Consider the following 228,241-nt stretch of genomic DNA (forward strand, 5'->3'; position numbering starts at 1 on the left):
TCCTGGTCGGGCAGGACGGGACGATCTCCTTCCTGGAGGTCAACACCCGCCTCCAGGTCGAACACCCCGTGACCGAGGAAGTCACCGGCATCGACCTCGTCCGCGAGATGTTCCGCATCGCCGACGGCGAGGAACTCGGCTACGACGACCCGCCGCTGCGCGGGCACTCCTTCGAGTTCCGCATCAATGGTGAGGACCCGGGCCGTAACTTCCTGCCCGCCCCCGGCACCGTCACCCGCTTCGAAGCCCCGACCGGTCCGGGCGTGCGCCTGGACGCGGGTGTGGAGTCCGGCAGCGTGATCGGCCCGGCGTGGGACTCGCTCCTGGCGAAGCTGATCGTGACGGGTGCGACGCGTGAGCAGGCGTTGCAGCGTGCGGCGCGTGCGCTGGGCGAGTTCACCGTCGAGGGCATGGCCACCGCGATCCCCTTCCACCGTGCCGTGGTCACCGACCCCGCCTTCACTGCCGACCCCTTCCACGTCCACACGCGCTGGATCGAGACGGAGTTCGTCAACACCATCGAGCCGTTCACAGGCGCCGGTACGGGGGGTGAGGAGGACGAGGAGGCTGCGGGCCGCGAGACCGTCGTGGTCGAGGTCGGCGGCAAGCGCCTGGAGGTCTCCCTGCCCTCGTCGCTGGGGATGACGCTGGCGCGGACGGCGGCTGCGGGGGGTGCGAAGCCCAAGCGGCGGGCGGCGAAGAAGGCCGGCTCGGCCGCCTCGGGTGACGCGCTGACCTCGCCGATGCAGGGCACGATCGTGAAGGTCGCGGTCGAGGAGGGCCAGGAAGTCGCCGCGGGCGAACTGATCGTGGTCCTTGAGGCGATGAAGATGGAACAGCCCCTCAACGCCCACCGCGCGGGCACCATCAAGGGCATCACCGCCGAAGTCGGCGCCTCGGTCTCCTCCGGCGCCGTCATCTGCGAAATCAAGGACTGACGCAACAGCCGTCGAAATGCCTGTGGGCCTCGCCGAACGTTCGGCGGGGCCCACAGGCATTTCGACGGTTTCAGATGGCGCGACCGACGTTCATGACGTACACCGTGTCGTCCTCCACCTGGTACAGCACTCGCCAGCATCCGGCGGAGAGCCGGTAGTAGCCGGATCCGCCGAGGGCAGAGGCCGCTTCGGGCTTCGGCTCATCGCCCAAGGCCCTGGTCGCCACGACACATGCCCGCGCGCCCGTGGGATCGACCAGACGTAAACGACGGAGCTCGGCCAGCGCTCGCTCCTCCCACACCACGGTCCAGGACACTCAGCAAGCCTTCCGATCCGCAGCCTCGTCCGTCTCCAGGGCGGCCAGAACCTCGTCCTGCGGGATCCACCGGGATTCGGGGTCTTCCCGGATCGACTGCGCCAGCGCCAGATCCGCCTCGTCGCGAAGCCTCTGGAGCTCCTCCAACTCCTCTATGGGCATCAGCACTGCTGCCGGCTTGCCGTACTCGCTGATCAGGATGTGCTCGCGGCCGTGCCGCACACGGCCCACGAGCTGCCCGAGCTGGTTCCTGGCCTCGACAAGGGAGTAGGTGTCCATACCCAAACGGTACGCACCCGCCACTGTGTACAACAGTCGCCCGATCGGATGACCTCCTCCGGCCGGCAAGGCCAGTGGCATCCTTGGCAAGCGGGGAGTGAGAGGGAGGACTCGGCAGCCATGGCCACGGAGATCACACAGGCGTCACCACGCCCCATGCGTGCAGACGCGCGGCGCAACTACGAGCGGCTGCTCGTGGAGGCGCGGACCGCGTTCACCGAGCACGGCACGGACGCCTCCCTGGAGGACATCGCCCGCCGGGCCGGCGTCGGCATCGGGACGCTCTACCGCCACTTCCCCAACCGCACGGCGCTCATGAGCGCCGTCTTCCAGGTCGAGGTCGACGGCCTCCTCGCCCGCTCCCGCGAGCTCCTCGCCTCCCCCGAGCCGTGCCGGGCCCTCGTCGAGTGGCTCCGGGCGTGCGTGACGCACGCCAGCACGTACCGCGGCCTCTCGCGGGCCCTGCTGGCCGCTCAGTCGGACGAGGCCTCGGCGATGTCCCGGTGCAGCCTGCCGCTGCGGGAGGCGGGCAGCGTGCTCCTCGCCCGGGCACAGGGGGTGGGCGCGGTCCGCCCCGACGTCGGCATCACCGACGTCATGCAGCTGACGAACGCGATCTCCCTGGCCGCGGAGCAGTCCCCCGACGACCCGGAACTCCCGGACCGCCTCCTGAAACTCACCCTCCGCGGCCTCCAGGCGGTCCCCTGCCCGGACCCTTCGTAGCTCCCCGGAAGCTCCCGGAAGCCCCCTCAGCGGCGCCTCGGGGCCAAGTCGGCCACCCTCGCCGTCGGGGGCTCGGCGCCCAGCGACCCCGCGCTGCGGAGCTGGGGGCCGGAAGGGGCGCCACCGCCCCCCTGGGGCTGGGCGCCCGGCGGGTGCGGGTGGTGCGTCCGCCGCTGCCCCGGCAGCGGCGGCACATCCCGCCGCCGCTGCTGCTGCGGCACCTGCTCGGGCCCCGGCACCGCCCCCGCATGGGCCCCCGCGCCGGGCCCGGCGACCGAGATGTGCACGCCCTGGTCCGCGAGCGCTTGCAGCTCCGTCGCCGCGCGGTCGTCGTGCGACGGCGGCTCGTCCGTCACCAGCCGCGTGATCACATCGGTCGGCACCGTCTGGAACATCGTGTCCGTGCCCAGCTTCGTGTGGTCCGCGAGCACGACCACCTCCGCCGCCGCCTGCACCAGCGCCCGGTCCACGCTCGCCGAGAGCATGTTGGACGTGGAGAGGCCCCGCTCCGCGGTCAGCCCGCTCCCGGACAGGAACGCCCGGGTGACCCGCAGGCCGTGCAGGGACTGCTCCGCCCCGCTGCCCACCAGCGCGTAGTTGGACCCTCTCAGCGTGCCGCCGGTCATGACGACCTCGACCCTGTTGGCATGGGCGAGCGCCTGGGCGACGAGCAGGGAGTTGGTGACGACGGTCAGACCGGGCACCCGCGCGAGCCGGCGGGCCAGCTCCTGCGTGGTCGTGCCGGCGCCGACGACGACGGCCTCGCCCTCTTCGACGAAGCTCGCCGCGAGATCGGCGATGGCCGTCTTCTCGGCGGTCGCTAGATGGGATTTCTGCGGGAAGCCGGACTCCCGGGTGAAGCCGCCCGGCAGCACCGCACCGCCGTGCCGGCGGTCGAGGAGTCCTTCGGCCTCCAGCGCCCGCACGTCCCGCCGTACGGTCACTTCGGAGGTCTGGACGACGCGGGCGAGCTCACGGAGCGAAACCGCTCCGTTGGCCCGCACCATTTCGAGGATCAGTTGGCGACGTTCTGCAGCGAACACGAAACCGACAGTAACGCCAACGACCATCCGTTTTCAGCAGGTTGCAGCAATTAACGGAAGTTGTCCGCTCCGGAACGCTCAAAGTGGTATAGGAGGCCTGGTATCAAGGCCAAAGCCTCCACGACCACTCAGCGCAACAATCAATACCCAAAGCCCCGCGGAGCGTTTACGCCTCTCGCTGCGTCTTCCGCGTGTGCAGCTGCCGCGCGACCTCCGCCAGCGACCCGGAAAGCGACGGGTAGACGGTGAACGCGTTCGCGATCTGCTCGACCGTGAGGTTGTTGTCCACGGCGATGGCGATCGGGTGGATGAGCTCACTGGCCCGCGGGGCGACCACGACGCCGCCCACCACGATGCCCGTGCCCGGGCGGCAGAACATCTTCACGAAGCCGTCCCGGATGCCCTGCATCTTCGCGCGCGGGTTCCGCAGCAGCGGAAGCTTGACGACCCGCGCGTCGATCTTGCCGCTGTCGACGTCGGCCTGCGTGTACCCGACCGTCGCGATTTCGGGATCCGTGAAGACGTTCGCCGAAACCGACTTCAGGTTGAGCGGCGCCACCGCGTCACCCAGGAAGTGGTACATGGCGATGCGTCCCTGCATCGCCGCGACCGACGCGAGCGCGAGGACGCCCGTGCAGTCACCGGCGGCGTAGACGCCCGGGGCGCTGGTCCGCGACACCCGGTCGGTCCAGACGTGCCCGGAGTCCTTGAGCCGGACCCCGGCCTCCTCCAGCCCGATCCCCTCGGTGTTCGGAATGGAGCCGACCGCCATCAGACAGTGCGTGCCCGTGATGACCCGGCCGTCGGCCAGCGTGACCTCGACCCGGTCATCCACACGCTTCGCGGACTGGGCCCGCGACCGCGCCATGACGTTCATGCCGCGCCGCCGGAAGACGTCCTCCAGGACAGCAGCCGCATCCGGGTCCTCACCCGGCAGCACGCGGTCCCGCGACGACACCAGCGTCACCTTGGACCCCAGCGCCTGATAGGCGCCGGCGAACTCGGCACCGGTCACACCGGAGCCCACCACGATGAGCTCCTCGGGGAGCTCGTCCAGGTCGTACACCTGGGTCCAGTTCAGGATGCGCTCGCCGTCCGGCAGCGCGTCGGGGATCTCCCGCGGGTGCGCGCCCGTGGCGATCAGCACCGCGTCGGCGACCAGCGTCTCCTCGGTGCCGTCGGCGGCCGTCACGATCACGCGGCGCGACCCGTCCGGCGCCTGGTTCGGCTCCAGCCGGCCCCGGCCGCGCAGCACGCGCCCGCCCGCACGGGTCACGGACGCCGTGATGTCGTGCGACTGCGCGAGCGCCAGCCGCTTCACACGGCGGTTGACCTTCCCCAGGTCCACGCCGACGACCCGCGCCGCCTGCTCGATGTGCGGCGTGTCGTCGGCGACGATGATCCCGAGCTCCTCGTACGAGGAGTCGAAGGTCGTCATCACCTCGGCCGTCGCAATGAGCGTCTTAGAGGGCACGCAGTCGGTGAGCACCGACGCCCCGCCCAGACCGTCGCAATCGACGACGGTCACCTCCGCGCCGAGCTGCGCGGCGACGAGCGCCGCCTCATAGCCGCCGGGTCCGCCACCGATGATCACGATCCGAGTCACGTACTCCATTGTCCCGTACCCGTCGAAGCGACTTCTCCCGGGGCCTCCCCCGCGGATCCACGCCCGTAGGCCGTACGGCAATCCGTGCGAGAACCGGCAGGAGGTTCCGGACGAACCTCCCTTCGAGACTGCCATCCCAAATGCCGTCGCGCCTCACTCCCGTACCCTCGAAACCATGTCGCTCTACGCCGCGTACGCCGGCAACCTCGACGCGCGGCTGATGTCCCGCCGCGCACCCCACTCGCCCCTGCGCGGCACGGGCTGGCTCGCCGACTGGCGGCTGACCTTCGGCGGCGAGCAGCTGGGCTGGGAGGGCGCGCTCGCGACCGTGGTCGAGGCACCCCGCTCCCAGGTCTTCGTCGCGCTCTACGACATCGCTCCGATGGACGAGGACTCGATGGACCGTTGGGAGGGTGTCGGCCTCGACATCTACCGCCGGATGCGGGTCCGCGTGCACACTCTGGACGGCGAGGAGCCCGCGTGGATCTACGTCCTGAACGGCTACGAGGGCGGCCTGCCCTCCGCCCGCTACCTCGGCGAGATCGCCGACGCGGCGGAATCCGCCGGCGCGCCCCACGACTACGTCATGGAGCTCCGCAAGCGCCCCTGCTGACCAGGCGCGCCCGGGTTGTGACGATTGCATCTCGTCACAACCCACAAAGCAACAATCGGAACACCGTGACCAGTGACATCTACGCGCGTAGGCGATAAGCGGCTACCCTCGTCCGCGTGAACGCATCAGTTACTCCCGACATCCAGGCCGACCCGTACGCCGCGGCGGACGCCGCCGCCGCCCGTCTGCGCGAGCTCACCGGCGCCGAGACCCACGACGTCGCCCTGGTCATGGGCAGCGGCTGGCTCCCCGCGACCGAAGCGCTCGGCGCCCCCGAGGCCGAGTTCCCGGTCACCGAGCTCCCCGGCTTCACCGCGGCAGCCGTGGCGGGCCACGCCGGCACGGTCCGCTCGTACAAGATCAACGAGAAGCGCGCCCTGGTCTTCCTCGGCCGCACGCACTACTACGAGGGCCGCGGCGTCGCCGCCGTCGTCCACGGCGTCCGCACGTCCGTCGCCGCCGGCTGCAAGACCGTCGTCCTCACCAACGGCTGCGGCGGCCTCCGCGACGGCATGCGCCCCGGCCAGCCCGTGCTGATCAGCGACCACATCAACATGACGGCGACCTCGCCGATCGTCGGCGCCAACTTCGTCGACCTCACCGACCTGTACTCCCGCCGTCTGCGCGCCCTGTGCAAGGAGGTGGACGAGACCCTGGAGGAGGGCGTCTACGTCCAGCTCCCCGGCCCGCACTACGAGACGCCGGCCGAGATCCGCATGGTCCGCACCCTCGGCGGCGACCTCGTCGGCATGTCCACCACGCTGGAGGCCATCGCGGCCCGCGAGGCGGGCGCCGAGGTCCTCGGCATCTCCCTCGTGACGAACCTCGCCGCGGGCATGACGGGCGAGCCCCTCAACCACGAAGAGGTTCTCCAGGCCGGGCGCGACTCCGCGTCCCGCATGGGCCAGCTCCTGGCCCAGGTCCTCCCGAAGCTCTGACCTTGCCGGTCCTACGGCGCCGTGTCCCCTCGCGGGGTGCGGCGCCGTTGCCCTTCCAGGGGGGAGCCGACGTACGAGCCCGGCCCGCGCCACGCGACCCCCGCGCGCCTGCGGCACGCGACACGCCCACCCACCCGCCCGGTGAGGTAGTACGTGCCCGCACCCGACGGGCAAAGGGCTATCCCGACCCGCTGAGGTAGGCGGCCGGCCGGAGGGGGTGGGGCGGGGTGGGCCGGGCCTGGCAAGGGGCGTAAAGCGTGATTTGTGGGCCCGGGTTCCGGGCACCCAAAGCTTGGGCCAGAGGGCCCGTAAATCATGCAGCCCCGGAAGGCCCGGCCCACCCCGCCCCGCCCCCGACCCACCGACCACAGCCCCCAGACAACAGACCACAGACCCCATAACCCACCCACCCCTCCGGAGGAGACACCGTGGAGCGAGAGCGAGACGCCCTCATCGCGCAGGCCAGGACCTGGCTCGCCGAGGACCCCGACCCCGACACCCGCGAGGAGCTCGCCCGGCTCATCGACGACGGGGACACCGCCGAACTCGCCGCCCGCTTCGCCGGCACCCTCCAGTTCGGCACCGCCGGCCTCCGCGGCGAACTCGGCGCCGGCCCCATGCGCATGAACCGCTCGGTCGTCATCCGCGCCGCCGCCGGCCTCGCCGCGTACCTGAAGAACCAGGGCCACGCCGGCGGCACGGTCGTCATCGGCTACGACGCCCGTTACAAGAGCGCCGACTTCGCCCAGGACACCGCCGCCGTCATGGTCGGCGCCGGCCTGAAGGCCGCCGTCCTGCCCAAGCCGCTCCCCACCCCCGTCCTCGCCTTCGCGATCCGCCACCTCGGCGCCGTCGCCGGCATCGAGGTCACGGCGAGCCACAACCCGCCCCGTGACAACGGCTACAAGGTCTACCTGGGCGACGGTTCCCAGATCGTGCCGCCGGCCGACGCCGAGATCGCCGCCGAGATCGCCGCGATCAAGAGCCTGGACGACGTCCCGCGCCCCTCCGCCGGCTGGGAGACCCTCCGCTACGAGGACGTCGTCGGCGCCTACCTGGAGCGCACGGACGCCGTCCTGACCGGCGGCTCCGCCCGCGACGTCCGCGTCGTCTACACGCCCATGCACGGCGTCGGCCGCGACGTCCTGGCGGCCGCCTTCGAGCGCGCCGGCTTCCCCGCCCCGACGGTGGTCGCCGCCCAGGCCGAGCCGGACCCGGACTTCCCGACCGTGGTGTTCCCCAACCCGGAGGAGCCGGGCGCCATGGACCTGGCGTTCGCCACGGCCCGCGAGGCGCAGCCGGACATCATCATCGCGAACGACCCGGACGCGGACCGCTGCGCCGTCGCCGTCCCCGACCCGGACAGCGCCGAGGGCTGGCGCATGCTCCGCGGCGACGAGGTCGGCGCGCTGCTCGCCACGCACCTGGTGCACAAGAACGCCCGCGGCACGTTCACGACGACGATCGTCTCGTCCTCGCTGCTCTCCCGCATCGCCGCCGCGAGCACCGGCACGCCGTACACGGAGACCCTGACCGGCTTCAAGTGGCTGGCCCGCGTCGACGGCCTGCGCTACGCCTACGAGGAGGCGCTCGGCTACTGCGTCGACCCCGAGGGCGTCCGCGACAAGGACGGCATCACCGCGGCCCTGCTGGTCGCCGAGCTGGCGGCGGAGCTCAAGGAGTCCGGCCGCACGCTCAGCGACCTCCTGGACGACCTGGCGGTCGAGCACGGCCTGCACGCCACGGACCAGCTGTCGGTGCGCGTCCAGGACCTGTCGCTGATCGCGGACGCGATGCGGAGGCTGCGCGAGCAGCCGCCGGCGGTCCTGGCGGGCCTGCACGTGACGTCGGCGGAGGACCTGGCCAAGGGCACGGAGTCCCTGCCGCCGACGGACGGGCTGCGCTACCACCTCGCCGGTGACGCCTCCGGGACGGTCTCCGCGGCGCGGGTGATCGTCCGCCCGAGCGGCACGGAGCCGAAGATCAAGTGCTACCTGGAGGTAGTGATCCCCGTGGCGGACGCGGCGGCGCTCTCGGGCGCGCGCGCCAAGGCGACGGAGGTCCTGACCGCGATCAAGGCGGACCTGTCGCGGGCAGCGGGCATCTGATCCGGGGCTATGCCCCACACACGTCGGACGGGCTGAAGAAATTCAGCCCGTCCGGCAAAGGATGCAAGTCGACCGTCAGCCGACAACCAACAACACAACGAACAACACCAACCCCACCCCGGCGGGCGCCAGCACCTCGTACGCCCACCGCACCCCCACATCCCCCTTCGCGTCCTCCCGCGAAGCGCCCCGCTCGGCGAGCTCCTGGAGCTCCGCGACGGTCTGGTCGGCGGGAGCCGCCTCCCCGCCGCCCCGCGCGGCCTTCTTCCGCTTCCGCAGGGACACCGGGACGGCCCACAGCTGGTACGTGGAGCCCCCGGCCAGCACCTCGCTCGAATACCCGGCCCGTACGGCGTCCACCGACGCCCACGGCAGCGTGATCGTCCGGAACGGGTTCCGCACCAGCAGCCGCGAGGCCCCGGCGAAGACGGCCGGCCGCAGGGTGAAGGCGATGATCAGCGGTGCGACGCACAGCAGGCCGGCCAGGGCCAGCCAGGGCGTACTGCCCTCGCCGCGGGCCACGGCGTCGCCGCCCAGCCAGCCGGCGAGGGCGAGGAGCAGCACGCCGCCGGCGATGCCGGCGGGCGAGCGGTAGCGCCTGTCGGCGTATTCCTGTTCGGGGCTAGGGCTCGTCATGGGGCAGATTGTGCCGTACGCCTCCCGCGGGGGTGCCGGAGTAGGTCCCCGGCCGAGACGGGCCCGAGGGCCGTCGCGGCAGAAGGAGCACACGCAGCACCCCGCAGCACCCCGCAGCACCCCGCAGCACCCCGCAGCACCCCGCAGCACCCCGCAGCACCCCGCAGCACCCCGCAGCATCCCGCAGGAGAACCGGTTCACACAGGGAGGGGTGTACACACGCTACGCGCGTAGATATGCTCATCTGGTGACCATGCCCACCACAGTTCCCGCACACGGCAACGACGCCGCGGGGCGGCTGAAGGAGCTGGCGGACGCCACCGCCTCCGACAGTGCGCTGCGCCGCTTCCTGCACGGACTCCCGGGGGTCGACGCGGTCGGGCTGGAGGCCCGCGCCGCCTCGCTCGGCACCCGCTCGATCAAGACCACGGCGAAGGCGTACGCCATCGACCTGGCGATCTCGATGATCGACCTCACGACGCTCGAGGGTGCCGACACCCCGGGCAAGGTCCGGGCCCTGGCCGCCAAGGCCGCCAACCCCGACCCGACCGACCGGACGACGCCGCGCACCGCCGCCGTCTGCGTCTACCCCGACATGGTGGCGACGGCCAAGGCCGTCCTCGCCGGCACGGACGTGAAGGTCGCCTCCGTCGCCACCGCGTTCCCGGCCGGCCGCGCCGCGCTGCCGGTCAAGCTCGCGGACACGCGCGATGCGATCGAGGCCGGTGCCGACGAGATCGACATGGTCATCGACCGCGGCGCCTTCCTCGCGGGCCGCTACATGGACGTCCTGGAAGAGATCCGCGCCGTCAAGGCCGAGTGCGGCGACAAGGCCCGCCTCAAGGTGATCTTCGAGACGGGCGAGCTGTCGACGTACGACAACATCCGCCGCGCGTCCTGGATCGGCATGCTCGCGGGCGCCGACTTCATCAAGACCTCGACCGGCAAGGTCGCGGTCAACGCCACTCCGGCGAACACCCTGCTGATGCTGGAGGCCGTGCGGGACTTCCGCGCGCTGACCGGCGTCCAGGTCGGCGTGAAGCCGGCCGGCGGCATCCGCACCACCAAGGACGCGATCAAGTTCCTGGTCCTGGTCAACGAGACCGTGGGCGAGGACTGGCTGGACAACACCTGGTTCCGCTTCGGCGCCTCCAGCCTCCTCAACGACCTGCTGATGCAGCGGCAGAAGCTGAGCACCGGGCGTTACTCCGGTCCCGACTACGTGACGGTGGACTGACCGACATGGCAGACATGGCATCCCCCAAGGCATTCGCCTACGCACCCGCACCCGAGTCGCGCGCGGTCGTCGACATCGCCCCGTCCTACGGCCTGTTCATCGACGGCGAGTTCGCCGAGGCGACCGGCGGCAAGGTCTTCAAGACGATCAGCCCCTCCACCGAGGAGGTGCTCTCCGAGGTCGCCCAGGGCTCCGCCGAGGACGTGGACCGCGCGGTGAAGGCCGCCCGCAAGGCCTTCGAGAAGTGGTCGGCGCTGCCGGGCGCCGAGCGCGCCAAGTACCTGTTCCGGATCGCCCGGATCATCCAGGAGCGCAGCCGCGAGCTCGCCGTCCTGGAGACCCTGGACAACGGCAAGCCGATCAAGGAGACCCGCGACGCGGACCTCCCGCTGGTCGCCGCGCACTTCTTCTACTACGCGGGCTGGGCCGACAAGCTCGACCACGCGGGCTACGGCGCGAACCCCCGCCCGCTGGGCGTCGCGGGCCAGGTCATCCCGTGGAACTTCCCGCTGCTGATGCTGGCATGGAAGATCGCCCCGGCGCTCGCCACGGGCAACACGGTCGTCCTGAAGCCGGCCGAGACGACCCCGCTGTCGGCGCTGTTCTTCGCGGACATCTGCCGCCAGGCGGGCCTGCCCAAGGGCGTCGTCAACATCGTCACCGGCGACGGCACCACGGGCGCCGCGCTCGTCGCGCACGAGGGCGTCAACAAGGTCGCGTTCACCGGCTCCACGGCGGTCGGCAAGGCCATCGCCCGTACGGTCGCGGGCACGGACAAGAAGCTCACGCTGGAGCTGGGCGGCAAGGGCGCCAACATCGTCTTCGACGACGCGCCGATCGACCAGGCCGTCGAGGGCATCGTCAACGGCATCTTCTTCAACCAGGGCCAGGTCTGCTGCGCGGGCTCGCGCCTGCTGGTCCAGGAGTCGATCCAGGACGAGCTGCTGGACGCCCTCAAGCGCCGCCTGTCCACGCTGCGCCTCGGCGACCCGCTGGACAAGAACACCGACATCGGTGCGATCAACTCCGCCGAGCAGCTGGCCCGGATCACCGAGCTGGCCGACAGCGGCGAGGCCGAGGGCGCCGAGCGCTGGGCCCCGGCGTGCGACCTGCCGGAGAACGGCTTCTGGTTCCGCCCGACGCTGTTCACGGGCGTCACCCAGGCCCACCGGATCGCCCGCGAGGAGATCTTCGGCCCGGTCCTGTCGGTGCTGTCGTTCCGCACCCCGGGCGAGGCGGTCGCCAAGGCGAACAACTCGCAGTACGGCCTCTCCGCCGGCATCTGGACGGAGAAGGGCTCGCGCATGCTGGCCGTCGCGAGCAAGCTGCGCGCGGGTGTCATCTGGGCCAACACGTTCAACAAGTTCGACCCGACGTCGCCGTTCGGCGGCTTCAAGGAGTCGGGATTCGGCCGCGAGGGCGGCCGCCACGGCCTGGAGGCGTACCTCGATGTCTGATCGGCTCAGTGTCTTCAAGACCTACAAGCTGTTCGTCGGGGGCAAGTTCCCCCGGTCCGAGAGCGGGCGGGTGTACGAGGTGACCGACTCCAAGGGCAACTGGCTGGCCAACGCCCCGCTGTCCTCGCGCAAGGACGCCCGTGACGCGGTCGTCGCGGCCCGCAAGGCCGTCGGCGGCTGGTCCGGCGCCACCGCGTACAACCGCGGCCAGGTCCTCTACCGCGTCGCCGAGATGCTGGAGGGCCGCCGCGACCAGTTCGTGGCGGAGGTCGCCGAGGCCGAGGGCCTGACGAAGGCGAAGGCCGTGGCCCAGGTGGACGCCGCGATCGACCGCTGGGTCTGGTACGCGGGCTGGACCGACAAGATCGGCCAGATCACCGGTGGGACGAACCCGGTGGCGGGCCCGTTCTTCAACGTCTCCTCCACCGAGCCGACCGGCGTCGTCGCCGTGCTCGCCCCGCAGGAGTCGTCGTTCCTCGGCCTGGTGTCGGTGATCGCCCCGGCGATCGCCACCGGCAACACCGTGGTCGTGGTGGCCTCGGAGAAGGCCCCGCTGCCCGCCCTGTCGCTGGGCGAGGTGCTGGCCACCTCCGACGTCCCGGGCGGCGTCGTGAACGTCCTGTCGGGCCGTACGGCGGAGATCGCTCCGTCGCTGGCCGCGCACCAGGACGTCAACGCGATCGACCTCGCGGGCGCGGACGCCGGGCTGGCGAAGGAGCTGGAGATCGCCGCGGCGGACAACCTGAAGCGCGTGCTGCGTCCACAGGCTGTGGACTGGGCCGCGGCGCCCGGCACGGACCGCATGACGGCGTTCCTGGAGACGCGCACGGTCTGGCACCCCACGGGGTCGCTGGGCGCGGGCGGTTCGTCGTACTGACCTCGTACTGAGGCCGACCCTGCTGTAGACATGCCGGAGGCCGGAGCGGATGGTGATCCGCTCCGGCCTCCGGCACGTCCGGGCTCAGTGCCCCTTGGGCGGCACCGCGGGCCGCCCGGTCGGCAGCAGCGACGTCAGGTTCCCCGCCACCGGCAGGTCCGTCAGGCTGCCGCCCTTGGAGATCGGCTGCGTGGCGGGCTTGGTGGTGAGCGGCTGCATGGAACCCACCTTCGTCCCCACCGTGTTGTCGAACGGGTCGACAGGCGTGCCGGCCAGCGGGTTGGTCCGCAGGGTCTTGACCGTGTCGAAGATCCCCTCCGCTCCCGCCTCCAGGCCCTTGTCGGCCCCCTCGATGGCGGCGGGGATGTTGGTGTCGCCGAACTGGGCACGGGCCACGCCGGTGCCCATGCCGGTGTCGGCGCTCGCGGAGGCCGCGCCGCCCGCCGCGAAGGCCGCACCCGCCGATACCGTCAGCCCCACGCGCAGCAGCATCCGGCGCCGGAGCGCTCTCGACGCCTTGCTGGCGGAGTGTGCGTGTCGTGCGTGCGAGGCCATGGCCACCTGCCGGGGTCGTGAGGAGCGAAACGGAAGACGCGAACGAAAGACGCGAACGGAAGAGAAGAAGCGAGCGGACGACAACGCAGAGTATGCGAGCGGTGACACTGAGCGCACCATGCGACCCGGGGGGATCCCCCATGCGGAGCAATGCCTCACACTGGTGTCCCGTGACTCCCCACTTGAGCCCCGCGCGCGTCATCCTGCTGACCGGTCCGTCCGGTTCCGGAAAGTCGTCCCTCGCCGCCCGTACCGGGCTGCCCGTCCTCAACCTGGACGACTTCTACAAGGAGGCCGTGGACCCGACGCTGCCGCTCCTCGCGGACGGCTCGGGCCCGGACTGGGACTCCCCGCTCTCGTGGAACGCCGACGCCGCCGTCGCGGCCATCGAGGCGCTGTGCCGTGCCTCGCGCACGGAGGTGCCGCTGTACTCGATAGCCTCCAGCTCGATCACGGGCACGAGCGTCCTGGACATCGGGCGGACGCCGCTGTTCATAGCGGAGGGCATCTTCGCCGCCGACATCATCGACCGCTGCCGCGACCTGGGCGTGCTGGCCGACGCCCTGTGCCTGCGCGGCCGCCCCGCGACCACCTTCCGCCGCCGCCTGGCGCGCGACCTGCGCGAGGCCCGCAAGCCCATGCCGTACCTGGTCCGGCGCGGCCTGCGGCTGATGCGCGCCGAGCGCGGCATCGTGGCCCGGCAGACGGCGCTGGGCGCGTACGCGTGCGGCAAGGAGACGGCCATGGGCCGGATAGCCGCGGCCGCGGCGGGCCGCCGCGAGAGCGTACGGATCTGACCGTACGAGTACGAAGCCACCGCCTCGTCATCACCGTGCGCGCCGCCTGACCGGGACTCCGGAAGCGGGCGGTGGCGCACGGAAGCGCGCCGGGGCGCTCGGCCCCGTCGCGGAAGACGCGCGGAAGAAGCACGCGGACGCGCAGAAGCGGGTCAGGACAGGCCCCCCGGCTGTCCGACCCGCTTCCGCCCCCCATGGCCCTGTCCGCGCTCCCCCGAGCGCCCCCCGTTCAGGGCCCATCGTCGTCCGTTCGTCCGGCGGCCTCAGGCGACCAGTTCGCCGAAGGACTCCAGCTGGTCCCGGCCGGAGCCGATGACCTCGTCGTCGCGCAGGCGGCGCAGCGAGCGCCAGATGCTGCTCTTGACCGTGCCGACGCTGATGTCCAGGATCTCGGCGATCTCCGGGTCCGTGCGGCCCTCGTAGTAGCGCAGGACGAGCATCGTGCGCTGGAGCTCGGGCAGCCGGGCCAGCGCCTGCCAGAGGACGGCGCGCAGCTCGGTGCCGCGCATCGCGTCGCTCTCGCCGGGCATCTCCGGCAGTTCCTCGGTCGGGTACTCGTTCAGCTTGCGCCGGCGCCAGGCGCTGATGTGCAGGTTGGTCATCGTGCGGCGCAGGTAGCCGCCGACGGCCGCCTTGTCCGTGATCCGGTCCCAGGCGCGGTAGGTGGAGAACAGCGCGCTCTGGAGCAGGTCCTCCGCCTCGTGCCGGTCGCCGGTCAGGTGGTAGGCGGTCGCGTACAGGGAGGCGCGGCGCTCCTGGACGTAGGCGGTGAACGCCGCTTCGGCGGACTCGGCCTGCGTCCGGGACGCCGCCGTGACGTCCCCCGTCTTCTCCCCCAGGGCCTCCGGAGCCGCCCCCGCAGCTCCCTTGGCCTGCCCGTACGTGACCGCGTCGATCGCCACCATGTACGGCGGCCGGACGCGTCCGGTGCCGCGGGCGCACCCCCGCCCGCCCACGGCACCGGACTTCTCCGGGCCCCGCCCGGCGTCGTGCAGGCGCGTGCGAATGACTGCGCTGGTCGTGGTGCTGTGCAGTGTGTTCATCTCGCGCCCCCCGTCGGTGGAGCCAGCCTCGGTCCGATTTCCGTACCGGGCCTTGCTGCCCGATGAACAGAAGCCTGCCGGGCCAGTTTCATCGCGTTGTCCGCCGACTGTCACAGCCCTGCAACAGCCCGGCGGGGCACGGAAGACCCCGGCGGGACCCCGCGCGGAGGGCGCCGGTCGAACTACCGGGCTGTCGTAGGCCAGAATGACCACCGTGCCTTCCCTGTTGCTGATCGAGGACGACGACGCCATCCGGACCGCTCTCGAGTTCTCCCTGTCCCGTCAGGGCCACCGTGTGGTGACCGCGGCGACGGGCGAGGACGGCCTGAAGCTGCTCCGCGAGCAGCGGCCGGATCTGATCGTGCTGGACGTGATGCTGCCCGGTATCGACGGCTTCGAGGTGTGCCGGCGCATCCGCCGCACCGACCAGCTGCCGATCATCCTGCTCACCGCGCGCAGCGACGACATCGACGTCGTGGTGGGCCTGGAGTCCGGCGCGGACGACTACGTGGTCAAGCCCGTGCAGGGCCGGGTGCTGGACGCCCGGATCCGCGCGGTGCTGCGCCGCGGCGAGCGCGAGACCAACGACTCGGCCGCCTTCGGCTCGCTGGTCATCGACCGGTCCGCGATGACCGTGACCAAGAACGGCGAGGAGCTCCAGCTCACGCCGACCGAGCTGCGGCTGCTGCTGGAGCTCAGCCGCCGGCCGGGGCAGGCGCTCTCGCGCCAGCAGCTGCTGCGCCTGGTCTGGGAGCACGACTACCTGGGCGATTCCCGGCTGGTCGACGCCTGTGTGCAGCGGCTGCGCGCCAAGGTCGAGGACGTGCCGTCGTCCCCGACCCTGATCCGCACCGTGCGCGGCGTCGGCTACCGCCTGGACGCTCCGCAGTGACCGCACGCGTGCGCCGCTGGGCAGCCGCCCGCAATGTGATGAAGCTGAGCCTGCGCTGGATAAGCCTGCGGCTGCGGCTGATGCTCGTCTTCGCCCTGGTCGCCCTGGCCGCAGCCGTCTCCGCATCGGCGATCGCGTACTGGCTCAACCGCGACGCGGTGCTCACCCGCACCCAGGACGCGGCCCTCGACGACTTCCGCAAGTCCCTCCAGGACAACACCGGCACGCTGCCCCTCGGGCCGACCTGCCAGGAGCTCCAGGCGGCGGCCGACCGGATGGCGGCCACGTCGCAGAAGTACGAGGTGCTGCTGATCGGCAGCGGCGAGGGCGGCAAGGCGTGCGCCGCGCCCTCGGACCGCGACCTGTTCTCGCTGAAGGTCGTGCCGAAGTCGCTCCAGGCGGCCGTGAACCGCGAGCGGCGCGTGGACGACTCCAACCGCTACGCGTACCACCTGTACTGGCAGCGGATCACGCTGGAGGGCAAGCCGTACCTGGTGGGCGGCGCGAAGGTGATCGGCGGCGGCCCCACCGGCTATCTGCTGAAGTCCCTGGAGAACGAGCGAGCCGACCTCAATTCGCTGGCCTGGTCGCTGGGCATCGCCACCGGCCTGGCGCTCATCGGCTCCGCGCTGCTCGCGCAGGCCGCCGCGTCCACCGTGCTGCGGCCCGTGCAGCGGCTCGGAGACGCGGCCCGGCGGCTCGGCGAGGGCAAGCTGGACACCCGGCTGCGCGTCTCCGGCACGGACGAGCTGGCCGACCTGTCGCGCACCTTCAACAAGACCGCGGAGTCGCTCCAGAAGCGCGTCGAGGAGCTCAGCGCCCGGGAGGCCGCCAGCCGCCGCTTCGTCGCCGACATGTCGCACGAGCTGCGGACCCCGCTCACGGCCATCACGGCCGTGACCGAGGTGCTGGAGGACGAGGCGGACAACCTCGATCCGATGATCGCCCCGGCGGTGCAGCTCGTCGTGAGCGAGACCCGCCGGCTGAACGACCTGGTGGAGAATCTGATGGAGGTCACCCGCTTCGACGCGGGCACGGCCCGGCTGGTGCTGGACGACGTGGACGTCGCCGACCAGGTCACCGCCTGCATCGACGCCCGCGCCTGGCTGGACGCCGTCGAGCTGGACGCCGAGCGCGGCATCGTGGTCCGGCTCGACCCGCGGCGCCTCGACGTCATCCTCGCCAACCTCATCGGCAACGCCCTCAAGCACGGCGGCTCGCCCGTGCGCGTCTCGGTCCGCACGGAGGACGACGCGCTGCGCATCGACGTGCGCGACCACGGCCCGGGCATCCCCGAGGACGTCCTGCCGCACGTCTTCGACCGCTTCTACAAGGCGAGCGCGTCCCGGCCGCGCTCCGAGGGCAGCGGCCTCGGCCTGTCCATCGCCCTGGAGAACGCCCACATCCACGGCGGCGAGATCACCGCCGCCAACTCCCCCGAGGGCGGCGCCGTCTTCACGCTGACCCTGCCGCGGGACGCCTCGGACCTGGCGGAGCAGCCGGCCGGGGACGGGGAGGGCGGCAAGTGAGAAGCGCTCCCCCCGCACTGGCAAAGACCTCGCGGCTGAGAACGGCCCTGCGCGGCACCGCTCTGGCCCTCGCCCTGCTCGGCACGGCCACGGCCTGCGGCATCCGCGGCACGGCCGTGCCGGTGGACGCGGGCGGGGCGCCGTCGCGCTCGTCGTGCGTCGTCAAGCCCGGGCGCACGCTCCCTTCGGGCGCCGCCACCGTGACCGTGCAGCTGGAGTGCACCTCGCAGCTGGTGCCCGTCACCCGCGCGGTGCCCGGGCCCGACACCTCCGAGGACGGCGTGGCCGTCGCCCGCCTGCTGCTCGACGAGCTCCGCAAGGCGCCCTCGAACGAGGAGGCCGAGGCGGGCATGTCCACGGCCGTGCCGCAGCGGCTGACCGTGTCCGGGCCGCGGCCCGGCGACCCGGCCGGGACGCTGCGGCTGGGCCGGGACCCCGGTGAGCTGCCGCAGGTCGGGCTGGCGCAGCTCGTGTGCACGTACGCGGGGACCGCCGCGGCCGACGGCAAGCGGGCGGTGATCCTGGGCGGGCCGGCCGAGGAGCGGCCCAGGAGCTACGTCTGCACCGACGAGCTCCGGGTGCATCCCGACAGCGCGGACATCACGGGAACGCCCGTCTCGTAAGGGCCGTCGCGCTGCGACGGTGGTCACAGCGCCGCGGCGGGCGTCCGGCGGCATACGGCACAAGTCCGGTGGCATATGCGGCAACCGGAACCCGGCGCGCGCCACGGGAACCGCCGGAGGCTCCCGCAGGCCGGAACCGTGCGACCGGCGCACCGCGTCATGTGGGGCGTGCAGGGTCATGGTTACGGCGGTACGCCCGCCCTCCGATACCGCTACCGCCTCGCGGGCTGCGTGCTCCTCGTCGTCCATCTGCTGGCGGTCGGCTGGCTCGCCCTGCGCCCGCTGACCGTGCCCTGGGTGTCCGCCGCGCACCTGGAGCCGCTGGCCACGATCCGGGCCGACCTCGCCCTGAGCCCCTGGGAGGCGGCGCGGGCCATAGGGGCCGGGGTGCTGCCGCTGGCCCCGCTGGGCGTGCTGCTGCCCTGGGCGCGGGGCCGGCTCACGGCGTCGCCGCTGGGTTCGCTGACGCGCACGGTCTTCACCAGCGCGATGGTGTCGCTGGCGCTCCAGGTGGTGCAGAGCGGCGTCGTGGGCCAGGTGCTGGACGTGGACGCGCTCCTGCTGAACGTGACGGGGGTGGCGGCCGTGCACCTCGCCGTAGTCCCTGCGGCGAGGGCCCGTCTCCGTCGCAGGGGTGAGGGGCGGCGGCCGGAGCCCATACGCCGGGAGGAGGCCCCTCAGGGTGTCACCCCGACGATCCCCAGGGTCGGGATCGCCCCGTAGACCGACGCTCCGGCAGGGTCCGCGGACGTAGCTTTGAGTCATCGGGAAGCCGACGGGAGAGACGGGAAAAACGTTCCCGCGCCGTATCGGGTCCCCGTAAGACGAGGAGTCGCCGTCATGTCCGCCAAGCTGGTCCGTCCCCGCAACCACAGGATGATCGCCGGGGTGTGCGCCGGTCTGGCCGAGCGCTTCGGGACGTCCCGCACGACGATGCGGGTGATCTTCCTGCTCTCGTGCCTGCTGCCCGGCCCGCAGTTCCTGCTCTACATCGCGCTGTGGATCCTGCTGCCCTCGGAGGGCACGCACCAGGGCCGCGGCACGGCCGCGCAGTCCTGGTAGAGCGCCCACACACGGACGGCGGGCCGTTCCCCGGGTCAGGGGAACGGCCCGCCGCCGTACGAGCGGTCCGCGGGGTCAGCCGCCGATGCCCGAGATCGGCAGGCTGCCGAGCGGCAGGCCGGACAGGGGCGCCAGCAGGCCCGTGTTCCCCTTGTTGTCGGCAGGCAGGGTCTTGGCCGGGACGCCCTCGGCCGGGACGCTCTCGGCCGGGGCCGGGACGGCCCTGGTCGCGCCCTTCGGGGCGAGCTCGTGGGTGGGGAGCTGCGGCGCGACGGCCTTGTCCACGGCCTGGGCCGGGGCCGTCAGCATGCCGCTCTGGATGGCGCGGTCCGCCGCGGAGATCACCGGGCCGCCCGCGGGGGCGACCTGGGCGACCTGCTGGATGGGCAGCCCCGCCGTCGTGGTCCGGGCGGTGGTCGTGAGCGATTCGACGGCACCCGCGGCGCCCGCCGCCTGAGCGCTCCCCGCCGCCGCGGCGGCGAAGGCAACACCGAGGGCGACGGCACCGAGAGTCCTGAAGTTTCCGAGCTTCATCTGAATTCTGTCCTCGCGACGGGGGATTCTTCGAGCGGCACTGCAACCTAGCCACGACTTCCCGGCCGCCGCAATGATTGACACGGCCGGGACGATTAACGTCCCGGCCGTCGTACGCTATTCCCCGCGGATTCACCGTCCGTTGCGGCCGGTGAAATCGCCGCTGGTCAGAAAGGCCCGCCCGCTCCTACTGGAAGAGCCACTCGGCCTTGATCTCGGCGTAACCCGGCTTGATCACGTCATTGATCATCGCCAGACGTTCGTCGAATGGGATGAACGCGGACTTCATCGCGTTGACGGTGAACCACTGGATGTCGTCCAGCGTGTAGCCGAAGGCCTTCACCAGGTGCTCGAATTCACCGCTCATGCTGGTGCCGCCCATAAGGCGATTATCGGTATTGACCGTCGCCCGGAAATGCAGTTTCCGGAGCAGACCGATCGGGTGCTCCTCGTACGAGCTGGCCGCGCCGGTCTGGAGATTCGAGGTGGGGCACATCTCCAGCGGAATGCGCTTGTCCCGGACGTAGGACGCGAGCCGTCCGAGCTTCGCCTTCCCGTCCTCGCCGACCTCGATGTCGTCGATGATGCGCACGCCGTGGCCGAGCCGGTCCGCGCCGCACCACTGGAGCGCCTGCCAGATCGACGGCAGGCCGAAGGCCTCGCCCGCGTGGATGGTGAAGTGGTTGTTCTCGCGCTTGAGGTACTCGAACGCGTCCAGGTGGCGGGTGGGAGGGAAGCCCGCCTCGGCGCCCGCGATGTCGAAGCCGACGACGCCGGAGTCGCGGTAGCGGTTGGCGAGTTCGGCGATCTCCAGGGCGCGGGCGGCGTGCCGCATGGCGGTGAGCAGCGCGCCCACCCGGATGCGGTGGCCGGCCGCCTTGGCGCGGCGCTCGCCCTCGCGGAAGCCCTCGTTGACGGCCTCCACGACCTCTTCGAGGGTGAGACCGGCCTCCAGGTGCTGCTCCGGTGCGTAGCGCACTTCGGCGTAGACGACGCCGTCCTCCGCGAGGTCCTCGGCGCACTCCGCGGCCACCCGGACGAGCGCTTCGCGGGTCTGCATCACGGCGCAGGTGTGCGCGAAGGTCTCCAGGTAGCGCTCCAGGGAGCCGGAGTCGGCCGCCTCGCGGAACCAGACGCCCAGCTTGTCCGCGTCGGTCTCGGGCAGACCGGTGTAGCCCGCCTCGCGGGCCAGGTCGACGATCGTGCCGGGGCGCAGCCCGCCGTCCAGGTGGTCGTGCAGGAGGACCTTGGGGGCGCGACGGATCTGTTCGGGGTTCGGTTGGATGGTCTCGGTCGTCATTTCGGCACTCTAGCCCCTACGCGCGTAGATGTCGGCGAACGATACGGAACGGTGACCCGTCGGCGGGGTGGACACCACCGGTCCTTCTGCCATCGTTCTGCCATGGCTCAGCAAGCGTTGCCTCAGCGGGAACCGGAAGGAACGCACGGACGGCCGAACACCCCGCGGGACAAGAGGGATACGGCGCGGCCCACGGCGCGGCTGGGGAAGCCGCTCGGCGCCGGGCGCACGGTGCACGGCGTGGCGCTGCTGCTGCCGGGCGGACGGGCCGCGGGCACCGGGCGGCCCTCGCCGCTCGTCCTCGCGGCGCAGCGGCCGCTGGCCCGCCGGCTGGCCGCGGCGGCCGCGGCGGACGGGCTGGTCACGCACGTCGTCCACTACCGGCGGCGCGGGTGGAACGGTTCCGCGGCGGACCCGGTGCGGGATGCGGAGTGGGCGGCGGACGAGGTGGGGCGGCGCTACGGCGACGTGCCGGTGTGCCTCGTCGGCACGGACATGGGCGGGCGCGCCGCGCTCCTCGCCGCGGGGCACCAGGCGGTGACCTCTGTGCTGGCCATAGCGCCCTGGCTGCCGGACCCGGCGGTCCTCCCCGAGCCGGAACCGGTGCGGCAGTTGACCGGGCGGCGGGTGCTTCTCGTGCACGGCACCAACGACGAGCACACGGACCCGGACCTGTCGTTGCGCCTCGCCCAGCGGGCGAAGAAGGTCAACCGCGACGTGTGCCGCTTCGAGGTCCACTCCGACGGGCACGGCCTGCGGCAGCACCGCGCGGAAGTACAGGCCCTGGCGGCCGACTTCGTCCGCGGCGCGCTCTTCGGCCACCACTTCGCGAGGCCGGTGGCGGACGCGCTGGCGGCGCCGCCGCCGCTGGGGCTCCGCATGCCGCTCGCCTCCGGCTTCGGGGCGGGGCTGGGGTACTGAGCCGTGGCTGCGGCGTACCCCGTACCCCTCAGCGCGGCAGCAACTGGCCCCTCCTCGACAGGAGGAAGCGTTTGAACGCCGCCACCGGGGGCGTGTCGGGGTGGCCGTCCAGCCAGGCCACGCCGATCTCACGGAAGGCGCGCGGCGCGGTGACCGTCAGTTCGGCGACGCCGGGCCGCGGGACGGCCGGCGGGGGCAGGAGGGCCACTCCGAGGCCCGCGGCCACCAGGCCGCGCAGCGTCTCCGCCTCCTCCCCCTCGAAGGCGATCTTCGGCGTGAACCCCGCCTCCGCGCAGACCGCGTCGGTGATGCGCCGCAGCCCGTAACCGGGTTCGAGGGTGACGAAGAGCTCGGACGCGGCCTCGGCGAGGCGGATCCGCTTGCGGGAGGCGAGGGGGTGGTCGTCGGGGACGACGAGCCGCAGCCTCTGCTCGTCGAGGCGGCGGGAGACGAGGTCCGGGGCGTCCGGGACGGGCGAGGTGAGGCACAGGTCGAGCTCGCCGTCGCGCAGCCGTTGCAGCATGGACTCGCCGTAGTTCTGCACGAGCTGGAACCGTACGCGCGGATGGTCGGCGCGGAAGGCGCGGATGAGCCCGGGTACGGTCTCGGTGCCGAGGGTGTGGAGGAAGCCGAAGGCGACCTTGCCGGCGGCGGGGTCGGCGTCGGCCCGTACGGACTCGGCGGCGCGGTCGACCTCGGACAGGGCGCGGTCGACGGTGGCGAGGAAGGTGCGGCCGGCCGCGGTCAGGGAGACCGTGCGGCCGTGGCGGGCGAACAGGGCGACGCCCAGGTCGGCTTCGAGGCGGGCCATCGAGCGGCTGAGCGTGGACTGCGGCACGCCGATCTGCTGCGCGGCGCGCGTGACGTGCTCGTGGCGGGCGACGGCGACGAACTGCGCGAGCCGCGGAGTGAGGGTGGCGGCCCAGGAGTCGGCCTCGACATCCGCTGTTACGGGGATGTCTTTTTCATTGCCGGGCGGTGACAAGGGCGGCCGTGACCTGCGTTCATGCAACACAGGATCGATTATCGCCATTCTGTGCATTGGACGCATCAGCTGTGGGCTGCCTACGGTTTTGGCATGCCTCCTGCCGATACCGGGGCATCCAGCGTCATCGTGCGTTCGGGTGCCTCTGCTCTGTCGTCCCTTCACTTCTCCCACTCCTCCGACGAGGACACCCGGCTGGAGCCGGGCGGCCCCGGCTACCGCCGGATGAGCTTCGCCCTGTTCGCCGCGGGCGTCGCCACGTTCGCCCTCCTCTACTCCACGCAGGCGCTGCTGCCCGCCATCTCGGGCGGCCTCGGAGTGACGGCCGATCAGGCCAGCTGGACGGTGTCCGCCGCGACGGGCGGGCTCGCCCTCGCGGTCGTGCCGCTCAGCGCCCTCTCCGAGCGCTTCGGGCGCCGCACGATGATGACCGCCTCCCTGTGTGTGGCCGCGCTGGTGGCCCTGCTCGTGCCGCTCGCGCCGAGCCTGGGCTGGCTGGTGGCGCTGCGCGCGGTGCAGGGCGCGGCGCTGGCCGGGGTGCCGGCGTCGGCGATGGCCTACCTCGCGGAGGAGGTCCGGCCGAGGGCGCTGGTCGGCGCGATCGGCCTGTTCGTGGCGGGCAACAGCATCGGCGGCATGACGGGCCGCATCCTCGCGGGCTGGGTGGCCCAGGCGTGGGGCTGGCGGGCCGGCCTGGCCGCGGTGGGCGCGCTGGCGGTGGTGTGCGCGCTGGTGTTCCGGCTGCTGATCCCGCGGGCGCGGCACTTCAAGGCGGCGGCGGTGTCGCCGAGGCAGCTGGCCCGTACGGTGGGCGGTCACCTCTCGGACCCGCTGCTGCGGCGCCTGTACGCGATCGGCGCGCTGTTCATGACGGTCTTCGGCGCGGTGTACACCGTGATCGGCTACCGGCTGGCGGAGGCGCCGTTCTCCCTGCCGCAGGGCGTCGTGGGCTCGATCTTCCTGATCTACCTGGTCGGCACGGCGTCGTCGGCCGCGGCCGGCAAGCTCGTCGGCCGGATGGGGCGGCGCGGGGCGCTGTACCTGGCGGTCGGCACGACGACGCTGGGCCTGCTGCTGACGGTGACGTCGTCGCTGCTCGCGGTCCTGGCGGGGCTGGTGCTCATCACGGCGGGCTTCTTCGCCGGCCACGCGGTGGCGTCGTCCTCGGTCAGCCGCGCCGCGAAGACGGGCCGGGCCCAGGCCTCGGCCCTCTACCAGACGGCGTACTACCTGGGTTCGTCGGTCGGCGGCACGCTCGGCGCGCTCGCCTTCGGCGCGGCGGGCTGGGACGGCACGGTGGTGCTGGGCCTGCTGGCGATGGTGGGCGCGGCGTCGATCACGCTGTACGCGACGCGGCGGGCGCTCGTGGAGCGCCGCCGCGCGGCGGCCGTCCGGGCGTAGCCCGGGCCCGCACAGCCCGAAGGGGCCGTTTCCCCGCCACCTGTCCTGGCGGGGGAACGGCCCCTTCGGCGTTATCAGAAGCTCTCAGCTGACAGGGAACGCCTCCGTCACGAGCGTCATGCCGAACGGCTCCGGCAAGTGAATGTCCTCGCCGAACTTGCCCGCGTGCAGCACACGGTAGACGTCGTCCTTCGGCTCGCCGTACAGCGTGATCGTCGGGCCTCCAGGGGCCCATCGGTCAACCAGCAGATAGAGCGGCACCATCGCGCGGGCATAACCGGCGGCCTTCTTGATCCGGTCGTGGTTCGCATTGGTCTTCGACGTGATCTCGACGATCAGCTCGGCGCCGGCCGCCGGAACGAAATTGTCGGACTCCACGCGCAGGACCGCCTTGGGCACGACCGCGATATCCGGGATGAAGAGACCGCTGCGTGACGGTACGGACGTCCCCAGTGTCTGGTAGATGCCCCAGTCTTCCGGGATCACTTGATACAGACGACGCTGGATGATGTCCGCGATGTCGTTGTGATCGATGGCGGGCGCTGGCGACACGGTGATGATCCCCTCAATGATCTCCACCTTGCAGCCCTCGGGCGCGTCCGTCTCCTGCCAGATACGGACGAGCTCCTCCCACTCGGGGCTGGAACCCGGCGAGCAGTCGAGAGGGAGTGCACTCATGGCGGTCTCCTTTTGTCGGAACATCACCGAGCCCAGCATGCCGAACGGGACCGGCGGAGGTCCACCGGTCCCGTTCACCCGTACGAGTAGTGACGGCTAGCGCTTACGCGATGCGGTCCAGGACGATCGGGTTCGCCGTGAAGTCCGTGCCCTCGGGGGCGATCTCCACGCCGCCGTCCAGCGCGGCGAGCGCGTAGTCGAACTTCTCCGGGGTGTCCGTGTGGAGGGTCATCAGGGGCTGGCCCTCGGTGACCTTCTCGCCCGGCTTGGCGTGCATCTCGATGCCCGCGCCGAACTGCACCGGGTCCTCCTTGCGCGCGCGGCCCGCGCCCAGGCGCCAGGCGGAGACGCCGACGGCGTACGCGTCCAGCTTGGTGAGGACGCCGGAGGCCGTGGCCTTGACGACGTGCTGCTCGCGGGCGACCGGAAGCACCGCGTCCGGGTCGCCGCCCTGGGCCTGGATCATGCGGCGCCAGTGGTCCATGGCGCTGCCGTCGCGCAGCGCCTTGGCCGGGTCGGCGTCCTTGATGCCGGCCGCGTCGAGCATCTCGCGGGCCAGGGCGATGGTCAGCTCGACGACGTCGGCCGGGCCGCCGCCGGCGAGGACCTCGACGGACTCGCGGACCTCGAGGGCGTTGCCCGCGGTGAGGCCGAGCGGGGTGGACATGTCCGTCAGCAGGGCCACGGTCTTGACGCCGTGGTCGGTGCCGAGGCCGACCATCGTGGACGCCAGCTCGCGCGCGTCCTCGATGTTCTTCATGAAGGCGCCGGAGCCGACCTTCACGTCCAGGACGAGCGAGCCCGTACCCTCGGCGATCTTCTTGGACATGATGGAGGAGGCGATCAGCGGGATCGCCTCGACCGTGCCGGTGACGTCACGCAGCGCGTAGAGCTTCTTGTCGGCCGGGGCGAGGCCGTCGCCCGCGGCGCAGATGACGGAGCCGACGTTGCGCAGGACGTCCATCATCTCGTCGTTGGAGAGCAGCGCGCGCCAGCCGGGGATGGACTCCAGCTTGTCCAGCGTGCCGCCGGTGTGGCCGAGGCCGCGGCCGGACAGCTGCGGGACGGCCGCGCCGCACGCCGCGACGAGGGGCGCCAGCGGCAGCGTGATCTTGTCGCCGACGCCGCCCGTGGAGTGCTTGTCGGAGGTCGGCACCGGCAGCGAGGAGAAGTCCATGCGCTCGCCGGACTTGATCATCGCGGCGGTCCAGCGGGCGATCTCCGCGCGGTCCATGCCGTTGAGCAGGATGGCCATCGCGAGCGCGGACATCTGCTCGTCGGCGACCTCACCGCGCGTGTACGCGTCGATGACCCAGTCGATCTGCTCGTCGGTCAGTCGACCGCGGTCGCGCTTGGCGCGGATCACGGAAATGGCGTCCATCAGCACATTTTCCTTAAGTTCGTAGTCCTCAGGTCTTTCCGGGGCCGGAAAGTGACCCGGACGGGCTGCATCAGCAGCCCGTCCGGCGCTTAGGGACATCTTTATCGATTCAGGTCAGCGGGCCCAAACGCATCCGGCAGGAGCTCCGCCAGCGGGCGGATGCCGGACGCCGTGTCGACGGCCAGCCCGGGGCCGCCGTGCTCCCACAGGAGCTGGCGGCAGCGCCCGCAGGGCATGAGCACGTTGCCGTGCCGGTCGCAGCAGGTGAAGGCCACGAGCCGGCCGCCGCCCGTGGCGACCAGCTCCGAGACGAGGCCGCACTCGGCGCACAGGGCGACGCCGTAGGCCGCGTTCTCCACGTTGCAGCCGGACACGGTGCGGCCGTCGTCCACGAGGGCCGCCGAGCCGACGGGGAAGCCGGAGTACGGGGCGTAGGCCCGGGACATCGCGTCCCGGGCCAGCCCGCGCAGCTCCTCCCAGTTGGGAGAGGTCACTTTCCTTGGCCCTTCCGGTACGGCTTGCCGTTCGCCTTGGGCATTCTCAGGCGTTGCGAGGACACCGACAGGACGAGCAGCGTCGCCACGTACGGAGTCGCGACGACGAGCTCCAGCGGCACGGTGTCGGTCGTGACGTACCAGACGACCAGCAGGGCGCCGATGACACCGGCGATGATCGCGGCCCGCATCTTGCCGGCCTTCAGCCGCCACGCGGCGAAGCCGATCAGCAGCACGGCCAGGAGCAGCAGCAGCGCGTGGACGGTCGGGCCGCCGGAGCGCAGTTGGAGGCTGTCCATGAAGCCGAACAGGCCGGCGCTCATGGCCACGCCGCCCGGCCGCCAGTTGCCGGAGATCATGGTCGCGAGACCGATGTAGCCGCGGCCGGCGGTCTGGCCGTCGGAGTACATGTGCGTGCCGATGGCGAGGAACGCGCCGCCGAGGCCCGCGAGGGCGCCGGAGACGACCACGGCCGCGTACTTGTACGTGTAGACGTTGACGCCGAGGGACTCGGCGGCCACCGGGCTCTCACCGCACGAGCGCAGGCGCAGGCCGAAGGCGGAGCGCCACAGCACGTAGAAGGTGCCGACGAAGAGCAGCGCGGCGACGATCGTCAGCCAGGAGACGTCGGTGACCAGGCCGCGGACGATGCCGGCGAGGTCGGAGACGAGGAACCAGTGGTGCTTCTCGATGTCGCCGAGCCAGCCGGACAGGCCCGGGATGGAGAAGTCGGGCATGTTCTCCATGACGGGCGACTGTTTGTCGTTGCCGCCGGCCTGCTGGGCCGCGCTGCCCTCCGCCCCGAAGAGCAGCTTGGCGAAGTACTGCGTGACGCCGAGGGCCAGGATGTTCATGGCCACACCGGAGATGATCTGGTCGACGCCGAAGGTGACCGTGGCGATGGCGTGCACGAGGCCGCCGACCGCGCCGCCGATGACGCCGGCGAGCGCCGCGATCCACGGGCCGTGCTGCCAGCCCATCCAGCCGGCGCAGAAGGTGCCGAGCATCATCATGCCTTCGAGGCCGATGTTGACGACGCCCGCGCGCTCGGCCCACAGCCCGCCGAGGCCGGCGAGGCCGATCGGCACGGCGGCGGCGAGGGCGGAGCTGTACTGGCCCGAGGAGGTCAGGTCATTGGCGTCCGTGATCATCCGCAGGGCGGAGAGTAGGAGCAGGGCTCCCGCGATGATCAGCAGGACGACGGGGTAGGAGAGCTTCCGCCCCTTGCCGTCCTTGTTCTTGCCGCTCAGCCGCCCGGCGAGGGCGGCGGTGAAGGTCGTACTCACGCGGAAACCTCCGCCTTGTCGCTCTTACGGGCCTGGGCGGCGAGCTCCTCGCCGACCTTGCGCTGCTGCATCTTGAGGCCGTACCGGCGCACGAGCTCATAGGCGATGACGACGCACAGGACGATGACGCCCTGGATGACTCCGACGATCTCCTGGGCGTAGCCCTCGAACTCCAGCTGGGTGCCGGTGCGGTCCAGGAAGCCCCAGAGCAGGGCGCCGGCCACCATGCCGATGGGGTGGTTGCGGCCCAGGAGGGCGATGGCGATGCCGGTGAAGCCGATGCCGGCGGGGAAGTCGGTGCCGTAGTTGTACGAGACGCCGAGCAGGGTCGGCATGCCGACGAGGCCGGCCATGGCGCCGGAGAGCAGCATGGCGGTGATCACCATGCGCTTGACGCTCACGCCGGAGGCCTGGGCGGCGGACTCGGACTGGCCCACGGTGCGCAGGTCGAAGCCGAAGCGGGTGCGGCCGAGCACGAACCAGTAGGCGATGCCGGCCAGCACCGCGATGATCACGAAGCCGTAGATCGGCTTGGGCGTGGTCGGGATCTCGAAGAAGTGCGCCGAGTCGGGCAGGTAGGGCGTGTGAACGAGGTTGCCCTCCTTCACCGCGAGCCGGCCGTCCTTCAGGAAGTAGGCGATGACCGAGGCGCCGATGGCGTTCAGCATGATCGTGCTGATCACCTCGCTGACGCCGCGGGTGGTCTTCAGCAGACCGGCGATGCCCGCCCAGAGGGCGCCCACCAGCATCGCGACGATGATGATGACCGGGATCTGGATGATGCCGGGCAGCGTGAGCGCGCCGCCGACGGCGGCGGCGAAGAAGGCCGCGATGCGGTACTGGCCGTCGACGCCGATGTTGAACAGGTTCATCCGGAAGCCGATGGCGACGGCCAGCGCGGACAGGTAGTACGGGGTGGCCTTGTTGATGATCCAGACCTGGCTGTCGGCCTTGGAGCCGAAGTCGACCATCACCTCGTAGGCGTGGAACGGGTCCTTACCGGTGGCGGCGATGATGATCGAGGTGATCACCAGGGCGGCCACGATGGCCAGGAGCGGGGCGGCGATGCCCAGAATTACCTTGTTCTTGTCGAACTTCTTCACTTCTCGTCACCCTCCCCCGCGGCCTCGTCGGTAGCGTTCTCTGCACCGGCGGCGGTCGTGCCGCCGGCCTCGCCGGCAGCGGTGGCGTCCACGCCGTCCGCCGTGGTCTCTTCGCCGTCCTCGGTGTGCTCGAGGTGGCCGGTTGCGGCGCCGGTCATGGCCGAGCCCAACTCCTCCGGGGTGATCGTGGCGGGGTCGGCGTCGGCGACCAGGCGGCCGCGGAACATCACCCGCAGGGTGTCGGAGAGCCCGATCAGCTCGTCCAGGTCGGCGGAGATCAGCAGCACCGCCAGGCCCTCGTGGCGCGCCTCGCGGATCTGGTCCCAGATCTGCGCCTGCGCGCCGACGTCCACGCCCCGGGTGGGGTGCGCGGCGATGAGGAGCTTGGGCGCGTGGCTCATCTCGCGGCCGACGATCAGCTTCTGCTGGTTGCCGCCGGACAGGGAGGCCGCGGTGACCTCGATGCCGGGCGTGCGCACGTCGTACTCGCGCACGATGCGCTCGGTGTCGGTGCGGGCGGCCTTGTTGTCGAGGATGCCGCGCTTGCTGTTGGGCTTCTCGGTGACGTGGCCGAGGATGCGGTTCTCCCACAGCGGGGCTTCCAGCAGCAGGCCGTGCCGGTGGCGGTCCTCGGGGACGTAGCCGATGCCGCCCTCACGCCGCTTGCGGGTCGGCGCGTGGCTGATGTCGGTGCCGTCGAGGACGATGGTGCCGCCGTCGGGGTCGCGCATGCCCATGATGGCCTCGACGAGCTCCGCCTGGCCGTTGCCCTCCACGCCGGCGATGCCGAGGACCTCGCCCTTGTGGATGGTCAGGGAGATGCCGTCGAGGACCGCGCGGACGACGCCGTCGGGGTCGGTCGCCGACAGGTGCAGGCCGTCCACCTTCAGCATCTCGACGTCGGTGACGGTCGACTCGCGGGTCTCCGGCGAGGGCAGCTCGCTGCCGACCATCAGCTCGGCGAGCTGCTTGGGGGTGGTCTCGCTGGGGACCGCGGTGCCGACGGTGGTGCCGCGCCGGATGACGGTGATGTCGTCGGCGACGGACAGCACCTCGCCGAGCTTGTGCGAGATGAAGATGACCGTGAGGCCCTCGGACTTGAGCTCGCGCAGGTTGTCGAAGAGCGCGTCGACCTCCTGCGGGACCAGCACGGCGGTCGGCTCGTCGAGGATCAGGGTGCGGGCGCCGCGGTAGAGGACCTTGAGGATCTCCACGCGCTGGCGGTCGGCGACGCCGAGGTCCTCCACGAGGGCGTCGGGCCGGACGGCCAGGCCGTACGCGTCGGAGATCTCCTTGATCTTCGCGCGGGCCTTGCCGCCGATGCCGTGCAGCTTCTCGGCGCCCAGGACGACGTTCTCCAGGACGGTGAGGTTGTCGGCGAGCATGAAGTGCTGGTGCACCATGCCGATGCCGCGCGCGATGGCGTCGCCCGGGCTGTTCAGGGTGACCTGCTCGCCGTCGAGCGTGATGGTGCCCTCGTCCGGCTTCTGCATGCCGTAGAGGATCTTCATCAGGGTCGACTTGCCGGCGCCGTTCTCGCCGCAGAGGGCGTGGACGGTGCCGCGGCGGACCGTGAGGTGGATGTCGTGGTTGGCCACGACACCGGGGAACCGCTTGGTGATGCCCTCGAGTTCTACTGCGGGGGCCTGCGTACCTTCGGCTTCGGTACTGGTGGACGCTTTGATGGCGCACTCTCCTCGGGGAAGGGAGCGGGAGGAAGAAGCGGAGCCGTCCGGGCGGGGACCGGCTGAAGCTCCGTGGGGCGGGGGCGACGCTACACGCGTCAACGGGACGCTACGCGCGTAGCGTTGGCCGCAGTGCCCCCGGCCGGGGGCCGGGGGCGTGTCTACGGGCCCGGCGGAGAGGTCCTCTCTCTCGCCGGGCCCGGGGCCTTGCGGGTCCGGCCGGTCAGGCGGACCGGCCGGGAGGCGCCGGTCGGAACCGGCAGGTGGTCAGGACTTGACCGTGGACTTCACCACGACCTTGCCGTCCACGATGTTCTTCTTCGCTTCCTCGATCTTGGCCTTGATGTCGTCGATGAAGCCGCCCGAGGTGGCCAGCGAGACGCCGCCGTCCTTGAGCAGGTACTGGTGCGGGCCGGTGAGCGGCTTGCCGTCCTTGACGCTCTTGATCATGTCGAAGACCGCCACGTCCACGTTCTTCACGACCGAGGTGAGGATGTGGTCCTTGTACTTCTCCAGGCCCGGCTGCTGGTACTGGTCGGAGTCGACACCGATGGCCCAGGCGTCCTTCTTGCCCGCGACGGCCTCGATGGAGCCGTTGCCGGAGAGGCCGGCCGCCGTGTAGATCACGTCGATGTCACGGTCGAGCATGCCCTTGGCCTTGTCCTTGGCGGCCGCCGGGTCGTTGAAGCCCTTGTCGGTGCTGCCGAGGTACTCGGAGGTGACCTCGACCTTCGGGTTGGTCTCCTTCGCGCCCTGCTCGAAGCCCGCCTGGAACTTCTTGATCAGCTCGTTGTCCACGCCACCGATGAAGCCGACCTTGCCGGTCTTGGACTTCAGCGCGGCGGCGGCACCGGCGAGGTAGGAGCCCTCGTGCTCACCGAAGGTGATGCTGTTGATGTTGGGGCCCTGGACGACGGAGTCGACGATCGCGAAGTTGGTCTTCGGGAAGTCCTTGGCGACCTTCTCGATCGACTTCGCGTAGTTGAAGCCCACGCCGATGACCGGGTTGTAGCCCTTGTCCGCCAGGGAGCTGAGGCGCTGCTCGCGCTCGGCCTCGGTCTCGCCGTTCTTGGCGGTCATCATCTTGCTCTTGATGCCCAGTTCCTTCTCGGCCTTGTCCAGGCCACGAGCCGCGGACTCGTTGAAGGAGTGGTCGTCACGGCCGCCGACGTCGAACGCAAGACCGACGCCCTTGCCTCCGCCGCTGCCACCGGAGTCGGTGGAGGACTCACCACAGGCGGTGAGGGTGAATGCGAGAGCCGCGGTGCTGATGCCCGCGACAGCGATGGTGGATACCCGGCGCACGAGAGGCCCCTTCACTCGAAGCGCCTCCATTGGCGCTGGTCGCCGGAATCGTAACGCGCGTAGATGGAGTGAAAAGGGGTACTTCAAAGCCGTTATCGGATCGACGCGAACCACTATTGACCCGTTTGCGTCCTTGTTAGACACATCCGGCCCAGTCCCGCCTGGGATCCACCATCCGGCCCAGGGATAGGTTTTACGTACAACGTGATCTGGCCCCAATCGGCCAGGTTTTACGTACAACGTGACCTGCGACGCTTGATCTGCGCCCGGCCCGGCAGCAAACGGCTTCAACGGCAGCGGCAATATGCACGTCAATGTGCAGACAATGCGCACCGAAATCCGGTGCTTGCTACAGCTAAACCAGCTGGCCGTCCAGCAATGCGGCGGCGGTGAAGAGTTCGACCCCGGCGGTGATGGAACCCTCATCCACGTCGAAATCACCACAATGCAGGTCGCGGCGGGTCGTATCCCCCACGGGCCGGACTCCCAGCCGGGCCATGGCCCCCGGCACGTGCTCCAGATACCAGGAGAAGTCCTCGCCGCCCAGGCTCTGCTCGGTGTCCTCCACGGAGTCGGGTCCGCGGCGGGCGGCCATCGCGCGCCGCAGCAGGTCCGTGACCTCGGCGTCGTTGACCACCGGGGGCACCCCGCGGACGTAATTGATCTCGGACTTGGCCCGGTGGAGGGCCGCCACCTCGTCGATCGCGGCGTGCACCAGGTCGGGGGCGTCCCGCCAGGCGTGCAGGTCGAGGCAGCGGACGGTGCCGGAGAGCTCGGCGTGCTGCGGGATGACGTTGGGCGCGTGGCCCGTCTCCATCCGGCCCCAGGTGAGGGAGAGGCCCGAACGGGCGTCGACCCGGCGGGCCAGCACCGCGGGCACGTCGATGGCGATGCGGGCGGCGGCGGTCACCAGATCGGTGGTGAAGTGCGGGCGGGCCGTGTGGCCGCCGGGGCCGCCCAGGGTGACCTCCAGCCGGTCGCACGCGGAGGTGATGGGGCCGACGCGCAGGCCGATGCGGCCGACCTCGACCTTCGGGTCGCAGTGCACCGCGATGATCTTGCCGACGCCCTTGAGGGCCCCGCACTCGATGGCGTCGAGCGCGCCGCCCGGCAGCACCTCCTCGGCGGGCTGGAAGATCAGCCGGACGGGGCCCGGCAGCCGGCCCTGCTCGGCGAGGTCGGCCAGGACCAGGCCCGCGCCGAGGACCGTGGTGGTGTGGACGTCGTGCCCGCAGGCGTGCGCCATCCTGGGGACCGTCGAGCGGTACGGGACCGTCTTGGTGTCCGGGATGGGCAGCGCGTCGAGATCGGCGCGGATCGCCAGCATGGGCCGGGCGGGCACGCCCGGCTCCCGGCCGATGTCGCAGAACAGCCCCGTGCCCGTGGACAGCGTCCGCGGGGAGAGCCCGGCCCGCTGGAGTCTCGCCTTGACCGCCGCCGTGGTGCGGAACTCCCGGTTGCCCAGCTCGGGGTGCATGTGCAAATCCCGCCGGAACGCGATGAGTTCGTCGCGCAGCCCCGGGGGGAGCACACCGGCGAGCACCCCCTCGCCCGTCCCCTGAGAAGTGGCAGTCCCGGCGTCGCAAGGCATCAGATGGTTCACGCAGGGAAGAGTAGAGCCCCCGCCCGGGCAACTGCCCCCCGATCAAGAAAAGTTCAGCCGCATGGATGGCGCATCTGAGGGGTATGACCAGTCTTTACGGCTCAGGGAGCGGTCAGCGGGCTGGCCGGAAGTCGCCGCACATCCCGGGCCGTGTCCGTCACCTCGGACAGGAAGCCCTTCGCCCGCGGCGAGGCGTTCTCCGTAAGCCATACGGGGTCGATGTCGCAGACCGCGACCGTGATCCCGGTGCCCGCCAGGGCCAGCGGCAGCGTGTGCACCACGGTCGACGGGAAGCTGAGGACGGTGCGGCCGACGGGCCCCCGGCGGGCGACGATCTCCAGCGGCAGTTCGGGCCGCACGACTTCCAGCCCGGTGCGGTCCGCTATGCGGCGCAGCTTCTCCGCGCTCTCGCGGCGGTGGGCGAAGTAGCGCGTGGCGCCGTGGGCGCGGGCCAGCTCCTCGACGGCCCCGAGATAGTGCTCGGGGTCCACCACCCCGGTCTCGACCAGGGACGTTCCCACCAGGTCCGTGCCGCGGGAGAGCCGGGGCGGGCCGAAGGCGGAGCGCGTCCAGGCGAAGTCGTTGGCCCTGACCTGTACGCCGGGTGGCGGTTCGACCGGGAGGGAAGTGAAGGAAGTGAACACCTCCACGCTCCGGCGATCGTTGGGCGTCAGCATCCGGCGCGCTGAAGCAGAGACCGGCGCGAAGAGCAGATCGCGCGCCCCTCGACTGCCGCGCCGGTGCCACCGTACGAGGCTTTCGCCCCGCGCGAGTTGGGCGATGAACTCCATGGTGGCCGTGCCGTCGTCGACGACCACCAGCTCCCGGGCCCGGGTGATCGTCAGCAGCAGCTGGACGTAGCGCGAGAACGGGTCCCCGATCACGATCCGCCGCGCCCGGCGGAGCGGGCCCGCGAGACCGCCGACGGTGGCCACGGGCGCCGTGGGGCCGCCCCGCGCCTCCTCCCAGCGCACCTCGTGCCCCTGGTCGCGGGCCAGCTCGGCCATCCGGCGGAGCTGGCCGCGCGACATCGGGTCGTGCGGCGCGAGCACGACGACGACAAGGCCGGTGGGGCGGGGCCGTACGGGTGACGGCCCCGGCCCGGCACCGGCGCCCTCGTCGCGCGGCCCGGGCTGCCGGGGAACACCGCGCGCCAGGGGCGAACCGGGCAGCCCGGAGCCCGGCCGGTCGGCGGCGCGCGGCGCCCGGGCCTGCTGCCCGTCCGCCGCCGTCGCGTACGCCCATTCGAGGACGTTGAGGAGCTGGACGGGACTCTCGACGAACGCGAGGGTGCCGCCGGGGCCGGGGTCCGGGTCGCGGACGGGCTCCGGCGAGGCCGGGGAAGCCGGCGATTCCGGCGGGGCGGGCTGCCGCTCCTCACTCCCGCCGCGACGGCGCTCGGCCCCCGCGGCGGTGTCCGGCGGTGCCGGAACGGCCTCTGGTGGTTTCGGCACCGCCGGTGGCGTGGCGCGTGGTTGTTCGCCGTCGCGGCGGGAGCGAAATGCCCGTCGGGCCCGCAGGCCCGGCGCAAGGGCGCCCTCGGCGGCGTCCGGGGCCGGCCGCGGCGGGCGGGCCCGTGGGCCCGGTGGGGAGCCGCCCTCGTCGGCGGCGCTCGGGGTCACGTGGCAGCCCGTCAGGCCGTGACCGGTTCGCGGTCGCCGGCGTCGGCGACGACGCCCGCGACCCGGCGGAGCTTGCGCATCGGGCCGAGCTCGCTGTCGTAGACGCGCTTCACGCCGTCGCCGAGGGACTCCTCGACGACGCGGATGTCGCGCACGAGCCGCTGGAGGCCGCCGGGCTCGACGGAGGCAGCCTGGTCGGAGCCCCACATGGCGCGGTCGAGGGTGATGTGGCGCTCGACGAAGGCGGCGCCGAGGGCGACGGCGGCGAGGGTGGTCTGGAGGCCGGTCTCGTGGCCGGAGTAGCCGATGGGCACGTTGGGGTACTCGGCGCGCAGGGTGTGGATCACGCGGAGGTTGAGCTCGGCGGCCTTGGCCGGGTACGTGGAGGTGGCGTGGCAGAGCAGGATGTTCTCGCTGCCGAGCACCTCGACGGCGTGCCGGATCTGCTTCGGGGTGGACATGCCGGTGGAGAGGATGACCGTGCGGCCGGTGGCGCGCAGGGCGCGCAGGAGCTCGTCGTCGGTCAGGGAGGCGGAGGCCACCTTGTGGGCGGGGACGTCGAACTTCTCCAGGAAGGCGACGGCCTCGGTGTCCCACGGCGAGGCGAACCAGTCGATGCCGCGCTCGCGGCAGTGGGCGTCGATGGCGCGGTACTCGTCCTCGCCGAATTCCACCCGGTGGCGGTAGTCGATGTAGCGCATCCGGCCCCAGGGCGTGTCGCGCTCGATGTCCCACTGGTCGCGGGGCGTGCAGATCTCGGGGGTGCGCTTCTGGAACTTGACGGCGTCGCAGCCGGCGTCGGCGGCGGCGTCGATGAGGGCGAAGGCGTTGCCGAGGTCGCCGTTGTGGTTGATCCCGATCTCGCCGGTGACGTAGACGGGGTGGCCCGGGCCGGCGAGCTTGCGGCCGAGGGCGCGGACCGGGGCGTACGGGGCGGCGTGGACGGAGTTCATAGGGGGCGGTTCCTTCGCGGTACGGGGACGGAGGGTTGTGGTGTGCGGGGAGGGGCCCGGGGTGGCCGTAGGGGCTCAGGTGGTCAGGGCGGGACCCAGGAGCCAGGAGGCGATCTCGCGGAGGGCACCGCTGCCGCCGGGCGCGGTGGTCACGGCCCGGGCGGCGCCGCGGACGGCGTCGTGGGCGTCCGCGACGGCCACGGGCCAGCCGACGAGCCCGAGGCAGGCCAGGTCGTTGACGTCGTTGCCGACGTAGAGCACGCGGTCGGGGGCGATGCCCTGCTCCTCGCACCACTGCTTGAGCGCGCGGTCCTTGCGGTCGATGCCGTGCAGGACGGGCACGCGCAGCTTGCGGCCGCGCGCGGCGACGACGGCGTTCTCCTCGGTGGAGAGGATCAGCAGGGCGAGCCCGGCGCGGCGCAGGGCGGCGACGCCGAGGCCGTCGCCGCGGTGGACGGCGACGAGTTCGCGGCCGTCGGCGTCGATGAGGACCCGGTCGTCGGTCTGGGTGCCGTCGAAGTCCATGACGACGGCGTCGACGTCGGCGCGGGCGGGGAGGGCGGCGCTGCCGGGGCCGTCGAGGAGGGGCGCGAGGGCGCGGGCGCGGGCGAGGTCGTGGGGGTCGTCGACCTCCAGGACGCGGGCGGCCTCGGTGCGGACGAGTTCGGTGCGGCCGAAGAAGCGGTGCCGGGCGGCGCGGAAGCCGTCGGCGCGCATGGCGTAGGCGGCGCCGGTCTCCAGGAGGTCCTGGGGGCGGTCCTGGCGGCGGGGGCGGTGGGATTTCTCGTGGTTGACGCCGTGGGCGCCGCCGGCCTCTTGGGCGCCGTGGTCTTCCTCCCCTTCCGCGCGCCATACGAAGCCGTGGAAGGGGGCGACCGTCAGGGCGCTGTCGGCGCCGCCCGCGACCACGGCCTCGGCGACGCCGTCGACGTCACCGCTGGTCAGGAAGGGGCTCGTGCACTGCACCAGCAGGACCGTGCCCACTTCGGTGCCGTGCATCGCCTCGTACGCGTCCATCGCGTGCAGCACGGCGGCCTCGCTGGTGGCGGTGTCCCCCGAGAGGGCGGCGGGGCGCTGGACGACGACGGCTCCGGCGCCGCGCGCGGTGGCGGCGATGCCGGGGTCGTCGGTGGAGACGACGACGTCGGTGACGAGGCGGGCGGCGCGGCACTCGCGGACGGCGCGGGCCACGAGGGGCACGCCGCCGATGGGTGCGAGGTTCTTCGCGGGCACGCCCTTCGACCCGCCGCGAGCGGGAATGACGGCCAGGACGGCCGGTTCGGCCGGGGAGGCGGCCGGTTCGGCCAGGACGGCCGTTTCGGCCCGGGCGGCGGCCGGTTCAGCCGGGGCGGCTTGCATGGGGGCTCCTTGCGGTTCGGACGGCTCGGTCACAGCTCCCCCACGCGCCGGATGAGCGGCGCGACCCGCTGCACGCCGTGCCGGTAGGCCCCGCGCGCCGCGTCGCGGAGCGCGGCGCGCCCCGCGCGGCGCAGGGCGCTCTCCTCGCGGGCCGTCCCCGCCCGGCCGGGAAGGGGACGGCCCCGGTGGTCGAGGCCGTGGCGGGCGAGGACGGCGGGGAGGTAGCCGGGTGCGGTGGCAGGGGTGTAGTAGGGGGCCAGAGGTGGAAGGGAGGGCAGGGCGGCGAGCTCGGCGACGCGCTGCCGCGCCGCGGCGAAGACGGCCTCGCCGGAGCCGTCCGCGGGCACGCCGTGGCGGGCGGCCCACTCCGGGTCGGCTTCGGGCACGTGCCCGGCGTCGAGCTGGTCCCAGGAGGCGAGGCAGCCGGAGCCGAGGAAGTGGTGGTTGCCGAGGGCCTCGCGGATGCCGAGGTCGGTGAGCACGGCCGTGGGGATGCCGCGGTGGAGGGACTCCAGGGCCGCGGTGGAACTGACGGTGACGAGGAGGTCCGTGCGGTCGAGGACCTCGCCCATGTGCCCGTAGACGAGGCGGCAGTTGGCCGGCAGCCCGCCGGGCAGCCGTGCGGCCAGCTTCTGGTACGGGAGTTCCTCGATGTGCGTGGTGTGCTCGCCGGGCTTGCTGCGCAGTTTGATGAGCACCTCGCGCTCCGGATGCTTCCGGGCGTGCGCGACGGCGCGGCGGAGCAGGTGGCCGCGGTCGGCGCGGCTCTCGGGCACGGAGGGCTGCGCGGCGAACACGACCGTGTAGGGCCGGACTTGATCGTCCGGCGGACCGGTGCGGCGCTCGCCGAGGAACGGCAGCGCCCACTCGGTGACGCAGCCCGTTTCGGCGCCGGCTCCCTCGTAGACGGCGCGGAAACGGCCCGCGTCGTCCGGGGAGTTGGCGAGGACGACGTCCGCGCCGTGCCGCAGCAGCAGCCCGTCGGCGAGCTTCTCGTAGACGACGCCCACGTAGCCGGTCACCACGACGGGCCGGGAGGGCGCGCCCTCCCACGCGGCGGCGAGCCCGTGCAGCATGGCCTGGACGGCGCCGCCGACGCAGGCGAGGACCACGACGTCGTACCGGTCGCGCCCGGCGGTGCGCACGAACTCGGTTCCGGTGACCTCGCCGATCTCCGCCGCGCGCACGCCGACCTCGCCGAGCTGGCGGGCGGTGGGCGTCGCGCGGCCCCGCAGGAGGCGGCCGTCGAGCCGGGCGCCGGGGGCGAGCCGGTGCGCGGTGAGCGCGCCCCATTTCCACCGGGTGTCGGAGTCGGCGAGGACCGCGATCCGCAGCGGCGGTCCGGTACGGGATGGCGTACGTGATGGCACGTCGCCGACGATAGAAATCCATTCCGTTTCGTTGCCCAACGTGAGGGCAACAGCCGGTAAACAGCACACCGACGATCGGCGAATCGGCCCGGCGGAGGGGCGGGTTCATCATTCCGCCGCGCTTCGTTCACCTCCGCGCCCGCCCGTGGACAAGACGAATGCCGGGGGGCCGCCTAATGTCGCCGGCGTGGTCAAGCTCTCCGTGATCGTCCCGTTCTTCAATGTGCAGACCTTTGCGCCCGACGTGCTGAGAAGTCTGCGGGCGAACGCCCGTGAGGATTTCGAATTCATTCTCGTGGACGACCGTTCGACCGACGGCACGCCGGCGCTGCTGGAGCGCGCCGGGCGCGAGCTGCCGGGGGCCGTGGTCCTCCGCCACGAGCACAACGGCGGCCTCGCCACCGCCCGCAACACCGGGCTCGACGCGGCGCGCGGCGAGTACCTGACCTTCCTGGACGGGGACGACTGGCTGGCCCCCGGCTACTACGACCGGCTCGTCTCGTATATCGAGGAGCTGGCCGTGGACTTCGTGCGCACGGACCACGTGCAGTGCACGGGCCGCACCCGCACCGTGCAGCGCGCGCCGCACGGCCGCCGCGGGGTGGTCCTGGACCCGCGCAGCGCGATCCTGCCGGCGGACCGCTCGACGTCCGTCGACTACCCGTACGCGTGGGCGGGGATCTACCACCGGCGGCTGCTGGACGAGGGTCTGCTGCATTTCACGGACGGCCTGCGGACGGCGGAGGACCGGCCCTGGATCTGGCGGCTGCACCGCGAGGCGCGCACTTTCGCGGTGTCCGGGCTGCTGGGCGTCTTCTACCGGCGCGGGGTGGCGACGTCGCTCACCCAGATCGGGGACGTACGGCAGCTCGATTTCCTGCGGGCATTCGATCAGGTCATCGAGGAGACGGCCCGCGACAAGGACGCGAAGGAATTCCTCCCTAAATCCGTTCGAACGTATTGCGCAATCATTGCCCACCACCTTTCGAATATCGAACGTTTTGAACCACAGGTGGCCCGCGCATTGCGCGCGAAGAGCGCGGGCGCACTGCGCCGGCTGCCACCGGAACTCGTCAAGGACGCCGTGAATTCCATGGACTACGACCGCGCGGTTCTCCTGCGCAGGCTGCGGCGGCGGCCGGCCGGGCCTTCAGGTGCCGGGCCTTCGGGCGCTTCCGGCGTCTCCGGGGCGGCCGCCTGATGTCCGCCGCCCAGCCCCCCGCTCCCCGCCGCACGCAGATCTTCCTCGCGTCCACGCTGTACGGCGCCGCGACGCTCGCCGCCGCCCTGGACGCCGGCTGCTTCGCCCCGGCCGACCGCCGGCTGCTGCTCGTCGCCAACACCGCCGCCGTACCGGAGACCACCCCGGCCCTCGACGAGGCGCCCGGCTTCGGGCGGCTGCGCGCCCGCTTCGACGGCGTCCTGTCGTGGAACGAGGCGATCCGCCCCTTCCACCCGTCCGGCTGGTCGCCCCGGCCCGACGACGCACCCCTGTGGGAGCGGCACCTGAGGCTCCTCTGGGGCCTGGGCGACGACGACGTGTCGCTCGTCGTCGAGTCCATCCAGGTCAGCCCGGCGGGCGCGATCGCCCAGTGCTTCGCCGACGCCCCGCTCGACGTCTACGCCGACGGGCTCATGAGCTACGGCCCCACCCGCAACAAGCTCGACCCGCTGATCGGCACGCGCGCCGGCCGGCTGCTCCACCTGGACCTCGTACCCGGGCTGCGGCCGCTGCTGCTCACGGAGTTCGGCGTCGCGCAGGAGATCGTCCCCACGGAGGTCTTCACCACGGTCCTGGCCGAACTCGCCGAGGCCGCGCCGGCCCTGGACGCGCCCGAGGGCGCGGCGCTCCTGCTCGGCCAGTACTTGTCGGCGCTCGACATCCTCTCCCCCGAGGAGGAGGAGCGGCTGCACGTGCGGATGCTGCGCGGGGCGGCCGGGCGCGGCCACCGCGAGATCGTCTTCAAGCCGCACCCGGCCGCGCCGGCCCGCTGGTCGCGGATGCTGGAGGAGGAGGCGGACCGGCTCGGCGTCGGTCTGACGGTCCTGGACACGCCCGTCCTGGCGGAGGTGGTCTACCAGCGGCTGCGGCCGGCTCTGGTGGCCGGCTGCTTCTCGACGGCGCTGGTGACGGCGGGGACGTTCTACGGCCTGGAGACGGCGTGCACGGGCACGGACCTCCTCTTGGAGCGGCTGAGCCCGTACCAGAACAGCAATAGGGTGCCGGTGACGTTGGTGGACGCGCTGCTGCCTCCGTTGGAGGCAGGCGCGCAGGGCGGGCCGGATGGGCACAACACCCCCCACGGAGCTGCACCTGTCAACGGTGAACAGCTGGATCTGAACGGCCTCCTGGCCGCAGTCGGCTTCGCGATGCAGCCCCAGATCTACCCGCACCTGCGCGAAGCCGCAGAAGACTACCTCCGCACCCACCTGACCTCCCGCACCCGCCGCTACTTCAAGCGCCGCCGCCTCACCGCCCTCGCCCTCCCCGGGGCGCTCCCGTCCCAGCTGTCGTTCCTCCCGAGGAGCCGGACCGTACGGCGGGTCGCCCGGCGCGCACGGTCCTTCCAGCGGCGCCTGAGCAAGGCCAGGACGGCCAAGTCGGCCAAGGCCGCAAAGACGACGGTGACGACATGACCGCCCCCGCCCTGCCCCGTCCGCGCGGCAAGACCTCCGCGGCCGAGGAGCAACCGGCCCCCTTACAGCGCCCCCACGGCGGCAGCCGCCTCCGCGCGCTGGACGCCCTGCGCCTCATAGCCGCCCTGATGGTGGCGCTCTACCACTACGGCGGGCGCGACGGCGACGTGAGCCGCGCGTGGGGCACGTCGCCGCGGCACGAATTCCCCACCCTCTCGAACGCGTTCGCCTACGGCTGCCTGGGCGTCGAGATCTTCTTCGTCATCAGCGGCTTCGTGATCTGCATGAGCGGCTGGGGCCGCCCCCTGCGCTCGTTCTTCGCCTCCCGCGCGGCGCGCCTCTACCCGGCCTACTGGGCGGCGATCCTGCTGGTCACCGTGGCGTTCGCGCTGCCGTGGGTGACGTACAAGACGGTGTCGTTCAGCGACACCCTCGTGAACCTGACGATGCTGCAACAGCCGGTGGGCGCCCAGCGCGTGCTCGGGGTGTGCTGGACGCTCTGGGCGGAGCTGCGGTTCTACGCGCTCTTCGCTCTGTTCGTGGTGCTGCCGGGCGCGACCCGGCGCCGCGTGGTGCTGTTCTGCGCGGTGTGGACGCTGGCGACCGTGGTGACGACGGCCTCGCACGTGGAGTTCCTGCGGGTCGTCGTGATGCCGGAGTACTCGTCGTACTTCATCGGCGGCATCGGCCTGTACCTGGTCCACCGCTTCGGCAACGACCTCCTGCACTGGGGCATCGTGGCCATGAGCTTCCTCGTCGGGCAGCACTACGCGGTGGCGGGCCTGTGGCACGCGCCGAACCCGCACTACTTCTCGTACCGCTCCCCGTACGTGATCGTGGCCGTCGTGGCGCTCGGGTACGCGGCGGTCGCGGCCGTCGCCCTGGGCAAGCTCAACTGGATGAACTGGCGCTGGCTGACGGTCGCGGGCGCCCTCACGTACCCCTTCTACCTCGTGCACGAGCACCTGGGGTGGGTCGTGATCGGCGCCCTGCACCGCGGCCTCGGCATCCCCTCGTACGCGACGCTCGGCCTGACCCTCGCCCTGATGCTGGGCCTGGCCTGGCTTCTGCACCGCTGCGTGGAGCGGCGGCTGACGCCCGCGCTGCGCAGGTCACTCGACCCCGGCGCGGCCCGGCGGTAGCAGCGTGGCCTCGATGCCGGCGACGACGGCGTGCAGGCCGGCCTCGAAGCCGGCGTCGAGGTCACCGAAGAACTCCGTCCCGGCGGTTATGGCGAGGGGGTAGCCCACCAGCCTCCGGGCACGCTCCTCCAGCTCGTACGCGGGGTCGCGCTCGCCGCCCGGCACCGGGCGCACGGACTGCTCCTCGATCACGTACCCCATCGTGTAGGTGTTGACGGTGAACCAGGCGCGGGCGGCCGCGCTCGGCGTGAAGCCCCCCGCCACGACCTTCTTCATCAGCTCCTCGACCGGGCCGGCGTAGTCGGTGCCGGTCATCCGCGTACCGCTGAAGACCTTCGCGCCGTCGCGGTAGCCGAGCAGGAAGCTGCGCACCACGCGGGCCGAGCCGGTCAGGTAGGCCTGCCAGGTGCTGCTGTCCACGTCCGAGAACGATTCGGCCATACGCCGGAACATCTCCGTGGCCACTTCGTCGAGCAGTTCCTGCTTGTTCTTGAAATGCCAGTAGAGCGCCGGGGCCTGGACGTCCAGCTCCTTGGCGATCCTGCGCAGGGTCAGGCCTTCGAGGCCCACCTCGTTGAGCAGGCGGAGTGCGGTTTCGGCCACTTGGGCGCGGTCGATGCGAGTTGCCACCTTGACAGCTTAACGGCGTTCAGTTCACTCTGGGGTCACCGCGAACTTAACAGCGTTAAGGGGGATCTCGTGAACACTGCGCACACGGCAGCACCGACCGCTGCCGCAGCACTGGACGTCTCAGCACCGGCCGCCGTAGAGGCGGACGTGGAAGTACTGATCGCCGGAGCCGGCCCCACCGGCCTCGTCCTCGCCATCGACCTGACCCGGCGCGGCATCCGCCACCGGCTCGTCGAGCAGGAGGGGCGCGGCTTCCCCGGCTCGCGCGGCACGGGCATCCAGCCGCGCAGCCTGGAGGTCATGGACGACCTGGGGGCCCTGCCGGCCCTCTTCGCCTCGGGCCGCCCCGTCCCGCCCATGCAGACCTGGGAGGGCACCGAGCGCGGGCGCGTGTGGGATCTCGTCGAGTCCGGCGATCCCTCCCCCGGCGTGCCCTACCCCGACCCGCTGATGTGCCCCCAGTGGCGCACGGTGGAGGTGCTGTACGAGCGCCTTGAGGAGCTGGGCGGCCGGGTGGACTTCAGCACCGGGCTGGCGGGGTTCACGCAGGACGAGCACGGCGTCACGGCCGAGCTGCGGCACGCCGACGGCACAGTGGAGACGGTGCGGGCGGGCTATCTCGTCGCCGCGGACGGCGGGCGCAGCGCCGTGCGGAAGGCGCTCGGCGTGCCCTTCGAGGTCGAGATCGTCGACGCGCGCGCGGCGCTGATCGCGGACGTGCGGATGTCCGGCTTCGAGCGCGCGGGGGTCGACCGCGACCACTGGCACGTGTGGCCCACGACGCCGGACGGGCTCTTCGGCCTGCGCCCGCTGGAGTGCGCGAAGGACACCATCCAGATCATGGCCTTCTGGACGGACACCTCCTACGAGCCGCACCCGGAGCGCGACGCGACGCCCGAAGCGCTGACCCGGCTCATCACCGAGCGCACGGGGCTCACGGGCCTCGTGCCGGAGGAGATCATCTGGGCCTCGTCCTTCCGGCCCAAGGCCGGCATGGCCGAGCGCTTCCGCACCCGCCGGGTCTTCCTCGCCGGGGACGCCGCGCACATCCACTCCCCCGCCGGCGGGCAGGGCCTCAACACCAGCCTTCAGGACGCCTACAACCTCGGCTGGAAGCTGGGCGCCGTCCTGCGGCACGGCGCGCCGGACGCCCTGCTCGACACGTACGACGCCGAGCGGACGCGGGTGGCCGCCGACGTGCTGAGCCTGAGCACGCGCGTCCACGGGCAGGACCGCTCCGTCGGCTTCGACCGGGGCATGTCGCGGCGCGGCAAGGAGACCCACCAGCTCGCCCTCACCTACCGCAACGGCCCGCTGGCCCGCGAGCTGCGCAGGGATCTCCCGGAGGACGGGCTGCGGGCGGGCGACCGGGCGCCCGACGCGCCCTGCACCGACGCCTCGGGCGCGGCCTTCAGCCTCTTCGACGCCTTCCGGGGCCCGCACTTCACCCTGCTGGACCTCACCGGTTCGGACGCCGTGGGCGGGGCGGCCGCGGCTGCGGTGGCGGACGTGGACTGGGTGCGTACGTACCGGGTGGGCGGGCCCGCGCCCGACCTGGCCGACGCCGGCGGGCACGCCAAGGCGGCGTACGGCACGGGGCTGTTCCTGATCCGCCCGGACGGCTATGTCGGACTGGCCACGGACGATGCGGCGGACGTACGGGCGTATCTGGCGCAGGTGTCGGCGATACGGGGCTGAGGTGCGGCGGCCTGAGCCCGCGAGGTCGGCTCGGGCGGCCTGGGCAGCCTGGGCGGCTCGGCCGGGGGCTCAGACCGCGTCGTGGTTGGTGGCCGCCCCGGCCGCCGGGACCTTGAGGGTGTAGTCGACGGAGACGGTGAACCGGCCGGAGGAGCCGCGGATCTCCAGGGTGTGGTTGCCGGGTTTCAGCGGCTCCATCTGGACCCACAGCCCGCAGGCGTGGGTGCGGAAGGTGCCACCGCCGTCGGTGAGCGGGTTGCCCTCCTCGGCCGTGACCCGTACGGGGGTGGCGTCGTAGCGCGCGACGCGCAGGGGCTTGCCGTCGAGGGTGGCGGTGCCCTTGGCGGGGGCCATGAACTCGGAGCAGCCGGCCTGATCGCTCATCAGGTTCACGAGCGGGAAGGCCACGCGCCGGTTCGCGGGGACGGCGCAGGTGCGCTTGGCACGCTCCCCGAAGGTGCCGGCCAGGAACCAGACGCCGGCGTCCTTCTGGCCCTGGGCGCACATGCTGCCGTCCCGGTCCTCGACGGGGTTGGAGCCGCTGGGGCTGGAGGACGCCCAGGTCCACCAGCGTCCCTGCAAGTCGGAGGCGTTGAGCGGGCCCGTCGCCGCGTCGGGGGCCGCGGTGGCGGTGGCGCCGCCGTTCGGGGTGCTCTTCGCGTCCGCGTGTTTCGGGGAGGGCGTGCCCGCGCAGCCGGCTGCCAGCAGGGCGGTGCCCAGCAGCAGAGCCGCGGGGGCGATAGGTCTACCAATACGCATACGCGAACCCTAATGTCTGATATGCCCATTGGAGTGGGAGCAACGCAGAGCGGCCAGGGCCGAGAGGAGCAACGGAGGGGACGTAGGGAGGAGGGCCGGCGGGCCGGAGACCGACGGGCCGGCCTCCGACCGGCCAGGGGCCGACCGGGCGGAGGCCGAAGGGAGGAGAGGGGAGGGGAGGGGAGGGGAGGAGGCGGTCAGAGGACCAGTGACAGCAGCAGGACGAGGGCGAGGGAGACGACGGAGATCACGGTCTCCATCAGCGACCAGGTCTTGATCGTCTGGCCGACGTCCATGCCGAAGTACTCCTTCACCATCCAGAAGCCGGCGTCGTTGACGTGGCTGAAGAACAGCGAGCCGGCGCCGACGGCGAGGACGAGCAGCGCGGTGTGGGTCGTGCTCATGCCCTCGGCGAGCGGGGCGACCAGGCCGGCGGCCGAGATCGTGGCGACCGTGGCCGAGCCCGTGGCGAGCCGGATGCCGACGGCGATGAGCCAGGCCAGCAGCAGGGCCGAGACCGACCAGTCCTTGGAGAAGTCGAGGATCATCCGGCCGACGCCCACGTCGATCAGGGTCTGCTTGAAGCCGCCGCCCGCGCCGACGATCAGCAGGATGCCGGCGATGGGGGCGAGGGACTTCTCGACGGTCCCGGCGAGCCGGTCGCGGCCGAAGCCGGCGGCCCGGCCGAGGGTGAACAGCCCGACGAGGACGGCGGCGAGGAGGGCGATCAGCGGCGAGCCGACGACGTCCGTGACGCGCTGGAGGTGGTTCTTGGGGTCGTCCACGACGATGTCGACGAGCGCCTTGGCCAGCATGAGGACGACCGGCAGCATGACCGTAGTGACGGTGACGCCGAAGCTCGGGCGGCGCTCCAGCTCGGCGGAGGGCCGCTGGGGTATCAGCTTCTCGGGCGGGGCGATGTCCACCCAGCGGGCGGCCACCCGCGAGAACAGCGGCCCGGCGACCACGGCGGTGGGCACGGCGATCAGCACGCCGAGGGCGAGGGTCACGCCGAGGTTCGCGCCGATGGCGTCGATGGCGGCCAGCGGGCCGGGGTGCGGGGGCACGAGGCCGTGCATGACGGACAGCCCGGCGAGCGCCGGGATGCCGATCCGCATCAGGGAGTGGTTGCCCCGCTTGGCGACCAGCAGCACCACCGGGATCAGCAGCACGATCCCGACCTCGAAGAACAGCGGCAGGCCGATGACGCCCGCGATCAGCACCATCGCCCACGGCATCGAGCGCGGCCCTGCCTTCGCCAGGATCGTGTCGACGATCTGGTCGGCGCCGCCCGAGTCGGCGAGGAGCTTGCCCAGGATCGCGCCGAGCGCGATGAGGACGCCGACGCCCGAGACCGTCGACCCGAGCCCGGCGGTGAAGCTCGCGATGGCCTTGTCCATCGGCGCGCCCGCCGCGGCCCCGAGCACCAGCGAACCGATGGTCAGGGAGAGGAAGGCGTGCAGCTTGAGGCGGGTGATGAGAAGAACGATGACGGCGATGCCGACGAGGACGGCGATCCCCAGCTGTGCGTGACCCGCCGACGTGATCGGTCCGGCGGGGGCCGCGGCCAGCATCTCGACGCTGAGAGTGCTCACGGGGCTTCCTTGGAGGAGGAGGTGTGGAGGAGCTACGGAAGAAGGTGTGGAGGAGGGAGAGGGGCTGAACAGAGCTGCCTCAGGGCTGGAGCTGCCGCAGGGCCAGGACGGCCCGCTCGGCGATGGCCTCCGGCCCGGGCGCGACGTCGACGTCGACGCCCGCTTCGTCCGCGCCCAGGGGTTCGAGGGTCGCGAACTGGGAGTCCAGCAGCCTGGAGGTCATGAAGTGGCCCTTGCGGGCCGCCATGCGGCCGGCGATCAGGTCGTGGTCGCCGGTGAGGTGGAGGAACACGAGATCCGGGCCGCCGGGGCCGCCGGGCGCGGCGGCGCGCAGCCGGTCCCGGTAGGCCCGCTTGAGCGCGGAGCAGCTGACGACTCCGCCGCGGCCGGCCCGGCCCGCGGCCCAGGCACCGATGGCATCGAGCCAGGGGGCCCGGTCGGCGTCGTCGAGGGGGGTCCCGGCGGACATCTTGGCGATGTTGGCGGCCGGGTGGAAGTCGTCGCCCTCGGCGTAGGGGACCCCGAGGGCCTCGGCGACGAGCGGGCCGACGGTGGTCTTGCCGGTGCCGGCGACGCCCATCACGACGACGACGCGGGGGTATGCCGGACGGCTGCTCATCAGGGCCTCGCTGTCTCCGTTGACGGTGGGGTGCGGCCACTGAAACGCATTACGTACGACATATTCAAGCCCTTGTGACTCAAACGTCATACTTAATTTGCCGCGGCGGAGGATCGTAGGCTTGCCCCATGGAAAACCAGGGGCAGGGGCTGCACGCGCGCGTGCTGGAGTCCCTCGGGCCCGCGATCACCTCGGGCACGTACCCGCCGGGCAGCGTGCTGCGCACCGACGAGCTGGAAGAGCGCTTCGACGTCTCCCGCACGGTCATCCGGGAGGCGATACGCGTCCTGGAATCCATGCACCTGGTCACTTCCCGGCGCCGGGTCGGCGTCACCGTCCGCCCCACCGAGGAGTGGAACGTCTACGACCCGCAGGTCATCCGCTGGCGCCTGGCCGGCACCGACCGGCCGCGCCAGCTGCGCTCGCTCACCGTCCTCCGCTCGGCCGTCGAGCCGGTCGCGGCCGGGCTCGCCGCCCGCCACGCCACGCCCGAGCAGTGCGAGGAGCTCACGCGGCACGCCCTCGGCATGGTCGCCACCTCACGCGGCCAGCAGCTCGGCGCCTACCTGGTCCACGACGTGGCCTTCCACCGGGTGATCCTGCGCGCCTCCGGCAACGAGATGTTCGCCCGCCTGGGCGACGTCGTCGCCGAGGTCCTCACCGGCCGCACGGAACACCAGGTCATGTTCACCGACCCGGACCCGGCCGCCGTCACCCTCCACGTACGCGTCGCCGAAGCCGTACGGGAACGCGACGCCGAACGGGCGGAGGCCCTCACCCGCGAGATCACGGCGGGCGCGATGGCGGAACTGGACATCCTCGCGCCGTAACGGGGATGCGGTGGGGTCGTGACGGGAGTGTCGCGGGCGCGCCACAAAACGACAGAGGTGCGACAAAATGATCGCCATCTCGAACGACCGTCCGTAGCCTGATTCCATGCGCCACGAGAACGACCACGCCGGTGACCGTGACCGCGCCCCCGCGGGTGACGACCACCCCCTCTTCATCCGCCAGCGCTACGGCACCCGCTGGGTCTACAACCACCGCAACCCGGTGGGCCTAGCCCTGATCATGATCGTGCCGATCGTGGCAATCGGGGCGCTGCTGCTGATGACGCGGGGGGCGGGGAGGTAGGGCGGGGCTGGGGCCAGTGAGGCGCGGACGGCCGGGAGGGGCTGGCGAGGTGGGCGGCTGACGCTCTCAGCCCACTTGTACGCCGCGTACGGCCGCAAGGCCGGGTGACTTCCGGCCCGGGAAGACCACCGAGGCCCCTGAGGCGCGGCCTCCCGGGTGGGGTCCGTGAGGCGCACAGACTGCATTCCCCGCGCGCTTCTACGCCGCGCAGCTCGGCCCCGCTGGTGGATTTCCGCGCCGAGAGGGCATCAACCCCCACCACCCGCACCCGGCCGCTCAGCCACGACGGCGAACAAGTGAGTGGAACGCCCACAACGGGAGAAACCGCATCGCGGCAGCAGCCCGCTCCCCATCAGCCCAGACCTATGCGCAAGGTCTCCTCACGCACGTGCCATCCGCGACGGCACGAGTACGGCGGCCAACCGCCCACCGGGCGACGGACACCCGACATGGGCAAGCCCCCCACCCCTCCCCCCGCTGCCAGCCTGTTCTAACCCGCACCCGGCCCACGGATCCCAGCCACGGCCGGCTCCGGCTCCCCCTTCGAGGGTGCGTTCTTCGTCAGGCTCAGCACGAGGAAGGCGAGGACGGCGGAAACGGTCATGCCGGCGAACATGGGAACCGCGGTGTGCGTGCCCCCGAGGCCCACGAGCGGGGCGGCGATGGCGCTCAGGATGCTTTGTACGGTGCCCAGGAGGGCGGAGCCGGTTCCGGCGGCATGCGGGACGCGCTCAAAGGCGAGGGCGGCCGCGTTGATGGTGACCAGGCTGATGCCGACGAAGGCGAGGTACAGAAGGGTCAGCACCAGCGGCAGGGCCAGCTGGTCGGCCAGGGCAACGGCGCACAGGGCGACCGAGCCGGCGAGCATCACCCAAAGGCCGGTGCGCAGCAGCCCCTTGGGGGTGAAGCGGCCCACAAGCCGGGTGATGACGAGGCCGGAAACGACACTGACGGCGCCGACGGAGGCGAACACGGCGGACGTCTGGCCGACGCTCAGCCCGAGCAGGTTCTGGAAGAGGAAGGACGCTCCGCCCAGGTAGCAGAAGAGCACGGCCAAGGCCATGCCGAAGCAGAGCGTGTACCCCATGTAGGGGCGATTGGTCAGGACATCGCGTACTGACCGGACCGTCGCCCGGACACCGCCGGTCTGCCGCCGCTCGCGCGGCAGCGTCTCGGGTACGGCAAAGGCCGCGGCGACCAGGGCGAGCAGGGTGATGGCGGCCAAGACCCAGAACACCGCACGCCAGCCGGCGGCCTCGATCACGACGCCGCCCAGGACCGGGGCGATCGCCGGGGCGACGCCGAGCAGCGACATCATCACGCCCAGCAACTTGGCCGCCTTCTCGCCGACGGCGTAGTCGGAGATCACGGCGCGGCCGATCACGACGCCGGCGGCGCCGGTGAAGCCTTGCAGGAAGCGCAGGGCGACCAGCAGGCCGAGCGAGGGTGTGAGCGCGCACAGAGCGGTGGTGACGACGCAGGCGGCCGAGCCCACCAGGATCGGCATGCGCCGCCCGAACCGGTCCGAAAGCGGCCCGAGGATCAGCTGGCCGATGCCCATGCCGATCAGGAACGTGGTGAGCGTGAGCTGGACACCGGAGGCATCAGCGCCCAGGTCCCCCGTCATCTGTGGGAAGGCTGGCAAATACATGTCCGTGGCCAGGGGCGTCACGAACGAGAGCAGCACAAGGGCCGCCGTCATCACAGGCATGGGGAAAAACTCCGACGAAGAACGTGCACGCAGCGGGCGACGCACGTCAACAGCCGGGGCTGCGCTGTCCTTGGGCGGTTGATCCTCGTTTGTCACCTGGCCACGACCGTATGAGGCGGAGACGGGACTCCGCGTCGGTCCAGAGCCCTGACCGCCATCTCCGATGGCCCTACGACAAGGGGACAGAGGGATAGGCCAAGGGTCCTCCGTCCTTGGTCCCCCGCTACGTCACGCCTTGAGCGTGCGTATCAGTGCGCCGAGGGCGGGCGGGGTAGTCCGCACCACGGTGCGGGGCGCGTCACTCTCGCGAAGCACGACCGCGTCACCGATCACGGCGACCTCCACGCAGTCGTTGCCGTCCCCGTTCCCCGAGTACGTGGACTTCTGCCAGACCTCACCCACGACTCTCTCCCGTCTTGAGCCTACGTATAAGCACGGCGAACGCTTCCGGTGAAGCCGCTATCGATCTACTGGGTTCATCGCTTTCGCGAATCATCACGACGTTCAACAGCCCTGCTACCTCGACGCAGTCATTACCTGGACCGTTGCCAGAGAAAGAGGACTTCTGCCACTTCGCTTGGCCCATGCCTGACCCCTCAGAGTTCGCGCGCAAGGCGATGAATCAGGTCCCGCGCTTCGCTGACCGTCAGGGCCGCACGCTCGACCGTTCGCCAGCGGTCCCTGTACTGGGCAAGTTGCTCCTTGGTGTCCAGGAGGACGCTGCCATGTACGTGATCGACTTGAACAGTGTCCAACTGCGGCACGGGGCCGGTTGCATAGAGCATCGAGTAGCCCATTCCCGCGAAACCCTCAGCGGAAAACGGAACAACGCGGATGGTTACACCAGAGCACTCGGACCACTCCAAGAGGGCACCCAGCTGTTCCCTGATGACCTCCCGGCCACCGACCAGCACGCGCAGTGCTGCCTCATGGATGATTGCCGAGTACGGCTTCGGATCGCTGCGCTCCAGAACCACACGACGGTGACGGCGGAATTCCACTTCGGCATCGAGGTCTGACGGCATGGCGTAAGGGCTCAGGTAACTGAACAGGGCACGTGTGTACGCACTTGTCTGCAACAGCCCGGGAACATGCACGGTTTGCAGTCCCTGGATGCTTGTCGCATACCACTCCAGCGCGGCAAGGTCCAGGGCCTCGGGCACCATCACGTCCCGGTACCCTTCCCACCACTCGGGGCCACGACGTCCCGTCATTGCCGCCAACGCGTCTACGTATGCCGTGTCATCACAGCCGTACTGCGATGCGAGTACGCGCAAGCGTTCTTTACCGACGCCGAGGCGCGCCGTCTCCATGTGACTCATCTGCATGGGACTCACCCCCAGCAGGCGCGCAGCCTCGCTGGCTTTCATGCCTGCGCGCTCCCGCATCCGGCGCAGCTCCGCACCCAAGCGGACTTGCCGGGCCGTCGGGTTGTTCCTGGGCATGCGCCAACTCTCCCTGCTCTGCGGCATCAACGATCGTCACGATGCCATGGCACACCCCTATGGGCGAACTCCACCGAGTCGCTTGCACGGTGCTACCTAGCACCCTACGTTGAATGTCGCGCAGCTCACACCGTGAGCTCACCGCCCACCCGGAAGCGCACCGCACCGCCCTGCCCCCACGCAACGGCGGTCCACGGCAATGACACCGGGCGCAAGGCCACTTCACCCCACCCCGCCGGAGGCGACATGCTCCTGCCTGCACCGAAGCTTGACTACCTGCCCGCTCCCGAGATCGAGCCGTTCGAATATCGGTTGCGCGTGCCGAACGACGCCCGCGCCGTGCCGATCGCGCGCGGCACCGTCCGGGCTGTTCTCACCGCCCACGGCCTGGGCGAACTGCTCCCCCGTGCCGAACTGTTGGCGTCGGAGCTGCTGACCAACGCGATCGTGCATACCGTAGACGACGCCGAGCTCTGCATCTCCTGGTCGCAGTGGGACGTGCTCAGGCTGACCGCATGTGACACCGACGATCTCCCACTGTCGCCGCACCCGGATCCTCACCCCCACCCCTACGCCGTCAACGGCCGTGGCCTGACCCTTCTCCGTTCACTCGCCGACAACTGGGGGCACTACTCAGAGCCCCACGGCTTCACCTGTGGCGCCACCAAGGCCGTCTGGTGTTCCCTCACCCGAAGCGGACGGGCCGACACCCCCCGGCCACCGCTCGAACCACCGCTCGGCCGCCTCCAGTTGGGCCGCGAGTGAGATGAGCCGCGGCTCGCTGCCCGCCGGGCCGAGGAACTGTGCGCCCAAGGGAAGGCCGGTGGTCGTGAAGCCGGCCGGGACGCTCATGCCCGGCCAGCCGAGGACGTTCCAGGGCCAGGAGTACGGGCAGGCGGAGATCATCGTCGCGTCCGTGCGGCTGCTGGAGAGGCCGGTCAGGTCTCCGATCCGGAGGGGCGGGACGGCTGTGGTCGGGGTCAGGACGACGTCGAAGCGGTCGAAGATCTCCCCCACGCGCCGCCGCAGCGGCTCCTCCGCGGCGCGGGCCACGCGCAGGATGCCCCCGCCGAGGAGCAGCCCGCCGCGGGCGTTGACCTTTGTGCGGGCGTCCAGCAGGGCGGGGTCGGGTACGCGCCCGGCCCACTCCCGTACGCCGGACATGGAGCGCGGTACGAAGGTGAGCCCGATCAGCCCGTAGCGCGGCTCTTCCTCGACGACTTCGTGCCCGAGGGCCGCCAGCCGTTCGGCGATGCGGACGGTGGCGGCCCGGGCCTCGGGGTCGAGCCGCTGGCGGGCGGCGGCGAAGGCGGGGCGCAGGGAGAGCGCGATGCGCAGCCGTCCGGGGTCGCGGTGGGCGGCGCTGAGGACGTCCACGGGGCGCGGCCGGTGGAGGTCACCGGCGTGGCTGCCGCTCGCGGCGTGGAGCAGGAGCGCGGCGTCGGCGACGGTACGGGCGAGGGGGCCGTGGCAGGTGATGCCGCGGAAGGATTCCGGTTCGGGCCAGGTGGAGATGCGTCCGCGTTGCGGTTTGATGCCGACCAGGTGCGTCCAGGCGGCGGGGATCCGTAACGAACCGGCGCCGTCCGAGCCGAGGGCGGCCGGTACGAGGCCCGCGGCGACGGCTGCGGCGGCGCCGCCCGAGGAGCCGCCGGGCGTGTGCTCCGTGCTCCAGGGGTTGCGGGTCGCGCCGAAGGCGGGGCCTTCCGTGACGGGCCACTGGCCGAGCTCCGGCGTGTTCGTCTTGCCGACGATGACGGCGCCGGCGGCGCGGAGGCGCCGTACGGCCTCGCTGTCGGCGGATTTCGGCGGGAAATCGCCTGCGCAGCCGAAGGCGGTGGGCTCGCCGGCGACGTCGATGTCGTCCTTGACCGCCACCGGGACCCCGAGGAGGGGCAGCCGCGGTCCGGCCTCGCCCGCCGCGAGCCGCCGGTCCGCCGCGTCGGCCTCGGCGAGGGCGGCCTCGGCCCGTACGCGGCGGAAGGCGTTGAGCGTGGGCCGGGTCTCGGCGATACGGGCCAGCGAGCGTTCGACGAGCGCGCGGGACGAGACGTCGCCCGCGGCCAGGGCCCGCACCTGCGCGGTCAGCCCACTGCCCGTCAGGTGAATTAAGTCCGTGGTGTCTTCCATCGGGTCCCTCCCCCGTGGTTCGAAGCCCTTCGCTCCGAATACCGTGAGTGCACCTCTGGCCTCATTTTGTACCCTCCCTCTGGCTTGGGGAGGCGAGAGTTGACGTCATCGACCGCATTGACGGACGAAATCCGCGCACTGTACGCGGAGGAGGGGCGGCCGGCCGCGCTGGTCGGCCGGTTCCGGCGGACGGCGGTGCTGGTGCCGTCGGACCGTCAGGACAGGCTGTGGTCCGCCGAGTACGGCGGAATCCGGTGGATCCACGCGTTCACGGACGAGGCGTCGCTCGGGCGGTTCGCGCTGGCGCAGGGGGCGGACGGGACGTCCGACTGGACGTACCGCACCGTGCTGGGCGCGCGGCTGCTGGACGTGGTCGTGCCGGCGGTCGGCGTACCGGCGGGCGTCGCGCTCGATGTCGGCAGCCCGGAGCCCGTGCTGTTCCCGCCGGTCGTCGGGATCGTGCCGGACGCGTACGCGATCGACGCTGACGTCCTCGCCGCTGACGTCCTCAACGTCGAAGGCGGGACCGCGTGACCGACCCCAACCTCGCGGCGGACGCCGCCGCCCTCGGCAACATCGCCAAGGGCATCAACGAGGCCATAGGCGAGCTGAAGTCCCTCGGCACGCCCGGCGAGGCGGCCGTGGGCCGCGGCTTCGACGAGCTCGCGCTCAGTGGCGTGGAACTGGGCCACGAGGGGCTGGCCGGGGCCTTCAAGACGTTCTGCAACCGGTGGGACTGGGGTGTCCGTGCCCTGGTCCAGGACGGCAGCCAGTTCGCCGAACGGGTCGGCCTCGCCGCGGGCTACTACCACGAGCAGGACGTGTACATCCGGGACTCGTTCAAGGTGGGCGTGAACGCCGCCATGGGCAACCCGCACCTCCTCGAAGAGGACGTCGAGAAGAAGTCCATGCGCGAGATCCTCGCCGACAACCCCATCAACGACTTCCGCAACCCGGACTACAGCGCCGAGTCCTTCCGCAAGGCCGGCGAGAACAGCAGCCAGGTCTGGGCGAACACCCTCCGCGACGCCTCCACCGGCGCGGCCAACGGCTTCGGCAAGGGGCCGCTCGGCCGGCAGGGCACGGACGCGGCGAACAAGCTGGCCGACAAGCTGGACGGCGGCCGGACCCCGCAGTCCGGTGGCGAGCCCGGGGCGGGTGGCTGATGGGGCTCTGGGACCCGGTCGACGCCATCGGCGAGCTCGCCGAGAAGGGCGTCCACAAGGTCGAGAAGAAGGCCGGCGAAGCCGTCGAGTGGGGCGCCGGCAAGGCCGCCAAGGCCCTCGACAAGATCGGCGCGCACGACGAGGCGCTCGCCGTCAAGTACCTGGGTGACCGGACGGCCTCGGATCTCGGCGCCGAGATCAAGGAGGAGCAGCTCGGCCGGACCGAGAACCCGCTCGCCCTGATCCACGGCGAACCCTGGGGCATCGAGGCCGCCGCCAAGCACCTCCACGCCTTCCACAAGGCCTTCAACACCGCTCACTCCGGCCTCCAGAGGGTCCGCTCCGGGGAGTGGAAGGGCGAGGGCGCGAAGGGCTTCGACACTCACTTCGCGCCGGAGCCGAAGAAGTGGGCGCAGGCCGCCGACGCCTGCGACAACGCCGCGAAGGCGCTCTCGTCGTACGCGCACACCGTCCGCTGGGCGCAGAAGCAGGCGCTGGAGGCGATCCGCCTCTACAAGCAGGGCACGAAGGCCACGAAGAAGGCCGCCGACGCCTACAACGACAAGGTCGACGCGTACAACGCGAAGGTGAAGGAGGGCAAGGACCCGGGCGAGCGGCCGGGAGAGTTCCACGACCCCGGTGCCGCCGACGTCAAGGAGGCCCACCGCATCCTGAACGAGGCCCGCAAGCAGCGCAACACGGCTGCGGGCGAGGCCAAGGCGAAGATCGACAAGGCGGTGGAGGCGGCGCCGAAGGAGCCGGCCTTCCACACCCGCATGAAGGGCGACGCCCAGGACTTCGCCCAGGGCGCGCAGGTCGAGCTGCTCCACTTCGGCGGCGGTGTCTTCCGGGCCGGTACGGACCTGGTGAAGTTCGGCCGCAGCATGAACCCGCTGGACCCGTACAACGTCACCCACCCCGCGGAGTACCTCAACGGCGTCAGCAACACCGCGGCCGGTCTCGTCTCCCTCGCGTCCCACCCGGAGCGCATTCCGGGCGCGCTGCTCGGCCCCGGCTGGGGCTCTGATCCGTCCGAGGCCGGAGGACGCCTCCTCGGCAACTTCCTCCTCTCCCTGCCCAGCGGCGGGGCGGCGGGAGCGGGGGCGCGGTTCGGGGCGGGGGCGGCGCGCGAGGGGGCGGAGATCGGCGCGCAGTCGGCTGCGCGGGCCGGGGCGAAGGCCGGGTCAAAGGCCGGATCGAAGGCCGGGGAGGAGGGCGCCGAGGGTGCGGCCCGCCAAGGGACCAAGCAGCATCCGCACGAGCCGAACACCGACCCCGGCAAGGTGGAGGTCTGCGAGACGGACCCCGTGGACATCGCGACGGGCCGCATGTTCCTGCCGCAGACGGACGTCACCCTCCCCGGCGCACTCCCTCTCGTCTTCTCCCGTCACCTGAAGTCCGGCTACAGCTGTGGCCGATGGTTCGGCCCGTCGTGGGCGAGCACCGTGGACCAGCGCCTGGAGATCGACGACGAAGGCGTGATCTTCGTCGACGAGCACGGGCGGCTGCTGGAGTACCCGCACCCGGTGCCGGGCGTGCCCACGCTGCCGGCGAAGGGGCCGCGGTGGCCGCTGGCGATCGAGCGGGACGGCACGTACGCCGTCACCGAACCGGGCACGGGCCTGACACGGCACTTCGCTCCTCAGGAAGACGGCCGTGAGGCCCTCCTGCACCAGCTGACCGACCGCAACGGCCACTGGATCACGTACGAGTACGACGCCGACGGCACGCCGACCGCGCTCGCCCACTCCGGCGGCTATCGCCTCCGCGTCACCACGGACACGGAGGCGGGACGCATCACCGCCCTGCACCTGGCGGACGAGACGGAACTGATCCGCTACGGCTACGACGAGGCCGGGCGTCTTACGGAGGTCTTCAACTCCTCGGGGCAGCCGCTGCGTTTCGGCTACGACGAGCGCGGCCGGATGACCTCGTGGACGGACCGGAACGGCACGCGCTACGCGTACACGTACGACGACGAGGACCGCTGCGTCTTCCAGTCGGGGACCGAGGGGCACATGCGCTCCTCACTCGCCTACGGGGAGCCGGACCCGGACACCGGCCTGCGCGTCACCAAGGTGACCAATTCGCTGGGGCACACCACCGCCTTCACCATCAACAGGCGCTCACAGATCACCGCCCGGACAGATCCGGACGGGGCCACGACGCTGTCGACGTGGGACCGCCACGACCGGCTCCTCTCGCGCACGGATCCGCTGGGCGCGAGGACGGAGTTCCGGTACGACGCCGCGGGGCGCCTGACGGAGGTGTTCCGCCCCGACGGGCGCCGGCTGTCGGCCACGTACAACGACCTGGGTCTGCCGGAGACGACGGTGGGCCCGGACGGGGCGTCCTGGCGTTACGGATACGACGAGTCGGGCAACCGGACGTCGGCGGTCGACCCTTCCGGCGCGGAAACCCTCTACGGCCACGACGCCCTGGGGCACCCGGCGACGGTGACGGACGCCCTGGGCGGCATCACGCGCATCACCTGCAACGGGGCGGGTCTCCCGGTCGAGATCACCGACCCGCTCGGCGCCGTCACCAGCTACCGCCGGGACTCCTTCGGCCGTGTGACGACCGTCATCGATCCGCTCGGTTCCACGACCCGTCTGACGTGGACGGTGGAGGGCCGGCTCGCACGGCGCATCGCCGCGGACGGCGCCGAGGAACAGTGGTCGTACGACGGCGAGGGCAACTGCACGACGTACACGGACGCCCTCGGCGGCGTCACGCGCTACGAGTACGGGCCCTTCGACCTCCTGACGGCGCGGACGGGCCCGGACGGCGTACGGCACGAGTTCACGCACAACACCCGCCTCCAGCTCACCCGCGTCACCAACCCGCAGGGCCTGACCTGGGACTACACGTACGATCCGGTCGGCCGCCCGGCCGCCGAGACCGACTTCGACGGCCGGACGCTGACGTACGCGCACGACGCCGCGGGCCGGCTCGTGTCCCGTACGAACGGGCTCGGCGAGACGATCGCGTACGAGCACGACGTGCTGGGGCGCGTGGTCCGCAAGGACGCGGCGGGCGCGGAGACGACGTACGTGCACGACGCGGCGGGCCGCCTGGTGGAGGCGTCCGGCCCCGGCGCTTCGGTGGTCTACAGCCGGGACCGCCTCGGCCGCGTCAAGTCCGAGACGACGAACGGCCGGACGCTGACCTTCGCGTACGACGCCCTGGGGCGGCGCACGCGGCGGGTGACGCCGGGCGGGGCGGTGAGCACGTGGGCGTACGACGCGGCGGGGCGGCGTACGACGCTGACGGCGTCCGGGCAGGTCTTCGACGTCGAACACGACGCGGTGGGCAGGGAGGTGGCACGCCGCTTCGGGCAGGGCCTGACCCTGTCGTCGGCGTGGGATGCCGTGGGGCGCCTGGTATCCCAGGGGCTGGAGGGCGCCGGGGAGGAACTCCTCCAGCACCGCGCCTACACCTACCGCCGCGACGGCCACCTCACCGGCATCACGGACGTGACGCACGGCTCCCGCGCGTTCGACCTGGACGCGGCGGGCCGGGTGACGGCGGTCAGCGCGTCGGGCTGGCAGGAACGATACGTCTACGACGAGGCGGGCAACCAGACCGAGGCGACGTGGCCCGCGAATCACCCGGGCGCGGAGGCGCGGGGCGCGCGCACGTACACGGGCACGCGAATAACCCGCGCGGGCGGAATCCGCTACGAGCACGACGCGCAGGGCCGGGTCGTCGTACGGCAGAAGACCCGCCTTTCTCGAAAGCCGGACACGTGGCGCTACGAGTGGGACGCGGAGGACCGCCTGACAGCGGTGGTCACCCCGGACGGCACGCGGTGGCGCTACACGTACGACCCAATGGGCCGCCGCATAGCCAAGGAACGCCTGACGGAGTCGGGCGGGGTGGCGGAACGCGTGGACTTCACGTGGGACGGCACAACACTGACGGAACAGACGTCGTGGTCGACGTCGCTACCGAACCCGATAACCCTGACCTGGGACCACAACGGCCTCCACCCGATAGCCCAAACAGAACGCATATCGGCGGCGGAGGCGCCCCAGCGGGAGATGGACCGCCGGTTCTTCGCCATAGTGACGGACCTGGTCGGCACGCCGACGGAACTGGTAGACGAAACGGGCCGCACGGCGTGGCGCACGCGCTCCACGCTCTGGGGCACGACGGCATGGTCACGCGACAGCACGACCTACACCCCACTCCGCTTCCCGGGCCAATACTTCGACCCCGAAACGGGCTTGCACTACAACTACCACCGCCACTACGACCCGGAATCGGCCCGCTACACCTCCCCGGACCCCCTGGGCCTGACCCCGGCCCCCAACCCGGCGACGTACGTCCACAATCCCCACACGTGGACCGACCCCTACGGACTTTCCCCTTGCCCTCCAGGGGAGAAGGTGATCAACAGTCCGGAGGTGGCAGCGCCCAAGCCACTGAAGCCGCACCAGGTTACAGATGCCTGGCGCGACTTCCTCGGCGAAGGCCCGTATTCGAATATTCACCCCCGCACCGGTCAAGTGGACCCGAACCGCCTCGTCTCCGCCGATGGACGACGAAGCATTCGGCTGGGTGACCATGAAATGAATAGCAAGCCCACGAAATTTCACTTCCACATGGAGACATGGGACTATAGAGCCCCAACTAATGAGTGGGTGGTGGGAAACACCATGGTTCGAGTACCCCTAGGATTGAAATAATGAGGATCGAGATCTCGCAGATCGTGAATGCCGATATCGGAGAGGTGGAGTTCATCTCTCCGGTCGGAACCGCCCGGGGAATCTGGAAGGGGACACAAGCGCCTCACCTCGGCAGCCACGACGTCGAACTCGACCTGCCGGAAGCGATTCACGCTTGGGAGGCAGCAGGGGCACCTTTCGAAAGCATCGGCACAGACAGGCTCATCGAAGGCCATCGAGTGATGGTCTCGGGAAAGGTTGAGATTGTCGGCGAGGATTCTGTCCTTTCACTCAGGATCGGCTCAGATATCGTCCTCGTGGAGCTCGGCACCGCAGAGAGTCCGGAAGAAGGCTCCGCCATTCGGTTCACAACACCGAGCATCGAGCTCTACCCGTATCAAGTGTGAGCACACCCGTCAGCCCCCACCCCCCAGTCGATAGAGTTTTCGACCATGGGCATGATGAACACAGGAGAGGGGTCCGTCGGCACGCCGCCGTCGGCCGTGGCTCCGTCATGGACCGCGCCGAGTGACATCGAGCGCCGGCTCTACGAAGCGAAGATGCGGGGCGACTGGCCCGCCTTCTTCGACGTGCTGGCCGGCACCGATCTGTTCCTGGCCGTCTCGCGGCGGCAAGCCGACTCGGCTCCCGACTCCGTGTTCTTCACTCCGTACTGGAATCCGCAGACGAACACGCAGTGCCTGGCGGTGTTCACCGAGGGGATGCTGCCGGCGCCGGTCCCCGACCCGGTGTTCGTCGCCCGTTCTTTGGATTGGTACGGACGTGCCTGGGAGGACGCTGATCCGCCGTTCCTGGCGGTCAACCCCGGCAGCCCCTGCGAGGCGTTCCTGCCGACGACGCCCGCACACCGCGCCGTCTGGCGGCAGCACCACGAGCGCGCCCGCAACGCTCGCGCCGCCGACAGCGCCTGCGGGCAGTCCCACACGCACGGCAAGCTGCGCGCTCTCCACGTGGGCGGGCCTCTGCACGGGCCGGTCGCTCACGGGCTGGCCTGCGCCGCGCTGCTGTTCGTGAAGAACGGGGAGTTGTGGAACTCCATGGGCTACCACGGCTCGGGCTACCACCACGAGAAGTACCGGCTCGAAAAGTGGTGGGGCGTCACGAGTCGGGAGACCTGGTACCGCACCCAGGAGCGGCTGCTGAACGCGGACATGGTCAGTGACGTGTGGCAGTTCGTGCTGAGCGTCCGGCACGCGCTCGCACGGGACTTCGCCGGTTCCGTCGCCATCGAGCACTGGCGCGAGAGCGCCGAGCGCGTGCTGCGGCGCGGGATAGAGGAGGCCGGGGCGGCTCGGATCACGCCCGAGGGGGTCACCCGGGGGCAGCCGGTGTCGGCGGCCGAGGCGGAGTCCCAGGTCGCGGGCGTGCGGCGGATGATCGGGCGCATCGCCCGCTACGAGGCCCGCTTCCGCGCGGACGGACTGCTGCCCGAGGGCTCCTACATCCGTACGACGGAGGCCTGGGACTACGGGCGGGCCTCCGGCATGGCCCGCTGGGGGCTCGGGGCGCGTTTCTGCACCCTGGAGGATGCCGAGCAGGCGGTTCTCCGCGCCGGCCGCGCCGCGCAGTCCGCGTACCGCTCATGGGAGGACTTCTCCGCCGGCTACATCCTTGGGCGGTGCCTCCACTTCGACGAGGAGGAATTCGGCAGCTGGTACCAGGAAATGGTCGACGCTCACCGCCTCCTCACGACCGATCCCGCCAGCCCCTGGCTGAACATCCCCTGGAAATAAGGGTGGAGGCCCCGCCAACCCCTACGGGTATGGCTACCCCCACCTCCCCGTGGGGAGTTGGCCTCATGGGCAGGTGGTTCGGGTTCGGACAGCCTGGTGTTCATGAGATCACGTAGCCGTGCAGCCATGATCGTGGCCCTGTCCGTTGCCGCCTGTGCCGGTGTGGTGAGCGCTCCCGCGTACGCCGCCGCGCCCGCCGACTCCCCCGTTTCCTCGCTCAAGTGGCATCCCTGTACCGCCGAGGGCAGTGCCCCCGGGGCCGAGTGCGCCACGCTTCCCGTTCCGCTCGACTACCGGAAGCCCTCCGGGCCCACCGTCGACATTGCGGTTTCCCGGCTTCGGTCCGAGCGGCCGCAGGCGCGGCGGGGGACGTTGTTGCTGATTCCCGGGGGGCCGGGGGGATCGGGGGTCGAGGGGCTTGCGCGGAAGGGGGAGAAGGTGCGGAAGGCCACCAAGGGGGCCTACGACGTCGTCAGTTTCGATCCGCGGGGGGTGGGGGGCAGTACCGCCGCCGACTGCGGGGTATCCGAGGACGACCGGCGGATGGTGGAGTTCCGGGCCTGGCCCGACCCCCATGGGGACATATCCGACGGCGTCGCCCGGGCCCGGCGTGTTGCCGAAGCCTGTGCCCGCAACGGCGGCGACGTCCTCCGCAGCCTGACCACCCGCAACGAAGCCCGTGACATCGACAGTTTGCGCAAGGCCCTGGGCGAGAAGAAGCTGTCCGCCGTCGGCACGTCCTACGGGACCTACGCCGGCGCCGTCTACGCGCAGATGTTCCCCGAGCGCACCGACCGCTGGGTCCTCGACAGCAGCGGCGACCCCGACCCCTCCCGCGCACTGCGCGGCTGGCTGGCCAACATGGCGCAGGGTGCCGACGACGCCTTCCCCGACTTCGCCCGCTGGGCCGCCGACCCGGCCCGCGGCAAGGACCGGCTCGCCGAGCGCGCCGAGGACGTCCGCCCGATGTTCCTCGCCATGGCCGCGGAGCTCGACCGCAAGCCCCGCACGTTCAAGGACACCGGTCGCCCCCTCACCGGCAACCTGCTGCGGCAGGTGATGCAGCTGAGCCTCTACGGCAGCGAGAGGTACCCGGACCTCGCCACGCTGATGCAGGCCGTCCGGAACAGCAGCGGAACCGACCCGCTCACCGTCGCCGAACCCCTCACCGAGCTGCTCTCCCAGCGCGACGTCGCCGTCTTCGCCGGCATCGCCTGCAACGACGTGGCATGGCCGCGCGACGTCGCCTCGTACGAGCGGGCCGTCGCCGCGGACCGCGCCCGCCATCCCCTCACCGCGGGCATGCCGGCCACCATCACTCCGTGCGCGTTCTGGAAGGACGAGCCCGCGGAGAAGCCCACCCGCATCACGTCCCGGGGCCCGTCCAACATCCTGATGGTGCAGAACCTGCGCGACCCGGCCACGCCCTACGTCGGAGCCCTGAAGATGCGCGAGGCCCTCGGCGACCGCGCCCGCCTCGTCACCGTGGACGCCGGCGGCCACGGCGTGTGGCTCAACAGCGGCAACGCTTGCAGCGACCGCGCCGTCAGCGAGTTCCTCGTCAGCGGGAAGCGGCCGGCCGACGACATGGCCTGCTAGAAGGCCCGACGGCTCCCCCTCAGAACAGCTGCTGCTGGCCGTCCATCGGCGGCTCCTCCGGGTCGAACAGCCTCGGTTCCGTCGCCAGCAGCGGCGCCGAGCGGCGCGAGCCCGGGCAGGAGACCAGCTCGTACGAGAAGGCGGGGCGGCGGCCCGGCGGGTCGTGGCGGGCATAGCGGCCACCGACGACGGCGATCTCGCGAGTGCATACGGGGCAGGCGCGGCGTGGAGCGGACATACCCTCCAGTGTCGCTCACGGAGAGCACAGGAAGAGCACGCGAAGAACACGGACGGAACCGCGCTCAGAAGGCGTCCGCCGGGACGTACGTCCCCCACACCTCCCGCAGCGCGTTGCACGCCTCCCCCACCGTGGCCCGCGCCCGCAGGGCGTCCTTCAGGGGGTACAGGACGTTGTCCGTGCCGGCGGCGGCCGTCCGCAGGGCGGCCAGCGCCGTCTCCACCGCCCGCCCGTCCCGCTCCTCCCGCAGCCGCGCGAGCCGCTCCCGCTGCCGGGCCTCGATGGCCGGGTCGACGCGCAGCGGTTCGTACGGCTCCTCCTCGTCGAGCCGGAAGCGGTTGACGCCGACGACGACGCGCTCGCCGCTGTCGGTCTCCTGGGCGATGCGGTACGCGTTGCGCTCGATCTCGGCCTTCTGGAAGCCCTGTTCGATCGCGGCGACGGCGCCGCCGCGGTCCGCCACCCGGCCCATGAGGTCCACGGCCGCCTCCTCGACCGCGTCGGTGAGGGACTCGACCGCGTACGAGCCGGCGAAGGGGTCGACCGTGGCCGTCACGTCCGTCTCGTACGCGAGGACCTGCTGCGTGCGCAGCGCCAGCCGGGCCGCCTTGTCCGTCGGCAGGGCGATGGCCTCGTCGAAGGAGTTGGTGTGCAGGGACTGGGTGCCGCCGAGGACGGCGGCGAGGCCCTGGACGGCGACGCGCACCAGGTTGACCTCCGGCTGCTGCGCGGTGAGCTGGACGCCGGCCGTCTGGGTGTGGAAGCGCAGCATCTGCGACTTGGGGTCGCGGGCGCCGAACTCCTCCTTCATCACGCGCGCCCAGATCCGCCGGGCGGCCCGGAACTTGGCGACCTCTTCCAGCAGCGTCGTGCGCGAGACGAAGAAGAAGGACAGGCGCGGGGCGAACGCGTCGACGTCCATCCCGGCGGCGACCGCCGTGCGGACGTACTCGATGCCGTTGGCGAGGGTGAAGGCGATCTCCTGCGCGGGCGAGGCGCCGGCCTCGGCCATGTGATAGCCCGAGATCGAGATCATGTTCCATTTGGGGAGCTCGGCGCCGCAGTACGCGAAGGTGTCGGCGACCAGCCGCAGCGACGGCTTCGGCGGGAAGATGTACGTGCCGCGGGCGATGTACTCCTTGAGGACGTCGTTCTGGATCGTGCCGGTGAGGCGGTCCGCGGGGGCGCCCTGCTCCTCGCCGACGAGCTGGTACATCAGCAGCAGGAGCGCAGCGGGGGCGTTGATGGTCATCGACGTGGAGACCTCGCCGAGCGGGATGCCGCCGAAGAGCACCCGCATGTCCTCGACGGAGTCGACCGCGACGCCCACCTTGCCGACCTCGCCGCTCGCGATCTCCGCGTCGGAGTCGTGGCCCATCTGCGTGGGCAGGTCGAAGGCGACGGACAGGCCGGTGGTGCCGTGGGCGATGAGCTGCCGGTAGCGGGCGTTGGACTCGGCGGCGGTGCCGAAGCCGGCGTACTGGCGCATCGTCCAGGGCCGGCCCGTGTACATCGTGGGGTACACGCCCCGCGTGAAGGGGTACGCGCCGGGCTCGCCGAGCCGCTCGGCCGGGTCCCAGCCGGCGAGGGCGCCGGGGCCGTAGACGGGCTGGACGGGCAGGCCTGATTCGGTCGACCGGGTCATGGGATGCGACGCCTCCCGCTCTCCGCGATGCAGAACAACCTCGGCTTACGAGGCTCCTCGGATTCTGAGGTTCCTCAACCGGACTCTAGCGGCGGGGCGGGCGGAAAAGAGGGGGGCGCGGGCAGAGCCGGGGGAAGAGCCCCGCCCGCGCCGATGCGCAGGAGCCGACGGTATGGGGGGAACTCCGGCTCATGCGCAGCCGATGACCAGTCGGCTTCATTTACTACAGCGCCGCGGCGTCGGAAAACGTCACACCCGGGGCCGGAGCACCGAAACCCGTACTGCTCCGGACGGGCGGCACAAGGCGGAACACACCGTCCGGGCCGTCGCCGGCGCCGCCCTTGCCGGTGCCGGTCCGGCCGCCGGTGAGCCCACCGGATCCCGATCCCTTGCCGGCGTCGTCCGCCTTGACCAGGCGCTCGCAGAAGGCACGCAGGTCGACGGCGTCGGCGATGCCGGCGGACCGCTCCAGGGTGCGGACGTCGTCCTCGTCGACGGCCTTGCCGTGGTGCTGCTGGGCGTCCAGGTAGTCGCGGCACATGCGGACGGCCCAGGCCGTGCCGGGCTTGGCGCCGTCGTTGCGGCCGTTGTCGTCCTTGTCGCCGCCCTTGCTCTTGCCGGGGCGCGGCGAGGCGGACGGGGAGTCGCCGGGCTCGTTCTTGTCGCCGGGGCCCCGGCTCCTGCCCGCGCCGGGCGCGGAGCTGCCGGAGCCGTCCGGGGTGCCCGAGCCGCTCGGGCTGCCGTCCCGGCCGCGGGACGGGGACGCGCCGGGCGAGCGGCGGCCGTCCGGGGAGACGCCGGCGGCGGGGTCGTCGCCGAAGGCCGACACGCTGGGCGCGGCCGCGGGCGGCCCGCTCGCCCGGCCGAAGGGCGCGGGCAGCACGCCCGCGCCGGCGGCCACCGCGACCCCGCCGATCGCACAGCCCGCGAGGGCCATGGCCAGCGCGGCCTTGACGGGCTGCCAGCGGGGGAAGAAGCGGCGGGCGAGGGACGGGGCGGAAGCGGGGGCGGCGGGAGCGCCGAGTTGGACGGAAGGTTCGGCCGCGGCGGAGGGACCGGCCACGACGGCCCTCGCCTCCCGGAACGCGGCCAGCGCGGCCTCCTCCCCGGGCAGCGGCACGCCTTCCGCGGCGGGCGGCGGCACGAGCTCCCGGAGCGCGGCGACGAGCCGATCGGCCTCGGCCGGTACGGGGGCGCCGTCCGGCGAGGCGCCGGGGCCGGCGACGGAGCCGTCGCCTACGGACGGGCCGTCGCCGTCCGACGAGTCACGCGCGGCCGAGCCGTCACGTACAGCCGAGCCGTCACGTACAGCCCCGTCCGCGTCCTTGCCCGCGCCCTCGTCCGCCTTCTCGTTCGTACGGGCGCGGCCGTCGGCCGGGTTGCCCGTCATCTCATCCTGGTCGGCAGCTGCGCTGCCTCGCGCCGGGCCGGCGGCGGGCGAGCCGTTCAGCAAGCGCTCCACGGCGTCGTCGTCCAGCCAGTCTTCCAGCCAGTCGTACCGGTGGTCGTCCGCCATCACATGTCCTTCTGCGTCCGAGCACGCATTTGCGTCACACCGGCAGAAGCGTTCGCTCCGGGGTGGTCCCCGGGGAGTGACCGCCGCTGCTGGGGGACGGTGTCGGTGACCCGCTTCCCCGCCGGCACCGATCCGTTCGCCCCCACGGTCCCGGTCGCCGCGTCGGCCCCGCCGGTTCCCGCCGTGACCATTTCGGCCAGCCGGCGCAGCCCGCGGTGCGCGGCGGTGCGCACCGCGCCCGGGCGTTTGCCGAGCACCCCGGCCGCGCTCTTCGCGTCGAGGCCGACGACGACGCGCAGCACGACGGCCTCGGCCTGGTCCTGCGGGAGCTGCGCTATCAGCGCGAGGGTGTTGCCGGTGCCGAGGGCCTCCAGGGCCTCCCCCGCGGTGTCCGCGTCGGCGGCGCGGCCGGCGAGCTCGCTCTCGTCGCCGCCGATGGCCGGGCGCCGGCCGCGCATGCGTATGTGGTCCAGGGCGCGGTTGCGCGCGATGCGCGCGGCCCAGCCCCGGAAGCGGTCCGCGTCGCCGCTGAACCGGCCGAGGTCGCGGGCTATCTGCAACCACGCCTCCGAGGCCACGTCCTCCGCGTCGGCCTCGCCGACGAGCGTCCGCACGTACCCGAGCAGGCGGGGCTGCACGGAGCGGTAGACCGTACGGAATGCCGTCTCGTCCCCACCCTGGGCCGCGTTCACCGCGGCCGTCAGCTCGGCGTCGTCCCCCTGCACGCCCTCATCCTGCACCACTCGGAGATTCCGTGGCTCAGTAGCCCGCCGGCCCGCTGCCGTAAGGATTCTGCGGCGGGTGGGGCCAGCCGGCCGCGGGGCCGCCGGGCTGCTGCTGCCCGGGGGCGTACCCGGGTGCGCCGTACGGCGCACCGGCGTGCACCGGGGCGCCCGGCATGCCCGGCATGCCGGGGGCGACGGCCGGGCCCGCCGTCGCGCGCCGCTCCTGGAGGCCGCCGAGCTGGCGGACGACGAGGAGGGCCAGGACGCCGGCGGCGATCATCAGCAGCGTGCCGAAGGCGGAGACGTTCGCGGAGTTCTTCAGCGCTTCGACGTCCTCGCGCCAGGAGGAGCCGTCGTAGCCCTTGGCCGCGATCCGCGCGCCGGCGCTTGCGCCGAGCACGGAGGAGACCATGGCGCAGACGCCGGAGGCGATCCACAGCGTCCACCAGGCGTTGAGCAGGCCCTTGGGGGCGCGGGCGCCCGGCGGGACGCTCGCCTTGTAGATGTCGTTGACGATCTGCTTGGGGAACCAGAAGTTGACGACCGGGGTGAACCACGCGCCCGCCGCCCAGCCGATGCCGAAGCGGTGGCTGCCGGGGGCGAAGAACTCGGCGTTGATGCGGGCCCGGCGGAACCAGACGGCCCACAGCGCGGCCGAGGCGGCCAGGGTGAGGAAGTTCAGCACCGCGGCGATCGTGGCCGCGGCGTCCGTGTCCTGGATGTCCTGCTCCGTGGTGGAGGTCACGCCGTTGTCGAGCATGTCCTGGATGGCCGCGCGCGTCTGGGTGTCGGTCCAGAAGACGAACAGCAGCACCGCCGTGCTCACGCCGAGCGCGGTCATCAGCGCGATCCGCAGACCGCGGCGCAGGTCGACGCCGCCGACGGGCATCGGGGCGGCGGGCATCGCGGGGGCGTACGGGTAGGCGGGCGCGGGGCCGGGTGCCATGCCGGGCGCCATGCCGGGCGCCATGCCGGCGGCCTGCTGCTGGTAGGCACCGCAGGCGGCGCAGCGGCCGTCCGGGCCGACGGCGGCGGCGCGGCAGTTACCGCACGGATACATAGGTGAGAACCCCCTGGGAGCGGCCGGCTTCCGGTTCGTCCGGTTTGGCCCGGCCGCTGGGACCAACAAGCGAGAGATGCGCACCGGCAGCGGCGCGGACCCGCACGTTACGGGCAGTGACCCGGCTTCGTCCAGAAAGGGTCACCGGGGCCGCGGCGCGGGGACCGCGCACCGGCCGGTGTGACAGTGTGACGAATTGAGGGCTTGCGGCGCTGTAGGAGGTGTGGGCCCCACCAGGGTCCGCACCGGACGGCGGTCGGGGCCTCTCCTGTGGGGGGTGGCGGCCCCGGCCGTCCTCCGTTCCGGCGGGGTCGCTGACCTGGGCTTCTACCGAGCTCCGCCCGCTGCCGTGACCAACCGCGTGACCAACGCGCCGCGGTCCGGCGCATATCCGCCGGACCGCCTCCGCGCGTCCTCTACGCGTCCTCCCCCGTCACATCCTTCGCCACGTCCTTCACCGTGATCGTCAGGTCGTTCGTGACCGTGAAGTACGGGCGCAGCCGCACCTCGCCGCGGACGGCGCCCGGGAAGGTGTCGACGCCCTTGCGGTCGGCGAAGTCGCCCGCGAGCCGGCCGACGCGCACGAGCGCCGCGCCCGCCTTCGGACGCACCCACAGGTCCCACAGGTCCTGCTCCTCGTCCGGCTTCTGCCGCTGCTGCATCGGCTCGTAGGGCAGGGTCCCGGAGCCGCCCTCCAGCGGTGCGCGGACGTCACCGGCCGAGCCGTCGCCGTGGCGCAGCCGCGCGATCAGCTCGCCGCCCTCGCCGAGCTCGGTGCCGTACGCCCGGACGGCGACGCGGATGCCGTCGTCGCCGACGGCCACCTCGCCGGCCTCGGCGTGCTGGGGGCGCAGCCAGGTGCGGACGGCGAGGAAGCCGTCGCTCGTCTCGTACGGGACGGCGGCGGCGACACCGGCGGCGGTCTGCGCGAGGTCCAGGCCGAGCAGACCCTTCTGCTCGATGAGCGCGGCGGTCAGGCGGCGGCGCGACTTGTCGCCGGAGCGCTCGGCGTAGGTGTCCCAGCGGCCTTCGGGGAGGGTGTGCGCGGCGCGGTCGAGGCGGGCCTCGACCCAGGTGCCGGGCTCGCGGCGGGCGGGCAGCGGCACGCGCACGGCCTCCTTGCCCTTGGTGCCGCGGTGGCGCAGCAGCAGGTGCGTGTCGGCAGCGGTGAGCTCGTCGGCGCGCAGGCGGACGACGAGGGAGCCGTCGGCGGCGACGGCGCAGCGCGCGCCCGGGTGGGCGACGGCGCCGGGCGCGGGGGCGGCCGCGGCCGGCTGCTTCTTGCGGCCGCCGCCGAAGAGGCCGCCGAACAGGCCCTTCTTCTTCTCGGCGACGGTGGTGGAGCCCGGGCGCAGTTCCTCGAACAGCTCCTCGTAGCGGGCGGCGATGCGGGCGGGCTCGTAGCGGCCGGCGGTCTCGCGGGCGGCGGCGCCGAGGCGGGTGCGCAGGCCGGCGTCCCCGGTGACCTTCAGGAGGGCGTCGGCGTAGGCGTCGACGGCATCGGAGTCGTCGAGAGGCACGAGCACGCCGTCGGTGCCGTCGGTGAGAATCTCGCGCGGGCCGTACGGGCAGTCCGTCGCGACGACCGGCAGGCCCGCGTGCATGGCCTCGACGATCGTCATGCCGAAGGACTCGGCGTCGGAGGCGACGGCGGCGACGGCGCCCTTGGACCACTCGGTCTCGATGGGCGAGCGGGCGCCCATGAGCGTGATCCGCTCGTACAGGCCGAGCTCCTCGATCTGCTTGCGCAGCTTGGCCTTGGCGGGGCCGCGGCCGTAGATGCGCAGGTGCCACTCGGGGCGCTCGGCGGCGACCTTGGCGAAGGCGGCGATCAGCCGGTCGTAGCGCTTGACGGCGACGAGGCGGCCCGCGGAGACGATCAGGCGGGAGGTGCCGTCGGAGGGCTCCGCGGCGGGGGCGGGGACGGCGTTGGGGATGGAGAGGATGCGCGCGCGGGCGCCGGGGAGGGCCTCCCGGTAGTGCCCGGCGTCGGCCTCGGAGACGGTGGCGAAGGCGTCGAGGGCGGAGATCGCCGGGTCCATCACCGCGTGCAGCTCGGGGACGTGGGCCTCGTGCGTGAGGTGCTCCTGGCCCAGGCGCAGGTAGCGGTCGGAGCCGTACGTGGCGAGGTAGCCGATGAGCTTGGGGCGGGTGGCGATGACGACGTCGGCGTCGGTGGCGGCGAGGTGGTCGCGGACGCGCTCGTCGGTGAGGGCCGTCGAGGCCATGCGGCCGTTGTCGATGCGCTCGTCCCGGAAGATCGCGCTGGGCTGCTGGTTGAGCGGCGCCTCGTACTCGTCGCCGTCGGTGCCCTCGCGCAGGTCGACCAGGGGCGTCAGGCGCACGCGCGGGTCGATGGCCAGCTCGGGTTCGTCCACGGGCCGGTTGACGCTGATGATCCGGACCTCGTGCCGGTCCGCGAGGGCGGCGGCGAGGTTGACGGTCGAGCGGATGGTGCCGCCGATGCCGTACGCGTTGTGCAGCAGGAATTCGATCTTCATCGGGCCCTCGTTCGGATGCGCGTGCCTTCCCCCCGGAGGTTAGGCCCTCCGGAGGGACGGCCGCACGCGGCGGGCGTTGCCGCCCTACCCTTGGCCGGGGTTGTACGGGTTCAGGTGGCTTCGGCACCGCCGGATACCGCCGCTGTGGTTGCTCGCCGCGGCGGCGGTTTGAAGGGTGGCGGGTGCCACCCTTCACCGGCCCCGGCAGCCCGGCAGCCCGGCAGGTCAAGGATGCTGCCGCATCCTTGAATCCGCCGCCGCGGCGAGCAACCACCACGGCGAGGGTCCGGCGGAATCGGACGCTACCCGGACCCGTACGTACGGCTAACGGACGCGCGCGTCCAGGGACGCGAAGTCCCGCCACGGCAGCGTCGGGCGCCGCGCGTCCCACAGGCGCTGGGCGGTGGCCGCCAGGGGCAGGCGGATGCCTGCCGCGACCTGTTGCGGCGTCTGCGCGGCCGCGTGATCGCACCAGACGGCGAGCCGGCCGCCCGCCACCCGGTCCGGCCCGGCGGGCGCGGGCACCGGCGCCGTGCCGCGCAGCACGGCCGGCGACCACTGTTCGTAGATCCGCTGGCCGGTCGGGTAGGTGAACTGGTTGGGCTCGCCGAGGACGTAGTAGAGGTATTCGTCGTTGAGGTTGACGAGCGTGCGCCCCTCGTTCAGGTAGTCCTGCGGGGCGCGGGCGCCGATCTCCTTGCCCGTCCAGTACTCGACCTCGATGTCCTTCTTCGCGGTGACGACGCCGCCGGGGAAGAAGCCGTCGTTCCAGGCCTTGGCCTTCTTGCCGAGGGTGCGCACGAACGCGGCGCGGTCGTTGAGCCAGCCGGTGGCCAGGTCCTGGACGCGGGCGCGGGCCCCGTACTTCTCCTTGGCGCGGGCGGCCAGGCGCGGGTAGGAGGCCTCGGGGTTCTTGGCCATCAGGGCGCGGTACTCGTCGGCACCGAGGTGGAAGTACGGGCCGGGGAAGAGGGGGGCGTACTCGCGCAGCAGGTCGTCGACGATGCGGGCGGAGTCGGCGTTGGCGATGTCGATGGCGCCGCGGGCGGCGGTGCCCGAGGCGTCGCGCAGTTGCAGCGTGGGGTGGGCGGCGATGACCGCGCCGAGGTGGCCGGGCGAGTCGAGCTCGGGGATGACGGTGACGTGCAGGGACTCGGCGAGGGCCACGATGCGGCGGACCTCGGCCTTGGTCAGGTGCTGCTTGGAGACGATCTCGGGGTGGGAGTCGCTCTCGATGCGGAAGCCCTGGTCGTCGGAGAAGTGCAGGGCGAGCTGGTTGAGCTTGAGGGCGGACAGCTCGCGCAGCCGGGCCTCGATCCAGCCGGCGGTGAAGTGCTTGCGGGCGATGTCGAGGTGGAGGCCGCGCTGGGCGCGGTCGGGGGCGTCGCGGACGACGCCTTCGGGGAGCCCGCCGCCGGAGCGCACGGCTTGCAGGAGGGTGCGCGTGCCGTAGAACACGCCGGGCTCGCCGGCCGAGGCGACCAGCACCTTGCCGTCGCGGGCGGTCAGCTCGTACCCCTCGGCGGCGAGCGGGCCGCTGCCGGAGCTGCCGGGGCGCTGGGCGAGCTCGACGTCGCCGGAGCGGGCGGGGCCCGCCGCCGCGTACTGCAAGTGCAGCTCGCCGGCCAGCCGGCGGCCCTCGTCGGCGAGCGGGCCGGGGGCGATCACGCGGGCGCCGTCGACGGGCCGCCAGCCGGGGCCGGGGGCGGCCTCGGCGGAGCGGACGGCGGGGATCGCGCGGGGGACGCCGGCGGGGACGGGGGCCTGCGCGGCGGACTGCCGGCCGGGCGAGCTGGGCGCCGAGGGCGAGGCGGAGGAGGCTCCCGGGGAGCGCGAGTCGTCCTGGCCCGGCCGCTCGCCGCCGCCCTCGCGGGGGCAGCCCATCAGCGTCATGGTGACGAGGAGGACGCCGGCGCAGACGGTCCCGCGGACGGCCGAAGCCCGTTTCGTCCTGAGGCGCAGTCCCATGGAGCAAGCCTCTCGTTATGTGACCTTGCCCCAAAAATAGATGCTTTTGTCCGCAAAGAGGCCGCCGACGTCCACAGCGCGCCGCAAACCGCCCCCGTCCGAATGAAATTCCTGCACCGGTCGGCCGGTGTCCGATAGGCGTCGCTACGGTGGCGGCCCGGTTCGACTCCTCGCCGGCAGACGGGGGGGTCGCTCGCCGGAGATGGGGGGATCGCGCTGTCCTACCTCGACCGCCACGGCCCGGATCGTCACGGTTCGGATCACCACGGCCCGGATCACCACGGCCTGGACCGCCACGGCCTCGACCGGCTCAACTCCGCCGCCCCGGGCGCCGCCGAAGCCGCGCTCCTCGCCTGCTGCGGGAGCCGCCGCTGGGCCCGCCGCCTCGCCGACCTGCGGCCCTACCCCGACCTGCGCACCCTGCTGAGCACGGCGGAGCACGCCGCCCGCGACCTCTCCCCCGCCGATCTGGCGGAGGCGCTCGCCGACGAGACGGTCCCCCAGCACCTGTTCACGAGCCCCCACCGCGCCACCGTCCCGGCCCCGCCCTCCCCCGCGACGGAGGCGGCCCGCCGCGCGCTGCGCCGGGCCCACGCCGCCTACGAGCACCGGTTCGGCCACGTTTTCGTGCTGTGCCTGGACGGCTGCCGCCCCGGCGAGGCCCTGGACCGGTCCCTGGCCGCGCTGCGCACCCGCCTGGCCGCCGCCCCGGCCGACGAGGCCGCCGTCACCGCCGCCGAGCTCGCCCGGCTCGCCCGCGGCCGGCTCGCCCGGCTGGCGCCGGACACCCCGCCGATCCGGCCGCGAACCGTCCGACCCTGCGGGACATAACACCCATTCAGTCGAACATCGCAGGTCAAACGAGTGTCGCCCGACCCCCCGGAATCACCCCTTCCGGCCCTTGACCCGCCCGCACATGCCTGTTTGATCACACCTGCGGACCCCGGGACGCCGAACCGACAAGGCGTCGCTACGATGGCCAGGGCCGGTGGACCGTACCCGGCCGGGCCCGACCGACAGAGAAGCCGGCAGGCCCTGATCCCCGCTCCCGGAGGGTTTTCCGTGCCGGCTGGAACGCTGTACCGCGGCCGGGAAGGCATGTGGTCCTGGGTGGCTCATCGAGTCACCGGCGTCCTCATTTTCTTCTTCCTGTTCGTGCACGTCCTGGACACCGCTCTCGTCCGCGTCTCCCCCGAGGCGTACGACGACGTCGTCGCGACGTACAAGACACCCGTCGTGAATGTGATGGAGTACGGCCTCGTCGCCGCCATCCTCTTCCACGCGCTCAACGGCCTCCGCATCATCGCGGTGGACTTCTGGTCCAAGGGACCGCGGCGCCAGAAGCAGATGCTGTGGTGGGTCGTCGCAATCTGGGTCGTGCTGATGGGCGGCGCCTTCTACCCCGTGCTCCAGCACACACTGCGCACGCTGTTCGGGAGCTGAGTCGCGAAATGTCTGCTGAAACCACCCCCGCCACCGCCGCCGCGCACGACGTCTCCCTCTACGACGTCGACAACCCGGCCCCGGTCATCGAGGCGCCGCGCAAGCGCACCAAGAAGACCCCGAAGACGACCCGCACCAACTTCGAGCTGTACGGCTGGCTGTTCATGCGGCTGTCCGGCATCGTCCTGGTCGTCCTGGTCCTCGGCCACCTGCTGATCCAGCTCGTCCTCGACGGCGGCGTCAGCAAGATCGGCTTCGCCTTCGTGGCCGGCCGCTGGGCCTCGCCGTTCTGGCAGGCCTGGGACCTGGTCATGCTCTGGCTCGCGATGCTCCACGGCGCCAACGGCCTCCGCACGGTCATCAACGACTACGCGGAGCGCGCGACGACCCGTTTCTGGCTGAAGAACCTGCTGTACGCGGCCACGGTGTTCACCGTCCTGCTGGGCACGCTGGTGATCTTCACCTTCGACCCGAACATCCGCTAGAGCCCGGGGCTGACGACACCATGAAGATCCACAAGTACGACACCGTCATCGTCGGCGCCGGCGGCGCCGGCATGCGCGCGGCCATCGAGTCGACCAAGCGCAGCCGCACCGCGGTGCTCACCAAGCTCTACCCGACCCGCTCCCACACCGGCGCCGCCCAGGGCGGCATGGCCGCCGCCCTCGCGAACGTCGAGGAGGACAACTGGGAGTGGCACACCTTCGACACGATCAAGGGCGGTGACTACCTGGTCGACCAGGACGCCGCCGAGATCCTGGCGAAGGAGGCCATCGACGCGGTCCTCGACCTCGAGAAGATGGGCCTGCCGTTCAACCGCACCCCGGACGGCACCATCGACCAGCGCCGCTTCGGCGGTCACAGCCGCAACCACGGCGAGGCCCCGGTCCGCCGCGCGTGCTACGCCGCGGACCGCACCGGCCACATGATCCTCCAGACGCTGTACCAGAACTGCGTCAAGGAGGGCGTGGAGTTCTTCAACGAGTTCTACGTCCTGGACCAGCTGATCACCGAGGTCGACGGCGTCAAGAAGTCCGCCGGCGTCGTCGCGTACGAGCTGGCCACCGGCGAGATCCACATCTTCCAGGCGAAGGCGGTCATCTACGCCTCCGGCGGCACCGGCAAGTTCTTCAAGGTGACGTCGAACGCCCACACGCTCACGGGCGACGGCCAGGCGGCCTGCTTCCGCCGCGGCCTGCCTCTGGAGGACATGGAGTTCTTCCAGTTCCACCCGACGGGCATCTGGCGCATGGGCATCCTGCTGACGGAGGGCGCCCGCGGTGAGGGCGGCATCCTCCGCAACAAGGACGGCGAGCGCTTCATGGAGAAGTACGCGCCGGTCATGAAGGACCTCGCCTCGCGCGACGTCGTCTCGCGCTCCATCTACACGGAGATCCGCGAGGGCCGCGGCTGCGGTCCCGAGGGCGACCACGTCTACCTCGACCTCACCCACCTGCCGCCGGAGCAGCTGGACGCCAAGCTGCCGGACATCACCGAGTTCGCGCGCACCTACCTCGGCATCGAGCCCTACACGGACCCGATCCCGATCCAGCCCACCGCGCACTACGCCATGGGCGGCATCCCGACCAACGTCGAGGGCGAGGTGCTGGCCGACAACGACACCGTCGTCCCCGGTCTCTACGCCGCCGGCGAGGTCGCCTGCGTGTCCGTGCACGGCGCCAACCGCCTGGGCACCAACTCGCTGCTCGACATCAACGTCTTCGGCCGCCGCGCGGGCATCGCCGCCGCGGAGTACTCCGTGAAGGCCGACTTCGTCGAGCTGCCGGAGAACCCGGCGGAGTTCGTCGCCGAGCGGGTCGAGCAGCTGCGCAACTCCACCGGCAAGGAGCGGGTCGCCGAGCTGCGCAAGGAGCTCCAGGAGACCATGGACGCCAACGTCATGGTCTTCCGCACCGAGCAGACCATCAAGACGGCCGTCGAGAAGATCGCCGAGCTGCGCGAGCGCTACAAGAACGTGTCCGTCCAGGACAAGGGCAAGCGCTTCAACACCGACCTGCTGGAGGCCATCGAGCTGGGCAACCTGCTCGACCTGGCCGAGGTGATGGCCGTGTCCGCGCTGGCGCGCAAGGAGTCCCGCGGCGGTCACTACCGCGAGGACTTCCCCAACCGCGACGACGTCAACTTCATGCGCCACACCATGGCGTACCGCGAGGTCGACGCGGACGGCAAGGACTCGGTCCGCCTCGACTACAAGCCGGTCGTCCAGACCCGCTACCAGCCGATGGAGCGTAAGTACTGATGAGCACCGCGACTCTCGACAAGGTCGAGGCCGAATCCGCGGCCTCGCCCTACATCACGGTCACCTTCCGTATCCGCCGGTTCAACCCGGAGATCTCGGACGAGGCCCACTGGCAGGACTTCGAGGTCGAGATCGACCCGAAGGAGCGCGTCCTCGACGCCCTGCACAAGATCAAGTGGGATGTCGACGGCACGCTGACGTTCCGCCGCTCCTGCGCGCACGGCATCTGCGGCTCCGACGCCATGCGGATCAACGGCAAGAACCGCCTCGCGTGCAAGACCCTGATCAAGGACATCAACCCCGCCAAGCCGATCACGGTCGAGCCCATCAAGGGCCTCACGGTCCTGAAGGACCTCGTGGTCGACATGGAGCCGTTCTTCCAGGCCTACCGCGACGTGATGCCCTTCCTGATCACCAAGGGCAACGAGCCGACGCGCGAGCGCCGGCAGTCCGCCGAGGACCGCGAGCGCTTCGACGACACCACCAAGTGCATCCTGTGCGCCGCGTGCACGTCCTCGTGCCCGGTGTTCTGGAACGACGGCCAGTACTTCGGCCCGGCGGCGATCGTCAACGCCCACCGCTTCATCTTCGACTCGCGCGACGAGGCCGGCGAGCAGCGGCTGGAGATCCTCAACGACAAGGACGGCGTGTGGCGCTGCCGCACGACGTTCAACTGCACGGACGCCTGCCCGCGTGGCATCGAGGTCACGAAGGCGATCCAGGAGGTCAAGCGAGCGCTGATCACGCGCCGCTTCTGACCCCCGGTCCGGTTCGCATGACGTGGGCCCTGTCTTCCCCTTGGGGGAAGACAGGGCCTTCGCCGTGCCCGGCGTGCGGAGCGCGCTCGCGCCTTGGCGGGTCCCGGCCTCATGCCTCGGCCGTAACGCCCTCGCCGCCCTCCCCGAAGCGGGCCAGGGCCAGCGCGCCGGCGACCGCGAGGGCGAAGCCCGCGGCGGCGAGGGGGAGCAGGCCCGGGCGGGTGCGGTCGCCCAGCCAGACGATGCCGACGACGGCCGGGCCGAGGGTCTCGCCGATGACCATGCCGGCCGTGGCGGCCGTCACCGAGCCGCGCTGCAAGGCCGACGTCAGCAGCAGGAAGGCCGCGCCGCCGCCGAGCAGCAGGGCGTACGCGGCCGGGTTGCGGAGCAGAGCGCCGAGGGAGAGGTCGTCGATCAGCCGGACGGCGACCTCCACCACGCCGAAGCCGAGGCCCGCGCCCAGCCCGAGCGCGGCCGCCCGGGCCCGGCCCGGCAGCCGCCCGGCCGCCCCGCCCAGGGCCAGGACGCCGGCCGCCACGGCCAGCGTGCCGGTGCGCAGGGCCGCGGAGCCCGTGCCGCCGCCCTCCGCGCCCGAGGCCAGCCCCAGCATCGCCAGGCCCCCGCACACCACGGCCACCGCGCCCCACTCGATGCCGCTGAGCCTCACCCGCAGCACCCGCGAGGCCACGACCGCCGTCACCGCGAGGCTCGCGGCGAGGGCCGCGCCCACGGCGTAGATGGGCAGGGAGCGCAGCGCGACGAGCTCCAGCAGGAAGCCCGCGGCGTCCAGGGCGAGCCCCGCCAGATAGCGCCACTGCCGCAGCACCCGCAGCAGCAGGACGGGGTCCACGCCCGAGCCGCTGCCGGGCGCGGACGCCCGGGCGGCGACGGCCTGAAGGACGGACGCGGTGCCGAAACACACCGCCGAACCCAGCGCGCACAGCATCCCGAGAAGCACCATCCGACTGTAGGCCGCCCGGGGCCGCGCGGGGGCCTCCCCGCCGTCGGGCGGCCGGATGCGCCCTTTAGGGTGAGGGGCCTGCACGACATGAGCAGTACATGACGGGGGTCATCTGCATGGCAGAAACAACGGCAGAAGTAACGCCAGAAATAGAAGACATATCGGGAACGCCCCGGAAGGCCCGCAAGACGCGGCGCCGGCTGCGCTCCTCCACGGTCGTCCTCGGCAGCATGGGCGCGCTCGCCGCCGCCCTCACCTCCTGCGGCTCCGAGCCGGACAAGCGCTGCGTCGACCCGTACAGCTACGACGCGGGCCGCGGCGGCTACCGCCTCCTCGACCCCAAGGCCTGCTCGAACAAGAGCGGCGGCGGCTCGTCCACCAGTACCTCCTCCGGCCGCTGGTACTACGGCTCCAACCGCTCCGACGGCTTCGCCAAGAGCGGCACGTTCAGCAAGAGCCAGGCCGTCGACCGCGGCGGCTTCGGCTGCTCGAACTCCGGCTCCGGCGGCGGCTGACCGCATGCGCCGCCACCGCACCGAGCCCCGCCCCGGCTGGCAGGCCACCGTCGAGGAGCAGGGGGTCATCTACCCCCTGACCCGCCTCCCCGACGGCTCCCTGCGCCCGTACTGGGACGAGAGCGCGTACTACTCCTTCACGCTCCCCGAGGTCGAGGCCCTGGAGGAGACCGTCGCCGAGCTGCACGAGATGTGCCTGGAGGCCGCCGCGCACATCGTGGCGCGCGACCGCTTCGCCGAGCTCGGCCTCACCGACCCGCGGCTGACCGCCCTGATCTCCGAGTCCTGGCACCGCCGCGGCGAACTGCCCTCCCTCTACGGCCGCTTCGACCTGTGCTACGACGGCGGCGGCCCGGCCAAGCTGCTGGAGTACAACGCCGACACGCCCACCTCCCTGGTGGAGGCGGCGAGCGCCCAGTGGTTCTGGATGGAGGACCGCTTCCCCGGCCTCGACCAGTGGAACTCGCTCCACGAGCGCCTCGTCGACGCCTGGCGGCGCCAGGCCCCGCTGCTGCCGCCCGGCGCGCCGCTGCACTTCGCGCACTCCTCCGCCGACGAGCTCGGCGAGGACCTGATGACGGTCGCCTACCTGCGCGAGACCGCCGAGCAGGCCGGCCTCGCGACCCGCGCCATCTCCATGGAGAACATCGGCTGGGACGCCCTCTCGGGCCGCTTCGTCGACGAGCGGTACTCCTTCGTCCGCTCCTGCTTCAAGCTCTACCCGTGGGAATGGCTGACGGACGACCGCTTCGGCCCGCACGCGCTGGACACGCTCGACAACGGCGGCGGTACGGGGTCCACGCTGTGGATCGAGCCGGCGTGGAAGATGCTGCTGTCCAACAAGGCGCTCCTGGCGATCCTGTGGGAGCTCCACCCCGGCCACCCCAACCTGCTCCCCGCCCACACCGACGGCCCCCGCGAGCTGGCGCGCACCGGCGGCTACGCGGCGAAGCCGCTGCTGGGCCGGGAGGGCGCGGGCATCACCCTGCACGAGCCGGGGGCGGCCCCCGTCCTGCGCGACGAGCCGTGCTGCTACCAGCAGTTGTGCCCCCTCCCGGACTTCGACGGCAATCGCACGGTCCTCGGCGCGTGGGTGGTCGACGGCGAGCCGGCGGGGCTGGGCATCCGGGAGTCGTCGGGCCTGATCACGGACGAGTACGCGCGCTTCGTCCCCCACGTGATCAACGGCTGAGCCGTGCGCGCCCGGGCTGTCGGCGACCGGGCCGTCAGCGGAGCCCGGGCGCGGAGAGGTGCAGCACCTCGTACCGCTCGGTGACGTCCTCACCGGGCGGTACGGCCTCCGCCCACAGCACGAAGCGCAGCAGCTGCCAGTGGTGCGGGTCGACGGCGAGGGCGGCCGTGTGCACGCCGTCGCGCGCGGCGAGTTCGCGCAGCGCCGCGGTCTCCGCCGCGACCGCCTCGGCCAGGCCCTCGGCGGGCAGCGGCGTCAGGCGCCGGGACGCCGCCCGCGGCGCCGCGCCCGTCCCGCGCGCGGGCCCGTCCTCGCGGGCGATCCCGGTCCAGTGCCGCACGACGGGCCGCCCGAAGTCCCGGACGATCCCCTCGAACCCGCCCCCGCCGACGAGGAAGTGACTCATCGCGGCGGTGTCGTCCCACACGTAGAACGGCGCGTACTGGTTGACGGGCGAGCCGTCCACGCCCTTCTCGCGGATCACATACGCCTTGAAGGCCATACCGGCACGGTCGTCGAGGACGTGGCCGCGGGTGGCGACCCGCTCGCGGATGACCCCCATGTCGTAGTCGGCGGGTAGGGTGATCTCGTACTGCTTGGCGTACACGGGGCGTTGCGCCTTTCGCTGGTCGGAAAAACGGCTGTCAGAGGACGACGGGCTCGCCGCGCTCGGCTTCGGCGCCGTCCTCAGCGGCCGTCAGGACGGCCAGGTGGGTCATCGAAGTGGTGGGCCCGGCGCCGTGCCAGTGCCACTCGCCGGGTGCGATGACGACCCGGTCGCCGGCCCGCACGACCTCGACCGGTCCGCCCCGGCGCTGCATCAGCCCGGTGCCTTCGGTGATGTGGAGGACCTGGCCCTCGGGGTGGCGGTGCCAGTGGGTGCGGCTGCCGGGCTCGAAACGGACGTCGTCGATGCGCAGTCGCGAGGTGTCCCCCGCGGCGGCGATCGGCGTGACGTGGACGGTCCCGGTGACCCACTCGGGAGCGGCGGTGTAGGCGGCGGGCGGGTCGCGGTGGATCAGCATGGGTGCGCTCCAGGAGGGTGACGGATCAGGCGGACTGCGCGGTGAGGAGTCCGAGCACCCCGTCGACGGCCTGTTCGAACGGTGCCGTCGAGTCGGCCGCGCGGGCCAGGACGTAGCCGCCCTGGAGGACGGCGACGACGGTCGCGGCCGTGGCCGCCGGGTCGAGGGCGGCGGCCAGTTCGCCGCGGGCGACGCCCTCCGCGAGCACCTCGGTCAGCCGCCCCCGCAGCCATACGAACGTCTCGTCCACGGGCGCCCGCAGCGCGGGATCGGCCATGACGTCGGGGTCCTGGGTCAGCCGCCCGACGGGGCACCCCTTGAGGACGTCCCGCTCGCGCCGCAGGTAGGCCGTGATCCGCTCCACGGCCGTGCCCGGCCCGCCGAACTGCTGCTCCGCCTTGGCCCGCATCTCCTCGGCGGTCCGCCGGATGGCCGTCAGCGCGAGGTCCGGCTTCCCGCTGAAGTGGTGGTACATGCTGCCCTGGCCGGCCCCGGCCCGCTGCTGGATGGCCTTGGGGCTGGTGCCGACGTAGCCGCGCTCCCACAGGAGTTCACGCGTGCTCTCGATGAGGCGTTCCGGGGTACTCATAAGATGAGTGTACATACTAGTAGGTACAGAAGATCAACTCCGGATGTGAAGGGAGGGCTCGGCGTGCACTGCACGCCGAGCCCTCCCTTCCTCCGCACCACTCCGTCAGGAGCCCAGCACCGCCCGCAGCTGGTCCAGCCCCCAGTCCAGGTCCTCCTTGCTGATGACCAGCGGCGGAGCGATCCGGATCGTCGAGCCGTGCGTGTCCTTGACCAGGACGCGGCGTTCCATCAGGCGCTCCGAGATCTGCCGGCCCGTGCCGTGGGACGGGGTGATGTCGACGCCCGCCCACAGGCCGCGCCCGCGCACCGCCTCGACCGCGCCGGTGCCCACCAGCAGGTTCAGCTCCTGGTGGAGGTGCTCGCCCAGCTCCGTGGCGCGCTGCTGGAACTCGCCGGACTTCAGCATCGCCACGACCTCCAGCGCCACCGCGCAGGCCAGCGGGTTCCCGCCGAACGTCGAGCCGTGCTCGCCCGGCCGGTACACGCCGAGGACGTCGCGGTCCGCCACCACGGCCGACACCGGCACCACGCCGCCGCCCAGCGCCTTGCCCAGCACGTACATGTCGGGGACGACGTCCTCGTGGTCGCACGCGAACGTTCTGCCCGTGCGGCCGAGCCCGGACTGGATCTCGTCCGCGATGAAGAGCACCCCGCGCTCGGCGGTCAGCCGCCGCACGCCCGGCAGATAGCCGGCCGGCGGCACGAGCACCCCCGCCTCGCCCTGGATCGGCTCCAGCAGCACGGCGACCGTGTCGTCGTCCAGGGCCGCCTCCAGCGCGGCCAGATCGCCGTACGGGACGATCTCGAAGCCCGGCGTGTACGGCCCGAAGTCCGCCCGCGCCTCCTCGTCCGTCGAGAAGCTGACGATCGTGGTGGTGCGGCCGTGGAAGTTGCCGGCGGCCACCACGATCTTCGCCCGCCCGTCCGGCACGCCCTTGACCCGGTAACCCCACTTGCGGGCGGTCTTCACGGCCGTCTCGACCGCCTCCGCACCCGTGTTCATGGGCAGCACCATCTCCTTGCCGCACAGCGCGGCCAGCTCGGTGCAGAACTCGGCGAAGCGGTCGTGGTGGAAGGCGCGCGAGGTCAGCGTCACCCGATCGAGCTGCGCCTTCGCGGCGTTGATCAGCCGCCGGTTGCCGTGCCCGAAGTTGAGCGCCGAGTACCCGGCGAGCATGTCGAGATAGCGCCGCCCCTCGACGTCCGTCATCCAGGCGCCCTCCGCGTACGCCACGACGACCGGCAACGGGTGGTAGTTGTGCGCGCTATGGGCCTCGGCGGCGGCGATGCTGCGTTCCGTGGATGTCACCGTGTGCTCCGTTCGTGTACGAGCATGCGTGTGCGGGCATTGCTGTGCCCCCTGTTCCACCTTTCTACTACTGACGGCCCCACCGTCGGACGGAGTCGGGCACCGCACCTGAGAGAATGTGCGCATGGCCCTCGATCGACCGCGCGCACTCTCCGGCATCCAGCCCACCGCAGGCTCGTTCCACCTGGGGAACTACCTCGGTGCCGTCCGCCAGTACGTGGCTCTTCAGGAGACCCACGACGCCTTCTACATGGTGGTCGACCTGCACGCGATCACCGTGCCGCAGGACCCGAAGGAGCTGCGGGCCAACACCCGCCTCGCCGCGGCCCAGCTGCTCGCCGCCGGCCTCGACCCCGAGCGCTGCACCCTCTTCATCCAGAGCCACGTCCCCGAGCACGCCCAGCTCGCGTGGGTGATGAACTGCCTCACCGGCTTCGGCGAGGCCTCCCGGATGACGCAGTTCAAGGACAAGTCCGCCAAGCAGGGCTCCGGGGCCACCACGGTCGGCCTGTTCACCTACCCGATCCTCCAGGTCGCCGACATCCTCCTCTACCAGGCGAACGCCGTCCCGGTGGGCGAGGACCAGCGCCAGCACGTCGAGCTCACGCGCGACCTGGCCGAGCGCTTCAACGGCCGCTTCGGCGACACCTTCACCCTTCCGGCCGCGCACATCGTCCGCGAGACCGCGAAGATCTACGACCTCCAGGACCCGTCGGCCAAGATGAGCAAGTCGGCGGCGAACCCCAAGGGCCTGATCAACCTCCTCGACGAGCCCAAGGTCTCCGCCAAGAAGATCAAGAGCGCCGTCACCGACACCGACACGGTGATCCGCTTCGACCCCGAGAACAAGCCCGGCGTCAGCAATCTGCTCACCATCTACGCCACGCTCACCGGCACGGGAATGGCCGAACTGGAGCAGAAGTACGAGGGCAAGGGCTACGGTGCGCTGAAGACGGACCTCGCCGAGGTCATGGTGGAGTGGGTGACTCCGTTCCGCGCCCGCACGCAGGAGTACCTCGACGACCCGGAGACGCTGGACTCCGTCCTCGCCAAGGGCGCCGAGAAGGCCCGCGCGGTCGCGGCGGAGACGCTCGCCCAGGCGTACGACAAGGTGGGCTTCCTGCCCGCCAAGCACTGAGGGCACTGAGGGCTCGGCCGGGGCACGGAGAGACCAGGAGCTCTGGCACGGGGTGCGGCACAGCCGTCACACTGGCCACGGGGACATACAGGCGCACAGGAGGGAGAACGCAATGGGGACCGTGACGCTCGGCGTGTCGATCGCGGTCCCGGAGCCCTACGGCAGCTTCCTCCAGAAGCGCCGCGAGGGCTTCGGGGACCCGCACGCGCACGGCATCCCCACGCACGTCACCCTCCTGCCGCCCACCGAGGCGGACGCGTCCTCGCTGCCCGCGATCGAGGATCACCTCGCCCGCGTCGCCGCCGAGTGCCGCCCCTTCCCCATGCGCCTCTCCGGCACCGGCACCTTCCGGCCGCTCTCCCCCGTCGTCTATGTGAACGTGGTCGAGGGCTCCGCCTCCTGCGCCTGGTTGCAGAAGCGCATCCGCGACGAGGCCGGGCCCGTCGCCCGCGAGCTCCAGTTCCCCTACCACCCGCACGTCACCGTCGCCCACGGCATCGCCGAGGAGGCCATGGACCGGGCCTACGAGGAGCTGGCCGGGTTCGAGGCCGCCTGGACGATCGACGCCTTCGCCCTCTACGAGCAGGGCCCGGACGGCGTGTGGCGGCTGGAGCGCGAGTATCCGTTCGGGGAGGGGGAGGGGACGGCGCCGGCCGTCCCCCACCAGACGGGCGTCCGACCGCCCGCCCCTTCCCGCTAGCGCCGCCCTGACGTGGGCGTATCCCCACGTCAGGGTGGTAGACGTACGCCATGGAATGGCTGACGCGGCTGCCCGGCATCGGGCCCCTGATCTCCCGCCTGATGCGCACCCACGCATGGCGCTCGTACGAGACCCTGGACCGGGTGAAGTGGACCCGGCTCGCCGCCGCGATCACGTTCACCAGCTTCGTGGCCCTGTTCCCCCTGCTCACCGTGGGCGCCGCCGTCGGCGCGGCCGTCCTCAGCGAGGAGCGCATGCGGGAGCTGGAGCGGCGCCTCGCCGAGCAGGTCCCCGGCATCTCCGGTCAGCTCGACCTCAGCAGCCTCGTCGACAACGCGGGCACGGTCGGCGTCGTCGCCGGAGCGCTGCTCCTCTTCACGGGCATCGGCTGGATCGGCTCGCTGCGGGAGTGCCTGCGCGCGGTCTGGGAGAAGGAGGAGAGCCCCGGCAACCCCGTCCTCCTGCGGCTCAAGGACGGGGCGCTGCTGCTCGGCCTCGGCGGCGTCGCCCTGCTCTCGCTGGCCTGCTCGGTGTTCGCGTCGGCGGCCGTGGACTGGGTGGTCGGCCATGCCGGGCTGGACGGCGTCGGCGGGCTGCTGAGCGCGGCCGGCTTCTGCATCGCCGTCCTCGCCGACTTCCTGCTGATGCTCTACGTCCTCTCGCGGCTGCCCGACGTGCAGCCGCCGGTGCGGCGACTCGTCGTCGGGGCGCTGATCGGGGCGATCGGCCTGGAGGTGCTGAAGCTGCTGCTCGGCGGCTATCTGCGGGGCGTGGCGGCGAAGAGCATGTACGGCGCGTTCGGCACGCCGATCGCGCTCCTGCTGTGGATCAACTTCATGGCCAAGCTGATCCTGTTCTGCGCGGCGTGGACGGCCACGCCGTCGGCGAAGGCCGGGCGTACGGGCTGAGGCCGGCTCGGCACCGCCGACGGCCGCCGCCGTGGTTTCTCGCCGCAGCGGCGGAAGAAGGGCGGCTGCCGCCGCGGCGGAGCGAACGCGCCCGCCGGCGCGACGGCCCACCGCTACGGGCCGAGCCCACAGGACATTGCTCCGCCGCCGCGGCGAGTAACCCCCGCGGCGCGGGCCCGGCGGAATACGGGACCGCCGGAACCCGTACGTACCGCTACGCCTTCGGCCGCGGCCAGCGGCGGTGGACGACGAACGCGCCCGCGCCCAGCGCCACCAGAGCGCCGCCCGCGATGCCCACCGCCGTCCACATGCCGCCGGAGCCCGAGCCGGCCACCGAGGCCTGGGCGTGGTCGCCGCCGGCCTGGCCGTCGCCGCCCTTGCCGTTGCCGGCGGCCCCCTTCGGGGGAACCAGCATGCCGACCGGCTTGACGCGCCCGGCGGCCTCGAAGCCCCAGTCCAGCAGCCGCTCGGTCTCCTTGTAGACCTCGTGCGGCTCCTGGATGTCCGGGTTCATCACCGTCACCAGCAGCTTGCGGCCGTCGTGCTGGGCGACGCCCGTGAAGGTGTTGCCCGCGTTCGTGGTGGAGCCGTTCTTGACGCCCGCCATCCCCTTGTACGGGCCGCGCTCCATGCCCTCGCCCGTCAGCAGCCGGTTGGTGTTCACGATCGCGAAGCTCTCGCGCTTCTTGCCGGGCTGCTCCTCGCCGGGGAACTGCGCCGACACCGTCGAGCAGTACTCCCGGAAGTCCGCCTTCTGCAAGCCCGAGCGGGCGAACAGGGTCAGGTCGTACGCGCTGGAGACCTGCTGGTCGGCGTCGTAGCCGTCGGGGGTGACGACGTGGGTGTCGAGCGCCTGGAGCTCCTCGGCGTGCGCCTGCATGTCCTTGACGGTCTTCGGGATGCCGCCGTTCATGGTCGCCAGCACCCGCACCGCGTCGTTGCCCGAGCGCAGGAACACGCCGAGCCACAGGTCGCGGACGCTGTACGACGACCCTTCCTTGACGCCCACGGCGCTGCTGCCCGCGCCCATGCCCTCCAGGTCGGAGGGGACGACCGTGTGCGTCTTAGTCCGGGGCAGCTTCGGCAGGACCGTGTCCGCGAAGAGCATCTTCAGCGTCGAGGCGGGCGGCAGCTCCCAGTGCGCGTTGTTCGCGGCGAGGATCTCGCCCGACTCGGCGTCCGCCACGAGCCACGAGCGGCCGCTGAGCCCAGTGGGCAGCTCCGGCGCGCCCGGGCCGCGCTGGACCTGCGGGCCGGGGCGGCCCAGCAGCTCCCCGCCCACGGTGGACATCCGGGAGGGCGGCGTCCGGGGCGCGCGCCGGCCGATGCCCTTGCCGTCGTCCTCCTGGGCGGCCCCGCCGTTCGCCGAGGGGCCCGGGTTCGCCCGCGCACCGGACGGGCTCGGGCTCACGCTGGGGCGGCTCGCGCTCGGGGACGGCGTGGGATCGGCCAGGGCGGGGGCGGCGGTCGCCAGCGGGACGAGCAGCGAGGCGGTGGCCGCGAGCGCGGCGGCCCCGCGGCGGCGGCGCGTCGCGGCGGCCCGCGTGGGGTGTGATGTCGTCGTCGGCACGTCCGTGAAACTACCCCGCCACCTGGGGGTTCCAGTCGCCGCCTCACTGGCTCGGATGACGGCCGGGGACCCGATAGGACTATTGCGCTGACCCGAACGCATACTGAAACCCATGCCGAGCACTACGCCTGACGCGCCCGCCGCGGCCGCCGCTCCCGCCGCGTCGCCCGCCCCCGCCGTCCTCTCCCGTCCCGTCTCCTGGTTCCTGCTCGCCTTCGGCGTGTGGAGCTGGGTCATCTGGATCACCTTCGCGAAGAATCTGTGGAAGGACGGCAGCGGTCTCGCCTTTGACGACGCGGGTGACCCGACCGCGTACTTCTGGGTGCATCTGCTGCTCGCGGTCACCTCGTTTCTCTTGGGGACGGCTGTGGGGCTGATCGGGTTGCGCGGCGTGCGGGCGCTGCGGCGCACGTCATAGGCGGCCCCGGGGGCGCGTCCGGCCCGCGTCAGATGCGGCCGAGCTCCCAGAGGCGCCACTGGCCGGTGCCGTCCGAGAGGTACTGGGTCCCGGAGATGGACGACGCGCTCAGCACGTAGTCCTTCTTCTGCCACAGGGGCACCACGGGCACGTCCCGGGCGATGATCTCCTGGATGGCCCGGAAGTCCTTCGTGACGCGGCTGCGCTGGTAGCTGCTCTGCGTGGCCTGGATGAGCTTCTCGACCCCGGGGTTGTCGTAGCCGGAGCGGAAGCTGGAGGTCCGGCCGACGAGCGGGCCGGTGAAGTTGTCCGGGTCGGGGAAGTCGGCGAGCCAGCCGACGCAGTACGCGTCGTAGGCCCCGGCGGCGTAGCCCTTCTGGAACTCCGTCCACTCCACGTACTGCGTGCGCACCTCGAACAGCCCGGTGCCCTCCAGCTGCTTCTTCAGCAGGGCCGCCTCCTCCACGGTGGCGGCGCCCTGCGAGAAGGCGATGGTGAAGCGGACCGGGGTGGAGATGCCGGCCCGGAGCAGGAGGGCGCGGGCGGCCTCGGGGTCGGGCCGGGGGTTGAGGTCGAAGAAGGCCGTGGAGTGGCCCGTGAGGCCCTGGGGGATCAGGGAGTACAGGGGCTCGACGGTGCGGCGGTGGACGTCGCGCGCGAGGGCCTCGCGGTCGATGACGGCGGCGACGGCCCGGCGGACCGGCTGCTGTTCGAACGGGGAGCCGCCGCGCAGGTTGAAGAAGAGGGAGCGGGTCTCGGAGCCGGTGCTCTCCATGAGCTTCACGCCGCTGTCCGACAGGGAGTGCCCGGCGATGTCGTCCGGCGGCATCAGGCGCCCGGCGACGTCGATGGACCGCTGCTTCCAGGCCCGGCTCATCGCCGCCGAATCGCGGTAGTAGCGGACGGTGACGGCGCCGCCCTTGTGCTTGACGGCCCCCTCGTAGGTCTTGCTGGGTCGCAGCTCGGCGACGGCCCGCGGCCGGTAGCTCTCCAGGCGGTACGGGCCGGAGCCGTCGGCCTCGGTGCCGGAGCGGAGCCGGTCGGCGGGGTAGCGCGTGCTGTCGACGATGGCGCCCGCGCCGGTGGCTATCTTGAACGGGAACGTGGCGTCGGGGACCCGTAATTGGAAGGTGATCGTCCGATCGGCGGTGGTGACCGATTGCAGGGTGTCGAGCAACGACTGCGGCCCCTGGGGGGACTTGATCCGTCTGATGCGCTCGAAGGAGAACTGCACGTCCTTGACGGTCACTTCGCGGCCGTTGCCGAACTTCAGCCCCTCACGGAGCTCGCACTGATACGTCCGCAGGTCCCCGCCGTGGAAGCCGCAGCGGCTCGCCGCGTCCGGCACGGGGACGCCCGTGCCGGGGGTGTAGGTCAATAACGACTGGTACACGTTGCTGAACAGGGCCCAGGAGCCGGCGTCGTAGGCCCCGGCGGGGTCGAGCGTGGTGACGGTGTCCGTGGTGCCGATGCTGATCGGCCCCTGGTCGTCGTCGCCGGGGGACATCAGCTCGCACCCCGCCGTCCCGCTGCCCAGCACCACGGCGGCCACCAAGGCCGCCACCGCCCGCACCCCGCGCATCCCCGTGCCCCCTCCGCCCAGTGATGCGCCACACTCAAACACAGGAACGCGCGTACGTCCGGCGATTCGGTCAAGTGATCGTCAGAGTTCCTTTCGGGCGAGGAAGTCCGTGATCAGCTTCTCCCACTCGTGCGGCTTCTCGGCCATGGGGACGTGGCCGGTGTCCAGCTCGGCGTACTCCGCGCCGGGGATGTGCCGGGCCAGGTAACGGGAGTTGGCGGGCGAGACGAGGGTGTCCTGAAGGGTGGCTATCACCAGGGTGGGGACGGAGATGCCGGCGAGGTGGGGCGTGGTGTCGGCGGCGGCCACCACCGCGGCCTGCTGGGCGGTCCCGGCCGGGATGCCCCCGGCGAGCATGCTCAGGAAGGCCGGCACCTCCCGCGCGGGCACGGCGTTGAAGAACTCCTCGCCGAAGCCGCTCAGCGCGACGAAGTGGGCGAACCCCTCGGTGTCGCCCGCCGCGAGCAGCCGCTGCCAGATCGCCAGGGAGGACCGCGTCCGGTTGTCCGCCGCGGCCAGGCCCGCCGTGAGCACCAGGCCGCGCACCCGGTCCGGGTAGCGGGCCGCCGTGCGCACGGAGACCAGGGTGCCCAGCGAGTAGCCGAGGAGGGTGAAGGTGTCGAGGCCCGCCTCGTCCGCCGCGGCCACGACCCCGTCCACGAGGCCGTCCAGGGTCAGCGGGCCGGCCGGGAGCGGGGTCGCGCCGGAGCCGGGGTAGTCGGGGGCCACGACGGTGTGGCGCTCGGCGAGGGCCGGAATGACCGGGGCGTAGTTGCCCTGGATGCTGCCGCCCGCGCCGTGCGCGAGGAGCAGGCCGGGGCCGGAGCCGTGGACGGTGGTGGTGAATGCGGGAATCTGTGTCATGGCCACGAGGTTGCCGTATGACATCAGTGTCAAGGTCAAGTCCTGACGGGGGAGAACCGCCCATGCGCATCGGAGAGCTGTCGCGCCGTACCGGAGTGAGCCCGAGGCTCCTGCGCTACTACGAGGAGCAGGGCCTCCTCCGCTCCGAGCGCGACGCCAACGGCTACCGCCGGTATCACCCCGGCGCGGCCGAGCGCGTGGGCCGCATCCGCGAGTTCCTCGCCGCCGGCATGACCACGGAGACCATCCGCACCCTGCTGCCCTGCGCCCAGGGCGGCCCGGGCCTCCTGACCTGCGAGCACAGCGTTCAGGTCATGGGCGACGAGCTCGCCCGGCTGGACGAGCAGATGGCCGAGCTCCGCCGCCGCAAGGAAGCGCTGCTCGGGGTGACTAAGGCGATGGACGCCCGCCGGCGCGAGGACGAGGCCCTCGCCGGGGCCGCGCTCCGGTCCGCCTGACCGCCGCCCCGCTCATTCCGCCGGGGGCAGCACCCTCAGCAGTGCCTCCAGCGCGCCCGGGAACGCGTGGTCCGGCGGGGTGCCGTAGCCCACGATGAGGCCGTCGGGGGTGGGGTCGCCGGTCGCGGGCGGGGTGGAGCGCAGGCGCGAGAGGCCCTCCAGGGCCAGGCCCTCCCAGGCCGCGGCCTGCAAGGTCGGGTGCTCGGTGCCCGGCGGGAGTTCGAGGACGGCGTGGAGGCCCGCCGCGATGCCGGTGACCTTAATGTGCGGGGCGCGCTCGGCGAGGACCTCGACGAGCCGGTCGCGCCGCCGCCGGTACCGCAGCCGCATCGCGCGCACGTGCCGGTCGTAGGCCCCGGACTTGAGGAACTCCGCGAGCGTCAGCTGTTCCAGGGCCCCCGAGCTCCACTCCCCCGCCTGCTTGTGGGCCAGCACCTCGCCGGCGAGGTGCTCCGGCAGCACCATCCACGCGAGCCGCAGCCCCGGCGCGAGGGACTTGCTGGCCGTGCCGAAGTAGACGATGCGCTCGGGGGCGAGGCCCTGCAACGCGCCCACGGGCTGCCGGTCGTAACGGAACTCGCCGTCGTAGTCGTCCTCCAGGATCGTCCCGCCGGTGCGGGCCGCCCAGTCGACGACCGCGGCGCGCCGGTCGGGGTGCAGGGGCACGCCGGTCGGGAACTGGTGCGCCGGGGTGATGAGCACCGACCGCGCACCGGCCTTGCCGCCCTCCAGCACGCCGATGCCGGCGCCCTCCCCGTCCAGCGGCATCGGCAGGCACCGCAGCCCCGCCCGCTCCAGCGCCTCCCGGTGGAACCACAGCCCGTACTCCTCCACCCCCATCTCCCGCGTCCCGCGCTGCCGCAGCACCCGGCTCACCAGCCCCAGGCCCTGCGTGAACCCCGCGCACACCACGATCCGTTCCGGGTCCGCGTGCACGCCGCGCGCCCGCGCCAGGTAGCCCGCGAGGGCGGTCCGCAGCTCGATCCGGCCCCGCTCGTCGACGTGCCCGAACGCGTCGTGCGGGGCGGCCGCCATCGCCCGGCGGGCCGCGGCGAGCCACGCGGCGCGCGGGAAGGCGGAGACGTCGGCGGACCCGGGGCGCAGGTTGTAGGTGGGCCGCCGCGGCGTCCGCACGGGCGGCGTCCGGCGCTCGGGCGGGCGCGCCGCCGCCCGCCGGGCCACCCTGGTGCCCGAACCCTGCCGGGCGGTCAGCCAGCCCTCGGCGACGAGCTCGCCGTACGCGTCGGCGACGGTGTTCCGGGCCAGGCCGAGGTCGGCCGCGAGCGTACGGGAGGAGGGCAGCCGGCTGCCGGGGGCCAGCCGCCCGCTGCGGACGGCCTCGCGCAGGGCGCTGATCAGGGACGCCCGTACGCCGCCGGGCCCGCTCAGGTCCAGGTGGAAGTCCGCGCCCGCACCGACGCCGGCCTGCGGTGCGACCCCCGGCGCAACCCCCGGAGCGGCCTCAGCAGCACCCTTCGAAGTGGCCCATGATTTCTCCATGGGAATGGACCATACCTGTGGGCTGCCCGCGTCCTAGTGTCGTCCCCATGACGAACACGAACGCACAGGTCACCGGCCACCACCACGCCCCCCGCATGCTGCTCCACGAGATCGCCCCCGAGGTCGGGAAGGCGATGCTGAGCCTGGAGCGGGCGGCCCGGAAGGGCCTGGAGACCTCCCTCATCGAGCTGGTCAAGATCCGCGCCTCGCAGCTCAACCGCTGCGCCTTCTGCCTCGACATGCACACCAAGGACGCCCGCAAGCTCGGCGAGTCCGAGGAGCGCATCTACCTCCTCAACGCCTGGCACGAGGCCCCCGGCCTCTACACCGAGAAGGAGCAGGCGGCGCTCGCCCTGACCGAGGCGGTCACCCTGCTGCCCGGCGGCGTGTCCGACGAGGTGTACGAGCGTGCCGCGAAGCACTTCCCGCAGCAGGAGCTCGCCCAGCTCATCGCCATGATCACCACCATCAACGCGTGGAACCGGATCGGCGTGACGACGGGCCTGGGCCCGGGCGCGTACGCGGTCTGACGCGTAGGCGGTCCGACCCGTACGCGGTCCGGTGCGTGCACGGTCCGGCCCGTACGCGGTCCGCAACGGAACGCACGAGCGGCACCGGTCACGGGAGAACCGGTGCCGCTCGTTCGGCCGGTGAGCCACGCTCAGTGGCCTCAGTGGCCTCAGTGTCCGTGTCTCACTGCAACCACTTCTTCCACACCTCCGGGTTCTCCTTCACCCACCGCTTCGCCGCTTCGTCCGCGCTCAGCTTGTCCTCGGCGATCATCTGCGCGACGGCGTTCTGGTCCGCCTTCGACCAGTGGAAGTTCTTCAGGAACCGGGCCGCCTTGCCGCCCTTCCGCGTGAAGTCCGCGTTGAGGTACTTCTTCAGCGGCGTGGTGGGGTAGGCGCAGTTGACCGTCGACGGGTCCTTCGCGCCCTTGTCCGCGCACTCCTGCGTGTACGGGGGCAGCTTCACCTCCACCATCGGCACCTCGTTGAACAGCCACTGCGGCTCGTACCAGTACGTCAGGAACGGCTTCTTGTCCTTGGCGGACTGCTGGATCTGAGTGATCTGCGCCGCCTCGGAGCCCGCGAAGACGACCTTGTAGTCCAGGCCGAGGTTCGAGACGAGCGCCTTGTCGTTCGTGACGTACGACGGCGAGCCGTCCAGGAGCTGGCCCTTGCCGCCGCTCTCCGGGCCGCGCAGCTGCGACGCGTACTTGTTGAGGTTCCGCCAGTCGAGGACGTCGGGGTGGGCGTCCGCGAAGTACTTGGGCACCCACCAGCCGATGTGGCCGGTGACGCCGAGGTCGCCGCCGGGGGCGATGGTCTTCTTGTCCTCGACGTACCGCTTCTCCTGCTCGGGGTGGCCCCAGTCCTCCATGATCGCGTCGACGCGGCCCTGGCTGAGCGCGTCCCACGCGGGGACCTCGTCCACCTGCACGGTGTCGACGCGGTAGCCGAGCTCGTGCTCCAGCAAGTACTTGGCGACGGCCGTGTTGGCCCGTGCGCCCACCCAGGACTGCACGGACAGCGTGACGGTCTTCGTGCCCGCCGCGGCGGCGTACGGGGAGGCCTGCTTGGTCATGTCGGCCGCGCCGCAGGCGGTGGTCGCGGCGGCGGCCAGGGTGCAGAGCGCGGCCGCGGCCGCCATGGTCCTCGTCCTACGCGCCATCACGCGCTCCCTTCGTCGGCTGGGTGACCCGGTCGAGCATCAGCCCCAGGCAGGCGATGGCCACGCCCGCGGTGAGACCGGTCGCCAGGTCGCCCTGCGCGAGGCCGAACACGACCTCGTAGCCCAGCGCGCCGCCGCCCACGAGGCCGCCGATGATGACGACGGACAGCACCAGCACCACGGCCTGGTTGACCGCGAGCAGCAGCTGCGGGCGGGCCAGCGGGAACTGCACCTGGCGCAGTTGCTGGCCGCTGGTCGCGCCCAGCGAGCGGGCCGACTCCATCGCGCCCGGGTTCACCCGGCGCAGGCCCTCGCTCGCGATGCGGACGACGGCGGGCAGCGCGTACACGACGGCGGCCGCGGCGGCCGGGGCCCGGCCGATGCCGAACAGGGCCACGACGGGGATCAGGTACACGAACTGCGGCATGGTCTGGAAGACGTCCAGGACCGGGCGCAGCAGCCGCTCCACGCGCGGGCTGCGCGCGGCGGGCACGGCGATCGCGAAGCCGAGGGCGAGGGTGACGGCGACGGCGGCGATGACCTGCGAGAGCGTGTCCATGGACAGCTCCCAGCGGCCCAGCACGCCGATCGCGGCGAGCGAGAGGACCGCCGTCAGGGCGGTGCGCCACGTGCCGATCAGCCAGGCGAGGGCGGCCACGATGAGGAGGGCGCCCCACCAGGGGAGGGCCTGGAGGCCGTCGCGGAGGGGGTTCAGGATCCAGGTGGTGTAGTGCGCGGCGAGGTCGGCGGTGCCGCCTATGCCGGGGAGTCCTGTGTAGAGGTGGTCGACGATCCAGTCCTTGGCGGTGTTCACCGGGCCGGCGATGGCGACGGTCCAGGTGTCGGGCCAGGACTGGCTGGACAGCCGGGCCAGGCCCAGGACGGCCAGAACGGCCACGGCCCACGTGGCTGCCGTTCGGGTGCGGGCCGTTCCGCCCTGCGGAACGGTTGCCCACAACTTGCGTGCGGGCCTGGGGGTGGACGAGCCGGCCGTGATCCTGTCGAACACGATCGCGAGCAGGACGATCGGGATGCCCGCTGCCAGGGCGCTGCCCACGTCCACCGTGGACAGGGCCTGGTAGACGCGGTCTCCCAGGCCGTCCGCGCCGATGACGGAGGCGATGACGGCCATGGAGAGGGCCATCATGATGGTCTGGTTGACGCCCAGGAGCAGCTCGCGGCGGGCGAGCGGCAGCCGGGCGGTCAGCAGGCGCTGCCGCCCGGTCGCGCCGAGCGAGTCCACCGCCTCCATGACGCCCTTGTCGGTGGCGCGCAGGCCGAGCGCCGTGAGGCGGGCCATGGGCGGGGCGGCGTAGACGACGGTCGCGAGGACCGCGGGGGCCACGCCGATGCCGAAGACGAGGACGACGGGCAGCAGGTACGCGAACGCGGGCAGCGCCTGCATGGTGTCCAGTACGGGCCGCAGCGCGCGGAACGTGCGGTCCGACAGGCCCGCGGCGAGGCCGAGGAGCGCGCCGACGGCGACGGACACCGCCACCGCGACGATCATCAGCGCGAGGGTGCGCATCGTGGGCACCCACATGCCGAGCAGGCCGCAGGCGGCGAACGAGGCGAGGGCGGTGACGGCGACCCGTACGCCCGCGACCCGCCAGGCGATCAGCGCCGCCGCTGCCGTCACGCCGGCCCAGCCGAGGGCCAGGAGGACGGTGTAGACGGCATGCACGGCGCCGATGATCGCGCCGCTGATGTGCCCGAAGAAGTAGAGGAAGGCCCAGTGGCTGTCGCGGTTGTCGATGATCCAGTCGCTGGCCCCGGTGAGGGGCTTGGTCAGGTCGACGGTGAACGCGGAGGGCCAGGTGCCGCTGCCGTGGGTGGCTGCCGCCACGGGTCCCAGGACGGCCGCGGCGACGGCGAGGACGAGCAGCTTGCGGGCGGCGGGCCGCGCCCACAGGGTGCGCAGGAGGAGGACCGCGGGGTGCGGCGCCGAGGCGTCGCGGCCCTGCGGTGCCCTCTTCACCTGCGGCGATGCTGTGTGTACGGTCATGCCGCCGTCCTCTCGCCGGCGTCCGGTGCCGTGCCGGCGTCCAGTCCCGCCACCACGTCGAGCAGGCTGCGGTGGTCGACGACGCCGACGCAGCGGCCGCCCTCGACGATTCGGGCCGGGGTGCCCGTACGGGCCACGGTTTCGATCGCTTCGGCGACGGTCGTCGTGGGGGCGAGGGTCTCGCCCGTCTCGGACTCGTCCGCGGCGGCGGGGCGCATGGCGCGCCGCACGGTGAGGACCTGTTCGCGCGGGACGTCGCGGACGAAGTCGCGCACGTAGTCGTCGGCCGGGGAGCCGACGATCTCCTCGGGGGTGCCGCACTGCACGACGCGGCCGCCGCGCATGAGGGCGATCCGGTCGCCGAGGCGCAGGGCCTCGGACAGGTCGTGGGTGATGAAGACCATGGTGCGGCCCTCGTCGCGGTGCAGGCGGACGACCTCTTCCTGCATGTCGCGGCGGATGAGCGGGTCGAGGGCGCTGAACGGCTCGTCGAACAGGAGGACTTCGGGGTCGGCGGCGAGGGCGCGGGCGAGGCCCACGCGCTGCTGCTGGCCGCCGGAGAGCTGGCCGGGGCGGCGGTCCTCAAGTCCTGCGAGGCCGACCTTCTCCACCATTTCGGCGGCCTTGGCGCGGCGCTCGGCCTTGCCGACGCCCTGGATCTCCAGGCCGTAGGCGACGTTGTCGAGGACGGAGCGGTGCGGGAGCAGCCCGAAGTGCTGGAAGACCATGGCCGCGCGGTGGCGGCGCAGGTCGCGCAGGGCGCCCTTGTCCATGCCGCACACGTCCTCGCCGTCGATGGCGATGGTGCCGGAGGTCGGCTCGATGAGCCTGGTCAGGCAGCGGACGAGCGTGGACTTGCCGGAGCCGGACAGGCCCATGACGACGAAGACCTCGCCCTGGCGGACGTCGAAGGAGACGTCGCGGACGGCGACGGTGCAGCCGGCCTGCTCGCGCAGCTCCTCGGGGGAGAGCGCGGCGAGTTCGCTGCCGGGGACGCGGTCGGCCTTCGGCCCGAAGACCTTCCACAGGTTGCGGACGCTGAAGACGGCGGGTGCGGTAGCTGCGTCCGCCTCGGCCGGCTGCGCCTGCTCGGTCATGGGCTCGGTGGTATCGCCGGTGCCGGCGCTATTGCCGTTCATCGGGAGTCACCCCCGGTGCCGGGGCCTGCCACAAGCATCTCCGCGCACTTCTCCCCCACCATCAGGACTCCGATCATCGGGTTCACCGCGGGCATCGTCGGGAAGACGGAAGCGTCCGCGATGCGGATGTTCTCCAGGCCGCGGATGCGCAGCTCGGGGTCGACGACGGCGAGTGCGTCGTCGGCGGCACCCATGCGGCAGGTGCCCGCGGGGTGGTAGACGGTGTGCGCGGCCTTGCGGACGAGCTCGCTGATCTCGGCGTCCTCGGTGACGTCCGGCCCGGGGAAGACCTCGCGCTTGAGCCACTTCTTGAACGGCTCCGCCTTCGCGACCTCGCGGGCGAGCTTGATGCCGTCGACGAGGGTGCGGCCGTCGTAGTCGCTCTCGTCCTCGAAGTAGCGGAAGTCGAGGGCGGGCTTGGCCTCGGGGTCGGCCGAGGTGAGGTAGAGGCGGCCGCGGGCGCGGGACTTGGGGATGTTGGGGGTCATGGACACGCCGTGCTCGGGGCGCTCGTAGCCCAGCCGCTCGGGGTTGTCCGTGAACGGGATCTGGTAGAAGTGGAACATCAGGTCGGGGCCCTGGTGCTCCGGGTCGCGCTTGATGAACAGGCCCGCGTCGGAGTCCATCGCGGAGTTGCCCGGGAGGGGTCCGTTCGTCTCCCAGACGATGACCGACTCGGGGTGGTCGATGAGGTTCTCGCCGACGCCCGGCAGGTCGAGCACGCAGGGTATGCCGAGCGCTTCGAGGTCCTTCTCCGGGCCGATGCCGGAGTGCATCAGCAGCCGGGGCGTGTCGACGGCGCCCGCGCACACCAGCACCTCGCGGCCGGCCTCGACGTAGATCTCCTCGCCGTCCTTGGTGCGGACGTGGACGCCCTTGGCGCGGGTGCCCTCCAGCTCCAGCTTGTGCGCCCAGGTCTCCAGCATGAGGCGGAGGTTGGGGCGGTCGCCGGCCTCCATGTGGGGGTGGAGGTAGGCGACGGAGGCGGAGGAGCGCTTGTTGTTCTCCGGGTGGTAGGAGAGGTCGAAGAAGCCGACGCCCTCGTCGAAGGGCCGGTCGTTGAAGCCCACGACCTCGGGGACGCCGAGCGCGCTCTTGACGGCCTCGATCCAGTCGGCGGCGATGGCGTTCTGGTCCTTCTTCGCGACCCGCACGATGTTGTTGCGGAGCTTGCCGAAGTAGGGGTCCATGGCCTTCGCGCCCCAGCCGGCGGCGCCCGCGGCCTCCCACTCGTCCCAGTCGGAGGGCAGCGGCTTGAAGGAGATCAGGGTGTTGTGGGAGGAGCAGCCGCCCAGCACCTTGGCCCGGCTGTGCAGGATGTGCGAGTTGCCGCGGGGCTGCTCGGTGGTCGTGTACTCGTAGTCGAGCTCGCCGCCCAGCAGGCCGAGCCACTTGCGCAGCGTCAGCACGTCCTCGCGGTCGATGTCGGACGGGCCGCCCTCGATGACGACGACGGAGGTCGCGGGGTCCTCGGCGAGGCGGGAGGCGATGACCGAGCCGGCGGTGCCGCCGCCGACGACGACGTAGTCAGCGGTGATCTTCTGGGCTTCGACAGGGGGCATGGGGGTGCTCCTCGGGGCAGGAAGGTTCTTCGCTTACGGAATGGGTGCGGTTCGCTTGCGGAAGGGTCCGGCTCAGCCGGCGAACCAGCGCACCGGCTCGGGCGCGAGGTTCTGGTAGATGTGCTTCGCCTCGCGGTATTCGGCCAGGCCGGCGGGGCCGAGCTCGCGGCCGGTGCCGGACTTGCCGAAGCCGCCCCACTCCGCCTGCGGCAGGTAGGGGTGGAAGTCGTTGATCCACACCGTGCCGTGGCGCAGCCGGCCGGCGACGCGGCGGGCGCGGCCCGCGTCCTTGGTCCACACGGCGCCGGCGAGGCCGTACTCGGTGTCGTTGGCCAGGGCGACGGCCTCGTCCTCGGTGCGGAAGGTCTCGACGGTGAGGATCGGCCCGAAGGTCTCCTCGCGGACGACCTTCATGGCACGGTGGCAGCGGTCGAGGACGGTCGGCGCGTAGAAGTAACCGCCCTCCGGGCGGACCTCGTTCGGCTCGGGCTGGGCGCCGCCGCAGCGCAGCTCCGCGCCCTCGGCGAGGGCGGAGGCGACGTACGCCTCGGTCTTGTCGAGCTGCTGCGCGGAGACCAGCGGGCCGCACTCGACGCCTTCCTCGGTGCCCCGGCCGAGGCGGATCTTCCCGGCGCGGCGGGCGAGTTCGGTGACGAAGCGCTCGCGGACGGACTCCTCGATGATGAGGCGGGAGCCGGCCGAGCAGACCTGGCCGCTGTGGATGAACGCGGCGTTGAGGGCCTGGTCGACGGCGGTGTCGAAGTCCTCGTCGGTCGCGCAGGCGTCGGCGAAGACCACGTTGGGGTTCTTGCCGCCGAGTTCGAGGGCCACCTTCTTCACGGTGGGTGCGGCGGCCTGGGCCACCTTGACGCCCGAGGTGAGGCCGCCGGTGAAGGAGACCAGGTCGACGTCGGGGTGCTCGGACAGGCGGGCGCCCACGGGGTCGCCCGCGCCGGTGACGAGGTTGCCCACGCCGTCCGGGAGGCCGGCCTCCGCCAGGAGCTTCATCATCAGCACGGTGGACAGCGGGGTGACCTCGCTGGGCTTGATGACGAAGGTGTTGCCCGCGGCCAGCGCGGGGGCGACCTTCCAGCTGGCCTGGAGCAGCGGGTAGTTCCAGGGGGTGATCAGCGCGCAGACGCCGACCGGCTCGTGGACGACGATGCTGTGCAGGGTGTCCGAGCCCGCGTCGACGACGCGGCCGGCGCCCTCGCCGATGACGAGGTCGGCGAAGTAGCGGAAGGCGTCGGTGACGCAGTCGACGTCGATGCGGCCCTCTTCGAGGGTCTTGCCGGTGTCCCGGCTCTCGGTCAGCGCGATCTCCTCGCGGTCGCGCTGGAGGAGGTCCGCGACGCGGCGCAGCAGCGCCGCCCGCTCGGCCACGGGCGTGCGCGGCCAGGCGCCCTGACCGCCGTCGAAGGCGCGGCGGGCCGCGGCGACGGCGGCGTCCGTGTCGTCGGCGCCGCCCTCGGAGACCACGGCGAGGGTCTTGGCGTCCGCGGGGTCGAGCACCTCCCGCTGGGCGCCGGACGCGGCGGCACGCCACACCCCGTCGATGTGGATGGTCTCGGCTGACGACATGTTCTTCTCTGCCTTCCGGTTCCTGGACGGTCCCGCTGCCGCCGGGCAGGGCGCTCGGGCGGCAACGGGACGCGCCTAACCAAAAGGCGAAAAGCTATGCCTCATTCTTTACAAAGAGTGACACGGGTCACTGAGCGTCGCTGCTCGCGCAGTAGCCGGAAGGGCAGAACGAGCCCAGCAGCACCCGGAAGATCTCCTGGTGACGCGTCCACTCGTCGTCCGGCCCGGCGACCAGCAGGGCGTACTGCCGGCGGTCGGGGCCGGTGAACGCACGGTCGACAACGCGCCGCACGCTCCCGTCCGGCCGGACGTAGGTGTACGCCAGCTCGGCGGCACCCGCCGAGGGGGCGTTCTCCTGCGTCAGCCACAGCTTGCGGTAGCCCTTGTTGCGGGCCACCGCCCGCTCAGTCTCCTCCAGGGACGCGTACGGCGTCGGTTCCGGTCCGGTGAGCGTGAACACCTGGATCAGGCTGCTGCCGTCCGCCTGCTTGTAGAAGACGCTGGCGCCCTCCTCGCTGCGCTCCCAGCCCGACGGCACGTCGGCGCGGAAGCCGGCCGCGTCCCGCGTGCGCTCGAAGCCGGCGGGGGCGGACGCTGCGCTGCCCAGGAAGGGGGTGACCGGGGGGCTCGTGCTGTAACCGCCCGGGAAACCACCGCTGAAGCCGCCGGTGGTCGTCCCTGTGGAACCCGTAGTGCCCGTGCTGCCCGTGCTGCCCGTGCTGCCCGTCACGCCCGTCGTCGTGCCGGACGTCGACGATCCGTCATAGCTGTACGACGGCCCGGGCGTCGGCAGTCCGCTCACGCTCGGCCCCGGTGAAGGGCCCCCGCGCCCGCCCGTGTCCGTACCGTCGTCCCGCAGCATGGCCCAGGCGCCGACGCCCAGGCCGCCCGCGAGGACCACGCCCGCCAGCGCGCCGGCCAGGATCGCCGCGTGCGACGGCCCTTCGGGCAGGCCGTCCGGCGGGCCCGGCAGCAGACGGACCTCGGTCTCCTCGCCGTCGTACGGTTCGTCGTCCGCGCGCGGCCCGCGCCCCGGCGGGTCGTCCGCCACCCATTGCTGGAGATCCGCGTCCCAGCGGCTCATGCGCCCCGCCCCCTCACGCCAGCAGCCGGCCGGCCGCATCGGCGACCGCGGCCGCCGAGGCCAGACCGCCGACGGCCGTGGCTCCGCTGGTCAGCAGGGCCCGCAGCCGCACCAGGCGGCCGCGCTGCGTACGGCCCGTGCGGCGCGCCTCCGCCTCCAGGCCCGCGAGCTCGTCGCCGACCGCGTCGACGCCGTCGCCCTCGGACCGTACGAGCAGGGGCAGTTGCGCGCGCAGGGCCGTGACGGCCTCCAGCAGCTCGGGCGGCACGGCCAGCGCGTCGCGGGAGTCGACGGCCCGCGCCTCCCGGCCCGCGGCGACCGCGCCCCCGGAGAGCTCGCCCACGGCGATGCCGCCGGCGCGGGGCACGTCCGCGGGCACGCTCACGGGCGCGTTGTCGCTTAAGCGTTCGTTCGCGCTGCCGCTCCCTCCGGCGTCCTGACCAGCGTTCTGGCCGGCGTTCTGGCCGGGGTTCTGCCGCCCCGTGCCGCGGTGTTCGGCCTGGGCCCGCTCCCCCGCGGCGACGGCGCCGCCGGTCATCCGCCCGATGGCGATGCCGCCGCCGGTGCCGTTCCCGCCGCCCTTGTGGTCCCCGTGATCCTTGCGATCCGTCATGATCCCCCGTCCTTCGTGGTGTTCCTGGCCTGCGCGCCGCTGCCCGCGGCCACGGCGCCGCCGCTCATCGAGCCGATGAAGACGCCACCCTCACTGACCTGCACGATCTGCTGCTCGAACTGATCGGTCTCGTAGCCCTGGGAGCGCAGGGCGTCCCGTACGCCGCTCGCGATCCGGTCCTGGACCGTCTTCACGTAGCGGCTGATGTCCATCTCCTGGAACAGCGAGATGGAGTGCACCCCGGCGATCTCCCGCACCGAACCGGCGGGCCCGTCCGGGACCGCGCGGCGCGGGTCGGCCAGCCACGTGCGGAAGCCGGCGACGGCCGTGCGGACCGCCGAGACGGCGGACGCGAACCCGGCGGCCGGCGCGGTCAGCAGGGCGCGGGCGCCGTCGCGCAGGATGTCGTCCTCGCCCCGGGAGGCGATCACGTCGACCGCGCGGAACTCCGGCTTGACCGGCATGAGCACGTGCGGCACGACCTCCAGCACCAGCATGCCGCCCTGGGTGTGCACCCTGACCAGCACGGACACGACGACCTGCTCGTCCCACGCGCCCACGCGGACCCGCAGGAAGTAGCGGCGCGCCTCGCCGCCCTCGTCCACGGCCTCGCTCAGGTGCTGCCGGACGACGAGCTCGTCGTAGCGGACCTCGGGCCGGTGCGGGCCCACCGGGAGGTAGACGAACTCCTCGATCTCCAGGTCCTTGAGCCGGTCGCGGCTGGTCGCGGCGGCGGAGTCGCGCAGCGCCTCCAGGCGGGGCCGGATCAGGTCCACGACGGCGCGGGCGGTGAACGCGGGGCGCCCGTCGCCGCTGCCGCCGCCCTTGCTGAGGTCCTTGCCGCCGTTCCCGCCGCTGCGGGGCTTGAGCTCCAGGACGAACGACCACGGCTCGTACGGGCGGCCCATGCCGATGAACGGGCGGGAGGGGTCGTAGATGGTCAGTCCCGCGTACTGCTCGCGGTCGATCGTCGCCGCGATGCGGCGGTGGTGGCGCGAGCGCGGCACCGCGCGGGGGTGGCGGGCGAACGCCTCCCGCCCGAGCTCCAGCCGCATGACGGTGGCGACCCGCGAGCGGTGCATCCACACGGGCAGCACCAGCAGCAGCGGGAAGAGGACGGCCGTCCAGCTGCCCACGCCGTTCAGCAGGGCGACGATGACGGCGATCCAGTAGCCGATCTGGAGCAGGGGCGGGCCGACCGCCCGCAGGGCGCGCAGCGAGACCCGTCCCTTGAGGGCCCGGCGCAGGGTCGACTTGTCGACGGCGTAGACGGCGCTCCCGTGCCCGGCGGCGGCCTGCCCGATCCAGTGCGCCACGCACACCATGGCGTAGATGCCGGCCCACGGAAGCGGCACGTCCGGGAGGCTGTCCGAGTCGCTCACGAACCCGGAGGCGAAGAACGCGGCCCATAAGCAGGCCAGCAGCACCGCCGTGAGCACGTCCTGCGTACGCGCCCGCAGCGCGTGGGTGAGCACCGGCACGACGTCGATCCCCAGCGACGGCGCGATCGGCCGCTCCTCGTGCTCCACCAGCTCCTCGATGACGCGCCGGCGGAAGCCGAGGTCGAGGTAGGCCCCCGCGCACAGCAGCCGGGTGGCTTCGCTCCGCGCGTCCGGCCTGGTGGCACCGGTACCGGCCGTTGTCACCGGCGCGGACGACTTGGCCTGATCAGTTCTTGCGGATCCTGTGGATAACGTCACGAACTCTCCGATCGTCGAACTCACCTGCGAAGAGGCAGGAGTTGACGGCTTGTCGGAGAACTCACAATAAGCCAATCCGCTTCTCGCGAACCCCTCCTTGCACCCGAATGGCGGGCCGAAAAACGACCCCGTACGGGCGTACCGCGGAACGTCTGTGCGCGAAAAACGGGAGTGCCCCGGCAGCTGTTGCTGCCGGGGCACTCCCGTGGAAGGCCTTGCGGGCCGGACCGGTCAGATGAGGCCGAGGGCGCGGACGGCGTCGCGCTCCTCCACCAGCTCCTGGACCGAGGCGTCGATGCGGGCGCGGGAGAACTCGTTGATCTCCAGGCCCTGGACGATCTCGTACTTGCCGTCCTTCGTGGTGACGGGGAAGGACGAGATGATGCCCTCGGGGACGCCGTAGGAGCCGTCCGACGGGATGCCCATGGAGGTCCAGTCGCCGTCGGCGGTGCCGTTGACCCAGGTGTGGACGTGGTCGATCGCGGCGTTGGCAGCGGAGGCGGCCGAGGACGCGCCACGGGCCTCGATGATGGCCGCGCCGCGCTTGGCGACGGTCGGGATGAAGGTGTCGGCGAGCCAGGCCTCGTCGTTCACGACCTCGGCGGCGTTCTTGCCGGCGACGTCGGCGTGGAAGACGTCCGGGTACTGGGTGGCCGAGTGGTTGCCCCAGATCGTCAGGCGCTTGATGTCGGAGACGGCGACGCCGGTCTTCTTCGCCAGCTGCGAGATCGCGCGGTTGTGGTCCAGGCGGGTCATCGCGGTGAAGCGCTCGGCCGGGACGTCCGGCGCGGCGGCCTGGGCGATGAGGGCGTTGGTGTTGGCCGGGTTGCCGACGACGAGGACCTTGATGTCGTCCGCGGCGTGGTCGTTGATGGCCTTGCCCTGCGGCTTGAAGATGCCGCCGTTGGCCTCCAGCAGGTCACCGCGCTCCATGCCCTTGGTGCGCGGGCGGGCGCCGACCAGCAGCGCGACGTTCGCGCCCGCGAAGGCGACGTTCGGGTCGTCGGTGATGTCGATGCCGCGCAGCAGCGGGAAGGCGCAGTCGTCGAGCTCCATGGCGGTGCCCTCGGCGGCCTTCAGGCCCTGCGGGATCTCCAGCAGGCGCAGCTTGACCGGCACGTCCGCGCCGAGGAGCTGACCGGAGGCGATGCGGAAGAGCAGCGCGTAGCCGATCTGGCCGGCTGCACCGGTGACGGTGACATTGACGGGAGTGCGGGTCATGGCGATCTCCTGCTGCGAACTGGGGTGGGTGTCCCTGCCCATGATGTTCGGATCTCTCTCGGTATCAAGAGATCCGGCGTCAGGCTATCCGACCCGGCACGCTCCGAACCCCCGGCCCGGTGTGGGACGCCTCACCGTGCCGTGGCCGGACCCGCTCCGGGGCCGCGGGCGGGACCCCGCCCTACCCCGCCGCGGGCGTCCCCCGGGGCGTCGTGCAGCCCTTGGCGCCCGTGGTCAGCGTCGCGCAAGCCTTCGCCTTGCCCGGTTCGGAGACCGCGACCATCGGCGTGTAGCCGTCGGCGTCGCGCACGACCTTGCCGGACTCCGTACGGGCGGGCGCGCCGCCGTCCGCGGCCGCGTCTATCCGGACGGCGTCGCCCGGGACGGCTTGCGTTATCCGCGCCCAGGCCGCGCCGCACACCTGGCTGTAGCGGACCTCGACGTACGACGTGCCGACGGTCGCGGAGCCGGCGGTCGTCGCCCTGCCGCCGCCGCACCCCATGGCCTCGGGGTCCTTGCCGCCGCACTCCGCGCCCGTGCACTTCACCCCGGCGGGCAGGACGGCGGAGGGAGAGGCGGGCGGCGCCACCGGGCCGGACCCGGAGTCCGTGCCGTCCCCCACGCCCAGCAGCAGGACCGCCGCCGCGACGACGAGCAGGGCGCCCACGACGCCGGTGACGAAGAGGGCCGCCCGGCGGCGCGCCGGGGGGCCGTCGGCCGGGATGGCGTTCGCCCGGTAGTCGGGCGGCTGAGCCGACCGCGGGACGGCCTGCGGCCCCTGGGCCGGGCCGGAAGAGCCGGACGAGTCGGAGGGGCGGCCGGAAGAGCCGGAAGGGCCAGGGGGGCCGGAGGCGCCGGAAGGGGCCGGGGAGCCGCCGGGCCCCGCAGCACCCGAAGCGCCCGCAGCGCCCGCCGCCCCCGAAGCGCTCTCCTCCTCCGTCGCCCGCCGCGCCGCCTCGTGGCACAGCGGCTCCGAGATGACCGCCCCCGGCTGCCCGTCGGCCCGGGAGGCCTGCACCGCGCCCTGCACCGGCCCCGGGCCCGCGGCCTGCGTCATACTCTCCGGCGGCCCGAACTCGCCCAGCGCGGCCCGCGCCCGGGCGATCCGCGCCGACTCCAGCGTCGAGTCGTGCCGCAGCTCGCTCCGGCTCCACGCCCGATCGGCCAGCTCCCACATCGTGCTCAGGTGGACCACGTCGGTCCCGGTCGCCTCGGCGAGCGCCTCCGCGGCCCCCAGCGGCGGCAGCAGCCGCCCGCCGAGATAGCGCTCCCACGACGTCTTGCTGTATCCGGTGCGGTCCGCGACGGCGCCGACGCTCAGCCCGCTGCGCTCCACGAGTCTGCGCAGTTGTTCGGTGAATTCGCGCACTTCCGGGTCCAGTTCCTCCGGTAGCGCCCTCCAACGAGGCATTGCACTCCCCTGTCCCCCGATACGTACGGGTTCGTCGTCCCGTTCCGTGACCCCTGCCGTGACGTGCTGTGGCGCGGCGCCCCATCCGCAGCCACCGGTGCTGGCTACCCAGGGGGATGCCGCAATCCAGCATGGCAGTTCCCATGGGCGGGGCGCATCGTGGCATTTGGGTTAATCAGGGGCCACGCCCCGCGCCCTTGTCACATCTGCTGCACAACTGATACGGGACGGCGAAATCGTCGCGGATCCGTCACCTCCCCGCCACAGCGGGCTTGAAGATCTTGAAACCGGAACATCGGTTCAAGATCCTCTTAACCGGGCGGTGGCCGGTCCTCCCACGGGGGTGGAGGACCGGTCACCGCGGCCGCTCACACGGCCGCCGGCGCCGGCTTCCGCCGCAGGTTCGCGTCGAGGGCCGCGAGGAACTCCTCGGTGGTCAGCCAGGGACTCTCCGCCCCGACGAGCAACGCCAGGTCCTTAGTCATCTGCCCGCCCTCCACCGTCTCGATGCACACCCGCTCCAGAGACTGCGCAAACGTGGTGACATCGGGCGTACCGTCCAGCCTGCCGCGGTGGGCCAGGGCCCGGGTCCAGGCGAAGACGGAGGCGATCGGATTGGTGGAGGTCGCCTTGCCCTGCTGGTGGCGGCGATAGTGGCGGGTGACGGTGCCGTGCGCGGCCTCGGCCTCCAGCGTGCGGCCGTCGGGCGTCATCAGGACCGAGGTCATCAGGCCGAGCGAGCCGAAGCCCTGCGCGACGGCGTCGGACTGGACGTCGCCGTCGTAGTTCTTGCAGGCCCACACGTAGCCGCCGGGCCACTTCAGCGCGGACGCGACCATGTCGTCGATGAGCCGGTGCTCGTACGTCAGCCCGGCCCGCTCGAACTCCGCCCGGAACTCGGCGTCGAAGACCTCCTGGAAGAGGTCCTTGAACCGGCCGTCGTACTTCTTCAGGATCGTGTTCTTGGTGGACATGTAGACCGGGTAGCCGCGGTCCAGGCCGTAGCGGAACGAGGCGCGCGCGAAGTCGCGGATCGACGCGTCCAGGTTGTACATCGACAGGGCGACCCCGGGGCCCGGGAAGTCGAAGACCTTCAGCTCGACGGGGTCCGAGCCGTCCGCCGGGGTGAAGGTCATGGTGAGCGTGCCCGCGCCGGGGACCTTCAGGTCGGTCGCGCGGTACTGGTCGCCGAAGGCGTGGCGGCCGACGACGATGGGCTTCGTCCAGCCGGGGACGAGCCGCGGCACGTTCGCCATGATGATCGGCTCGCGGAAGATCACACCGCCGAGGATGTTGCGGATGGTGCCGTTGGGCGAGGGGTACATCGCCTTGAGGCCGAACTCCTCGACCCGCGCCTCGTCCGGCGTGATCGTCGCGCACTTCACGCCGACGCCGTGCTCCAGGATGGCGTGCGCGGCGTCGGCGGTCACCTGGTCGCCCGTGGCGTCGCGGTTCTCGATGCCCAGGTCGAAGTACTTCAGGTCGATGTCGAGGTGAGGCAGGATCAGCCGGTCCTTGATGGACCGCCAGATGATCCGGGTCATCTCGTCGCCGTCGAGCTCGACGACCGGGCCGACTACCTTGATCTTGGCCATGACGGGGACCGTCCCTCTCGCGGGCAGCGCCGGCCCTTCCCCGCCCGTGGGGCAGGAAAGGGATCACCTCGTCATCAAGCTACTCGAAATCGGGCAAACGCGGTCACGTCTGGACCGTGCGACCGCGTGACCGTGTCTTCGGGGTCCGGGGCTAGACCGTGAAGTGGAGGACGTCCTCCAGGAACGGCACCTTCAGCCACGGGTGCGGCTGCGCCATCAGGGACAGCAGCAGGATCGCCGCACCCAGCCCGCCGTACGTGATCATGTCCGTGAACCGTGACCGCACGGCCAGCATGCCCACGGACGGCAGCGCCCAGCGCAGCACCGCGCCGCCGATCATCGCCAGCCCGATGAGCAGCGTCCCGACCCGGAACGCGTCGAAGGCGACGATCAGCAGCCCGAGCCCGGTCACGCCCATGACCGCGAGCAGCGGCCACTGGCGCGCCGGCGCCGGCGCGTCCCCGGGGGCGGCGCGCCCGCCGCCCTCGGGGCGGGCGGTGTCCCGCGTGAGCTGGAACCGCCGGCCACGGCCGGCGCCCGGCTCCTGCCGGGGCTCACCGGCCCCGGCGGTCCCGTTCACCCCGGCCGGCCCACCGGTCCCGGCCGGTGCGGCCGCGCCGTTGGACCCCGCCGCACCGCCGGACCCGGCTGCTCCGTCAGATCCCGCCGCGCCGTTGGACCCGGCGGGTCCGCCCGGCCCGGCCGACCCGGCAGACTCAGCCCGCATGCCCGCCGCCGGCGGCACGCTCCGCGGCCTCCACCACGTTGACCAGCAGCAGGGCCCGGGTCATCGGGCCGACGCCGCCCGGGTTCGGGGAGACCCAGCCGGCGACCTTGGCGACCGCCGGGTCCACATCGCCCATGATCTTGCCGTCGCCGTCGCGGCTGACGCCGACGTCCAGCACGGCCGCGCCGGGCTTGATGTCCTCCGGCTTGATCAGGTGGCCCACGCCCGCCGCGGCGACGACGATGTCGGCCTGGCGCAGCTGCGCGGAGAGGTCACGGGTGCCGGTGTGGCAGAGGGTGACCGTGGCGTTCTCGGTCCGGCGGGTCAGCAGCAGGCCGATCGAGCGGCCGACGGTGATGCCGCGGCCGACGACGACGACGTGCGCGCCGTTGAGCTCCACGTCATGGCGGCGCAGCAGCTCGATGATGCCGTTGGGGGTGCAGGGCAGCGGGCCGGGCTCGTTCAGCACGAGGCGGCCGAGGCTCATGGGGTGCAGGCCGTCGGCGTCCTTGGCCGGGTCCATGAGCTCCAGGACGCGGTTGGTGTCAATACCCTTGGGAAGGGGGAGTTGGACGATGTAACCGGTGCACTCGGGGTTGTCGTTGAGCTCGCGGACGACCGCCTCGATCTCCTCCTGCGTGGCCGTGTCCGGCAGTTCGCGCTGGATGGACGCGATGCCGACCTCGGCACAGTCGCGGTGCTTGCCGGCCACGTACCACTTGCTGCCGGGGTCGTCGCCGACGAGGAGGGTGCCGAGACCGGGCTGGACGCCGCGGGCCTTCAGCGCCTCCACGCGCGCCGTGAGTTCGGACTTGATCGCTGCTGCCGTGGCCTTGCCATCGAGAATCTGGGCGGTCATGACACCATCCTCCCGGATGGGGCGGCCATGGTTCCAATCAGGGCGGCCCGCAGTTGGTGACGAATTCGCACCGGTTATTACCGGGAGCCCCTGCGGTCCCGCCGATACGGGTATCGGCTGGACAAATGTCACAGCCCCGATAACGATGATCCGCGTGCCGTGGGCGAAAAACGGGGGCGAGCCGCCGACACAACTCTCCTCCGAATGCCCGCGCCGTCCCCGCACGACAGCAACGGAGGAAATAGCCAGCCATGAGCTTCGGCGATCAGAACAACCCGTACGGCGCGCCCCAGCAGGCGCCCGGTTACGGCTATCCGCAGCAGCCCCAGGGCGCCCAGCCCGGCCAGCCCTACGCCGCCTACCCGCAGGGCCAGGGCGGCTACGCCGGCGCGCCGCAGGGCCCGCAGGTGATGCCGGGCGTCACCAAGGCGGCCCGCATCATGCTGTACGCGATCGCCGCGGTGCACGTGATCGTGGCGGGCCTGTGCGTCGCCGCGGTCGCGGCGATCAGTGACGCGAAGAAGACCCACGGCGGCGGTTCGGTGACCACCGCTCAGGGCGACACCGTGGATGCCGACACGGTCTTCGACGCCGGAAAGGGCGTTTTCGCGTTCCTGGCCGCGCTGGCCGTGATCTTTGCGATCCTCGGCATCATTCTCGCGGTGCGCTACGCCAAGGGCGGCAATGGCGTCCGCGTCGGCTCGATCGTCTACGCGGCGTTCGGCATCATCAGCGGCCTGGTCTGCATCATCTTCTACGGGATCGGCATCCTCGGTCTGATCCTGTCGATCCTGGTGATCGTCTTCGCGGCCAAGCAGGCCTCGAACGAGTGGTTCCGCCGTCCGCGCTTCTGAGCCGGCGGCCCCGGAGGCCCGTACCCGCGCACTGCGGGTACGGGCCTCCTGCCGTTCCTGGGGAAGAGTCCTAGTGGACGATTCCTAGTGGAAGAAGTGCCGCGTGCCCGTGAAGTACATGGTCACGCCCGCCGCCTTCGCGGCCTCCACGACCTGCTCGTCACGGACCGAACCGCCCGGCTGCACCACGGCCTTGACGCCGGCGGCCGTGAGCACCTCCAGCCCGTCCGGGAAGGGGAAGAACGCGTCGGAGGCGGCGTACGAGCCGCGCGCCCGCTCCTCGCCCGCGCGCTGCACCGCGAGCTTCGCGGAGTCGACGCGGTTGACCTGGCCCATGCCGACGCCGACGGTCGCGCCGTCCTTGGCGAGCAGGATGGCGTTGGACTTCACGGCGCGGCAGGCGCGCCAGGCGAAGGCCAGCTCGGCGAGCTCGGCGGCGGGGAGCGCCTCGCCCGTGGCGAGCGTCCAGCTCGCCGGGTCGTCGCCCTCGGCCTGGAGGCGGTCCTTGGTCTGGAGCAGCAGGCCGCCCTCGACGGGCCGCCCCTCGGTGACCGCGCACGGCGCGTCGGCGCAGCGCAGCACGCGGATGTTCTTCTTGCGGGCCAGCACCTCGACGGCGCCGTCCTCGTAGGCCGGGGCGACGATGACCTCGGTGAAGATCTCGGCGACCTGCTCGGCCATGGCGACCGTCACCGGGCGGTTGACGGCGATCACGCCGCCGAACGCGGACAGCGGGTCGCACTCGTGCGCCTTGCGGTGGGCCTCGGCGACGTCCGAACCGGTGGCGATGCCGCACGGGTTGGCGTGCTTGATGATGGCGACGCAGGGGTCGGCGTGGTCGTACGCCGCCCGGCGCGCGGCCTCGGTGTCGACGTAGTTGTTGTAGGACATCTCCTTGCCGTGCAGCTGCTCGGCGTGCGCGAGGCCCTTGCCGGAGGCGTCGGTGTAGAGGGCGGCGGGCTGGTGCGGGTTCTCGCCGTAGCGCAGCACGTTCGCGCGGGTGAAGGTGGCGCCGAAGAAGGCGGGGAAGCCGCTCTCGTCCTCCGCCGCGTAGTCATCGGCGAACCAGCCGGCGACGGCCACGTCGTACGCGGCCGTGTGCCGGAAGGCCTCCGCGGCCAGGCGCTTGCGGGCGGTGAGGTCGAAGCCGCCGTCGGCGACGGCCTTGAGGACGTCCTGGTAGCGGCCGGGGCTGACGACGACGGCCACGGAGGGGTGGTTCTTGGCGGCGGCGCGGACCATCGAGGGGCCGCCGATGTCGATCTGCTCGACGCACTCGTCGGGCGAGGCGCCGGAGGCGACGGTCTCCCGGAACGGGTAGAGGTTGACGACGACCAGCTCGAAGGGCTCGACGCCCAGCTCGGCGAGCTGCTCGCGGTGCGCGTCGAGGCGCTGGTCGGCCAGGATGCCGGCGTGGACGCGCGGGTGCAGCGTCTTCACGCGGCCGTCCAGGCACTCGGGGAAGCCGGTGAGCTCCTCGACCTTGGTGACGGGGACGCCGGCCGCGGTGATCCGGGCGGCCGTGGAGCCGGTGGAGACGAGCTCGACACCGGCCTCGTGCAGACCACGGGCCAGCTCCTCCAGCCCGGTCTTGTCGTAGACGCTGACCAGCGCCCGGCGGATGGGCCGCTTCATACCTTCGGCGGTCACGGAATCCTTACCTTTCGTCCCTCTATGCGGTAGCCGTTACGGGCCAGACGCCCCACGACATCGACGAGCAGCTCGCGCTCGACTTCCTTGATGCGCTCGTGCAGCGCGGATTCGCCTTCCTCTGTGTCCTCTTCCACAACCTCGACCACGCCCTGGGCGATGATCGGGCCGGTGTCGACGCCGTCGTCGACGAAGTGGACGGTGCAGCCGGTCACCTTCACGCCGTACGCGAGCGCGTCGCGCACGCCGTGGGCGCCGGGAAAGCTGGGCAGCAGGGCGGGGTGGGTGTTGACGATGCGCCCGCCGTAGCGCGCGAGGAATTCCTTCCCCACGATCTTCATGAAACCGGCCGAGACGACGAGGTCCGGCTCGTACGCCGCCGTGGCCTCGGCCAGCGCGCGGTCCCAGGCCTCGCGCACCGGGTGGTCCTGAACGCGGCAGACGAAGGTGGGGATCCCGGCGCGCTCGGCCCGCTCCAGGCCGGCGATGCCGTCCCGGTCGGCGCCCACGGCCACGACCCGCGCGCCGTAGCCCTCGGGGTCGGCGGCGATCGCGTCGAGGAGGGCCTGGAGGTTGGTGCCGGAGCCGGAGACGAGGACGACGAGGCGGGCGGGGGGCGCGGGAGGCGGGGAGGCCACGGTGGGGCCCTTTCTCGCGGGCGGAGCGGTCTGTTGGCCGTACTGGATAGCCGTACTGATGGCCGTACGGTGGACAGGGCCGTACGGTTTGTATGGTCGTACGAGACGAGGGTGCCGCGGAATACGGGGGACTCTACGAACCCGCCGACCGCCAGCAACGATACCGGCACACCGAACGGCCCCCGCGGGACGGGGGCGGCCGTGGAAGGTAGCGTCTGGAAGCAGTGCCCGGAAAGCGCGGGTGCCACATGCACGGAATCCGGGCGCGACGCCGTACGTTCGGAGTGCGGTAGACGACACAAGGGGAAGACACACTCCACATGCCGGACCGACGCCGTGACGCGGCTCACCGCCCCTCCCCGTCCCCGGACGAGCAGCGGGACAACCCCTTCGCGCCGCCGCCCGAGGGACAGCCCGACCGGCCGTGGCAGCCGCGCGAGCCGCAGCGGCCGCAGGGCCGGGAGAACGGCGAGGGCGAGGGCGGCAGCGACGGCAACGGCGGCCCGGAAGGCTCCGGGGGCCCCGAAGGACAGCAGCCCCCGGCGTGGGGCAGCCAGTGGAGCAGCCGGCAGCCCGGCCGCCACGACGGCGGCGGCTTCGGCGGCGGCCCGGGCGGCCCCGCGGGCGGGCCCGGCGGCCCGGGCGGAGGCGGCGGCCTGCGCTGGGACCCCACGGACCCCGCCCAGCGGCGCGCCCGCTACGCCCTCCTCGCGGGCATGTGGGGCTTCTTCTTCGCCCTGTTCAGCATCCCGTACGTGGCGCTGCTGCTCGGCGCCCTCTCGGTCTACTGGGGCGTCAGCGCCCTGCGCGCCAAGCCGCGGCCCCAGCGCACCGACGTCGACATCCCGGCGGGCCCGCCGACGCCGGCGCCCGGCGCGTTCAAGCCGCAGACGACGGCGGCGGTGAGCGGCCTGGTGACGGGCGGGCTGGCGCTGGCCATCGTGGCGGCGTCCTTCGCCTTCCGGGTCGTCTACAGCGACTACTACACGTGCGTCGACGACGCCCTGACGCAGAGCTCGCAGCAGGCGTGCGAGCGGCACCTCCCGAAGCAGCTCAGGCCGCTGCTGGGGAACCGGGACTGACCTCAGCGGCGGTCGCGGTTCGCGGCGTCGCGCGGTTCGAAGTCCGGGACGAGACCGCCCCCGGACTCCCGTAGCGCCGCCCAGCGCACCTGCCGCGCCCGCGAGTCGTGCCAGGCCGGCACGACCGTTCCCGCCCGGGCCGCCTTGGGCCGCGCCCCCTTCGGCCGGGCGCGGCGGCCGAACCAGCCCCGCCGCTCCCCCCGGGCCTCCGGCCCGCACGCCGCGGCCGGCGCCGCCGGGAAGGGCGCGGGCGCGGGCCGTACGGGAAGCGCCTCCACCGGGGTGCGGGTGGCGAACGACAGCGTCGGCGTGTCGGCGCAGGCTCCCCGGACGGCGCGGGGCGGCCCGAAGCCCAGCCACGCCCCGACCGCCCGCGCGGCCCGCGCCCCGGTCCACCAGCGCCCGCGGCCGCGCCGCTCGTGCCGTTCCGGACGCACCCGCCGGTGGGCGCCCGCGGGAATCCGTACGGACGACGCCGCGGGGCGTGCGGGCCCCGAAGACCCCGAGGACATCGCGGCCGCGCCCGCCAGGGCGACGGCCCCCACCGGGCGGGCGGGGACGGCGGCGGCGGCCTCCACGGGCCGCTCGACGGGCATGCCGCCCAGCGCGACCCGCCGCCGCAGCCACCGCAGCACCAGCGCCCCCGGCACGCTCACGGCCGCCGTCCAGGCGAGCGCGGCCGCGCCGACGAGCCGGCACGAGGGCCCGAACGTGGCGAGGACGGACGCGCCCAGCGAGCCGCCCGCCGCGTAGGCCAGCAGGGTGACGGCCAGGGCGCAGAAGACGGAGCCGAGGGCGGCGATGCCCGCGGTCTCGCCGGCCCCGCTCCGCGCGAGGTCCGCGGAGCGCCGCGGCACGGCGGCGTAGGCGATGGTCGTCCCGGCCGCGAGGCTCACCGCGGCCGAGGCCGCCAGGGGCAGCGGCTCGGCGGGGCCCGGCGTGGGGAGGATCGCGAAGAGCGGGAAGGACGGCAGCAGCGGGTAGGCCGTGATCCCGAGGGGCGCGACCGCGCCGGCCGTGCCGACGGCGAAGCCCGGCCCGAGCCCGTAGGCCGCCGCCCAGACCACGGCGTTGGGCAGCAGCGCGAGGCACAGCAGCAGCACCGCGGCGCGGCCCGACCAGGCCGCCGTGATCTGGAGGAGGGACTCGCGGGCGGCGCCGGCGTGGACGGCGAGGGAGCCCGCGAGGAGGACGGCGGCGCCGCTGAGCAGGACGACGGTGCCGGCCGCCGCGGCACCGGCGGCCGCCGCGACCCGGTCCCGGGTGAACCAGCCCCGCAGCCGTGCGGGGACGGTGGCGAGCGCGCGGCGCACGAACGGCGGCGGGGTCCCGTAGGGGAAGCCCAGGGCGGCCCACGTCCCGGCGGCCACGGACACGCCCGCGACGACCGGCACGTGCAGCAGGGCGCTCAGCGGCTCGACGTGCACGGGGCCGGAGGAGGCGTAGACGGCGGCGCACACGGCGACGAGCAGGTAGCCGCCGAGGAGGGTCAGGGCGGCCCTGCGCGGGGCGGGCCCGGGGAGGGCGGGCCGGGGGGCGGCGGCCGGCTCCTCGATGTCCAGCAGCATGACGTCCGGGTACGGAGTCCCGTCCTCTTCGTCCGCGGCCTCGTCCGGCCCTTCCAGGGCGTGCCGCGCGGCGCGGTAGAGCAGCCAGCAGGGCAGGACGGTCAGCAGCATCGGCGTGAGGCCGATCGGGGCGGGCGCCCCGGTGAGGGTGTCCGTGCGGACGAGGTCGGCGCCGTGCGCGAGCAGCCACAGGCCGGCGGCGGAGCGCAGGGCCTCGCCCGCGCCGCCGTCCGGGTACGGCGAGGTGATCCACAGCAGCAGGACGACCACGGCCAGCGCCCCGAGCCCCAGGCCCGCGGCGATCGCCCCGCCGACGAACACCGTTCCCGCAGGTGGCGGCGCGCTTACGGCGGGCCGGCCGGGCGCGGGCAACGGCGGGCTGTGCTCGGCATCTCGGGTCACATGGTCATGCTGCCAAGAACACGGCTTTCGTTCGGGTAGCGGGTAAATGACCGTCGTGTCGCTTTTGATACCCGGATAAACCTATTTGACGGAGATTGACCTCAATGGCCGGGCGGCGCGGCGCCGGGCAGGCCCCGGGCCGGGCCGGACGCCCGCCCCGGAACGCGCACGGGCCCGCGCCCCTCGCGGGGTGCGGGCCCGTGCTGCGAAGCCGTCAGGAACCGTCAGGCTCAGGCGCCCAGCGCGGCGCGCGCGAGGCGGGCCGTCTCGGACGGGGTCTTGCCGACCTTCACACCGGCGGCCTCCAGGGCCTCCTTCTTCGCCTGGGCGGTGCCGGACGAACCGGAGACGATGGCGCCGGCGTGGCCCATGGTCTTGCCCTCGGGCGCGGTGAAGCCCGCCACGTAGCCGACGACCGGCTTGGTGACGTTGGCCTTGATGAAGTCCGCGGCACGCTCCTCGGCGTCGCCGCCGATCTCGCCGATCATCACGATCAGCTCGGTCTCCGGGTCGGCCTCGAACGCGGCGAGCGCGTCGATGTGCGTGGTGCCGATGACCGGGTCGCCACCGATGCCGACGGCGGAGGAGAAGCCGATGTCACGGAGCTCGTACATCATCTGGTAGGTCAGCGTGCCGGACTTGGACACGAGACCGATGCGGCCGGGCTTGGTGATGTCGCCCGGGATGATGCCGGCGTTGGACTGGCCCGGGGTGATGAGACCGGGGCAGTTCGGGCCGATGATGCGGGTCTTGTTGCCCTTCGAGCCCGCGTACGCCCAGAAGGCGGCGGAGTCGTGGACGGCGATGCCCTCGGTGATCACGACGGCCAGCGGGATCTCGGCGTCGATCGCCTCGACGACGGCGGCCTTGGCGAACGCCGGCGGGACGAAGACGACGGTGACGTCGGCACCGGTCTTCTCCATCGCCTCGGCGACCGAGCCGAAGACGGGCACGGAGGTGCCGTCGAAGTCGACCTCGGTGCCGGCCTTGCGCGGGTTCACGCCACCGACGATGTTGGTGCCGTCGGCCAGCATGAGCTTGGTGTGCTTCATGCCCGTGGCGCCGGTCATCCCCTGGACGATGACCTTGCTGTCCTTGGTGAGGAAGATAGCCATGGTTGTGGAGTCCTCGTCCCTTACTTAGCCGCAGCCAGCTCGGCGGCCTTGTCGGCCGCGCCGTCCATGGTGTCCACGCGCTGGACCAGCGGGTGGTTGGCGTCGGACAGGATCTTGCGACCCAGCTCCGCGTTGTTGCCGTCGAGGCGCACGACCAGCGGCTTGGAGACGTCCTCGCCCTTGCTCTTGAGGAGCTCCAGGGCCTGGACGATGCCCTTGGCGACCTCGTCGCACGCGGTGATGCCACCGAAGACGTTGACGAAGACGGACTTGACGTCCGGGTCGCCGAGAATGATCTCGAGACCGTTCGCCATGACCTCGGCGGAGGCGCCGCCACCGATGTCGAGGAAGTTGGCGGGCTTGACGCCGCCGTGGTTCTCACCGGCGTACGCGACGACGTCGAGGGTCGACATGACCAGACCCGCGCCGTTGCCGATGATGCCGACCTGGCCGTCGAGCTTGACGTAGTTCAGGCCCTTGGCCTTGGCGGCGGCCTCCAGCGGGTTGGCCGCGTCCTTGTCCTCCAGCGCCTCGTGCTCCGGCTGGCGGAACTCGGCGTTGGCGTCCAGGGACACCTTGCCGTCGAGGGCGATGACGTCGCCGCTCGCGACCTTGGCCAGCGGGTTGACCTCGACGAGGAGGGCGTCCTCGGCGACGAAGGTCTTCCACAGGGTCACCATGACCTCGGCGACCTTCTCGGCGACCTCGGCCGGGAACTTCGCCAGGGCGACGATCTCGCGGGCCTTCTCGATGCTGACGCCCTCGATGGCGTTGACCGGGACCTTCGCGAGCTTCTCGGGGGTCGTCGCGGCGACCTCCTCGATGTCCATGCCACCGGCGACGGACGCCATGGCGAGGAAGGTGCGGTTGGTCCGGTCGAGGAGGTACGAGACGTAGTACTCCTCGAGGATCTCCGGAGCGGTCTCGGCGATCATGACCTTGTGGACCGTGTGGCCCTTGATGTCCATGCCGAGAATGTCCGTCGCGCGGGCGACGGCCTCGTCCGGGGTGGCGGCCAGCTTCACGCCGCCGGCCTTGCCGCGGCCACCGACCTTGACCTGGGCCTTGACGACAGACTTGCCGCCCAGCCGCTCGGTCGCCGCGCGGGCGTCCTCAGGCGTGTCAATGACTTCACCGGCCAGCACCGGTACACCGTGCTTGGCGAAGAGGTCCCTCGCCTGGTACTCGAACAGGTCCACGCGCGTCCGTCCCTTTTCCATGGATATCGCGGTTCGTTGTCTTCTGCGCGGGCGTGCCGCAGGGCAGCGTGACGACGCGATCTTTTACGAGGGCGGCACACGTTCACCGTTGACGCGGCATGTCCGTCTCGCAGGTTATCCCCGCCGGAGGGGCGGCCCTAAATCACAGGTCACACTACGACCGTGATTACGCTCACAGATCGCGACGGAATCCGTACGCATCCGGCCTACGGAGCGTGCGCGGCGGGTATCCCGGCGGCCGTGTCGGGCACGGGCAGCGGGCGCTTCTCCAGGGCCGCGGCCATCACCTCCGGGAAGAGGTCCGGGGTGCAGGCGAAGGCGGGAGCGCCGAGGGCCGCCAAGGCCGCCGCGTGCTCGCGGTCGTAGGCCGGGGCACCCTCGTCGGAGAGCGCGAGCAGCGTCACGAACTGCACACCGGCCGCCTTCATGGCCGCCACCCGTTTGAGCATCCCGTCCCGGATCCCGCCCTCGTAGAGATCACTGATGAGGACCACGACGGTTTCCGCCGGGCGGGTGATGCGGGACTGGCAGTAGGCGAGCGCCCGGTTGATGTCGGTGCCGCCGCCGAGCCGGGTGCCGAAGAGCACGTCGACCGGGTCGGACAGCTGGTCCGTGAGGTCCACGACGGAGGTGTCGAAGACGACGAGGCGGGTGTCGAGGGTGCGCATCGAGGCGAGGACGGCGCCGAAGACGGAGGCGTAGACGACGGAGGCGGCCATGGAGCCGGACTGGTCGATGCAGAGGATCACGTCCTTCTTCACCGACCGCGCGGCCCGGCCGTAGCCGACGAGGCGCTCGGGGACGACCGTGCGGTACTCGGGCAGGTAGTTCTTGAGGTTCGCCCGGATAGTGCGGTCCCAGTCGATGTCGCGGTGGCGGGGGCGGCTGATGCGGGCCGAGCGGTCGAGGGCGCCGGTGAGGGTGGCGCGGGTGCGCGCGGCCAAGCGCTTCTCCAGGTCCTCGACGACCTTGCGGACCACGGCCCGGGCGGTCTCCTTCGTCGTCTCGGGCATCGCCTTGTGGAGGGAGAGCAGCGTGCCGACGAGGTGGACGTCGGCCTCGACGGCCTCCAGCATCTCGGGCTCCAGGAGCAGGGCCGACAGCCCGAGCCGGTCGATGGCGTCGCGCTGCATCACCTGAACGACGGACGCCGGGAAGTACGTACGGATGTCCCCCAGCCAGCGGGCGACGCGGGGCGCGGAGCCGCCGAGGCCGGCCTCGCGCGGGCCGGAGCCCTGGGCGGCGGGGTCTCCCTGGCCGCCGTAGAGCGCTTCGAGGGCGCGGTCCATGGCGCTGTCGGCGCCGCTGAGGGCGGCGAGCCCGCCGCCGGCGCGCTCGGCGGGATCCGCGCCGAGGACGAGCCGCCAGCGGCGGAGACGCTCGGCGGCGGGGTCGGTCGCGGCGGGGTCGGTCGCGGTGGGGTCGGTGTGGGTACGGGCGGTCGTATCCGTACCCATATCCGTATCCGTATCCGTAGTCATCGTTGTGCTCCCCTCTGTCTGTGGCATGCCGATTGCTGTGTCATGCCGAGCAGCAGGCGCATCGTCGGCAGCACCGCCGCCGCGCGTTCCTCGTCGAGGCGTGCCCCTGCCCCGCTCCCGCGGGGCGGCGTTCCTCCCGTCCCCGGCCCGCCCCGGCGGATCTGCTGCCCCACGGCGCGGCGCGTTCCCTGGTCGAACGACGAGAAAGTGCGGCGCAGCAGGGGCAGGACACCGGCGAAGGCCCCGGCCGGCACGCCGGTAAGCCAGTCGTCGACAAGGGCGAGCAGGCGTTCGTCGTGGACGAGGAGCATGCCGCCGGGCCCGCCGCTGCCGAGGAACCCCTCGATCCAGGCGGCGGCCTCGGCCGGCTCCGTACCGGCGGAGAGGGCGAGCCCCATGAGCCGGGCGGCGTGCCCGCCGGGAAGCAGCCCGTCGTCGAGCAGCAGCCGCACGGCCCGCCCGCGGATCCCGCCGGGCAGCCCGTCCCGCCCGGCGAGCACCCCGAGCACGGCGGCCCACCGGTGCCGGAGGCCGGTGCCGGCCGCCTCGTCCTCGTCGGGGGCGGGCTCCGGGGCCAGCAGCGCCACCGCCTGATGGACTTCATCCACCAGGCCCCGCATGGTCGCCGCGGCGTCGGCGTCCAGGCCCGCGCACGCGGCGGGGAGGCCTACGAACACGCGCTCGGCGAGGCCCTCGGCCACTTCGCTGAGCGCAGCGACGCCCGTGCGGCGGACGTCGCCGTAGCGCACGGAGCGGACGAGGGCGGGGAGGGCCTTGGCGAGGTGGGCGACGTCCGTGTCGAGCGCGGCGCGGTCGGCCAGGGCGCGCATCACGGTGGGCAGCGCGCCGGGCAGGCCGGCGAGCAGGCAGTGCTCGGCGAGGGCCGTGACGTCGGCCAGAGTGGCGGCGCCCGCGGCGAGGGACTCGGCCCTGGCGGTGGCGGCGGCGCGCACGGTCGTGCCCCAGGCGGAGGCCTCGGCGACCCGGACCGCCAGCTCGGGCTCCCAGCTCAGCCGCCAGGTCTCGCGGAAGGTGCCGGTCCCCCCGCGGGGGCGGACGGGCTCGCCCCAGTCGACGCCGAGGAGCCGCAGCCGGTGGAGCAGGCGGCTTCGCGCGGCGTCGGTGTCCTTGCGCAGGTCGAGCTCCCGGTCGCGGGCGTCCGCTTCGGGCTTGAGGCGCAGGCTGCGCTGGAGGCCGGCGAGGTCGCGCTGGAGGGGGGTGGCGGGGGCCGAGTCGGGAACTTCGCCGAGGACGTTGCCGACGACGAGCCGGTCCCGTACGAGCGCGAGCGGCACGTCGGAGCCGTCGCACATCACGGCCCTGACGGCGTCGGTGGTCTCGGTGAGCCCGGCGAGCGGGCGGCCGCGCAGGGCGGCGAGGGTGCCGGCGAGCCGGACGGCCTCGATGACGTGGGCGGAGGAGACGGGGAAGTCCTCGTCCCGGAGCAGCCGGGCGACCTTGGTCAGCCAGCGTTCGAGCGGGCGGTCGGGGGCGTGGAAGAGGTGGCCGTACCAGCCGGGCGAGTCGATGCCGGCGCCGTAGCCGCTGCGGCGGGAGAGCCGCCGGTGGGTCCAGGGGACCCAGCTGAGCTCCGCTTTGACCTTGGGCAGGCCTTTGAGGGCCTGCCGGTCGGCGGTGACGGTCCGCTTCACGGCGAGGGCGGGGACGTGCCAGGCGCCGCAGACGACGGCGATGCCGTCGCCGAACCGCCGCCGGGCGTCGCGGATCCTGAGCCGCATGTGGGCTTCGCGGACGAGGTCCCGCGCGCCGTCGGAGCCGTCGCCCTCGCCGAAGGCGGTCCGCAGTTCGCTCATGGCGTCGGCGAGCGCGGCGAAGGGTGCGAGCGCGTCACCGCCGTCCGCGCCGCGGCGGTGCTCGACGGCGTCCTCCCACCACAGCTCGGGGTCGTCGTAACCGGCTGCCGCGGCGAGCACGGCGAGGGGGTCGGTGCGGGAGGCGCCGTCGGCGGGGTCCGGGGTGGGGCGTTCCCCGTCGTCCCCGTTCAGCGCGAGCGTGTGCGCCGCGGGCAGGTCGATGAACCGTACGGGCACTCCCCGCGCGAGGGCCCAGCGGATCGCCACCCACTCCGGGGAGAACTCGGCGAGCGGCCAGAACGCGGCGCGGCCCGGGTCGTCCGCCGCGTGGGCGAGCAGGGCGACGGGCGGCCGCATGCCCTCCTCGTCCGCGAGGTGGACGATCGCGTCGGCCTCGGGCGGGCCTTCGACGAGCACGGCCGCGGGCCGGCACTGCTCCAGTGCGGCCCGTACGGCCCGCGCGGAGCCGGGGCCGTGGTGGCGGATGCCCAGCAGGAAGGGACCGGTGCCGGGGCCGGCGCCGGGGCGGCTCACGCGGAGGCCTCGCGGCAGGCGCGGTAGAAGTCCTTCCAGCCGTCGCGCTCGCGGACGACGGTCTCCAGGTACTCCTGCCAGACGAGCCGGTCCGCGGCCGGGTCGCGGACGACCGCGCCGAGGATCCCCGCGGCCACGTCGCCCGCGCGCAGCACGCCGTCGCCGAAGTGGGCGGCGAGGGCGAGGCCGCCGGTGACGACGGAGATCGCCTCGGCCGTGGAGAGCGTGCCCGAGGGCGACTTGAGCTTCGTGCGGCCGTCGGTGGTGACGCCGTTGCGCAGCTCGCGGAAGACGGTGACGACGCGCCGGATCTCGTCGGTGCCGTCGGGCACGGACGGCAGGTCGAGGGAGCGGCCGATCTGGTCGACGCGCCGGGAGACGATGCCGACCTCGTCCTCGGGCGTGGCGGGCAGGGGCAGGACGACGGTGTTGAAGCGGCGGCGCAGGGCGCTGGAGAGGTCGTTGACGCCGCGGTCCCGGTCGTTGGCGGTGGCAATCAGGTTGAAGCCGCGGACGGCCTGCACTTCCTCGCCGAGCTCGGGGATGGGCAAGGTCTTCTCGGAGAGGATGGTGATCAGGGTGTCCTGGACGTCCGCGGGGATGCGGGTGAGCTCCTCGACGCGGGCGGTCAGGCCCTGGGCCATGGCCCGCATGACGGGGCCGGGCACGAGCGCCTCGCGGCCGGGGCCGTGGGCGAGGAGCCGGGCGTAGTCCCAGCCGTAGCGGATGGCCTCCTCCGGGGTGCCGGCCGTGCCCTGGACGAGGAGCGTGGAGTCGCCGCTGACGGCGGCGGCCAGGTGCTCGGAGACCCAGGTCTTGGCGGTGCCGGGGACGCCGAGCAGGAGCAGGGCGCGATCGGTGGCGAGGGTGGTGACGGCGACTTCGACGACGCGGCGCGGGCCCACGTACTTGGGCGTGATCACGGTGCCGTCGGGGAGGGTGCCGCCGAGCAGGTAGGTGGCGACGGCCCAAGGCGAGAGGCGCCAGCGCTCGGGGCGGGGCCGGTCGTCGGCGGCGGCGAGGGCCTTCAGCTCGCCGGCGAAGGCGTGCTCCGCGTGCGGCCGCAGGGCTTCGGGCGCGGCTACGGATTCGGATACGGGCGCGGATGCGGGTGCTGATTCGGTTCCGGGCACGGTCACAAGTCCCCCTCGGTGTGCGGTTCCGGGATGCGTGAACCACCCTGCACCACCCCACTGACAACGGGCCTTGACGTATCGAATCCGCAGGTCAGGGCGATTGTCAGTGGGTGGTCCTAGCGTGTGGGGCATGAATCCGCAGGGGGGACGATGGGCGGCGGAGACGGTGCTGGCACTGGCGCCTGACGCTGCATCACGCAAGGCAGGAAGCAAGCTCGCGGCGCCCGGTCCGTGGTCGGGCGCGGGGACCCGCCCGGAGGAGGGCGGGGGCGCGGTCTGGGGGGAGTGTTCCGGCAGCGGCAGCACGCCGTACCGCACGGTGGTGGATCTGTCCGGGGAGGGCGGGCCGGGCTTCAACTGCTCGTGCCCGAGCCGCAAGTTCCCGTGCAAGCACGCGCTGGGGCTGCTGCTGTTGTGGGCTTCCTGCGAGGCCGCGGTGCCGGTCGCGCGGGACGCTCCGCCCGGCTGGGCGGAGCAGTGGCTGGACCGGCGGCAGCAGCGGGCCGAGAGGGCCGCGGCGGGGCCGGGCGCCGCCGCGCCGACGGCGCCCGCGGCGCCCGCGGACGAGGAGGCGGCCCGGCGGCGAGGGGAGCGCCGGGCCGCGCGGATCGCTGCGGGCGTCACGGAGTTGGAGCAGCGGCTCACGGATCTTCTGCGCGGCGGGCTCGCGGCCGCGGAAGGCGCGGGGTACGGGCAGTGGGACGAGACGGCGGCCCGCATGGTCGACGCCCAGGCGCCCGGGCTGGCCTCGCGCGTACGGGAGTTGGCGTCGCTGCGGGGGGCCGGGGCGGACCGTGCGGGGCGGCTGCTGGAAGAGTGCGCTCTGCTGCACACCCTCAACCAGGGCTGGCTGCGCCTGGGCGAGCTGCCCGGTCCGCTGGCCGCGACGGTGCGTTCGCGGGTGGGCCTGACCACGGACGCCGCGGCGCTGCTCGCGTCCGGGCCGCTGGTCCGCGACCACTGGCTGGTCCTGGCGCAGCGGGACAGCGACGACGGCCGGCTGACCACGCGCCGCATCTGGCTCCACGGGCGCGGCTCGGGCCGGATGGCCGTGCTCCTCTCTTACGGGGCGGCCGGGCGAGCGCCCGAACTGTCGCTGCCCGTGGGCCTGTCCATCGACGCCGACCTCGTCTACTACCCCGCGGCCCGCCCGCTGCGCGCGGCCCTCGGCACGCGCCATGCGCCGCCCGTGGAGAGCCCCGGCCCGCCGCCGGGGGGCGGAGTGGAGGCGGCCCTCTCCGCGTACGGGGAGGCCCTGCGCGACGACCCCTGGCTGGAGACGTGGCCGGTCGTCCTGGAAGGCGTGATCCCGGTCCCGCCGCCCCCGCCCTCGGAGGCCGGAGGCTGGCAACTTGCGGACGCGGAGGGCGAGTCCGCCCTTGAGGTCGACCCGAGGCACCGGGACGGCCACGCCCTGTGGCAGCTGACCGCCATATCGGCCGGCACCCCGATAACCGTCTTCGCGGAATACGGCCACGACGGCGTGCGGCCACTATCCACGTGGGCCCCGGAACCGGTGCCTCTCTAACGACCCGCCATCCGGCACCGCCGCCGTGGCTGATCACCGCTGCGGCGGACGCAAGGGGGCCCGGCCCCGAGCCGCAAAGGGCACCCGGCCAGGCCATTCACCCCCGCCGCAACGGCGAGCAACCACCCCCGGCCAACCCGGCGGTGCCGGACCCGGCTCAGGCCGTACGGCACCGCCGGACACCAGCGCCGTGGCTGATCACCGCCGCGGCGGAGGGATTTCCCCCTGACCCACCCCTTCCCGAAACCCCTGCGGGGGGCTGCGGGGCTGAGCCCGGGTCTCTTCCCGATCCGCACACGAAAGGCAAGCGCATGGACCACACCTGGGACTCGCTCGTCGGGTCCGCTCTGCTCGGGACCGGGCGGCGCGTGCCGCCCGTGCGGGCCCGGGACGGGCAGGACGTGGCGGCGGCGTTGCTGGACGCCGCCGCGGTGGAGACCGTGCGGCGGCGCGCCGGGGCCGTCGCGGCCGTGGCGCGGGCCCGGCCGGAGCCTGCGCCCGAGGACGTACGGCCGCCCCTGCCCCCCGCGGCCCGCCGGCGCCTCGCCCTGCTGCTGGCCGGAGGCGGGCGCCGCGGCGCCGCCCCGGATCTCACGGAGCTGCTGCCGCAGTGGCTGGCCGCCGCCAACCGGCACGGCTACCAGGCGCCGAAGGCCCTGCTGCCCGCCCTCCTGGAGGCGGCCAGGGCCCGTACGGACCTACGGCAGGAGGCGCTCGCGCTCGGCGGCCCGGGAGCCCGCTGGCTGGCCGGGCTCAACCCGCAGTGGAAGTACGCGCTGCGAGGCCCGTCGGTCGCGGGCACCACGGACCCGGCCGTGTGGGAGGAGGGGCTGTTCGCCGAGCGAGCCGCGTTCCTCACGGCCACGCGGCGGCGCGACCCGGCGGCGGCCCGCGAGCTGCTCGCCGGCTCGTGGGCGACGGAGCGGGCCGAGGACCGCCTGATGTTCCTGGACGTGCTGCGCGAGCAGCTGTCCGCGGCGGACGAGCCGTTCCTGGAGGACACCCTGTCCGACCGCAGCCGCAACGTCCGGGCGACCGCGGCGGAGCTGCTGTCCGCGCTGCCGGGCTCGGCGCTCGCGGCCCGGATGGCGGACCGGGCCCGCAGCTGCGTGTCCTTGGACCGCACGGGCGCCGGCGAGGGCCCGAGGATCGCGGTGGAGGCGCCGCACGAGTGCGACAAGGGGATGCAGCGCGACGGCGTCGTCGTGAAGCCGCCGTCGAGGCGCGGCGAGCGCTCGTGGTGGCTGAGCCAGATCGTGGAGGCGGCCCCGCTGGCGGCGTGGCGCGAGCGGTTCGGCGGGCGCGGCCCGGCAGGGATCGTGGCGCTGCCGGTCACCGACGGCTGGCAGCCGGAGCTGCACGCCGCCTGGTGCCGGGCCGCGATCCGGCAGCGGGACGCGGAGTGGGCGCGGGCGCTGCTCGGCCCGGCGTCGGAGCCGCCCGCGGCGGAGGGCACGTCGTGGCGGGACCCGGCGAAGCTGCTGTCGGCGCTGCCGGCGGACGAGCGGGCGGAGTGGGTCGCGGAGTTCGTGTCGGCGCACGGCCTGTCGGACGCGTTCCGGCTGCTGGGCGTGTGCGCGGTGCCGTGGGCGGAGCCTCTGGGCCGGGCGATCGTGGACGCCCTGGACACGGCCCGCGACGCCGGCAGCTATCCGTGGAGCTTCAGCGGGGTGATGGGCCTGGCCGAACGCTGCCTGGATCCGGCGCAGGCCGACCGGCTGGAGATTCTCACCGCGCAGCCACAGGAGCAGCAGGTACAGGAGCCGGGCGGCGGCCCGGCCACGTCCGGCGCGAGCGCGTACTGGGGCGAGGCGTTCCAGCGCCTCGTGGGCACGCTGCGCCTGCGCGCCACCATGCTGGCCGAGCTGGCCGGCCCGGCCGGGCGCCCCGCCTGACACGGGACGCCCGGACGCGAGGCCGGAGCCGTAAGGGAAGGAGTGGCCGCGGTGCCGTCAGGCCCCCGCCGACTGGCGGACGTTCGCGTTGACCCACTCCACGATCGAGGCCGTCGTGGCCCCGGGAGTGAAGATCGCGGCGACGCCCTGCTCCTTCAGCGGCGCGATGTCCGCCTCGGGGATGATCCCGCCGCCGAAGACCTTGATGTCCTCCGCGTCGCGCTCGCGCAGCAGCTCCAGGACCTTGGCGAAGAGGGTGTTGTGGGCGCCGGAGAGGATGGACAGGCCGATCGCGTCGGCGTCCTCCTGGATCGCGGTGTCCACGATCTGCTCGGGCGTCTGGTGGAGGCCCGTGTAGATGACCTCCATGCCCGCGTCGCGCAGCGCCCGCGCGATGACCTTGGCGCCGCGGTCATGGCCGTCCAGCCCCGGCTTGGCCACCACTACGCGGATCGGACCGGTCACTCCCATCACTGCCTCCATGTACGACCGCCGGTAACCGGCGCCCAGGGATGTGAACGAACGTTATCTCCAGCATCCCGCACCCGGCCGTTTCGCGGTGCGGAGCGAGGGGGAAATCACACGTGGGACAACACGTCGCTACGCACCGTCCGCGCGCCTCCGCGTCTTACGGGTCGCCCAGCCACCCGCGTCGCCGGGGCGGCGAGTCTTCGGGCGGTCGCGAGGGGAGCCGCGGGTGAGGCCGCCGCACCACTGTGCCGACAGCCGCACGGCACAGCGGTGCGGCCGGCCGCGCGCAGCTGCCCGTGGGCGCACACGGGGGGACGACAGCCGCGCTTCCCGGGTGCCGTTCGGGAGGCCGGCCATGAGGACCAGAACCCTGCCGTTCATCACCATCCTCGCCGCACTGCTGCGCCCGTCGACCGCGCTCGTCCGGTCCTCGGTGCTGGAGCTGGCGATACTCACCGGTCATCTGCTGCTGTACCCGACCGGGGTGGTGCAGGAGCGGCCGCCGCCGCGCCGGGCGCTCCCCGCGCTTCCGGCCGCCGGCGACACGCCCGACACGCCCGCACTGCACGAATCCGTCGAAACAGAACAAGAAGGTCATCTGCCTGTTCTGTTGCTGCACGGCTTCATCGACAACCGTTCGGTGTTCGTGCTGTTGCGCAGATCCCTGCGCCGGCACGGCTGGAAGCAGGTCGAATCCCTCAACTACTCGCCCCTGACCTGCGACATCCGCACCGCGGCCCGCCTGCTGGGCCGGCACGTGGAGGACATCTGCGCCCGCACCGGGCAGCAGCGGGTCGACGTGGTCGGGCACAGCCTCGGCGGCCTGATCGCGCGGTACTACGTCCAGCGGATGGGCGGGGATGTGCGCGTCCGGGTCCTGGTCACGCTCGGCACCCCGCACGCGGGCACGCGCGCGGCGTCGCTGCTGCCCGCGCATCCGCTGGTGCGCCAGATGCGCCCGGGATCGGACGTCGTCGCCGAACTCGCAGGCCCCGCACCGGATTGCGCAACGCATTTCATCAGTTTCTGGAGCGACCTGGACCAATTGATGGTGCCCGTGGAATGCGCGCGCGTCGACCACCCGGATCTGAGCGCGCGCAATGTGCGCGTGACAGGCGTGGGACACCTGGCACTGCCCGTGCACTGGGAGGTCGCGGCCGGCATACGACAGGCCCTGACCACGGAAGAAACGGCTGAGGATGCTTCGGGAGCGGCGTCAGTCGCCTGAAAACCGAACGCAAGTCGAACGTCAAATCGGTTTTCGGGGGTTCAGTCCGCCAAAAGGCGGCCAAATGCCCGGACCCTTGCCGCCCGAAACGTGACGAAGATTGTCGCCGTACCGTACCGCCGGGTACAGTCGCCGCTAATTCTCCTCCCTCGGCGAAAGAGACGTGGTGGTGAACGACCGTCACCCGGCGGCGGGCCCCGGCCCGTCCGTCCCCGCTCAGGACGGCTCCTACGGGCACTACGCGTCGTACGGTCAGCAGAGCGCACCGCACAACTACACCGGGTACGACGGCTATGACAGCGGCCAGTGGGAGACCACGGGCTGGGACGGGCAGTCCCCGGACGGGGCCTGGGGGAGCAGCACCACCAGTCAGTGGGGCGCCACCGGCCAGACCCAGATCTGGGACTTCAGCGCGTACACCGCCGTGGACACCGGGCAGGCCGACGCCACCGGCCAGTGGGACACCTCCGGCGCCATCGCGACTCCCCCCACAGGCCAGTGGGACACAAGCGCCATGACGCCGAGCGCCTGGGGCGCGAACGGTGCCTACGACACCTCCGGGCACTGGGAGGTGACCGGGCAGACCGACTTCCCCGCGCAGGCACAAGCGCAGGCACAAGCCCAGGCGCACCCGCAGGGCCAGAGCTGGGACACCAGTGGCACCGGGCAGTTCTCCTCCTGGGACACCGGCGCCGGGCAGGCCGCCGCGTCAGGCCAGTGGGACACCTCCGGGCAGTGGGACACCTCGGGCGGTCAGAACCAGTGGGACACCGGCGCCGGGCAGACCCAGATCTGGGACACCAGCGCGTACGCCGCCATGGACACCGGCCGGGCGGGCCAGGGCCCCGAGGCCGGCGGAGAGCCGCAGCACGCCCCGACCCTCATGACCGACCTCTCCGGCATCGAGGCGATGGAAGCCGCGATGGATGCGGCCGCGGCCGATGCCGCGGGCCCGCAGGCCGCCCCCGAGGGAGGCCTCTCCCCCGCCGGTGCCGTCGCGAACGCCGAGACGCAAGCCATGCTGTTCGTCCCCCCGGCCCGCGACGGCGACGTCCCGGCCCCGGGCGACGACACCCCCGGCGAGGCCCGCGCCGCCCACGGCCGCGAGACCCATGGCGGCGAGGCCCGCGGCCGCGACGCCCACTCCCGGGCCGGCCGCCGCAAGGGCGGCCCGTCCCGTACGGGATACCGCCCCCGCCGCAAGGCCCTGCTGACCATCGCCGTGCCCTCGGCCGCCGTCATAGGAGTCGCCGGGATCGCCGCCGCGACCGTCTCCGGCGGGCAGAGCGACAGCAAGCCCCAGGCCGCCTCCGCCCCGGACAGCGCCCCCGCCCCGGCCATGGCCAACAGCAAGCTGGACACCCAGCTCGCGAGCCTCAGCCACGGCGCCGACGACTTCGCGACCCGCGCCAACCGCACGCAGGAGCGCATCGACCTCAAGGCGCGCCAGGAAGCGGAGAAGAAACGTAAAGCGGAGGAAGCGGCCCGCAAGGAGGCCGAGCGGCCGAAGTACTCCCTCCCCGTAGCGCAGCACGGCCTGAGCGCCTATTACGGCCAGGCCGGCGTCAACTGGATGTCGGTGCACACCGGCATCGACTTCCCCGTCTCCTACGGCACGCCCGTCATGGCGGCCACGGACGGCACGGTCCGCACGCAGTACAACGTGGCCTACGGGAACATGGCCATAGTGACCTCGCCCGACGGCGTCGAGACCTGGTACTGCCACCTGAGCAGTACCAAGCTCCGGTCCGGCCAGGTCAAGGCCGGTGACGTCATCGCCTACTCCGGCAACTCCGGCAACTCCACCGGCCCGCACCTGCACTTCGAGGTGCGTCCCGGCGGCTCGGCCGTGGACCCCCTGCCGTGGCTGCGGGCGCACGGCTTCGACCCGACGTAGCCCGGCACGGCCCGGCGTGAGCGGCCCCGCCCGCGGGGGCGGGGCTGCTCCCGCCGGGACGGGGCTACAGCTTCTCGACCGGTGCGTAGCGCAGGAGCAGCCGCTTCGGCTTCTCCTCGCCGAAGTCGACCGTGGCCTCGGCGTTGTCGCCGCTGCCCTTGACGCCGACGACGGTGCCGAGCCCGAACGAGTCGTGCGTGACGCGGTCGCCCACGGCCAGGGCCACCACCGGCCGGTCCTTCGCGCGGCGCGTGGCGAAGCCGGACGGGCCGGCCTTGCGCGTCGTGAAGCCCGAGGTGATCCCGGAGCCCAGACCGCCGCCGCCCGAGCTCCCCGAGCCGATCGAGCTCATCGACGCCGACGGCTTCGAGGGGCCGGTGCGCCGCCACTGCACGTACTGGTCCGGGATCTCCTCCAGGAACCGCGACGGCGGGTTGTACGCGGGCTGGCCCCAGGCGCTGCGCATGCTCGCGCGCGTCAGGTACAGCCGCTCGCGGGCGCGGGTGATGCCCACGTAGGCGAGGCGCCGCTCCTCCTCCAGCTCCTTGGTCTGGCCGAGGGCGCGCATGTGCGGGAAGACGCCGTCCTCCATGCCGGTGACGAAGACGACGGGGAACTCCAGGCCCTTCGCCGTGTGCAGGGTCATCAGCGTGATGACGCCGCCGCCTTCCGCGTCCTCGTCGGGGATCTGGTCGGAGTCGGCGACGAGGGCGACCTTCTCCAGGAACTCGGCCAGCGTGCCGGGGTTCTCGGCGCCCTCGTCGGAGGCGCGCTCCTGCTCGAACTCCAGGGCCACGGCCGCGAGCTCCTGGAGGTTCTCCACGCGGGTCTCGTCCTGGGGGTCGGTGGAGGATTGCAGCTCGGCGAGGTAGCCGGTGCGCTCCAGGACCGCTTCGAGCACCGTGGCGGGGCCGGCGCCGGACTCGGCGATCGTGCGGAGCTCCTCCATCAGGACGTTGAAGCGCTTGACGGCGTTGGCCGAGCGGGCGGCCATGCCGTAGGCCTCGTCGACGCGGCGCAGCGCCTGCGAGAAGCTGATCTTCTCGCGCAGCGACAGGGCGTCGATCATGGCTTCGGCGCGCTCGCCGATGCCGCGCTTGGGCACGTTGAGGATGCGGCGCAGCGGGACGGTGTCCTCGGGGTTGGCGAGGACACGCAGGTACGCCAGGACGTCGCGGACCTCCTTGCGCTCGTAGAAGCGCACGCCGCCGACGACCTTGTAGGGCAGGCCGACGCGGATGAGGATCTCTTCGAAGACGCGGGACTGGGCGTTGGTGCGGTAGAAGACGGCGACGTCGCCGGCCTTGGCGTCGCCGGCGTCGGTGAGGCGGTCGATCTCGTCGGCGACGAACTGGGCCTCGTCGTGCTCGGTGTCGGCGACGTAGCCGGTGATGGCGGGGCCGGCGCCGGCCTCGGTCCACAGGTTCTTCGGGCGGCGGCTCTCGTTGCGCTCGATGACCGCGTTGGCGGCGTTGAGGATCGTCTGCGTGGAGCGGTAGTTCTGCTCCAGGAGGATCGTCGTGGCGTCGGGGTAGTCCTCCTCGAACTGGAGGATGTTGCGGATCGTGGCGCCGCGGAAGGCGTAGATCGACTGGTCGGCGTCGCCGACGACGCACAGCTCGGCCGGGCCCTCCTCGGGCGCCGACTCCGCGGTGCCGACGAGCTCGCGCACGAGGGTGTACTGCGCGTGGTTGGTGTCCTGGTACTCGTCGACCAGGACGTGCCGGAAGCGGCGGCGGTAGTGCTCGGCCACGTCCGGGAAGGCCTGGAGCAGGTGCACCGTGGTCATGATGATGTCGTCGAAGTCGAGGGCGTTGGCCTCGCGCAGCCGCGACTGGTACATCGCGTACGCCTCGGCGAGCGTCTTCTCGAACCCGTCGGCGGCCTGCGCGGCGAAGGCCTCCTCGTCGATCAGCTCGTTCTTGAGGTTGGAGATCTTCGCGCTGAACGACTTCGGCGGGAACTTCTTCGGGTCGAGGTCGAGGTCCCGGCAGACGAGCGCCATGAGCCGCTTGGAGTCGGCCGCGTCGTAGATCGAGAAGGAGGAGGTGAAGCCGAGCTTCTTGCTCTCGCGGCGCAGGATCCGCACGCACGCACTGTGGAAGGTCATCACCCACATGGCGTTGGCGCGCGGGCCGACGAGCTGCTCGACGCGCTCCTTCATCTCGCCCGCGGCCTTGTTGGTGAAGGTGATCGCGAGGATCTGGCCGGGGTGCACGTGCCGGGCGCCGAGCAGGTGGGCGATGCGGTGGGTGAGCACGCGCGTCTTGCCGGAGCCGGCGCCGGCGACGATGAGCAGCGGGGAGCCTGTGTGCACCACGGCGGCGCGCTGCTGGTCGTTCATGCCCTCCAGCAGCGCGGCCGGGTCCACGACGGGCCGGTGGGCGCCGTCGCGGTAGAAGGCCTCGCGGGGGACGGGCACGTCGAACGCGCCCTGGAAGAGGTCGTGCGGCACCGGCTCCGGGGCCGTGTCCTCCGGGGGCGGGGGCTCTTCGTCCGCGGGGCCGAGGTCCGCCAGGAAGCTGTCGTCAAAGAGGCTGCTCATCGCCTCCCGAGTCTAGGCGGCCCCACTGACACCCGGCCCCGCATTCACGGCGACAGTGGTCACCCCCACAGCCGGGGCGGGCGGGCGCCGCTGGTCACACCCACATCACCGCGATGAAGATGTTCGCCGCGGTGAGCGCGCCCACGGCGCCGAAGACCGGGGCCGGGACCTTCTCGTCGTCGCGCTTGACGTAGACGAGGCCGAGGATCACCACCAGCAGCGCGAGCTTGGTGCCGAGCTTGACCATGTTGAGGGTGTCGTCCTGGGACTGGTGGAGGCCCGCCAGGGCCACGCCGGTGACCAGCATGGTCAGCGCGCCGTGCAGCATGGCGGGCACCATGCGCGCCTCGCCCTTGCCCATGGCCTTCATCTGGGTCATGAAGCCGCCGAGCAGCGCGCCGATGCCGACGATGTGCAGGCCGACGACGGCGTGAATGAGTACGTCCATGGGGCCAGACCCTAGCCGGGGCCATATCACCCACCGGCAGCCAGGTGGGGCGCAATCGCCACTTCGGTCACGCGCAGCCTCCATCCCTCCGCGGGGGCGGGGCCGACATGATCACCGCTCAGTGCGGCGCGATCGATTTCATCCACTACCGGTCATCGGCGTTCTGGAGCGTGACCTTGCGGAATAGCGTCCTGGCGCAGACGGCGGCGGCCCGCACGCTCCCCCCTCGTGGCGGGCCGCCGCCGTGCACCGTCCGGCGGCGGCCATCCGGTCCCGCGGGCGGAGCAGGAACAGCAGGTCTGGAAGGAAGTGACGGCCGGCGTGGCAGCAGCGCACCGCAAGCCAAAGCAGCACCCGCTCACCAGCAGCACCGTACGGACCGCGGCCGGTCTCGCCCTCGCGGGCGCCGCCACCGCCACGCTCCTCGACGGCACCGCGCAGGCCGCTCCCCCGCCCTCCACGGCCCAGCTCAGAGCCCGGGTCGACCAGTACTACCGCGAGGCCGAGGAGGCCACCGAGCGCTACAACGGCGCCAAAGAGAAGGCCGACAAGGCCGAGGCCGACCTGGACGGGCTGCGCGATCAGGCCGCCCGCAGGACCGAGCGGCTCAACGCCGCCCGCAACGCCCTGGGCTCCTACGCCACCGCCCAGTACCGCGAGGGCGGCATGCCGGCGAGCGTGCAGCTGATCCTGTCCTCCTCCCCCGGGCAGTACCTGGAGCGGGCCTCGCTGGCCCACCAGGCGGGCAGCAGGCAGGCCGTCGCCGTCAAGCGGTACGAGCGGGAGGTGCGGGAGGTGCAGCAGGTCCGTACGGCCGCCGACGCCCGCCTCGCGGAGCTCAAGCACGAGCAGGCCGGCCTCGCCCGCCACAAGCACGCCGTCGAGGGCAAGCTCGCGCAGGCGCGGCGCGTGCTGGCGGAGCTGCCGGAGGAGGAACGGGCCGCCGTGGAGCGCGGGGACGCCGCGGGGCCCGCCACCGCCGCCCGCGCCGACCGTTCGGAGCTCCGGGACGGCTTCCAGGCCCCCACGGAGCGGGCCGCGCGGGCGGTGGCGTTCGCGTACGCCGCGCTCGGCAGGCCCTACGTGTGGGGGGCGACCGGCCCCGCCGCCTTCGACTGCTCGGGCCTGACCCAGGCCGCCTGGCAGGCGGCCGGCGTCTCCCTGCCGCGCACCACGTACACCCAGATCAACGCGGGCCGGCGGGTCTCCCGGAGCGCGCTCGCCCCCGGTGACCTGGTGTTCTTCTACTCCGGCATCAGCCACGTCGGGCTCTACGTCGGCGGCGGGAAGATGATCCACGCCCCGCACCCGGGCGCGCCGGTACGGGTCGCGCCGGTCGATGAAATGCCGTTCGCCGGGGCCGCCCGGCCTGTGTGACCGGCCTGTGTGATCAGCCCCGTCACGGGCCGGGGCTACGGCTTGATCTGGTGTGACAGCCACTTGAAGACGTCGGGTACCTGCCGCTTCCACACGGCCGTGCCGTGGCCGCCCGCGCCCGCGGGGACCTTCGTCACCTGCACGGTCGTCGGCGGCTTGGCCGCCTGCTTGAGCGCCATGCCGCCCTGGTAGCCGTCGGCCTCCGCGCCGGAGACGAACAGCGCCACGTGCGGCGGCGTCTTGGCGCTCTCCAGCATCTTCAGCGGGTTGTTCTCGGTGCGCAGCTCGGGCGACTTCGCCGTCAGCGAGGAGGGCTCGCCGATGGGGTCGTTGTAGCCGGAGAGGCTCACGCCCGCGCGGTAGCGGTCGGGGTGGGCGACGGCCAGCTTGGTGGCGCAGTGCGCGCCCGCCGAGTAGCCCGCGACGGCCCAGCCGTCGGGCTTCTCCTGCGCGCGGAAGGTGTCCGTGACCATCTTGCGGACGTCGACGCTCAGCCAGGTGTCGGCGTTGACCTTGCCGGGGATGTTGGCACAGCCGGTGTCGGTGTCGCCGAGCAGGGTGGTGCGGGGCGCGACGATGATGAAGGGCTCGACCTCGCCCTTCTTCATCATCGGCGCCAGCTGGGTGTTGACCTCCAGCGTGCCGAACCAGGCCTTCGCCGAGCCCGGGAAGCCCGGGAGGACCTCGACCACGGGGAACTTCTTGTCCTTGTACGCGGGGTCGTCGTACTGCGGCGGCAGCCAGACGTACACCTCGCCCTCGACGCCCGATATGCGGCCCTTGAGCTGGGTCTCCTGCACCCCGGGGCCCATCCGCTTGTCGGAGGCGGGCTTGAACTCCTGCGGGTGCTTGGGCGCCTCCTCGACGTTCTTGCCGCCGGTGCCGTCGGGGCCGAGGTCGGCCGCGGCCCGGACGTGGTCGCCGGTGCCGAGGAGGTCGTCCCAGTTGTCGAAGAGGCCGTTGGCGTTGTTGACGATCACAAACACCATGGCGATGGCGGTGACCTGCGCGAACAGCAGCATGAGCAGCCGCGCCGCCTGCCGTACGAGCTTGGGGCCGCCGATCCTGCCCCACAGCGCCAGGGGCAGCACGAGGGCCACCACGACCAGCGCGACCGTGGTGAGGAGGAAGGGCGTCCCCGTCAGGCTCATCGGGCTCTCGTTTCGGATCTCGGGCCCCGCGCGGGGCCGGGGCCCTGCGTGCGTGAGAGCCTCTCGTCCGTTCAAGAGGGCCGGTGGGCCGGGGAGGTTCCTCGCCCTCCCCCGTACGGCGCACACTTATCCGAATTCGGGCCCGGCCGCCGGGGACAATCCGGAAGCCGGGGTTCAGACCGGGCCGGGTGCCCGGGACGCACCCGGGGTACGGCCCGGCCCGGGGCTCAGACCAGGCGGCGGGCGGTCGCCCAGCGGGTGAGCTCGTGGCGGTTGGAGAGCTGGAGCTTGCGCAGCACCGCCGAGACGTGCGACTCGACGGTCTTCACCGAGATGAAGAGCTGCTTGGCGATCTCCTTGTACGCGTAGCCGCGGGCGATCAGGCGCAGCACCTCGCGCTCGCGCTGGGTGAGCCGGTCGAGGTCCTCGTCGACGGGCGGGGCGTCGGTGGAGGCGAAGGCGTCGAGGACGAAGCCGGCCAGCCGCGGGGAGAAGACGGCGTCGCCGTCCTTGACCCGGAAGACGGCGTCGACGAGATCCGTGCCGGTGATGGTCTTGGTGACGTAGCCGCGGGCACCGCCGCGGATGACGCCGATGACGTCCTCGGCGGCGTCCGAGACGGACAGCGCGAGGAAGCGCACCGGGCGCTCGGCGTCGGCCATCAGGGAGGCGCAGCGGCGCAGCACCTCGACCCCGCCGCCGCCGGGCAGGTGGACGTCGAGCAGGACGACCTCGGGGCGGGTGGCGGTGATGACGGTGACCGCCTGGTCGACGTCGGCGGCCTCGCCGACGACCTCGACGCCCGTCCGGTCGGTGGCCCCGATCTCGGCCTGCACGCCCGTACGGAACATGCGGTGGTCGTCCACCAGCACGACCCGTGCGTGGCGCTGCACCGTCTCTTCGGTCGTCATGACGCGTTCTCCGCCCTCTCCATTTCCAGCTCCACTTCGGTTCCCCCACCGGGCACGGACCGCAGCCGGGCCGTGCCGCCGTTGCGCTGCATCCGGCCGATGATGGACTCGCGGACGCCCATGCGGTCGTCCGGCACCGCGTCCAGGTCGAAGCCGGGACCGCGGTCGCGCACGGAGAGGAAGACCGTACGCTCCTCGACCTCGGCGTACACCTGGACGGCGCCGCCCTCGCCACCGTACTTGGCGGCGTTGACCATGGCCTCACGGGCGGCTTGCAGCTGGGCGGCGAGGCGCTCGTCGAGCGGGCAGTCGCCGACGACGACCACCTCTATGGGCACGCCGTGGTAGTCCTCGACCTCGGCGGCGGTGGCCTTGACGGCCTCGGCCAGGGTGTCGGGCTGCTCGGCCTCGTCCTTCCCGCGGCCCTCCGGGCGGTAGAGCCAGGCGCGCAGCTCGCGCTCCTGGGCACGGGCCAGGCGGGCCACCTCGCGGGGGTCCTCGGCGTTGCGCTGGATCAGGGTGAGGGTGTGCAGGACGGAGTCGTGGACGTGGGCCGCGACCTCGGCGCGCTCCTGGGCGCGGATGCGCATCGTGCGCTCGGCGGACAGGTCCTGGGTCATGCGGACGAGGGAGGGGCCCGCCAGCAGCGCTATGCCGACCAGCACGGCCAGGGAGGCCTGGAGGACCGTGCCGAGGTGCTCGGCGGAGCCCTGGAGGACGACGATGCCCGTGACGCCGGCGGCGGCGAGGGCGACGCCGGCCGCGACGCGCGCGAGCGGCAGGACCCGCTTGCTGCGGCCGACCTGCATCCAGTGCGCCCGGCGGGCGTTGTCGGCCTGGCGCCAGACGAGGGCGACGCCGGCGCCGACCAGCACCAGCGGCCAGATGTAGGCGTTGGCGCGGCCGAGGTGGAGGTTGTCCACGAAGATCGCGGCGCCGATGACCAGGGCGGCGAGGGCGACGACCTGCCCGCGGTCCGGCTTGCGGGCCAGGAGGCGCCGGCGGCCGTCGGGGGCCGTCTCGGCGGGCAGCGGGCGCGGAGCCTCGACGCCGCCCACGCCGAGCGGCACCACGAACCAGAACACCGCGTAGAGCACGGCGCCCATGCCCTGGGCCAGCAGCAGCGCGACGAAGACCAGGCGCACCCAGGACACCGGCAGGCCCAGATGACCGGCGAGACCGCGCGCGACACCGCCGAACATGCGGCCCTCGGCGCTGCGGTAGAGCTTGCGCAGCGGCGGGGCGTCGGGGTGCTGCGGACGGGACGGCGCGGTCATGTACTGATCGTCACATGCCCGCGGGGGCCGGGGCATCAGGGTTCGCCCCTGACGGGTCCCCTAGTGGGCGGTGGTCCGGAAGCCGTCGCGGACCGCGTCGAAGACGGGGCTGTGCTTGTCCCACTCGGCCGAGGGCGCCGAGAGGTAGATCGCGTACTCCTTCTCGCCCGGCCGGCCGAACCCGAGGTCGGCGGCCCGGTACTCGCGCGCCCGGCCCTTCCAGGAGAACTCCCAGATCGCCGCGGGCATCCCGCGGTACTCCGTGCTCTGCATGCGCCGCTGGTGGTAGCCGGGCAGCTTGCCCTCCTTGACGGACTTGGCCTCGTCGTCCTTCCAGCGCTGGAGGGGGTCGTTGCTCGCGAGGTCGAGGACGGAGACCCGCAGGCCCACCAGTCCGCTCGGGTCGAGGTAAAGGATCTCGTCGCTGTCCTTGAGGTTCCCGCGCTTCCAGCCGTCCGGCACGGGGAAGGCGATGCCGGCCTCCTTCTCCGTCACCAGGTGGTAGCCGGGCGGCGGCGGCTTCGGGGCCGTGCTCGGACCGGCCTTCTCGCTCGGGCGGGTGGAGGAGGCGTCGTGGCTGGGTGCGGCCTGGGTGGAGCTGTCGTCGTCCGCCTGTCCCTGGGTCAGGAAGAACGCGCCGGCCGCGACGCCCGCAACGGTGACGAGGGCCAGGGCGCTCCACAGGACGGGGCGGCGGCTGCGGCTTGCGGCCTTGGCGGGGGCGGCAGGGGCCGGGGGCGCGGGGGCGCGTACCGCGGCCTTCGTCGGCGCCGTCATCTCGGTGGAAGCAGCAGGAGCAGCAGGAGCGGCGGGCGCGGCAGGAGCCACGGGAGCGGCGGGCGCGGCGGCAGCGGTGGGGGCTGTACGGGCTGTGCGGGCCGTGGCGGCGGTCGCCGTCGCGGTGCCGCGGTCCGGCCGGTCGTCCCAGGGCGCGGCGCCGGGGGCGGCGGACCGCGTCGCGGCGGCGGATATGTGCGCCGTGTCCGCCTCGGCCGCGGGCTCGCGCAGGATCTGCTCGGCCAGGTCGGCCGGGGGCCGCACGGCCGGGTCCTTGGCGAGCAGGGTCTCGATGAGCCGGGTGAGCTCGCCCGCGTTGCGCGGCGGCTCCAGGGGGTCCATGGCGATCGCGTACGCCGTCTCGACGGCGGTGTCCTTGCGGAACGGCGGGCGGCCCTCCAGGGCCTGGTACAGCGTCGCGCCGAGCGCCCACAGGTCGGAGGCGGGCCCGGGCTTGGCGCCCTTGACGCGCTCGGGCGCGATGTAGTCGATCGAGCCGACCATCTCGCCGGTCTTGGTGAGCGTGGAGGTGCCGGTGGACTGGGCGATGCCGAAGTCGGTGAGGACGACCCGGCCGTCGTCGCCGAGCAGCACGTTGCCGGGCTTCACGTCGCGGTGGAGCACCCCGGCCGCGTGGGCCGCGCGGAGCGCCGCGATCATGCCGCGGCCGATGCGGGCGGCTTCCTCCGGGGTGATGGTGCCGTGCTTGAGGACGTCGCCGAGCGTCCTGGAGGGCACGTACTCCATGACGATGCACGGCAGGCCCTGGTCGTCGACGACGTCGTGCACGACGACCACATTGGGGTGGGTGATCCGGGCGGCGCTGCGGGCCTCGCGGCGGGTGCGCTCGTAGAGGGTGGCGAGCTCGTCGTCGTCCAGGTACGGCGAGACGTGCAGCTGCTTGAGCGCGACCTGGCGGTCGAGCAGCTCGTCCTGGGCACGCCAGACCGTGCCCATGCCGCCGCGGCCTATCCGGTCGGCGAGGCGGTACCGCCCGGCGACCAGCCGGCCCTGGTCCGGCCATGGGCCGGACGCCGCCTGCCCGGGCACTGACCCATCCACCCCGAACTCCTCCGGTTCCCCTGCTGTGCACTGTCGCGCCACGATATACGGCACCTTCTCAGGGGCGATCTCAGGGAACGGCCAGGGTTGCGGGGTGTGCCGCAAGCCCGTTCCGGTTGACACCATGTTCTTTATGACCGACACACCCACCCCCCAGGACGCGCATCAGGCGGGTCCGGTTCACGGTGATCCGCAGGACGCCCGGCCGCCGCTGCGGCGCAGCCGTGAGCAGAAGGTGGTCTCCGGCGTGTGCGGCGGGCTCGGCCGCTTCTTCGACGTCGACCCCGTGATCTTCCGGGTGGTGCTCGGTGTGCTGGCGGTCTCCGGCGGCCTGGGCCTGATCCTCTACGGCTTCGCGTGGCTGCTGATCCCCCTGGAGGGCGAGGAGGAGAACGAGGCCCGGCGGATGCTCTCGGGCCGCGTCGAGGGCCCGGCTCTGACGGCGGTGCTGTGCGCGCTGGTGGGCTGCGGCCTGTTCCTGTCGATGCTCAACAACAGCGCGGTGATGTCCTTCGCGCTGATGCTGACGGCCGCGATGGCCGGCGCGTCCTACTGGTCGCACCACCGCCACGAGCCCGGCGGCGAGGCGGCCGTGTCCGCGGCGCAGAAGGTGCACAAGGCGCAGAAGACGGCGGCGCCCCCGCCCGAGACCAAGGCGCCGCCCGCGCCGGGCGGTCCCTCCTGGTGGCGCGACCCGATCATCAAGGACGGCACGACGGGCCCGATAGGCGCCGGCACCGGCTATCTGTGGGGCCCGGACGACGGCCCGCCGGCCGAGGCGGAGCGGGCCCCGTTCCGGCTCCGTCCCGCGCGCGCCTCCACCCCGCTCGGGGGCACGCCGCTCGGCGGCTGGACGTTCCTGGCCGCCGTCGTCGCCTGCGCGCTCGGCACCGGCCTCACCTGGCGCCACCATCCGCTCGGCACCTGCCTGGAGGTCGGCCTGGCCTGCGCCCTGGCCGTCTTCGGCCTCGGCATGACCGTCAGCTCCCGCTACGGCCGCACCGGCGGCGGCACGGTCGTCGCGGCCGTCCTCACCGCCCTCCTGCTGGCGGGCGCGGCGGGCCTGCCGAAGTCGGTCTCCACCCGGTGGACGCACTCCACCTGGCGACCGGAGACCGTGGCCGCCGTCCGCGACGAGTACCGCGTGGGCAGCGGCGTGGGCGAGCTCGACCTCACCGGCCTGCCGTGGCAGCGGGGCGGCACGGTCACCACCCGCGCGGAGGTGGGCGCGGGACAGCTCAAGCTGATCGTCCCGGACGACGTCACGGCCCGGATCACCATGGACGTCGGCGTGGGCGACATCCGCCTCCCCGGCGAGGCGCGCGACGACGTCGACGTCCGCCCGGAGCAGAAGGAACGCGTGACGCTGGAGCCGCGGTCCGGGAAGCCCTCCCGCGGCACTCTTGAGATCCGGCTCAAGGTCGGCATCGGCCAGGTGGAGGTGGACCGTGCGTCGTCATGACTTCGAGCCGGGGAAGCTGGTGATCGGGCTCGTCCTGCTGGTGTGCGCGGGCGCGTACCTGGGAGCGGCCCACGGAGATCTGCACTTCCCTTCGTACGCGCTGCTGCCCGTGCTGGTGGCGGGGTTCTGCCTCGCGGGCGTGGTGTCGTTCGTGGCCTTCGCGGTACGGCGCCGGCGCTAGCGTCCGCGGCGGGTAGCGCCCGCCGCCGGTAGCGTCCACGGCGGGTGGCGTCCGCCGCCGGCAGCCTCCGCGGCGGGCCTACTTCTTGGTGCGGCGGGGTGCCTTGGCGGACGCCTTGGCCGGCGCCTTGCCGCCCGACCGGGCAGCCGCCTTGACCGACGGCTTGCGCGTCCGCCTGCCGGCCGGCTTACGAGCCGGTGCCCGGAGCGGGCCCGCGTCCACCGACCAGACCGGCGCGCCCGCCACCACCAGCGGCAGCCACGCCATCAGGTAGATCAGGTCGTTGCCGTAGTAGTACGGCGTGGTCTGCCAGCTGACGGTCAGCCAGAGGCTGAGGGAGATGAGCGCGCCGCCCGCCGCGGCGACGCGCGCGAATATGCCGAAGAGGGTGCCTATGCCCACCGCGAACTCGCCGAGGCCCATCGCGTATCCGAAGCCCTCGGGGTCCTTCAGGGCCAGGTCGACCAGGTCCGGCACGGCGGACGTGCCGCGGACCGTGCGCATCAGCTCGCCGATCGAGCCCGGCCCGGTGTCCGCCAGGAAGCCGGAGTCCGTCAGCTTGTCGAGGCCCGCGTAGATGAACGTGACGCCGAGGAAGACGCGCAGCGGCAGCAGTGCGTACCGCGCGCTCTCCCCCTGCTTTCCGCGCCCGATGAATGCCATGGCGTCCGCCGCCTCCCCATTCCGCCTTGTCCGACCTGTGCGTCCTGGCCGTACTCCGGACCAGTCGTGCTCCGAACCATACGGACGGAAGGCGGAATCCGTTCACCCCTGTGGATAACCTTCCCGCGGACAAGCCCCGGCACCGGGGCCAGGCGGGCATCAGACGGGTGTCAGGCGGGCCTCAGGCGGGCGTCAGGGGCGGGCGTCAGGCGCCGGTGCGGATCCCCAGCGCGCTGCCCTCCAGCCACTCCTCCCAGCTGAGGTTCCAGTCGCCGTAGCCGTTGCCGAAACGGTCCATCGGCTTCGGCTTGGTGCTGCCGGTGACCTGCACGACGTCGCCCTTGAGGCTCAGCCCGTACAGCCACTTCGCGTCGGCCGTCGACATGCCGATGCAGCCGTGGCTGACGTTCTCCTTGCCGAACGACTCGGCGTTGTCCGGCGCGGCGTGCACGTACTCGCCGCTGACCGTCTCGCGCATGCTGTATTCGTACGACCCGAAGAAGCCGTCGGGGTGGTTGCGCGGGATGCCGATGGAGAGCGAGTCCATGACGACCTTGCCCTCCTTGGCGAGGATCGTCTTGATCCCCTCCCGGGTGCCGAAGCCCTTGCTCTCGTCGCCGCCGCTGACCGGAATGGTGCGCAGCGTCTCGCCGTTGCGCACGACGGTCAGCTTGCGGGCCTTGAGGTCGACGGTGTTCACCATCGAGTCGCCGATGGTGAAGGAGACCGTGCGGTCGCCGGCGGCCGCCGTGCCCTCGGCGAGCTGCACGCCGGCCAGGCGGGCGTCGAGGGTCACTTCGGTGCCCGCGGGCCAGAACTTCTCGGGCCGGAAGTGCACGCGGGTGTCGCCCTTGGTCTCGTTCCAGTGCCAGGCACCGGGGACCTTCGGCGAGGTGGAGACCTTCAGCCGGCCCTCGATGCCGGCGCGCAGCTTCGGGGAGACCTTCTGCTGCTTGAAGACGATCGCGATGGGCTGGCCGACGCCGACCTTCTCACCGTTGGCGGGGGCGATCTCGGGCCGGACGACCTTGGCGGCGCCCTTGAGCAGCGCGGCCTCGGGGGCGGGCTTCTCCGTGACGGGCGCGGGGCTCGACGGGGCGGGCGAGGACGGCGCGGAGGACGTCGCGGGCCGCTGCTCGGCCTCGGCTCCGCCGCCGCACGCCGTGACGGCCAGGCCGGTCAGCGCGAGGGCGGCGGTCAGCCCGGCGGCACGGGTGGGGCGCATGGTTCTCCTACCGGTTCACGACACGACAGAGCCGAGGCGCGGCCGCCTCGGCTCCCGACCATCGTAAACAAGGTAAAGGAACAGCAAAAACCCCCGGAAGAACGATCCACCCCCGCCGAACGGCGGGGGTGGGTCCCCGGGGGCCGGGGGCCATGAGTGGGTGGGCCCGGGCCCCCACCCCTCAGCCCAGCAACTCCGGCTCACTCCGCGTGATCTGCTGGTACAGCGGCTGGTAGTTGATCCACGCCGCCAGGTCGTTGCCGAGCTGGCCCCGTGTGTGCCGGGCGCCGGCCTGGTCGATCAGGACGGGCTTCCCGGCGGCCTTCGCCGCGAGCTGCACCTGGCAGGAGCGCTCCATGGTGATGAACCACCACGCCGCCGCGTCCACCGTGTCCCCCACGGTCAGCAGCCCGTGGTTGCGCAGGACGACCGCCTTGTGCGGCCCGAGCGCCGTGGCGATCCGGCGCCCCTCCTCCTCGTCCACCACGACGCCCGTGTAGTCGTCGAAGAGGGCGTGGTCCTCGTAGAAGGCGCACACGTCCTGCGTGATCGGCTCCAGCAGCTCCCCCAGCGCGGACAGCGCGCGCCCGTACGTGGAGTGGCTGTGCGCGGCGGCCACGACGTCCGGCCGCGCGCGGTGGATCTGCGAATGGATCGCGAACGCCGCCTGGTTGACGTGGTAGCGGCCCTCGACGACCTGCCCCTTGTGGTTCACGAGGATCAGATCGCTCACGGTGATGTGCTTGAACGACATCCCGAACGGGTTGACCCAGAAGTGATCCGTGAACTCCGGGTCGCGCGCGGTGATGTGCCCCGCGACGCCCTCCTCGAAGCCGAACCGGCCGAACAGCCGCAGCGCCGCCGCGAGCCGCTCCTTGCGGTGACGCCGCTCCTCCTCGGGGGTGTCGTGCTTGGGCGGCATCGCGAAGTGCAGTTGATCAGTGGGTACGGGTACGGGGGCGGGCACGGCTGGGGCTGTGACTGCGGGCTCTGCGAGCTCTGCGGGCTCCTGCCCGGACGGCGTTTGCGACACGATCGGCACTCCTCTGCTCCGTTCGGTACGGAACGGAAGCTACCGCCGGGTACCCGCGGAGAACAGGCCCTCCGCAGCCGCCGTGTGCTCCAGGATCGCCTCGGCGAGCGGCCCCAGGCACTCCCGCGGCAGGGCGTGCCCCATGCCCGGCATCGCCACCGTGCGGGCGTTGCCGATCACTTGGGCGATGTGGCGGGGGTGGGGCGGCGGGAAGACGGGCTCGGCGGAGGCGTCGGTCACCAGCACGGGGGCGGTGTTGTGCGCCAGCTCCTCCGTACGGTCCATGCCGGAGTAGTCGGCGCGGCCGTGGGCGGTGGAGACGTCGTAGCGCCCCGCGTGCTCGATGATCCGCCGCTCGCGCTCGCGCATCTCGTGCGCGTGGAACGGCAGTTCCTCGCCGCTGAGCACCCGCCAGTGCTCCACGCGCCGGTCCAGCTCGGCCTCCAGGCCGTGATCCTCGACGGGCCGGGCCCACATCTCCAGGACGCGCGGGTCGATGGGAGGCAGGTCGGCGACGGCGGTCTCCGTGCCGTCGGCCTCGACGAGCGGCTTCCCGCTCAGCGCGCAGGTCCCCATGAGGGTGGCGCTGAGGATGCGGTCCGGGTGGTCGGCGAGCAGCAGCTGCGCCAGCATGCCGCCGAGCGACAGCCCGACGATGTGGGCCCGCTCGACGCCGTGGGCGTCCAGGACGGCGAGGGCGTCGTCCGCGAGGTCGGTGATGCGGTAGGGCTGCTCGTCGAACGACCAGGTGGAGCGGCCGGCGTCGCGGTGGTCGTAACGGATCACGCGGTGGCGGGCGGCGAGGGCGTCGGTGAGCTCCTCGGTCCAGCCGAGGCCGGAGGCCTGCGCGCCCATGATCAGCAACAGGGCCGGGGCGTCGGCGGCGCCGCGCTCGTCGCTCCACAGGTGGACGCCGGGGGCGACGGTGACGGTACGGGTACGGGTTTCGGTCCGGGGCATGGCGGGATCCCTCCTGGGGTTCGTACGCGGGACGCGCACCTCAGGATTGAAACGATACGTCTCGTCTCGCCATCGCGCCACTAATTTGGCGGAGCCTGGTCGCGCCAGGGCTCCGCCGTCGGCTAGAGGCGGATCTCAGTGAGATCGATGTCGATGTCGAAGGGAACGGTGAGCTTGAGGGCGCCCCGGTGCGTCCCGGTCGGCGCGTAGGAGCGCGTCTCATTGTCGAGTTTGAAGACGTGGACGATCGGCTGGTGATCGGCGGTCGTCATATCGACTCGCCAGAAGTGCGGGATACCAGCGCAGGCGTACTTGAACGGCTTGGTCATCCGGTCACGGGCCTCGGAGTCCGGGGAGACCACCTCGACAGCGAGCAGTACGGCCTCGGCCGGAAAGTAGGTCTGCTCCCAGCCGCCCACCGACGCAGCGCCCACGACGGAAACGTCCGGCTCCGGTCCGTTGCGCTTGTCGATCACTACGGTCATCTCCCGCACCACCCTCAGCTCGGGCGGCGCCGTGCGGCGCAGACCGTTCACCAACAGGTCGATGACAAGGCTGTGGAAATAGCGCTGCGGACTCACGAAAACCAGGCTCCCGTCAATCAACTCCGTGTGCGGCGGGAGGTCGGGCAGCGTCAGCAGGTCGTCCACGGTGTAACCGTCCTGCGGCGGCACCGGCCAGTGGTGCGCGGGCTCAGCGGTCATGGTTCCTCCCATGGACGGGATTCTCGGCCGTACGGCCAGCGTACCCACACCAAACGCCGGTGCCGCCGCCCAAACGAATGAGCGGCGGCACCGGCGTTCGACCTGCGTGGGTCTACGGGAGGACTACTCCCACTCGATGGTGCCCGGCGGCTTGCTGGTCACGTCCAGCACCACGCGGTTCACATCGGCGACCTCGTTCGTGATGCGCGTCGAGATGCGGGCCAGCACCTCGTACGGCATGCGCGTCCAGTCGGCCGTCATGGCGTCCTCGGACGAGACGGGGCGCAGCACGATCGGGTGGCCGTACGTGCGGCCGTCGCCCTGGACGCCGACCGAGCGGACGTCGGCCAGGAGCACGACCGGGCACTGCCAGATCTCGCGGTCCAGGCCGGCGGCGGTGAGCTCCTCGCGGGCGACGGCGTCGGCCTCGCGCAGCAGGTCCAGGCGCTCCTTGGTGACCTCGCCGACGATGCGGATGCCGAGGCCCGGGCCCGGGAAAGGCTGGCGCTGGACGATCTCGTCGGGCAGGCCGAGCTGCTGGCCGACCATGCGGACCTCGTCCTTGAAGAGCTGGCGGAGCGGCTCGACGAGCTCGAACTCCAGGTCCTCGGGGAGGCCGCCCACGTTGTGGTGGGACTTGATGTTGGCGGTGCCGGTGCCGCCGCCGGACTCGACCACGTCGGGGTAGAGCGTGCCCTGGACCAGGAAGGCGACGTCCTCGCCGCCCGCGCCGGCCTCGGCCACGATCTCGGCCTGGGCCTGCTCGAAGACGCGGATGAACTCCCGGCCGATGATCTTGCGCTTGGCCTCCGGGTCGGAGACGCCCGCGAGGGCGTTCAGGAAGCGCTCCTGCGCGTCGACGACCTTGAGCTGGACGCCCGTCGCGGCGACGAAGTCCTTCTCGACCTGCTCGGTCTCGCCCTTGCGCATCAGGCCGTGGTCGACGTACACACAGGTCAGCTGGGAGCCGATGGCCTTCTGGACGAGGGCCGCGGCGACCGCGGAGTCCACGCCGCCGGACAGGCCGCAGATGGCGCGCTTGCTGCCGACCTGCTCGCGGATCGCGGCGACCTGCTCCTCGATCACGTTGCCCGTGGTCCAGGTCGGCTCGATGCCCGCGCCGCGGTACAGGAAGTGCTCCAGGACCAGCTGGCCGTGCGTGGAGTGCATGACCTCGGGGTGGTACTGGACGCCGTAGAGCTTCTTCTCGTCGTTCTCGAAGGCGGCGACCGGCACGACGTCCGTGGACGCGGTGACCGTGAAGCCCTCGGGGGCGGCCGAGCAGGCGTCGCCGTGCGACATCCACACCGACTGCTCCGCCGGCGTGCCCTCGAAGAGGGTCGAGCCGGTCTTGGAGACGTGCAGCGGCGTACGGCCGTACTCGCGCGCGCCGGTGTTGTCGACGGTGCCGCCGAGCGTGGTGGCCATCAGCTGGAAGCCGTAGCACATGCCGAAGACCGGGACACCGGCCTCGAAGAGGCCACGGGCGTCGTCGAGGCGGGGCGCACCTTCCTCGTACACGGACGAGGGGCCGCCGGAGAGGATGATCGCCTTCGGGTTCTTGGCGAGCATCTCGGCCACGGGCATCGTGCTGGGCACGATCTCGCTGTAGACCCGCGCCTCACGGACTCGGCGGGCGATGAGCTGGGCGTACTGCGCGCCGAAGTCGACAACGAGCACCGGCTCCGCGGTGTTGTCGTGGGCGGCGGTGGGTGCTGCTGACACGGGAGCGGCCTTCCGGCGGTGGAGGAGGGTCTGTATTTGTCGATTCTACCGGGGCGCGGGTGCTTGCTTTTGTCTCACCATCCGAAAGCGGAGCGGAAGCAGACCTGGAACAGACCCGGAGCGGACCGGACCCGCATTGGCCCCGGGGCCGCCCGCGGGCCATACTGTCCCCCATGCGCAAGCACCAGACCTTCGTCTTTACCTATGGCATCCGGCCCGTCCGGCTGCCATGGTCGTGCTGCTTGAGCAACTGACAAGCGACTTCCACAGGCGCCCCGGGCCGACAAGGCCCGGGGCGCCTGTCGCTTTTCCCGGGCCGTGCCGCTCCGGGGGGCCACCGCCCCTTTTTGGAGGATCAGACATGAGCGCCGCCCCCACCACTGTGAGCAGCAGCACCCTGAGCACCCGCACCGCCCCCGCCGAGACCGGCGCCCGCACCGAAGCGGCCGCAGGCGTGATCACCGGTGCCCGGCAGCGGATCGACGATCTCGACGGCAGGATCATCGGGCTCATCCAGGAACGGATGGCCGTCTCGGCCGTGATCCAGCAGGAGCGCATCGCCTCCGGGGGGCGCCGGGTGAACCTCTCCCGCGAGATGGAGATCATCGGCCACTACAGCGACCAGCTCGGCAAGCCCGGCACCACGCTCGCCATGACGCTGCTGGAGCTGTGCCGCGGCCGCGTCTGACGACCGCCCGCTCCCGACGAGGGCCCGGTCGAGGACCCGCATGTGTGCAGCTGCCGCATGCGGGTTCGGAGGACCGGGCCGTCACATCACCCGGACGGCGCGTGACCGCACCGCGGCCCGCATCGTTGAGCCGGGTGCCCGCGCCATCCAGGAGCGGCCCACCTGAAATCCACGCGTGGCTTCCGCCCCTGTTCACCTGGGCGCCCGGCACCGACAGGGCGGATCCACCGGAGTGTGAGACGTGCGAGTGCGCGCGTCGTGGGACCTCACTCCGGTGCACGGCGACCGGTCAGCAGGGGACAGCAGCCCGGTTGCCACCAAGGACGGTCGGTTCCGGGGACGCCTGGAACCGACCGTATCCGGTCGAAACGGTTGCGCCGAGTCCGGCCCATCCCGCACGATGCCAGGAGAGCACCAACCTCCTGGTCCCGCACCGCCATTGGTCGAACCAGTGAGGCCCGTACGCCCCGCACCACCCGCGCACGACCCATGACCCGCGGCGCTCCCCCCGGCGCCGCTCCGCGGCACCGACCCTGCCCTGACCCCGGTGCCGGCAGTCAAGGGCCCCGAGGCCGCCCGCACGCCCCCGCGGAGGCGGCCCGGGGCCCTTCGCCGTAAGCCGGGCCCTTAGGCCCCCTAGACCCTCCAGGTCCTCAAGAAGACCCGCAATCACGCCCGTTCGGCCGCCCCTCCGGCGGAAGCACCGGCAGCAGCCGCAGCAACGGCCGCCCCTCCGGCGTCGGCTGCACCGACGGCACCTCCGGCGCCGCCTTCAACTTCAGCTCCCCGTATGCTCCTTCCGGCACCGCCGGGCGCACGGGCGCGACCGCCTCGACCCGTTCGTACGCCTGCCCCTGCTCCGGCCGCGGGTCGGGCTCGCCCTTGTTCGGCCAGAAGGACATGGCCCGCTCCGCCTGGGCCGTGATGGTGAGCGACGGATTGACGCCGAGGTTCGCGGAGACGGCCGCGCCGTCCACGACCGAGATCCCGGGGTGCCCGTACAGCCGGTGGTACGGGTCGAGGACGCCCTGCGAGGCGTCCGCGCCGATCGGGCAGCCGCCGAGGAAGTGCGCGGTGAGCGGGGTGCCCATCAGCTCGCCCACATTGCTGCCGGGGAAGCCGTTGATCTCCTCGGCGATGATGTCCGCGGCCATCGCCGCCGCGGGGATCTGCTTCGGGTTGGGCGCCCCGTGGCCCTGCCGTGCGGTCAGCAGGCCCTTGCCGGGGCCGCGGCTGCGGCGGTACGTGGTCAGGGAGTTGTCGAGCGACTGCATCACGAGCCCGATGATCGTCCGCTCGGACCAGCGCCGGTTGGAGAGCGACCGCAGCAGCTGCACCGGGTGCCGTACGCAGCGCGCCGCCCACGCGACGGCCCGCGGCGACCGCGTCCCCACCGGCACCTGGAGGACGGACAGCACGCCCATCGCGTTCGACCCCTTGCCGTAGCGGACGGGCTCGATGTGCGTGTGGTCGTCCAGGTGGGCGGAGGAGGTGATGGCGACGCCCCGCGTGAAGTCCGGCCGGGCCCCGCCGTGCGCGGTGCCGTAGCGGCGGTCGTCGGTCTGCGCGCCCACCAGGGCCTCGGAGTTCGTCCGGGTCAGCCGGCCCAGCCCGGCCGGGATGCGGGGCAGCAGGCCCTTGTCCTTCATCGTGTGCAGCAGCGTCTGGGTGCCGTACGTGCCGGCGGCGATCACGACCCGCTCCGCGCGCAGGACCCGCGGCCGGGCGGCCCCGGAGCCGCGCCGCTTGTCGGTCGGCACGGTGACGACGCGGTAGCCGCCCTCCCGGTGCTCGGTCACCGCGACGACCGTCGTCATGGGGTGGACGACGGCGCCCGCCCGCTCGGCCAGGTACAGGTAGTTCTCGTTGAGGGTGTTCTTCGCACCGTGCCGGCAGCCGGTCATGCACTCGCCGCACTCGGTGCAGGCCCGGCGGGTGGGCCCGGCGCCGCCGAAGTACGGGTCGGCGGCCTCCTCGCCGGGCGCCGCCCGGTGCGTGCCGCCCGCGTCCTCGCCGTCCCCGAAGAACACCCCGACCGGCGCCTTGCGGAAGGTCTCCCCCACGCCCAGGCGCTCGGCCGCCGCCTTCAGATGGACGTCGGAGGGCGTGGTCGTGGGGTTGAGGCGGACGCCGAGCATGCGGCTCGCCTGGTCGTAGTACGGCCGCAGCTCCGCCTCCCAGTCGGTGATGCCGGACCACTGCCGGTCCTGGAAGAAGGCCTTCGGCGGCACGTAGAGGGTGTTGGCGTAGTTGAGGGAGCCGCCGCCGACACCGGCGCCCGCGAGGACCATGACGTTGCCGAGGAGGTGGATGCGCTGGATGCCGTAGAGGCCGAGCGCGGGCGCCCACAGGTAGTTGCGCAGGTCCCACGAGTTCCTGGGCAGGCTCTCGCGGGTGAAGCGGCGGCCCGCCTCCAGGACGCCCACGCGGTAGCCCTTCTCGGTCAGGCGCAGCGCGGAGACCGCGCCGCCGAAGCCCGAGCCGACGACGATCACGTCGTAGTCGAACACTGCCTCTCCGTTCCTCCGTGTCGTACGTGAACGTGAACGCTTAAGCCGCGCGGGAGGGGCGGTCAGCGCAGCCGCAGCGTCTTCAGCAGCCGCAGGCCCCGGGTCATGACCTCCGCGTACTTGGCGTCGTCCAGTCCGAAGGCCGGGGCGAGCGGTACGACGCGCTGGTGGGCGACCGTCTGGGCCTCGGTGTACTTGAGGATGCCCTCGGAGCCGTGGCGGCGTCCCAGCCCCGACTCGCCCATGCCGCCCATGGGGGCCCGCGCGCTGCCGTACGCGGCCGCGTAGGCCTCGTTGACGTTGACGGTGCCGGTGCGCAGCCGCGCCGCGACGGCACGGCCGCGGCGCCCGTCGGCGGTCCACACGCTGGCGTTGAGCCCGTACGGGGTGGCGTTGGCGAGGGCGACGGCTTCGTTCTCGTCCCGGAAGCGGTAGACGGAGACGACGGGCCCGAAGGTCTCCTCGGCGCACACGGCCATGGACGGCTTGACGCCGTCGAGGACCGTCGGCTCGTAGAAGAACGGGCCGATGTCGGGCCGCGGGCGGCCGCCCGCGAGGACGGCGGCGCCCTGCGCGACGGCGTCCTCGACGTGCCGGATCACCGCGTCCAGCTGGCGCTGCGAGGCGAGGGAGCCCATGTCGGCGCCGTAGGCCAGGCCCGTGCCGAGCCGCAGGGCCTTCGCGCGGGCGGTGAAGCGCTCCAGGAACGCGTCGGCGACGGACTCGTGCACGTACAGCCGCTCGATGGAGATGCACAGCTGGCCCGCGGAGGAGAAGCAGCCGCGGACGGCGCCCGCGGCGGCCTTCTCGACGTCGGCGTCGTGGAGGACGAGCATGGCGTTCTTGCCGCCGAGTTCGAGCGAGGAGCCGATCAGGCGGGCCGCGGCGCCCTGGGCGACCTCGCGGCCGGTGCGCGTGGAGCCGGTGAAGGAGACGTAGTCGGCGTGCGCGACGAGCGCCGGGCCGACGACCGGGCCGTCGCCGATCACGACCTGCCAGACCTCCTCCGGCAGCCCCGCCTCGACCAGCAGCTCGCGCGCCCACAGGGCGGTCAGGGCCGTCCCGGTGTCGGGCTTCATCACGACGGCGTTGCCGGCCACGAAGGCGGGCAGGGCGTCCCCCACGGACAGTTCCAGCGGGTAGTTCCAGGGGGCGATCTGGCCGACGACGCCGCGCGGGTGGCGCAGTTCGGTGACCTTGGTGAGGCCGGGGAGGACGCCCGCGTGGCCCTTCGGCCGCAGATAGGCGGGCCCCCTGCGCCCGTAGTGGCGGGCGCCGACGGCCACGGCCTGCACTTCCTCGTGGGCGTGCAGGCGGGCCTTGCCGGTCTCCGCCTGGATGAGGTCGAGGACCTCCGGCTGCCGCCCGAGGAGCAGGTCGTGGAAGCGCAGCAGGACGGCGGCGCGCTCGGCCACGGGCACGGCCGCCCACTGCTGCTGCGCCTCGCGGGCGCGCGCGAAGGCGGTGGCCACGTCGTCCGGGGAGGACTGCGGCAGTTCGGCGAGCTGGAGTCCGGTGAGGGGCGTGCAGCCGGCGGTGGTGCCGGAGCCTATGACGGGGCGGGTGAGGCGGGCGACGAGGGCGGGAGTGACGACGTCGGCGGGGGTGCGACTGCCGGGCGGGGCTACGGGGTTGCCTCCGGCGGGCGGGTGCGCCGCCGCCGCGGGCGCCGGTTCTGCTACGGGTGCGGTGTGTGCCGAGTCCGTCATACGGGGAGCGTATGACGGACCCGTACCGCTTGAATACCCGTGGGTAATTACTGATCCTGGATCTTCAAGTACTTGAGGACGTCGGCGAAGAGCTTGTCGCCGTCCTTGCGCAACCGGCCCTTCTCGGGCATCCGGACTTCCAGCAACCAGAGCTGGGTCTTGGCCTCGTTCACGATGATCTTGCTGCGGATGGCGCTCCTGGGACCGTCCTCGTCGGAACCGGGCCGGTAGGCGGTGAGCACCTCCGCCGCCTTCATGCCCTGGACGGCGGCGGACCCGGATACGGACGCCTTGGCGTCCTTGAGCTTGTACGAAGGGTCGACCGTGTAGGAGTCGGCGAGCCGCTTGGCCTCGGCGTCGGCCGTGCCGATGTCCTTCGGCTCCCGGTCCAGGACGTTCTTCTTGCGCTGTTCGAGGGTGTCCCGGTCCAGGGAGACGGAGAAGACCCCGCTCGGGTCCGTGAAGAACACCCACCCCTTGTCGACGTCGATCTTCTTCACGTAGTCCTCCGGCACCGCCATCGACGCCCGGACGATCTCCGGTTCGTCCCGCACCTTCCAGTGCAGCGGAACGGCCGGCCCGACGGCGAACGGGTTGACGATCAGCAGCGTCGCGGCCGTCGCCACGGCCACCACTCCCCCGCCGAGCCCCCATTGCGCCTTGCGGTTGCCGTGCAGGACGGGCGGGACCCACTTGCTGCCGGTGCTGCCGGCGGCCTGCACGCGCGACGCGCTGAACGCGGACTGCTGCGCCGGTACGGGGCGGGCGACCGCCTCCAGCGTGCGGCGGATCTCGTCCGCGCCGGGGCGGGCCGCCGGGTCCTTGCTGAGCATCCGCATGACGAGCCCGCCGAGCAGGCCCGCGCCGCGCGACGGCGCCTGCGGCTCCGTCGACAGGATGGCCTGCATGGTGGCCTGGGTGTTGGAGCGGCGGAACGGGGAGACGCCCTCGACCGCCGCGTACAGCACGACGCCCAGCGACCACAGGTCGGACTCGGGTCCGGGGTGCTGCCCCAGGACGCGCTCGGGCGCGACGTACTCGGGCGAGCCGACGAACGCGCCCGTCTCCGTGAGGCCCTGCTCGCCCTCGATCCGGGCGATGCCGAAGTCGGTGAGGACGACGCGGTCGCCGTGGCCGAGGAGCACGTTGTCCGGCTTGACGTCGCGGTGCAGCACGCCGGCCTCGTGGGCGGCGCCGAGCGCGTCGAGGACGGCCAGGCCGATGCGGGCGGCCTCGCGCGGGTCCAGGGTGCCGTCGCCCAGCCGGTCGCCCAGCGAGTGGCCGCGCACGAGCTCCATGACGATCCAGGGGCGCCCGTCCTCGACGACGACGTCGTGGACGGCGACGACCGAGGGGTGGGAGACGCGGGCCGCGGCGCGGGCCTCGCGCTGCATGCGCTGGTGGACGTTCTCCCGTACGGACGCGGGGAGGTGGTCCGGTACGCGCGGCTCCTTGACGGCGACGTCGCGGTCGACGACCTCGTCGTGGGCCTTCCAGACGGTGCCCATGCCGCCGTGGCCGAGGCGGGAGATCAGCCGGTAGCGGTTGCCGATGCGGCGGCCGGCGCCGGGATCGGCGGGGGCGGCGTACGGGCTCGGCGCCGGCGCGGGAGCCGCAGCAACCGCCCGGTTCGGCGGCTGAAGGTCGTAGCTGGTGGGCTCGCCTGATCTGGTGGGCCCGCCGGCGCTGCCGGGCCGGTTCGGCTGTCCCCCGTCGTTCATCATGGCCCCATCATTACCAAGGGGGCGCTGACAGGCGCACCTTGACGGAGCGAACCATCCCCATACGGGCTTACGGAATCAAGCGAACCAACCGAACTAAGGGCTGGATACCGGCCGGATCCGTACGAACGTCTCCAGGACGACGTCGAAGTGCCGTTTCGTCCGCGCCGCCTTCGCCTCCGGGCCCGCGACCCACACCTCGTACATCTTGCCGCCCTCGTCCCAGCAGGTGTCGTACGTCCGCAGCGCACCGCCCGCCCCGCCCGCCCCGACTTCGGGGCCGTCCCAGGTGAACTCCCAGGAGGCGGCCGGGTATCCCTTGCGGGTGGTCTCGCGGACGGTGGCGGCACGGTAGCCGGGATAGCGCTGGGGGGCCGCGGCGGCGGAGGCGCGCAGGGCGGCCGCGGCGCCGCCGGGCTGCGGGTCCTGGATGACGACGGCGAGGCGGGTCTGCCGGTCCGGCGCGTAGTAGAAGACGCGCGGGGGCTCGAAGGAGCGGGTGAAGCCGTCCGGCACGGCGAGCGCGAACCCGGCCGGATCCTGCACCGCGTGATAACCCTCCGGGGCCCGTACGGGGGCGCTGGCCGGGGGCTCGCGGGTGACGGGCGGGCCGGGCGAGCGGCCGAGGGGGCCGCTGGACACCTGCGCGGGACGGCCGCCCGCGCCGGCCTCGCCGCGCTCGGCCAGCAGCACGGCGAGGCCGGCCCCGACCCCGGCGAGGGTGACGACGGCGACGGCGGCCATGAGGACGGTGCGGCCGCGGGGGTTGTACGGGGATCCGCCCGGCGGGTACGGGGCGGGGCCCGGCCCCGGGCCGGACCCGCCGATCCTTCCGGACGCCAGGTAGCCCCGTAGCAGCCGTTCCGCTTCGTCGGCGCCCATCCGCCGCGCGGGATCGCGCTCCAGCAGCCCTTGCACGACGGGCAGGAGGGGCGCCGCGGCGGCGGGCGGGCGTATCTCGTCGTGGACGACGGCGTGCAGGATGCCGCCCAGCGAGTCGCGGTGGAAGGGGGTCACCCCGCTGAGCGCCGCGCACATCAGCACCCCCAGGGACCACAGGTCGGACGCGGGCCCGGCGGATCCGCCCGACATGCGCTCCGGCGCCGTGTACTCCGGCGACCCGACGAACGCGCCCGTCTCGCTGATCGTCGTCGCGCCGCGGACCTGGGCGACGCCGAAGTCGGTCAGGACGACGCGGCCGGTCGCCGTCTCCAGGAGGACGTTCGGTGGCTTGATGTCGCGGTGCAGGACGCCGCGGGCGTGCGCGGCGCGCAGGGCGGAGAGCAGGGCGATCGCGATCCGCGCGGTCTCGCGCGGGCCCACGGGCCCCTCCGCGGCCAGCAGTTCGGACAGGGCGCGCCCGTCCACGAGCTCCATCACGATCCAGGGGCGCCCGTCCTGCACGACGATGTCGTGGAGCGCGACGACGTTCGGATGACTGATGAGCGCGGCCGCACGCGCCTCACGGAGCGTGCGGTCGCAGTCGGAGAGGCCTGCGGGACAGGTGCCGTCGTCGCCCTCGCCGCCGTCCATGTGCAGCTCTTTGACGGCGACTTGGCGCTCCAGCAGCTCGTCGGTGGCACGCCATACGGTGCCCATGCCGCCGCGCCCTATCCGCCCGGACAGGCGGTACCGGCCGGCGATCAGACCATCGTGCGCAGCGAAGGTCCCCATAGGCCCATCTTGCCCCACACCTCCCCGCCCCACGGCTGCCCGCGGGGGCCGGTTCCGGCCAGCTGGACGGGGAGGGCGGGCCGGGGACGTCGGTCCCGTCAGCCTCTCAGCAGTCCGTCGAACTGCGCCCAGTTCGACCAGGGTCCGCCGATGCCGGTCTGCCAGCGGTGATAGACGTATCCGCCGCTGTTCACGCCGAACAGCTCGATGCGGCCGTCGGCGTTCGTCTCCGCGGCGACCTGACTCAGCCCGCCGTCGAACTGCGCCCAGGGCGACCAGTTGCCGCCGATGACGGTCTGGAAACGGTGGAAGATCGCGTCGCCGCTGTTGGTGCCGAAGATCTCCAGCCGGCCGTCGGCGTTACGCGCCACGGCGATCGACGTCAGTGCGCCGTCGAACTGCTCCCAGCCCGACCACGAACCGCCGGGAGACGTCTGCCAACGGTGGAAGATCGCCCCGCCGCCGTTCACCCCGAACAGCTCGATACGGCCGTCCGCGTTCGTCTCCGCGGCGACCTGCGTCAGGCCTCCGTCGAACTGCACCCAGCCGGACCAGGCGCCGCCGAGGGCGGTCTGCCAGCGGTGGAAGATGTTGCCGGCGGCGTTGGTGCCGAAGATTTCCAGGCGGCCGTCCGCGTTGCGGGCGGCGGCGATGGACGTCAGTGCGCCGTCGAACTGCTCCCAGCCCGACCACGAACCGCCGGGAGACGTCTGCCAACGGTGGAAGATCGCCCCGCCGCCGTTCACCCCGAACAGCTCGACGCGGCCGTCCGCGTTCGTCTCCGCGGCGACGGCCCGCAGCGCGCCGTCGAACTGCGCCCAGGGCGACCACGGGCCGCCGATGGCGTTCTGGGCGCGGCGGAACACGGCGTCCCCGCTGTTGGTCCCGAAGAACTCCAGCCGCCCGTCGGCGTTCCGGGCGGCGGCGATCGACGACCCGAAGGCGGCGGCGGACGTCTTGACCCCGGCCCTGGCCCCGGTATCCGCCGGCGCGGGGTCGGCGGCGGCGACTCCGGGGGCTGCGGCGGCCATCGCCACGACGGCGAGGGACGCGACCAGCCGGCCGATGCGTCTGTATCTCTTCCTCATGTTCCTCATGCGACTGCCTTCCTACGCAGGACGTGCAGGAACGTGCGGGAACGTACGTCGGTCCGTGCGAAAGCAGAGAGCGGGCGCACCCTACTGCGCGGGGGTGCCGAAGGACAGCGTCCGGGCGGCCGGGGCCCGGCCCGTACGAGGGCCCGGGGGCGGCTTGAACCTCACGTCGCGTGAGGAGGCATGGTTGCCTCATGAACGCTTCCGGCAACGCTTCCGCCACCTGGAAAGTGGGCGCCCTCGCCGAGACGTGCGGCCTCACCGTGCGCACGCTGCACCACTGGGACACCATCGGCCTGCTCAGCCCCTCCCGGCGCACGCCCGGCGGGCACCGGGAGTACACCGAGGACGACCTCATCCGCCTCTACCAGGTGCTCGCCCTGCGGAGCCTCGGGCTCGGCCTGGAGACGATCGCCACCTGCCTGGACAGTGACAGCGGCGTCGGCGACGGCGTCGGTGTCGGTGTCGATCCGGCCCGCCTCGTACGGGATCACCTGGCCGGTGTGGAGGCCGCCCTCACCGCGCTCACGTCCCTGCGGGAGCGCCTCCGGCGCATGGACGCCGAGTTGTCGGCCGGTCGTGCGCCCACTTCCAGTGCGCTGCTCGACGCCCTGCGCGCCACCGGCGCCACCGCCCCGGACCGCGCGCACGCCCTCCGGGACCGCCTCGACGCCGACCAGCTCCGGATCCTCCAGGACAGCGCCGGCGCGGTGGGCCCCGCCGCGCACTACCTCCTGGAGGTCGAGTGGCCCGAGCTGTACCGCCGGGCCGACCGGCTCCGTACGGCCGGGGTTCCTCCCACGGACCCCCGGGTGCGGCGGCTGGCGGCCCGCATGGACGAACTGAGCGCCTTGTTCTCCGGCGGCGACACCGCCACATCGGCGGCCGTACGGGATGCCTGGCGCGACGACCCGCACGCCATGTCCGGCGAGCCGCCCGCCACGACCGAGGGCTGGGGCGACCTGGCCACCTACCTGGACCACGCCCGAAAAGGAACCACCCGATGACCCGCCTGCGCACCGCCCTGATCCCTGCCTACCCGACGCTCCTCACGGTGCCGGTTCTCGCGGCCCTGGCAGCGGCCGACCTGGCCCCCTGGAGCGTCCTCTTCTCCGTAGCCGCCGCCTTGGCCGTGCTCGCCGCCGTCCGGCACAAGCGCGGTCACTGACGCGCCGGTTGCAGCCATGACCACGCCGTACGGCGGGGCGGGGTGACCGCGTCCGGGAGGCCCGGCGGCCTGAGGGCTCCGTAGTCCGTGAAACGGACGGTTCCGCAGTCGCGGCAGCGGGCCTCGCCCCGGGTCCGGGCCGCCCATCCTCCGCGGTGAGTGCATCTCAGCACGGCCATCCACCTGCCACGTGCGCCCTGCGCCAGTGGCGGCGCTGAACGACGAGGGCCTCCCCCGTCTTGGCGTGATCGTCCCCCGCGGCGGCCTCGTGATACGCGGCCTCCAACTGCTCGCACTCCTCGCACCCGTACGCCGGCTGCGAACCGTTCGGCCACAGCCCGGCGGCCTCCCGGTCCTCCCGCGTCGCCAGCCTCAACGAGGCGAACGGCGCCTCCCACTCCACCCCACCCCCGGGCCGCCGCAACGTCAGACGGCTCCCCCGCTCCCCGACCACCTGCGCGATCCGTCCCTCACGCGTGTCCACCACGAACGCGCCGATCCTGTACGTCATCGCCTCGCTCCTCCCCGAGTGCCGTTGGTAGCAGCCACATCTTCCCGTTCGGCGCGGGGAGCGCTGAAAGTTTCGCCTGCAATTTACTCGAATGAGTGAACGCTCGCACATACCAGTGCAGTTGGTGTCGCTAGAGTCGATCCACAAGGAGGTGATCACTTGTCCGACATCACGCCCACCCTGTTCCGCCGGAGGCTTGGCGCGGCACTGAAGACACTGAGGGTGAGGGCCGGCTTCAACCTCGCCGAGGGCGCCAAGGTGCTGGGCGTGTCCAGCCCAACCCTAAGCAAGATCGAAAACGGCAGACAGAACACCGACCCTGAGAAGTTCTTCATCGCCTACCGGGTCACCGACGCGGCCCGCATCGCAGAGGCGAGGGAGATCGCGAAGCTCGTCAACGACAGCCGCCAAAAGAACATCTACGCGCAGTACAAGGATGTCATCCCGGAGCGCTTGGCCGACTTCCTGGACATGGAGCAAATCGCCACCCGTATCGACCTCTACGCGGCGCTCATCATGCCGGGAGTGCTACAGACACCCGACTACGCCTACGCAGTTATCGGTGGCGGCAGCGTATGGAAGACAGCCCGCGAGCTACGAGCGCTCACCGAGCTGCGCATGAAACGCCAGGAGATCTTGACCTCACCCTCGCTCACGCTGCGGTGCGTACTGGACGAAGCATGCCTCCGGCGGGAAGTGGGCGGGGCATCCGTTCTTCGCGGGCAACTTGAGCATCTGCTCGCCCTCTCCCGGGACCCGAAGTTTGAATTGCAGGTGATTCCGTTCAAGGCGGGCACGCACACAGGACTGGACGGCGCCTACACGGTCTTCCACTTCGAGGTCGGTTCTCCCGTCGTAGCCGTGGAGCCGCTCACGACGTCCCACTACCTTGAGGAGGACGGCCAGGTCGCACGTTACGACGTCGCGTTCGATCGTCTGCTGGCCCAGGCTCTGGATCCCGACGCCTCTCGCGACTTCATCGCCAGAATCGCCAAGGAGACACGGTGAGGTTCAGGAAGAGCAGCTACAGCTCCGGATCCGGTGAGACCTGCGTGGAGATCGCCCTCCCCGAGGGCATACGTACACACGACCCCGTGCTCATACGCGACTCAACGCGGCCCGGAGGGCCGACCCTCCGCGTCGCCGCCGAGCCGTATCGTTCCTTCACCCGCGCCCTGAGGCGCGGCAGTCTCAGGGCGCGGGGCGACGACGGCCGAAACGGTCGCGCGCGGCCGGCTCGGCCGATACCGTAGGGGCGGCGCCCCCCTTCCGCGCTCAAAGTAAGCGGCCCCCGCCACGGCCGGAATCCGTGGACGAGGGCCAACCGCAGGTAGACGGTTCCCGACCGTCAGTCCTCAGGTACTCGGAGGACTGGCGGTCACCGTCCAGCGGCTTTCACCGGTCATTGTCCGGTGCACCACCTCCACAGCTCCCGGATCACAGCTGCGAACCGTTCGTGCAGAGGCTTCTTGCGGTGACGCCCCACAGGCGCCCCCCTTCTTCCCTGCGGCCGATATCCGGCAGCCGCACCGGAGGGAGCCCGAACCGGGACACCCCGCGAGTGCCCCGACGAAAGGGTCCTCTGGAAGGGGGGCGCGCTCGAAGCGCTGACGCCGACACTACACCCGGCGATCAGCTCAATCCGCCTTTTCTGGCGCTTAGTTACTGCTCTACGTCAGCCGTAGGACCGCCCCCGCCGCGACGCCATGAACCGGCGTAGGAACGCTACGGCGAACGCCCTGACGGAGATGTCGATCAGGACCGAGGCGATCAAGGCGCCGGGGCGGCCGGGCGGCCCGGGATCCGCCACAGAGCCGTCACGCAGCGTGGCGGTAAAAAGCACGCCTCCCCGTCGGGTAATATTGTTCCCGCAACGCCGACGGGTGATCATCATCCCCGGACGCCGAGCGCTCGTAGCTTAACGGATAGAGCACTTGACTACGGATCAAGAGGTTGCAGGTTCGAATCCTGCCGAGCGCACACTTGCAGGGAAGGGCCGGACGCCGGAGCGTCCGGCCCTTTCTCATTTCTCCGGGGTCGCGAAGGCCGCCTTCGCTATCCCCAGGACGTACGGGAGCTCGCTCGCGCCCGGCGGGTTGTTGTAATTGAGCGAATACACCACCCGCCGCGAGAGATCGCGTTTCGCGAAGACCCCGTTGACGTAGCCCGGCAGTGATCCCGTCTTGCCCCAGACGACCGTGCCGTCGGGCAGTTCGGTGCGCATGAGGCCGATGCGGCTGAAGCAGGCCGTGCCCCGGCCGGCGGCGGGGTCGGTGAGGCTGGCGCAGTGGTGGTTGCCGGGGGCGTTGGGGACGGCCGGGAGGTCGAAGATGTGCCGTTGCTGGGAGGGCGGGAGGAGCCGGCCGCGGATGAGCTCCGTGAGGAAGCGGTCCAGGTCGGCCGCGGTGGAGATCATGCCGGCTTCCGCCCAGGAGTACGGGCTCTGCTCGGTCACGTCGACGAGGGCACCGTCCACCGTGCGGTAGCCGTGCGCGTGCGGCTCCGGGAGGGTGACGTCGGTGGCGGCCGGAACGTAGGTGTGGCGCAGCCCCAGGGGGCGGGTGATGCGGTTGCGGACCTCGTCCGCGTACGCGTTGCCGCTGACGCGCTCGATGATCAGCCCGGCCACGTACGAGTTGATGCCGTTGTACTGCTGGGTCGTGCCCGCCGGGAAGGCCGGCGCCTTCCCGTCCACCGCCGCCTTGACGATCTCCGTGGGGCTCCACGACCGGAAGCGGTTCTCGGCGAACCACTTGTTGGAGCCGTCCCCGTAGGTCAGCGCCGAGGGGCCCGGCAGCCCGCTGGTGTGGTTGAGGAGCTGGCTCACCCGCACGTCCTGGAAGGCGTCGGGGAGCAGGCCCGGCACGTAGCGCCGGGCGGGGGCATCCAGGTCGACGCGGTGCTCGGCGGCGAGCTGGAGCATCACCGTGCCGGTGAAGAGCTTGGTGATGCTGCCGATGCGGAAGGAGGAGCCCGAGCGGACGGAGGCGCCGGTGACCTTGTCCGCCGCGCCGGACGTGCCCCACCAGTGGCCGCCGGGGCCGGCGACGCGGACCAGGGCCCCGTTCACGTCCGCGTTCGGGAAGCCGGCGATCGACTGCTCCAGTGCCTTCTTGTCCGGCCTCGGCGGCGCGGCGGCACCGGCGGCCGTGGCCGTTCCCGCGGCGAGTGCGGCGGCCAGTGCCATCACCAGCCAGGCGTTGCGGCCGGCGGGCTTCCTCTTGAGTTGCTCCATGCCCGTAAATCTTCCAAACCAAGATCATCCTTACATCCGGTATCGCCCTGGCCCGGCCCCTACGCTGCCCCGATCCCGCCTCGGGGATGTCCCGGACACGAGTCGGGAGGAGAGGAACGGAGCGAGGAGTGAGAACACGGCCGGGAGGACGGATTCCGTCCTCTATCCCCTCTACGCTCGCCCCCATGAACCGCCGCCCCCGTGCCGCCGCCGCCCGCATCTCCGACGACCAGCGGCGCGCCCGCCTCGCCCGGCGCCACCTGCTCGACCCGGCGCACCGGGCCGGTTCGACCGAGGAGGTCGCGGATGCCCTGGTCGGGCTGCACGCCACGGACGCGGCGACCGTCTACCTCTCCGCCTGCGCACGGCTGGCCGAGCCCTCCGCGGGCGACGTGGACCGGGCGCTGTACGAGGACGTGTCCCTGGTCAAGCTGCTGTCCATGCGGCGCACGCTCTTCGCCGTCACCACGGACCTCGCCCCGTACGTGAGCTCCTCGACCGCCCGCGCGATCGCGCTGCGCGAGCGGGCGACGCTCCTCAAGCACCTGCGCGAGAACACCGAGGGGCACGCGCCCTGGGACGAGCAGCGGCTCGCCCGCACCGAGCGGGAGGTGCTGGACGCGCTGGCCGCGCGCGGCGAGGCCACCACCGCGGAACTCAGCAAGGACGTGCCCGCCCTGCGCGAGACGCTGCTGATGTCGCCGGGCAAGCCGTACGAGGCCCGGCAGAGCGTCGGCAGCCGGGTGCTGCGGATGCTGGCCGCGGACGGGCACCTGCGGCGCGCCCGGCCGCGGGGTTCGTGGACCAGCAGCCTCTACCCGTGGGCGCCGGTGCCGCAGATCCCCGAGATGGACGTGCGCGAGGCGAAGGCCGAACTCGCGCGGCGCTGGCTCGCCGCGTACGGGCCGGCCACGGAGGCGGACCTGAAGTGGTGGACGGGCTGGACGCTCGGCGACACGCGGCGGGCGGTGGCGGACGTCGGTGCGGGTGAGGTGGAGCTGGCGCGCGGGGAGACCGGCTACGTCCTGGCCGGCGACGACCTGGACGACGACCCCGCCTCGGCCCTCGCTCCGTGGGCCGCGCTCCTGCCCGGCCTGGACCCGACCGCGATGGGCTGGCGCGGCCGCGACTGGTACCTCTCCCCCGACCACGTCCCCGCGCTCTACGACCGCGCCGGCAACGTCGGCCCCACGGTGTGGTGGAACGGCCGCATCATCGGCGGCTGGGCGCAGCGTGCGAACGGCGAGATCGTGTGGCGGCTGCTGGCGGACGCGGGCGCCGAGGCGGGGGCGGCGATCGCCGCCGAGGCCGAGAGGTTGTCGGCGTGGCTGGGCCCCGTACGGGTCACGCCCCGCTTCCGCACGCCGCTGGAGAGGGAGCTGGGGGTGGGGTGACGGGGGTGGGGGACGGGGGTGGCGCGGTGGCGCCCTCTCGGCCCGGAAATCAACCGGCGGGGCGGGACGGCACGGCGTACAAGTGTGCTGAGAGCGCAGCAGTCCGCACGCCTCAGCGACCGTGGCCTTACTTCGGCTGGTTTTGGCGCTGCTGGGCACCGCTTCCACCGGCCAGTGTGACGGCCATCGTCCGCCGGAGAAGGGTGAAGACCATGCGCGGTCGCAGTTGGCTCGTCGTCGCTGTCGCAGCACTGACCGCCACGCTGGGGTCTACGGGAGTCACCAACGCTGCGCCCTCCCGTGAGAGACCCGTGGCGGAGGGGCAGCAGTTCGCCGACTTCAACACCTTCGTGTCCCGCTACAGCGGCCGTTGCCTCGATGTCGCGAACGGCAGCGTCCGGGACGAGGCGAATGTCCACCAGTGGGCTTGCGAGGGCGTCGCGAGCCAGAGTTGGAGATTCATGCCGGCCGGTGACGGCTACTACTACATCGTCGCTAAGCACAGCGATCTGTGCCTCGACGTCGACACCCGCGCGGCCAACGGCGACTACGGGGGCAACGTGCACCAGTACCGCTGCTGGGGAGGCAGGAACCAGCAGTGGCGACTGGACTCCATCGGTGACGGCTACTACTACGTGGTTGCGCGGCACAACAACAAGTGCCTGGACGTAGACACCCGCCCCGGCAATGTGAACGGCGCCAATGTCCACAACTGGACCTGCTGGGGCGGAAACAACCAGATGTGGAAGATCAACCCGATCTAAGCCCGTCGCGAAGCAGGTCCCGCAACGGACTACTCGCACCAGGTGATGCTGTCCGCTCGTTCACAGGCCGGCTTCCCTCTCGGCCGCCTCGCGGATGGCAAGGATCTCGGCGAGCGCGTCGTGGGGGTCGGCTTCGCCTGCGTCCACGGTCCGCTCCAGTTCACTGAGTCTGGCGGCACGCTCGGGATGGCGTTGGATGGCGACGAACACGGCCCAGGAGTGGACGAACGCCCGTAGCGGAGCCAGGCTGCTGGTCTTCTGAGCGTTGGTGGTGGCCTCGAACAGGTGCTGCGTCAGAGCAGGGATACGGCTGGGAGCGATCTTGGTGACCGCGGCCCGCAGGGCATCAGGCGTCAGCTCCGGCATCGGGATCAGCGGCGCGTAGGGGCCGTTCGGCTGCTCACTCATGATCGTCCTCCAAGGCGCGGCAGGCTCCGGACTGCACCGTACCGGCTCAGGTGCGCACCGTACCGGCTCACGACGGCTGTCCATCGGCTGACCGCGGTTCGGGTTTGGTGTGGAGGACCTCGCGGGCCTGGTCCGCGGCGCGGAGCATGCTCTCGCCGACGAAGTCGACGAAGCGGGCGATGTTTTCGAGGCGGACGGCAGCCTGGGTGCCGGGGCCGAGGAGGGTGACGCCCTGCCGCGCGGTCTCGGCGAGCTGGGCGTGGGACCGGGCGGCGGCGACCATCCCCTGGTACCAGACGTCGCCGTCGGCGACGTAGCGGTCGCGGCGGCGTTCGTCGCGTTCGCGGCGGATGAGGTCCATGCTTTCGAGGAGCGTGGTCGCCTTGGAGATCGACGCGGGGCTGACCTGGAGGCGCTGGACGAGTTCGGACGCGGTGAGGCTGCCCGCGTCCGAGGTGTAGAGGCAGACCAGCACCCGGGCCATCATCTTGGGCAGGCCCTGCTGCATGAGGAGGGTCGTGAACGCCTCCTCGTACTCGCGCACCGCCTCGGCGTCGCGCCCCTGGACGTGCGGAGGCGCCTCCGCCCCCCGGGGCGCGGCCTGCCTGCGCCGGTGGGCGCGGCGTTCGGTGGCGCGGTGGGCCAGGTCGGCACGGTAGGCGGTGGGGCCGCCGTTGCGCATGACCTCGCGCGTGATGGTCGAGGTCGGGCGCTCCAGACGTCTGGCGATCTCCGCGTAGGCGAGGTCGTCGGCCAGCCCCAGCGCGATCTGCTGGCGTTCCTGCTGGGTGAGCCTGCCTCCCGGCATCGCACTCTCCTTCTTGGTCCGTGACCCCTGGTCGTCCGCCCGTGGCACCTCCAGCATAGCGTTCACCTTCAGGCCATTGCAACGCACAGGCGTCGGACGTTGCGTTAGATTCAGAGTCGTTGCAACGAAATCCCCACTCTGACCTGCATAAACAACAATTCTTCGCAACGAGCCCGTTGCCAGATCTTCGAACGCAACGTAGCTTTTCCATCGTCAGAAACGACGAAGACACCACGCGAAGGAACACCGCCGTGCAGAAGTTCGACACCACCGCCCCGATCTCCGCCATCCTCGACATCCCCGCCGGTCTCATCCAGCTCATCGCCTCCGACCGCACCGACACCACCGTCGACGTCCGGCCCGCCAACGCCGCCAAGAACCGCGACGCGAAGGCCGCGGAGGAGATCGAGGTCTCCTACGCCGACGGCGTCCTGCGGATCGAGGCCCCCGAGGCGAAGAACCGGATCCTCGGACACTCCGGGTCCGTCGAGGTCACCGTCCAGTTGCCCGCCGGCTCCCGCGTCGAGGGGAAGGCCGGCGCCGCCGAACTCCGCGGCGTCGGGCGGCTCGGCGACGTCGTCTTCACGGGGGGCTACCGCTCGGTCAAGCTCGACGAGGCCGCGAGCGCCCGCCTCGCCGCCCACGACGGCGACGTCTCCGTCGGCCGCCTGGGCGGCCCCGCGGAGATCAGCACCCAGCGGGGCGACATCCGGATCAGCGAGGCCATGGGCGGCACCGTCACCCTGAGCACCCAGTCCGGCGACATCTCGGTCGGCGCCGCCCGCGGCGTCTCCGCCGCCCTGGACGCCGGCACCGCCTACGGCCGCATCAGCAACGCCCTCAAGAGCGACGGCACCGCCGCACTCAGCATCCGCGCCACCACCTCCCACGGCGACATCACCGCCCACAGCCTCTGATCCGCATCCGGCCCGCAGCCTCTGATCCGCACCCCCGCCCCCACCCGCCCCGCAGCCTCCTCCGGAAGAGAGCACCCCTCATGACCAACCTGGCCATCGCGGCGCACGGGTTGCGCAAGTCCTACGGCGACAAGACCGTCCTCGACGGCGTCGACCTGGCCGTCCCGGAAGGAACGGTCTTCTCCCTGCTCGGCCCGAACGGCGCCGGCAAGACCACTGCCGTGAAGATCCTCTCCACCCTCATCGGCGCCGACGCCGGCGACCTCCGCGTCGCCGGACACGACCTCGCCACCGCCCCGCAGGCGGTCCGCGCCGCGATCGGCGTCACCGGGCAGTTCTCCGCCGTCGACGGCCTGATCACCGGCGAGGAGAACATGCTCCTCATGGCGGACCTGCACCACCTCTCCAGGCGCGAGGGGCGGCGGGTCGCCGCCGGGCTGCTGGAGCGCTTCGGCCTCACCGAAGCCGCGAAGAAACCCGCCTCCACCTACTCCGGCGGCATGAAGCGCCGCCTCGACATCGCGATGACGCTGGTCGGCGACCCGCGGATCATCTTCCTCGACGAGCCGACCACCGGCCTCGACCCGCGCTCCCGCCACAACATGTGGCAGATCATCCGCGAGCTCGTCACGGGCGGCGTCACCGTCTTCCTCACCACCCAGTACCTGGAGGAGGCCGACGAACTCGCCGACCGCATCGCCGTCCTGAACGATGGCAAGATCGCCGCCGAAGGCACGGCCGAGGAGCTCAAGCGGCTCGTCCCCGGCGGCCACGTACGGCTCCGCTTCACCGACCCGGCCGCGTACCGGAGCGCCGCCTCCGCCCTGCGCGAAGCCGCCCGGGACGACGAGTCCCTCACCCTCCGGATCCCCGGCGACGGCAGCCAGCGCGAACTGCGCTCCCTCCTCGCCCGGCTGGACTCCGCCGGCATCGAAGCCGACGAGCTGACCGTGCACACCCCCGACCTCGACGACGTCTTCTTCGCCCTGACCGGCAGCGACACCGCCCCCGACCACCAGCCCAAGGAGACCGTCCGATGAGCTCCCTCTCCCTCGCCGTGCGCGACTCCTCCACGATGCTGCGCCGCAACCTCCTGCACGCCCGGCGCTACCCGTCCCTCACCCTGAACCTGCTGCTCACCCCGGTGATGCTGCTCCTGCTCTTCGTCTACGTCTTCGGCGACGTGATGAGCGCGGGCATGGGCGGCGCCGGCCGCTCCCAGTACGTCGCCTACGTCGTCCCCGGCATCCTCCTCATGACCATCGGCAGCACCGTCATCGGGGCCGCGGTGTCCGTCGCCACCGACATGTCCGAGGGCATCATCGCCCGGTTCCGCACGATGGCGATCCACCGCAGCTCCGTACTCATCGGGCACGTCATCGGCAGCGTCCTCCAGTCGATCGCCGGCGTGGTCCTCGTCGGCGCCGTCGCCGTCGCCATCGGCTTCCGGTCCACGGACGCCACCGTCCTGGAGTGGCTGGCGGCGTTCGGGCTGCTCGTGCTCTTCGCCCTGGCGCTCACCTGGATCGCGGTCGGCATGGGCATGGCCAGCCCGAACGCCGAGGCGGCGAGCAACAGCGCCATGCCGCTGATCCTCCTGCCGCTCATCTCCAGCGCGTTCACCCCGATCGACGCGATGCCGGGCTGGTTCCAGCCGATCGCCCAGTACCAGCCGTTCACGCCCGCCATCGAGACCCTGCGCGGCCTGCTGCTCGGCAGCGGGATCGGCAACAACGGATGGCTCGCCGTCGCCTGGTCCGTCGGCCTGGCCGCGCTCGGCTACTTCTGGTCGACGTCGAAGTTCCGCGACGACCAGAAGTAGCCGCGGCTCAGGCCGTCGCCCTCGCCACGGGAATCCACAGCTCCGCGTCCGCCTGAGCCTCCGCGTCCGCCGTCTCCTGGGAGACGCGGACGCGCAGGATCTCCGGCCCCGGCCGGCTCCGGTACGGGTTGGACGGGAACCACTGGGTGAAGACGTCCCGCCACAGGTGCTGGAGCGCCTGCGGGAACGGGCCGGAGCTCTCGAAGACCGCCCACGCACCCGCCGGCACCGTGAGCGCGTCGAAATCCTCCGGTACGGAGGCGGAACCGGTCACCACGCCGTGGTAGTAGTCGAATTCGGTTCCCTCGGCCCGGCTCGGGTCGAGGTCGTCGCTCACCGCTACGATCCCCGCCGGCTCCTGATCGGACAGCGCGGAAATGCGCCCGATCGTCTCCTGATCGATGCTCCGGATGAAATCGGCGAGCGCCGGGTTCACCCCTTCATGGACCAGGGGAGCACGGACCTTCTTTCCGGCCACACGGAACTCCGCCTTTTCCACAACCCGGTATCGCATACTGCTCCTTCCCTCAACAACGAGACGGAAGGAGATCCGCTGCTGGGACCGCAGAGAGGCACCGCCCCGCCGGGCCTCGCCCGGGCCCACGCCGTGCACAGCACGGAACGCACGCGCAAACGCCTCACCCGAGCCGTAGCCGTAACGCACCGCGATCTCCAGCAGCGTCCGCTCTCCGGCGAGGACTTCGGCACCCGCCACGGTGAGCCGCCTGCGCCGGATGTACTCCGACAGCGGCATCCCCGCCAGCGCGGAGAACATCCGGCGGAAGTGGTACTCCGACGTCATCGCGATCCGCGCCAGCACGGCCACGTCGATCTGCCGGTCGCCGTGGCGGTCGAGTTGCGACTCGTCGAGACACGACTCGATGTGTTCCAGCGCCTCGTTCAGCCGGTCCAGCACTGCGGAACTCCTTCCCTTTACGTCGTTCACATTAGGAAGGCGGCGTGCTCCCGGACCCGACATCCTGTGCCCGGTCCGGTCAGTTCCGTTCCGTTCCGATCGGTGCGACGGCCGGACCCCTACCCGGCCGTCACCACCCCCGACCGTACCGACGGCTTGTCCCCGTACGGCGTCGTCATGAATTCGATGGCGCACGTGCCGCCCGGGTCGAGGAGGTACACCCCGCGCCCGCCGTACTCGTCGTTGACCTCGCCCTCCACCTTCAGCAGCGGATCGGCCCAGAACGGCACCTCCCGCTCCGCGATCCGGCCGAGTATCGCGTCGAACTCCTCGTCCGTGACGAGGAAGGCGATGTGGCTGCGGTTGATTCCGGCCGGGGCCACCAGGTCGTCGAGGAAGTCGATGCCGACCCCGTTCGCGCTGGTGACCTGGGTGAAGCGGCCCCATTCCAGCGGGGCGGGCGCGGCCATCAGCCAGGCCAGGAATGCGCCCGTCTCCCGGCGGTCCTTGACGTGGACGATGAAGTGGTTCAGTTCGTTGGACACGTTCAGCCTTTCCTTTTCCTTGGAAACCGGTTGGTCTCTCGCCGGTTGTTTTCCCGCCGGTTGGTCTCTTGGCGACCGCGTTCCCTCAGCCGCGGCAGCGCCAGCGCCCCCGCCCCCGCGGCCGCCGTGCACGCCGCTCCCACCAGCAGCGCCCTGCCGTATCCCGCCGCTCCCCCGCCCGCGTGCGCGGCCACCGTGCCGAGCATGGCCAGGCCCAGTGCGCCGCCCATCTGGCGGGACGTGTTGACCAGGCCGGAGGCCAGTCCCGCCTCGTGCGGTGCCGTGCCGCTGGTGGCGGCGGCGGTGACGGGCATCAGGGACAGGCCCGCGCCGAGGGTGGCCAGGACGAACGGGCCGAGGACGTCCCTCACGTAGTCCCCGTCCCCGTGGGCGCCGATCCGCGACAGCCACAGGAATCCCGCCGTGCTGATCGTCATCCCCGTGAGGATGAGCGGGCGGGGGCCGGTGCGGGCGATGAGGCGGGTGGAGATCTGTGCGCCGGCGACGATGGCGGCCGAGCCGGGCAGGAAGCACAGCCCGGCGACGAGGGCGCTCTCTCCGAGGACCTGCTGGAAGTACAGGGAGAGCATGAACCACATCGAGAACGCGGCCGCGCCCATGCACAGCACCAGCAGGTTGGCGGTGGCGACGGTGCGCCGCCGCAGGGTCGCGAGCGGGACGAGCGGGTGGGCGGCCCGCCGCTCGACGGCCACGAAGGCCGCGAGCAGCAGCACCCCCGCCACCAGTGAGCCCCACACCGCCCACGCGCTCCACCCGTGCGTCTCGCTGGCGACGGTGCCGTACACGAGGGCGGTCAGGCCCGCGGTCACCGACACGGCGCCCGGGATGTCGAGACGGCGCAGCCCACCCGCGGCCCCGGCCTCCCCGGCCGGCTTCCTCGCCGCGCCCCCGGCCGCCTCCGCAGCCGGTACGCAGAGCATCGCCGCGGCCAGCAGCCCCGCCCCGATGGGCACGTTGACGAACAGCACCCACCGCCACCCGGCGTACTGCGTGAGCACGCCGCCGACGACGCCGCCCACCGCGCCTCCCGCCGCCATGACCGCGCTCCAGGCGCCCATGGCCCGCGTACGGGCGGCGGGTTCGGTGAAGGTGCGCATGATCAGCGTGAGGGTGGCGGGCGCGAGGACCGCGCCGCCGGCGCCCTGGACCGCGCGGGCGGCGATCAGCAGGGAGCCCCGGGAGGCGAAGCCGCCCGCGAGGGAGGCGAGCGTGAACGCGGTGACGCCGGCGAGGAAGGCGCGCCTGGTGCCGACGAGGTCGGCCGCGCGTCCGCCGAGGAGCAGCAGGCCGGCGAAGGCGAGGGTGTAGGCGTTGACGATCCACTGCTGGCCGGCCGGGCCCAGCCGGAGCTCGGCGCGCATGGCCGGGAGGGCCACGTTCATGACCGACACGTCGAGGATGACCATGAACTGGGCCGTGCAGGCGATCACGAGGATCGCGGTCGTGGCGCGTGCGGACGGTGGCCGGCCGGTCCGGGACCGGCCGGCCCCGCGTATGACGGGGCGGGGCTGGGGTGACGAGGGGTCGGCAGCTCGCATGGCAGTGACGTCCTCCGGCAGTGGGTGGACCAACAGCGGGTGGACCTCAAAAGTAGAGGTGCTCCAAAAATGTAGCATCTCTATTTCTACTTGCCGCACGGCTATCCTGGGATGCATGACCACGAGCTCGACGGCCACCGCGGCCGCCCCCGCCGCACCCGCCTCCGGACTGCGCGGCCGCAAGCGCGAGCGGACCCGCCACGCCATCGCCGAAGCCGCGTTCCGCCTCTTCGCGGACGAGGGCTTCGACGCCGTGACGCTCACCCGGATCGCCGCCGCGGCGGACGTCGCCCCGGCCACCGTCTTCACGCACTACGCGTCGAAAGAGGACATCTTCTTCGGCCGCCGGCTGGAGTTCGAGCCGGGCATCGCCGAAGCCGTGCGCGGCGCGGCGACCGGGGCGGAGCTCGTCGAGCGGCTGCGCAGCGCCTGCACCGAAGCCTTCGGCACGATCCTGGCCGCGGACTCCCTCCCCCAGGCGCGCACGTTCTCCCGCATCCTGCTGGACAGCCCCTCCCTGCGCCGCAGTTACCTCCCCCTGGCCCGCGAGCGCCGCGACCAGCTCCTGTCGGTCCTGCTGGAGCGGGCGGGAGAGCGCGCCGCGGACGCGGGCGTACGGGACGAGCTGGAGACGTTCGCGTCCCTGGCCGGCGCGGTGCGGGAGCTGGGCTTCGACGCGCTGCACGCTGCGCTGGCCGCGGGGGAGCCGGCAGGGAGCGTGTTCGAGGCGGCCACGGCCGCGCTCGACCGCGGCTACGGCCGCCTCGTGCGTGCGTACGGGGACGCGCCGTTCCTGGAGGCGGCCTGACGCCGGCGGCGGGCCGTCTGCGGCTGGTGGCGCCCACGCGGCGGAGCCGCAGATTGACACCGCCCCGCGCCCCTTACGGCACGCTCAACGCGTCACCTTCCACACCAGCGACCCCTTCAGCCGCCCCCGCAGCTCCGGGTCGAGGACGGCGTCCGTGCGGTCCACCGCCCGCGCCGTCAGCGCGTGCGGGCGGGCGTCCGCCGGCACGCCGAGCGCGCGCGGGACGACCTCGGTCCGGCCGCGGGCGGCCACGACCTCCAGCCCGTCCACGTACCAGCGCACGGTGACCGTGGGCGCGGCGAGCCGGACGGTGACGCGCTCACGGCGCGAGACCGTCCCGTACGGGCCGCTGTCGCTGCTCAGCACGCTCGCGTGGCGGTAGAAGCCCGCGATCATCGCCTCGCGCCCCGGAAGGTTGAACTCCCGGCCCAGCGTGCGCATGATCGAGTTGTCGGTGGGGCGGTAGAGGCCCTTGGGGTAGTAGCCCCCGCCCTCGTACGAGCCGACGGTGCCGCCGTCCGGCGAGGTCCGGCCGATCCAGCGGTACCACTTCTGCCGCTGCTGCGACTGCTGCCCGGCGTCCAGCGTGCTGATGTTGACCTCGTGCGGCTCGGCGCCGGTGTACGTGCCGTAGTCGTCGTACTGGTACTCGTCGGCGAGCTTGCCGAGCGAGTGCCCGGTCTCGTGGACGGCGACCTGGTCGGACTTCGGGTGGTCCGACGACGCCGTGGCAACGCCGTCGTAACCGGGCCGCGAGACGACGTCGTTGTAGCCCGCGCCGCCGTATTTCGTGGAGTTGGAGAGGACGACGACGAGGTCGGCGGCGGGCGCCTTCGCCGCGTACGACTCGACGCGCGCGGTGTCGACGCACAGCAGCCGCTCGATGTCGTCGCAGAAGAAGTACGAGCGCAGGGCGGTGTCCTTCGTGACGCCCTTGGCGGGGTCATTGGTGACGCCGGACTCGCGCGAGACCGCGTCGACCGCCCACACGTTGAAGAGGTTCTTGTAGGACGCGTACGGCTCGACGGCCGACATCTTCGCCCACTTGGTGCGCACGGCGGCGTGGAAGTCGCCCTGCCGGCCGGCGGTGTAGCCGTCACCGATGAAGACGACGTCGAGCTTGGAGCCGACCGGGCCGTTGGTGACGACGGGAGTGACGTCGCCGTCGCCCTTCGCGGAGGGAAGCAGCGGGCGGGGCAGGGCGGGCGACGCGGCGATGGTGGTGTGACGGGGGTGGCCGTCGGGGCCGGTGAAGTACTCGACGTCCTGCGTGCGTTGAGGACGGCCGGGGTCGAGGTCGGGGCTCGCGGCCGCGGCGGGCGCCGTGGCCGTGGCGGCCAGGGCCGCCGCGAGGGCCAGCCCGCCGGCCGCGAGGGATATTCGTCGTCTCATAAGTCGTCTCATCAGGGGTCCTCCCGGGCTCCGCCGCCACCGGTCAGGGCATCAAGTGGCGGATTAAGTCGCTTTAATGCGCGGCTCAACGTAGGGGCCCGGGAGTCACCCGGCAATGGACGGGATCAGAGAAGGCTTGGACTCGTGACCGCCAAAGGGCTCGTCACGAACGTCACGCCTCATCCCGTACGAGCCTCAGCAGCCGGTCCAGTACGGTCCGGCCTCCCGCCCGTACGCCGTCGTGCTCGTACTCGTCCGTGACCCACGTCCGCAGCCCGCGGATCGCGCGCGCCGTGCGCAGCGAGTGCGCGGTGTCGACGTAGAGGTCGTCGTGGTAGACGGCCGCCGCGACCGGCACGGTGTTGCGGGCGAGGCGGGCCGCGTCGTAGAGCGGTGTCCAGCCCTTGCGTTCGGCGAGGAGTTCGGCGGTGCGGCGCAGCGGGCGCAGGGCGGGGTGGGTGTGCAGCATCCAGGGGTGGACGGTCTCGCCCGTGAAGAGGAAGCGGTCGCCGCCGGCACCGGGTTCATTGCCGCCATCGGCACCGGACCCGCTGTCGCCACCCGCGCCGTGCCGGTCGAACTGGGGGAACTCCGCCCGTACGCGCTCGGCCGCCCAGTGCGTCGCCTCCCCGTCCTGGGCATAAATGGCTTCGTGGAGCAACGCGTAGAGCGGGCAGTGGGCGCGGGAGAGGATCGCCGCGACCTGTTCGCCGAACGCGTCGGAGAGCCGCGGCCCGTCGGGCGTGTCCGCGAAGGCGTCCTCCAAGAGGTAGTGCAGGCGGTGCGAGCCGTCGCCGGTGCCGAGGAGGATGCCGAGCTGCTGGAAGGCCCGGACGGTCAGGTGGGTGCCGTCGGCGAGGACCTCCTCGTGCTCGGCGAGGTGAGCGGCGATGCGGCGGGCGGCGGTCTCGTCGCCGGGGTAGCGGTCGTAGTGGGCGAGGGTCTTGCGCTCCATGCGCGGGTAGGCGGCGCGGTAGACGGCGTCCGCGTCGGCGTCGAGGCCCGGGAGGCCGCCGGTGATCAGCACTTCGGCGAGGCCCTCGGGGGCGAGGGAGAGGTAGGTGACCGCGCAGAAGCCGCCGAAGCTCTGCCCGAGCACGGTCCACGGCCGGTCGCCGGTGAGCCGGCGGCGGATGTGCTCGCAGTCGCGGACGATGGCGTCGGCGCGGAAGTGCGCGAGGTAGTCGGCCTGCTGGGCGGGGGTGCCGCGGAGCGGGAGGGTCTGCCGGGTGGCGGGGGTGGAGCGGCCGGTGCCGCGCTGGTCGAGGAGGAGGACGCGGTAGTCCTCCAGGGCGCGGTCGAGCCAGCTCTCGCGGCCCACGGGGCGGCCGGCGGGGAAGCCCGGTCCGCCCTGGAGGTAGACGAGCCAGGGCAGTTCGTCGTGCTCGCGGCTCGTCGCGACGACCTCGCGCGCGTAGACCCGTATGTGCTCGCCGGCGGGGTCGTCGTGGTCGAGCGGCACGTCGAAGTGGTGGTCGGTGAGGACCAGGCCGGGCTGGCGGTGCCGGCCGGTCACCGACGGTGCCGCCGCACCGGCCCGTACCGCCGCACCGGCGGGTGCGGCGCCGAGCGCCCCTCCGCGCCTCTGTGCGCCCCCTGCGAGATCCTGCCCGGCGCGGGCATCCGGCATGTTTCCATCCTCACGTCGTCACGTAGTACCTGAAATGCGTACCTGAAATGCACCGCACACCCGAAACGCACAGCGCATCCGAACCGCACCGCGCATCCGAACCGCGCCGCTCACCTGAAGCGCACGGCGCACCCGAACTGCACGGCACACCTGAAAATGCACGGCGTAACCTACCGAGGGGCAGCAGTGGCCGAGAACAGCACCCACGGCATACGGGCTGACGGGCCCGCCGAGATCGGCCGGCGCGTGCTGCGGCTGCGGACGGCCAAGGGCCTCACCCAGCGCCAGCTCGCCGAGCCCGCCTACACCGCCGCCTACATCTCCACTCTGGAGGCCGGCCGGGTCCGCCCCTCCGAGACCGCCCTGCGCCACCTCGCCGACCGCCTCGGCACCACCGTCGATGAACTCGCCACCGGCCGCCCCGCCCACCTGGCGACGCGGCTGCGGATGCGGCTCACCGACGCCCGCCGCACGCTGGCCACCGGCGCCGCCGAGGACGCCGCCGTGCGCTACGCGGCGCTGCGCGACGAGGCGGCGGGCGCGGAGCTCACCGCCGAGCAGGCCGCCGCCCACCTCGGCCTCGGCGACTGCGCCCTGGAGACGGGCGAGCTGACCGAGGCCCGCGACCACTACGCCGCCGCCGAGGCCCTGCTGGCCGGCGAGCCGCTGCCGCGCCGCGTCCCCGCGCTGCGCGGCCGCGCCACCGCCCACCTCCTGGCGGGCGAACTGCGCTACGCCTGCTACCTGCTGGAGACCGCGCTGGACGAGCTGAACGCCTCCGGCCTGCACGACCCCGACGCGCTGCTGCTCCTCTACACGGCGTCCATCGCCCCGTATATGGACATGGGGGCGCACGCCCGCGCCGCGCACGCCGCCGAGCTGGCCCTGGCGCTGGCGCCCCAGGTGGACGACCCGGCGCTCGTCGCCGGCATGCACCGCGGCGTGGCCCGCACGCTGATCGCCGAGGGCCGCATCAAGGAGGCCGACGCCTCCCTCGCCAAGGCCCAGGAGCTCTACCAGCAGCTGCACATCCGCACCGAGCTCGCGCACTGCCACTGGATGCGCGGCTACGTCCGCGCGCAGAACGGCGACCTGGAGGGCGCCGAGAGCGAGCTGCGGACGGCGCGCGACATGCTGGCGTCGAAGCGGGCGCCGCTGTTCACCGTGCAGGTCGAGGTGGAGCTGGCCGACGTGCTGCGGCGGCGCGGCAAGACCGCCGAGGCGGAGGGGCTGCTGAGCCCGCTGCTGGCGCCGACGGCCGCGGAGTCGGCGCTCGGCGCCGAGCGCGGCGCGGTCCACGCGGGCGGCGCGCACCGGCTGCTGGGGCTGATCGCGGAGGAGCGGGGGCTGACCGAGACGGCGGAGGAGCACTACTGCGCGGCACTGTCGCTGCTGGAGCGGACGGGGGCCGCGGGAGACCTGGCGGACCTGTGCCGGCTGCTGGGGGACCTGCTGCGGCGGACGGGCCGCGTCGAGGCGGCGCTGGACGCGTACCGCACGGGCCTCGGCCACCGGGCCGCCCCCGGGACGACCACGCTGGGACCGGCACCGGCGGCGCCGCCGCTGTAACGACGGCGCCGCACGGCTCCGGCCCCTGTGAACAAAGGCATCCCCTTCCGGAGATCCGGAGAAGGGCATCCCCTCGCAAACAGGGCTCTCCCCCGGCCACGGGCCGCCGCTTGTGGGGGATGCGGCGGTCCGCGGCCGTGTGCCGCAACACCTCACTGCCGGTAGGTCAGTCCCGGCATGTTGCAGTACGGACAGCACTCTGCCGTCCGCCCGCCCCGTACGGAATCCGCCGCGGGTCCCGGCTCGCCCCCGCCGATCGGAGGGGGTACCTCCGCCGATCGGGGGGAGCCGTCCGAAGGGCGGTCGGGCGGAGCGCCACGCTCCGTTTTTGGCCATGGTTGTCCGACCGGTACGGCAGGCTGGGGGTGCGTGACCGGAACCGGACCCCCCTGAACAGGGTCTAGCCGGTCGTGAGCGCACAGAGCAGCGGCAGCAGCAGGCGTGGCATCAGTAGGTGCGACAGCAGTAGGCGTGGAAGAGGTATCGGCAGGTGATCCGTGTTGCGGTGGTGGACGACGAGCAACTCGTCCGGTCCGGGCTGCGGATGATCCTGGGCACGGCCCCGGACATCGAGGTGGTCGCCGACTGCGGCGGCGGCGAGGCCGTGGCGACCGTGCGCGACTGCGCCCCCGACGTCGTCCTGCTGGACATCCGGATGCCGGACGTCGACGGGCTGACCGTCCTGCGCGCGCTGCGCGGCGCCCCGCGCCCGCCCGCGGTCGCCATGCTCACGACGTTCGACGCCAACGAGTACCTGGCGGCGGCCCTGCGCGGCGGCGCGACCGGCTTCCTGCTCAAGGACACCGACCCCGAGCAGCTCGTGCAGGCCGTGCGGACCCTCGCCGCGGGCGGCAGCGTGCTCGACCCCGGCGTGACCCGCGCGGTGATCGGCGGCTACCTCGCCTCCGAGGCGGAGACGACGGCCGCCGAGGCGATCTCGGCGCTCACCCCGCGCGAGCGGGAGGTGCTCGCGCACCTCGGCGCGGGGCTGGCCAACCCGCAGATCGCCGAGCGGATGGGGCTCGCGCCCAGCACGGTCAAGGACCACGTCCGCGCGGTCCTCGGCAAGCTCGGCGGGCTGAACCGCGTACAGGCCGCGATCATCGCCGACCGGGCGGGGCTCGTCACGGCGCAGGGCAAGCAGCGGCCGCCGGGCGAAGGCCAGGGCCACGGTCAGGGGGCCGGTACGGGCGGCACGAGCGGCGCGGCCGGCGCGGGCGGATCCCGGTGACGGCCGCCGCGTACCTGCACCGGCTGCCCCCGCGCGTCCGCACCGCCCTCCCGATCGCCGTCCCCGCGCTGATAGCGGCCCTGGACGCCCTGCTGGTCAACGGGTCGGCGCCCGGCCTGCAATCCGGGGTGTCGCTCGCCTCCGCGGTCGCGCTGCTGTGGCGGCGGCGCTTCCCGCTCACCGTCTTCGCGGTGACGCTGGCCGGCATCTACATCGGCTACATCTGGTTCGCCCCGATGATCGCCCTGTACACGGTGGCGACCCTGCGCACCGACCGGCGGCTGCTCGTGGGGGCGGCCGCGCTGCTCGCCGCCGCGCACTTCCTGCCGTACCCGATCTCCGGGCTCTCCTTCGCCGACCGGCGCGACGTGGCCCTCCAGTTCGTCGACGCGTGCGTCACCGCGGCCACGCCCATCGCCCTCGGCCTGCTCACCCGCACCCGGCGCGAGCTCGGCGCCCGGCTGGACGAGCTGACGCGCAGCCGGGCGCGCGAGGACCGGCTCCTCGCCGACCAGGTCCTGGCCACCGAGCGCGCCCGGCTCGCCCGTGAGATGCACGACGTCGTCGCCCACCAGGTCAGCCTGATCAGCCTGCAAGCGGGCGCCGTGCAGATCAGCACGGGCGACGAGCAGGCGCGCGAAGGCGCCCGCAGGATCCGCGAGCTGTCGGTGCGCACGCTGGAGGAGCTGCGGCACATGGTCGGCATCCTGCGCGCCGCCGGGGCCGACACCGAGGAGCTCACCCCGCAGCCGCGCCTCGCGGACCTGCCCCGGCTGATCGAGCTGAGCGCGCTCGACGTGACGTACGAGAACGTGTGCGATCCGGAGGCCGTACGCTCCGAGGCCGTCGAGCGCGCGGCGTTCCGCACGGTGCAGGAAGCGCTGACCAATGCCCGCAAGCACGCGCCCGGTGCGCGGGTACGGGTGCGGCTGGCGGAGGACGCCGCGGAGAGGCTGCTGGTGGAGATCCGCAACGGACCGCCGGACGCGGCCGTACCGGCACCGGGGCTGCCCGGCGGCGGGCACGGACTGGTGGGACTGCGCGAGCGGGCGCAGAGCCTGGGCGGAACTCTTGAGGCGCACGCGACGCGGGAGGGCGGCTTCGTCGTACGGGCCGGGTTCCCGCGCGAGCACTGAGTGGATGGTGAGCCGGGCGATGAGTCGAGTGACGACCCGGGAGACGACTCGAACGGCGAGTCAGATGAGTCGGATGAGATGACCCAGGTGACGAGTCAGGCGGACTGCGCCGGCAGGGTGCCGAGGGCGTCGCCGGTGCCGTCGTGCCCCTCGTGGGTGGCCGTGGCCAGGTCCGGGTAGATCTCGAACAGACGGCGCACCCCGAGTGCGCCGAGCACCCTGTTGACGTGAGAGCCGTCCGCCGCGCCGCCCTGCGGGGGCAGGATGAGTCTCAGGCGCCCCTGACAGGAGCGCATCAGGCGGCGGGCGGCGATGAGCACGCCGACGCCGCTGGAGTCGCAGAAGCGCACCTCGGCCAGGTCCAGCACGAGGCTGCGCCGTCCGTCGGCGACCGCGTCGTGCACGCGTTGCCGGACCACCGGCGACGTCACCAGGTCCATCTCGCCGGAGACGCGGAGGACGGCCCAGTCCCCGCGCTCGGCGTCCTTCACCTTCAACGTCACGCGCTCGAAGCCCCTTCGCTCGGTCTCTCGCTCCCCGGAACGGACCTTTCCGCAGCCGTGGCTGCCCGGCGTCTCCCCTGTCTGTCCCTCGTGAAACACCGAGGGGCCCAACCGGCCCCCAACGAGCCTATGCCCAGCTCGAACCGTTAATCCCCAAAGTTCCGGTCACACCCGCATAACACATCGGCACATTCGCGCACGTACGATCCGTAACGATCGGCCAGATGTGCGGAACGTGACCGTGGCAATACCATCCGGAGCCGCTCCGCGGGGCGATCTTCACGATGTTCCCCGCAAACGCGGTCGGACTGTCGGACCCGGCCACTACATTCGAGGAGTATGTGACCGTGGGCACAAGCGCGGTGCGGCACGGCGCCGTGCATGAGTGCGACGGACACGCTTGCGGACGCCTTTACGGGCACACTGACAAACACACTTTCGGCGATCGACGGACCGGCGGCGGAGCGGAGGGGCAGCCATGGCGACCGACGGAGCACCACCCCGGTGGGACCGGAAGATGCAGCAGCGGCTCGCGCACGGCGAGGCGGCCGCCCTCGGCGAGCTCTACGACCGCTTCGCCTCCCTCGTGCACACCCTCGCCCATCGCGTCCTGGAGGACGAGGCCGCCGCCGACCGCGTCACGCGCGAGGTTTTCGGCCACATCTGGGAGCACCCCGGCGACTTCGACCCCAAGGAGGGCTCGCTGCGCTCCTGGATCGCCGGGCTCACCCACCGTCAGGCGGTCGAGCGGCTGCGGCAGTCCCAGAGCGAGGGGGCGGCCACGCCCGAGGAGATCGAGGAGAAGGTGCGGGCGGCGTCCGCCGCCGCCCGCGCCGACTACATCGTCACGTCCATGCCGGCCCCGCTGCGCGCCGCGCTCGACCTCGCCTACCTGCGCCGCCTCGACTACCGCAGGGCCGCGGCCCAGCTCGGCGTCACGGAGGACGAGGCGCGGCGCCGCCTGCGCCTCGGGCTCCAGCTGCTCTCCACGGCGCACCGCGGACCGCGCGTGGTCGCGCCGCCGGCGCACGGAGGGGCACTGTGAGCGAGGAGCTCGGCCGGGGCGGCGCGGGCCCGCACGGCGGAAACGGCGCTTCCGGTCCGCCGGGGCGGCCGCGGATACCGCTGCCGCGGACGGCGGCGGAGGACGGCCCGCGCTGGCCGGAAGCGGCCCCTCTCCCAGCCCCAGCCCCTCCCCCTGAAACGGTCCCGACGTCGCACAAGGTCCTCAAGTCCCTCCTCGGCGCGTGGGCGCTGGCCGCCTGCTCCCCCGAGGAGACCGCGGCCGTCGAGGCCCATCTGACCGACTGCGCCACCTGCGCGGACGAAGCCGTACGGCTGCGCGAGGCCGTCGCCCTGCTCCACCCGGAGGACAATCTGGGCCTCGACCCGCGGCTGCGCTCCCGCGTGCTCGCCTCCTGCCTGGGCCGCCGCCCGGCCCGCGTCCCGGTGCCCGCGTGGGCCGCTCCCTACGACGCGGAGACCGCCCGCCTCGACGCCCTCCTGCACGACATCGGCGAGGCGGAGTGGCAGGCGCCGGTACGGCTGCGCTGGTTCGACGGCGAGCGGCCCGCCGGGCGGGACACCACGGTGGCCGCGGTCATCGGCCACCTCACGGCCGTCGACGGCCTCGTCGCGAGCGCGCTGGGCCTGCCGGACCCGCTGGGGGACGGCACGGGATCCCCCGCCGAGCGCACGGAAGCACTGTGGGCGGCACGGTCCGCGACGCCGCCGGGTGCGGTGCGGGCCGAGTGGCGGGAGCAGGGCCGCGCGCTGATACGAAGCGCGTCGTTCGCCGACGACGAGGCGGCCGGCCTGGCCGTCTCATACGGCCCGTCCACGCTCCCCGTGCGCGACGCGTTCCTCGACCGGGCCTTCGAGTGCTGGATCCACGCGGAGGACATCGCCGGCGCCGTGGACTACCCCTACCGCCCGCCGTCACCCGGCCACCTGCACGAGCTGGTCGGCCTCGCGGCCCGCATGCTCCCGGCCGCGATCGCCGCCCGCCGCCGCGCGGGCCTCGCCCCGCCGGCCCGTGCCCTGGCCCTGGCGGGCGCGCCCGGCCGCTCCCTCCACCTGGAGGTGGAAGGCAGCGGGGGCGGCCACTGGCACATCCCCCTGGACTCCCCGGCGGCCACGGCGCCGCCGGAGACCGAGGTCGCCCATGTGGCCCTGGACGCGACGGAGTTCTGCCGGCTGGCCGCGGGCCACGTCCATCCGGAGGACGCGGCGGCGGGCCAGTCGGGCGACCGCGAGGCGATCCTGGACGCGCTGTACGCAACAGCGTCACTGTCGCGCATGTAAAAGCGGCTGTGGCCCGCCCGCATCGAGGATGCGGGCGGGCCACAGCCGTTCACAAAGAAGGACCCACGACCTAGGCGAAGACGACCGTCCGCCGGCCGTTGAGGAGCACGCGGTGCTCGCTGTGCCACTTGACCGCACGCGCGAGCGCCTGGCACTCGACGTCGCGGCCGATGGCGACCAGCTGCTCCGGGGTCACCTCGTGACCGACGCGCTCGACCTCCTGCTCGATGATCGGGCCCTCGTCGAGGTCCGCGGTCACGTAGTGCGCGGTCGCACCGATCAGCTTCACGCCGCGCGCGTGCGCCTGGTGGTACGGCCTGGCGCCCTTGAAGCTCGGGAGGAAGGAGTGGTGGATGTTGATGATCTTCCCGGAGAGGACCTTGCAGAGGTCGTCCGAGAGGACCTGCATGTAGCGGGCGAGGACGACGAGCTCGACGTTCTCGGCCTGGACGAGCTCCAGGAGCTTCGCCTCCGCCTCCGCCTTGGTGTCCTTCGTGACCGGAATGTGGTGGAAGGGGACCCCGTAGGAGCCGACGAGCTCGGCGAAGTCGGTGTGGTTGGAGACCACGGCGGCGATCTCCACCGGCAGGGCGCCGATCCGCGAGCGGAAGAGCAGGTCGTTCAGGCAGTGCCCGAACTTGGACACCATCAGGACGATGCGCATCTTCTCGTCGCCCCGGTGGATCTGCCAGTCCATCTGGAAGGAGTCGCCGATGGCGGCGAAGCTGGCGCGCAGCTTCTCCAGGGTGACGGGCGCCTCCGCGCCGAAGTGGACGCGCATGAAGAAGAGCCCGGTGTCGCGGTCGCCGAACTGCTGGCTGTCCTCGATGTTGCACCCGGTCATGAAGAGGTAGCTGGACACCGCGTGGACGATGCCCTGCTTGTCGGGGCAGGAGAGGGTGAGGACGTACTGCTCGGGCTGCGCTGGGGCCCCTTCGGCGGCAGGGGGCTGGGAGGCGTTCATAGCCCAATAGCCTCGCACACCCGCAGGGCCCCCTGAACCGCGCCGCGAAGCGCCACGGCTCAGCGCACCTGCGTCAGCCGCTCCAGCACCTCCAGCGGGCGCGGCGGTGCCTCCGGCTCGTCCCCATCGTTCAGCGCGAGCCGCACGTGCGCCTCCCGGGCGGCAAGGACGGCCTCCGGCCAGCCGTGGTGCTCCAGATACGCCGAGACCGGGGCGTCCGGCCCGACCTGGTGCATGATCCGCAGGACGCGCAGCACGGCGAGGTCGACGAGCGCGGCCTCGCCCGAGTCGCGGAAGATCGTCCCGATGTATTTCTCGGCCGACCAGTTGTCCAGCCAGGTGTCCTCGACGAGCCGGTAGACGGCGTCCGTCACATCCCCGAAGCCCTCGTCGCCGGCGAGCCAGCGCTCGCGCTGGAAGACCGGGTCCGAGAGCATGTGCAGCGCCGAGCGCACCTGCGCACGCCAGCGCCACCACGGCATGTCATTGAGCGGCATGCCGTCCATGGTGGTCGAGCGGCGGCCGCGGCGGGAAGACTTCTCCGAACCCTGCATAGCAATCGATCGTACGTTCCCCCACTGACATCGGCCCCGAGACCCCGGGAGTCACCCTCAGAGCTGGGCCCACGAGTGCTGCGAAAGCCCGTACTTCTTCGCGATCGGGTTCCACAGGTCCGCGGCCGCCTTCTTGGCGGCCGTGGCGTCGCCGCTGGCACGGTCGCCCGCGGCGCTCTCACCCGAGGGGCGCGCGTGGCCCTTGACGCAGCCGTGCTTGCCGCCGACCTCGCCCGCCCACGCGGCGTAGTGGCTGTCCGCGGAGGAGGACGACTGCCACGCCTTGGTCAGCTGCGCCGACAGCTCGGCGCTGTTGGGGAGCTTGTCGATCGCGGTCTTCTGGAGCCGGGTGACGAGGCCGTCGCGCTGCTTGGCGGCGTCGCGCAGGTCGGACGCGGACTTGTCCAGGTCCTTGCAGCTACGGGTCGAGTCGACGGCCTTGATCACGGCGTCGCGGCTGTTGTTGCTGTCCTTCAGCAGGGCGTCCAGGGCCTTGGCCTGGGCGACCGCCGGATCCGCGGGGTCGGCCGACGCCGACGGCTCCTTCTTGCCGCCGTCGTCACCCTTGGGCGCGTCGCCGGGCGTCTCGGAGCTGACGGCGGCGTTCTGCGGGGTGTCCTTCTTCTCGTCTCCCCCGCCCCCACTGAGCAGCGCACCGGCGGCGAGCCCGGCGACGGCACAGCCGGCGACGACGATGCCGACGATGGCCGCGGTGGGCAGCTTCCGCCGAGGCGGCGGGGAGACAGGAGCGGGCTGCGGGGGCGCCACGTGCGGGGCCGCCACGTGCGGGGCACGCGGCGGGGGTACGTGCCCGGGCCCGGCGGCCCCGGAGGCCGCGGCGGAGGCCGCAGAGGCACGGAACAGCCCGTCGAACTCGGAGGGCGGAGGCCGCTCCCCCTGCGCGGGGGCACCGCCGAGCGGCGGCTGATAGGGGTGCGGCGGCACGGGGGCGCCGCCGACGGGCCCGCCTCCGGCGACGGGGGGAAGGTACTGAGTGGCAGCGGCGGAATCGTCACCGCTCACGGGCGGCAGATGCTGCGTGGCAGCAGCGGAAGCACCCCCAGAAACAGCCCCACCACCCACAGGCGGCAGATACTGCGTAGCAGCAGCGGAAGCATCCCCGGAGGCCGCACCCCCACCCACAGGCGGCAGGTATTGCGTGGCAGCAGCGGAAGCACCCCCAGGGGACACACCCCCACCCACAGGCGGCAAATACTGCGTAGCGGCAGCAGCGGAAGCATCACCACTGACCGGCGGCAAATACTGCGTAGCGGCAGCAGAATCGTCACTGCTGACAGGCGGCAGGTACTGCGTAGCGGCAGCAGAAGCATCACCGCTAACGGGCGGCAGATACTGCGTAGCAGGATCCGCAGAAGCTCCGGAGGCGGCGGAGGCGGAGGCGTCCCCCCGCCCGGCACCGGGCAGCGGACCGGAGGCGACCGGTGGCAGATACTGCGTGGCTTCGGAGTCGCCGGGGCTCGCGGGGCCGCCCGGCGGCATCTCGGGCGGCAGGGGCGCGCGCTGTGCGTCGGGACCCCACGGCTCGCCCCAGGGCCGGCCGGCGGCCGGCTGAGGCGCGTTGCCCTGTCCGCTCTGCGTCACCGGGACTCCTCAAGCTGTACGGCAACTTATCGATAGCGCGGCCACGCTACCGGGTCACCGCACGGCAGGGCCATGCGGCCGAGATCCGGCGGGAGGGCGGCGGGGGCGCAGGGGTGTTCCGGAATGCTGCCGGATATTTGTGGGCGAGGTTCCGGGTACGTCTGCGACTGACGGTTCCCGCCCGTAAATATCCGATTCCGGAACACCCCGGAGCCCCCGCCGCCCGGCACCGGACAACGCGCCCGAAACCCCCGACGCCGCCCCTACGCCGCCTGCACCTCCAACCGCGCCCCGAACTCCCGCACAACCGGCTCCTCCCGGTAAGGAGCCAGCCGCTGCTGGAAGTCCTCCAGGTACTCCGCCCCCCGGTTGGACCTCAGCGTCCCCAGCAGATCCAGCGCCCGGACCCCCGTCGCGCACGCCTCGTCGACGTCCCGCTGCTGGACCTGCGCCGTGGCCAGCAGCAGCATGCCGATGGCGCGCCTGCGCACCCGGCTCTCCGCGTGCCCGGCGATGGCGTCCTCCGCGTGCCGGCGGGCCTGCTCGGCCTGGCCGAGGTCGCGGTGGCAGTGCGCCAGTTCGTCCGCCAGGTAAGCCTGGTCGAAGTGCCGGATCCAAGCGGGGTCACCGGAGTCCGCGGACGGCTCACCGGCCTCCTCCAGCTTGGCCATGGCCTTGGCCGCGACGACCTGGCAGGAACGAGCGTCACCGAGCAGCGCATGCCCCCGCGCCTCCGCCGCGTAGAACATCGCTTCGGCCCGCGGCGTGACGTGCCCCCGGGCTCCTTCCTGCGCCGCCTTCGCCAACTGCGCGATCTCCCGCGGGTTTCCCAGCGAGGCGGCCAGGTGACTCATGCTGGCGGCCAGCACATACCCCCCGTACCCACGGTCCCCCGCAGCCTGGGCGAGACGCAGTGCCTGGATGTAGTACCGCTGGGCGAGCCCGGGCTGCCCGGTGTCGACGGCCATGTACCCGGCGAGTTCGGTCAACCGTGCGACGGCGGCGAACAATTCGCGCCCCACGGACTCCCGGTAGGACCCGGCGAGCAGCCCGGAGACGACGCTGTTGAGGTAGTGGACGACAACGGGCCGAACATGCCCACTGCCGTACCGGTGATCGAGCTCAACGAGCGCCTCAGTAGTAGCCCGCACGGCATCCACGTCGGAGGCCCCCACCCGCGCCCCCGCGTTCCGCGCGACCTGCGGATCGGCCCCGGTGATGAGCCAGTCGCGGCTCGGTTCGACGAGCGCGGACGAGGCGACGGACGTCCCGCTGAGGAAGTCCCGGCGCCCGACGTCGCTGCGCCACAGCTCACACACCTGCTCGATCGCGCCGAGCACGGTGGGCGAGAACTGGAGGCCGACGCCGGAGGCGAGGTTCTTGCCGTTCGCCATGCCGATCTCGTCGATGGTGACGGTGCGCCCGAGCTTGCGGCCGAGCGCCTCGGCGATGATGGCCGGGGCCCGCCCGCGCGGCTGCTGGCCGCGCAGCCAGCGGGCTACGGACGTTTTGTCGTAGCGCAGGTCGAGCCCGTGCTCGGCACCGCACATATTGACGCGCCGGGCGAGGCCGGCGTTGGAGCAGGCGGCTTCCTGAATGAGCGCCTGCAGCCGTTCGTTCGGCTGCCGCGCCACGAGTGGCCGTGCGGCCATGCTGTACCCCCTGGGACTGCTAAGCGTTCGCGGCGCGGTCCGCCGCGGAATGCGGAGAAGCTGTGACAGCTGACACTGACTGCTGCGCTGACTGCGTCTTCCCCTGTGATCTTTGCCCCCTGAATGTCCGGAGAATGCGGACTTAACGGTAATGACAGCAAAGGCGGCAATGGCCAGACAATGACTGTCTCGCCCCGTCGCCGGACAGGTGGCTACCCAGCCTCGGCGGTCAACCCGCGTCTGCGCCCCCGTACATGCATCCGTGCGCCCCACGTGCATGCCCTGGCACCGCCCACAAGCGTGAGCCTGAGCCGTAACCCCTCGTGACAGGGGGAGTTGTGATGGGCGTGGAAGAGACCATCGCAGTAGGAGCCCCGCACCTCCCCCAACAGCGCAGCGAGCAACTGCTGGACGCCGCTGTCAGGTACGCGGAGGAGCGGCACTGGGACGTATTCGGCGGCACGTGGCTGAAGGTGGAGGAGGGGCGGGAGTACTGCTCGTGCGGTGATCTCGGCTGCCCCTCCCCCGGTGCGCACCCGGACCGCCCGGACTGGGCCACGCAGGCCACCGGCAGCGCGGTCGCCATCCGCCGCATGTGGGAGCAGCAGCCCGCCGCTTCGGTCCTGCTTCCGACGGGCCGCACGTTCGACGCGCTGGACGTCCCGGAGACGGCGGGCTGCCTGGCGCTGGCCCGGATGGAGCGGATGAACGTCCAGCTGGGGCCGATCACGTGCACCCCGTTCCGCCGGATGCTGTTCTTCGTGCTGCCCGGCGGGGCGCTGAAGGTGGGGGACGCCGCCCGGAAGCTGGGCTGGCACCCGACGTCGCTGGATCTGATCGCGCGCGGCGAGGGCGACTACGTGGTCGCGCCGCCCACCCGCGTGGGGACGCGCGGTTCGGTGCAGTGGGCGCGCCAGCCCACGGTCGCCAACCGCTGGCTGCCGGACGCGGACGAGCTGGTGAGCGCGCTCGCCTACGCGTGCGGACGGGATGCGGCGGACGCCCGCCGCAGGTGACGTGCGCTGCGGCGGGCGCCGTAGGGGCCCGGGTCGGCCGGGGAGGTCAGCCGAGCTCGCGCGCCTCGGCCACGTACCCGTCGGGCCGTACGAGAAGGGCCGTGCGACGGGCGTCGGCGCGGGTGACCGTGGTGACGCCCGTCTCCTGCCGGGGCGGTGCGCCCGCCTCGCGCGGCAGCACGCGCACGTGTGTCCCGGCGCGCAGCGCCTCGTACAGGCGAGTGGGCTCGCCCGCGCGCTCCGCGAGCGGCAGGTCGGGCGCGCGGCGCCCGGTGAGCGGGTGGGATCCGGGCGGGGCGGGATAGCTGATGCCGATGCCGGAGACCACGAGGGCGCCGCGGTTCGCGGCGAACGGGAGGGACACGGCGGCCAGGGCGGCGGTGTCGCGCAGGCGGCGGGTGACGGGCGAGGTGAGCAGGACGCCCCGCACGATGGCGCCGCTCACGCGCAGCACCAGCTTGCCGACGGGGTGGCGCTCGTCGTGGTAGCTGTCGAGCAGGGACTCGGGCGCCGTGCCCTTGAGGACGGCGGCGAGCTTCCAGGAGAGGTTGGCGGCGTCCTGGAGGCCCGTGTTCATGCCGAGGCCTCCGGCGGGCGAGTGGACGTGGGCGGCGTCGCCGGCGAGGAAGACGCGGCCCTCGCGGTAGCGCGGCACCTGCCGCTCGTCGCTGTGGAAGCGCGAGGTCCAGCGCGGGTCGTGCATGCCGAAGTCGGTGCCGAAGGCGGCCCGGGTGACGGCCTTGAGCTCCTCGAAGTCGACGGGGGCGGTGGACGGCAGGTCCGAGCCGTGCACCCAGGCGATGGCGCGGTAGTAGCCGTCGCCGAAGGGCACGAGGAAGGCGAAGCCTTCCTTGACGCCCCGGAAGGCCGGCAGCCCCGGGGGCGCGGTGTCGAGGCGCACGTCGGCGAGCATGACGGACCGGAGCACGGACTTCCCGGGGAAGGGCAGGCCGAGCGCCTTGCGGACGGCGCTGCGCACACCGTCGGCGCCGACGGCGTAGGCGGCGCGCAGGGTCTCGGCCGCGCCGTCGGCGGTGCGGATCTCGACGTCGACGCCGTCCGCGTCCTGGCGCAGCCCGGTGACCTCCGCCCCGCGCCGCAGCACGGCCCCGGCCTTCAGGGCCCGCTCCTCCAGCACCCGCTCCGTCTCGTACTGCGGCGTGAGCAGGACGCCGGGGAAGCGGGTGGGCAGCCGGGTCATGTCGATGCCCCCGCGGCCGAAGAAGCGCACGCCCGGGGTGAAGGACCCGGTGGCGATCAGGGCCTCGGCGATGCCGCGGGCGTCGAAGGTCTCCAGCGTGCGCGCGTGCACGGCGAACGCCCGGGTGAGGTTCGACTCCTGTGCCCGTTTCTCCACCAGCGTCACCCGCACGCCGGCGGCGGCGAGATCCCCTGCGAGCAGCAGCCCGGTGGGACCGGCGCCGACGACGAGGACGCCGGCAGGGGCGGGGGCGGCCTGGGGAGGGAGCGAGGACGACATGACGGCACCTCGGATGACTCGTGGCTCGTGGCTCATGACTCGTGCGGGCATCTGGCCTTACTGCCAGTGCACACCCGCACCCGAGATATGTCAACGCTTGTTGAATTAATGTGCAGCGCCCCCGCCTACGCCGGCAGGACCGACTCCAGGAACGACTCCACGGCGCGGCGCCAGCCCTCGGGCTGCTCGTAGTGGACGAGGTGGCCCGCGTCGGAGATCTCGGCGTACGCGCCGCGGGGCAGGACGCGGACCATCTCCTGGGCCTCGGCGCGGCCGAGCTCGCTGTCGGGGCCGCGGACGACGAGGGCCGGGCACTCGACGAGGGCGAGCTCCTCCCAGTGCGCGTCGTGGGCGTAGGTCTCGCGGGCCTGGAGCATCTGGCGGCGGGAGAAGGCCGGGCGCCAGCCGTCGGCGCGCTCGGCCATGATCTCGGCGTAGTAGTCGCCGCGGGCGGGCCGGGGGCGCTCCAGGGTGGGGTCGCCCTCGGCGAACCACTTGCGGACGTCCGCGAGCGTGGCGAAGGGGACCGGCCAGGAGCGGAACCACTCGCCCCACTCGCGCTGGGTGGCGGCGCCCAGCGCGGACGCCCGCATGTCGCAGATGACCAGGGCGCGGACCAGGTCGGGGCGGCGGGCGGCGAGCTGCCAGGCGGTGAGCGCGCCCATGGCGTGGCCGATCAGGACGGCGGGGGCGAGCTCCAGGGACTCGATCGCGGCCACGGCATCGGCGATGTAGGCGTCGCGGGTGTACGGGCCCTCCGCCGGGCGCTCGCTGCGGCCGTGGCCCCGCTGGTCGAGGGCGACCGCGCGGTGCCTGCCGGACAGCCAGCGGGCGGTCTCCGCCCAGTGCGCGGCGCGGCCCATCAGGCCGTGGAGCATCAGGACCGCGCCGGGGCCGCTCCTCGCGGCCTCCCCGGCTCCCCCCGCCCCGCAGGGGTGCTTGGGCGGATCGGCGAACTCCCAGGCCGCGAGCCGTACCCCGCCGCTCCCACTCACGTCGATGCGCCGAACCATGAGCCCTGGCACCTCCTACTCTTCCCCGAGCAGCTCCACGATCACGATATCGAACTCAGATTCGAATACAGGCTCAACGCGCACAACACCCCTCGTTCGAGTGACCTCAGGGAAGGGTTGACCGGCGGCACCCAGGGGATTAATCGACCTGGGCGCGGACTGCTCGGGGAAGAAGGTCCGCGGGGCGGACCCTGGGAGCTCGGGGCTCCGGGTCGCCACGGGGGTAAATGGGGAGGCAGGGCCCCGGCTGCCCGGAAGGGCGCCGGGGCCCTCGTCACGCCCCGCCGGCCTCATCGCAGCCCCCCTCCCCGAGACAGCGGCGTGCCGCGCATATGCGCGCCAGCGACAGCGTGGCACGGCCGGAGCGGCTCCGTGCCCGTTCCGCGGACTCCAGCCAGATTCAAGGGAGTTGGCGCAGCAAGACGCCCCGCGGCGGGCTGCGCGGGGCAGCCCGGGCCGGCGGGGCGCAAGTGAGACGCGAGGCGGCGGCTCAGCGCTCGGCGACGAAGCCTCGGCTCTTGACGGCGAAAGCCTTGACGACGAAAGCTCAGCGCTTGGCGACGAAGACGTGCGCCGCGATGTCCGGCTCCAGCTCCGTGGCCTCGCCGCTGCTGCCGACGATCACGCCGCCGGCCGAATCCGTCACGCTGACCACCGCGCCGGGCTGCACGCCCGCGCGCCGCAGCGAATACATCAGCTGGGCGTCCGTCTGGATGGGCTCACCGATCCGGCGTACGACCACGGTCTTGCCGTCGGACCCGGCGTCCAGGTCCATCAGGCTGACCATGTCCTCATTGAGCAGCGGGTCCGGCTCGGCCTTCTCGCCCAGCTCCTCCAGGCCCGGGATGGGATTGCCGTACGGCGACTCGGTGGGGTGGCGCAGGAGCTCCAGCACGCGGCGCTCCACGGCCTCGCTCATCACGTGCTCCCAGCGGCAGGCCTCGGCGTGGACCTGCTCCCACTCCAGGCCGATCACGTCGACCAGCAGGCACTCGGCGAGGCGGTGCTTGCGCATGACGCGCGTGGCCAGCCGGCGGCCCTCCTCCGTGAGCTCCAGGTGCCGGTCGCCCGCGACGGACACCAGGCCGTCGCGCTCCATGCGTGCCACGGTCTGGCTGACCGTCGGGCCGCTCTGGTCGAGCCGCTCGGCGATCCGGGCACGCATGGGGACCACACCCTCCTCCTCCAGCTCGAGAATGGTGCGGAGATACATCTCCGTGGTGTCGATCAGTCCGGACATGCGTGCCCCTCGATAAGTCGTGCGCGTGGCCCCTGGACCCAATTCTGACGCATGGCACCGACAACGGTGGCGGGTACGGCCCCGGCCCGCCCGCCGTATTGACAGGTCCGTGGTCCAGACCGCAACGTGATCCGCGCCACGAGCGTACGCCCAGACCGTACGCGCCACCGGATCTCGATCTAAGGAGCCCCGCAGCGATGAGCGAGAACAAGCTGGCCGGGCAGTTCTTCGACGCCGCGATCGGGCTGCTCCAGCGGGTGCGCGACGAGGAGGCGGAGCACATCACGGCCGCGGCGGCCCTGCTCGCCGACACCGTGGCCGACGGCGGCCGGCTCTTCGTCTTCGGCGCGGGCCACTCCGCGCTCCCCGCCCAGGACGTCGTCTACCGCGCGGGCGGCCTCGCCCTGATCAACCTCCTCGCCGTCCCCGGAGTCGTCGGCCTCGACGTCATGCCGGCCACCCTCGGCAGCGCCCTGGAGCGCGTCGACGGCCTGGCCGGCGCGGTCCTCGACACCAGCCCCGTCCAGGCCGGCGACGTCCTGGTCGTCATCTCCCTCTCCGGCCGCAACTCCCTGCCCGTCGAAATGGCCATGAACGCCCGCGCGCTGGGCGTCCGCGTCATCGGCGTCACCTCCCTCGCCTACGCCGAGCACACCAAGTCCCGCCACGCCTCCGGCACCTTCCTCAAGGACCACTGCGACCTCGTCATCGACAGCAAGGTCGACATCGGCGACGCGGAGCTCACGGCGGACAACATCGCGGCCCCCTTCGGCCCCGCGTCGACGGTCGTCACCAGCGCCCTGATGCAGGCGGTCGTCGCCGCCGCCGCGGGCGAACTCGCCGCCCGCGGCATCGACCCGCCGATGCTGCGCTCGGGGAACGTCGACGGCGGACACGACTGGAACGGGCGGCTGCTGGAGGAGTACGGGGACCGGATCTTCTTCCGTCACCGGTAACACTCCGCAGGACGGGGGGCGGCCCGCAGCCCTACGGCGTCGGGCCCGCCAAGTCGATCGACGCCGCCACCCGGCACGCGATGTCTTCCGCGTACGTCGCGTCCGAGCGGTCGAAGGGGCGGCGGGACGGGCCGCGGAGGAAGGTGACCGTGCCCAGCGTGCGGCCGCGGCTGCGCAGGGCCGTGGCGAGGGCGTGGACCGTGCCCTCGGGCCACTTGCGGACGGTGGCCCACGTCTCGGTGCAGTCGGAGGCCGCGCGGACCGAGCCGCAGCGCTCGACGGCCTGCACGGCGGGATGCCCCTCCGGGTACGGCACGGGGAGGCCGCCGCGGCCCGTCGCCGGGCAGGGGCCCGGCGTGCCGGCGGGCGTGGTGGTGGCTCTGATCAGCCGGACCGGGGAATCGGGGTTCGCCTGCGGCTCGGGGAGCAGGTCGATCAGGGCGTGGTCGGCGAAGCCGGCGAGGGCGAAGTCCAGGTAGAGGGAGGCCGCTTCCATGGGGTCCTCGCACTCGGCGACGGCCCGCCCGGCCCGGTGCAGCTGGCTGGCGCGGAAGCGCAGCCGGGCGCTGTCCTGCTCGGTGAGGCGGGCTGCGGTGACGTCCAGGAACAGCCAGGCCACGCCCAGCGGCACCGGCTCCTCGGCGAGCGGCGAGGCCAGCCGCACGAAGCCGCTGCGCCAGCAGCGCCGCTCGGGCGGGGCGCCGCCCTGGTCGCGGAGGGTCACCCACAGGTCGGTGGGGGCGGGCGGGGCGCCGGCCGCGAGGACGTGCTGGAGGGCGCCCTCGACCTCCTCCACGCCCTGCTCCAGCAGCTCGCCGAGCGGGCGGCCGAGGAGCGCGGTGCGGCCCGTGCGCAGGGCCCGCGCCGCGTGGGCGTTGGCGAGGGCGGGCCGCAGGTCGGCGTCGACGAGCACGACGCCCCACGACGCGTCCCCGAAGAGGGCCTCGCTGAGCGCGATGGAGCGCTCCAGGTCGATCTGGGTGTGCACCTCGCTGAACGCGCAGTACACCCCGGCGGGCCGCTCGCCCGCGCCCGGCACCGCCGACAGCTGGGTGCGGACCAGCACCCGCCCGCCGTCCTTGGTGAGCAGCGCGAATTCGTGGACGTGCCGCCCGGGGGACGCCATCGCCTCGGCCAGCCGGGCCGCGACCTCGGCGGCGTCCGCGGCCCGCACCGCCCAGCCGGCCAGGCCCTGCCGGCCGACGGCCTCCGCAGCGGTCCAGCCCAGTATCCGTTCGGCCTCGCGGTTCCAGTGGGTGACCGTGCCGTCGGCGTCGAAGGCGCACAGCGCGGTGTCCATGCCGTCGAGGAGCGCAGCGAGCAGGCCGGAGTCGTCGCTGTCGGAGGCTCGCTCGGAAGCGCGTTCGGCGGCGCCGCCCGCGGCTTCCCCGGCACCGGGTGCCGGGATCGCCGGGCGGGCAGGCCCTGACTTGTGTGGTGCGGTCACGAGGTACCCCCAGCTGGACGCGTCTGCATGTCCTGCACGACGGGTCATTCAACTCGACCGTGACGGGCACCACACCGCCTTCGGGGAAATCGTTGCCCACCGGAAATTCGGTTGTCGCTCACCGGCGTGCTTCCTAGGGTGGTGCGCACACGAGAAGGGAGGTGGTTCGGGACATGATTTCAGTCCGGACGCGTGAGGTGACTGCGGGCTAGCGCCCGTCGTCGCGCCAAGCGCAACGCCGGAGCCTCCCGGACTGCAGCCGGGGGATGCGCCGGCCAATCCCGAGCAGTCACCCGATCCGTGGGCCGCCGAGTCGTCCGCTCGGCACCGCGGCGCCCCAGGGCGCGGCGGTAACCGGCCCACGGATCGTCTGCTTTATCGCTTTATCGCTTTACGGGCGTCACGATCCATACGGGTCTTACGAGCCTTACGAGCCTTACGGGCCGTACAGGCCTTACGGGCTGAGCCGCTCCACCCGCCAGCCCTCGCCGTCACCCTCGCTCACATACCGCAGCCGGTCGTGCAGCCTGTTCTCGCGCCCCTGCCAGAACTCCACGCTCTCCGCGGTCACGCGATAGCCGCCCCAGCCCGTCGGCACGGGCACCGGCTCCCCTTCCGGATAACGGGCGAGCAGCCGCTCGTACGCGGCGTCGATCTCCTCGCGCGAGGCCACGACGGCCGACTGGGCGCTCGCCCACGCGCCCAGCTGCGAGCCGCGCGGCCGCGAGTGGAAGTAGACGGCCGTCTCCGCCGGGTCCACGCGCTCGGCCGTGCCGGCGACGATGACCTGACGGCCGATCGGGTGCCAGGGGAAGAGCAGCGAGACGTACGGGTTGCGCGCGAGGTCGGCGGCCTTGCGGGAGCCGTAGTTGGTGTAGAAGACGAATCCGCGGTGGTCGTAACCCTTGAGCAGCACGGTCCGCGAGCTGGGCCGGCCGTCGGGATCGGCCGTGGAGACGACCATGGCGTTGGGCTCCCGCAGCCCCGCGGCGAACACCTCGGCGAACCAGATCGCGAACTGCTCGTACGGATCGGGGGCGAGCTCCGCTTCCGAGAGGCCCTCGGAGCGGTACTGCTCGCGCATGGCTGCGGCGTCCAGCGCACCGCCGTGGAACTCGGGGGCGGGGAACTCGTCGGCATGGGTCACGGGCCCATCCTGTCAGCAGGGGCTTCACCCGGCAGCAGATGAGCTTGCCCCCGGCCGGCCCTCCGTAATCCTCCCGCGCGCAAAACCCCCACTGTGCCGGACATCACCTTTCGCCGCATGTGGCGAACCCCCCAAAATCGCAGGGCGGGAAGCTGTGGTACCCGCACATCACCGGCTATCGTTTCCGGCCGGAATCCGGAACGAGCCCGCCCGTCAGGGGTCCGGGCGCGGAACCGGGTGAAGACCCGTCGCACGGGGCATGACCCGGTTGACCGATGAGGGACCCGCAAGGCCGTACGCAGCGACGCACGGACCGCGGACCGCACCAGGGACAGGCAGCAGCCGCGCCCGACCGGGCCTCGCGCCCCAGCTGTCGCACACGTCACGAGGAGCCGCCTGATGTCCGACTTCGTACCCGGACTCGAAGGAGTCGTCGCGTTCGAGACGGAGATCGCCGAACCCGACAAGGAAGGCGGCGCTCTGCGCTACCGAGGCGTCGACATCGAGGACCTGGTCGGCCAGGTGTCCTTCGGCAACGTCTGGGGCCTGCTGGTCGACGGCTCGTTCAACCCCGGCCTGCCGCCCGCCGAGCCGTTCCCGATCCCCGTCCACTCGGGTGACATCCGCGTCGACGTCCAGTCCGCGCTCGCGATGCTGGCCCCCGTGTGGGGCCTCAAGCCCCTCCTCGACATCGACGAGGCCACCGCCCGCGACAACCTCGCCCGCGCCGCCGTCATGGCCCTCTCCTACGTCGCCCAGTCGGCGCGCGGGCAGGGCCTGCCGATGGTGCCGCAGCGCGAGATCGACAAGGCGGAGACCGTCGTCGAGCGCTTCATGAAGCGCTGGCGCGGCGAGCCCGACCCCAAGCACGTCAAGGCCGTCGACGCCTACTGGACGTCCGCCGCCGAGCACGGCATGAACGCCTCCACGTTCACGGCCCGCGTCATCGCCTCCACCGGCGCGGACGTGGCCGCGGCGCTGTCCGGCGCGGTCGGCGCCATGTCCGGCCCGCTGCACGGCGGCGCGCCGTCCCGCGTCCTCGGCATGATCGAGGAGATCGAGCGCACGGGCGACGCCGTGGCGTACGTCAAGCGCGCCCTGGACAACGGCGAGCGCCTCATGGGCTTCGGCCACCGCGTCTACCGCGCCGAGGACCCGCGCGCCCGCGTCCTGCGCCGCACGGCCCGGGAGCTGGCCGCGCCGCGCTACGAGGTCGCCGAGGCCCTGGAGAAGGCGGCCCTGGAGGAGCTCCACAACCGCCGCCCGGACCGTGTCCTCGCCACGAACGTCGAGTTCTGGGCGGCCATCGTGCTGGACTTCGCCGAGGTCCCGGCGCACATGTTCACGTCGATGTTCACCTGCGCCCGCACGGCGGGCTGGAGCGCGCACATCCTGGAGCAGAAGCGCACGGGCCGCCTGGTCCGCCCGTCCGCGCGCTACGTGGGCCCGGGTACGCGCGACCCGCGCGAGATCGAGGGCTTCGCGGACATCACGGGGAAGACGGCGTCGGCGGCCTGACCGCGGGGGCGGTTGCGCGGACGGCGCAACCGCCCGCCCTCACAGCAGGTTGCTGAGGACCGCCGTCCAGTGCCGGACCACCCGCTCACGGCGGGCGGTGTCGTCCGTCAGGAGGTGGGCGAGGCCCAGGCCCCGGCACATGTCGAGGAAGCCCTGGACGGTTTCGCGGACGCCGGGGCGGCGTTCGTCGGCGCCGAGGAGCTCCACGGCCATGCGGTGGACCTCGCGGCCGACGCGCGCCTCCAGTTCGGTGACCGGGGTGCGCAGCGCGTCGTCGTCGGAGGCGGCGACCCACAGGTGCAGGGCGGCGCGGAACAGCGGTCCCGTGCACAGGTCCACGAGCTGGCCGACGGCCATGTGCGTACGGGCCGGGCCGGTGATCAGCTGCACCTGGGGCAGCAGGCCCCGTACGGCCGCGGACCGCTGTTCGGCGACGTACTCGACGGCGGCGGTGAAGAGCTCCTCGCGGGTGCGGAAGTGGTGCTGGGCGGCCCCGCGCGAGACGCCGGCGCGCTCGGCGACGACGGAAACCGTCGACCCGCCCCAGCCGCGCTCGGCGAGGCAGGCGACCGCCGCCTCCAGGAGCCGCTGCCGCGTGGCGCGGCTGCGGTCCTGCTTGGGGAGGCTCAGCGGGCCCATACCGGCTCCCTGCGCTCCAGAAAGGCGGTCATGCCCTCGCGGGCCTCGGGAGAGGTGAAGAGGCGGGCGGACAGGGCGGTGAGCGCCTCCGCGTCACGCTCGAAGGCGCGCCGCACATCAGCCGTGGCCAGGGCCTTCGACTCGGCGAGCCCCTGCGGCGAGCCGCGCCGCAGCCCGTCCACGATGGCCCCCAGCGCGTCCTCCCCCGCGGTGACGAGCCCGATCCGTACGGCTTCGGCCGCCCCGAACCGCTCGCCGGTCAGGTAGTAGCGGGCGACCGCACGGGCGTCGAGGCGCGGCAGCAGCGGCAGGGATATCACCGCGGGCGCGAGCCCGATCCGGGCCTCGGTGAAGGCGAACGTGGCGCCCTCCCCCGCCACGGAGATGTCACAGGCGCCCAGCAGCCCCAGGCCGCCGGCGCGCGCGTGACCGTTCACCCAGGCGACCACCGGCTTCGGCAGCTCGACGACGGTGCGCATAAGCCGTACGAGGGCCTGCGGCCCGTCGGCGCCCGCCTCGGTCAAGTCGGCGCCGGAGCAGAAGGTGTTGCCGGTATGGGCCAGCAGCACGGCGCGCACCCCCGCGTCCTCCCCGGCCTCCACCAGCCCTTCCACCAGCTCGGAGACCAACCGTGCCGACAGGGCGTTGCGATTGTGCGGGGAGTCCAGGGTCAGGGTGGTGATGCCGTGCTCGGAGGAGCGGCGGACGAACGTCACAGGAAGCCACCTTTCTCAGTACGACTTGGGGAGGCCCAGCGTCGTGTGCGACACGTAGTTGAGGATCATCTCCCGGCTGACCGGGGCGATCCGCGTCACGCGCACCGCGGTGAGCAGGGAGGCCAGCCCGTACTCACTCGCGAGGCCGTTGCCGCCGAGGGTGTGCACGGCTTGGTCGACGGTGCGGACGGCGGCGTCGGCGGCGGCGTACTTGGCCATGTTGGCCGCTTCTCCCGCCCCCATGTCGTCGCCCGCATCGTAGAGATGAGCCGCCTTGAGCATCATCAGCCGGGCGAGCTCGATCTCGATGTGGGACTGGGCCAGGGGGTGCGCGACGGCCTGGTGGGCGCCGATGGGCTCGCGCCAGACGGTGCGGGTACGGGCGTAGTCGACAGCGCGGGCGAGGGCGTAGCGGGCCATGCCGAGGGCGAAGGCGGCGGTCATGATGCGCTCGGGGTTGAGACCGGCGAAGAGCTGGAGGAGCCCGGCGTCTTCGTCGCCGACGAGGGCGTCGCCGGCCAGCCGCACATTCTCAAAGACAAGCTCGAACTGCTTCTCAGGGGCGGCGAGTTCCATGGGAATGGGACTCTTCAGAAAACCAGGCGCCTCCCTCTCCACGATGAACAAACAGGGCTTGAGCTTCCCGGTGGCCCTGTCCTCCGTCCGCCCCACGATCAACGTCGCGTCCGCGACGTCGACCCCCGAGATGAAGACCTTGCGGCCGTTGAGCACCCACCCGTCGCCCTCGCGCCGGGCAGTGGTCGTAATGCGGTGGGAATTGGAGCCGGCTTCGGGCTCGGTGATGCCGAAGGCCATCCGGAGCGTTCCGGCAGCCAGTCCCGGCAGCCACCGCTGTTTCTGTGCGTCGGTGCCGAAGCGGGCGATCACGGTGCCGCAGATGGCGGGTGAGACGACCATCATCAGCAGGGGGCAGCCCGCGGCGCCGAGCTCTTCCAGGACGATGGCGAGCTCGGTCATGCCGCGGCCGCCGCCCCCGTACTCCTCGGGGAGGTTCACGCCCAGATAGCCGAGCTTGCCGGCTTCGGCCCAGAGCTCGTCGGGGTGCCGGCCGTCGCGGACGGCTTCGGTGACGTAGGCGCGCCCGTAGCGCTTGCCGAGCGCGGCGACGGCGGTGCGCAGGTCGCGGTGTTCCTGGGATTCGATGAGGCTCATGGCGTCGGCTCCTCGGTGACGACGGCGAGCAGGGACCCGACCTCGACCCGGTGGCCGGGGACGGCGTGCAGGGCGGTGAGCGTGCCGGTGGCCGGCGAGACGACGCGGTGCTCCATCTTCATGGCCTCCAGCCACAGCAGGGCCTGTCCGGCCTTGACCGGGCAACCCTCGGCAACCCCGTCCGCGAGGCGGACGACGGTGCCGGGCATGGGGGCCAGGAGGGAGCCGGGTGCGGCGGGCGCGGCCGTGGGGTCGGGGAAGCGGGGCAGGGGGATGAAGGCGTACGAGCCGGACGGAGCATCCACATGAATGCGGTCGTCATAGGCGGACACGTCGTACCGGACACGAAGCCCACCCACCTCCAGCACCACGTGATCGCGGGACGCCTCCAGAAGGCGGACCCCGCCTTCGACCTCCAGGCCGTGCCGGGTGAGGCGGTACCGCACGGTGTACGCCTCGCCGTCCGGTACGGAGCGGTAGCGCTTCTCCTGCGGCTGAGAGGGAAGGTTGCGCCAGCCGCCGAAACGCGAGCGCCCCTGGGCGTCCGCAATCGCGGCGGCGAGGGCCGCGATTGCGGAGCTCTCACGGCGCGGCGCAGTCAACTCAGCCAAGTAACTGCCATAAAAGGCTGTATTCATGCGCCCAGCGGCGAACTCCTCATGCCGAAGCGACCGTACGAGGAGATCGCAGTTGGTCACCGGCCCGTGAATGCGGGCACGCTCCAGCGTGCGGGCCAGCAGGCGGATGGCCTCCGGCCGGGTGGGGGCCCAGGCGATCACCTTTGCGAGGAGGGGGTCGTAGTGAGAGGTGACGGTGTCACCAGGCCCGAACCCCGTATCCACACGGACGTATCCCGCGCCTTCGGCGCGGGTTTCCGCCCACCCGCCCGCCCGTTGAGGGAGCACGTGCTGACGTGCGTGGTGAGCGGCGGTCGGCCGGCTGATGCGCGAGGTGACGGGGGCGCAGGGGTGGGGGTCCGGGGCGCTGACGTGTATTTGCGGGCCCGATGCGGGAGGGGGCGCCGCATACGTCAGGGGTTCGGGCCCGTAAATATACGGCCCCGGACCCCCGCCCCGGAGCCCCCGGCACCGCACCCCCACCGACAGCTCCCGCACCACCCCCACCTGCGGCCGCCATCCCGCCCCCGGATCCTCCGCGTACAGCCGGGCCTCCACGGCGTGGCCGGACGCCATGGGCGGCCCCGCGCCCAGCGCCGCCCCCTCCGCCACCCGGATCTGGAGCGCAACGAGATCCAGCCCGTACACCGCCTCCGTCACCGGATGCTCCACCTGGAGCCTCGTGTTCACCTCCAGGAAGAAGGGCCGCCCCTCCGGCGTCACAAGGAACTCCACCGTCCCCGCCCCCACGTACCCGATCGCCCGCGCCGCGGCCACCGCGGCCCGGGTCAGCTCCTCCGCAAGCTCCGGGCCGAGGCCGGGCGCGGGCGCCTCCTCGATCACCTTCTGGTGCCGCCGCTGCAACGAGCAGTCCCGCGTCCCGAGCGCCCACACCGTGCCGTGCGCATCGGCGAGGATCTGCACCTCCACGTGCCGCCCGCCCTCCACGTACGGCTCGACGAAGACCTCGTCGTCCCCGAAGGCGGCCATGGCCTCGGCCCGCGCGGAGGCGACCTCGGCGTCGAGCAGGGCGAGGTCACGGACGACCCGCATCCCCCGCCCCCCACCCCCCGCGGCGGCCTTCACGAGAAGCGGCGGCTCCCCCGCCACCAGCACCGGAACCCCCGCCTCCGACATGATCCGCTTGGCGCGCGTCTTCGAGGCCATGGCCTCGATCACCGCGGGCGGCGGCCCGATCCACACCAGCCCCGCCTCGCCGACGGCCCGCGCGAACGCCGCGCTCTCGGAGAGGAACCCGTACCCCGGGTGGACGGCGTCCGCGCCCGCGGCGAGCGCGGCCCGCACCACGGCGTCCCCGCGCAAGTACGTGTCCGCGGCGGCCGCACCGGGCAGCCGCACGGCAACATCCGCTTGCCGTACGTGCAGCGCGCCGGCATCGGCATCCGAATAGACGGCCGCAGAAGCGATCCCCAGCTCCCGGCACGTACGGAACACGCGGCAAGCAATCTCACCCCGGTTGGCGACAAGCACCGACCCGATCATCAACCCACCCCCGAAGACCGTCACACCCGAACGACCGTCACACCCAGAAGCCCGTAACTCTCAGAAGCCCGTCGCACCGAGAAGCCCGTCACATCCGGAAAACACCGAACCCACCCCGCACACCCTCAACCGGCGCGGAGTGAATGGCGGAAAGACACATCCCCAGCACCGTCCGCGTGTCGCGCGGATCGATGACACCGTCGTCGTAGAGCCGCCCGGAGAGGAACATGGCGAGCGATTCCGCCTCGATCTGCCGCTCGACCATCTCCCGCAGCGCCGCGTCGGCTTCGTCGTCGTACGGACGCCCCCGCGCCACCGCGGACTGCCGGGCCACGATCGACAGCACCCCGGCAAGCTGCTGCGGCCCCATGACGGCGGACTTCGCGCTCGGCCAGGCGAACAGGAACCGCGGATCGAAGGCGCGCCCGCACATGCCGTAGTGCCCGGCGCCGTAGGACGCGCCCATGAACACCGACAGGTGCGGAACACGGGAGTTCGCCACCGCATTGATCATCATCGCGCCGTGCTTGATGATGCCGCCCTGCTCGTACTCCCGCCCGACCATGTATCCGGTCGTGTTGTGCAGGAAAACAAGGGGCACGTCACGCTGATTGGCGAGCTGGATGAACTGCGCGGCCTTCTGCGACTCCTCGCTGAAGAGAACGCCTTGCGCATTGGCGAGGATGCCCACGGGGTACCCGTGAAGACGGGCCCACCCGACGACCAGACTCCTGCCGTACCGGGCCTTGACCTCGTCGAAATCGGAGCCGTCGACAACGCGCGCAATGACCTCGCGAGGATCGAAGGGCACCTTGAGATCCCCGGGCACGACACCGAGCAACTCGTCCTCGTCGTACAAGGGCGGCGAAACGAACCCCGCGGGATCGAGATCAGGATCGGGATCAGGGGTGGCCTTACGCCAGTTGAGCCGCCCGACGACCCGCCGGGCGAGCCGCAGCGCATCGAGCTCATCAACGGCGAAGTGGTCCGCCAGGCCGGAAACGCCCGCGTGCATCTCCGCCCCGCCCAGCGACTCGTCGTCGCTCTCCTCCCCCGTGGCCATCTTGACCAGCGGCGGCCCACCGAGGAAGACCTTCGCCTGCTCCTTCACCATGATCACGTGGTCGGACATGCCGGGTACGTACGCGCCGCCGGCCGTCGAATTGCCGAACACGACGGCCACCGTCGGCACGCCGGCGGCCGACAGCCGGGTCAGGTCCCGGAACAGCCCGCCGCCCGGGATGAAGATCTCTTTCTGGCTGGGCAGGTCGGCGCCGCCTGACTCCACGAGCGAGATGACCGGCAGCCGGTTGGCGAACGCGATCTCGTTCGCCCGCAGGGCCTTCTTCAACGTCCAGGGGTTGCTGGCGCCGCCCCGCACGGTGGGGTCGTTCGCGGTGATGACGCACTCGACGCCCTCCACCACACCCACGCCCGTGACGATCGACGCGCCCACCGTGTAGTCGCTGCCCCAGCCCGCGAGGGGTGACAGCTCAAGGAACGGCGTGTCGGGGTCGAGGAGGAGTTCCACGCGCTCGCGGGCGAGCAGTTTGCCGCGCGCGCGGTGCCGGGTGACGTACTTATCCCCACCCCCCGCGAGCGCCCGGGCGTGCTCCGCGCCGACCGCGTCGAGCCGCTCCAGCATCGCGGCGCGGGCGGCGGCGTAGTCGGGGCCCGCCACGTCGAGGGAAGACGACAGCACTGTCACAGCAGCACCTCCGGTATGTCCACGTGGCGGGAGCGAAGCCACTCCCCCAGCGCCTTGGCCTGCGGGTCGAAGCGGGCCTGGGAGGCGACGCCGGCGCCGAGCAGCCCGTCGACGGTGAAGTTGAGGGCGCGCAGCCCGGGGTAGGCATGCCGCTCGACGGGCAGCCTGGCGACTTCGGGCAGGAGCTGGCGGAAGCGGGAGCCGGTGAGCTCGTGGGCGAGCCACCGCCACGCCTCGTCCGACCGGACCCACACGCCCACGTTCGCCGAGCCGCCCTTGTCGCCGCTGCGGGCTCCCGCGACGAGCCCGAGGGGGGCACGGCGAACGGGCCCGGGCGGCAGCGGCACGGGCAGCGCGGGAGCCTCGACGGGGACACAGGCCGACGCCGGACCCGAGGCCGACCCCGAGACCGATCCCGAGACCGGCCCCGACCCCGATCCGGATCCCGAGGCCGGATCTGCGGCGGCGGCCAAGGGAGCCGGAGGCACCCGCAGCCGCGTCCCGTCCGGCAGCACGGCCATGTGCCGGACGGCGTACGCGTCGACGGCCGCGGCCTCGAACACGCCGTACGGGGAGCCGGGGCCGGGCGGCGCGGTGACGTGGAAGCCGGGGTAGCCGGCCAGGGCCAGCTCGACGGCGGCCCCGCTGACGGCGCGGCCGACGGCCTCCGGGTCGGGGTCGCGCACGGTCAGGCGGAGGAACGCGCTGGCCTCCTCCTGCACGTCCGCGTCGGCGTGATCCGTACGGGCCAGGGTCCACCGGACCTCGGCCGGCCGGCGCTTCGCGAGGGCGTCCTCCATCTGTGCCCGTACGAGGCGGGCCTTGGCCTCGATGTCGAGGCCCGTGAGCACGAACACGACCTCGTTGCGCCAGCCGCCCACGCGCGTGAGCCCCACCTTGAGCGTGGAGGGCGGGGCCTCCCCGCGGACGCCGCTGATCCGTACGCGGTCGGGTCCGTCGTCGGTGAGCCGGACGGTGTCGAGCCGGGCGGTCACGTCGGGCCCCAGGTAGCGCGGGCCGCCCGTCTCGTAGAGGAGCTGGGCCGTGACCGTGCCGACAGTGACGGCGCCGCCCGTGCCGGGGTGCTTGGTGATGACGGCCGAGCCGTCGGGGTGGATCTCGGCGATCGGGAAGCCGGGCCGGCGCACGTCGTGCTCGGTGAAGTGCTCCGTGAAGAAGGAGTAGTTGCCGCCGGTCGCCTGCGCGCCGCACTCCAGGACGTGCCCGGCGACGACGGCGCCGGCGAGCCGGTCCAGGTCCTCGGCGAGCCAGCCGAAGTGCGCGGCGGCGGGGCCGGTGACGAGGGCGGCGTCGGTGACGCGGCCGGTGACGACGATGTCCGCGCCCGCGCGCAGGCAGGCGGCGATGCCGGCGCCGCCGAGGTAGGCGTTGGCCGTGAGGACGTCCCGGCCCCAGTCGCGGCCGGGCTCGTGCAGCAGGTCGTCGCCCTCGACGTGGGCGACGCGGACGTCGGCGCCGACGCGGCGGGCGAGGCCGCGGATCGCCTCCGCGAGGCCGCCGGGGTTGAGGCCGCCCGCATTGGTGACGATCTTCACGCCGCGGTCGGCGGCGAGGCCGAGGCCCTCCTCCAGCTGGCCGAGGAACGTCTTCGCGTAGCCGCGGGAGGGGTCCTTGAGGCGGTCGCGGCCGAGGATGAGCAGGGTGAGCTCGGCGAGGTAGTCACCGGTGAGGACGTCGAGGGGGCCGCCGGTCAGCATCTCGCGGAGGGCGTCGAAGCGGTCGCCGTAGAAGCCGGAGGCGTTGCCGATCCGCAAGGGACTCGTCCGTAAGGAGCTCGCCCCTAAAGGGCTCGTCCGTAAGGGACATGCGGGGTCTGTCACTGCGGGCCGCTCCCTCAGGAGATCGTGTCAGGACGGAGAGAGCGTGGCAGCGCGAGCAAAAACAATCAAGCGTGCTTGCCTTTATTTTCGGCCAGTTACGCGGACAGGCCGCCGGCGGCGCGGAGCGCCTCCGCACGGATAGCCTCCGCGAGGAGTTCGGCGAGGTGGACGGCGCGCGGGCCGTCGCCCGCGAGCTGGGCGATCTGCGTGCGGCAGGAGAACCCGTCGGCGAGGACCGCCGCGCCGTCGCCGCGCCGGGCGGCCTCCTGGAGCGAGGGCAGCAGCTGCTCCTCCGCACAGGCCACGGAGACCTCGTAATGCTCTTTCTCGAAGCCGAAGTTGCCCGCCAGGCCGCAGCAGCCGCCGCTCAGCTCACCCACCAGGCCGGCGCGCTCGCGGAGGCGGCGCTCGGCGGCGTCGCCGAGGACGGCGTGCTGGTGGCAGTGGGTCTGCCCGGCCACGGGGCGGTCCAGGCGGGGCGGCTGCCAGTGCGGGGCGAGCTCTTCGAGGGTCTGAGCGAAGGTGCGTACCTGCGAGGCGAGTTGATGGGCGCGCGGATCGTCCGGGAGCAGTTCGGGAAGGTCGGTGCGGAGGGAGGCCGCGCAGCTGGGCTCCAGGACGGTGACGGGGAGGCCGGCGTCGAGGGCGGGGGCCATCAGGGCGAGGGTGCGGCGCAGGGTGCGGCGGGCGCGGTGGAGCTGGCCGGTGGAGATCCATGTCAGGCCGCAGCAGGGCGCCTTCGGCGGGACGGCGATGCGGAGCCCGGCGCACTCCAGGACGGTCACGGCGGCGCGGCCGGTGTCCGGGGAGAGGTGGTTGGTGAAGGTGTCGGGCCAGAGGACGAGGTCGGTGCCGGCGGTCGGGACGGGGCCGGTACCGCTGGTCGGGATGGGGCCGGTACCGCCGGTCGAGACGGGCCCGGTACGGCCGCTCAAGACAAGGTCTGCACCGCCTCCCGAACCGCCCCCCGCTCCCGCGCCGCCCCGCTCCCCCCACCACCACCGCAGAAACGTCTCCTCCGCGATCCGCGGAACGGCCCGCTCCGGAGCGATCCCCCCGAGCCGTTTCGCCACCGCCGCCACCGGCCCGGCGCCGGACAGCCGGTTCACCACACGCGCCCCCCGAGCCGCGGCAACCCCCCTCAGCCACACCGGCAGCCACCCCATCGCGTAATGCGAGGCGGGCCGTAGCCGGCCCGCGTAGTGGTGGTGGAGGAACTCCGCCTTGTACGTGGCCATGTCGACGCCGACCGGGCAGTCGCTGCGGCAACCCTTGCAGGCCAGGCACAGGTCGAGCGCCTCGCGGACCTCCTCCGACCGCCAGCCGTCCGTGACGACCTCGCCGGCGAGCATCTCGTGCAGGAGCCGGGCGCGGCCGCGCGTGGAGTGCTGCTCCTCGCGCGTGACGCGGTACGACGGGCACATGACACCCGCACCGCCCGCACCACCCGCCGCCGTCTCGCGGCACTTGGCCACGCCCACGCACCGCCGCACCGCGCCCGCGAAGTCGCCGCCGTCGTCCGCGTAGCCGAAGACGACCGGCAGGGGCCGCCGCGGGAGCACGTCGAAGCGGAGGTTCTCGTCCAGCGCGTACGGCCGTACGAGCATGCCCGGATTGAGGCCGCCGTCGGGGTCCCAGAGGTCTTTGAAGCGCTCGAAGAGCCGGACGGCCTCCGCCCCGTACATCTTCGGCAGGAGTTCGGCCCGCGCCTGCCCGTCGCCGTGCTCGCCGGACAGGGAGCCCCCGTGGGCGACCACCAGCTCCGCGGCCTCGCCGGAGAAGTCGCGGAAGCGCCGCACCCCGTCCGCGCGGAGCAGGTCGAAGTCGATGCGGACGTGGATGCAGCCGTCGCCGAAATGCCCGTAGGGCGCGCCGCGCAGGCCGTGGCGGCGCAGGAGGGCGCGGAAGTCGCGCAGATAGGCGCCGAGGCGGGCGGGCGGAACGGCGCAGTCCTCCCAGCCGGGCCAAGCCTCGGTGCCGTCGGGCATGCGGGTGGCGGTGCCGGCGGCGTCGTCCCGTACGCGCCACAGGGCGCGCTGCCCGGCCGCGTCCGTGACCACGACGGCGCCCGTGGTCCCGGGGGCGGCGGCCCGTACGAGCTGCTCCGCCCGCGCCCGCGCTTCGGCCTCCGTGGCCCCGCCCGTCTCGGCGAACAGCCAGGCCGCTCCCTCCGGCAGGCCGGCCGCGGCCGCGCCGCCCACCAGGTCGGCGGCCATGCCCTCGACCGTCAGGGGCCCGTGCGGCAGGAGCAGGTGGGCGGCGTCCGCGGCGGCGCTCTCGTCCGCGTACGCCAGCACGGCCAGGGCGCGCGCCCGCGGCGCCTCCACGAGCCGTACGGTGGCCTCCGTCAGCACCCCGAGCGTGCCTTCGCTGCCGGTGAAGGCGCGGGCCACGTCGGTGCCGCGCTCCGGAAGCAGGGCGTCCAGCGCGTACCCGGAGATGCGGCGCGGAAGGTCGGGGAAGCGGGTGCGCAGCACCGCCAACTCGCCGCCGACCAGGCCCCGGAGCCCTTCGGCGAGCCGCTCCGGCAGCCCCGCCCACCCCCGGGTCAGCCGGGCCCGCTCGCCCGCGTAGGTGAGGACGTCCAGCGCGTGCACGTTGTCGGCGGTCGTCCCCCAGGCCACGGAGTGCGCGCCGCACGCGTTGTTGCCGATCATGCCGCCGAGCGTGCAGCGGGCGTGCGTGGACGGGTCGGGGCCGAACGTCAAGCCGTGCGCGCCCGCCGCGTCCCGCAGCGCGTCGAGGACGACGCCCGGCTGGACGACGGCCGTACGGGCCTGCGGGTCGATCGCCACGATCGCGTGCATGTGGCGGGTGAAGTCGAGCACCACGCCCTCGCCCGTGGCCTGCCCGGCAACCGACGTGCCGCCGCCGCGGGCGACGACCGGCGCCCCGTGCGCGCGGCAGACGGCGAGCGCGGCCGCCACGTCGTCGGCGTCGCGCGGGGCGACCACGCCCAGGGGCACGCGCCGGTAGTTCGAGGCGTCCATGGTGACGAGGGCCCGGTCGGCGGCCCCGAAGCGGACGTCGCCGCGCACGGCCTTCCGCAGGGCGGCGGCCAGTTCCTCGCGGTCCGCGCCGCCCGCGCCGCCTTCAGCCTCACTCTCCACAAGATCAGCCATAAGGCCCATACTGCACGCCCTCCCCCCTCCCCCGTCTCACCGAACGGACGTTTTACTGATCAAAAACTCCGCACGGACTAGGCTGCGTCCGTGGCTGATATCCAGATCCCCGCTGACATCAAGCCCGCCGATGGTCGCTTCGGCGCGGGCCCGTCCAAGGTGCGTACGGAGGCGCTCGCCGCCCTGGCTGCCACCGGAACCTCTCTGCTCGGCACGTCCCACCGCCAGGCCCCGGTCAAGAACCTGGTCGGCTCGGTGCGCGACGGCGTGCGCGAACTCTTCTCCCTGCCCGACGGCTACGAGGTGATCCTCGGCAACGGCGGCTCGACGGCCTTCTGGGACGTCGCGACGCACGGCCTGATCGAGAACAAGTCGCAGCACCTGTCCTTCGGCGAGTTCTCCTCCAAGTTCGCGAAGGCCGCGAAGCTCGCGCCGTGGCTGGCCGAGCCGACCGTCATCTCCTCCGAGCCCGGCACCCACCCGGAGCCGAAGGCGGAGGCGGGCGCCGACGTCTACGCCCTCACCCACAACGAGACCTCCACCGGCGTCGCGGCGCCCATCCTGCGCGTCGAGGGCGCCGACGAGGGCGCGCTCGTCCTGGTCGACGCCACGTCCGGCGCCGGCGGCCTGCCCGTCGACATCGCCGAGACCGACGTCTACTACTTCGCCCCGCAGAAGTCCTTCGCCTCCGACGGCGGCCTGTGGCTCGCGGCCTTCTCCCCCGCGGCCCTGGAGCGCGCGGCCCGCATCCACGCCTCCGGGCGGCACGTCCCCGAGTTCTTCTCCCTGCCGACCGCGATCGACAACTCCCTCAAGAACCAGACGTACAACACCCCGGCCCTCTCCACCCTCTTCCTGCTGAACCAGCAGCTGGAGTGGCTCAACGGCCAGGGCGGCCTGGACTGGGCGGTCCGCCGCACCGCGACCTCCGCCCGCACCCTCTACGGCTGGGCCGAGGCCTCCAAGCACGCGACGCCCTTCGTGACGGACCCGGCCAAGCGGTCGGCCGTCATCGGCACGATCGACTTCACGGACGACGTGGACGCGGCGGCCGTCGCCAAGGTCCTCCGCGCCAACGGCATCGTCGACACCGAGCCGTACCGCAAGCTGGGCCGCAACCAGCTGCGCATCGCGATGTTCCCGGCAATCGACCCGTCGGACGTCGAGGCCCTGACGGCCTGCGTCGACTACGTGATCGAACAGCTCTGACGAAGTGACGCGACGGACGGCCCCGCGGTGATCCGCGGGGCCGTCCGTCGCGTAACGCCGCGTAACCCCCGGCCCGCCCGGGCGTGCTCGGCGTCAGGGGTCCCGCCGGTGAAGCCTCAGCGGCGCCGTAGCAGGCGGCGTAGGCCTACTGCCAGGCCTGCCACCACCGCTAGGGCGCCTGCGCCTACGAGGAGGTTGCGGTTGTCGGCGCCGCTGTTGCTGCCGGACCGGCGGTCCGTGGCGCCGTCGCCGTTCTTCGCGTCGTCCGGGCGCTTGGGTGCCGAGTCCGGCAGCAGGTCGCCGTCCAGGGCGACCGGCTGCACCGTGCTGCCCTTGCCCTCCGAGCCGTACATGAGGGTGCGGCCGTCCGCGGTGAAGGTGACCGACTCGCCCTGGCGCTGGAGCGGTACGTCCGGGCGGCCGATCTCCCGGGGGCGGCCGTCCTGCCAGCGGTACTCGCGGGCGTCGAAGTAGCCGCGGACGACGAGCCGGGTGCCGTCGGGGGAGAACGCGCCGTCCGTGGCCCACAGGTCGATGTCGGCGGTCCGCCGGAAGACGTTGACGCCGGACGCGGAGAGCCGCTCCGGCGCCTCGTACAGGGCGCCCTTGCCGGAGCGCTTCTTGCTGACGATGTACACGCGCCCGGTCTTCGGATGCACCATCAGCGACTCGGCGTCGCGCGGGCCGTCGTCGTAGCGGACGGTGTAGCGGGTGGGGGTGAGGGTGGCGTCCTTGAGGGTCTTCGGCTCGGGGAAGCGGTAGATCCACACCTCCGGCCAGCGGCCGCCGAAGTTGTCGCCGATGTCGCCGAGGTAGATGTCGCCGTCCGGGCCGATGGAGATGGCCTCGACGTCGCGCGGCTCGATGCCGGCGAGGGTGACGGTGGCGACCGTACGGCCGGTGCGGCCGTCGACGGCGTAGACGTACGCGCCGTCGCCGCTGTCGTTGTGCGTCCAGTACACGCCGGGATGGGTGCGGCTGGCCGCCAGGCCGCTGGACTCCTTGATCCGGGGGTCCTCGATGGTGAAGGCCTGGGCGGAAGCGCCGGACGAGGCGGAGGAGGCGGAAGGGGAGGCGCCGGCGGCCGGCCGCGCGGCGGCGCCGTCGTCGGCCAGGGCCGGGCCGGCGGGCAGCAGCACGGCCGGGGTGACCAGCGCGGACAGCACGGTCAGCGCGGTGGCTGCGAGGGCGGCGCGTGCGGCGGCGGGGTACGGGCGTGGGCGCATGGAGCCAAGCCTGCCATCCGGGCGGGGCCCTCAGGAGTGAGCATCGCCGCACCACGTCACCCGCCCGGAACTCGACACTCCCCCTTTCCCGCGCGCCTCCCCCATCTGCACCGCGACCCGGACGAGCCGGCGAATGCGCTGGATATTCGCCATTCCCACGGCCGAAAACTGCCCAGAGAAAAGAACGCATTGGCGAATTCCCGCACTACCGTACGCGGCCGGCCCGTATAGGTTTCCGACCGAACGGCAACCAGTTCCAGGGAGGGAAAGCAATGACGCGCATCAAGCGCCGCTTGGCCTATGCCGCCGTGGGTTCGATCATGGCGGCCGGCACCAGCCTGGTGGGGGCCACGGCCGCCTCGGCCGCACCGGCACCGCACGTCTCGTCCTGCGACAGCTACCGGAACAACGGAACGGTGTGGACGGCCAACTGCCGCGTCGACTACGGCGCGTCCCAGTCATGGACGCGCTGTTCCGACGGCACGGTGCTGTACGGCGCCTGGGTGGGCCAGGGCTACTGGATCTTCAGAGGCGACTGCTCCGGCCACGGCCGGGTCTCCAGCTACGGCCACACGGACAGCCCCTGACGGGCAGCGCCGGCCGGTCCGCGGCCGAAACCGGAATGAGGCATTGAGGTGATGACGCCGCCCCGCCGGAATGCCGGCGGGACGGCGCCGCCGCTTTTATGAACCCGTCCTTCCGGTACGCATTTCCGTATTTTCGAATTCCGCGACCTGACCTCGGCCGGGCCCGGCGAAATGCTTCGTTCACGCTCCGAGGGGAAGACGGAACGAGGAATGCGCGGCGCCGCGCCCGCCCCGTACGCCACCCTCGTGCGCCGTACCCGCCCCGCCATCCGCGATGATGTGCACATGCGGATCATGTTCGTCGGCGACTCGATGACCATCGGTAGCGCCGGTGACCTCACATGGCGCTACCGCATGTGGCAGCACCTCAACGCGACGTACGGCGGCCCGTACAAGATCGTCGGCCCGCGCAGCGAGCTGTACGACCCGGCCGCCGACGCGCCCGTCTCGTACGCCTACGGCGCACCCGAGTTCCCCGAGCGCGCCCGCGCGCACCTCGCCGGCTGGGGCGAGGGCTGGCAGCACATGGCCCCGCTCATCGGGGACGCGGTCCGGGCCGGCCGCGCCGACACCCTGCTCGTCTCGCTCGGCCTCATCGACCTGGGCTTCTACACCAACGCCGAGCAGACGGCCGGGAACGTACGCCGCTTCGTCGCCGAGGCGCGCGACGCCAACCCGCGCGTACGGGCCGTGCTGCTGCCCGTCATCCGGAACGTCCGCGCCGCCAACGACCCGCCGTTCGCCGCCGAGTGCGAGCGCTTCAACGAACTCCTCGGCAAGACCGTCGCCGACCTCTCCACCCCCGGCTCGCCGCTGCTCCTCGCCTCCAGCCCCGAGGGCTGGGACATCGACCGCGACACGTACGACGGGACGCACCCCAACGCGGCCGGCGAACACCGCCTCGCCGGTGCCTTCGCGGATGCGATGCATCAGGCGTGGGACGTGGGCGGGGCGTACGGGGCGGGGGCGTAGGCGCTCGCCGCTGGGGCGCGATGCGCCTCTACCCGTACGGGCAGAGGCGCTCGTGACGTGCCGCGCTCAAGGCCTCTCGCCACGCGCTGAGGGCCTCACCGCCTCACTGCCTCACCGCCTCACCGCCTCACCGCCTCACCGCCTCACCGCCTCACCAGGCGAACGCCTCCGGTGACGGCCCCGGGCCCGGGAAGATCTCGTCGAGCTGGGCGAGCAGCTCGGCGGAGAGCTCCAGCTCCACGGCGCGCAGGGCCGAGGCGAGCTGCTCGTTCGTGCGCGGGCCGACGATCGGGCCGGTCACTCCGGGCCGGGTGAGCAGCCAGGCGAGGGCCACTTCGCCCGGTTGCAGACCGTGCTTGTCGAGCAGGTCCTCGTAGGCCTGCACCTGTTCGCGGACCTTGGTGTTCGCGAGGGCGTCCGCCGACCGGCCGGACGCCGCGCGGGCGCTGCCGCCCTCCTTCGCCTTGCGGATGACGCCGCCGAGCAGCCCGCCGTGCAGCGGCGACCAGGGGATGACGCCGAGGCCGTAGCCCTCGGCGGCCGGGATGACCTCCATCTCGGCGCGCCGCTCGGCCAGGTTGTACAGGCACTGCTCGCTGACGAGCCCGAGCGAACCGCGCCGCCGGGCGGCCTCGTTGGCCTGGGCGATGTGCCAGCCGGCGTGGTTGGACGAGCCCGCGTAGACGATCTTGCCCTGCTGGACGAGGACGTCGATCGCCTGCCAGATCTCGTCCCACGGCGTCGCCCGGTCCACGTGGTGGAACTGGTAGAGGTCGATGTGGTCGGTCCGCAGCCGCTTGAGGCTCGCGTCGACGGCGCGCCGGATGTTCACGGCGGACAGGCGGTCGTGGTTCGGCCAGTCCGCGCCGTCCGGGCCCATGTTGCCGAAGACCTTGGTGGCGATGACGACCTTCTCGCGGCGGCCGCCGCCCTTGGCGAACCAGGTCCCGATGATCTCCTCGGTCCGGCCCTTGTCGTCACCCCAGCCGTAGACGTTGGCGGTGTCGAAGAAGTTGACGCCCGCGTCGAGCGCGGCGTCCATGATGGCGTGGCTGCCGGCTTCGTCGGTCTGCGGACCGAAGTTCATGGTGCCGAGGACTAGCCGGCTGACCTTGAGGCCTGTACGTCCGAGCTGCGTGTACTCCATGACGCCCTAGCCAACGCCTTCGAGCGCACTCAAGGCAAGGGTGACCCGGCCGACGGCGCTGCCGGCGTTGCCGGCGTTGCTTCGCCCGTTCTACTTCACCGCTGCCACCACGGCGACGACGACGAGGATCGCGGCGAGCGCGGCGGTCATGATGCGGTTTCTGGTCTTCGGGTCCACGCATCGAGCGTAACCGGAGGGGTGGGGGTGCTCCGTCCTCGGGCCGGTCCGGTCCGGTCGGTGCAACGGGTCAGCCGCCCAGCTCCCACGCCGCCACCGTCTCGTAGCGCGGGCGCTCGCCGGGGACGCCGCCGCCCGGGAGGCGGCTGCGCATGAGTTCCAGGCGCTGCACGGTCCAGGGCGTGCCGCTGAAGCCGGCGAGGCTCTCGGCGTACGGGTGGAGGTGTACGGGGCCCGTGGCGCGGGCGAGGGTGAGGTGCGCGCGGAAGTCGTGCGTGGTGTCGACGGCCACGCCCGCGCGGCGCGCTCCGGCGGCGGCGGAGCGGGCGAGGTCGCGCAGGATCGTCCGCTCGCCGTCCGCGCCGACCCACAGGATCCGGTCCCCGAACCGCCCGCCCCCGGCGAACCGCAGTTCGTGCGGCGGGTGCCGGTGGGCGGCGCGGCCGAGGCGCTCGGTGAGCTCCGGGAGCAGGGCGGGGTCGACCTCGCCGAGGAAGGCCAGCGTGAAGTGCCAGCCGGCCGGCTCGGTCCAGCGCAGCCGGTCCGAGCCCGGCAGCGAGTGCAGGGGCGCCGTGGCCCCGGCCAGCTCGGCGACGGGCGCCTCCGGCGGCACGACAGCGGCGAAGAGTCGCATAGCCCCAGTCTCCCCTTTGGCGATGGCTTTACGACGCCTTGGCGAGGCGGGCGCCGGGGGCGGCCTGGCGGCCGGCGGTGCGGGGCCGAGGCTCAGGTGCCCTCGGCACCGCCGAGCCGGCGCGTCGTGGCTTGTCGCCGCTGCGGCGGGATCTTCTTGCCCACGGCAAGACCGCGCCGAGAGGCCGCGCCTCTCCACACAGCCCTGCCGCGGGGGCAAAGAAGGCGCCGCTGCGGCAAAAGAACCCCGCCGCGACGGCGGCAAGCCGTGACGGCGCAGCCCGGCGGTGCCGAGGCCGCCCGCGGCGCGGAAGAGCGCCCCTCCGGCAGCCCCGGCCCGGCAGCCCCCGGGCCCGGGCAGGCACGCCGGGGGCGCCCGGAAAACACGCCCCCCGCCGGACGGCGGATGCGCGGTTACGCCACAGCCGCCAAACCCTCTGCGGGCTGCGTCTCCGGCCGCTCGCGCGGTACGAACGCCACATGCGTGCGGCCGCGCCGTAGGTCGATCTTCAGGCGGAGGCCGCCGACCCGGGCCAGGACCAGGCCCACGCCGACCGCCGCGAGCGTGGCGACCGCGCCGCCGGCGAGGAAGCCGACGCGCGCCCCGTAGGCGTCGGTGACCCAGCCGACCAGCGGGGCGCCGACCGGCGTGCCGCCGACGAACACCATCATGAACAGGCTCATGACGCGCCCCCTCATCGCGGGATCCGTGGCGAGCTGGATGCTGGTGTTGGCCGTCACGTTGATGGTGAGGCCGAACATCCCGATCGGCACGAGCAGCGCCGCGAACACCCAGTACGAGGGCGCGAGCGCCGCCGTGATCTCCAGGAGGCCGAAGAGCAGGGCCGCGCCGACGAGAAGCCGCAGCCGCGAGCTGCCCCGGCGCGCGGCGAGCAGGGCCCCCACCAGGGAGCCGCCGGCCATCAGCGTGTTGAGCAGGCCGTACGTGCCGGCGCCGGCGTGGAAGACGTCGTTGACGAAGGCCGTGAGCCAGATGGGGAAGTTGAAGCCGAAGGTGCCGATGAAGCCGACGAGGACGATCGGCCAGACGAGGTCGGGCCGCCCGGCCACGTAGCGCAGGCCCTCGCGCAACTGGCCCTTGCCGCGCGGCGCGCGGTCGACCTTGTGGAGCTCGGCGGTGCGCATCAGCAGCAGCCCGGCGATGGGCGCGACGAAGGACAGGCCGTTGAGGAGGAACGCCCAGCCGCTGCCCACGGCGGTGATCAGCACACCGGCGACGGCGGGCCCGATCAGGCGCGCGGACTGGAAGTTGGCGGAGTTGAGGCTGACGGCGTTGCGCAGGTCGGCGGGGCCGACCATCTCGACGACGAAGGCCTGGCGGGCGGGGTTGTCGACCACGGTGACGAGGCCGAGGACGAACGCGGTGAGGTAGACGTGCCAGACCTGTACGTGGCCGGAGAGGGTGAGAACGGCGAGCGCGAGGCCGGTGAGCCCCATCGCGGCCTGGGTGAGGACGAGCAGCCGGCGCTTGGGGCAGCGGTCGGCGATCACGCCGCCGTAGAGCCCGAACAGCAGCATGGGCAGGAACTGCAGGGCCGTGGTGATGCCGACGGCGGCGGAGGAGCCGGTGAGGCTGAGGACCAGCCAGTCCTGGGCGATGCGCTGCATCCAGGTGCCGGTGTTGGAGACGACCTGGCCGGTGGCGAAGAGGCGGTAGTTGCGGATTCTGAGGGAACTGAAGGTGCCGCCCTTGGACCCGGGCTCCGGACTCGTGGCCGGTGCGGGCTTGTGGTGCAGGGCGGCGCTGCGTACGGCGTCGTCGTGGCTGTTCGGTGCGGGTGCGGAGTCTGCTCCGGGTCCCGTACTCAAAGTGGGTTCGCCTCCTCCTGGCGCGTCTTTACAGGTGCGCGAGTTTCTCGAGGACGGGTGCGGCGGCGCGCAGCGTCGCCCACTCCTCCTCGTCGAGCCGCCCCACGAGCTCGGTGAGCCAGACGTTCCGCTTGCGGCGGCTCTCTTCGAGCATGGCCTCGGCCCGCTCGGTCTGGGTGACCACCTTCTGGCGGCGGTCCTCGGGGTGCGGCTCCAGCCGGACCAGGCCCTTGGCTTCGAGCAGGGCGACGATGCGGGTCATCGACGGGGGCTGCACGTGCTCCTTGCGGGCGAGCTCACCGGGGGTGGCGCGGCCACAGCCGGCGAGCGTGCCCAGCACCGACATTTCCGTGGGGCTGAGCGATTCGTCGACCCGCTGGTGCTTGAGCCGACGCGACAGGCGCATGACACCGGAACGCAGGGAGTTCACTGCGGCGGTATCAACTTGGGGGTCCCGGTCCGACATGTCCTTAGCTTAACTCATTACCCGAACTAAATAAAGTGGATACGCCGGGGCGCCCGGTGGCACGGAGCACACCGCCGGAAGCAGGCCGCTTCACGACCCACGCGCCCCATGCGCGGGGGCAAACCCTACGATCATCAGATCATTACGGCGAAATCATTAAGGCGAAGGCGAAGGCGAATCGGCGGGCGCCGCGGACGGCCGCGGGGCACTGCCGGCCCTTGTGCACTGATGACGGGCAAGCGTTGGCCACTGCTGACAAAAGTCATGCCAGGTCGATTATTGACGGCACTGCCGGAGACCCGGGGCGGCCGCGAGAGTAGAAGCACCACAAGCCGCACGGCTACGGGACGCCTCGGGGGGACATCGATCATGAGCGACACGGCCACCGCCGCGCAGCCGGCCACCGACGCTACTGGCACCCCCGACAGCACTGGCATCACCGCCACCGCCACCGCCGCCGTCCCGCGCAAGCAGGCGATCCGGGACAGCTTCGCGCCGCTCCTCATAGACGCCGTCCTGCCGATGGCCGCGTACTACGCGCTCAGCAAGGGCTTCGGCATGGGCACGGTCGCGGCCCTGGCCTGGAGCAGCGCGCTGCCCGCCGCGCGGACCGTCTGGGGCCTGGCCAAGGACCGGCGGGTCAACGGGCTCGCCGCGCTGATCCTCGTCGTCAACGTCGTAGGGCTGGTGCTCAGCGGCGTCAGCGGGGACGCCCGGCTGATGCTGGCCAAGGACAGCGCCGTGAGCAGCGTCGTCGGTCTGGTGGTGCTGGTGTCCGCGCTCGCCGGGCGGCGGCCGATGATGACGAACGGGCTCAAGCCGTGGGTGGTCAAGGGCGACCCCGCGCGGCTGGCCGCGTGGGACAGGCTGGCGGCCCGCGACGCCCGCTTCCGGCGCACTGAGCGGACGTTCTCCCTGGTGTGGGGCTGCGCACTGCTGGCCGAGTGCGTCGCGCGGGTCGTGGGCGCGTACACCTTGCCGGTCGACACGATGGTGTGGCTGGGGAACGTGATCCTGGGCGTGGCGATCGTCGCCGCGATGGTGATAGGCGGCGGGCTGGCCGCGGACCCGATGGAGAAGATGGTCGACGCCGAGACGGCCGCCCCCGCGGCGGGGTGAGGACGCGGGGCGAAGCCCCGGCCTACGCTGGGAGTGCGGCCCAGCGAACGAACCCCCGGGAGGCCGTCATGACCAGGAAAGTCGCCGACTGCCGCAGGTTCCCCAGCGAGACGGACTGCTCGCTGACCATCACCGGCGAGGAGGATGAGGTCATCCGCGCCGCCAGCGAGCACGCCGTTTCCGTGCACAAGCACAAGGACAGCCCCGCGCTGCGCGAGCAGATACGGGAAATGCTGGAGGACGAGCAGGCCAGCGCGTAGATCCGTAGACGCATAGACGCATAGACGCATAGATCCATCCGTAGAGCCGTAGCCGTAGAGCCGCAACGCCCTGCGCCGGGAGGCGCTACGCCGGGAAGCGCCGGTCCACCCAGCGCCACGCCAGTTCCAGCACCGCGGCCGCCACCGCCGCGATGGCGACGGCGGCCCACGGCATGGTCCGGCCCACCAGCTTCAGCGCGAAGAAGTGCTGGAGCCAGGGCGTGGCGAGCACGACGAGAAAGCCCGCGGCCATCGCCAGGACCAGGCCGATCCGCCACCACGTGTACGGGCGCGCGATGATCGCCAGGACCCACAGCGAGATCAGGAACAGCGTCAGCGTCGCCGCGCTGGTCTCCGCGTCCAGGGCGCCGGGGCCTGTGTAGTAGTGCCGGGCCAGCAAGTACGCGGCGAAGGTGGCGACGCCCGCGATGGCCCCGGCGGGGATCGCGTACCGCATGACCCTGCGGACGAAGTGCGGTTTCGCTCGCTCCTTGTTCGGCGCGAGGGCGAGGAAGAAGGCCGGGATGCCGATGGTGAGCGTCGAGAGCAGCGTCAGGTGGCGCGGCAGGAAGGGGTACGGCACCTGGGAGCAGACCACGAGGATCGCGAGCAGCACCGAGTAGACGGTCTTGGTCAGGAACAGCGTCGCCACGCGCGTGATGTTGCCGATGACGCGGCGGCCCTCCGCCACCACCGACGGCAGCGTCGCGAAGCTGTTGTTCAGCAGCACGATCTGGGCGACGGCCCGGGTCGCCTCGGAGCCCGAGCCCATCGAGACGCCGATGTCGGCGTCCTTCAGCGCCAGGACGTCGTTGACGCCGTCGCCGGTCATGGCGACGGTGTGCCCGCGGTGCTGGAGCGCCCCGACCATGTCCCGCTTCTGCTGCGGGGTGACCCGCCCGAAGACCGCGCCCTCGTCCAGCGCGCGCCCCATCGCCTCCCGCTCGGCCGGCAGCCGCCGCGCGTCGACCGGCCCCTCGGCGCCGGTCAGCCCGAGCTTGGCGGCGACGGCGCCGACGGAGACGGCGTTGTCGCCCGAGATGACCTTCGCGGAGACGTCCTGCTCGGCGAAGTAGCGCAAGGTGGCGCCGGCGTCCGGGCGCAGCCGCTGCTCCAGGACGACCAGCCCGGTGGGCCGTACGCCGTCGGTGACGCCCGGGTCGTCCAGGCCGCGCGTGGCGCGCGCGAGCAGCAGCACCCGTAGCCCTTTGGCGTTGAGGTCTTCGACGTGCGCGAGGGCGGGGTCGCCCGCGGGCAGGAGCACGTCGGGGGCGCCGAGCAGCCAGGTGGCGCTTTCGCCGTCGGGGGAGCGCAGGGCGGCGCCGCTGTACTTGCGGGCGGAGGAGAAGGGGAGGGAGTCGGTGCACTGCCATTGCGGCCCCGTGGCGCGTGCTTTCCCGGCCGCCCTGTCCGCCCCGTCCGGTCCATCTGATCCATCCGGGCCGTCCGGGGCCGGGTAAGCGTCGATGATCGCCTGGAGGCTGGCGTTGGGGCGGGGGTCGGCCTTGCCGAGCGCGCCGAGCACTTGGCGGACGTAGGCCTCGCTCTTCTCGCGGTCCTTCTCGCCGCTCCCCTCGCCGTCCAGCAGCCGCAGCTCGCTGACGTCCATGCCGCCCTCGGTGAGCGTGCCCGTCTTGTCCAGGCAGACGACGTCGACGCGCGCCAGGCCCTCGATCGCGGGCAGCTCCTGCACCAGGCACTGCTTGCGCCCCAGCCGGATCACGCCGATCGCGAAGGCCACGGACGTGAGCAGCACCAGGCCCTCGGGGACCATGGGCACGATCCCCGCGACCATCCTCCGGACGGCCTCCCGCCAGTCGTGGTCCTGGATGAAGAGCTGGCTGACGATGAGGCCGACCGCGGTCGGGGCCATCATCCACGTCACGTACTTGAGGATCTGGCTGATGCCCGTACGCAGCTCCGAGTGGACGAGCGTGAACCGGGAGGCCTCCTCGGCGAGCTGAACCGCGTACGCCTCCCGCCCGACCTTGGTCGCGGCGAAGGCGCCGCCGCCGGCCACGACGAACGAGCCGGACATGACGGGGTCCCCGGGCCGCTTCAGTACGGGGTCGGCCTCGCCGGTCAGCAGCGACTCGTCGATCTCCAGCCCGTCGGCCTCCAGGACGCGCCCGTCCACGACGCACTTGTCACCCGGCCCGAGCTCGATCACGTCGTCGAGGACGATCCCGGAGGTGGGAATCGGGCAGGGCGCGCCGTCGCGGCGGACGATCGGCCTGGCTTCGCCGATGACGGCGAGCGAGTCGAGGGTCTTCTTGGCCCGCAGCTCCTGGATGATGCCGATCGCCGTGTTGGCGACGATCACGAAGCCGAAGAGCCCGTCCTGGATGGGGCCCACGACGAGGATGATCAGGAAGAGGACGCCGATGATGGCGTTGAAGCGGGTGAAGACGTTGGCCCGCACGATGTCCGCGGTGGAGCGCGAGGAACGGACGGGCACGTCGTTGACGTCGCCCCGGGCCACGCGCTCGGCGACCTCGGGCGTGCTGAGGCCCGGGTGCGGCGCGGGCAGGTGCTCCTCGGTCGCGGTCTGCGCCGGATCGCTCATGAGTCCGACGGTACGGGGACGCCGGGCGCCGTGCCTTCCGAACGGCGGGCCTAGCGGGTCGCGTCCGCCGTCCCGCGCGGAGCGGTCGCCGCCGCGCGGCGGATCGCCGCATCGCGCTTGCGCACGTACCAGACGCCGATCAGGCCCAGCCCGCCGCCGGCCAGGCAGGTCCACAGCCACCACAGGTGACCGTGGTCGTCGAACCAGCCGTAGAAGGGCAACTGGACGAGGAAGAGGACGAACCAGATGACCGTGCCGCCGGTGATCGTGGCGACGACGTTGCCCTCCAGGGGCTCCGGCGCTTCGTGCCTGGGTGTCCACTTCGTCATGGACGCAAGCGTAGTGCGTGGGGGTCCGCGGCCCGGCGCGAGGCGGTGGTCAGCGCGGGGGCGGTGGGTGGAGCCCTTGGCACATAAGGGTCTACGCGCGGAGATAGCAATCCCGCGCTTGTTTATTCATACTGAATCGAACGGATAATGACCGGCTGGTTTTGTTTGATCATACAGCTCACGGCCGGTTCATGATCCAAGTTCGTGGTTTGCGTTCGTGTTCCGCGTTCGTGATCCACCCGCGTGTCCCCCGCCGCCTGCCCCCGCAGGCCCATCCGACTGAGGTCTCGTATGCCCACCTCGGCCACTTCCCCGGTCGACGCCCAGCAGCCCCCGCCGCCCTCCCAGCCCAAGGGCGCCCTCGACCGGTACTTCCGGATCAGCGAGCGGGGCTCGTCCGTCTCCCGGGAGCTCCGCGGCGGCCTGGCCACGTTCTTCGCGATGGCCTACATCGTCGTGCTGAACCCGATCATCCTCGGCGCCGGCCAGGACAAGTTCGGCCACCAGCTGGACAACGGCCAGCTCGTCACGGCCACCGCCCTGATGGCCGGCCTCAGCACCGTCCTCATGGGCGTCATCGGCAACGTGCCCATCGCGTGCGCCGCCGGCCTCGGCATCAACGCCGTCGTCTCGCTCCAGCTCGCCCCCAAGATGAGCTGGCCCGACGCGATGGGCATGGTGGTGCTGGCCGGCCTCGTGCTGATGCTGCTGGTCGCCTCCGGTCTGCGGCAGCGCGTCATGGACGCCATCCCGGGCGGGCTGCGGCGCGCCATCGCGATCGGCATCGGCCTCTTCATCTCGCTGATCGGCCTCGTCGACTCCGGCTTCGTCACCCGCAACCCGGACGGCGCGCACACCACCGTCCCCATGGGCCTCGGCCAGGGCGGCCAGCTGCACGGCTGGCCCGTACTCGTCTTCGTCGCCGGCCTCGCGCTGACGTTCATCCTGGTCGTCCGCAAGACGCGCGGCGCGATCCTCATCGGCATCGTCGTCATGACGTTCGTGGCGATCGTCATCAACTCCCTCGCCAAGATCCCGGGCACGGGCTGGGGCCTGTCCGTCCCCCAGGTGCCGGACAAGATCGTGGGCGCCCCCGACTTCGGCCTCATCGGCCACATCAGCCTCTTCGGCGGCTTCCGCGAGGTCGGCCTGCTGACCGGCTGCCTGTTCGTCTTCACCGTGCTGCTGTCGGGCTTCTTCGACGCGATGGGCACGATCATCGGCGTCGGCGAGGAGGCCGGGCTCACCGACGAGAACGGCCAGCTGCCCAACATGGGCAAGATCCTCATGGTCGACGGCATCGCGGTCGCCGGCGGCGGTCTCGGCTCCGCCTCCGCCAACACCTGCTTCGTGGAATCCACGGCCGGCGTCGGCGAGGGCGCCCGTACGGGCCTCGCCAACCTGATGACCGGCGGCCTCTTCCTCCTCACCCTGGTCTTCACCCCGCTCGCCACGGTCGTCCCCTCCCAGGCGGCCACGCCCGCCCTGCTGGTCGTGGGCTTCCTGATCATGGCGGCGAACGTCAGGGAGATCGACTGGAGCGACTTCACCATCGCGGTGCCGGCGTTCCTGACGATCATCGCGATGCCGTTCACGTACTCGATCACCAACGGCATCGGCATCGGCGTACTCGCCTTCATCCTCCTCCGCATCGCCGACCGCCGAGCCCGCGAAATCCCCTGGCTCCTGAACGTGGTCGGCCTCTGCTTCCTCGTGTACTTCTTCCTCGACCCGATCGAGCAGATGCTGGGCGTGAAGTAGCGAGCGCCGACCGCGTCGCGTCCGTCTCGCACCGCACCGCCCCTGGTGACGGCCTGTATGGGTTGTCGCTGGGGGCGGTGTGTTGTGTCTGGGGGTGCAGGTGAGAGCTGGCTGGGTGGCGGGCTCGGATCCGTGAGTTAGTGCGGGTTAGAACAAGCTGGCAGCAGGGGGAAGGTGGGGGGCTTGCGCTTGTCGGGCGCGACTTGCGGTCCGGGAAGGCCACCGAGGCCCGTGAGGCGCGAACTGCCCGGTGGGGTCCGTAAGGTGCACCGACTGCACACCCCGCGCACTTCTACGCCGCACAGCCCGGCCCCGCCGGTGGGTTTCCGCGCCGAGAGGGCATCAACCCCCCACCAGCCACCCCCAGCCCCAGCCCCAGCCCCCAACCACCCCCACCCCCACCCCCACCCCCATCACACACCAGCAGCGCCCGCGTTGCGCGATCGCGCAGATCACGCTGCCGTACGGCAGGAAGCCCGATACCGTACCCGCGAGGGACCTTTGCACCGGCACCGCCGGAATCGGGAGGGGACTGCTCCATGAAGAACGGGCCGTTACCGGGCGTCTACCGCATCGACCCCGACGCTTCGAGGATCCGGTTCCGGATGCGGGCGTTCTTCGGGCTGTTCCCCATCAAGGGGACCTTCTCCGTCGCGCACGGCAGCATCGCCGTCGCGGAGCCCGAATCCGCCTCCACCGTCGAGGCCGTGATCCCCGTCGACAGTTTCTCCAGCGGGCACGCCCAGCGTGACCGGCACGTCCGTTCAGCCGATTATCTCGACTCGGCGCTCCACCCCGAGATCCGTTTCCACGGCGCCGAAGTCCAGCGCGCGGAGGGAGCGGAGGGAGAAGTGACGCTGCTCGGCGAGCTGACGGTGCGTGGCGTCACCCGGCCGGCCGCCCTCACCCTGGAGGAGGTCATCGCGGACGGCCCGCGACTGAGCGTACGGGCCATGACCGTCGTCGACCGCTACGCCTTCGGAGTCACCAACGCCAAGGGAATGACGGGCCGTCGGCTGCGGATCGCCCTCGATGTGGTGGCCGTGCGCTGAGGCCCCGAGGGGCGGCGCGAGGCGTGTTCCGGGACCCCGTGCGCTCCCCGCGCCGCCCCCGTTCCCCCTGTCACGGCCGTGCGGAACCGGTACCTTCGGGGGGAAAGCGGCCGGTGGTCTCGGGCGGTCTTAGGGGTTTCGGTGGGGATCGAGAGCGATCAGCTTGTGTACGACTATCTGAGCCGGGTCGGTGACATCGCCCAGCGGCAGGCGGAGCTCACCTCCGCCGATCGCATGCGGCTGGTCTCCCGGCTGCGGACGGAGATCGAGCGCCGCAGAGCCTCCGAGGGCGCCGATTCGCCCGCCGCCGTCCAGCGCATCCTCACCGGCCTCGGCACGCCGGACGAGGCGGTCGCCGGTGCGGGAGCCTCGGCAGGGGCCTCGGCGGGATCCTCAGCGGGGGCCGCCGCGGCCGGCGGGTTCGCCGACACCGGCAGGCGCGTCCCGTCGCCCCGGCGCGAGGGGGAGCCCGTACGCGCCGCCCCCTCCGTCCCTTCCCGCCCCGCCGGCCCGCCCTCGTACACCGCGCCCGAGCGGCCCGCCGCCGAGGTGACCGCAGGGGCGACCCCCGGAGCCGGGGCCGGTGACGCGCAGGACTGGTGGAGCGTCGAGGCCGGTTCCGCCCCGCTGTCCTCCCCGTTCGCGGGCGCGGGCGCCGGTGCGGCCCAGGGCACGATCCATGGCTTCACCGGCGGCATCGAGATCCCCGACATACTGAAACCGCCCCCGCGGCCCGGCGACGAACGCGACGGCCGCGACGAGCCCGAAGGCCCCGCCGCCGCCCGGCAGGGCGAGCACGGCTCGGAGGGCACCTGGGACGAGGAGGACGACGAGGGCGGCCCGCGCCGCCCGAGCCTCTTCCGGCGCGCCGACGGCGCCCCCGTACCGCCGCTGCTCCTGCTCGTCGCCCTGATCCTGGTCGTGGGCGCCGTGCTCAGCAACTGGATCGTCCTCGCGGCCGGCTGGTGCCTCGCCTACCTCACCCGCAAGCTCTCGCAGACCGAGTCCAAGTGGGCCGTCATGGGCGTGCCCGGCCTCGTCGCGGCCGCCGGGATCGTGTGGCTGTGGGGCCGTACGGAGGGGCGCTGGGGCGATCCCGTGCCGGACGGCGCGCTGGGCGCGGCCATGTCGGACACGTGGCCCTGGGTCCTGCGGTGCGCGGCCGTCGCCTCCGCGGCGTTCGTCGTGTGGCGCTCACGCCGCCCGGGGTAGTCCCCGAGCCCGTTCCGCTCAGGCCCGTTCCGCAGCCCCCGGCTCCGGAACGTACGCCCGCTCCTCCCCCTCCCACGGCTTTCCCGGGATCACCAGCGGACCGGCCGTCACCGGGTCCGGTACGACCACCGCGTGCAGGCCGAAGACCTCCCGCACCAGGTCCGCCGTCACGATGTCCGCCGGCCGGCCCTGGGCGACGATGCGGCCCGCCTTCATCGCGACGAGGTGGTCGGCGTAGCGCGCCGCCTGGTTGAGGTCGTGGAGGACCGCGACGACCGTGCGGCCCCGCTCGCGGTTGAGCCGCCGCACCAGGTCGAGGACCTCCACCTGGTGGGAGATGTCGAGGTACGTCGTGGGCTCGTCGAGGAGGAGCAGGTCCGTCTCCTGGGCGAGGGCCATGGCGATCCAGACGCGCTGCCGCTGGCCGCCGGAGAGTTCGTCGACGGACCGCTCGGCCAGCGCGGTCGTGTCCGTACGGGCCATGGCGTCGGCCACGGCCCGCTCGTCCGCCTCCGACCACTGCTGCCACCAGCGCTGGTGCGGCTGGCGGCCGCGGGCGACGAGGTCCGCGACGGTGATGGCCTCGGGTGCGACGGGCGTCTGCGGGAGCAGGCCGAGGGACTGGGCGATGGCCCGGGTGGGTATCCGGGCGAGGTCCTCGCCGTCGAGCAGCACGGTGCCGCGGGCGGGCTTCAGCAGCCGGCCGAGCGCCCGCAGCAGGGTCGACTTCCCGCACGCGTTGGGGCCGATGACGATGGTGACCTCGCCGTCGGGGACGGCCAGGTCGAGGCCGTCGACGACCGTGCGGTCCTCGTAGGCGAGGGTCAGGTCGCGGGCGGCCAGCCGGCTGCCCTTCAGGCCCTCCTTCAGGCCCTCCGTCACGCTCTCCGTCACGCTGTTCCTCCGGAGTTCCGGGTGCTGTGGCCCTTGATGATGAGCCGGATCAGGTACGGGGCGCCGACCGCCGCGGTCAGCACGCCGACGGGCAGCTGGGTCGGTTCCAGCAGCTTGCGGCCCAGCAGGTCCGCGACGACCACGATGACCGCGCCGGTCAGCGCCGAGGACAGCAGCGGGATCTGCGCGGTGCGCGTCATGCGGCGGGCCAGTTGCGGGGCGAGCAGCGCCACGAAGTCGACGGGGCCGGCCGCGCCCGTGGCGATGGACGCGAGGACGACGCCGAGGAGGACGAGCCCGCCCCGCACCCGGTTCAGCCGCACGCCCAGCGCGGTCGCCGTGTCGTCGTCCATGGTGACCGTGCGCTGCGCGCGGGCGGCCCAAAAGAGGAAGGGCGCGAGCGCGAGCAGCGCCCAGGCCAGCGGGGCGGCCTCGTCCCAGCCGGGCCCGTTCAGCGAGCCGGTCATCCACACCTGCGCGCGCTGGGCGACGAGGTAGTCGCCCTTGGTCATGAACAGGTGGGTGACGGAGCGCAGGGCGACGGCGAAGCCGATGCCGATGAGGACGAAGCGGGTGGCGTGCAGGCCGCCGCGCCACGCGAAGACGTAGACGAGGGCGGCGGCGAGGAGGCCGCCGGCGACGGACACGTAGGGCAGGGCGGCGTACGAGGTGACGCCGAAGGTCATCGCGCCGACGGCGAGGGCACTCGCGCCCTGGGTGATGCCGATGACGTCGGGGCTGGCCAGCGGGTTGCGGGCGACGGTCTGGATGAGCGCGCCGCCGGCGCCGAACGCGAGGCCGACGAGCAGGCCCACGGTCATGCGCGGCAGCCGCAGCGTGCCGACGGTGACCTCTTCGCGCGAGGGCTCGCCGAGGAGGACCTTGAGCACCTCGCCGGGCTCGGCGTAGGTCTTGCCGATGCACAGGTAGGCGAGGCAGGCGGCGGCGAGCAGGAGGGCGAGGCCGGCGGCGACCGCGGTGCCGCGCCGGTGGACGAGGAAGGAGCCGCGCCCGGCCCGTACGAGGGCGTAGCCGGCGGGGCGCGCGGAGGGGGCGGCGGCGGGGCCGCGTGCTGCTGCGGTGCTCATACGGCGGCCACCCGCTTCCGGCGGACGAGGGCGACGAGGAAGGGCACGCCGATCAGGGCCGTCATGACGCCGGCCGGGACCTCGCCCGGCGGGAAGAAGACCCGGCCCGCGGTGTCGGCGGCCAGCAGGACGACGGGGCCGAGGAGGGCGGACATGGGCAGCAGCCAGCGGTGGTCGCCGCCGACGAGCGCGCGGGCGATGTGCGGCACGGCGAGGCCGACGAAGGCGATGGGGCCGGCGGCGGCCACGCCGGCGCCGGTCAGGACGGTGGCGCCGAGCCCGCCCGTGATGCGGACGGCGGCGACGTTCTGGCCGAGGCCCTTCGCGACGTCCTCGCCGAGGGCGAGGGCGTCCAGGCCACGGGCCACGGACAGCACCAGTACCGCACCCACCAGCAGGAACGGCCAGATCCGGCCGGCCAGCCCGGTGTCGCTCGCGGAGAGCGAGCCGACCTGCCAGAAGCGGAACTTGTCCAGGACGGACGCCTGGGTGGTCAGCACGGCGGTGGTCAGCGAGACGAGCAGGGCGTTGATCGCGGCGCCGGCCAGCGCGAGTTTGACGGGCGAGGCGCCGCCGCGGCCGCGCGAGGCGATCGCGTAGACGGCGACGGAGGCGAGCGCCGCGCCGCCGAACGCCCACCACACGTAGCCGGTGAGGCTCTCCACCCCGGCGAGCATGATCGCGAGGACGACGCCGACGGCCGCGCCGTGGCTGATGCCGAGGATGCCGGGGTCGGCAATGGGGTTGCGGGTGATGCCTTGCAGGGCCGTACCGGCGAGGGCGAGGCCCGCGCCGACCATCAGGCCGACGAGCGTGCGCGGCAGCCGCATCTCGCGGACGACGGCGGCGTCCTTGCCGTCGCCGCCGTGCAGCAGGGCGTCGAGGACGTGGCCGGGAGCGACCGGGCGGGCGCCCACGGCAAGGCTGAGGAGCACCGCGACCAGCAGGGCGGCGACCGCGGCCACCGTCCAGCCGATGCGGCGCCTGACCAGGGAGGATCTGGGGGTGCTGAGCGGGACGGCGGCTGACATCGCTTCCACGGGGGTCGGACGGCCGAAAGGCCGGAATGGGGTGGTTAGGGCAGGCTAAGCGTACGTCGGGCCCGCCGGGGAGACCGGGGCGGCCCGGGGGGCCTGCCGGTGCCTGGAACCGGTGCCGGGCAGCGACTGCGGGATCCGGCACCAGGAAGGGCCGGGAGGCGCCCCCTGCACAATGGGCCCATGAGTCCCACCGCGCGCACGCCCCGCTTCACGGTCGGCTTCGATCTCGACCTCACCCTGGTCGACTCCCGCCCGGGCATCCGGGCCGCGTACGAGACGCTCGTCGCCGCCACGGGCGCGGCCATCGACATCGACCTCGTCCTGAGCCGGATCGGGCCGCCGCTGGAGCAGGAGCTGGCGCACTGGTTCCCCGCGGACCGCGTCGCCGAGGCCGCCGCCTTCTACGTGGCCGCCTATCCGGAGCACGGCATCGCCCCCTCCCCCGCCCTGCCGGGCGCCCGGGAGGCCGTGACCGCGGTGCGCGAGCTGGGCGGGCGGGCGGTCGTCGTCACCGCCAAGAACGCCCGGAACGCCCGCCTCCACCTCGATCACCTGCGCATCGAGCCGGACGTGCTCGTCGGCTCGCTGTGGGCGGAGGGCAAGGCCGTGGCGCTGCGCGAGCACGGCGCGGACGTGTACGTGGGCGACCACGTCGGCGACGTGCGCGGTGCGCGCGCGGCGGGGGCGCTGTCGGTCGGCGTGACGACGGGGCCCTGCCCGGCGGACGAGCTGCGGGCGGCGGGCGCGGACGTCGTCCTCGCCGGCCTGACGGACTTTC

At 72.6% G+C, this 228,241-nt stretch carries 201 protein-coding genes, 1 tRNA gene and 2 pseudogenes (1 of these 204 cut by a window edge); 80 read left to right on the top strand and 124 right to left on the bottom strand.

Annotated features, from left to right (window positions below; all coding sequences use genetic code 11):
- Positions 1-938: biotin/lipoyl-containing protein (locus D7231_RS19900; protein ID WP_120756841.1), on the top strand; the 938-nt coding region annotated here is incomplete at its 5' end.
- Between the two features lie 70 nt (positions 939-1,008).
- Here D7231_RS19900 and D7231_RS19905 read toward each other — a convergent pair.
- Together D7231_RS19905 and D7231_RS19910 are read right to left on the bottom strand one after the other, a co-directional pair.
- Entirely contained in the window at positions 1,009-1,254 is a 246-nt protein-coding gene (locus tag D7231_RS19905) for a type II toxin-antitoxin system RelE family toxin (protein ID WP_120756842.1), read from the bottom strand.
- Positions 1,255-1,533, bottom strand: a complete 279-nt coding sequence (locus D7231_RS19910) for a type II toxin-antitoxin system Phd/YefM family antitoxin (protein WP_158673787.1) — start codon at positions 1,531-1,533, stop codon at positions 1,255-1,257.
- Positions 1,534-1,689: 156 nt separating this feature from the next.
- Between D7231_RS19910 and D7231_RS19915 the strand changes: the two genes are divergently transcribed.
- Complete coding sequence (locus D7231_RS19915; RefSeq protein WP_120756844.1) at positions 1,690-2,256, top strand: TetR/AcrR family transcriptional regulator; 567 nt, start codon at positions 1,690-1,692, stop codon at positions 2,254-2,256.
- A 26-nt stretch (positions 2,257-2,282) separates the two neighbouring features.
- Here D7231_RS19915 and D7231_RS19920 read toward each other — a convergent pair whose 3' ends face one another.
- Together D7231_RS19920 and D7231_RS19925 are read right to left on the bottom strand one after the other, a co-directional pair.
- The gene (locus D7231_RS19920) at positions 2,283-3,263 is read right to left on the bottom strand and encodes a DeoR/GlpR family DNA-binding transcription regulator (RefSeq protein WP_241999842.1); all 981 of its coding nucleotides are present in this window, start codon (positions 3,261-3,263) and stop codon (positions 2,283-2,285) included.
- 202 nt (positions 3,264-3,465) lie between these two features.
- A complete protein-coding gene (locus tag D7231_RS19925; protein WP_120756846.1) occupies positions 3,466-4,914 on the bottom strand; it encodes an NAD(P)H-quinone dehydrogenase in 1,449 nt (482 codons plus the stop codon).
- Between the two features lie 166 nt (positions 4,915-5,080).
- Between D7231_RS19925 and D7231_RS19930 the strand changes: the two genes are divergently transcribed.
- The 3 genes from D7231_RS19930 (at position 5,081) to D7231_RS19940 (ending at position 8,564) form a co-directional block, all read left to right on the top strand.
- A complete protein-coding gene (locus tag D7231_RS19930) occupies positions 5,081-5,518 on the top strand; it encodes a gamma-glutamylcyclotransferase family protein (protein WP_030369994.1) in 438 nt (145 codons plus the stop codon).
- Positions 5,519-5,634: 116 nt separating this feature from the next.
- Positions 5,635-6,456 (top strand): purine-nucleoside phosphorylase, encoded by an 822-nt coding sequence (locus tag D7231_RS19935; protein WP_120756847.1) that lies wholly within the window; start codon positions 5,635-5,637, stop codon positions 6,454-6,456.
- Between the two features lie 428 nt (positions 6,457-6,884).
- Positions 6,885-8,564: a phospho-sugar mutase gene (locus D7231_RS19940; protein WP_120756848.1), complete on the top strand. Its 1,680-nt coding sequence runs from the start codon at positions 6,885-6,887 to the stop codon at positions 8,562-8,564.
- Positions 8,565-8,639: 75 nt separating this feature from the next.
- Here D7231_RS19940 and D7231_RS19945 read toward each other — a convergent pair whose 3' ends face one another.
- Complete coding sequence (locus tag D7231_RS19945) at positions 8,640-9,200, bottom strand: PH domain-containing protein (protein ID WP_120756849.1); 561 nt, start codon at positions 9,198-9,200, stop codon at positions 8,640-8,642.
- Positions 9,201-9,453: 253 nt separating this feature from the next.
- On the opposite strand from D7231_RS19945, the gene deoC reads away from it, so the two are divergent.
- Genes deoC through D7231_RS19960 form a run of 3 tightly spaced genes read left to right on the top strand, consistent with a single transcriptional unit; the run spans position 9,454 to position 12,771 of the window.
- Entirely contained in the window at positions 9,454-10,437 is a 984-nt protein-coding gene (gene deoC / locus D7231_RS19950; RefSeq protein WP_120757144.1) for a deoxyribose-phosphate aldolase, read from the top strand.
- 14 nt (positions 10,438-10,451) lie between these two features.
- The gene (locus D7231_RS19955; RefSeq protein ID WP_120757145.1) at positions 10,452-11,894 is read left to right on the top strand and encodes an aldehyde dehydrogenase family protein; all 1,443 of its coding nucleotides are present in this window, start codon (positions 10,452-10,454) and stop codon (positions 11,892-11,894) included.
- Positions 11,887-12,771: an aldehyde dehydrogenase family protein gene (locus D7231_RS19960; protein ID WP_120756850.1), complete on the top strand. Its 885-nt coding sequence runs from the start codon at positions 11,887-11,889 to the stop codon at positions 12,769-12,771. The genes D7231_RS19955 and D7231_RS19960 overlap by 8 nt, the downstream gene beginning before the upstream one ends.
- A gap of 84 nt (positions 12,772-12,855) precedes the next feature.
- Here D7231_RS19960 and D7231_RS19965 read toward each other — a convergent pair whose 3' ends face one another.
- Entirely contained in the window at positions 12,856-13,251 is a 396-nt protein-coding gene (locus tag D7231_RS19965; protein ID WP_241999810.1) for a hypothetical protein, read from the bottom strand.
- A 215-nt stretch (positions 13,252-13,466) separates the two neighbouring features.
- On the opposite strand from D7231_RS19965, the gene D7231_RS19970 reads away from it, so the two are divergent.
- Positions 13,467-14,123: an ATP-binding protein gene (locus D7231_RS19970; RefSeq protein ID WP_120756852.1), complete on the top strand. Its 657-nt coding sequence runs from the start codon at positions 13,467-13,469 to the stop codon at positions 14,121-14,123.
- A gap of 263 nt (positions 14,124-14,386) precedes the next feature.
- On the opposite strand, the gene D7231_RS19975 is transcribed toward D7231_RS19970, so the two are convergent.
- A complete protein-coding gene (locus D7231_RS19975; RefSeq protein ID WP_120756853.1) occupies positions 14,387-15,166 on the bottom strand; it encodes a SigE family RNA polymerase sigma factor in 780 nt (259 codons plus the stop codon).
- Between the two features lie 214 nt (positions 15,167-15,380).
- On the opposite strand from D7231_RS19975, the gene afsQ1 reads away from it, so the two are divergent.
- The 5 genes from afsQ1 (at position 15,381) to D7231_RS20000 (ending at position 19,272) form a co-directional block, all read left to right on the top strand.
- On the top strand, positions 15,381-16,058 hold the full coding sequence (afsQ1, locus tag D7231_RS19980) for a two-component system response regulator AfsQ1 (protein ID WP_173864811.1): 678 nt from the start codon (positions 15,381-15,383) through the stop codon (positions 16,056-16,058).
- 38 nt (positions 16,059-16,096) lie between these two features.
- The gene (locus D7231_RS19985) at positions 16,097-17,587 is read left to right on the top strand and encodes a sensor histidine kinase (RefSeq protein ID WP_120757146.1); all 1,491 of its coding nucleotides are present in this window, start codon (positions 16,097-16,099) and stop codon (positions 17,585-17,587) included.
- The gene (locus D7231_RS19990) at positions 17,584-18,210 is read left to right on the top strand and encodes a hypothetical protein (RefSeq protein ID WP_120756854.1); all 627 of its coding nucleotides are present in this window, start codon (positions 17,584-17,586) and stop codon (positions 18,208-18,210) included. The genes D7231_RS19985 and D7231_RS19990 overlap by 4 nt, the downstream gene beginning before the upstream one ends.
- A 168-nt stretch (positions 18,211-18,378) precedes the next feature.
- Positions 18,379-18,933, top strand: a complete 555-nt coding sequence (locus D7231_RS19995) for a VanZ family protein (protein WP_120757147.1) — start codon at positions 18,379-18,381, stop codon at positions 18,931-18,933.
- Positions 18,934-19,050: 117 nt separating this feature from the next.
- On the top strand, positions 19,051-19,272 hold the full coding sequence (locus tag D7231_RS20000; RefSeq protein ID WP_120756855.1) for a PspC domain-containing protein: 222 nt from the start codon (positions 19,051-19,053) through the stop codon (positions 19,270-19,272).
- A gap of 75 nt (positions 19,273-19,347) precedes the next feature.
- Here D7231_RS20000 and D7231_RS20005 read toward each other — a convergent pair whose 3' ends face one another.
- Positions 19,348-19,806: a hypothetical protein gene (locus D7231_RS20005; RefSeq protein ID WP_120756856.1), complete on the bottom strand. Its 459-nt coding sequence runs from the start codon at positions 19,804-19,806 to the stop codon at positions 19,348-19,350.
- Positions 19,807-19,993: 187 nt separating this feature from the next.
- Positions 19,994-21,106, bottom strand: a complete 1,113-nt coding sequence (locus D7231_RS20010) for an adenosine deaminase (RefSeq protein WP_120756857.1) — start codon at positions 21,104-21,106, stop codon at positions 19,994-19,996.
- A gap of 102 nt (positions 21,107-21,208) precedes the next feature.
- Between D7231_RS20010 and D7231_RS20015 the strand changes: the two genes are divergently transcribed.
- Positions 21,209-22,027, top strand: coding sequence for an alpha/beta hydrolase (locus D7231_RS20015; protein ID WP_228774077.1), 819 nt, complete (start codon positions 21,209-21,211; stop codon positions 22,025-22,027).
- A 28-nt stretch (positions 22,028-22,055) separates the two neighbouring features.
- On the opposite strand, the gene D7231_RS20020 is transcribed toward D7231_RS20015, so the two are convergent.
- Positions 22,056-23,042 carry a LysR family transcriptional regulator gene (locus tag D7231_RS20020; RefSeq protein ID WP_120756858.1) on the bottom strand — a complete coding sequence of 329 codons (987 nt, stop codon included), beginning with the start codon at positions 23,040-23,042 and terminating at the stop codon, positions 22,056-22,058.
- Positions 23,043-23,105: 63 nt separating this feature from the next.
- On the opposite strand from D7231_RS20020, the gene D7231_RS20025 reads away from it, so the two are divergent.
- Complete coding sequence (locus D7231_RS20025) at positions 23,106-24,413, top strand: MFS transporter (RefSeq protein WP_120756859.1); 1,308 nt, start codon at positions 23,106-23,108, stop codon at positions 24,411-24,413.
- An 84-nt stretch (positions 24,414-24,497) separates the two neighbouring features.
- Here D7231_RS20025 and D7231_RS20030 read toward each other — a convergent pair whose 3' ends face one another.
- From D7231_RS20030 to D7231_RS20085, 12 genes are all read right to left on the bottom strand, one after another.
- Positions 24,498-25,091, bottom strand: a complete 594-nt coding sequence (locus tag D7231_RS20030; protein WP_120757149.1) for a Uma2 family endonuclease — start codon at positions 25,089-25,091, stop codon at positions 24,498-24,500.
- 103 nt (positions 25,092-25,194) lie between these two features.
- Complete coding sequence (locus D7231_RS20035; protein ID WP_120756860.1) at positions 25,195-26,478, bottom strand: thymidine phosphorylase; 1,284 nt, start codon at positions 26,476-26,478, stop codon at positions 25,195-25,197.
- Positions 26,479-26,573: 95 nt separating this feature from the next.
- Positions 26,574-26,966 carry a cytidine deaminase gene (locus D7231_RS20040; protein ID WP_120756861.1) on the bottom strand — a complete coding sequence of 131 codons (393 nt, stop codon included), beginning with the start codon at positions 26,964-26,966 and terminating at the stop codon, positions 26,574-26,576.
- Positions 26,963-28,252: an ABC transporter permease gene (locus tag D7231_RS20045; protein WP_120756862.1), complete on the bottom strand. Its 1,290-nt coding sequence runs from the start codon at positions 28,250-28,252 to the stop codon at positions 26,963-26,965. Before D7231_RS20045 ends, D7231_RS20040 begins: the two co-directional genes overlap by 4 nt.
- Positions 28,249-29,355, bottom strand: a complete 1,107-nt coding sequence (locus D7231_RS20050) for an ABC transporter permease (protein WP_120756863.1) — start codon at positions 29,353-29,355, stop codon at positions 28,249-28,251. Before D7231_RS20050 ends, D7231_RS20045 begins: the two co-directional genes overlap by 4 nt.
- Positions 29,352-31,040 (bottom strand): ABC transporter ATP-binding protein, encoded by a 1,689-nt coding sequence (locus D7231_RS20055; RefSeq protein ID WP_120757150.1) that lies wholly within the window; start codon positions 31,038-31,040, stop codon positions 29,352-29,354. Before D7231_RS20055 ends, D7231_RS20050 begins: the two co-directional genes overlap by 4 nt.
- Before the next feature lie 267 nt (positions 31,041-31,307).
- Positions 31,308-32,345 carry a BMP family lipoprotein gene (locus tag D7231_RS20060; protein ID WP_120757151.1) on the bottom strand — a complete coding sequence of 346 codons (1,038 nt, stop codon included), beginning with the start codon at positions 32,343-32,345 and terminating at the stop codon, positions 31,308-31,310.
- A 355-nt stretch (positions 32,346-32,700) separates the two neighbouring features.
- Positions 32,701-33,936 carry an amidohydrolase gene (locus D7231_RS20065; RefSeq protein ID WP_120756864.1) on the bottom strand — a complete coding sequence of 412 codons (1,236 nt, stop codon included), beginning with the start codon at positions 33,934-33,936 and terminating at the stop codon, positions 32,701-32,703.
- Between the two features lie 113 nt (positions 33,937-34,049).
- Positions 34,050-35,402: a hypothetical protein gene (locus D7231_RS20070; RefSeq protein ID WP_241999811.1), complete on the bottom strand. Its 1,353-nt coding sequence runs from the start codon at positions 35,400-35,402 to the stop codon at positions 34,050-34,052.
- A gap of 179 nt (positions 35,403-35,581) precedes the next feature.
- Positions 35,582-36,523, bottom strand: coding sequence for an N-acetylneuraminate synthase family protein (locus tag D7231_RS20075; protein ID WP_120756865.1), 942 nt, complete (start codon positions 36,521-36,523; stop codon positions 35,582-35,584).
- 75 nt (positions 36,524-36,598) lie between these two features.
- Entirely contained in the window at positions 36,599-37,882 is a 1,284-nt protein-coding gene (locus D7231_RS20080; RefSeq protein WP_120756866.1) for an acylneuraminate cytidylyltransferase, read from the bottom strand.
- 29 nt (positions 37,883-37,911) lie between these two features.
- Positions 37,912-39,252, bottom strand: coding sequence for a DUF6716 putative glycosyltransferase (locus D7231_RS20085; RefSeq protein WP_241999812.1), 1,341 nt, complete (start codon positions 39,250-39,252; stop codon positions 37,912-37,914).
- A gap of 187 nt (positions 39,253-39,439) precedes the next feature.
- On the opposite strand from D7231_RS20085, the gene D7231_RS20090 reads away from it, so the two are divergent.
- The 3 genes from D7231_RS20090 to D7231_RS20100 are packed head-to-tail and all read left to right on the top strand — an operon-like array spanning position 39,440 to position 43,031.
- Positions 39,440-40,453, top strand: coding sequence for a glycosyltransferase family 2 protein (locus D7231_RS20090; RefSeq protein ID WP_120756867.1), 1,014 nt, complete (start codon positions 39,440-39,442; stop codon positions 40,451-40,453).
- Entirely contained in the window at positions 40,453-41,889 is a 1,437-nt protein-coding gene (locus D7231_RS20095) for a polysialyltransferase family glycosyltransferase (protein ID WP_120756868.1), read from the top strand. Before D7231_RS20090 ends, D7231_RS20095 begins: the two co-directional genes overlap by 1 nt.
- Positions 41,886-43,031: an acyltransferase family protein gene (locus D7231_RS20100; RefSeq protein ID WP_120756869.1), complete on the top strand. Its 1,146-nt coding sequence runs from the start codon at positions 41,886-41,888 to the stop codon at positions 43,029-43,031. Before D7231_RS20095 ends, D7231_RS20100 begins: the two co-directional genes overlap by 4 nt.
- On the opposite strand, the gene D7231_RS20105 is transcribed toward D7231_RS20100, so the two are convergent.
- On the bottom strand, positions 43,002-43,661 hold the full coding sequence (locus D7231_RS20105) for a TetR/AcrR family transcriptional regulator C-terminal domain-containing protein (protein WP_120756870.1): 660 nt from the start codon (positions 43,659-43,661) through the stop codon (positions 43,002-43,004). The two genes, D7231_RS20100 and D7231_RS20105, sit on opposite strands and share 30 nt — an antisense overlap.
- 69 nt (positions 43,662-43,730) lie before the next feature.
- Here D7231_RS20105 and D7231_RS20110 point away from each other — a divergent pair, with 69 nt between their 5' ends.
- A complete protein-coding gene (locus D7231_RS20110) occupies positions 43,731-45,359 on the top strand; it encodes an FAD-dependent monooxygenase (RefSeq protein WP_241999813.1) in 1,629 nt (542 codons plus the stop codon).
- Between the two features lie 69 nt (positions 45,360-45,428).
- Here D7231_RS20110 and D7231_RS37650 read toward each other — a convergent pair whose 3' ends face one another.
- From D7231_RS37650 to D7231_RS20130, 3 genes are all read right to left on the bottom strand, one after another.
- Positions 45,429-46,118: a signal protein gene (locus D7231_RS37650; RefSeq protein WP_241999814.1), complete on the bottom strand. Its 690-nt coding sequence runs from the start codon at positions 46,116-46,118 to the stop codon at positions 45,429-45,431.
- A gap of 197 nt (positions 46,119-46,315) precedes the next feature.
- Positions 46,316-47,713 carry a GntP family permease gene (locus D7231_RS20125; protein ID WP_120756873.1) on the bottom strand — a complete coding sequence of 466 codons (1,398 nt, stop codon included), beginning with the start codon at positions 47,711-47,713 and terminating at the stop codon, positions 46,316-46,318.
- A gap of 79 nt (positions 47,714-47,792) precedes the next feature.
- Entirely contained in the window at positions 47,793-48,332 is a 540-nt protein-coding gene (locus D7231_RS20130) for a gluconokinase (RefSeq protein ID WP_120756874.1), read from the bottom strand.
- A 128-nt stretch (positions 48,333-48,460) separates the two neighbouring features.
- Here D7231_RS20130 and D7231_RS20135 point away from each other — a divergent pair, with 128 nt between their 5' ends.
- Together D7231_RS20135 and D7231_RS20140 are read left to right on the top strand one after the other, a co-directional pair.
- A complete protein-coding gene (locus D7231_RS20135; protein ID WP_120756875.1) occupies positions 48,461-49,162 on the top strand; it encodes a FadR/GntR family transcriptional regulator in 702 nt (233 codons plus the stop codon).
- A gap of 106 nt (positions 49,163-49,268) precedes the next feature.
- A complete protein-coding gene (locus D7231_RS20140; protein WP_120756876.1) occupies positions 49,269-49,466 on the top strand; it encodes a hypothetical protein in 198 nt (65 codons plus the stop codon).
- 490 nt (positions 49,467-49,956) lie between these two features.
- On the opposite strand, the gene D7231_RS20145 is transcribed toward D7231_RS20140, so the two are convergent.
- The 4 genes from D7231_RS20145 to D7231_RS20160 form a co-directional block, all read right to left on the bottom strand.
- Entirely contained in the window at positions 49,957-51,177 is a 1,221-nt protein-coding gene (locus D7231_RS20145; protein WP_241999815.1) for a multidrug effflux MFS transporter, read from the bottom strand.
- Positions 51,178-51,405: 228 nt separating this feature from the next.
- A complete protein-coding gene (locus D7231_RS20150) occupies positions 51,406-51,579 on the bottom strand; it encodes a DUF397 domain-containing protein (RefSeq protein WP_120756877.1) in 174 nt (57 codons plus the stop codon).
- On the bottom strand, positions 51,572-51,763 hold the full coding sequence (locus D7231_RS20155) for a DUF397 domain-containing protein (protein WP_120756878.1): 192 nt from the start codon (positions 51,761-51,763) through the stop codon (positions 51,572-51,574). The genes D7231_RS20150 and D7231_RS20155 overlap by 8 nt, the downstream gene beginning before the upstream one ends.
- A gap of 10 nt (positions 51,764-51,773) precedes the next feature.
- The gene (locus D7231_RS20160) at positions 51,774-52,622 is read right to left on the bottom strand and encodes a helix-turn-helix domain-containing protein (RefSeq protein WP_120756879.1); all 849 of its coding nucleotides are present in this window, start codon (positions 52,620-52,622) and stop codon (positions 51,774-51,776) included.
- 246 nt (positions 52,623-52,868) lie between these two features.
- On the opposite strand from D7231_RS20160, the pseudogene D7231_RS38525 reads away from it, so the two are divergent.
- Positions 52,869-53,210 (top strand): annotated as a pseudogene (locus D7231_RS38525) (ATP-binding protein); the annotation flags it as partial.
- A 45-nt stretch (positions 53,211-53,255) separates the two neighbouring features.
- On the opposite strand, the gene D7231_RS20170 reads toward D7231_RS38525, so the two are convergent.
- Positions 53,256-54,752, bottom strand: a complete 1,497-nt coding sequence (locus D7231_RS20170) for an amidase (protein WP_120756881.1) — start codon at positions 54,750-54,752, stop codon at positions 53,256-53,258.
- Positions 54,753-54,851: 99 nt separating this feature from the next.
- On the opposite strand from D7231_RS20170, the gene D7231_RS20175 reads away from it, so the two are divergent.
- The 6 genes from D7231_RS20175 to D7231_RS20200 all read left to right on the top strand — a co-directional run bounded on the left by D7231_RS20175 (position 54,852) and on the right by D7231_RS20200 (position 63,941).
- A complete protein-coding gene (locus tag D7231_RS20175; protein ID WP_120756882.1) occupies positions 54,852-55,286 on the top strand; it encodes an SseB family protein in 435 nt (144 codons plus the stop codon).
- Positions 55,283-55,918, top strand: a complete 636-nt coding sequence (locus D7231_RS20180; RefSeq protein WP_120756883.1) for a hypothetical protein — start codon at positions 55,283-55,285, stop codon at positions 55,916-55,918. Before D7231_RS20175 ends, D7231_RS20180 begins: the two co-directional genes overlap by 4 nt.
- Positions 55,918-60,609 (top strand): putative T7SS-secreted protein, encoded by a 4,692-nt coding sequence (locus D7231_RS20185; protein WP_120756884.1) that lies wholly within the window; start codon positions 55,918-55,920, stop codon positions 60,607-60,609. The genes D7231_RS20180 and D7231_RS20185 overlap by 1 nt, the downstream gene beginning before the upstream one ends.
- Positions 60,609-60,995, top strand: coding sequence for a hypothetical protein (locus tag D7231_RS20190; protein WP_120756885.1), 387 nt, complete (start codon positions 60,609-60,611; stop codon positions 60,993-60,995). Before D7231_RS20185 ends, D7231_RS20190 begins: the two co-directional genes overlap by 1 nt.
- A gap of 54 nt (positions 60,996-61,049) precedes the next feature.
- Entirely contained in the window at positions 61,050-62,342 is a 1,293-nt protein-coding gene (locus D7231_RS20195; protein ID WP_120757155.1) for a DUF1266 domain-containing protein, read from the top strand.
- 126 nt (positions 62,343-62,468) lie between these two features.
- Positions 62,469-63,941, top strand: a complete 1,473-nt coding sequence (locus D7231_RS20200; RefSeq protein WP_338419870.1) for an alpha/beta hydrolase — start codon at positions 62,469-62,471, stop codon at positions 63,939-63,941.
- 19 nt (positions 63,942-63,960) lie between these two features.
- Here D7231_RS20200 and D7231_RS20205 read toward each other — a convergent pair whose 3' ends face one another.
- From D7231_RS20205 to D7231_RS20235, 7 genes are all read right to left on the bottom strand, one after another.
- Positions 63,961-64,179, bottom strand: a complete 219-nt coding sequence (locus tag D7231_RS20205) for a hypothetical protein (protein WP_106678233.1) — start codon at positions 64,177-64,179, stop codon at positions 63,961-63,963.
- 64 nt (positions 64,180-64,243) lie between these two features.
- Positions 64,244-65,824, bottom strand: a complete 1,581-nt coding sequence (locus tag D7231_RS20210; RefSeq protein ID WP_120756886.1) for an acyl-CoA mutase large subunit family protein — start codon at positions 65,822-65,824, stop codon at positions 64,244-64,246.
- 223 nt (positions 65,825-66,047) lie between these two features.
- Positions 66,048-67,340 carry a hypothetical protein gene (locus tag D7231_RS20215; protein ID WP_120756887.1) on the bottom strand — a complete coding sequence of 431 codons (1,293 nt, stop codon included), beginning with the start codon at positions 67,338-67,340 and terminating at the stop codon, positions 66,048-66,050.
- Entirely contained in the window at positions 67,340-68,083 is a 744-nt protein-coding gene (locus D7231_RS20220) for an RNA polymerase sigma factor (protein WP_359593021.1), read from the bottom strand. The genes D7231_RS20215 and D7231_RS20220 overlap by 1 nt, the downstream gene beginning before the upstream one ends.
- Before the next feature lie 16 nt (positions 68,084-68,099).
- Positions 68,100-69,125: a DUF4328 domain-containing protein gene (locus D7231_RS20225; protein WP_120756888.1), complete on the bottom strand. Its 1,026-nt coding sequence runs from the start codon at positions 69,123-69,125 to the stop codon at positions 68,100-68,102.
- A gap of 416 nt (positions 69,126-69,541) precedes the next feature.
- Positions 69,542-71,626 carry a glycosyltransferase gene (locus D7231_RS20230; protein ID WP_120756889.1) on the bottom strand — a complete coding sequence of 695 codons (2,085 nt, stop codon included), beginning with the start codon at positions 71,624-71,626 and terminating at the stop codon, positions 69,542-69,544.
- Between the two features lie 324 nt (positions 71,627-71,950).
- A complete protein-coding gene (locus D7231_RS20235; RefSeq protein ID WP_120756890.1) occupies positions 71,951-73,594 on the bottom strand; it encodes a beta-N-acetylhexosaminidase in 1,644 nt (547 codons plus the stop codon).
- Positions 73,595-73,879: 285 nt separating this feature from the next.
- Here D7231_RS20235 and D7231_RS20240 point away from each other — a divergent pair, with 285 nt between their 5' ends.
- The 5 genes from D7231_RS20240 to D7231_RS20260 all read left to right on the top strand — a co-directional run bounded on the left by D7231_RS20240 (position 73,880) and on the right by D7231_RS20260 (position 78,055).
- Positions 73,880-74,425 carry a 2-oxo-4-hydroxy-4-carboxy-5-ureidoimidazoline decarboxylase gene (locus D7231_RS20240; protein WP_120756891.1) on the top strand — a complete coding sequence of 182 codons (546 nt, stop codon included), beginning with the start codon at positions 73,880-73,882 and terminating at the stop codon, positions 74,423-74,425.
- A gap of 231 nt (positions 74,426-74,656) precedes the next feature.
- On the top strand, positions 74,657-75,037 hold the full coding sequence (gene sdhC, locus D7231_RS20245) for a succinate dehydrogenase, cytochrome b556 subunit (RefSeq protein WP_120756892.1): 381 nt from the start codon (positions 74,657-74,659) through the stop codon (positions 75,035-75,037).
- A gap of 8 nt (positions 75,038-75,045) precedes the next feature.
- Positions 75,046-75,522: a succinate dehydrogenase hydrophobic membrane anchor subunit gene (locus tag D7231_RS20250; RefSeq protein WP_120756893.1), complete on the top strand. Its 477-nt coding sequence runs from the start codon at positions 75,046-75,048 to the stop codon at positions 75,520-75,522.
- A 20-nt stretch (positions 75,523-75,542) separates the two neighbouring features.
- Positions 75,543-77,297 carry a succinate dehydrogenase flavoprotein subunit gene (gene sdhA / locus D7231_RS20255; protein WP_120756894.1) on the top strand — a complete coding sequence of 585 codons (1,755 nt, stop codon included), beginning with the start codon at positions 75,543-75,545 and terminating at the stop codon, positions 77,295-77,297.
- Positions 77,297-78,055 carry a succinate dehydrogenase iron-sulfur subunit gene (locus tag D7231_RS20260; protein WP_120756895.1) on the top strand — a complete coding sequence of 253 codons (759 nt, stop codon included), beginning with the start codon at positions 77,297-77,299 and terminating at the stop codon, positions 78,053-78,055. Before sdhA ends, D7231_RS20260 begins: the two co-directional genes overlap by 1 nt.
- A gap of 109 nt (positions 78,056-78,164) precedes the next feature.
- Here the strand turns inward: D7231_RS20260 and D7231_RS20265 are convergent, their stop codons facing one another.
- Positions 78,165-79,001, bottom strand: a complete 837-nt coding sequence (locus D7231_RS20265; RefSeq protein WP_120757158.1) for a DMT family protein — start codon at positions 78,999-79,001, stop codon at positions 78,165-78,167.
- A gap of 245 nt (positions 79,002-79,246) precedes the next feature.
- Here D7231_RS20265 and D7231_RS20270 point away from each other — a divergent pair, with 245 nt between their 5' ends.
- Together D7231_RS20270 and D7231_RS20275 are read left to right on the top strand one after the other, a co-directional pair.
- On the top strand, positions 79,247-79,531 hold the full coding sequence (locus D7231_RS20270; protein ID WP_120756896.1) for a hypothetical protein: 285 nt from the start codon (positions 79,247-79,249) through the stop codon (positions 79,529-79,531).
- A 4-nt stretch (positions 79,532-79,535) separates the two neighbouring features.
- Positions 79,536-80,723, top strand: coding sequence for a glutathionylspermidine synthase family protein (locus D7231_RS20275; protein ID WP_120756897.1), 1,188 nt, complete (start codon positions 79,536-79,538; stop codon positions 80,721-80,723).
- Positions 80,724-80,757: 34 nt separating this feature from the next.
- Here D7231_RS20275 and D7231_RS20280 read toward each other — a convergent pair whose 3' ends face one another.
- The 4 genes from D7231_RS20280 to rocD form a co-directional block, all read right to left on the bottom strand.
- Positions 80,758-81,330: a DUF4865 family protein gene (locus D7231_RS20280; protein ID WP_120756898.1), complete on the bottom strand. Its 573-nt coding sequence runs from the start codon at positions 81,328-81,330 to the stop codon at positions 80,758-80,760.
- Positions 81,331-81,367: 37 nt separating this feature from the next.
- Positions 81,368-81,748, bottom strand: coding sequence for a cupin domain-containing protein (locus D7231_RS20285; RefSeq protein WP_120756899.1), 381 nt, complete (start codon positions 81,746-81,748; stop codon positions 81,368-81,370).
- Between the two features lie 25 nt (positions 81,749-81,773).
- Positions 81,774-82,337 carry a TetR/AcrR family transcriptional regulator gene (locus D7231_RS20290; protein WP_120756900.1) on the bottom strand — a complete coding sequence of 188 codons (564 nt, stop codon included), beginning with the start codon at positions 82,335-82,337 and terminating at the stop codon, positions 81,774-81,776.
- A gap of 105 nt (positions 82,338-82,442) precedes the next feature.
- Positions 82,443-83,648 (bottom strand): ornithine--oxo-acid transaminase, encoded by a 1,206-nt coding sequence (rocD, locus tag D7231_RS20295; RefSeq protein WP_120756901.1) that lies wholly within the window; start codon positions 83,646-83,648, stop codon positions 82,443-82,445.
- 124 nt (positions 83,649-83,772) lie between these two features.
- Between rocD and trpS the strand changes: the two genes are divergently transcribed.
- From trpS to D7231_RS20310, 3 genes are all read left to right on the top strand, one after another.
- The gene (trpS, locus tag D7231_RS20300; RefSeq protein ID WP_120756902.1) at positions 83,773-84,786 is read left to right on the top strand and encodes a tryptophan--tRNA ligase; all 1,014 of its coding nucleotides are present in this window, start codon (positions 83,773-83,775) and stop codon (positions 84,784-84,786) included.
- Between the two features lie 112 nt (positions 84,787-84,898).
- Complete coding sequence (locus D7231_RS20305) at positions 84,899-85,486, top strand: 2'-5' RNA ligase family protein (protein ID WP_120756903.1); 588 nt, start codon at positions 84,899-84,901, stop codon at positions 85,484-85,486.
- Positions 85,487-85,536: 50 nt separating this feature from the next.
- Positions 85,537-86,394: a YihY/virulence factor BrkB family protein gene (locus tag D7231_RS20310; protein ID WP_120756904.1), complete on the top strand. Its 858-nt coding sequence runs from the start codon at positions 85,537-85,539 to the stop codon at positions 86,392-86,394.
- A gap of 214 nt (positions 86,395-86,608) precedes the next feature.
- Here D7231_RS20310 and D7231_RS20315 read toward each other — a convergent pair whose 3' ends face one another.
- Positions 86,609-88,066 carry a D-alanyl-D-alanine carboxypeptidase family protein gene (locus tag D7231_RS20315; protein WP_194959755.1) on the bottom strand — a complete coding sequence of 486 codons (1,458 nt, stop codon included), beginning with the start codon at positions 88,064-88,066 and terminating at the stop codon, positions 86,609-86,611.
- A 10-nt stretch (positions 88,067-88,076) separates the two neighbouring features.
- On the opposite strand from D7231_RS20315, the gene D7231_RS20320 reads away from it, so the two are divergent.
- Positions 88,077-88,382, top strand: a complete 306-nt coding sequence (locus tag D7231_RS20320) for an SCO4848 family membrane protein (protein WP_438828711.1) — start codon at positions 88,077-88,079, stop codon at positions 88,380-88,382.
- Between the two features lie 28 nt (positions 88,383-88,410).
- Here the strand turns inward: D7231_RS20320 and D7231_RS20325 are convergent, their stop codons facing one another.
- Both D7231_RS20325 and D7231_RS20330 read right to left on the bottom strand, forming a co-directional pair.
- Entirely contained in the window at positions 88,411-89,964 is a 1,554-nt protein-coding gene (locus D7231_RS20325) for an ABC transporter substrate-binding protein (RefSeq protein ID WP_120756905.1), read from the bottom strand.
- Between the two features lie 81 nt (positions 89,965-90,045).
- On the bottom strand, positions 90,046-90,828 hold the full coding sequence (locus D7231_RS20330) for an alpha/beta fold hydrolase (RefSeq protein ID WP_120757160.1): 783 nt from the start codon (positions 90,826-90,828) through the stop codon (positions 90,046-90,048).
- A 62-nt stretch (positions 90,829-90,890) separates the two neighbouring features.
- On the opposite strand from D7231_RS20330, the gene D7231_RS20335 reads away from it, so the two are divergent.
- Positions 90,891-91,286, top strand: coding sequence for a MerR family transcriptional regulator (locus D7231_RS20335; protein WP_120756906.1), 396 nt, complete (start codon positions 90,891-90,893; stop codon positions 91,284-91,286).
- 12 nt (positions 91,287-91,298) lie between these two features.
- Here D7231_RS20335 and pdxR read toward each other — a convergent pair whose 3' ends face one another.
- Positions 91,299-92,786 (bottom strand): MocR-like pyridoxine biosynthesis transcription factor PdxR, encoded by a 1,488-nt coding sequence (gene pdxR / locus D7231_RS20340; protein WP_120756907.1) that lies wholly within the window; start codon positions 92,784-92,786, stop codon positions 91,299-91,301.
- Positions 92,787-92,833: 47 nt separating this feature from the next.
- Between pdxR and D7231_RS20345 the strand changes: the two genes are divergently transcribed.
- Positions 92,834-93,316 carry a carboxymuconolactone decarboxylase family protein gene (locus tag D7231_RS20345; protein ID WP_120756908.1) on the top strand — a complete coding sequence of 161 codons (483 nt, stop codon included), beginning with the start codon at positions 92,834-92,836 and terminating at the stop codon, positions 93,314-93,316.
- A 163-nt stretch (positions 93,317-93,479) separates the two neighbouring features.
- Here D7231_RS20345 and D7231_RS20350 read toward each other — a convergent pair whose 3' ends face one another.
- The 13 genes from D7231_RS20350 to D7231_RS20410 form a co-directional block, all read right to left on the bottom strand.
- Positions 93,480-94,460, bottom strand: coding sequence for an ABC transporter substrate-binding protein (locus D7231_RS20350; RefSeq protein WP_120756909.1), 981 nt, complete (start codon positions 94,458-94,460; stop codon positions 93,480-93,482).
- Complete coding sequence (locus D7231_RS20355; RefSeq protein ID WP_120756910.1) at positions 94,450-96,465, bottom strand: ABC transporter permease; 2,016 nt, start codon at positions 96,463-96,465, stop codon at positions 94,450-94,452. Before D7231_RS20355 ends, D7231_RS20350 begins: the two co-directional genes overlap by 11 nt.
- The gene (locus tag D7231_RS20360; RefSeq protein WP_241999816.1) at positions 96,462-97,562 is read right to left on the bottom strand and encodes a quaternary amine ABC transporter ATP-binding protein; all 1,101 of its coding nucleotides are present in this window, start codon (positions 97,560-97,562) and stop codon (positions 96,462-96,464) included. The genes D7231_RS20355 and D7231_RS20360 overlap by 4 nt, the downstream gene beginning before the upstream one ends.
- A gap of 38 nt (positions 97,563-97,600) precedes the next feature.
- A complete protein-coding gene (locus tag D7231_RS20365) occupies positions 97,601-99,166 on the bottom strand; it encodes a GMC family oxidoreductase (RefSeq protein WP_120756912.1) in 1,566 nt (521 codons plus the stop codon).
- Positions 99,167-99,238: 72 nt separating this feature from the next.
- The gene (locus D7231_RS20370) at positions 99,239-100,747 is read right to left on the bottom strand and encodes an aldehyde dehydrogenase family protein (protein WP_120756913.1); all 1,509 of its coding nucleotides are present in this window, start codon (positions 100,745-100,747) and stop codon (positions 99,239-99,241) included.
- A gap of 127 nt (positions 100,748-100,874) precedes the next feature.
- Positions 100,875-101,831: a hypothetical protein gene (locus D7231_RS36215; protein ID WP_147449766.1), complete on the bottom strand. Its 957-nt coding sequence runs from the start codon at positions 101,829-101,831 to the stop codon at positions 100,875-100,877.
- Between the two features lie 13 nt (positions 101,832-101,844).
- Positions 101,845-102,444, bottom strand: coding sequence for a hypothetical protein (locus tag D7231_RS20380; protein ID WP_120756915.1), 600 nt, complete (start codon positions 102,442-102,444; stop codon positions 101,845-101,847).
- Positions 102,441-104,090, bottom strand: coding sequence for a hypothetical protein (locus tag D7231_RS20385; protein ID WP_120756916.1), 1,650 nt, complete (start codon positions 104,088-104,090; stop codon positions 102,441-102,443). The genes D7231_RS20380 and D7231_RS20385 overlap by 4 nt, the downstream gene beginning before the upstream one ends.
- Before the next feature lie 285 nt (positions 104,091-104,375).
- The gene (locus D7231_RS20390; protein ID WP_120756917.1) at positions 104,376-105,365 is read right to left on the bottom strand and encodes a malate dehydrogenase; all 990 of its coding nucleotides are present in this window, start codon (positions 105,363-105,365) and stop codon (positions 104,376-104,378) included.
- Between the two features lie 181 nt (positions 105,366-105,546).
- Positions 105,547-106,734, bottom strand: a complete 1,188-nt coding sequence (locus D7231_RS20395) for a helix-turn-helix domain-containing protein (RefSeq protein WP_338419868.1) — start codon at positions 106,732-106,734, stop codon at positions 105,547-105,549.
- Between the two features lie 410 nt (positions 106,735-107,144).
- Positions 107,145-108,371, bottom strand: coding sequence for an NADP-dependent isocitrate dehydrogenase (locus D7231_RS20400; protein WP_120756919.1), 1,227 nt, complete (start codon positions 108,369-108,371; stop codon positions 107,145-107,147).
- A 151-nt stretch (positions 108,372-108,522) separates the two neighbouring features.
- Complete coding sequence (locus D7231_RS20405) at positions 108,523-108,951, bottom strand: DUF3017 domain-containing protein (RefSeq protein ID WP_120756920.1); 429 nt, start codon at positions 108,949-108,951, stop codon at positions 108,523-108,525.
- Between the two features lie 136 nt (positions 108,952-109,087).
- Positions 109,088-109,957 (bottom strand): bifunctional methylenetetrahydrofolate dehydrogenase/methenyltetrahydrofolate cyclohydrolase, encoded by an 870-nt coding sequence (locus tag D7231_RS20410; RefSeq protein ID WP_120756921.1) that lies wholly within the window; start codon positions 109,955-109,957, stop codon positions 109,088-109,090.
- Between the two features lie 251 nt (positions 109,958-110,208).
- Here D7231_RS20410 and D7231_RS20415 point away from each other — a divergent pair, with 251 nt between their 5' ends.
- On the top strand, positions 110,209-110,811 hold the full coding sequence (locus D7231_RS20415; RefSeq protein ID WP_120756922.1) for a hypothetical protein: 603 nt from the start codon (positions 110,209-110,211) through the stop codon (positions 110,809-110,811).
- 84 nt (positions 110,812-110,895) lie between these two features.
- Here D7231_RS20415 and purH read toward each other — a convergent pair whose 3' ends face one another.
- Positions 110,896-112,446 carry a bifunctional phosphoribosylaminoimidazolecarboxamide formyltransferase/IMP cyclohydrolase gene (purH, locus tag D7231_RS20420; protein WP_199739424.1) on the bottom strand — a complete coding sequence of 517 codons (1,551 nt, stop codon included), beginning with the start codon at positions 112,444-112,446 and terminating at the stop codon, positions 110,896-110,898.
- Positions 112,447-112,457: 11 nt separating this feature from the next.
- Positions 112,458-113,099 (bottom strand): phosphoribosylglycinamide formyltransferase, encoded by a 642-nt coding sequence (gene purN, locus D7231_RS20425; protein WP_120756924.1) that lies wholly within the window; start codon positions 113,097-113,099, stop codon positions 112,458-112,460.
- A 320-nt stretch (positions 113,100-113,419) separates the two neighbouring features.
- On the opposite strand from purN, the gene D7231_RS36565 reads away from it, so the two are divergent.
- Complete coding sequence (locus D7231_RS36565) at positions 113,420-114,181, top strand: hypothetical protein (protein ID WP_158673788.1); 762 nt, start codon at positions 113,420-113,422, stop codon at positions 114,179-114,181.
- A gap of 2 nt (positions 114,182-114,183) precedes the next feature.
- Here D7231_RS36565 and D7231_RS20440 read toward each other — a convergent pair whose 3' ends face one another.
- The 6 genes from D7231_RS20440 to D7231_RS20465 all read right to left on the bottom strand — a co-directional run bounded on the left by D7231_RS20440 (position 114,184) and on the right by D7231_RS20465 (position 123,448).
- Positions 114,184-116,151: a cell division protein PerM gene (locus tag D7231_RS20440; RefSeq protein ID WP_147449767.1), complete on the bottom strand. Its 1,968-nt coding sequence runs from the start codon at positions 116,149-116,151 to the stop codon at positions 114,184-114,186.
- 230 nt (positions 116,152-116,381) lie between these two features.
- Positions 116,382-117,266: a succinate--CoA ligase subunit alpha gene (gene sucD, locus D7231_RS20445; protein ID WP_106682084.1), complete on the bottom strand. Its 885-nt coding sequence runs from the start codon at positions 117,264-117,266 to the stop codon at positions 116,382-116,384.
- A gap of 20 nt (positions 117,267-117,286) precedes the next feature.
- Positions 117,287-118,465 (bottom strand): ADP-forming succinate--CoA ligase subunit beta, encoded by a 1,179-nt coding sequence (sucC, locus tag D7231_RS20450; RefSeq protein WP_120756927.1) that lies wholly within the window; start codon positions 118,463-118,465, stop codon positions 117,287-117,289.
- Between the two features lie 227 nt (positions 118,466-118,692).
- Positions 118,693-119,943 (bottom strand): VWA domain-containing protein, encoded by a 1,251-nt coding sequence (locus tag D7231_RS20455; protein ID WP_120756928.1) that lies wholly within the window; start codon positions 119,941-119,943, stop codon positions 118,693-118,695.
- A gap of 20 nt (positions 119,944-119,963) precedes the next feature.
- Entirely contained in the window at positions 119,964-122,315 is a 2,352-nt protein-coding gene (locus D7231_RS20460; RefSeq protein WP_120756929.1) for a DUF5682 family protein, read from the bottom strand.
- Positions 122,312-123,448, bottom strand: a complete 1,137-nt coding sequence (locus D7231_RS20465) for an ATP-binding protein (RefSeq protein ID WP_241999843.1) — start codon at positions 123,446-123,448, stop codon at positions 122,312-122,314. Before D7231_RS20465 ends, D7231_RS20460 begins: the two co-directional genes overlap by 4 nt.
- 133 nt (positions 123,449-123,581) lie before the next feature.
- On the opposite strand from D7231_RS20465, the gene D7231_RS20470 reads away from it, so the two are divergent.
- Both D7231_RS20470 and D7231_RS20475 read left to right on the top strand, forming a co-directional pair.
- Positions 123,582-124,979 (top strand): SWIM zinc finger family protein, encoded by a 1,398-nt coding sequence (locus tag D7231_RS20470; RefSeq protein WP_120756931.1) that lies wholly within the window; start codon positions 123,582-123,584, stop codon positions 124,977-124,979.
- A 311-nt stretch (positions 124,980-125,290) separates the two neighbouring features.
- The gene (locus tag D7231_RS20475; RefSeq protein WP_120756932.1) at positions 125,291-126,874 is read left to right on the top strand and encodes a DUF5691 domain-containing protein; all 1,584 of its coding nucleotides are present in this window, start codon (positions 125,291-125,293) and stop codon (positions 126,872-126,874) included.
- 57 nt (positions 126,875-126,931) lie between these two features.
- Here the strand turns inward: D7231_RS20475 and D7231_RS20480 are convergent, their stop codons facing one another.
- The gene (locus D7231_RS20480) at positions 126,932-127,345 is read right to left on the bottom strand and encodes a coenzyme B12-dependent isobutyryl CoA mutase small subunit (RefSeq protein WP_120756933.1); all 414 of its coding nucleotides are present in this window, start codon (positions 127,343-127,345) and stop codon (positions 126,932-126,934) included.
- A gap of 355 nt (positions 127,346-127,700) precedes the next feature.
- On the opposite strand from D7231_RS20480, the gene D7231_RS20485 reads away from it, so the two are divergent.
- Together D7231_RS20485 and D7231_RS20490 are read left to right on the top strand one after the other, a co-directional pair.
- Positions 127,701-128,573, top strand: a complete 873-nt coding sequence (locus D7231_RS20485; protein WP_120756934.1) for an esterase/lipase family protein — start codon at positions 127,701-127,703, stop codon at positions 128,571-128,573.
- A gap of 169 nt (positions 128,574-128,742) precedes the next feature.
- Complete coding sequence (locus D7231_RS20490) at positions 128,743-130,470, top strand: M23 family metallopeptidase (RefSeq protein WP_120757161.1); 1,728 nt, start codon at positions 128,743-128,745, stop codon at positions 130,468-130,470.
- 64 nt (positions 130,471-130,534) lie between these two features.
- Here the strand turns inward: D7231_RS20490 and pcrA are convergent, their stop codons facing one another.
- Both pcrA and D7231_RS20500 read right to left on the bottom strand, forming a co-directional pair.
- Positions 130,535-133,015: a DNA helicase PcrA gene (gene pcrA / locus D7231_RS20495; RefSeq protein WP_120756935.1), complete on the bottom strand. Its 2,481-nt coding sequence runs from the start codon at positions 133,013-133,015 to the stop codon at positions 130,535-130,537.
- 94 nt (positions 133,016-133,109) lie between these two features.
- Entirely contained in the window at positions 133,110-133,463 is a 354-nt protein-coding gene (locus D7231_RS20500; protein ID WP_120756936.1) for a hypothetical protein, read from the bottom strand.
- Between the two features lie 321 nt (positions 133,464-133,784).
- Between D7231_RS20500 and D7231_RS20505 the strand changes: the two genes are divergently transcribed.
- Positions 133,785-134,840, top strand: coding sequence for a C40 family peptidase (locus tag D7231_RS20505; RefSeq protein WP_241999817.1), 1,056 nt, complete (start codon positions 133,785-133,787; stop codon positions 134,838-134,840).
- A 35-nt stretch (positions 134,841-134,875) separates the two neighbouring features.
- On the opposite strand, the gene D7231_RS20510 is transcribed toward D7231_RS20505, so the two are convergent.
- The 4 genes from D7231_RS20510 to D7231_RS20525 all read right to left on the bottom strand — a co-directional run bounded on the left by D7231_RS20510 (position 134,876) and on the right by D7231_RS20525 (position 140,018).
- The gene (locus D7231_RS20510) at positions 134,876-135,991 is read right to left on the bottom strand and encodes an alpha/beta hydrolase (protein WP_194959683.1); all 1,116 of its coding nucleotides are present in this window, start codon (positions 135,989-135,991) and stop codon (positions 134,876-134,878) included.
- A 227-nt stretch (positions 135,992-136,218) separates the two neighbouring features.
- Positions 136,219-136,902, bottom strand: coding sequence for a LuxR C-terminal-related transcriptional regulator (locus tag D7231_RS20515; RefSeq protein ID WP_120756938.1), 684 nt, complete (start codon positions 136,900-136,902; stop codon positions 136,219-136,221).
- The gene (locus tag D7231_RS20520; RefSeq protein WP_120756939.1) at positions 136,899-138,179 is read right to left on the bottom strand and encodes an ATP-binding protein; all 1,281 of its coding nucleotides are present in this window, start codon (positions 138,177-138,179) and stop codon (positions 136,899-136,901) included. Before D7231_RS20520 ends, D7231_RS20515 begins: the two co-directional genes overlap by 4 nt.
- A gap of 60 nt (positions 138,180-138,239) precedes the next feature.
- Positions 138,240-140,018, bottom strand: coding sequence for a serine/threonine-protein kinase (locus tag D7231_RS20525; RefSeq protein ID WP_277875623.1), 1,779 nt, complete (start codon positions 140,016-140,018; stop codon positions 138,240-138,242).
- Between the two features lie 133 nt (positions 140,019-140,151).
- Here D7231_RS20525 and D7231_RS20530 point away from each other — a divergent pair, with 133 nt between their 5' ends.
- Together D7231_RS20530 and D7231_RS20535 are read left to right on the top strand one after the other, a co-directional pair.
- Positions 140,152-141,480, top strand: coding sequence for a PspC domain-containing protein (locus D7231_RS20530; protein WP_120756941.1), 1,329 nt, complete (start codon positions 140,152-140,154; stop codon positions 141,478-141,480).
- On the top strand, positions 141,467-141,661 hold the full coding sequence (locus tag D7231_RS20535; protein WP_120756942.1) for a hypothetical protein: 195 nt from the start codon (positions 141,467-141,469) through the stop codon (positions 141,659-141,661). The genes D7231_RS20530 and D7231_RS20535 overlap by 14 nt, the downstream gene beginning before the upstream one ends.
- Positions 141,662-141,874: 213 nt before the next feature.
- On the opposite strand, the pseudogene D7231_RS20540 reads toward D7231_RS20535, so the two are convergent.
- From D7231_RS20540 to guaA, 6 genes and pseudogenes are all read right to left on the bottom strand, one after another.
- Positions 141,875-142,324, bottom strand: a pseudogene (locus D7231_RS20540) (DoxX family protein); the annotation flags it as partial.
- 205 nt (positions 142,325-142,529) lie between these two features.
- On the bottom strand, positions 142,530-143,549 hold the full coding sequence (locus D7231_RS20545; protein WP_120756944.1) for a L,D-transpeptidase: 1,020 nt from the start codon (positions 143,547-143,549) through the stop codon (positions 142,530-142,532).
- Positions 143,550-143,730: 181 nt separating this feature from the next.
- Positions 143,731-144,471, bottom strand: coding sequence for a class II aldolase/adducin family protein (locus D7231_RS20550; RefSeq protein WP_228774121.1), 741 nt, complete (start codon positions 144,469-144,471; stop codon positions 143,731-143,733).
- A 150-nt stretch (positions 144,472-144,621) separates the two neighbouring features.
- Positions 144,622-145,542: an alpha/beta fold hydrolase gene (locus D7231_RS20555; protein ID WP_120756946.1), complete on the bottom strand. Its 921-nt coding sequence runs from the start codon at positions 145,540-145,542 to the stop codon at positions 144,622-144,624.
- A 122-nt stretch (positions 145,543-145,664) separates the two neighbouring features.
- Positions 145,665-146,246, bottom strand: coding sequence for a Uma2 family endonuclease (locus tag D7231_RS20560; RefSeq protein WP_120756947.1), 582 nt, complete (start codon positions 146,244-146,246; stop codon positions 145,665-145,667).
- Positions 146,247-146,369: 123 nt separating this feature from the next.
- A complete protein-coding gene (gene guaA, locus D7231_RS20565; protein ID WP_120756948.1) occupies positions 146,370-147,971 on the bottom strand; it encodes a glutamine-hydrolyzing GMP synthase in 1,602 nt (533 codons plus the stop codon).
- Between the two features lie 361 nt (positions 147,972-148,332).
- Here guaA and D7231_RS20570 point away from each other — a divergent pair, with 361 nt between their 5' ends.
- On the top strand, positions 148,333-148,659 hold the full coding sequence (locus D7231_RS20570; RefSeq protein WP_120756949.1) for a chorismate mutase: 327 nt from the start codon (positions 148,333-148,335) through the stop codon (positions 148,657-148,659).
- Between the two features lie 653 nt (positions 148,660-149,312).
- On the opposite strand, the gene D7231_RS20575 is transcribed toward D7231_RS20570, so the two are convergent.
- The 5 genes from D7231_RS20575 to D7231_RS20595 form a co-directional block, all read right to left on the bottom strand.
- On the bottom strand, positions 149,313-151,169 hold the full coding sequence (locus D7231_RS20575) for a GMC family oxidoreductase N-terminal domain-containing protein (protein WP_241999818.1): 1,857 nt from the start codon (positions 151,167-151,169) through the stop codon (positions 149,313-149,315).
- Between the two features lie 62 nt (positions 151,170-151,231).
- Positions 151,232-152,878: a succinic semialdehyde dehydrogenase gene (locus tag D7231_RS20580; RefSeq protein ID WP_120756950.1), complete on the bottom strand. Its 1,647-nt coding sequence runs from the start codon at positions 152,876-152,878 to the stop codon at positions 151,232-151,234.
- Between the two features lie 47 nt (positions 152,879-152,925).
- Positions 152,926-154,602: a serine/threonine-protein kinase gene (locus D7231_RS20585; RefSeq protein WP_120756951.1), complete on the bottom strand. Its 1,677-nt coding sequence runs from the start codon at positions 154,600-154,602 to the stop codon at positions 152,926-152,928.
- Between the two features lie 93 nt (positions 154,603-154,695).
- Entirely contained in the window at positions 154,696-156,273 is a 1,578-nt protein-coding gene (locus tag D7231_RS20590) for a serine/threonine-protein kinase (RefSeq protein ID WP_120756952.1), read from the bottom strand.
- 98 nt (positions 156,274-156,371) lie between these two features.
- Positions 156,372-157,361, bottom strand: a complete 990-nt coding sequence (locus D7231_RS20595; protein ID WP_228774071.1) for a PLL family lectin — start codon at positions 157,359-157,361, stop codon at positions 156,372-156,374.
- A 200-nt stretch (positions 157,362-157,561) separates the two neighbouring features.
- Between D7231_RS20595 and D7231_RS20600 the strand changes: the two genes are divergently transcribed.
- On the top strand, positions 157,562-158,374 hold the full coding sequence (locus D7231_RS20600) for a MerR family transcriptional regulator (RefSeq protein ID WP_120756954.1): 813 nt from the start codon (positions 157,562-157,564) through the stop codon (positions 158,372-158,374).
- The gene (locus D7231_RS37095) at positions 158,371-158,535 is read left to right on the top strand and encodes a hypothetical protein (RefSeq protein WP_199739419.1); all 165 of its coding nucleotides are present in this window, start codon (positions 158,371-158,373) and stop codon (positions 158,533-158,535) included. The genes D7231_RS20600 and D7231_RS37095 overlap by 4 nt, the downstream gene beginning before the upstream one ends.
- Here the strand turns inward: D7231_RS37095 and D7231_RS38530 are convergent.
- Positions 158,529-158,714: a DUF6255 family natural product biosynthesis protein gene (locus D7231_RS38530; RefSeq protein ID WP_422396742.1), complete on the bottom strand. Its 186-nt coding sequence runs from the start codon at positions 158,712-158,714 to the stop codon at positions 158,529-158,531. The two genes, D7231_RS37095 and D7231_RS38530, sit on opposite strands and share 7 nt — an antisense overlap.
- On the bottom strand, positions 158,702-159,046 hold the full coding sequence (locus D7231_RS20605; protein ID WP_120756955.1) for a hypothetical protein: 345 nt from the start codon (positions 159,044-159,046) through the stop codon (positions 158,702-158,704). The genes D7231_RS38530 and D7231_RS20605 overlap by 13 nt, the downstream gene beginning before the upstream one ends.
- A 159-nt stretch (positions 159,047-159,205) precedes the next feature.
- Here D7231_RS20605 and D7231_RS20610 point away from each other — a divergent pair, with 159 nt between their 5' ends.
- The 3 genes from D7231_RS20610 to D7231_RS20620 all read left to right on the top strand — a co-directional run bounded on the left by D7231_RS20610 (position 159,206) and on the right by D7231_RS20620 (position 161,026).
- Entirely contained in the window at positions 159,206-160,054 is an 849-nt protein-coding gene (locus D7231_RS20610; RefSeq protein ID WP_120756956.1) for a helix-turn-helix domain-containing protein, read from the top strand.
- Positions 160,051-160,299, top strand: a complete 249-nt coding sequence (locus tag D7231_RS20615) for a DUF397 domain-containing protein (protein ID WP_120756957.1) — start codon at positions 160,051-160,053, stop codon at positions 160,297-160,299. The genes D7231_RS20610 and D7231_RS20615 overlap by 4 nt, the downstream gene beginning before the upstream one ends.
- A gap of 654 nt (positions 160,300-160,953) precedes the next feature.
- Positions 160,954-161,026 (top strand) — tRNA-Arg (locus tag D7231_RS20620).
- Between the two features lie 43 nt (positions 161,027-161,069).
- On the opposite strand, the gene D7231_RS20625 is transcribed toward D7231_RS20620, so the two are convergent.
- On the bottom strand, positions 161,070-162,281 hold the full coding sequence (locus D7231_RS20625; RefSeq protein WP_120756958.1) for a serine hydrolase domain-containing protein: 1,212 nt from the start codon (positions 162,279-162,281) through the stop codon (positions 161,070-161,072).
- Positions 162,282-162,466: 185 nt separating this feature from the next.
- On the opposite strand from D7231_RS20625, the gene D7231_RS20630 reads away from it, so the two are divergent.
- Both D7231_RS20630 and D7231_RS20635 read left to right on the top strand, forming a co-directional pair.
- Complete coding sequence (locus D7231_RS20630; RefSeq protein WP_120756959.1) at positions 162,467-163,675, top strand: winged helix DNA-binding domain-containing protein; 1,209 nt, start codon at positions 162,467-162,469, stop codon at positions 163,673-163,675.
- 212 nt (positions 163,676-163,887) lie between these two features.
- Positions 163,888-164,439 carry an RICIN domain-containing protein gene (locus D7231_RS20635; protein WP_147449769.1) on the top strand — a complete coding sequence of 184 codons (552 nt, stop codon included), beginning with the start codon at positions 163,888-163,890 and terminating at the stop codon, positions 164,437-164,439.
- 60 nt (positions 164,440-164,499) lie between these two features.
- On the opposite strand, the gene D7231_RS20640 is transcribed toward D7231_RS20635, so the two are convergent.
- Both D7231_RS20640 and D7231_RS38535 read right to left on the bottom strand, forming a co-directional pair.
- Positions 164,500-164,847 (bottom strand): DUF6247 family protein, encoded by a 348-nt coding sequence (locus D7231_RS20640; protein ID WP_120756961.1) that lies wholly within the window; start codon positions 164,845-164,847, stop codon positions 164,500-164,502.
- Between the two features lie 67 nt (positions 164,848-164,914).
- Positions 164,915-165,655: a helix-turn-helix domain-containing protein gene (locus D7231_RS38535; protein WP_120756962.1), complete on the bottom strand. Its 741-nt coding sequence runs from the start codon at positions 165,653-165,655 to the stop codon at positions 164,915-164,917.
- Positions 165,656-165,906: 251 nt separating this feature from the next.
- Here D7231_RS38535 and D7231_RS20650 point away from each other — a divergent pair, with 251 nt between their 5' ends.
- The 3 genes from D7231_RS20650 (at position 165,907) to D7231_RS20660 (ending at position 168,394) form a co-directional block, all read left to right on the top strand.
- Entirely contained in the window at positions 165,907-166,572 is a 666-nt protein-coding gene (locus D7231_RS20650) for a DUF4097 family beta strand repeat-containing protein (RefSeq protein ID WP_120756963.1), read from the top strand.
- 80 nt (positions 166,573-166,652) lie between these two features.
- Positions 166,653-167,612, top strand: coding sequence for an ATP-binding cassette domain-containing protein (locus tag D7231_RS20655; RefSeq protein ID WP_120756964.1), 960 nt, complete (start codon positions 166,653-166,655; stop codon positions 167,610-167,612).
- A complete protein-coding gene (locus D7231_RS20660) occupies positions 167,609-168,394 on the top strand; it encodes an ABC transporter permease (protein ID WP_120756965.1) in 786 nt (261 codons plus the stop codon). The genes D7231_RS20655 and D7231_RS20660 overlap by 4 nt, the downstream gene beginning before the upstream one ends.
- A 7-nt stretch (positions 168,395-168,401) precedes the next feature.
- Here D7231_RS20660 and D7231_RS20665 read toward each other — a convergent pair whose 3' ends face one another.
- From D7231_RS20665 to D7231_RS20675, 3 genes are all read right to left on the bottom strand, one after another.
- Positions 168,402-169,310 (bottom strand): AraC family transcriptional regulator, encoded by a 909-nt coding sequence (locus tag D7231_RS20665; RefSeq protein WP_120756966.1) that lies wholly within the window; start codon positions 169,308-169,310, stop codon positions 168,402-168,404.
- Positions 169,311-169,429: 119 nt separating this feature from the next.
- Positions 169,430-169,855, bottom strand: a complete 426-nt coding sequence (locus D7231_RS20670) for a VOC family protein (protein ID WP_120756967.1) — start codon at positions 169,853-169,855, stop codon at positions 169,430-169,432.
- A gap of 2 nt (positions 169,856-169,857) precedes the next feature.
- Positions 169,858-171,414, bottom strand: a complete 1,557-nt coding sequence (locus D7231_RS20675) for an MFS transporter (RefSeq protein ID WP_120756968.1) — start codon at positions 171,412-171,414, stop codon at positions 169,858-169,860.
- 115 nt (positions 171,415-171,529) lie between these two features.
- Here D7231_RS20675 and D7231_RS36225 point away from each other — a divergent pair, with 115 nt between their 5' ends.
- Positions 171,530-172,222, top strand: a complete 693-nt coding sequence (locus tag D7231_RS36225) for a TetR/AcrR family transcriptional regulator (RefSeq protein ID WP_158673789.1) — start codon at positions 171,530-171,532, stop codon at positions 172,220-172,222.
- 84 nt (positions 172,223-172,306) lie between these two features.
- On the opposite strand, the gene D7231_RS20690 is transcribed toward D7231_RS36225, so the two are convergent.
- Positions 172,307-173,614, bottom strand: coding sequence for a M64 family metallopeptidase (locus D7231_RS20690; protein WP_241999819.1), 1,308 nt, complete (start codon positions 173,612-173,614; stop codon positions 172,307-172,309).
- Positions 173,615-173,786: 172 nt separating this feature from the next.
- Positions 173,787-175,130 carry an alpha/beta fold hydrolase gene (locus tag D7231_RS20695; protein WP_120757163.1) on the bottom strand — a complete coding sequence of 448 codons (1,344 nt, stop codon included), beginning with the start codon at positions 175,128-175,130 and terminating at the stop codon, positions 173,787-173,789.
- 300 nt (positions 175,131-175,430) lie between these two features.
- Between D7231_RS20695 and D7231_RS20700 the strand changes: the two genes are divergently transcribed.
- The 3 genes from D7231_RS20700 (at position 175,431) to D7231_RS20710 (ending at position 179,180) form a co-directional block, all read left to right on the top strand.
- Positions 175,431-176,813 carry a helix-turn-helix domain-containing protein gene (locus tag D7231_RS20700; protein WP_241999820.1) on the top strand — a complete coding sequence of 461 codons (1,383 nt, stop codon included), beginning with the start codon at positions 175,431-175,433 and terminating at the stop codon, positions 176,811-176,813.
- 490 nt (positions 176,814-177,303) lie between these two features.
- Positions 177,304-178,044, top strand: coding sequence for a response regulator (locus D7231_RS20705; RefSeq protein ID WP_120756972.1), 741 nt, complete (start codon positions 177,304-177,306; stop codon positions 178,042-178,044).
- Positions 178,041-179,180, top strand: a complete 1,140-nt coding sequence (locus D7231_RS20710; RefSeq protein WP_241999821.1) for a sensor histidine kinase — start codon at positions 178,041-178,043, stop codon at positions 179,178-179,180. The genes D7231_RS20705 and D7231_RS20710 overlap by 4 nt, the downstream gene beginning before the upstream one ends.
- 95 nt (positions 179,181-179,275) lie before the next feature.
- Here D7231_RS20710 and D7231_RS20715 read toward each other — a convergent pair whose 3' ends face one another.
- Complete coding sequence (locus tag D7231_RS20715) at positions 179,276-179,683, bottom strand: STAS domain-containing protein (RefSeq protein ID WP_043190871.1); 408 nt, start codon at positions 179,681-179,683, stop codon at positions 179,276-179,278.
- A 478-nt stretch (positions 179,684-180,161) separates the two neighbouring features.
- On the opposite strand from D7231_RS20715, the gene D7231_RS37665 reads away from it, so the two are divergent.
- Both D7231_RS37665 and D7231_RS20720 read left to right on the top strand, forming a co-directional pair.
- Positions 180,162-180,728: a sigma-70 family RNA polymerase sigma factor gene (locus D7231_RS37665; protein WP_228774067.1), complete on the top strand. Its 567-nt coding sequence runs from the start codon at positions 180,162-180,164 to the stop codon at positions 180,726-180,728.
- Positions 180,725-181,987 carry a maleylpyruvate isomerase family mycothiol-dependent enzyme gene (locus tag D7231_RS20720; protein WP_241999822.1) on the top strand — a complete coding sequence of 421 codons (1,263 nt, stop codon included), beginning with the start codon at positions 180,725-180,727 and terminating at the stop codon, positions 181,985-181,987. Before D7231_RS37665 ends, D7231_RS20720 begins: the two co-directional genes overlap by 4 nt.
- A gap of 70 nt (positions 181,988-182,057) precedes the next feature.
- Here the strand turns inward: D7231_RS20720 and purU are convergent, their stop codons facing one another.
- The 4 genes from purU to D7231_RS20740 form a co-directional block, all read right to left on the bottom strand.
- Positions 182,058-182,951, bottom strand: a complete 894-nt coding sequence (purU, locus tag D7231_RS20725; protein WP_120756973.1) for a formyltetrahydrofolate deformylase — start codon at positions 182,949-182,951, stop codon at positions 182,058-182,060.
- 59 nt (positions 182,952-183,010) lie between these two features.
- Positions 183,011-183,505: an SCO4402 family protein gene (locus D7231_RS20730; protein ID WP_194959660.1), complete on the bottom strand. Its 495-nt coding sequence runs from the start codon at positions 183,503-183,505 to the stop codon at positions 183,011-183,013.
- Between the two features lie 57 nt (positions 183,506-183,562).
- Complete coding sequence (locus D7231_RS37670) at positions 183,563-184,528, bottom strand: hypothetical protein (RefSeq protein ID WP_241999823.1); 966 nt, start codon at positions 184,526-184,528, stop codon at positions 183,563-183,565.
- Positions 184,529-185,370: 842 nt separating this feature from the next.
- Entirely contained in the window at positions 185,371-186,759 is a 1,389-nt protein-coding gene (locus D7231_RS20740) for an NsdA family TPR-like regulatory protein (protein WP_120756976.1), read from the bottom strand.
- A gap of 341 nt (positions 186,760-187,100) precedes the next feature.
- On the opposite strand from D7231_RS20740, the gene D7231_RS20745 reads away from it, so the two are divergent.
- Positions 187,101-187,775 carry a bifunctional DNA primase/polymerase gene (locus D7231_RS20745; protein ID WP_120756977.1) on the top strand — a complete coding sequence of 225 codons (675 nt, stop codon included), beginning with the start codon at positions 187,101-187,103 and terminating at the stop codon, positions 187,773-187,775.
- Between the two features lie 46 nt (positions 187,776-187,821).
- Here the strand turns inward: D7231_RS20745 and D7231_RS20750 are convergent, their stop codons facing one another.
- The 3 genes from D7231_RS20750 to D7231_RS20760 form a co-directional block, all read right to left on the bottom strand.
- Positions 187,822-189,255, bottom strand: a complete 1,434-nt coding sequence (locus D7231_RS20750) for an FAD-dependent monooxygenase (RefSeq protein WP_120756978.1) — start codon at positions 189,253-189,255, stop codon at positions 187,822-187,824.
- Positions 189,256-189,380: 125 nt separating this feature from the next.
- A complete protein-coding gene (locus tag D7231_RS20755; protein WP_120756979.1) occupies positions 189,381-190,268 on the bottom strand; it encodes an alpha/beta fold hydrolase in 888 nt (295 codons plus the stop codon).
- Between the two features lie 547 nt (positions 190,269-190,815).
- Positions 190,816-191,508 carry an iron-dependent transcriptional repressor DtxR gene (locus D7231_RS20760; RefSeq protein ID WP_030369085.1) on the bottom strand — a complete coding sequence of 231 codons (693 nt, stop codon included), beginning with the start codon at positions 191,506-191,508 and terminating at the stop codon, positions 190,816-190,818.
- A 197-nt stretch (positions 191,509-191,705) separates the two neighbouring features.
- Here D7231_RS20760 and D7231_RS20765 point away from each other — a divergent pair, with 197 nt between their 5' ends.
- On the top strand, positions 191,706-192,464 hold the full coding sequence (locus D7231_RS20765; protein ID WP_120756980.1) for an SIS domain-containing protein: 759 nt from the start codon (positions 191,706-191,708) through the stop codon (positions 192,462-192,464).
- 31 nt (positions 192,465-192,495) lie between these two features.
- Here D7231_RS20765 and D7231_RS20770 read toward each other — a convergent pair whose 3' ends face one another.
- Both D7231_RS20770 and pdxH read right to left on the bottom strand, forming a co-directional pair.
- Positions 192,496-193,911: a PAS domain-containing protein gene (locus D7231_RS20770; protein ID WP_391475099.1), complete on the bottom strand. Its 1,416-nt coding sequence runs from the start codon at positions 193,909-193,911 to the stop codon at positions 192,496-192,498.
- Positions 193,912-194,365: 454 nt separating this feature from the next.
- Complete coding sequence (pdxH, locus tag D7231_RS20775; RefSeq protein ID WP_120757166.1) at positions 194,366-194,995, bottom strand: pyridoxamine 5'-phosphate oxidase; 630 nt, start codon at positions 194,993-194,995, stop codon at positions 194,366-194,368.
- A gap of 462 nt (positions 194,996-195,457) precedes the next feature.
- Here pdxH and D7231_RS20780 point away from each other — a divergent pair, with 462 nt between their 5' ends.
- Positions 195,458-196,576 (top strand): citrate synthase 2, encoded by a 1,119-nt coding sequence (locus tag D7231_RS20780; RefSeq protein WP_120756982.1) that lies wholly within the window; start codon positions 195,458-195,460, stop codon positions 196,574-196,576.
- A gap of 39 nt (positions 196,577-196,615) precedes the next feature.
- Here the strand turns inward: D7231_RS20780 and D7231_RS20785 are convergent, their stop codons facing one another.
- The 7 genes from D7231_RS20785 to D7231_RS20815 all read right to left on the bottom strand — a co-directional run bounded on the left by D7231_RS20785 (position 196,616) and on the right by D7231_RS20815 (position 207,895).
- Entirely contained in the window at positions 196,616-197,215 is a 600-nt protein-coding gene (locus tag D7231_RS20785) for a TetR/AcrR family transcriptional regulator (protein WP_120756983.1), read from the bottom strand.
- Complete coding sequence (locus D7231_RS20790; protein WP_120756984.1) at positions 197,203-197,931, bottom strand: enoyl-CoA hydratase family protein; 729 nt, start codon at positions 197,929-197,931, stop codon at positions 197,203-197,205. The genes D7231_RS20785 and D7231_RS20790 overlap by 13 nt, the downstream gene beginning before the upstream one ends.
- 15 nt (positions 197,932-197,946) lie before the next feature.
- Positions 197,947-199,104, bottom strand: a complete 1,158-nt coding sequence (locus tag D7231_RS20795) for an acyl-CoA dehydrogenase family protein (RefSeq protein ID WP_120756985.1) — start codon at positions 199,102-199,104, stop codon at positions 197,947-197,949.
- Positions 199,101-201,224 carry an ATP-binding protein gene (locus D7231_RS20800; RefSeq protein ID WP_120757167.1) on the bottom strand — a complete coding sequence of 708 codons (2,124 nt, stop codon included), beginning with the start codon at positions 201,222-201,224 and terminating at the stop codon, positions 199,101-199,103. The genes D7231_RS20795 and D7231_RS20800 overlap by 4 nt, the downstream gene beginning before the upstream one ends.
- Before the next feature lie 88 nt (positions 201,225-201,312).
- Complete coding sequence (locus D7231_RS20805) at positions 201,313-202,932, bottom strand: acyl-CoA carboxylase subunit beta (protein ID WP_120756986.1); 1,620 nt, start codon at positions 202,930-202,932, stop codon at positions 201,313-201,315.
- The gene (locus D7231_RS20810) at positions 202,929-204,650 is read right to left on the bottom strand and encodes an acyclic terpene utilization AtuA family protein (protein WP_241999846.1); all 1,722 of its coding nucleotides are present in this window, start codon (positions 204,648-204,650) and stop codon (positions 202,929-202,931) included. Before D7231_RS20810 ends, D7231_RS20805 begins: the two co-directional genes overlap by 4 nt.
- A gap of 218 nt (positions 204,651-204,868) precedes the next feature.
- The gene (locus tag D7231_RS20815; protein WP_120756988.1) at positions 204,869-207,895 is read right to left on the bottom strand and encodes an FAD-binding and (Fe-S)-binding domain-containing protein; all 3,027 of its coding nucleotides are present in this window, start codon (positions 207,893-207,895) and stop codon (positions 204,869-204,871) included.
- Between the two features lie 90 nt (positions 207,896-207,985).
- Here D7231_RS20815 and serC point away from each other — a divergent pair, with 90 nt between their 5' ends.
- The gene (gene serC / locus D7231_RS20820) at positions 207,986-209,104 is read left to right on the top strand and encodes a phosphoserine transaminase (protein ID WP_120756989.1); all 1,119 of its coding nucleotides are present in this window, start codon (positions 207,986-207,988) and stop codon (positions 209,102-209,104) included.
- 116 nt (positions 209,105-209,220) lie between these two features.
- Here serC and D7231_RS20825 read toward each other — a convergent pair whose 3' ends face one another.
- On the bottom strand, positions 209,221-210,330 hold the full coding sequence (locus D7231_RS20825) for a TolB-like translocation protein (RefSeq protein ID WP_120756990.1): 1,110 nt from the start codon (positions 210,328-210,330) through the stop codon (positions 209,221-209,223).
- A gap of 272 nt (positions 210,331-210,602) precedes the next feature.
- Here D7231_RS20825 and D7231_RS20830 point away from each other — a divergent pair, with 272 nt between their 5' ends.
- Positions 210,603-210,917, top strand: coding sequence for a hypothetical protein (locus D7231_RS20830; protein WP_228774065.1), 315 nt, complete (start codon positions 210,603-210,605; stop codon positions 210,915-210,917).
- A gap of 285 nt (positions 210,918-211,202) precedes the next feature.
- Positions 211,203-211,889 carry a GDSL-type esterase/lipase family protein gene (locus D7231_RS20835; RefSeq protein WP_120757169.1) on the top strand — a complete coding sequence of 229 codons (687 nt, stop codon included), beginning with the start codon at positions 211,203-211,205 and terminating at the stop codon, positions 211,887-211,889.
- A gap of 151 nt (positions 211,890-212,040) precedes the next feature.
- Here D7231_RS20835 and D7231_RS20840 read toward each other — a convergent pair whose 3' ends face one another.
- From D7231_RS20840 to D7231_RS20855, 5 genes are all read right to left on the bottom strand, one after another.
- Positions 212,041-213,036 (bottom strand): aldo/keto reductase, encoded by a 996-nt coding sequence (locus tag D7231_RS20840; protein WP_120756991.1) that lies wholly within the window; start codon positions 213,034-213,036, stop codon positions 212,041-212,043.
- 90 nt (positions 213,037-213,126) lie between these two features.
- Complete coding sequence (locus D7231_RS36570; RefSeq protein ID WP_158673790.1) at positions 213,127-213,279, bottom strand: hypothetical protein; 153 nt, start codon at positions 213,277-213,279, stop codon at positions 213,127-213,129.
- Positions 213,280-213,283: 4 nt separating this feature from the next.
- Positions 213,284-213,847 carry an RNA 2',3'-cyclic phosphodiesterase gene (gene thpR, locus D7231_RS20845; RefSeq protein WP_120756992.1) on the bottom strand — a complete coding sequence of 188 codons (564 nt, stop codon included), beginning with the start codon at positions 213,845-213,847 and terminating at the stop codon, positions 213,284-213,286.
- Positions 213,848-214,260: 413 nt separating this feature from the next.
- Positions 214,261-215,676 (bottom strand): MFS transporter, encoded by a 1,416-nt coding sequence (locus D7231_RS20850; RefSeq protein ID WP_120756993.1) that lies wholly within the window; start codon positions 215,674-215,676, stop codon positions 214,261-214,263.
- 28 nt (positions 215,677-215,704) lie between these two features.
- The gene (locus D7231_RS20855) at positions 215,705-216,142 is read right to left on the bottom strand and encodes a MarR family winged helix-turn-helix transcriptional regulator (protein ID WP_120756994.1); all 438 of its coding nucleotides are present in this window, start codon (positions 216,140-216,142) and stop codon (positions 215,705-215,707) included.
- 369 nt (positions 216,143-216,511) lie between these two features.
- Between D7231_RS20855 and D7231_RS20860 the strand changes: the two genes are divergently transcribed.
- A complete protein-coding gene (locus D7231_RS20860; protein ID WP_241999824.1) occupies positions 216,512-217,261 on the top strand; it encodes a VC0807 family protein in 750 nt (249 codons plus the stop codon).
- A 68-nt stretch (positions 217,262-217,329) separates the two neighbouring features.
- Positions 217,330-217,521: a DUF1059 domain-containing protein gene (locus D7231_RS20865; protein WP_030369064.1), complete on the top strand. Its 192-nt coding sequence runs from the start codon at positions 217,330-217,332 to the stop codon at positions 217,519-217,521.
- An 85-nt stretch (positions 217,522-217,606) separates the two neighbouring features.
- On the opposite strand, the gene D7231_RS20870 is transcribed toward D7231_RS20865, so the two are convergent.
- Together D7231_RS20870 and D7231_RS20875 are read right to left on the bottom strand one after the other, a co-directional pair.
- Positions 217,607-220,087 carry an HAD-IC family P-type ATPase gene (locus tag D7231_RS20870; protein ID WP_120756995.1) on the bottom strand — a complete coding sequence of 827 codons (2,481 nt, stop codon included), beginning with the start codon at positions 220,085-220,087 and terminating at the stop codon, positions 217,607-217,609.
- A gap of 50 nt (positions 220,088-220,137) precedes the next feature.
- Positions 220,138-220,416 (bottom strand): DUF2530 domain-containing protein, encoded by a 279-nt coding sequence (locus tag D7231_RS20875; protein ID WP_120756996.1) that lies wholly within the window; start codon positions 220,414-220,416, stop codon positions 220,138-220,140.
- 291 nt (positions 220,417-220,707) lie between these two features.
- On the opposite strand from D7231_RS20875, the gene D7231_RS20880 reads away from it, so the two are divergent.
- The 3 genes from D7231_RS20880 (at position 220,708) to D7231_RS20890 (ending at position 224,441) form a co-directional block, all read left to right on the top strand.
- Positions 220,708-222,177, top strand: coding sequence for an NCS2 family permease (locus D7231_RS20880; protein ID WP_120756997.1), 1,470 nt, complete (start codon positions 220,708-220,710; stop codon positions 222,175-222,177).
- Positions 222,178-222,716: 539 nt separating this feature from the next.
- A complete protein-coding gene (locus tag D7231_RS20885) occupies positions 222,717-223,229 on the top strand; it encodes a YceI family protein (protein WP_120756998.1) in 513 nt (170 codons plus the stop codon).
- A gap of 141 nt (positions 223,230-223,370) precedes the next feature.
- Entirely contained in the window at positions 223,371-224,441 is a 1,071-nt protein-coding gene (locus D7231_RS20890) for a hypothetical protein (RefSeq protein WP_120756999.1), read from the top strand.
- 18 nt (positions 224,442-224,459) lie between these two features.
- Here the strand turns inward: D7231_RS20890 and D7231_RS20895 are convergent, their stop codons facing one another.
- The 3 genes from D7231_RS20895 to D7231_RS20905 are packed head-to-tail and all read right to left on the bottom strand — an operon-like array spanning position 224,460 to position 227,454.
- Positions 224,460-225,335 (bottom strand): ABC transporter ATP-binding protein, encoded by an 876-nt coding sequence (locus D7231_RS20895; RefSeq protein ID WP_241999825.1) that lies wholly within the window; start codon positions 225,333-225,335, stop codon positions 224,460-224,462.
- Complete coding sequence (locus D7231_RS20900; protein ID WP_120757000.1) at positions 225,332-226,423, bottom strand: FecCD family ABC transporter permease; 1,092 nt, start codon at positions 226,421-226,423, stop codon at positions 225,332-225,334. Before D7231_RS20900 ends, D7231_RS20895 begins: the two co-directional genes overlap by 4 nt.
- On the bottom strand, positions 226,420-227,454 hold the full coding sequence (locus D7231_RS20905; protein ID WP_120757001.1) for a FecCD family ABC transporter permease: 1,035 nt from the start codon (positions 227,452-227,454) through the stop codon (positions 226,420-226,422). Before D7231_RS20905 ends, D7231_RS20900 begins: the two co-directional genes overlap by 4 nt.
- A gap of 189 nt (positions 227,455-227,643) precedes the next feature.
- Between D7231_RS20905 and D7231_RS20910 the strand changes: the two genes are divergently transcribed.
- A protein-coding gene (locus D7231_RS20910; protein ID WP_120757002.1) for an HAD family hydrolase crosses the window boundary here: on the top strand, positions 227,644-228,241 show its 5' portion. The gene runs 59 nt beyond the window's last position; the window shows 598 of its 657 coding nt (coding positions 1-598); the start codon lies at positions 227,644-227,646; its stop codon lies off the right edge, out of view.

This window comes from Streptomyces klenkii (assembly GCF_003626645.1).
Classification (GTDB): domain Bacteria; phylum Actinomycetota; class Actinomycetes; order Streptomycetales; family Streptomycetaceae; genus Streptomyces; species Streptomyces klenkii.

Bases quoted from the DNA above. Each gene is read 5' to 3' on its own strand.
- D7231_RS19910 (WP_158673787.1), bottom strand. From the start codon at position 1,533: ATGGACACCTACTCCCTTGTCGAGGCCAGGAACCAGCTCGGGCAGCTC.
- D7231_RS19915 (WP_120756844.1), top strand. From the start codon at position 1,690: ATGCGTGCAGACGCGCGGCGCAACTACGAGCGGCTGCTCGTGGAGGCG.
- D7231_RS19920 (WP_241999842.1), bottom strand. From the start codon at position 3,263: ATGGTGCGGGCCAACGGAGCGGTTTCGCTCCGTGAGCTCGCCCGCGTC.
- D7231_RS19925 (WP_120756846.1), bottom strand. From the start codon at position 4,914: ATGGAGTACGTGACTCGGATCGTGATCATCGGTGGCGGACCCGGCGGC.
- D7231_RS19930 (WP_030369994.1), top strand. From the start codon at position 5,081: ATGTCGCTCTACGCCGCGTACGCCGGCAACCTCGACGCGCGGCTGATG.
- D7231_RS19945 (WP_120756849.1), bottom strand. From the start codon at position 9,200: ATGACGAGCCCTAGCCCCGAACAGGAATACGCCGACAGGCGCTACCGC.
- deoC (WP_120757144.1), top strand. From the start codon at position 9,454: ATGCCCACCACAGTTCCCGCACACGGCAACGACGCCGCGGGGCGGCTG.
- D7231_RS19955 (WP_120757145.1), top strand. From the start codon at position 10,452: ATGGCATCCCCCAAGGCATTCGCCTACGCACCCGCACCCGAGTCGCGC.
- D7231_RS19960 (WP_120756850.1), top strand. From the start codon at position 11,887: ATGTCTGATCGGCTCAGTGTCTTCAAGACCTACAAGCTGTTCGTCGGG.
- D7231_RS19970 (WP_120756852.1), top strand. From the start codon at position 13,467: ATGCGGAGCAATGCCTCACACTGGTGTCCCGTGACTCCCCACTTGAGC.
- D7231_RS19975 (WP_120756853.1), bottom strand. From the start codon at position 15,166: ATGAACACACTGCACAGCACCACGACCAGCGCAGTCATTCGCACGCGC.
- D7231_RS19985 (WP_120757146.1), top strand. From the start codon at position 16,097: ATGAAGCTGAGCCTGCGCTGGATAAGCCTGCGGCTGCGGCTGATGCTC.
- D7231_RS20000 (WP_120756855.1), top strand. From the start codon at position 19,051: ATGTCCGCCAAGCTGGTCCGTCCCCGCAACCACAGGATGATCGCCGGG.
- D7231_RS20005 (WP_120756856.1), bottom strand. From the start codon at position 19,806: ATGAAGCTCGGAAACTTCAGGACTCTCGGTGCCGTCGCCCTCGGTGTT.
- D7231_RS20010 (WP_120756857.1), bottom strand. From the start codon at position 21,106: ATGACGACCGAGACCATCCAACCGAACCCCGAACAGATCCGTCGCGCC.
- D7231_RS20015 (WP_228774077.1), top strand. From the start codon at position 21,209: ATGGCTCAGCAAGCGTTGCCTCAGCGGGAACCGGAAGGAACGCACGGA.
- D7231_RS20025 (WP_120756859.1), top strand. From the start codon at position 23,106: ATGCCTCCTGCCGATACCGGGGCATCCAGCGTCATCGTGCGTTCGGGT.
- D7231_RS20030 (WP_120757149.1), bottom strand. From the start codon at position 25,091: ATGAGTGCACTCCCTCTCGACTGCTCGCCGGGTTCCAGCCCCGAGTGG.
- D7231_RS20065 (WP_120756864.1), bottom strand. From the start codon at position 33,936: ATGCCTTGCGACGCCGGGACTGCCACTTCTCAGGGGACGGGCGAGGGG.
- D7231_RS20075 (WP_120756865.1), bottom strand. From the start codon at position 36,523: ATGAACTCCGTCCACGCCGCCCCGTACGCCCCGGTCCGCGCCCTCGGC.
- D7231_RS20080 (WP_120756866.1), bottom strand. From the start codon at position 37,882: ATGCAAGCCGCCCCGGCTGAACCGGCCGCCGCCCGGGCCGAAACGGCC.
- D7231_RS20095 (WP_120756868.1), top strand. From the start codon at position 40,453: ATGTCCGCCGCCCAGCCCCCCGCTCCCCGCCGCACGCAGATCTTCCTC.
- D7231_RS20100 (WP_120756869.1), top strand. From the start codon at position 41,886: ATGACCGCCCCCGCCCTGCCCCGTCCGCGCGGCAAGACCTCCGCGGCC.
- D7231_RS37650 (WP_241999814.1), bottom strand. From the start codon at position 46,118: ATGCGTATTGGTAGACCTATCGCCCCCGCGGCTCTGCTGCTGGGCACC.
- D7231_RS20130 (WP_120756874.1), bottom strand. From the start codon at position 48,332: ATGAGCAGCCGTCCGGCATACCCCCGCGTCGTCGTCGTGATGGGCGTC.
- D7231_RS20135 (WP_120756875.1), top strand. From the start codon at position 48,461: ATGGAAAACCAGGGGCAGGGGCTGCACGCGCGCGTGCTGGAGTCCCTC.
- D7231_RS20140 (WP_120756876.1), top strand. From the start codon at position 49,269: ATGCGCCACGAGAACGACCACGCCGGTGACCGTGACCGCGCCCCCGCG.
- D7231_RS20145 (WP_241999815.1), bottom strand. From the start codon at position 51,177: ATGCCTGTGATGACGGCGGCCCTTGTGCTGCTCTCGTTCGTGACGCCC.
- D7231_RS20155 (WP_120756878.1), bottom strand. From the start codon at position 51,763: ATGGGCCAAGCGAAGTGGCAGAAGTCCTCTTTCTCTGGCAACGGTCCA.
- D7231_RS20160 (WP_120756879.1), bottom strand. From the start codon at position 52,622: ATGCCCAGGAACAACCCGACGGCCCGGCAAGTCCGCTTGGGTGCGGAG.
- D7231_RS20170 (WP_120756881.1), bottom strand. From the start codon at position 54,752: ATGGAAGACACCACGGACTTAATTCACCTGACGGGCAGTGGGCTGACC.
- D7231_RS20185 (WP_120756884.1), top strand. From the start codon at position 55,918: ATGGGGCTCTGGGACCCGGTCGACGCCATCGGCGAGCTCGCCGAGAAG.
- D7231_RS20190 (WP_120756885.1), top strand. From the start codon at position 60,609: ATGAGGATCGAGATCTCGCAGATCGTGAATGCCGATATCGGAGAGGTG.
- D7231_RS20195 (WP_120757155.1), top strand. From the start codon at position 61,050: ATGAACACAGGAGAGGGGTCCGTCGGCACGCCGCCGTCGGCCGTGGCT.
- D7231_RS20200 (WP_338419870.1), top strand. From the start codon at position 62,469: ATGATCGTGGCCCTGTCCGTTGCCGCCTGTGCCGGTGTGGTGAGCGCT.
- D7231_RS20205 (WP_106678233.1), bottom strand. From the start codon at position 64,179: ATGTCCGCTCCACGCCGCGCCTGCCCCGTATGCACTCGCGAGATCGCC.
- D7231_RS20210 (WP_120756886.1), bottom strand. From the start codon at position 65,824: ATGACCCGGTCGACCGAATCAGGCCTGCCCGTCCAGCCCGTCTACGGC.
- D7231_RS20215 (WP_120756887.1), bottom strand. From the start codon at position 67,340: ATGGCGGACGACCACCGGTACGACTGGCTGGAAGACTGGCTGGACGAC.
- D7231_RS20225 (WP_120756888.1), bottom strand. From the start codon at position 69,125: ATGTATCCGTGCGGTAACTGCCGCGCCGCCGCCGTCGGCCCGGACGGC.
- D7231_RS20230 (WP_120756889.1), bottom strand. From the start codon at position 71,626: ATGAAGATCGAATTCCTGCTGCACAACGCGTACGGCATCGGCGGCACC.
- D7231_RS20235 (WP_120756890.1), bottom strand. From the start codon at position 73,594: ATGGGACTGCGCCTCAGGACGAAACGGGCTTCGGCCGTCCGCGGGACC.
- D7231_RS20250 (WP_120756893.1), top strand. From the start codon at position 75,046: ATGTCTGCTGAAACCACCCCCGCCACCGCCGCCGCGCACGACGTCTCC.
- sdhA (WP_120756894.1), top strand. From the start codon at position 75,543: ATGAAGATCCACAAGTACGACACCGTCATCGTCGGCGCCGGCGGCGCC.
- D7231_RS20260 (WP_120756895.1), top strand. From the start codon at position 77,297: ATGAGCACCGCGACTCTCGACAAGGTCGAGGCCGAATCCGCGGCCTCG.
- D7231_RS20265 (WP_120757158.1), bottom strand. From the start codon at position 79,001: ATGCTGTGCGCGCTGGGTTCGGCGGTGTGTTTCGGCACCGCGTCCGTC.
- D7231_RS20270 (WP_120756896.1), top strand. From the start codon at position 79,247: ATGGGCGCGCTCGCCGCCGCCCTCACCTCCTGCGGCTCCGAGCCGGAC.
- D7231_RS20275 (WP_120756897.1), top strand. From the start codon at position 79,536: ATGCGCCGCCACCGCACCGAGCCCCGCCCCGGCTGGCAGGCCACCGTC.
- D7231_RS20285 (WP_120756899.1), bottom strand. From the start codon at position 81,748: ATGCTGATCCACCGCGACCCGCCCGCCGCCTACACCGCCGCTCCCGAG.
- D7231_RS20290 (WP_120756900.1), bottom strand. From the start codon at position 82,337: ATGAGTACCCCGGAACGCCTCATCGAGAGCACGCGTGAACTCCTGTGG.
- trpS (WP_120756902.1), top strand. From the start codon at position 83,773: ATGGCCCTCGATCGACCGCGCGCACTCTCCGGCATCCAGCCCACCGCA.
- D7231_RS20305 (WP_120756903.1), top strand. From the start codon at position 84,899: ATGGGGACCGTGACGCTCGGCGTGTCGATCGCGGTCCCGGAGCCCTAC.
- D7231_RS20310 (WP_120756904.1), top strand. From the start codon at position 85,537: ATGGAATGGCTGACGCGGCTGCCCGGCATCGGGCCCCTGATCTCCCGC.
- D7231_RS20315 (WP_194959755.1), bottom strand. From the start codon at position 88,066: ATGCGTTCGGGTCAGCGCAATAGTCCTATCGGGTCCCCGGCCGTCATC.
- D7231_RS20320 (WP_438828711.1), top strand. From the start codon at position 88,077: ATGCCGAGCACTACGCCTGACGCGCCCGCCGCGGCCGCCGCTCCCGCC.
- D7231_RS20325 (WP_120756905.1), bottom strand. From the start codon at position 89,964: ATGCGCGGGGTGCGGGCGGTGGCGGCCTTGGTGGCCGCCGTGGTGCTG.
- D7231_RS20330 (WP_120757160.1), bottom strand. From the start codon at position 90,828: ATGACACAGATTCCCGCATTCACCACCACCGTCCACGGCTCCGGCCCC.
- D7231_RS20335 (WP_120756906.1), top strand. From the start codon at position 90,891: ATGCGCATCGGAGAGCTGTCGCGCCGTACCGGAGTGAGCCCGAGGCTC.
- pdxR (WP_120756907.1), bottom strand. From the start codon at position 92,786: ATGGAGAAATCATGGGCCACTTCGAAGGGTGCTGCTGAGGCCGCTCCG.
- D7231_RS20345 (WP_120756908.1), top strand. From the start codon at position 92,834: ATGACGAACACGAACGCACAGGTCACCGGCCACCACCACGCCCCCCGC.
- D7231_RS20350 (WP_120756909.1), bottom strand. From the start codon at position 94,460: ATGGCGCGTAGGACGAGGACCATGGCGGCCGCGGCCGCGCTCTGCACC.
- D7231_RS20355 (WP_120756910.1), bottom strand. From the start codon at position 96,465: ATGACCGTACACACAGCATCGCCGCAGGTGAAGAGGGCACCGCAGGGC.
- D7231_RS20360 (WP_241999816.1), bottom strand. From the start codon at position 97,562: ATGACCGAGCAGGCGCAGCCGGCCGAGGCGGACGCAGCTACCGCACCC.
- D7231_RS20365 (WP_120756912.1), bottom strand. From the start codon at position 99,166: ATGCCCCCTGTCGAAGCCCAGAAGATCACCGCTGACTACGTCGTCGTC.
- D7231_RS20370 (WP_120756913.1), bottom strand. From the start codon at position 100,747: ATGTCGTCAGCCGAGACCATCCACATCGACGGGGTGTGGCGTGCCGCC.
- D7231_RS36215 (WP_147449766.1), bottom strand. From the start codon at position 101,831: ATGAGCCGCTGGGACGCGGATCTCCAGCAATGGGTGGCGGACGACCCG.
- D7231_RS20380 (WP_120756915.1), bottom strand. From the start codon at position 102,444: ATGACGGATCGCAAGGATCACGGGGACCACAAGGGCGGCGGGAACGGC.
- D7231_RS20390 (WP_120756917.1), bottom strand. From the start codon at position 105,365: ATGACCCGCACTCCCGTCAATGTCACCGTCACCGGTGCAGCCGGCCAG.
- D7231_RS20400 (WP_120756919.1), bottom strand. From the start codon at position 108,371: ATGGCCAAGATCAAGGTAGTCGGCCCGGTCGTCGAGCTCGACGGCGAC.
- D7231_RS20410 (WP_120756921.1), bottom strand. From the start codon at position 109,957: ATGACCGCCCAGATTCTCGATGGCAAGGCCACGGCAGCAGCGATCAAG.
- D7231_RS20415 (WP_120756922.1), top strand. From the start codon at position 110,209: ATGAGCTTCGGCGATCAGAACAACCCGTACGGCGCGCCCCAGCAGGCG.
- purH (WP_199739424.1), bottom strand. From the start codon at position 112,446: ATGAAGCGGCCCATCCGCCGGGCGCTGGTCAGCGTCTACGACAAGACC.
- D7231_RS36565 (WP_158673788.1), top strand. From the start codon at position 113,420: ATGCCGGACCGACGCCGTGACGCGGCTCACCGCCCCTCCCCGTCCCCG.
- sucD (WP_106682084.1), bottom strand. From the start codon at position 117,266: ATGGCTATCTTCCTCACCAAGGACAGCAAGGTCATCGTCCAGGGGATG.
- D7231_RS20455 (WP_120756928.1), bottom strand. From the start codon at position 119,943: ATGGGTACGGATACGACCGCCCGTACCCACACCGACCCCACCGCGACC.
- D7231_RS20470 (WP_120756931.1), top strand. From the start codon at position 123,582: ATGAATCCGCAGGGGGGACGATGGGCGGCGGAGACGGTGCTGGCACTG.
- D7231_RS20475 (WP_120756932.1), top strand. From the start codon at position 125,291: ATGGACCACACCTGGGACTCGCTCGTCGGGTCCGCTCTGCTCGGGACC.
- D7231_RS20480 (WP_120756933.1), bottom strand. From the start codon at position 127,345: ATGGGAGTGACCGGTCCGATCCGCGTAGTGGTGGCCAAGCCGGGGCTG.
- D7231_RS20485 (WP_120756934.1), top strand. From the start codon at position 127,701: ATGAGGACCAGAACCCTGCCGTTCATCACCATCCTCGCCGCACTGCTG.
- pcrA (WP_120756935.1), bottom strand. From the start codon at position 133,015: ATGAGCAGCCTCTTTGACGACAGCTTCCTGGCGGACCTCGGCCCCGCG.
- D7231_RS20500 (WP_120756936.1), bottom strand. From the start codon at position 133,463: ATGGACGTACTCATTCACGCCGTCGTCGGCCTGCACATCGTCGGCATC.
- D7231_RS20510 (WP_194959683.1), bottom strand. From the start codon at position 135,991: ATGAGCCTGACGGGGACGCCCTTCCTCCTCACCACGGTCGCGCTGGTC.
- D7231_RS20515 (WP_120756938.1), bottom strand. From the start codon at position 136,902: ATGACGACCGAAGAGACGGTGCAGCGCCACGCACGGGTCGTGCTGGTG.
- D7231_RS20520 (WP_120756939.1), bottom strand. From the start codon at position 138,179: ATGACCGCGCCGTCCCGTCCGCAGCACCCCGACGCCCCGCCGCTGCGC.
- D7231_RS20530 (WP_120756941.1), top strand. From the start codon at position 140,152: ATGACCGACACACCCACCCCCCAGGACGCGCATCAGGCGGGTCCGGTT.
- D7231_RS20545 (WP_120756944.1), bottom strand. From the start codon at position 143,549: ATGCGCCCCACCCGTGCCGCCGGGCTGACCGCCGCCCTCGCGCTGACC.
- D7231_RS20550 (WP_228774121.1), bottom strand. From the start codon at position 144,471: ATGCCGCCCAAGCACGACACCCCCGAGGAGGAGCGGCGTCACCGCAAG.
- D7231_RS20555 (WP_120756946.1), bottom strand. From the start codon at position 145,542: ATGCCCCGGACCGAAACCCGTACCCGTACCGTCACCGTCGCCCCCGGC.
- D7231_RS20560 (WP_120756947.1), bottom strand. From the start codon at position 146,246: ATGACCGCTGAGCCCGCGCACCACTGGCCGGTGCCGCCGCAGGACGGT.
- D7231_RS20570 (WP_120756949.1), top strand. From the start codon at position 148,333: ATGAGCGCCGCCCCCACCACTGTGAGCAGCAGCACCCTGAGCACCCGC.
- D7231_RS20580 (WP_120756950.1), bottom strand. From the start codon at position 152,878: ATGACGGACTCGGCACACACCGCACCCGTAGCAGAACCGGCGCCCGCG.
- D7231_RS20585 (WP_120756951.1), bottom strand. From the start codon at position 154,602: ATGATGAACGACGGGGGACAGCCGAACCGGCCCGGCAGCGCCGGCGGG.
- D7231_RS20590 (WP_120756952.1), bottom strand. From the start codon at position 156,273: ATGGGGACCTTCGCTGCGCACGATGGTCTGATCGCCGGCCGGTACCGC.
- D7231_RS20595 (WP_228774071.1), bottom strand. From the start codon at position 157,361: ATGAGGAAGAGATACAGACGCATCGGCCGGCTGGTCGCGTCCCTCGCC.
- D7231_RS20600 (WP_120756954.1), top strand. From the start codon at position 157,562: ATGAACGCTTCCGGCAACGCTTCCGCCACCTGGAAAGTGGGCGCCCTC.
- D7231_RS37095 (WP_199739419.1), top strand. From the start codon at position 158,371: ATGACCCGCCTGCGCACCGCCCTGATCCCTGCCTACCCGACGCTCCTC.
- D7231_RS38530 (WP_422396742.1), bottom strand. From the start codon at position 158,714: ATGGCCGTGCTGAGATGCACTCACCGCGGAGGATGGGCGGCCCGGACC.
- D7231_RS20605 (WP_120756955.1), bottom strand. From the start codon at position 159,046: ATGACGTACAGGATCGGCGCGTTCGTGGTGGACACGCGTGAGGGACGG.
- D7231_RS20625 (WP_120756958.1), bottom strand. From the start codon at position 162,281: ATGGAGCAACTCAAGAGGAAGCCCGCCGGCCGCAACGCCTGGCTGGTG.
- D7231_RS20630 (WP_120756959.1), top strand. From the start codon at position 162,467: ATGAACCGCCGCCCCCGTGCCGCCGCCGCCCGCATCTCCGACGACCAG.
- D7231_RS20635 (WP_147449769.1), top strand. From the start codon at position 163,888: ATGCGCGGTCGCAGTTGGCTCGTCGTCGCTGTCGCAGCACTGACCGCC.
- D7231_RS20640 (WP_120756961.1), bottom strand. From the start codon at position 164,847: ATGAGTGAGCAGCCGAACGGCCCCTACGCGCCGCTGATCCCGATGCCG.
- D7231_RS38535 (WP_120756962.1), bottom strand. From the start codon at position 165,655: ATGCCGGGAGGCAGGCTCACCCAGCAGGAACGCCAGCAGATCGCGCTG.
- D7231_RS20655 (WP_120756964.1), top strand. From the start codon at position 166,653: ATGACCAACCTGGCCATCGCGGCGCACGGGTTGCGCAAGTCCTACGGC.
- D7231_RS20660 (WP_120756965.1), top strand. From the start codon at position 167,609: ATGAGCTCCCTCTCCCTCGCCGTGCGCGACTCCTCCACGATGCTGCGC.
- D7231_RS20675 (WP_120756968.1), bottom strand. From the start codon at position 171,414: ATGCGAGCTGCCGACCCCTCGTCACCCCAGCCCCGCCCCGTCATACGC.
- D7231_RS36225 (WP_158673789.1), top strand. From the start codon at position 171,530: ATGACCACGAGCTCGACGGCCACCGCGGCCGCCCCCGCCGCACCCGCC.
- D7231_RS20690 (WP_241999819.1), bottom strand. From the start codon at position 173,614: ATGAGACGACGAATATCCCTCGCGGCCGGCGGGCTGGCCCTCGCGGCG.
- D7231_RS37665 (WP_228774067.1), top strand. From the start codon at position 180,162: ATGGCGACCGACGGAGCACCACCCCGGTGGGACCGGAAGATGCAGCAG.
- purU (WP_120756973.1), bottom strand. From the start codon at position 182,951: ATGAACGCCTCCCAGCCCCCTGCCGCCGAAGGGGCCCCAGCGCAGCCC.
- D7231_RS20730 (WP_194959660.1), bottom strand. From the start codon at position 183,505: ATGCAGGGTTCGGAGAAGTCTTCCCGCCGCGGCCGCCGCTCGACCACC.
- D7231_RS20740 (WP_120756976.1), bottom strand. From the start codon at position 186,759: ATGGCCGCACGGCCACTCGTGGCGCGGCAGCCGAACGAACGGCTGCAG.
- D7231_RS20745 (WP_120756977.1), top strand. From the start codon at position 187,101: ATGGGCGTGGAAGAGACCATCGCAGTAGGAGCCCCGCACCTCCCCCAA.
- D7231_RS20750 (WP_120756978.1), bottom strand. From the start codon at position 189,255: ATGTCGTCCTCGCTCCCTCCCCAGGCCGCCCCCGCCCCTGCCGGCGTC.
- D7231_RS20755 (WP_120756979.1), bottom strand. From the start codon at position 190,268: ATGGTTCGGCGCATCGACGTGAGTGGGAGCGGCGGGGTACGGCTCGCG.
- D7231_RS20760 (WP_030369085.1), bottom strand. From the start codon at position 191,508: ATGTCCGGACTGATCGACACCACGGAGATGTATCTCCGCACCATTCTC.
- D7231_RS20765 (WP_120756980.1), top strand. From the start codon at position 191,706: ATGAGCGAGAACAAGCTGGCCGGGCAGTTCTTCGACGCCGCGATCGGG.
- pdxH (WP_120757166.1), bottom strand. From the start codon at position 194,995: ATGCGCGAGCAGTACCGCTCCGAGGGCCTCTCGGAAGCGGAGCTCGCC.
- D7231_RS20780 (WP_120756982.1), top strand. From the start codon at position 195,458: ATGTCCGACTTCGTACCCGGACTCGAAGGAGTCGTCGCGTTCGAGACG.
- D7231_RS20785 (WP_120756983.1), bottom strand. From the start codon at position 197,215: ATGGGCCCGCTGAGCCTCCCCAAGCAGGACCGCAGCCGCGCCACGCGG.
- D7231_RS20795 (WP_120756985.1), bottom strand. From the start codon at position 199,104: ATGAGCCTCATCGAATCCCAGGAACACCGCGACCTGCGCACCGCCGTC.
- D7231_RS20800 (WP_120757167.1), bottom strand. From the start codon at position 201,224: ATGATCGGGTCGGTGCTTGTCGCCAACCGGGGTGAGATTGCTTGCCGC.
- D7231_RS20810 (WP_241999846.1), bottom strand. From the start codon at position 204,650: ATGCTGACCGGCGGCCCCCTCGACGTCCTCACCGGTGACTACCTCGCC.
- D7231_RS20815 (WP_120756988.1), bottom strand. From the start codon at position 207,895: ATGGCTGATCTTGTGGAGAGTGAGGCTGAAGGCGGCGCGGGCGGCGCG.
- D7231_RS20825 (WP_120756990.1), bottom strand. From the start codon at position 210,330: ATGCGCCCACGCCCGTACCCCGCCGCCGCACGCGCCGCCCTCGCAGCC.
- D7231_RS20830 (WP_228774065.1), top strand. From the start codon at position 210,603: ATGACGCGCATCAAGCGCCGCTTGGCCTATGCCGCCGTGGGTTCGATC.
- D7231_RS20835 (WP_120757169.1), top strand. From the start codon at position 211,203: ATGCGGATCATGTTCGTCGGCGACTCGATGACCATCGGTAGCGCCGGT.
- D7231_RS20840 (WP_120756991.1), bottom strand. From the start codon at position 213,036: ATGGAGTACACGCAGCTCGGACGTACAGGCCTCAAGGTCAGCCGGCTA.
- thpR (WP_120756992.1), bottom strand. From the start codon at position 213,847: ATGCGACTCTTCGCCGCTGTCGTGCCGCCGGAGGCGCCCGTCGCCGAG.
- D7231_RS20855 (WP_120756994.1), bottom strand. From the start codon at position 216,142: ATGTCGGACCGGGACCCCCAAGTTGATACCGCCGCAGTGAACTCCCTG.
- D7231_RS20860 (WP_241999824.1), top strand. From the start codon at position 216,512: ATGAGCGACACGGCCACCGCCGCGCAGCCGGCCACCGACGCTACTGGC.
- D7231_RS20865 (WP_030369064.1), top strand. From the start codon at position 217,330: ATGACCAGGAAAGTCGCCGACTGCCGCAGGTTCCCCAGCGAGACGGAC.
- D7231_RS20870 (WP_120756995.1), bottom strand. From the start codon at position 220,087: ATGAGCGATCCGGCGCAGACCGCGACCGAGGAGCACCTGCCCGCGCCG.
- D7231_RS20875 (WP_120756996.1), bottom strand. From the start codon at position 220,416: ATGACGAAGTGGACACCCAGGCACGAAGCGCCGGAGCCCCTGGAGGGC.
- D7231_RS20880 (WP_120756997.1), top strand. From the start codon at position 220,708: ATGCCCACCTCGGCCACTTCCCCGGTCGACGCCCAGCAGCCCCCGCCG.
- D7231_RS20885 (WP_120756998.1), top strand. From the start codon at position 222,717: ATGAAGAACGGGCCGTTACCGGGCGTCTACCGCATCGACCCCGACGCT.
- D7231_RS20900 (WP_120757000.1), bottom strand. From the start codon at position 226,423: ATGAGCACCGCAGCAGCACGCGGCCCCGCCGCCGCCCCCTCCGCGCGC.
- D7231_RS20905 (WP_120757001.1), bottom strand. From the start codon at position 227,454: ATGTCAGCCGCCGTCCCGCTCAGCACCCCCAGATCCTCCCTGGTCAGG.